Annotated in this window: 201 protein-coding genes, 7 pseudogenes and 1 riboswitch (2 of these 209 running past the window's edge); of the genes and pseudogenes, 161 read left to right on the top strand and 47 right to left on the bottom strand. The window is 42.8% G+C overall.

Going from position 1 to position 230,686, the window contains the following annotated elements:
* The 4 genes from AC3ZVC_RS06300 to AC3ZVC_RS06315 form a co-directional block, all read left to right on the top strand.
* A protein-coding gene (locus AC3ZVC_RS06300) for a hypothetical protein (RefSeq protein WP_181395935.1) crosses the window boundary here: on the top strand, positions 1 to 60 show its 3' end. Its footprint begins 117 nt before the window's first position; the window shows 60 of its 177 coding nt (coding positions 118-177); its start codon lies off the left edge, out of view; it ends in the stop codon at positions 58 to 60.
* A gap of 1 nt (position 61) precedes the next feature.
* Entirely contained in the window at positions 62 to 1,654 is a 1,593-nt protein-coding gene (locus AC3ZVC_RS06305) for a sodium:solute symporter family protein (RefSeq protein WP_490067189.1), read from the top strand.
* A 27-nt stretch (positions 1,655 to 1,681) separates the two neighbouring features.
* Positions 1,682 to 2,986 (top strand): aminotransferase family protein, encoded by a 1,305-nt coding sequence (locus tag AC3ZVC_RS06310; protein ID WP_490067191.1) that lies wholly within the window; start codon positions 1,682 to 1,684, stop codon positions 2,984 to 2,986.
* A 62-nt stretch (positions 2,987 to 3,048) separates the two neighbouring features.
* Positions 3,049 to 4,488, top strand: coding sequence for an aldehyde dehydrogenase family protein (locus AC3ZVC_RS06315; protein ID WP_490067193.1), 1,440 nt, complete (start codon positions 3,049 to 3,051; stop codon positions 4,486 to 4,488).
* A 170-nt stretch (positions 4,489 to 4,658) separates the two neighbouring features.
* On the opposite strand, the gene AC3ZVC_RS06320 is transcribed toward AC3ZVC_RS06315, so the two are convergent.
* Entirely contained in the window at positions 4,659 to 4,814 is a 156-nt protein-coding gene (locus AC3ZVC_RS06320) for a hypothetical protein (RefSeq protein WP_490067195.1), read from the bottom strand.
* Between the two features lie 332 nt (positions 4,815 to 5,146).
* A complete protein-coding gene (locus tag AC3ZVC_RS06325; protein ID WP_490067197.1) occupies positions 5,147 to 5,377 on the bottom strand; it encodes a hypothetical protein in 231 nt (76 codons plus the stop codon).
* A gap of 666 nt (positions 5,378 to 6,043) precedes the next feature.
* Between AC3ZVC_RS06325 and AC3ZVC_RS06330 the strand changes: the two genes are divergently transcribed.
* Positions 6,044 to 6,415: a nuclear transport factor 2 family protein gene (locus AC3ZVC_RS06330; RefSeq protein WP_490067199.1), complete on the top strand. Its 372-nt coding sequence runs from the start codon at positions 6,044 to 6,046 to the stop codon at positions 6,413 to 6,415.
* Positions 6,416 to 6,573: 158 nt separating this feature from the next.
* Here the strand turns inward: AC3ZVC_RS06330 and AC3ZVC_RS06335 are convergent, their stop codons facing one another.
* Positions 6,574 to 9,303: an IPT/TIG domain-containing protein gene (locus tag AC3ZVC_RS06335; RefSeq protein WP_490067201.1), complete on the bottom strand. Its 2,730-nt coding sequence runs from the start codon at positions 9,301 to 9,303 to the stop codon at positions 6,574 to 6,576.
* 257 nt (positions 9,304 to 9,560) lie between these two features.
* Between AC3ZVC_RS06335 and AC3ZVC_RS06340 the strand changes: the two genes are divergently transcribed.
* From AC3ZVC_RS06340 to AC3ZVC_RS06350, 3 genes are all read left to right on the top strand, one after another.
* On the top strand, positions 9,561 to 9,818 hold the full coding sequence (locus AC3ZVC_RS06340) for a hypothetical protein (protein ID WP_490067203.1): 258 nt from the start codon (positions 9,561 to 9,563) through the stop codon (positions 9,816 to 9,818).
* 346 nt (positions 9,819 to 10,164) lie between these two features.
* A complete protein-coding gene (locus tag AC3ZVC_RS06345; protein WP_490067205.1) occupies positions 10,165 to 10,362 on the top strand; it encodes an acyltransferase in 198 nt (65 codons plus the stop codon).
* A gap of 128 nt (positions 10,363 to 10,490) precedes the next feature.
* Positions 10,491 to 10,982, top strand: coding sequence for a hypothetical protein (locus AC3ZVC_RS06350; protein ID WP_490067208.1), 492 nt, complete (start codon positions 10,491 to 10,493; stop codon positions 10,980 to 10,982).
* A 247-nt stretch (positions 10,983 to 11,229) separates the two neighbouring features.
* On the opposite strand, the gene AC3ZVC_RS06355 is transcribed toward AC3ZVC_RS06350, so the two are convergent.
* The 5 genes from AC3ZVC_RS06355 to AC3ZVC_RS06375 all read right to left on the bottom strand — a co-directional run bounded on the left by AC3ZVC_RS06355 (position 11,230) and on the right by AC3ZVC_RS06375 (position 13,510).
* Entirely contained in the window at positions 11,230 to 11,367 is a 138-nt protein-coding gene (locus AC3ZVC_RS06355) for a YvrJ family protein (RefSeq protein ID WP_048010265.1), read from the bottom strand.
* A 72-nt stretch (positions 11,368 to 11,439) separates the two neighbouring features.
* Positions 11,440 to 11,658, bottom strand: coding sequence for a DUF2922 domain-containing protein (locus AC3ZVC_RS06360; RefSeq protein ID WP_490067213.1), 219 nt, complete (start codon positions 11,656 to 11,658; stop codon positions 11,440 to 11,442).
* Positions 11,659 to 11,698: 40 nt separating this feature from the next.
* Positions 11,699 to 11,917 (bottom strand): DUF1659 domain-containing protein, encoded by a 219-nt coding sequence (locus tag AC3ZVC_RS06365; RefSeq protein WP_490067215.1) that lies wholly within the window; start codon positions 11,915 to 11,917, stop codon positions 11,699 to 11,701.
* Positions 11,918 to 11,986: 69 nt separating this feature from the next.
* Positions 11,987 to 12,379: a sigma-70 family RNA polymerase sigma factor gene (locus AC3ZVC_RS06370; RefSeq protein ID WP_490067218.1), complete on the bottom strand. Its 393-nt coding sequence runs from the start codon at positions 12,377 to 12,379 to the stop codon at positions 11,987 to 11,989.
* 318 nt (positions 12,380 to 12,697) lie between these two features.
* Positions 12,698 to 13,510, bottom strand: a complete 813-nt coding sequence (locus tag AC3ZVC_RS06375; RefSeq protein ID WP_490067219.1) for a hypothetical protein — start codon at positions 13,508 to 13,510, stop codon at positions 12,698 to 12,700.
* A 386-nt stretch (positions 13,511 to 13,896) separates the two neighbouring features.
* On the opposite strand from AC3ZVC_RS06375, the gene AC3ZVC_RS06380 reads away from it, so the two are divergent.
* Complete coding sequence (locus AC3ZVC_RS06380) at positions 13,897 to 14,802, top strand: endonuclease/exonuclease/phosphatase family protein (RefSeq protein WP_490067220.1); 906 nt, start codon at positions 13,897 to 13,899, stop codon at positions 14,800 to 14,802.
* 151 nt (positions 14,803 to 14,953) lie between these two features.
* On the opposite strand, the gene AC3ZVC_RS06385 is transcribed toward AC3ZVC_RS06380, so the two are convergent.
* Positions 14,954 to 16,015 (bottom strand): C40 family peptidase, encoded by a 1,062-nt coding sequence (locus AC3ZVC_RS06385; protein ID WP_490067222.1) that lies wholly within the window; start codon positions 16,013 to 16,015, stop codon positions 14,954 to 14,956.
* Positions 16,016 to 16,430: 415 nt separating this feature from the next.
* Here AC3ZVC_RS06385 and AC3ZVC_RS06390 point away from each other — a divergent pair, with 415 nt between their 5' ends.
* The 13 genes from AC3ZVC_RS06390 to AC3ZVC_RS06450 all read left to right on the top strand — a co-directional run bounded on the left by AC3ZVC_RS06390 (position 16,431) and on the right by AC3ZVC_RS06450 (position 31,961).
* Positions 16,431 to 17,321 (top strand): acyl-ACP desaturase, encoded by an 891-nt coding sequence (locus tag AC3ZVC_RS06390; protein WP_490067224.1) that lies wholly within the window; start codon positions 16,431 to 16,433, stop codon positions 17,319 to 17,321.
* A gap of 108 nt (positions 17,322 to 17,429) precedes the next feature.
* Positions 17,430 to 17,786, top strand: coding sequence for a SpoIIAA family protein (locus tag AC3ZVC_RS06395; RefSeq protein WP_490067227.1), 357 nt, complete (start codon positions 17,430 to 17,432; stop codon positions 17,784 to 17,786).
* Between the two features lie 341 nt (positions 17,787 to 18,127).
* A complete protein-coding gene (locus AC3ZVC_RS06400; protein ID WP_490067229.1) occupies positions 18,128 to 19,495 on the top strand; it encodes an LVIVD repeat-containing protein in 1,368 nt (455 codons plus the stop codon).
* Positions 19,496 to 19,892: 397 nt separating this feature from the next.
* The gene (locus AC3ZVC_RS06405) at positions 19,893 to 20,777 is read left to right on the top strand and encodes an alpha/beta hydrolase (RefSeq protein WP_490067232.1); all 885 of its coding nucleotides are present in this window, start codon (positions 19,893 to 19,895) and stop codon (positions 20,775 to 20,777) included.
* 325 nt (positions 20,778 to 21,102) lie between these two features.
* Positions 21,103 to 22,371, top strand: coding sequence for a cytosine permease (codB, locus tag AC3ZVC_RS06410; protein WP_490067235.1), 1,269 nt, complete (start codon positions 21,103 to 21,105; stop codon positions 22,369 to 22,371).
* Positions 22,361 to 23,629, top strand: a complete 1,269-nt coding sequence (locus AC3ZVC_RS06415) for a cytosine deaminase (protein ID WP_490067237.1) — start codon at positions 22,361 to 22,363, stop codon at positions 23,627 to 23,629. The genes codB and AC3ZVC_RS06415 overlap by 11 nt, the downstream gene beginning before the upstream one ends.
* Before the next feature lie 172 nt (positions 23,630 to 23,801).
* Positions 23,802 to 24,272 carry an inner membrane protein YiaA gene (gene yiaA / locus AC3ZVC_RS06420; protein ID WP_490067239.1) on the top strand — a complete coding sequence of 157 codons (471 nt, stop codon included), beginning with the start codon at positions 23,802 to 23,804 and terminating at the stop codon, positions 24,270 to 24,272.
* Between the two features lie 615 nt (positions 24,273 to 24,887).
* Entirely contained in the window at positions 24,888 to 25,541 is a 654-nt protein-coding gene (locus AC3ZVC_RS06425) for an ABC transporter permease (protein WP_490067241.1), read from the top strand.
* A gap of 85 nt (positions 25,542 to 25,626) precedes the next feature.
* On the top strand, positions 25,627 to 26,592 hold the full coding sequence (locus AC3ZVC_RS06430) for an ABC transporter ATP-binding protein (RefSeq protein ID WP_490067242.1): 966 nt from the start codon (positions 25,627 to 25,629) through the stop codon (positions 26,590 to 26,592).
* A 12-nt stretch (positions 26,593 to 26,604) separates the two neighbouring features.
* Positions 26,605 to 27,348: an ABC transporter permease gene (locus AC3ZVC_RS06435; protein WP_490067243.1), complete on the top strand. Its 744-nt coding sequence runs from the start codon at positions 26,605 to 26,607 to the stop codon at positions 27,346 to 27,348.
* 24 nt (positions 27,349 to 27,372) lie between these two features.
* Positions 27,373 to 28,293: a glycine betaine ABC transporter substrate-binding protein gene (locus AC3ZVC_RS06440; RefSeq protein ID WP_490067244.1), complete on the top strand. Its 921-nt coding sequence runs from the start codon at positions 27,373 to 27,375 to the stop codon at positions 28,291 to 28,293.
* Positions 28,294 to 28,437: 144 nt separating this feature from the next.
* Positions 28,438 to 30,573 (top strand): sensor histidine kinase, encoded by a 2,136-nt coding sequence (locus tag AC3ZVC_RS06445; RefSeq protein WP_490067245.1) that lies wholly within the window; start codon positions 28,438 to 28,440, stop codon positions 30,571 to 30,573.
* Complete coding sequence (locus tag AC3ZVC_RS06450; RefSeq protein ID WP_490067246.1) at positions 30,570 to 31,961, top strand: sigma-54-dependent transcriptional regulator; 1,392 nt, start codon at positions 30,570 to 30,572, stop codon at positions 31,959 to 31,961. Before AC3ZVC_RS06445 ends, AC3ZVC_RS06450 begins: the two co-directional genes overlap by 4 nt.
* Positions 31,962 to 32,029: 68 nt before the next feature.
* Here AC3ZVC_RS06450 and AC3ZVC_RS06455 read toward each other — a convergent pair whose 3' ends face one another.
* Both AC3ZVC_RS06455 and AC3ZVC_RS06460 read right to left on the bottom strand, forming a co-directional pair.
* Positions 32,030 to 33,559: a Na+/H+ antiporter NhaC family protein gene (locus AC3ZVC_RS06455; RefSeq protein ID WP_490067247.1), complete on the bottom strand. Its 1,530-nt coding sequence runs from the start codon at positions 33,557 to 33,559 to the stop codon at positions 32,030 to 32,032.
* 464 nt (positions 33,560 to 34,023) lie between these two features.
* Entirely contained in the window at positions 34,024 to 35,469 is a 1,446-nt protein-coding gene (locus tag AC3ZVC_RS06460; RefSeq protein WP_490067249.1) for a PTS transporter subunit EIIC, read from the bottom strand.
* 127 nt (positions 35,470 to 35,596) lie between these two features.
* Here AC3ZVC_RS06460 and AC3ZVC_RS06465 point away from each other — a divergent pair, with 127 nt between their 5' ends.
* Positions 35,597 to 37,330 (top strand): amylo-alpha-1,6-glucosidase, encoded by a 1,734-nt coding sequence (locus AC3ZVC_RS06465; protein ID WP_490067250.1) that lies wholly within the window; start codon positions 35,597 to 35,599, stop codon positions 37,328 to 37,330.
* 37 nt (positions 37,331 to 37,367) lie between these two features.
* On the opposite strand, the gene treR is transcribed toward AC3ZVC_RS06465, so the two are convergent.
* Positions 37,368 to 38,090 carry a trehalose operon repressor gene (gene treR, locus AC3ZVC_RS06470; protein WP_490067251.1) on the bottom strand — a complete coding sequence of 241 codons (723 nt, stop codon included), beginning with the start codon at positions 38,088 to 38,090 and terminating at the stop codon, positions 37,368 to 37,370.
* Positions 38,091 to 38,453: 363 nt separating this feature from the next.
* Here treR and AC3ZVC_RS06475 point away from each other — a divergent pair, with 363 nt between their 5' ends.
* The 36 genes from AC3ZVC_RS06475 to AC3ZVC_RS06650 all read left to right on the top strand — a co-directional run bounded on the left by AC3ZVC_RS06475 (position 38,454) and on the right by AC3ZVC_RS06650 (position 82,196).
* Positions 38,454 to 39,443, top strand: a complete 990-nt coding sequence (locus tag AC3ZVC_RS06475) for an ABC transporter ATP-binding protein (RefSeq protein ID WP_490067252.1) — start codon at positions 38,454 to 38,456, stop codon at positions 39,441 to 39,443.
* The gene (locus tag AC3ZVC_RS06480) at positions 39,440 to 40,459 is read left to right on the top strand and encodes an ABC transporter ATP-binding protein (protein WP_490067254.1); all 1,020 of its coding nucleotides are present in this window, start codon (positions 39,440 to 39,442) and stop codon (positions 40,457 to 40,459) included. Before AC3ZVC_RS06475 ends, AC3ZVC_RS06480 begins: the two co-directional genes overlap by 4 nt.
* On the top strand, positions 40,456 to 41,262 hold the full coding sequence (locus AC3ZVC_RS06485) for an IclR family transcriptional regulator (protein ID WP_490067255.1): 807 nt from the start codon (positions 40,456 to 40,458) through the stop codon (positions 41,260 to 41,262). The genes AC3ZVC_RS06480 and AC3ZVC_RS06485 overlap by 4 nt, the downstream gene beginning before the upstream one ends.
* Positions 41,263 to 41,283: 21 nt before the next feature.
* Positions 41,284 to 42,861, top strand: coding sequence for an ABC transporter substrate-binding protein (locus tag AC3ZVC_RS06490; RefSeq protein WP_490067256.1), 1,578 nt, complete (start codon positions 41,284 to 41,286; stop codon positions 42,859 to 42,861).
* A 374-nt stretch (positions 42,862 to 43,235) separates the two neighbouring features.
* Positions 43,236 to 44,171, top strand: a complete 936-nt coding sequence (nikB, locus tag AC3ZVC_RS06495; protein ID WP_490067257.1) for a nickel ABC transporter permease — start codon at positions 43,236 to 43,238, stop codon at positions 44,169 to 44,171.
* Entirely contained in the window at positions 44,168 to 45,082 is a 915-nt protein-coding gene (locus AC3ZVC_RS06500) for an ABC transporter permease (RefSeq protein WP_490067259.1), read from the top strand. The genes nikB (AC3ZVC_RS06495) and AC3ZVC_RS06500 overlap by 4 nt, the downstream gene beginning before the upstream one ends.
* A 10-nt stretch (positions 45,083 to 45,092) precedes the next feature.
* Positions 45,093 to 48,047: a M14 family metallopeptidase gene (locus AC3ZVC_RS06505; RefSeq protein WP_490067260.1), complete on the top strand. Its 2,955-nt coding sequence runs from the start codon at positions 45,093 to 45,095 to the stop codon at positions 48,045 to 48,047.
* Positions 48,048 to 48,064: 17 nt separating this feature from the next.
* Positions 48,065 to 48,676, top strand: coding sequence for a pyroglutamyl-peptidase I (gene pcp, locus AC3ZVC_RS06510; RefSeq protein WP_490067261.1), 612 nt, complete (start codon positions 48,065 to 48,067; stop codon positions 48,674 to 48,676).
* Between the two features lie 221 nt (positions 48,677 to 48,897).
* A complete protein-coding gene (locus tag AC3ZVC_RS06515) occupies positions 48,898 to 50,493 on the top strand; it encodes a helix-turn-helix domain-containing protein (RefSeq protein WP_490067264.1) in 1,596 nt (531 codons plus the stop codon).
* Positions 50,494 to 50,601: 108 nt separating this feature from the next.
* Positions 50,602 to 52,098 (top strand): aldehyde dehydrogenase family protein, encoded by a 1,497-nt coding sequence (locus AC3ZVC_RS06520; protein ID WP_490067267.1) that lies wholly within the window; start codon positions 50,602 to 50,604, stop codon positions 52,096 to 52,098.
* Between the two features lie 18 nt (positions 52,099 to 52,116).
* Complete coding sequence (locus AC3ZVC_RS06525) at positions 52,117 to 52,977, top strand: NAD(P)-dependent oxidoreductase (protein WP_490067269.1); 861 nt, start codon at positions 52,117 to 52,119, stop codon at positions 52,975 to 52,977.
* Positions 52,978 to 53,003: 26 nt separating this feature from the next.
* On the top strand, positions 53,004 to 53,831 hold the full coding sequence (locus tag AC3ZVC_RS06530; protein WP_490067271.1) for a DUF3100 domain-containing protein: 828 nt from the start codon (positions 53,004 to 53,006) through the stop codon (positions 53,829 to 53,831).
* Positions 53,824 to 54,276, top strand: coding sequence for a hypothetical protein (locus AC3ZVC_RS06535; RefSeq protein WP_490067272.1), 453 nt, complete (start codon positions 53,824 to 53,826; stop codon positions 54,274 to 54,276). The genes AC3ZVC_RS06530 and AC3ZVC_RS06535 overlap by 8 nt, the downstream gene beginning before the upstream one ends.
* A gap of 408 nt (positions 54,277 to 54,684) precedes the next feature.
* A complete protein-coding gene (locus AC3ZVC_RS06540) occupies positions 54,685 to 55,974 on the top strand; it encodes a M20 family metallo-hydrolase (protein ID WP_490067275.1) in 1,290 nt (429 codons plus the stop codon).
* A gap of 174 nt (positions 55,975 to 56,148) precedes the next feature.
* Positions 56,149 to 57,438 carry a hypothetical protein gene (locus tag AC3ZVC_RS06545; protein WP_490067277.1) on the top strand — a complete coding sequence of 430 codons (1,290 nt, stop codon included), beginning with the start codon at positions 56,149 to 56,151 and terminating at the stop codon, positions 57,436 to 57,438.
* 100 nt (positions 57,439 to 57,538) lie between these two features.
* Positions 57,539 to 58,654, top strand: a complete 1,116-nt coding sequence (locus tag AC3ZVC_RS06550) for a mandelate racemase/muconate lactonizing enzyme family protein (RefSeq protein WP_490067279.1) — start codon at positions 57,539 to 57,541, stop codon at positions 58,652 to 58,654.
* Between the two features lie 12 nt (positions 58,655 to 58,666).
* On the top strand, positions 58,667 to 60,088 hold the full coding sequence (locus AC3ZVC_RS06555; RefSeq protein ID WP_490067280.1) for a YfcC family protein: 1,422 nt from the start codon (positions 58,667 to 58,669) through the stop codon (positions 60,086 to 60,088).
* A gap of 256 nt (positions 60,089 to 60,344) precedes the next feature.
* Complete coding sequence (locus tag AC3ZVC_RS06560; protein WP_490067282.1) at positions 60,345 to 60,458, top strand: TlpA family protein disulfide reductase; 114 nt, start codon at positions 60,345 to 60,347, stop codon at positions 60,456 to 60,458.
* 15 nt (positions 60,459 to 60,473) lie between these two features.
* Positions 60,474 to 61,109, top strand: a complete 636-nt coding sequence (locus AC3ZVC_RS06565) for a peroxiredoxin family protein (protein WP_490068852.1) — start codon at positions 60,474 to 60,476, stop codon at positions 61,107 to 61,109.
* A 190-nt stretch (positions 61,110 to 61,299) separates the two neighbouring features.
* Positions 61,300 to 61,713 (top strand): acyl-CoA thioesterase, encoded by a 414-nt coding sequence (locus AC3ZVC_RS06570; protein ID WP_490067283.1) that lies wholly within the window; start codon positions 61,300 to 61,302, stop codon positions 61,711 to 61,713.
* 213 nt (positions 61,714 to 61,926) lie between these two features.
* A complete protein-coding gene (locus AC3ZVC_RS06575; protein ID WP_490067285.1) occupies positions 61,927 to 62,868 on the top strand; it encodes a 3-hydroxyacyl-CoA dehydrogenase family protein in 942 nt (313 codons plus the stop codon).
* Positions 62,869 to 62,880: 12 nt separating this feature from the next.
* Complete coding sequence (locus AC3ZVC_RS06580) at positions 62,881 to 63,642, top strand: SDR family NAD(P)-dependent oxidoreductase (protein ID WP_490067287.1); 762 nt, start codon at positions 62,881 to 62,883, stop codon at positions 63,640 to 63,642.
* A 55-nt stretch (positions 63,643 to 63,697) separates the two neighbouring features.
* The gene (hisD, locus tag AC3ZVC_RS06585) at positions 63,698 to 64,981 is read left to right on the top strand and encodes a histidinol dehydrogenase (protein ID WP_490067289.1); all 1,284 of its coding nucleotides are present in this window, start codon (positions 63,698 to 63,700) and stop codon (positions 64,979 to 64,981) included.
* Positions 64,982 to 65,032: 51 nt separating this feature from the next.
* A complete protein-coding gene (locus AC3ZVC_RS06590; RefSeq protein ID WP_490067291.1) occupies positions 65,033 to 66,037 on the top strand; it encodes a LacI family DNA-binding transcriptional regulator in 1,005 nt (334 codons plus the stop codon).
* 254 nt (positions 66,038 to 66,291) lie between these two features.
* Positions 66,292 to 67,602 carry a GntP family permease gene (locus AC3ZVC_RS06595; protein WP_490067292.1) on the top strand — a complete coding sequence of 437 codons (1,311 nt, stop codon included), beginning with the start codon at positions 66,292 to 66,294 and terminating at the stop codon, positions 67,600 to 67,602.
* Between the two features lie 332 nt (positions 67,603 to 67,934).
* Positions 67,935 to 69,743: a sigma 54-interacting transcriptional regulator gene (locus AC3ZVC_RS06600; protein WP_490067294.1), complete on the top strand. Its 1,809-nt coding sequence runs from the start codon at positions 67,935 to 67,937 to the stop codon at positions 69,741 to 69,743.
* 152 nt (positions 69,744 to 69,895) lie between these two features.
* Complete coding sequence (locus tag AC3ZVC_RS06605; RefSeq protein ID WP_490067297.1) at positions 69,896 to 71,092, top strand: iron-containing alcohol dehydrogenase; 1,197 nt, start codon at positions 69,896 to 69,898, stop codon at positions 71,090 to 71,092.
* A 22-nt stretch (positions 71,093 to 71,114) separates the two neighbouring features.
* Positions 71,115 to 72,467 carry a GntP family permease gene (locus tag AC3ZVC_RS06610; protein ID WP_490067300.1) on the top strand — a complete coding sequence of 451 codons (1,353 nt, stop codon included), beginning with the start codon at positions 71,115 to 71,117 and terminating at the stop codon, positions 72,465 to 72,467.
* Positions 72,468 to 72,521: 54 nt separating this feature from the next.
* Positions 72,522 to 73,979, top strand: coding sequence for a CoA-acylating methylmalonate-semialdehyde dehydrogenase (locus tag AC3ZVC_RS06615; protein ID WP_490067301.1), 1,458 nt, complete (start codon positions 72,522 to 72,524; stop codon positions 73,977 to 73,979).
* Between the two features lie 357 nt (positions 73,980 to 74,336).
* On the top strand, positions 74,337 to 75,443 hold the full coding sequence (locus AC3ZVC_RS06620) for a zinc-binding dehydrogenase (RefSeq protein ID WP_490067302.1): 1,107 nt from the start codon (positions 74,337 to 74,339) through the stop codon (positions 75,441 to 75,443).
* A gap of 55 nt (positions 75,444 to 75,498) precedes the next feature.
* The gene (locus tag AC3ZVC_RS06625) at positions 75,499 to 76,938 is read left to right on the top strand and encodes an aldehyde dehydrogenase family protein (protein ID WP_490067303.1); all 1,440 of its coding nucleotides are present in this window, start codon (positions 75,499 to 75,501) and stop codon (positions 76,936 to 76,938) included.
* Between the two features lie 426 nt (positions 76,939 to 77,364).
* Positions 77,365 to 77,949 (top strand): hypothetical protein, encoded by a 585-nt coding sequence (locus AC3ZVC_RS06630; protein ID WP_490067305.1) that lies wholly within the window; start codon positions 77,365 to 77,367, stop codon positions 77,947 to 77,949.
* A 168-nt stretch (positions 77,950 to 78,117) separates the two neighbouring features.
* A complete protein-coding gene (locus AC3ZVC_RS06635; protein ID WP_490067307.1) occupies positions 78,118 to 79,647 on the top strand; it encodes a sodium:solute symporter family protein in 1,530 nt (509 codons plus the stop codon).
* 35 nt (positions 79,648 to 79,682) lie between these two features.
* Positions 79,683 to 80,303 (top strand): hypothetical protein, encoded by a 621-nt coding sequence (locus AC3ZVC_RS06640; protein WP_490067308.1) that lies wholly within the window; start codon positions 79,683 to 79,685, stop codon positions 80,301 to 80,303.
* A gap of 19 nt (positions 80,304 to 80,322) precedes the next feature.
* Positions 80,323 to 81,210, top strand: coding sequence for an N-acyl homoserine lactonase family protein (locus AC3ZVC_RS06645; protein WP_490067311.1), 888 nt, complete (start codon positions 80,323 to 80,325; stop codon positions 81,208 to 81,210).
* Positions 81,211 to 81,278: 68 nt separating this feature from the next.
* Positions 81,279 to 82,196, top strand: coding sequence for a DMT family transporter (locus AC3ZVC_RS06650; RefSeq protein ID WP_490067314.1), 918 nt, complete (start codon positions 81,279 to 81,281; stop codon positions 82,194 to 82,196).
* 439 nt (positions 82,197 to 82,635) lie between these two features.
* On the opposite strand, the gene AC3ZVC_RS06655 is transcribed toward AC3ZVC_RS06650, so the two are convergent.
* On the bottom strand, positions 82,636 to 82,974 hold the full coding sequence (locus tag AC3ZVC_RS06655; RefSeq protein WP_490067318.1) for a hypothetical protein: 339 nt from the start codon (positions 82,972 to 82,974) through the stop codon (positions 82,636 to 82,638).
* A gap of 360 nt (positions 82,975 to 83,334) precedes the next feature.
* A riboswitch (cyclic di-GMP riboswitch) is annotated at positions 83,335 to 83,420 on the top strand.
* Between the two features lie 22 nt (positions 83,421 to 83,442).
* On the opposite strand from AC3ZVC_RS06655, the gene AC3ZVC_RS06660 reads away from it, so the two are divergent.
* The gene (locus AC3ZVC_RS06660) at positions 83,443 to 83,580 is read left to right on the top strand and encodes a hypothetical protein (RefSeq protein WP_490067322.1); all 138 of its coding nucleotides are present in this window, start codon (positions 83,443 to 83,445) and stop codon (positions 83,578 to 83,580) included.
* 503 nt (positions 83,581 to 84,083) lie between these two features.
* On the top strand, positions 84,084 to 84,515 hold the full coding sequence (locus tag AC3ZVC_RS06665) for a VanZ family protein (RefSeq protein ID WP_490067324.1): 432 nt from the start codon (positions 84,084 to 84,086) through the stop codon (positions 84,513 to 84,515).
* 29 nt (positions 84,516 to 84,544) lie between these two features.
* On the opposite strand, the gene AC3ZVC_RS06670 is transcribed toward AC3ZVC_RS06665, so the two are convergent.
* Together AC3ZVC_RS06670 and AC3ZVC_RS06675 are read right to left on the bottom strand one after the other, a co-directional pair.
* Complete coding sequence (locus AC3ZVC_RS06670; RefSeq protein ID WP_490067326.1) at positions 84,545 to 84,823, bottom strand: hypothetical protein; 279 nt, start codon at positions 84,821 to 84,823, stop codon at positions 84,545 to 84,547.
* The gene (locus AC3ZVC_RS06675; protein ID WP_490067328.1) at positions 84,808 to 85,068 is read right to left on the bottom strand and encodes a CGCGG family putative rSAM-modified RiPP protein; all 261 of its coding nucleotides are present in this window, start codon (positions 85,066 to 85,068) and stop codon (positions 84,808 to 84,810) included. Before AC3ZVC_RS06675 ends, AC3ZVC_RS06670 begins: the two co-directional genes overlap by 16 nt.
* A 235-nt stretch (positions 85,069 to 85,303) precedes the next feature.
* On the opposite strand from AC3ZVC_RS06675, the gene AC3ZVC_RS06680 reads away from it, so the two are divergent.
* The 9 genes and pseudogenes from AC3ZVC_RS06680 to AC3ZVC_RS06720 all read left to right on the top strand — a co-directional run bounded on the left by AC3ZVC_RS06680 (position 85,304) and on the right by AC3ZVC_RS06720 (position 95,642).
* Entirely contained in the window at positions 85,304 to 87,316 is a 2,013-nt protein-coding gene (locus AC3ZVC_RS06680) for a penicillin-binding transpeptidase domain-containing protein (protein ID WP_490067331.1), read from the top strand.
* 228 nt (positions 87,317 to 87,544) lie between these two features.
* A pseudogene (locus AC3ZVC_RS06685) lies at positions 87,545 to 88,548 on the top strand (TRAP transporter substrate-binding protein).
* Positions 88,549 to 88,624: 76 nt separating this feature from the next.
* On the top strand, positions 88,625 to 89,104 hold the full coding sequence (locus AC3ZVC_RS06690; RefSeq protein WP_490067334.1) for a TRAP transporter small permease: 480 nt from the start codon (positions 88,625 to 88,627) through the stop codon (positions 89,102 to 89,104).
* On the top strand, positions 89,104 to 90,372 hold the full coding sequence (locus tag AC3ZVC_RS06695; protein ID WP_490067336.1) for a TRAP transporter large permease: 1,269 nt from the start codon (positions 89,104 to 89,106) through the stop codon (positions 90,370 to 90,372). The genes AC3ZVC_RS06690 and AC3ZVC_RS06695 overlap by 1 nt, the downstream gene beginning before the upstream one ends.
* Before the next feature lie 12 nt (positions 90,373 to 90,384).
* Entirely contained in the window at positions 90,385 to 91,761 is a 1,377-nt protein-coding gene (locus AC3ZVC_RS06700) for an FAD-binding oxidoreductase (RefSeq protein WP_490067337.1), read from the top strand.
* Entirely contained in the window at positions 91,761 to 92,843 is a 1,083-nt protein-coding gene (locus AC3ZVC_RS06705) for a tartrate dehydrogenase (RefSeq protein ID WP_490067340.1), read from the top strand. The genes AC3ZVC_RS06700 and AC3ZVC_RS06705 overlap by 1 nt, the downstream gene beginning before the upstream one ends.
* Before the next feature lies 1 nt (position 92,844).
* Complete coding sequence (locus tag AC3ZVC_RS06710; protein ID WP_490067342.1) at positions 92,845 to 93,585, top strand: SDR family NAD(P)-dependent oxidoreductase; 741 nt, start codon at positions 92,845 to 92,847, stop codon at positions 93,583 to 93,585.
* A 3-nt stretch (positions 93,586 to 93,588) separates the two neighbouring features.
* Positions 93,589 to 95,046, top strand: coding sequence for an aldehyde dehydrogenase family protein (locus AC3ZVC_RS06715; protein WP_490067344.1), 1,458 nt, complete (start codon positions 93,589 to 93,591; stop codon positions 95,044 to 95,046).
* Positions 95,047 to 95,405: 359 nt separating this feature from the next.
* Positions 95,406 to 95,642 carry a hypothetical protein gene (locus AC3ZVC_RS06720; protein ID WP_490067346.1) on the top strand — a complete coding sequence of 79 codons (237 nt, stop codon included), beginning with the start codon at positions 95,406 to 95,408 and terminating at the stop codon, positions 95,640 to 95,642.
* A gap of 180 nt (positions 95,643 to 95,822) precedes the next feature.
* On the opposite strand, the gene AC3ZVC_RS06725 is transcribed toward AC3ZVC_RS06720, so the two are convergent.
* Positions 95,823 to 96,647 carry a hypothetical protein gene (locus AC3ZVC_RS06725; protein WP_490067348.1) on the bottom strand — a complete coding sequence of 275 codons (825 nt, stop codon included), beginning with the start codon at positions 96,645 to 96,647 and terminating at the stop codon, positions 95,823 to 95,825.
* A gap of 238 nt (positions 96,648 to 96,885) precedes the next feature.
* Between AC3ZVC_RS06725 and AC3ZVC_RS06730 the strand changes: the two genes are divergently transcribed.
* The gene (locus tag AC3ZVC_RS06730) at positions 96,886 to 98,931 is read left to right on the top strand and encodes an S-layer homology domain-containing protein (protein WP_490067350.1); all 2,046 of its coding nucleotides are present in this window, start codon (positions 96,886 to 96,888) and stop codon (positions 98,929 to 98,931) included.
* A gap of 47 nt (positions 98,932 to 98,978) precedes the next feature.
* Here the strand turns inward: AC3ZVC_RS06730 and AC3ZVC_RS06735 are convergent, their stop codons facing one another.
* Positions 98,979 to 99,449: a hypothetical protein gene (locus tag AC3ZVC_RS06735; RefSeq protein WP_490067352.1), complete on the bottom strand. Its 471-nt coding sequence runs from the start codon at positions 99,447 to 99,449 to the stop codon at positions 98,979 to 98,981.
* Positions 99,450 to 100,198: 749 nt separating this feature from the next.
* Between AC3ZVC_RS06735 and AC3ZVC_RS06740 the strand changes: the two genes are divergently transcribed.
* Positions 100,199 to 100,354, top strand: a complete 156-nt coding sequence (locus AC3ZVC_RS06740; RefSeq protein WP_490067354.1) for a hypothetical protein — start codon at positions 100,199 to 100,201, stop codon at positions 100,352 to 100,354.
* Positions 100,355 to 100,643: 289 nt separating this feature from the next.
* Positions 100,644 to 101,264, top strand: coding sequence for a cell wall hydrolase (locus AC3ZVC_RS06745; RefSeq protein ID WP_490067356.1), 621 nt, complete (start codon positions 100,644 to 100,646; stop codon positions 101,262 to 101,264).
* A gap of 500 nt (positions 101,265 to 101,764) precedes the next feature.
* Here AC3ZVC_RS06745 and tagU read toward each other — a convergent pair whose 3' ends face one another.
* Positions 101,765 to 102,709, bottom strand: coding sequence for a polyisoprenyl-teichoic acid--peptidoglycan teichoic acid transferase TagU (gene tagU, locus AC3ZVC_RS06750; protein WP_490067358.1), 945 nt, complete (start codon positions 102,707 to 102,709; stop codon positions 101,765 to 101,767).
* A 314-nt stretch (positions 102,710 to 103,023) separates the two neighbouring features.
* On the opposite strand from tagU, the gene AC3ZVC_RS06755 reads away from it, so the two are divergent.
* Together AC3ZVC_RS06755 and AC3ZVC_RS06760 are read left to right on the top strand one after the other, a co-directional pair.
* Positions 103,024 to 106,581, top strand: coding sequence for a S8 family serine peptidase (locus AC3ZVC_RS06755; protein WP_490067360.1), 3,558 nt, complete (start codon positions 103,024 to 103,026; stop codon positions 106,579 to 106,581).
* 335 nt (positions 106,582 to 106,916) lie between these two features.
* Positions 106,917 to 108,191, top strand: coding sequence for an S-layer homology domain-containing protein (locus AC3ZVC_RS06760; protein WP_490067362.1), 1,275 nt, complete (start codon positions 106,917 to 106,919; stop codon positions 108,189 to 108,191).
* Positions 108,192 to 108,724: 533 nt separating this feature from the next.
* Here the strand turns inward: AC3ZVC_RS06760 and AC3ZVC_RS06765 are convergent.
* The 3 genes from AC3ZVC_RS06765 to AC3ZVC_RS06775 all read right to left on the bottom strand — a co-directional run bounded on the left by AC3ZVC_RS06765 (position 108,725) and on the right by AC3ZVC_RS06775 (position 113,016).
* Entirely contained in the window at positions 108,725 to 110,851 is a 2,127-nt protein-coding gene (locus tag AC3ZVC_RS06765) for a 5'-nucleotidase C-terminal domain-containing protein (protein WP_490067364.1), read from the bottom strand.
* Positions 110,852 to 111,102: 251 nt separating this feature from the next.
* Positions 111,103 to 112,338 carry an efflux RND transporter periplasmic adaptor subunit gene (locus AC3ZVC_RS06770; protein ID WP_490067366.1) on the bottom strand — a complete coding sequence of 412 codons (1,236 nt, stop codon included), beginning with the start codon at positions 112,336 to 112,338 and terminating at the stop codon, positions 111,103 to 111,105.
* Positions 112,339 to 112,353: 15 nt separating this feature from the next.
* The gene (locus AC3ZVC_RS06775; protein WP_490067369.1) at positions 112,354 to 113,016 is read right to left on the bottom strand and encodes a hypothetical protein; all 663 of its coding nucleotides are present in this window, start codon (positions 113,014 to 113,016) and stop codon (positions 112,354 to 112,356) included.
* A gap of 369 nt (positions 113,017 to 113,385) precedes the next feature.
* Between AC3ZVC_RS06775 and AC3ZVC_RS06780 the strand changes: the two genes are divergently transcribed.
* Entirely contained in the window at positions 113,386 to 115,683 is a 2,298-nt protein-coding gene (locus tag AC3ZVC_RS06780) for an S-layer homology domain-containing protein (protein WP_490067372.1), read from the top strand.
* A 41-nt stretch (positions 115,684 to 115,724) separates the two neighbouring features.
* Here the strand turns inward: AC3ZVC_RS06780 and AC3ZVC_RS06785 are convergent, their stop codons facing one another.
* The gene (locus AC3ZVC_RS06785) at positions 115,725 to 116,591 is read right to left on the bottom strand and encodes a helix-turn-helix domain-containing protein (RefSeq protein ID WP_490067375.1); all 867 of its coding nucleotides are present in this window, start codon (positions 116,589 to 116,591) and stop codon (positions 115,725 to 115,727) included.
* Between the two features lie 192 nt (positions 116,592 to 116,783).
* Here AC3ZVC_RS06785 and AC3ZVC_RS06790 point away from each other — a divergent pair, with 192 nt between their 5' ends.
* From AC3ZVC_RS06790 to AC3ZVC_RS06800, 3 genes are all read left to right on the top strand, one after another.
* Positions 116,784 to 116,912 (top strand): hypothetical protein, encoded by a 129-nt coding sequence (locus tag AC3ZVC_RS06790; protein ID WP_490067379.1) that lies wholly within the window; start codon positions 116,784 to 116,786, stop codon positions 116,910 to 116,912.
* A 297-nt stretch (positions 116,913 to 117,209) separates the two neighbouring features.
* On the top strand, positions 117,210 to 117,572 hold the full coding sequence (locus tag AC3ZVC_RS06795) for a hypothetical protein (RefSeq protein WP_490067380.1): 363 nt from the start codon (positions 117,210 to 117,212) through the stop codon (positions 117,570 to 117,572).
* 92 nt (positions 117,573 to 117,664) lie between these two features.
* Positions 117,665 to 119,305 (top strand): M14 family metallopeptidase, encoded by a 1,641-nt coding sequence (locus AC3ZVC_RS06800; RefSeq protein WP_490067383.1) that lies wholly within the window; start codon positions 117,665 to 117,667, stop codon positions 119,303 to 119,305.
* Between the two features lie 95 nt (positions 119,306 to 119,400).
* Here AC3ZVC_RS06800 and AC3ZVC_RS06805 read toward each other — a convergent pair whose 3' ends face one another.
* Together AC3ZVC_RS06805 and AC3ZVC_RS06810 are read right to left on the bottom strand one after the other, a co-directional pair.
* Positions 119,401 to 120,456 (bottom strand): SGNH/GDSL hydrolase family protein, encoded by a 1,056-nt coding sequence (locus AC3ZVC_RS06805; RefSeq protein WP_490067385.1) that lies wholly within the window; start codon positions 120,454 to 120,456, stop codon positions 119,401 to 119,403.
* 12 nt (positions 120,457 to 120,468) lie between these two features.
* The gene (locus tag AC3ZVC_RS06810) at positions 120,469 to 121,914 is read right to left on the bottom strand and encodes an MBOAT family O-acyltransferase (protein ID WP_490067389.1); all 1,446 of its coding nucleotides are present in this window, start codon (positions 121,912 to 121,914) and stop codon (positions 120,469 to 120,471) included.
* Between the two features lie 619 nt (positions 121,915 to 122,533).
* On the opposite strand from AC3ZVC_RS06810, the gene AC3ZVC_RS06815 reads away from it, so the two are divergent.
* Both AC3ZVC_RS06815 and AC3ZVC_RS06820 read left to right on the top strand, forming a co-directional pair.
* Positions 122,534 to 124,372: a phosphodiester glycosidase family protein gene (locus AC3ZVC_RS06815; RefSeq protein ID WP_490067393.1), complete on the top strand. Its 1,839-nt coding sequence runs from the start codon at positions 122,534 to 122,536 to the stop codon at positions 124,370 to 124,372.
* Positions 124,324 to 125,046, top strand: coding sequence for an Ig-like domain-containing protein (locus AC3ZVC_RS06820; protein ID WP_490067395.1), 723 nt, complete (start codon positions 124,324 to 124,326; stop codon positions 125,044 to 125,046). Before AC3ZVC_RS06815 ends, AC3ZVC_RS06820 begins: the two co-directional genes overlap by 49 nt.
* 68 nt (positions 125,047 to 125,114) lie before the next feature.
* Here the strand turns inward: AC3ZVC_RS06820 and AC3ZVC_RS06825 are convergent, their stop codons facing one another.
* Together AC3ZVC_RS06825 and secA2 are read right to left on the bottom strand one after the other, a co-directional pair.
* Complete coding sequence (locus AC3ZVC_RS06825; RefSeq protein ID WP_490067397.1) at positions 125,115 to 126,002, bottom strand: accessory Sec system S-layer assembly protein; 888 nt, start codon at positions 126,000 to 126,002, stop codon at positions 125,115 to 125,117.
* Positions 126,003 to 126,017: 15 nt separating this feature from the next.
* A complete protein-coding gene (secA2, locus tag AC3ZVC_RS06830; RefSeq protein ID WP_490067399.1) occupies positions 126,018 to 128,393 on the bottom strand; it encodes an accessory Sec system translocase SecA2 in 2,376 nt (791 codons plus the stop codon).
* Between the two features lie 466 nt (positions 128,394 to 128,859).
* Between secA2 and AC3ZVC_RS06835 the strand changes: the two genes are divergently transcribed.
* Positions 128,860 to 129,906 carry a glycosyltransferase family 4 protein gene (locus AC3ZVC_RS06835; protein WP_490067402.1) on the top strand — a complete coding sequence of 349 codons (1,047 nt, stop codon included), beginning with the start codon at positions 128,860 to 128,862 and terminating at the stop codon, positions 129,904 to 129,906.
* A gap of 292 nt (positions 129,907 to 130,198) precedes the next feature.
* On the opposite strand, the gene AC3ZVC_RS06840 is transcribed toward AC3ZVC_RS06835, so the two are convergent.
* On the bottom strand, positions 130,199 to 131,230 hold the full coding sequence (locus AC3ZVC_RS06840) for an LCP family protein (protein WP_490067405.1): 1,032 nt from the start codon (positions 131,228 to 131,230) through the stop codon (positions 130,199 to 130,201).
* 86 nt (positions 131,231 to 131,316) lie between these two features.
* A complete protein-coding gene (locus AC3ZVC_RS06845; RefSeq protein WP_490067408.1) occupies positions 131,317 to 131,955 on the bottom strand; it encodes a YigZ family protein in 639 nt (212 codons plus the stop codon).
* Between the two features lie 429 nt (positions 131,956 to 132,384).
* Between AC3ZVC_RS06845 and AC3ZVC_RS06850 the strand changes: the two are divergent.
* The 5 genes and pseudogenes from AC3ZVC_RS06850 (at position 132,385) to AC3ZVC_RS06870 (ending at position 140,214) form a co-directional block, all read left to right on the top strand.
* Positions 132,385 to 133,528, top strand: a pseudogene (locus AC3ZVC_RS06850) (sensor histidine kinase).
* A 51-nt stretch (positions 133,529 to 133,579) separates the two neighbouring features.
* A complete protein-coding gene (locus tag AC3ZVC_RS06855) occupies positions 133,580 to 134,266 on the top strand; it encodes a response regulator (RefSeq protein ID WP_490067411.1) in 687 nt (228 codons plus the stop codon).
* 196 nt (positions 134,267 to 134,462) lie between these two features.
* The gene (locus tag AC3ZVC_RS06860; protein ID WP_490067414.1) at positions 134,463 to 137,009 is read left to right on the top strand and encodes a bifunctional 2',3'-cyclic-nucleotide 2'-phosphodiesterase/3'-nucleotidase; all 2,547 of its coding nucleotides are present in this window, start codon (positions 134,463 to 134,465) and stop codon (positions 137,007 to 137,009) included.
* Between the two features lie 423 nt (positions 137,010 to 137,432).
* Positions 137,433 to 138,272: a DegV family protein gene (locus AC3ZVC_RS06865; RefSeq protein ID WP_490067417.1), complete on the top strand. Its 840-nt coding sequence runs from the start codon at positions 137,433 to 137,435 to the stop codon at positions 138,270 to 138,272.
* Between the two features lie 445 nt (positions 138,273 to 138,717).
* Positions 138,718 to 140,214 (top strand): ATP-dependent helicase ComFA, encoded by a 1,497-nt coding sequence (locus AC3ZVC_RS06870; RefSeq protein ID WP_490067420.1) that lies wholly within the window; start codon positions 138,718 to 138,720, stop codon positions 140,212 to 140,214.
* 106 nt (positions 140,215 to 140,320) lie between these two features.
* Here AC3ZVC_RS06870 and AC3ZVC_RS06875 read toward each other — a convergent pair whose 3' ends face one another.
* Positions 140,321 to 140,455, bottom strand: a complete 135-nt coding sequence (locus AC3ZVC_RS06875; RefSeq protein ID WP_490067425.1) for a hypothetical protein — start codon at positions 140,453 to 140,455, stop codon at positions 140,321 to 140,323.
* 93 nt (positions 140,456 to 140,548) lie between these two features.
* Between AC3ZVC_RS06875 and AC3ZVC_RS06880 the strand changes: the two genes are divergently transcribed.
* From AC3ZVC_RS06880 to hpf, 18 genes and pseudogenes are all read left to right on the top strand, one after another.
* Positions 140,549 to 140,905, top strand: coding sequence for a ComF family protein (locus tag AC3ZVC_RS06880; protein ID WP_490068853.1), 357 nt, complete (start codon positions 140,549 to 140,551; stop codon positions 140,903 to 140,905).
* A 32-nt stretch (positions 140,906 to 140,937) separates the two neighbouring features.
* The gene (locus tag AC3ZVC_RS06885; protein WP_490067428.1) at positions 140,938 to 141,369 is read left to right on the top strand and encodes a TIGR03826 family flagellar region protein; all 432 of its coding nucleotides are present in this window, start codon (positions 140,938 to 140,940) and stop codon (positions 141,367 to 141,369) included.
* Between the two features lie 144 nt (positions 141,370 to 141,513).
* Positions 141,514 to 141,780 carry a flagellar biosynthesis anti-sigma factor FlgM gene (gene flgM / locus AC3ZVC_RS06890; RefSeq protein WP_490067431.1) on the top strand — a complete coding sequence of 89 codons (267 nt, stop codon included), beginning with the start codon at positions 141,514 to 141,516 and terminating at the stop codon, positions 141,778 to 141,780.
* 15 nt (positions 141,781 to 141,795) lie between these two features.
* Positions 141,796 to 142,278 carry a flagellar protein FlgN gene (locus AC3ZVC_RS06895; RefSeq protein ID WP_490067434.1) on the top strand — a complete coding sequence of 161 codons (483 nt, stop codon included), beginning with the start codon at positions 141,796 to 141,798 and terminating at the stop codon, positions 142,276 to 142,278.
* 18 nt (positions 142,279 to 142,296) lie between these two features.
* Positions 142,297 to 143,856 (top strand): flagellar hook-associated protein FlgK, encoded by a 1,560-nt coding sequence (gene flgK / locus AC3ZVC_RS06900; protein WP_490067436.1) that lies wholly within the window; start codon positions 142,297 to 142,299, stop codon positions 143,854 to 143,856.
* Between the two features lie 13 nt (positions 143,857 to 143,869).
* On the top strand, positions 143,870 to 144,733 hold the full coding sequence (flgL, locus tag AC3ZVC_RS06905) for a flagellar hook-associated protein FlgL (protein ID WP_490067437.1): 864 nt from the start codon (positions 143,870 to 143,872) through the stop codon (positions 144,731 to 144,733).
* A 204-nt stretch (positions 144,734 to 144,937) separates the two neighbouring features.
* On the top strand, positions 144,938 to 145,066 hold the full coding sequence (locus AC3ZVC_RS06910; protein WP_490067438.1) for a hypothetical protein: 129 nt from the start codon (positions 144,938 to 144,940) through the stop codon (positions 145,064 to 145,066).
* Positions 145,067 to 145,080: 14 nt separating this feature from the next.
* Positions 145,081 to 145,644, top strand: a complete 564-nt coding sequence (locus AC3ZVC_RS06915; protein ID WP_490067440.1) for a DUF6470 family protein — start codon at positions 145,081 to 145,083, stop codon at positions 145,642 to 145,644.
* Between the two features lie 15 nt (positions 145,645 to 145,659).
* Entirely contained in the window at positions 145,660 to 146,100 is a 441-nt protein-coding gene (gene fliW / locus AC3ZVC_RS06920; RefSeq protein ID WP_490067442.1) for a flagellar assembly protein FliW, read from the top strand.
* Positions 146,100 to 146,330 (top strand): carbon storage regulator CsrA, encoded by a 231-nt coding sequence (gene csrA / locus AC3ZVC_RS06925; protein ID WP_490067445.1) that lies wholly within the window; start codon positions 146,100 to 146,102, stop codon positions 146,328 to 146,330. Before fliW ends, csrA begins: the two co-directional genes overlap by 1 nt.
* Positions 146,331 to 146,477: 147 nt before the next feature.
* Positions 146,478 to 148,196 carry a flagellin N-terminal helical domain-containing protein gene (locus AC3ZVC_RS06930; RefSeq protein ID WP_490067447.1) on the top strand — a complete coding sequence of 573 codons (1,719 nt, stop codon included), beginning with the start codon at positions 146,478 to 146,480 and terminating at the stop codon, positions 148,194 to 148,196.
* A 340-nt stretch (positions 148,197 to 148,536) separates the two neighbouring features.
* Positions 148,537 to 148,650 (top strand): annotated as a pseudogene (locus AC3ZVC_RS06935) (flagellin); the annotation flags it as partial.
* A 212-nt stretch (positions 148,651 to 148,862) separates the two neighbouring features.
* Positions 148,863 to 149,042: pseudogene (locus tag AC3ZVC_RS06940) on the top strand (flagellar protein FlaG); the annotation flags it as partial.
* A 23-nt stretch (positions 149,043 to 149,065) separates the two neighbouring features.
* Positions 149,066 to 150,583: a flagellar hook-associated protein 2 gene (locus tag AC3ZVC_RS06945; RefSeq protein WP_490067449.1), complete on the top strand. Its 1,518-nt coding sequence runs from the start codon at positions 149,066 to 149,068 to the stop codon at positions 150,581 to 150,583.
* 18 nt (positions 150,584 to 150,601) lie between these two features.
* A complete protein-coding gene (fliS, locus tag AC3ZVC_RS06950) occupies positions 150,602 to 151,003 on the top strand; it encodes a flagellar export chaperone FliS (RefSeq protein WP_490067453.1) in 402 nt (133 codons plus the stop codon).
* Positions 151,003 to 151,347, top strand: a complete 345-nt coding sequence (fliT, locus tag AC3ZVC_RS06955; RefSeq protein ID WP_490067454.1) for a flagellar protein FliT — start codon at positions 151,003 to 151,005, stop codon at positions 151,345 to 151,347. The genes fliS and fliT overlap by 1 nt, the downstream gene beginning before the upstream one ends.
* Positions 151,348 to 151,389: 42 nt before the next feature.
* Positions 151,390 to 151,743 carry a DUF8042 domain-containing protein gene (locus AC3ZVC_RS06960; RefSeq protein ID WP_490067457.1) on the top strand — a complete coding sequence of 118 codons (354 nt, stop codon included), beginning with the start codon at positions 151,390 to 151,392 and terminating at the stop codon, positions 151,741 to 151,743.
* A gap of 259 nt (positions 151,744 to 152,002) precedes the next feature.
* Positions 152,003 to 152,560 carry a ribosome hibernation-promoting factor, HPF/YfiA family gene (gene hpf, locus AC3ZVC_RS06965; RefSeq protein WP_490067458.1) on the top strand — a complete coding sequence of 186 codons (558 nt, stop codon included), beginning with the start codon at positions 152,003 to 152,005 and terminating at the stop codon, positions 152,558 to 152,560.
* A gap of 40 nt (positions 152,561 to 152,600) precedes the next feature.
* On the opposite strand, the gene AC3ZVC_RS06970 is transcribed toward hpf, so the two are convergent.
* The 6 genes from AC3ZVC_RS06970 to AC3ZVC_RS06995 all read right to left on the bottom strand — a co-directional run bounded on the left by AC3ZVC_RS06970 (position 152,601) and on the right by AC3ZVC_RS06995 (position 156,736).
* Positions 152,601 to 152,879, bottom strand: a complete 279-nt coding sequence (locus tag AC3ZVC_RS06970; RefSeq protein ID WP_490067459.1) for a YkvA family protein — start codon at positions 152,877 to 152,879, stop codon at positions 152,601 to 152,603.
* 251 nt (positions 152,880 to 153,130) lie between these two features.
* A complete protein-coding gene (locus AC3ZVC_RS06975; protein ID WP_490067461.1) occupies positions 153,131 to 153,520 on the bottom strand; it encodes a sporulation protein in 390 nt (129 codons plus the stop codon).
* 110 nt (positions 153,521 to 153,630) lie between these two features.
* A complete protein-coding gene (locus tag AC3ZVC_RS06980) occupies positions 153,631 to 153,765 on the bottom strand; it encodes an FbpB family small basic protein (RefSeq protein WP_490067465.1) in 135 nt (44 codons plus the stop codon).
* 258 nt (positions 153,766 to 154,023) lie between these two features.
* On the bottom strand, positions 154,024 to 155,280 hold the full coding sequence (locus tag AC3ZVC_RS06985) for an SLC5/6 family protein (RefSeq protein ID WP_490067469.1): 1,257 nt from the start codon (positions 155,278 to 155,280) through the stop codon (positions 154,024 to 154,026).
* Positions 155,280 to 155,972, bottom strand: coding sequence for a response regulator transcription factor (locus AC3ZVC_RS06990; protein WP_490067474.1), 693 nt, complete (start codon positions 155,970 to 155,972; stop codon positions 155,280 to 155,282). The genes AC3ZVC_RS06985 and AC3ZVC_RS06990 overlap by 1 nt, the downstream gene beginning before the upstream one ends.
* Positions 155,969 to 156,736 (bottom strand): sensor histidine kinase, encoded by a 768-nt coding sequence (locus tag AC3ZVC_RS06995; RefSeq protein ID WP_490067476.1) that lies wholly within the window; start codon positions 156,734 to 156,736, stop codon positions 155,969 to 155,971. The genes AC3ZVC_RS06990 and AC3ZVC_RS06995 overlap by 4 nt, the downstream gene beginning before the upstream one ends.
* A gap of 294 nt (positions 156,737 to 157,030) precedes the next feature.
* Here AC3ZVC_RS06995 and AC3ZVC_RS07000 point away from each other — a divergent pair, with 294 nt between their 5' ends.
* A complete protein-coding gene (locus AC3ZVC_RS07000; RefSeq protein ID WP_490067480.1) occupies positions 157,031 to 157,270 on the top strand; it encodes a hypothetical protein in 240 nt (79 codons plus the stop codon).
* On the opposite strand, the gene AC3ZVC_RS07005 is transcribed toward AC3ZVC_RS07000, so the two are convergent.
* The 4 genes from AC3ZVC_RS07005 to nikC all read right to left on the bottom strand — a co-directional run bounded on the left by AC3ZVC_RS07005 (position 157,267) and on the right by nikC (position 161,373).
* Positions 157,267 to 158,262 carry an ABC transporter ATP-binding protein gene (locus tag AC3ZVC_RS07005; protein WP_490067484.1) on the bottom strand — a complete coding sequence of 332 codons (996 nt, stop codon included), beginning with the start codon at positions 158,260 to 158,262 and terminating at the stop codon, positions 157,267 to 157,269. The two genes, AC3ZVC_RS07000 and AC3ZVC_RS07005, sit on opposite strands and share 4 nt — an antisense overlap.
* Positions 158,243 to 159,277: an ABC transporter ATP-binding protein gene (locus tag AC3ZVC_RS07010; protein ID WP_490068854.1), complete on the bottom strand. Its 1,035-nt coding sequence runs from the start codon at positions 159,275 to 159,277 to the stop codon at positions 158,243 to 158,245. The genes AC3ZVC_RS07005 and AC3ZVC_RS07010 overlap by 20 nt, the downstream gene beginning before the upstream one ends.
* Before the next feature lie 263 nt (positions 159,278 to 159,540).
* Positions 159,541 to 160,461 (bottom strand): nickel ABC transporter permease, encoded by a 921-nt coding sequence (gene nikB, locus AC3ZVC_RS07015; RefSeq protein ID WP_490067485.1) that lies wholly within the window; start codon positions 160,459 to 160,461, stop codon positions 159,541 to 159,543.
* Between the two features lie 12 nt (positions 160,462 to 160,473).
* On the bottom strand, positions 160,474 to 161,373 hold the full coding sequence (gene nikC / locus AC3ZVC_RS07020; RefSeq protein WP_490067487.1) for a nickel transporter permease: 900 nt from the start codon (positions 161,371 to 161,373) through the stop codon (positions 160,474 to 160,476).
* A 341-nt stretch (positions 161,374 to 161,714) separates the two neighbouring features.
* On the opposite strand from nikC, the gene AC3ZVC_RS07025 reads away from it, so the two are divergent.
* From AC3ZVC_RS07025 to larE, 32 genes and pseudogenes are all read left to right on the top strand, one after another.
* On the top strand, positions 161,715 to 161,849 hold the full coding sequence (locus AC3ZVC_RS07025) for a hypothetical protein (RefSeq protein ID WP_490067489.1): 135 nt from the start codon (positions 161,715 to 161,717) through the stop codon (positions 161,847 to 161,849).
* Positions 161,850 to 161,863: 14 nt separating this feature from the next.
* Positions 161,864 to 162,934: a M24 family metallopeptidase gene (locus AC3ZVC_RS07030; protein ID WP_490067490.1), complete on the top strand. Its 1,071-nt coding sequence runs from the start codon at positions 161,864 to 161,866 to the stop codon at positions 162,932 to 162,934.
* A 19-nt stretch (positions 162,935 to 162,953) separates the two neighbouring features.
* Positions 162,954 to 164,504 carry a glutathione ABC transporter substrate-binding protein gene (locus AC3ZVC_RS07035; RefSeq protein WP_214723155.1) on the top strand — a complete coding sequence of 517 codons (1,551 nt, stop codon included), beginning with the start codon at positions 162,954 to 162,956 and terminating at the stop codon, positions 164,502 to 164,504.
* Between the two features lie 234 nt (positions 164,505 to 164,738).
* Positions 164,739 to 166,298 carry a gamma-glutamyltransferase family protein gene (locus AC3ZVC_RS07040; protein WP_490068855.1) on the top strand — a complete coding sequence of 520 codons (1,560 nt, stop codon included), beginning with the start codon at positions 164,739 to 164,741 and terminating at the stop codon, positions 166,296 to 166,298.
* A gap of 141 nt (positions 166,299 to 166,439) precedes the next feature.
* Positions 166,440 to 167,015, top strand: a complete 576-nt coding sequence (locus AC3ZVC_RS07045; RefSeq protein ID WP_490067493.1) for a chromate transporter — start codon at positions 166,440 to 166,442, stop codon at positions 167,013 to 167,015.
* Positions 167,012 to 167,542, top strand: coding sequence for a chromate transporter (locus AC3ZVC_RS07050; RefSeq protein WP_214723149.1), 531 nt, complete (start codon positions 167,012 to 167,014; stop codon positions 167,540 to 167,542). The genes AC3ZVC_RS07045 and AC3ZVC_RS07050 overlap by 4 nt, the downstream gene beginning before the upstream one ends.
* A gap of 14 nt (positions 167,543 to 167,556) precedes the next feature.
* The gene (locus tag AC3ZVC_RS07055; protein ID WP_490067495.1) at positions 167,557 to 168,393 is read left to right on the top strand and encodes a DUF1028 domain-containing protein; all 837 of its coding nucleotides are present in this window, start codon (positions 167,557 to 167,559) and stop codon (positions 168,391 to 168,393) included.
* A 285-nt stretch (positions 168,394 to 168,678) separates the two neighbouring features.
* The gene (locus AC3ZVC_RS07060; protein WP_490067496.1) at positions 168,679 to 168,963 is read left to right on the top strand and encodes a YecA family protein; all 285 of its coding nucleotides are present in this window, start codon (positions 168,679 to 168,681) and stop codon (positions 168,961 to 168,963) included.
* A gap of 17 nt (positions 168,964 to 168,980) precedes the next feature.
* Positions 168,981 to 169,736, top strand: a complete 756-nt coding sequence (locus tag AC3ZVC_RS07065) for a YecA family protein (RefSeq protein ID WP_490067497.1) — start codon at positions 168,981 to 168,983, stop codon at positions 169,734 to 169,736.
* Positions 169,737 to 170,091: 355 nt separating this feature from the next.
* Positions 170,092 to 172,604, top strand: a pseudogene (gene secA / locus AC3ZVC_RS07070) (preprotein translocase subunit SecA).
* Between the two features lie 326 nt (positions 172,605 to 172,930).
* Positions 172,931 to 174,044 (top strand): peptide chain release factor 2 gene (gene prfB, locus AC3ZVC_RS07075; protein ID WP_490067499.1). Its coding sequence is split into 2 segments (ribosomal slippage): positions 172,931 to 173,002 and positions 173,004 to 174,044, totalling 1,113 coding nucleotides; the frame shifts between segments, so codons are not numbered across the junction.
* An 863-nt stretch (positions 174,045 to 174,907) separates the two neighbouring features.
* Positions 174,908 to 175,960, top strand: a complete 1,053-nt coding sequence (locus AC3ZVC_RS07080) for a TRAP transporter substrate-binding protein (protein ID WP_490067500.1) — start codon at positions 174,908 to 174,910, stop codon at positions 175,958 to 175,960.
* 69 nt (positions 175,961 to 176,029) lie between these two features.
* Positions 176,030 to 176,563: a TRAP transporter small permease gene (locus AC3ZVC_RS07085; RefSeq protein ID WP_490067502.1), complete on the top strand. Its 534-nt coding sequence runs from the start codon at positions 176,030 to 176,032 to the stop codon at positions 176,561 to 176,563.
* Positions 176,564 to 176,591: 28 nt separating this feature from the next.
* Positions 176,592 to 177,857 carry a TRAP transporter large permease gene (locus tag AC3ZVC_RS07090; RefSeq protein WP_490067504.1) on the top strand — a complete coding sequence of 422 codons (1,266 nt, stop codon included), beginning with the start codon at positions 176,592 to 176,594 and terminating at the stop codon, positions 177,855 to 177,857.
* A 173-nt stretch (positions 177,858 to 178,030) separates the two neighbouring features.
* Entirely contained in the window at positions 178,031 to 179,059 is a 1,029-nt protein-coding gene (locus AC3ZVC_RS07095) for a TRAP transporter substrate-binding protein (RefSeq protein ID WP_490067506.1), read from the top strand.
* A gap of 73 nt (positions 179,060 to 179,132) precedes the next feature.
* Positions 179,133 to 179,684 (top strand): TRAP transporter small permease, encoded by a 552-nt coding sequence (locus AC3ZVC_RS07100; RefSeq protein ID WP_490067508.1) that lies wholly within the window; start codon positions 179,133 to 179,135, stop codon positions 179,682 to 179,684.
* A gap of 30 nt (positions 179,685 to 179,714) precedes the next feature.
* Positions 179,715 to 180,989, top strand: coding sequence for a TRAP transporter large permease (locus tag AC3ZVC_RS07105; protein ID WP_490067509.1), 1,275 nt, complete (start codon positions 179,715 to 179,717; stop codon positions 180,987 to 180,989).
* A 40-nt stretch (positions 180,990 to 181,029) separates the two neighbouring features.
* A complete protein-coding gene (locus AC3ZVC_RS07110; protein WP_490067511.1) occupies positions 181,030 to 182,280 on the top strand; it encodes a nickel pincer cofactor-dependent isomerase, group 22 in 1,251 nt (416 codons plus the stop codon).
* A 62-nt stretch (positions 182,281 to 182,342) separates the two neighbouring features.
* Positions 182,343 to 184,547, top strand: coding sequence for a dihydroxy-acid dehydratase domain-containing protein (locus AC3ZVC_RS07115; protein ID WP_490067513.1), 2,205 nt, complete (start codon positions 182,343 to 182,345; stop codon positions 184,545 to 184,547).
* A gap of 60 nt (positions 184,548 to 184,607) precedes the next feature.
* Positions 184,608 to 185,375 (top strand): IclR family transcriptional regulator, encoded by a 768-nt coding sequence (locus AC3ZVC_RS07120; protein ID WP_490067516.1) that lies wholly within the window; start codon positions 184,608 to 184,610, stop codon positions 185,373 to 185,375.
* 34 nt (positions 185,376 to 185,409) lie between these two features.
* Positions 185,410 to 186,306, top strand: a complete 897-nt coding sequence (locus AC3ZVC_RS07125; protein WP_490067518.1) for a fumarylacetoacetate hydrolase family protein — start codon at positions 185,410 to 185,412, stop codon at positions 186,304 to 186,306.
* A 4-nt stretch (positions 186,307 to 186,310) separates the two neighbouring features.
* Positions 186,311 to 186,610 carry a UxaA family hydrolase gene (locus AC3ZVC_RS07130; RefSeq protein WP_214726320.1) on the top strand — a complete coding sequence of 100 codons (300 nt, stop codon included), beginning with the start codon at positions 186,311 to 186,313 and terminating at the stop codon, positions 186,608 to 186,610.
* Positions 186,558 to 187,772 (top strand): UxaA family hydrolase, encoded by a 1,215-nt coding sequence (locus tag AC3ZVC_RS07135; protein ID WP_214988049.1) that lies wholly within the window; start codon positions 186,558 to 186,560, stop codon positions 187,770 to 187,772. The genes AC3ZVC_RS07130 and AC3ZVC_RS07135 overlap by 53 nt, the downstream gene beginning before the upstream one ends.
* Positions 187,773 to 187,840: 68 nt before the next feature.
* Positions 187,841 to 189,307 (top strand): alpha-ketoglutaric semialdehyde dehydrogenase GucD, encoded by a 1,467-nt coding sequence (gene gucD / locus AC3ZVC_RS07140; RefSeq protein WP_490067522.1) that lies wholly within the window; start codon positions 187,841 to 187,843, stop codon positions 189,305 to 189,307.
* Between the two features lie 296 nt (positions 189,308 to 189,603).
* On the top strand, positions 189,604 to 190,752 hold the full coding sequence (dgoD, locus tag AC3ZVC_RS07145) for a galactonate dehydratase (RefSeq protein WP_490067524.1): 1,149 nt from the start codon (positions 189,604 to 189,606) through the stop codon (positions 190,750 to 190,752).
* Between the two features lie 19 nt (positions 190,753 to 190,771).
* Positions 190,772 to 191,683, top strand: coding sequence for a dihydrodipicolinate synthase family protein (locus AC3ZVC_RS07150; protein ID WP_490067527.1), 912 nt, complete (start codon positions 190,772 to 190,774; stop codon positions 191,681 to 191,683).
* Complete coding sequence (locus AC3ZVC_RS07155) at positions 191,680 to 192,627, top strand: hypothetical protein (protein WP_490067529.1); 948 nt, start codon at positions 191,680 to 191,682, stop codon at positions 192,625 to 192,627. The genes AC3ZVC_RS07150 and AC3ZVC_RS07155 overlap by 4 nt, the downstream gene beginning before the upstream one ends.
* Positions 192,628 to 192,697: 70 nt before the next feature.
* Complete coding sequence (locus tag AC3ZVC_RS07160) at positions 192,698 to 193,657, top strand: C-terminal binding protein (RefSeq protein WP_490067531.1); 960 nt, start codon at positions 192,698 to 192,700, stop codon at positions 193,655 to 193,657.
* 19 nt (positions 193,658 to 193,676) lie between these two features.
* Complete coding sequence (locus AC3ZVC_RS07165; protein ID WP_490067533.1) at positions 193,677 to 194,561, top strand: fumarylacetoacetate hydrolase family protein; 885 nt, start codon at positions 193,677 to 193,679, stop codon at positions 194,559 to 194,561.
* Between the two features lie 5 nt (positions 194,562 to 194,566).
* On the top strand, positions 194,567 to 195,523 hold the full coding sequence (locus AC3ZVC_RS07170; protein ID WP_490067536.1) for a sugar kinase: 957 nt from the start codon (positions 194,567 to 194,569) through the stop codon (positions 195,521 to 195,523).
* A gap of 16 nt (positions 195,524 to 195,539) precedes the next feature.
* Positions 195,540 to 196,184, top strand: coding sequence for a bifunctional 4-hydroxy-2-oxoglutarate aldolase/2-dehydro-3-deoxy-phosphogluconate aldolase (locus AC3ZVC_RS07175; protein ID WP_490067539.1), 645 nt, complete (start codon positions 195,540 to 195,542; stop codon positions 196,182 to 196,184).
* 36 nt (positions 196,185 to 196,220) lie between these two features.
* The gene (larE, locus tag AC3ZVC_RS07180; RefSeq protein WP_490067543.1) at positions 196,221 to 197,048 is read left to right on the top strand and encodes an ATP-dependent sacrificial sulfur transferase LarE; all 828 of its coding nucleotides are present in this window, start codon (positions 196,221 to 196,223) and stop codon (positions 197,046 to 197,048) included.
* Between the two features lie 323 nt (positions 197,049 to 197,371).
* Here the strand turns inward: larE and AC3ZVC_RS07185 are convergent, their stop codons facing one another.
* Together AC3ZVC_RS07185 and AC3ZVC_RS07190 are read right to left on the bottom strand one after the other, a co-directional pair.
* A complete protein-coding gene (locus AC3ZVC_RS07185; protein ID WP_490067544.1) occupies positions 197,372 to 198,037 on the bottom strand; it encodes a hypothetical protein in 666 nt (221 codons plus the stop codon).
* Positions 198,038 to 198,152: 115 nt separating this feature from the next.
* Positions 198,153 to 198,905 carry a sulfurtransferase TusA family protein gene (locus tag AC3ZVC_RS07190; RefSeq protein WP_490067547.1) on the bottom strand — a complete coding sequence of 251 codons (753 nt, stop codon included), beginning with the start codon at positions 198,903 to 198,905 and terminating at the stop codon, positions 198,153 to 198,155.
* A 345-nt stretch (positions 198,906 to 199,250) separates the two neighbouring features.
* On the opposite strand from AC3ZVC_RS07190, the gene AC3ZVC_RS07195 reads away from it, so the two are divergent.
* The 5 genes from AC3ZVC_RS07195 to AC3ZVC_RS07215 all read left to right on the top strand — a co-directional run bounded on the left by AC3ZVC_RS07195 (position 199,251) and on the right by AC3ZVC_RS07215 (position 204,018).
* A complete protein-coding gene (locus AC3ZVC_RS07195; protein WP_490067549.1) occupies positions 199,251 to 200,117 on the top strand; it encodes a YitT family protein in 867 nt (288 codons plus the stop codon).
* Positions 200,118 to 200,169: 52 nt separating this feature from the next.
* A complete protein-coding gene (gene cccB / locus AC3ZVC_RS07200) occupies positions 200,170 to 200,520 on the top strand; it encodes a cytochrome c551 (RefSeq protein ID WP_490067551.1) in 351 nt (116 codons plus the stop codon).
* 442 nt (positions 200,521 to 200,962) lie between these two features.
* On the top strand, positions 200,963 to 201,649 hold the full coding sequence (ftsE, locus tag AC3ZVC_RS07205; RefSeq protein WP_490067554.1) for a cell division ATP-binding protein FtsE: 687 nt from the start codon (positions 200,963 to 200,965) through the stop codon (positions 201,647 to 201,649).
* Entirely contained in the window at positions 201,639 to 202,532 is an 894-nt protein-coding gene (ftsX, locus tag AC3ZVC_RS07210; RefSeq protein WP_490067556.1) for a permease-like cell division protein FtsX, read from the top strand. Before ftsE ends, ftsX begins: the two co-directional genes overlap by 11 nt.
* Positions 202,533 to 202,686: 154 nt before the next feature.
* Complete coding sequence (locus tag AC3ZVC_RS07215) at positions 202,687 to 204,018, top strand: murein hydrolase activator EnvC family protein (RefSeq protein ID WP_490067558.1); 1,332 nt, start codon at positions 202,687 to 202,689, stop codon at positions 204,016 to 204,018.
* Between the two features lie 88 nt (positions 204,019 to 204,106).
* Here AC3ZVC_RS07215 and AC3ZVC_RS07220 read toward each other — a convergent pair.
* Positions 204,107 to 204,322: pseudogene (locus AC3ZVC_RS07220) on the bottom strand (manganese catalase family protein); the annotation flags it as partial.
* A gap of 470 nt (positions 204,323 to 204,792) precedes the next feature.
* On the opposite strand from AC3ZVC_RS07220, the gene AC3ZVC_RS07225 reads away from it, so the two are divergent.
* The 5 genes from AC3ZVC_RS07225 (at position 204,793) to AC3ZVC_RS07245 (ending at position 209,881) form a co-directional block, all read left to right on the top strand.
* The gene (locus tag AC3ZVC_RS07225) at positions 204,793 to 206,244 is read left to right on the top strand and encodes a S41 family peptidase (protein WP_490067561.1); all 1,452 of its coding nucleotides are present in this window, start codon (positions 204,793 to 204,795) and stop codon (positions 206,242 to 206,244) included.
* A 234-nt stretch (positions 206,245 to 206,478) separates the two neighbouring features.
* Positions 206,479 to 207,672: a PDZ domain-containing protein gene (locus tag AC3ZVC_RS07230; RefSeq protein WP_490067563.1), complete on the top strand. Its 1,194-nt coding sequence runs from the start codon at positions 206,479 to 206,481 to the stop codon at positions 207,670 to 207,672.
* Between the two features lie 164 nt (positions 207,673 to 207,836).
* The gene (locus AC3ZVC_RS07235) at positions 207,837 to 208,001 is read left to right on the top strand and encodes a hypothetical protein (RefSeq protein ID WP_490068856.1); all 165 of its coding nucleotides are present in this window, start codon (positions 207,837 to 207,839) and stop codon (positions 207,999 to 208,001) included.
* A 13-nt stretch (positions 208,002 to 208,014) separates the two neighbouring features.
* A complete protein-coding gene (locus AC3ZVC_RS07240; RefSeq protein WP_490067567.1) occupies positions 208,015 to 208,701 on the top strand; it encodes a glycosyltransferase in 687 nt (228 codons plus the stop codon).
* A gap of 25 nt (positions 208,702 to 208,726) precedes the next feature.
* Positions 208,727 to 209,881 carry a glycosyltransferase gene (locus tag AC3ZVC_RS07245; RefSeq protein WP_490067571.1) on the top strand — a complete coding sequence of 385 codons (1,155 nt, stop codon included), beginning with the start codon at positions 208,727 to 208,729 and terminating at the stop codon, positions 209,879 to 209,881.
* On the opposite strand, the gene AC3ZVC_RS07250 is transcribed toward AC3ZVC_RS07245, so the two are convergent.
* Both AC3ZVC_RS07250 and AC3ZVC_RS07255 read right to left on the bottom strand, forming a co-directional pair.
* Positions 209,871 to 211,046 carry a glycosyltransferase family 4 protein gene (locus tag AC3ZVC_RS07250; RefSeq protein ID WP_490067573.1) on the bottom strand — a complete coding sequence of 392 codons (1,176 nt, stop codon included), beginning with the start codon at positions 211,044 to 211,046 and terminating at the stop codon, positions 209,871 to 209,873. The genes AC3ZVC_RS07245 and AC3ZVC_RS07250 overlap by 11 nt on opposite strands.
* Positions 211,043 to 212,161: a glycosyltransferase family 4 protein gene (locus AC3ZVC_RS07255; protein WP_490067575.1), complete on the bottom strand. Its 1,119-nt coding sequence runs from the start codon at positions 212,159 to 212,161 to the stop codon at positions 211,043 to 211,045. The genes AC3ZVC_RS07250 and AC3ZVC_RS07255 overlap by 4 nt, the downstream gene beginning before the upstream one ends.
* 407 nt (positions 212,162 to 212,568) lie before the next feature.
* Between AC3ZVC_RS07255 and AC3ZVC_RS07260 the strand changes: the two genes are divergently transcribed.
* From AC3ZVC_RS07260 to AC3ZVC_RS07275, 4 genes are all read left to right on the top strand, one after another.
* Entirely contained in the window at positions 212,569 to 213,114 is a 546-nt protein-coding gene (locus AC3ZVC_RS07260; protein WP_490067579.1) for a hypothetical protein, read from the top strand.
* Between the two features lie 263 nt (positions 213,115 to 213,377).
* Positions 213,378 to 213,923, top strand: coding sequence for a general stress protein (locus AC3ZVC_RS07265; RefSeq protein WP_490067582.1), 546 nt, complete (start codon positions 213,378 to 213,380; stop codon positions 213,921 to 213,923).
* A gap of 170 nt (positions 213,924 to 214,093) precedes the next feature.
* Complete coding sequence (locus tag AC3ZVC_RS07270; RefSeq protein ID WP_490067585.1) at positions 214,094 to 215,194, top strand: AI-2E family transporter; 1,101 nt, start codon at positions 214,094 to 214,096, stop codon at positions 215,192 to 215,194.
* A 162-nt stretch (positions 215,195 to 215,356) separates the two neighbouring features.
* Positions 215,357 to 216,112, top strand: coding sequence for an NRDE family protein (locus AC3ZVC_RS07275; protein WP_490067591.1), 756 nt, complete (start codon positions 215,357 to 215,359; stop codon positions 216,110 to 216,112).
* Positions 216,113 to 216,149: 37 nt separating this feature from the next.
* Here AC3ZVC_RS07275 and AC3ZVC_RS07280 read toward each other — a convergent pair whose 3' ends face one another.
* Entirely contained in the window at positions 216,150 to 217,565 is a 1,416-nt protein-coding gene (locus tag AC3ZVC_RS07280; protein ID WP_490067596.1) for a PAS domain S-box protein, read from the bottom strand.
* A 132-nt stretch (positions 217,566 to 217,697) separates the two neighbouring features.
* A complete protein-coding gene (pdxR, locus tag AC3ZVC_RS07285; RefSeq protein ID WP_490067600.1) occupies positions 217,698 to 219,122 on the bottom strand; it encodes a MocR-like pyridoxine biosynthesis transcription factor PdxR in 1,425 nt (474 codons plus the stop codon).
* 131 nt (positions 219,123 to 219,253) lie between these two features.
* Here pdxR and AC3ZVC_RS07290 point away from each other — a divergent pair, with 131 nt between their 5' ends.
* A complete protein-coding gene (locus AC3ZVC_RS07290; protein WP_490067602.1) occupies positions 219,254 to 220,150 on the top strand; it encodes a DMT family transporter in 897 nt (298 codons plus the stop codon).
* Positions 220,151 to 220,479: 329 nt separating this feature from the next.
* On the opposite strand, the gene AC3ZVC_RS07295 is transcribed toward AC3ZVC_RS07290, so the two are convergent.
* A complete protein-coding gene (locus AC3ZVC_RS07295) occupies positions 220,480 to 220,755 on the bottom strand; it encodes an alpha/beta-type small acid-soluble spore protein (RefSeq protein WP_490067604.1) in 276 nt (91 codons plus the stop codon).
* 184 nt (positions 220,756 to 220,939) lie between these two features.
* Between AC3ZVC_RS07295 and AC3ZVC_RS07300 the strand changes: the two genes are divergently transcribed.
* The 8 genes and pseudogenes from AC3ZVC_RS07300 to AC3ZVC_RS07335 all read left to right on the top strand — a co-directional run.
* Entirely contained in the window at positions 220,940 to 221,173 is a 234-nt protein-coding gene (locus AC3ZVC_RS07300) for a DUF2198 family protein (RefSeq protein ID WP_490067607.1), read from the top strand.
* A 228-nt stretch (positions 221,174 to 221,401) separates the two neighbouring features.
* Positions 221,402 to 221,851, top strand: coding sequence for an Lrp/AsnC family transcriptional regulator (locus AC3ZVC_RS07305; protein ID WP_490068857.1), 450 nt, complete (start codon positions 221,402 to 221,404; stop codon positions 221,849 to 221,851).
* A gap of 575 nt (positions 221,852 to 222,426) precedes the next feature.
* Positions 222,427 to 223,680, top strand: coding sequence for a SulP family inorganic anion transporter (locus AC3ZVC_RS07310; protein ID WP_490067610.1), 1,254 nt, complete (start codon positions 222,427 to 222,429; stop codon positions 223,678 to 223,680).
* Positions 223,681 to 224,107: 427 nt separating this feature from the next.
* Positions 224,108 to 225,133, top strand: coding sequence for a Bug family tripartite tricarboxylate transporter substrate binding protein (locus tag AC3ZVC_RS07315; RefSeq protein ID WP_490067614.1), 1,026 nt, complete (start codon positions 224,108 to 224,110; stop codon positions 225,131 to 225,133).
* A gap of 133 nt (positions 225,134 to 225,266) precedes the next feature.
* Complete coding sequence (locus AC3ZVC_RS07320) at positions 225,267 to 225,725, top strand: tripartite tricarboxylate transporter TctB family protein (protein WP_490067617.1); 459 nt, start codon at positions 225,267 to 225,269, stop codon at positions 225,723 to 225,725.
* Between the two features lie 18 nt (positions 225,726 to 225,743).
* The gene (locus AC3ZVC_RS07325; protein WP_490067621.1) at positions 225,744 to 227,279 is read left to right on the top strand and encodes a tripartite tricarboxylate transporter permease; all 1,536 of its coding nucleotides are present in this window, start codon (positions 225,744 to 225,746) and stop codon (positions 227,277 to 227,279) included.
* A 179-nt stretch (positions 227,280 to 227,458) separates the two neighbouring features.
* Positions 227,459 to 229,068, top strand: a pseudogene (locus AC3ZVC_RS07330) (gamma-glutamyltransferase family protein).
* Positions 229,069 to 229,555: 487 nt separating this feature from the next.
* Positions 229,556 to 230,686, top strand: partial view of an aspartate aminotransferase family protein gene (locus AC3ZVC_RS07335; protein ID WP_490067625.1) — the 5' portion only. Its footprint extends 234 nt past the window's final position; the window shows 1,131 of its 1,365 coding nt (coding positions 1-1,131); the start codon lies at positions 229,556 to 229,558; the stop codon falls past the right edge of the window.

A 230,686-nucleotide genomic window follows, 5' to 3' on the forward strand; every position in this document is an offset into this window, starting at 1 on the left:
GAAGAAGAGAAAGATACTCCGGCAAATCCCATTCATGATGGCATAACGAAGGAGGTTTAGGATGGAGAAAATCATATTTTTTGTTGTCGTTGCTGTTTATGTTATTGCCGGAATTATCGTAACGAGATTTGTAAAAAGCAAAGATGATTTCTATGTCATGGGGGAAAAAGGTTCGACCGTCTTGATTGTCGGTACACTGGCAGCTACCTATTTAAGTGCGGTGACACTGCTTGGCCTTGCAGGCATGATCTACAACGAAGGACCTGTTGCCCATGCCGGATTCGGTTCTTATGGAGCCTGGTTAGGAACATTATTTGCTGTTATTTATGTAGGAAGAAAGTTAAAGGCCTTGGAATGCCAGACACTTCCGGACTTTTTTGAAAAGCGATTCCAAAACAAATGGGTAACCGTAATCGCTACATCCATAATGATTATCGGTTTATTGGGATATGGAGTTGTTCAATTAATCGGGGCGGGTGTGATTCTATCCGAGATTTTAAATATTCCGTTCCCTGTTCTAATTTTATTATTTACTTTAGCTCTTTTGATTTTCAGTGCGATGGGCGGCATGTATGGGGTTGTTATTACAGATACACTGATGTTCTTTACAATGCTGACGATTGCGATTGTGATTTCGCCGCTTATTATTGGACAGGCAGGCCTGGACCAGATCAAGAACTTAGGGGAAGTCATACCGGGTTATTATGGTGTCAATGGCGGTGCTGACCGTCCGTTTGGATGGGTATTCTCGCAATTTTTAATGTGGATTCTTTTCTTTGGATGTACGCCATCCCTTGTATCCCGTGTTTTCCCTGCAAAGAATGATTTTGTCATCTTAAAGACTGCGGTTATTGGCGTGTTCTTCGCCCCATTTATGCAATTGCTTGTTTTCATTGCTGCTGCAGCCATGATGGTCCTTCAGCCTGGCATTGATCCGGCTGACCGCGTATTTATCGTTGGGATGATGGACTATACGCCGCCTGCTTTAGCTGGAATTGGTTTGGCAGGATTAATGGCGTCCATCATGTCGACTGCTTCCACGCTTTTTGTCTTAACAGGATTTGCGCTTGCGAAGGACTTATTTGAAAACGTCCTGCATAAAGATTTTGATGAGAAGAAAAGCATGTTAATTGGACGTGGTGCCCAGGTCATTGTGGCAGTCGTTGTTTGTATTATCGCTATCCTTCAGCCATCATCCATCTTCTGGATTTCCATTTATGCCGGTTCCATCTTTGCGGTTTCCTGGATGCCGACGATCATTGGCAGCCTTGAATGGAAGCGGATGAGCAGTAAAGCGGCAACAGCGAGCATGCTTGCAGGGATTATCACATTTATTGTTTTCGGTGAATTGAAGAGGTATGAAATGATCACCTTCCCGGTTGGATTTGATAATTTCTATCTGGCGATTATTGTTTCTGTTCTTACCTTAATCATCGTAGGGTTTATGGTAAAACCTACCGATTATGAGGTGGGTTATTACCAGAAGATAAAAGAAACACGACTTTCTACTGTAACGATCCAAAAGATTTTGGCCAAACACAACGGAGCTGCCGAGTTAAAAAGAGAATACAAGCAAACGTTAACGGTTGCTGTTTCCTTTATTGTCATCTCTGTTGTTCTATGGGGTTATTTTATCGTCAAGTTAGGCATGTAAAAATACGAAGTGAAGGAGAGTATCATAATGAGCAAGACTGCAGCTTTATATCAGGAACTGGCAGATTTGGATAAAAAGCATTTTCTGCATCCGACTTCCCCAATCCAACAGCAGCAGGAACAGGGTCCGGCCTTTATTTTTACAAAAGGGGAGGGTGTATACCTTGAAGATGTGAGGGGCAATCGTGTGATTGACGGGATGTCCTCCTTATGGAATGTGAATGTTGGGCACGGCAGAACTGAGCTCGGCCAGGCAGCAATGGAGCAGATGAACCAGCTGGCGTTCAGCTCCTGCTTTGCAACCTTCAGCAATGAACCGGCGATAAGGCTAGCGTCGAAAATCGCTGAGATTGCACCTGGGGATTTAAGTGCCACCTTTTTTACCTCTGGCGGGTCGGAAGCGAATGATACGGCTTATAAGCTCGCACGTCATTATTGGATTTTAAAGGGCCAGCCGTCCAAAAAGAAGATCATATCCAGGAAGAAGTCCTATCACGGAGTAGCGATGGGAGCGACGAGTGCGACAGGACTTAAGCCATTCCGGGATTTCACGAATTCCCTCGCACCTGATTTTTACTATACGGAGAATCTATCTGCTAAAGCATTAAGGGAAACGATTGAAGCGGAAGGCCCTGAAACGATTGCGGCATTTGTGGCTGAGCCGATCCAAGGGGCAGGCGGTGTCCATATCGCTCCTGACGGTTATTTTCAGGAAGTAAGGAAGATTTGCAGTGAGTTTGATATTTTGTTTATTACGGATGAAGTCATTACCGGCTTTGGCCGAACAGGAAAATATTTCGGAATCGAGCATTATGGCGTAACGCCGGATATGATGTGCTTTGCCAAGGGAGTTACAAGCGGCTATGCCCAGCTTGGTGGAGTAGTGTTCTCGAAAAAGATGCATGAGGATTTCAAGGAGCTTTCAGCCGGCACCCTTTTGCATGGCTATACGTACAGCGGGCATCCAATGGCCTGTGCAGTTGGATTAAAGAATATTGAGATTATCGAGAATGAGAATCTAATAGAGAATTCCAGGAAAATGGGCGAGGAATTGCTGAAGGGCTTTAAGTGGATCCAGGATGAGAGAGAGCTTGTTTCAGAAGTGAGAGGGCTTGGATTAATTGGCGCTGTTGAGCTTAAGAGTGACAAAGGCCAGTTTGCACCGGCTGTTGTGAATGAAGCCGCTAAACGAGGGCTCATTATCCGATCAGTAATTTTTGATGGAATGGACATTCTTGTCTTTGCCCCGCCGCTGACCATTAACAAGAAGGAAATTGAAAGTCTGGTAGAGATTCTTCATGATTCCATCTATGCTGTAGAACAAGGTATATAAGAGATTAAGAGAGAAGAGTGCGTAAGGCACTCTTCTTATTATTGAAACTGGGAGGACAGGACATGACGGTTAAAAATAAAGCGAAAAAGCAGTTGTATATTAATGGCGAGTGGGTAGAGGCGAAACATTATACCTCCTTGTATTCTCCATATAACAGAGAGCTGATTGCAGAGATTCCGCAGGCAACCGAAGAGGAGGTTGACCTTGCTATAGAAGCAGCCTACCAGGCAAGAAGCAAGATGGCAGAGGTGCCAAGCCATCAGCGTGCGAGTATTCTTGAAAAGCTTGCCGGCCTTTTGGATCAGCGGTCAGATGAGGCAGCTAAAATTATTGCCTTGGAAGCAGCCAAGCCGATTACCACAGCGAAAGGCGAGATTGCGAGAACGGTTCAGACATTCAAGTTTGCCGCTGAGGAAGCGAAAAGAATCAATGGAGAAACGATCCCGATGGATGCCGCTCCTGGTGGGGAAGGAAGGGTAGCCTACACGGTGAGAGAGCCGCTTGGTGTGATTGGGGCTATTACTCCGTTTAACTTTCCGCTGAACCTGGTGGCGCATAAAGTGGGTCCGGCAATTGCAGCAGGAAATACAGTTGTGCTGAAGCCAGCGGGCCAGACGCCGCTATCCGCGTATTTCCTCGCCGAGCTGTTGGAGGAAGCCGGACTGCCGGCAGGTGCGTTTAATGTCGTAACAGGCAGCGGCTCTGTGGTAGGGGAAAAGCTAGTAAAGGATGGTCGCGTGAAGAAGATTTCTTTTACGGGAAGCCCTGAAGTGGGGATTGGCATCCGCAATAAAGCAGGGTTAAAGCATGTGACCCTTGAACTGGGATCAAATGCAGCTTTGATTGTTGATAAGGGTGTGGATGTGGGAAAGATCATCCCGCGCTGTGTTACCGGGGCATTTGCCTTCCAGGGACAGGTGTGTATTTCTCTTCAAAGAGTTTATGTTCATAGTGAGATCTATGATAGTTTTGTAGAAAAGTTCGTTGAAGCTGCTTCGAAGCTCAAGGTGGGAGACCCTTTAGATCCGGAAACGGATGTTTCTGCTTTAATCGCTCCTAAGGAAGTGGAGCGGACGCTTGGATGGATAGCGGAAGCCAAGCAGAACGGGGCAAAGGTAGCTCTGGGCGGAACGAATGAAGGGAATGTGCTTAAGCCAACGGTGCTGCTTGATGTTGAGCCGGCTGCGAAAGTTTCCTGCCAGGAAGTGTTTGCTCCAATTGTTTTGATTAACAAAGTGGATTCTGTGTCGGACGCGATTGAACTGGTCAACGACTCCCGCTACGGCCTCCAGGCAGGCATCTTCACAGAAAATATCCGCACCGCCATGGACGCCACCAAAAAGCTGCATGTCGGCGGAGTCCTGGTCAACGACATCCCAACCTTCCGCGTCGACCACATGCCATACGGCGGGGTCAAAGAAAGCGGCGTCGGCAGGGAAGGCATTAAATACGCCATCGAGGAAATGACGGAGATGAAGTTAATTATAATAAATAATAACTAAAGTGGTGTGGTGGTGTAGATGGAGTACCAGGTACCACCCGAATTTTCTTGTTTCAGAGGTATGTTTCACAATAGGAACTGCCGATGCATTTGCATTGGCGGTCTTTTTTTGTGTTGAGATAAACCGGACAATAGATTCTTATCTTTTTCCAGCATAAATCCACTTAGAGTTTAGTCTCGCATTGCCCCTGCCTCTCGGGAGGTCATAGCACCTTGTCCTTCGCTAACATCTTTTTGAATTTCTTGTTTTACCTTTTTTGCATCAGTTCTGGAAGATGGCGGTTTTACAATAGAACCGAGATTCTCTTTTGCTTGCTGGTATTCCATACAAATCCTCCTCAATTTCTTGTTATCGCTTTTATTATCTTAAAAAAACACTAGGTGTATCCGGAGGGTTTGAGGGAATTTCACAAAATAAAGGAGTCTGTCGTGTATCAAGATCAAAAATGAAGAGAAATCAAATGCTCCTTCCATCTAGCGGAGAAAGTGGTCTTGTAGGGCCGGCTGGTCTATAGCTGCCATCTCCAGTTGACCCGTTAATCACATTCAATTTTAAAATTCTGTTGATTGGGGCGAAGGGTGAGAGATCCTCGAAAATGCTCACCCGTTTCCTTCGGGCGGTGTTTTTCACAATAGCTAAAACGCAAGGTTTTGTTCAGTTACCTTCCTATTTTTTGTTTAGTGAAGATTTTTCCATTATTTAACTCACACCAATCTATTTCGCCATATGTTTCCTTGTCTCCATATTTATTCAAAAAAGCTTCCTTATTTTCAAATACTTCCATTAAACCATTTTCAAGTAACGTTAACATTCGATAGGTATTTAAATGGAAGGCATTGGAAACGGCTATTAATTCACCTATGTGAACAATGTCAGAGAAATTTCTCATTATTTCCACTCCTCTCCTTTACAGCCTCAACGGCACATGCTCGTCCATTAATTGCTACAGCACTTTACTCCATTCGAAGCCTCCATCGACAAATCCCAATTCTCCAAGATTCTAATAATCCATGATGGCTTCAGTCGCATCTAATTAAAACTTCTTAAAGTATGCACCAAAAATGCCGATATTATTGAGATTAAAATCACAATTAATCAAGGAGAAACATACCTTCAACTAACACTCCCTTTATATAAAATTTTGAAATCTGGCGCACTGATAGGGAGCTTTCCTTAAAGACTTGGCTGCTAAAAAAGCATCCGTAGTGACATGCTTCTTTTAATGGGTTGGTTACTTTTGGGATCCAGTGCTGTCATTGCGGCAGCTTTTTCTTCTTATGCAAAAGGGGCAGTTTAGCTTAAAATTAAAAAGGTATCGTTATTTTGAAATGGACGGCTTGAATAAGGATGTGTGACTATGATAAATTACGAAAAATTAGTTTAGCGCCGTGGTTATAAAAAAAGAGAGATTGACTCGAATAATCCGATATTATTTACATCAGTTTATTTAACTGGCGGATGCCAGAGTTAAAATAAACAGGCTGCAAATATGCAGTTTTTCTTTATGAATTAAAGGTGCAGGTTTTAAAAAGAAACTATTTTAGGAGAGGATTTATTGGATACGAATATTAAAGACACAATAAAAAAGTTGGAAGAAAGCCACTTAAACCCTAAGGTTCGCAGTTCAATCGATGATTTAGATAAAATACTTGCTGACGATTTTTTAGAAATAGGAAGCTCAGGTTATAAAATATATAAAAAAGATTGCATTAACAGCGGGTTGGCATTGGATGATTTATCATTATATGATTTTGAAGTTCGTTCTTTAGCTCCAGACGTAGTGTTAACAACTTATTTTATAAATAATAAAACCAAAAATCGTAATACACTTAGAAGCTCTATATGGAAGTTTATTGATGGAAGATGGCAGCTTTATTTTCATCAAGGAACTGTGACCAATTTACAGGTTTCTGATCTATATGATTGATTGTTTTTGGATTTTTTTCTTACTAACAGGTTGGTTTTGTTAAAGAAGAAGACCATCAAATGATGGTCTATTTTTATGCGAAATATCAACATGATCCTATAACTGAGCCTATTATGAAAGAGCGCTAATCAGATGGCCCAATATCAAGGTTAATCAAATCATAACAGAGGTATGATGGAGTCTGCGTAGGCTTTGGCGCCTTTCGGATTAGGGTGTCCTACTGAAGCGATCCGGCAAAGCTCTAAATCGAGTCCGGTTTGGTTGGAATTTACACAATCTACGGCACGGGAAGGTGCGACATTTATATCCTCTGGCGATAAATTCGGATGTATTCCGTATAGGAAAGGATCATTTGTCAGCCCTGCGTGGGACGGACCAAAGTTTGGATCTGCGAAAAAGATGCGATTCCCGCCATCCAAGGTATTATTGACAGCATCAACTGCATTTTTAAGATGCATCCTGGACAGTTCCATAATTTGTTTGCTCCGAGCAATAATCAGTTGAATTTCGACTGCGCTAAGTACGGTGGCAGCAGCTACAGGCATACCTCCTATTACAACTCCCAAGGCAGTAAGCATTGCTTTTATGAACGCCGTGTTGCTTTGTTCGGAAAGAGGCTGATAATAGCCGGTCACAACGATTTTTGCATTTTTGAATGTGCCTGACACTTTCAGCAGCAGCTTCTTCATATCTTCGAAGAAAATCTTTTGTGCAGGCAGTACTAAATCAGGTCCATGAGGATTCAGCACATTCGTGATTTCGATATCGTTAAACCCGCCGTCCAACAGGATAAGATCCACAAAATCCGCTGAGCCTGTAAACATATCGACCTGCTGCAGGATAGTAGGGAAACTTGAAGGCACCTCGCCAGGCAGACGCGGATGAACCTCTGTATTTTCCGCTCCGATGATGGCGCCTGAGTGTGCGAGAACTTCTTTATAAAATCCTATACCGCCTGCGCGAGCTTGAACCGCAGCCGCTACGAGCGAGTGAAACTTCTCGTGCTCCATCAATCCTTGACCCCATTGAATCGAATCCCCAAGCACAAGCATTTGGAATGTCTCGAGTACCAATTCAATCTCATTGGAGGGGGTGCCATTTCCAAGCATTACTTTTACCCGTACTTTCTCTCCAGTGGGGTTATTCTGAATGTTAACCGGTCGAATGAGCGTAAATTCAATGCTGGTCGGACTAATATATTTTACGTCAGGCATGTTCTGATCATTGACTTTGACCATTACCCCCTCAGCGAACCCAGTACCAGCGAGCTGTACTTTCGAACCCGGCTGCACCCGGGTCTTCATGGCCGATAGCAGTCTGGGTTTCACAAAAATGGTCCCTCGGTTCGATAAGGTATTATCGCTTTGTTTCACTTGAACCGTCCTGATTCCTCCTTTAATGGTAGGAACCGTAAACTGCAGCTTTGTATCACTGTAGACAAGGGTTTGAGCCGGAATGCCTTCCACAAGTACGACATCAGTTTTCGTAAAGCGTTTTCCATCGATCGATACTGTATCCCCAACGAAAGCCTCATTGGGCATTGTGTGAAAAATAGCTGGTTCTAGCAATTTCCTTCTGTATTCATCAGAATCTATTACTTTCATGCTCAATGCTTCTGTATACCGCTCACCATCTTTCCCGGGATAACCTGCGCTTCCAGGGTAACCTTGCGCTCCTGGCTGGCCGGCACTTCGACCTTCTCTTGGTCCGCATGTTTCAAAGATCGCCTTCACCGAGTCACCAACCGGTCCGCCCTTGCCGCCAGCACCGGGAACACCTGGAATGCCGCCAGGCCCGCCTTTACCACCATCCACCGTTACGTAAAATCCCTTTTGCAAGTAGTTGTTTATAACGCTTTGTGGAGCATATAAAGACAATTTACCGCCATGTCCGCCATCGCCGCCGTCACCCCCATTTCCCGCAGCACCACCGCGTCCTCCGTTGCCGCCTGCTCCCGCACCACTTGTACACCAGGCACCTGCAAAATCTTTAATGCCAGCCCTTCCTTTCCAGCCGTTTCCGCCATCCTGTCCATTCTGGCCATCGCCGCCTTGGGTTCCGTCCTGTCCGCGAAGATCGAATGCCGGGCTGCCGTTTAACTCCAACATCCAGATTTCCAGTTCTGGCGCATCCGCACCATCGAGTCCAGGTTCTCCTTTAATGCCGGCAATTCCTTCCTTTCCGGTAACGCCGCTCAATGTTGTAGAAGTCTGAAACCCTTGCACCTGGCTTTTCTTAGCAGGTTTTGCCGGCTTCTGTATATTTGGGCGTTCCCACGTAAACGTCACGTTTTTACCGACAGTAATTTTTTCTGCAAGTATAATCAAGTGCTTTTGCGGATATTTCAGAATAACCAAAGTGTTGTCTTCCAAGTCAATTTCTTCGGCTGCCCAATAGGCTGTATCGATTGGTACAGTGCTCGTGCTTCGGACTAGATTGGCTGGTACTGGTGGTGGCGATACAGTTCGGCGGCTTATTGGACCAGGAAATGGTTTAACAGGCCCTTTAATTGGGCCAGGGAATTTAGGTTGTATTGGCGGTACTGGAACTTGCTGGGGGAATGGAATCGCCTTAAGCTGGACAGCCCGTCCTCCAGCAGGCTCGAAACGCAACCCATTTTGTCCTGCTCCGGTGCTGCGGAAAACGGATTGAAATAAGGTTTCCGCACCCATTACGCTGGTCTCCGGCTTCGTTAATCCTGATTGTGGGATGACATTGCCGCGGATTGTCAATTTACCGAGACCTGACAAACTGGTAATTCCGAATGATTCCAAAATGGCTTTATGGTGCTGCATTCTGTTATTGGTGAGATTAACTGTGGCAGGATTTACATTCAGATTAAATGGTAAGGGTTTAATCAGCATTTCCTTAAGCATGACATTTGGCATGAAGTTTTCTCCTTTTATTTGAAATGAAAGCAAATTTTTCTTGCTATGCTTATGCTGGTTTTTCTTGGTTTATTCAGAATAAAAAGAGGGAAGAAGGTGCTGGGTAATAGGTGCCTGGCTAAGGATCAGCTTGGTATGACTGAACTAGTCTCTTTATATTGACGAAAAATGGGGATAAATTAGTGCGAAAGATGCGTTTTAGAAGCTGAGGGAATCTGGGAGGTATCCGAGGGTTTTATAGAGAAGCAGCCGCGGAAATGAAACAAATGTTTGATTCATTTGATCGCAACATTGATGGAAAGCTGTTTAGAGAAGAAACAATGAAATTAAATGATTCCAATTCTTGTCCTGAAGAAAGGATTGTTGCTAACGAAGTAAACAAGGTATCCCGACTGAGCATACCGGAAGGGGAGGGGAAGGGCATCCATCGTGCCCATACTCAAGAAATTGGGAAGAAAAAGGGGACGAAAGGGCATCAATCATGCCCGTACTCAGCAAAAATGGGCCAGCTTTGAATTTTTAAGTGAGCTCTATTAATAAAATATAGAAACGATCATATGAACCCCTATTAAGGAGGATCCTATTAAATAACTCAGACCCCATTTAACGACATTAAAAGCCTATTATTTCCCGAAAAATAATAGAAAATATCGAAGCATGTAAAACTCTTAAATGAATAATAGTTTAATTCATCTTTTAGATTAGCTTTTACGAGTCGAAATACCTTATCTTTACCCAGGTCTAAAATGGTACAGGTATATGCTTTGTCGGAAAGATGCGCCATTAGACTATACAAAGTTCGGGAATCTTCGCACTTCCTATTTGATATAAAAAACTAAAAGGGAAATGGGAGTGGTAGATTTGCATTTCGAGTTACTATTGGAAGCTGTATTTGGCCAACGGGAAATTATCCACGAACTAGAATGCACGATATGCGGATTTAATGAAACGTACTATCGGGATCCTGTTACCAAACAATCGATCGGGCGGGCTTGTAAGACCTGCAATTTTGTGCAGAAGTTTGAGGAAATGAATCTTGCGGAGGAAAGAGCGAGTTAATGACAAAAAAAGCTTCAAAAGAATCTTAGCTGGTTAATGGAACCCCCAATTCACACCTCTTTTTGATATGATGTATTTATTACTATCGTTTGGATACGTTTGAAATCATATTGCATGGGGGAAGAAGTATGGTTGGTATAAAGTCGGTTATGATCGATGGGGAAACGATCTATTTGTTTAACAGTGCCATCTATATCTTTGAATCCTCTTCTGATACTACTTTGGAAGTGGATATGATTGTAAGTGAAGTGACACTTAGAAAATATAAAGACAGGGAAAATCTGATAGCAGAAATCGAATTGGAAGATGGCAGGCTCATTAGTTCATTTATGTTCCTAAAATCGCTGCCGGGAACGCTGCCCAGGCTTAATTTATTTTGCGGACTGGATCAGGAGGAAAATTACGAAGGTGTTCTTAGAATCAGTGAAAATGATTCAGCATTCCCGGATATTGAAGAAGGCATAACATTAGAGGATATCAGGAAAGTGGAAATGCCAAATGAAAAAGTTACGCTTAAATTAAATTTGCCCATTGATCAAGTGGAGTGGCTGAAGGAGCAGAAAACTAAGGAACTCAATCAGCTTTTTAAGGTGCTGTTATATGAGCATTTGCATAAATAGGATCCTGAGCTAAACTCGGTAAAATGTTAAAGAATTACTTGATCATTTTTGAGCGTTAATGAAATACGGTTTCTTTAATCAAACGATTGATTGAAAACTTAAAAGTATTGGGCTTCTGAATGATTTATCCATTGGTTTAGCAATGAAGTTTAAAACCCCGCAGGAACTGTGAAGACAGAGACTGTGGGGTTTTAATGATCTTATATGATCTTTTTACTACTATTTAAAGTTGGTTTTTGTCCTTCACTTACTCCCTCAACCGATCCGGCAGACCCTGGATCGACGACACCACCACATCCAGCTTAGCTTCAATCCTGTTCAGCAAAAATAGCGTGACAACAATCGGGAAGCCAAGCTCGCTGATTAATGTGACCATCTGTTCCATAGTATTTGCTCCTTTCTGGGTGCCAGGCACCCTAAAAAAGGCCGGGTTCAGAAAGAAACCGGCCTTTTCACATTACACTAATTCATATTCGGTTACGTTGCGCTCTAGCAATCTAGCTCCTTGCGCCTGAACAAAGTCACCGCCATTGCCGTCAAAGGCATTGGCAAGGATGATTTGGTCCATCGCTGCTTTAACAGCTATTGGATCAATCGGTTCCTTTGGATTATCAACCGTTAGTTTAGATGGCTTTCCCATATCAGATAGAAAAGTCATTTCCAATGTTTTTGCCATGTTTTTCACCTCCTTGCGAGTTTAGTGTTTTAATAGAAGATTAGCCTACGATGTCGAAGCTGTCGTTACGGTTAAGCGCAACTAACGGATCGTTTGATAACGTTGCAACGGCTTGTCCAACAGTGAAAAGCTGGTCTGCTGTTGCGGATTGCTTCACGCTGCTGTAGGTTTTTGACTTGTGAATCGGTTTGCCCTTTTCATCCAAACCCGTTTCAAAAACCAGGCGAAGCTTTGTATCGATGATATTTGCTTGTGCCATGCTGCTCACCTCCTTTCACTTTCTATATACGTTTTTTTGGCAAAAATGGACATGGTGATTTAAAAAGTTTTATATAAGAAAGTCTTCCAATCTGCCATCTTTAAAGTTGTATGCCTTCAATTTCTCTCTGGCACCATGCCGCCATGCTTTTACGGCCGATAAGGATACCCTTTCTTTTTCGGCAATCTCTTGGACTGAAATCTCAAATTGGAAGGTATAGATTACCCACTTTTTTTGGTTGTCTGTTAGGGTGCTGCAAATGGAAAACAGATTATTAATAGGAATAGGCTCGCTGACATGCGGTGCCTCTATTAATCCCCAAAATTCCTCCTCGGGATAGACGCATTGTTGATCGTAGGATGTTTGTTTGGTTAGTTCTTTCAGCATTTTGCCTTTTACATAACTGAATGCATAGGTCACAAATTTTCCTTTGTCTGAATCAAATTCTTCCACGCTTCCCATAGACTAATAAGCCCCAGCTGAAAGAATTCATCTTTGTTTTTATAAATGTTCAGGTTGTTCATGATTTTATGGATCATAGGTTCATATTGTGCTGCGACTTGCTCAAAGCTTTCCATGTGAAATCCCTTCAGGAAAGCGCGCTCTCTAAGTATTCCCGGGTAGCTCTAACATAGAGGGAAAATGATTTTTGTGCGAATCGGAAAAAAGTCGAGTTTCGGGGAGTTTACCCCCTAAACTTGCGAGTTTGCATACTAAACTTCCCTGAAGAAGGGTCTAACTTGCTGATTTTCCGGAAAAATTCACTTTTTTTAAAAACGTTTAAGATTTATAGAAAAAGCCCATGTACGATTGCTCGTTATCCGCTGAAAAGCCCATTTCATACAGGTCTTTAAAGTAAAGTTCTTCAAGTTTTTTATTTAGAATGCCGTAGAAGTAGGCGATCGGTTTGGATACTGGGCTTGATTTCATTTTTCGGATTAGCTGCTTAAAGGAATGGATGGCTGTGTCCAGCACCTGGGTCTTATCTTGTTCACGGTTATTTTTGTAAGTAGCAATAGCTGTCATTCTCCAGAACTCTTCAATGCTCTTAGCTTCGGGGAAGAAGTACTTCACAACGTCTACGAATGCATTTGGAACACAATCACTTGTAAATGTGTGGTCAAGCTCAGTTTCGTTACGTTTAATATTCTTTTGAATTTTAGTAGTTTTAGAAAGATTGATTGTTTTATTAGGGTGGTCCAGTTTTTCTTCCTTAGGTGGTTCACTCTTTGGAAAACGATTGAACACATATAGATTGCTGGACTGGGAGCCGTTCTTTCTTTCTGTTTCATGGACTGTAAAGATGCCTATTTCAGATGTTTTGATGATCATTCTTTTAAAAGTGGAACGGGAAATGCCATTTCCGTTGTACTCCTCATGAATGGCTTTTAAAACGGTACCGATTTTTGCATTAGATACGCCAGGGATTTTTGCTGCAAAGCGTGCAAGCCTTTTTAAGCCAACAAGCTCACCCTTAGAGAACTTGTCTTTATTTACAGCAAGCCACATTTCCAAATGGGAGTTAAACTCCTGAAGGTTTTTGAACTGGGAAAACGTTTCGAACTGGTCAACACTGCCTGATTTAAGATTCATATTGCTGCACCACCCTTTCACTTCCTATATACAAACTTAGGGTGGAAATGGTCAGGGTGATTTTGGGGGAGATGTGACGGAGTTGTGAAAAGTAAAAAACGTGCAGCATGTAAATAACCGTTTACGGATATGTAAATAGACATTAAACTATTGTAATTTAATGTCTAATAACGTAAGTATTAGACTATTCTCATGGAGTCTATTAATGTCCTCCCAGCAACGTCGAAAAGCCTATTTCATTTTCAACTTCCCTATCCTTTGTTTCCTTCGTAGAGGCTAAATTAATATAACCTTCATAATTACTAGTATATTTTTACAATTTGGCAATTGTTAATTCATATTTAACTGCTACGATTTTTTTGAATTCAAAATTAGGAGGGATTGGAATGAAAAAAGCATTCAAACCTGTTTTACTGTTGTCATTTGTTTTACTGCTCATTGGAAATCTGCTGCCTGGCTCTTCTGAGACTTTTGCTTCCAGCCAAGAGGGGCAAGCTTCTGTGACGGATTTGAGGGTCATGACTTATAATTTAAGGTATAAAAATAACTCTGATCCATCCCCGCATACCTGGGAAGAACGGCGTCCAACCATCCGCCAAGTAATCAACAATGAAAAGCCTGATATTTTTGGAACTCAAGAGGCCATATATGAACAAATTAAGGGTCTGGATGAGGATTTACCGCAATATGAATGGATCGGTGAGGGCCGAGAGGGAGGAAGCAAAGGAGAATTCATGGCTGTCTTCTATGACAAAAACAGGTTTTCTCCAATTGAATACGACCATTTCTGGTTGTCTGATACTCCGGATGTAATCGGATCTACGTCATGGGGCAACACGATTCCGCGTATGGTAACATGGGTGAAATTCCATGACAAAAAATCTGGTCAGCAATTTTATTTCGTAAACACTCACTTTGACCACCGATCCCAAGAAGCGAGAGAAAAGAGTGCCGCATTAATTGTAGAAAAAATAAAAGAATTTAATCCAGAGCTGCCTATTTTGGTAACAGGCGATTTTAATGCAAATCCTGGCACCAAGCCTCACCAGCTTCTTACAGCGGAAGGAGCATTTGCGGATTTATGGAATACTGCAGAAACAAGAATTAATGAAGACCTTGGTACTTTTAATGGTTTCCATAATCCAAATGGCGGAGGGCCGAATAACCGTATTGATTGGATTCTTTCAAAAGGAAATGTTACAGCAGAGACCATTGAAATTGTAGATTTCCAAAAGAATGGGCAATTCCCTAGCGATCATTATCCTGTAATCGCTGACGTGACACTTCATTAGTCATAACGCAATATCAACAGAAACTCCCCTGGGAACACCCGAGGGGAGTTTTTGTTGATCTTCTATACTGGATATTGGAACGGATGGTAAATATAGTTTTCAGTGAATACTTTATTTTAACAGCATGAAAAAGACACCCTCATCCGGGTGTCTAATAAAATCTCTTAAACCCATCAAAATGAGCTTTATAGTAAGGATTGTCCAGGCTGGAAATGACCACGCCGCTGGAGCTGGCATGGATGAACTGGTTATTTCCTACGTAAAAGCCCATATGGGAAATGCCAGGTTTATATGTATTCTCTAAAAATACCAGATCACCGGGCTGCGGGTTATCGATATAATACGAGCGGCTGTAGTATCCTTCCGTTGAATATCTTCCCAGCTGTGAACCGGATTTATTTAGAACATAATAGATAAAACCGCTGCAATCGAAGCCATCGGGAGTGGTGCCTGCCCATTTATAAGGAACTCCGAGGTACTTTTGGGCTTCTGCCAGAAGGGAAGCAGCAGAGCTGTTATCTTCTTTGACTTCCTGTGCTGGTTTTTCATTAATAGAAGGGTTCGGTGAATTTTGACTTTCACCCAGCACCAGCTTTTGGCCAATGAAGATCATATCCGATGTGAGCTTATTCCATTCTTTAATTTGCTGTACAGTGGTGTTGTTTCTTACCGCAATTGCGCTTAATGTATCGCCCTTTTTAACAGTATAAGATATTGAATTCCCGGCAGGGGCTGCAGGTGGCGTGGAAGGTGTAGAAGGCGCTTTGGTATTTTCACCCACAGTGCTTCCGGCGGATTTGTTCACTTTTAATGCCTGTCCTGGAAAAATCAAAGTCGTGCTCAGGTTATTCAAACTCATTAAGTCTTTTAAACTCATATTATGATTAAGGGCAATTTTGGACAAAGTATCGCCAGGCTTGATGGTATATGTATGATTTGTGCTTTGGCTTGGAGGTGTCGTAACTTTCGGTGCAGGCTGATTGGCAGTAGCTTCTTTTACGATCGCCGGCACCTGGAGTGTTTGATTAATAGAAAGGAAATCTGAACTCAAATGGTTTAAAGTCTTTAGTTCCAGCACGGTGGTTTTATATTTTGTAGCCAATTGATATAAAGTATCACCTTGCTTTACTACATATGTATCAGCTGATGCCTGCGCAGCAAAAGCAGAAGAAAGCATCGCAGCAGCGGCTATGGAGACCATCTGTTTTTTCACTTTTTTCAATCACTCCTATGGAATAGAATTCAGATAATTTTTAATAATTTTACCACATATATCCGCAAAAAGAATTATATTTTAACAGTTTTATACAAGGATTTTTCTTTTATTTTACATTTATCTATAGCTGTCGACCTATGTCGAATCGGATGCTGTCTATGGAGGGAGAGTTTCGTCGAAACTTTGAATATATTTCTCAAAATAAGGAAAAAAGTAGAAAAACAAAATGTTAAAAGTCCCAAAAACCTGAAAATTTAAGTTTCTTGTTAGTTAACTAAAGGATAGATGTGATATAGTATATTTAGTAACAGGTCATAATAGTTAGTTACAAAATTTTACCTCTTTAACTAATAGATTACTCCTATATGGATTTTAATTTTAGAAAAATTTTTAGGGCAATGGAGGGTTTACTGTGTTAACAAATCATCTGGATTTTCGACTGGAGCCAAAGGTAAGGGAGTTGTATGAGGAGCATAAAAAGCGGGCAGAGAAAATAGATTGGGGTTATCACGAATTCCTGCCATGGGATAAGGCGCAGGATTTTCGGCGCGTTCCGTGGGATGAAAGCCAGGTGACTCTGCCAGGCTCAGTTATTACAGCCGTTGAAACAGCTCTTTTAACTGAAGTGAATCTGCCATGGTTCACCTCGTACCTGGATCAGACTTTTAAAGGTTCATTGAGTGTTATTAAGGAGTTCGTACATACGTGGACAGCGGAAGAGGATCAGCATTCGAATTTGCTTGAAACGTATCTGTTAATCACACGGAATGTAAACCCGGCGAGGCTTCACCAGCTGCATAAACAAACAGTGGAAAATGGCTGGAATCCCGACTTCCATACACCGTTTGAAACGATGGTGTATACGTCAATGCAGGAGCTTGCCACCATGGTCTTTTATTACAATGTGGCGAAAGTAGCAGGACCGCATGATAAGGATTTGGCCAGTATGCTAAGGCGCCTGGCGAAGGATGAGACTTTGCACTATGCCTTTTATCGGGATGTGATTAAATATCACCTGCAGCTGGAGCCCAACTATTGCTACTATCTGGGAAATGTGATCATGAACTTCAAGATGCCTGGTGCAGTGATGCCGGACTTTGAAGATCGGATGTCTATCATTGCTAAAGAAGCGAACTATGGGCCGCTGGAGTATTTTGATCAGGTTCTGGATGTGATTATTGAATATTGGGAGATTGAAAAATTGAGGCCGATTGCACCGGAAGCGGAGAAGGCAAGGCTGGATATTTTGAAATATCACGCCCGGCTGAAGAAGGTGCGGGATCGGTTTTATAGCAAGAAATAAATAGAAGAGCCAGCGGGGGACATTCCTTTGCTGGTTCTTTTTACTTGTTTCATAAAATCAAATCAAGGGAATCTATTTTATTAAAAGTGACCATTTGGAGGTAATGATATGCTTCAATTCATAGAATCCCAAGACCCGTCCACCATCGCACTCGCCTTTAATGGCAATGCCACAAAAGAAGACGCTGAAAAACTGGATCAATACGTAAGAGAGCACTTCAAAGAAGATGAGAAATTTAATATTCTAGCCATCATGACCGATGTAGACGGAACCACCTTCCAAGGTGCTACAGAAGGGGTTAAATTTGATATAAAAAGATGGAAGCAGTTTGATAAATTTGCTGTGGTCAGTGACAAAGACTGGATTGGCATTGTATCAAAGCTTTCTAATTACCTGCCTGGAATTACAGTCGAATACTTCGAAGGTCACCAGCTGGAGGAAGCGTGGATGTGGATAAAAAAGTAGTACCAGGTACCACCCGAATTTTCTTGTTTCACAAAAATGTTCCACAGGTATTTTATTGAGTAGTAGCCAATTAGAGAGAGTTGCCGCTTTGAGCGTGCAGCTTTTTTTGTTTGGTAAAAAGGCTGTTTATCTCTCTTTTTTAGTAAATAATCCTTTCTTTTGGTACCTGTAAAAAACGGTCATGTAATCTCCTACTATTTACATATATTACGGGAATCGAACTGATCCTTCTTACTTATTTTTCCTTTTTGTAAAGGTAGTCTAGTGAAAAAGGTAGAATAAACAACTTCGTATCAAATATTCAATTTATTTTAAATTATCAGATTAATAGGAGGGGACGTATGAAGAAAAAATCTTTGCTTGCAGCAAGTCTTGCATTTTTTTTAGCAGGGGTACCACTTGTGTCTGCACACGATGAGCTATCTGATGAAGGGGATGGCAAGTGGCAGGATGTTGAAGGGTATGAGCAAGTGAACCCAGTTACAGTCATTGAAGGCGGAAAGAATGTTGGGAATCTGAAAGAAGTAGCAGCCGTTCCATGGACCGGGCTCGACGGGGTGAATAACAGGACAGCGGATGTATATGCTCATAAAGGATTTGCCTATGTGGCGACAAAAGCACAAAACTCAACAGGGGTTAGGGTTTTTGATATGAAGGATCCGTCCAGCCCGGTTGAAGTCTCTGCATTTGCGGATGATCTTCCGGGAACCTGGCAGGAAAAGGTCGTAGTCAAATCAGTAAGTACTCCTTATTTTAAAGGGGATCTTGCAGCGGTGTCCGTTCAGCAATGGAGCCGGAATACCGTTAGGGGAGGAACCGTTTTATATGATGTTTCCGACCCGTTATCTCCAAAGAAGCTGGGTTTCTGGGAGCTGCCGGAATCCGTAACAGGAACTCATGAGCTTTATTTGACTACTCAAGGAAACAGAACCCTGCTGCTGACAGCTAACTCCAATGCCAATTACTATTCCCAGGGTGAAGCACAGGATTTTGTTATTCTCGATGTGACAGATCCGACAAATCCAACTCCGGTGTATGAGTGGGATCCCTCTGAACTTGAATCCACTTATAGCGGAGCATATTTTAAAGACCGTGATGGTGTGAATAGAAGAGCATTTGCCCACAGTGTGATGACAGATGCTACCGGGAACTATGCCTATGTTTCATTTTGGGATATGGGAACATTGATTTTTGATATTTCCTCGCCTGAAAATGCCGAGCTTATCGGCAGGACAAGCTTTGAGCGGAATGTTCAGGGAGCAGCCCACTCTGTTGCTCTCGCCAAGGGCGGCACAGTGTTAATAGAGAATAGAGAGGTGTTCAATCCAGATCCTAGTGACCCAGGGTTTGAAAGAGGATGGGGCTATGTCCGCCTGTATGATATTAAGGACAAGAGCAATCCTGTGCTGATTGGGGATTACCGCTCCTTTAACTCAGCGACGCAAATTAAAGCTGGTGAAAGGGCAGCCGGGCGCTATACTGTCCATGACCCGAAAGTGGTAGGCAATACCCTTTATCTATCCCATTATTCTGACGGTGTCCGAATGGTGGATATAACAGACCCTGCAAAACCGGTAGAAATCGGATCCTATGTTCCTAAAAACGCAGATATTTGGGGAGTGTTTGTGGACCGCAACTATATTCTCGCTTCTGATATGCAGTCAGGTTTAAAGGTTGTCCAGAAAAATAATGGCGGGTCTGCGGAATAAAGGAAGTCTTTTAAATGGACTTTGATTCGCTTTATTACTAATAAAGGCTTTATTGGTAAAATCGCAGTTCGAATGGTATATTCACCGTGCAAATGCTGAAAAATTGATGCGACGCGAAGTGACCGATATATTGGAAAACTGACCGATAAAATCAAAATCTGACCGATATATTGAAAAAGTGACCGAAAAAATTAAAATCTGACCGATAAAGCTGAGATTGTGGCCGATATATCCCAACTAATCAAAAAGAAACACCTGTTCAAGCTGGAATTCCTATTGGATAGAGAATTTTGATTCTAAATGGAATAAGAGCAGGAAAGATTTTTAAAAAATTTGTCAGTATTGCAGTTAAATTGAGGAAACAACAAAGCGAAAAATCGTTTTAGGAGGCCTATACATGTTCAAAAGAAAAACAATATTTATCTTTGTTTTATTGTTAGCCATGTTAATTCCAAGTCTTTCTTTTGCGGATAATCTTACACCGCCGAAATCGAGCAACAGTCAGATCATCCATCAAAGCTTCAGTTCAGAAACCTTGGGGCGGGATTATAATTACAACATCTATTTGCCAAGTGAATATAAAAATTCCGGGGAAGACTATCCAGTCCTGTATCTCCTTCATGGATCCGGCGGAAATGAGAATAACTGGGTTGAAAGCGGGAATGTGAAGGAAACAGCTGATAAGTTGATCAATAAAGGGGTTATTCCTCCATCGATTATTGTCATGCCAGGCAGCAAAAGCTGGTGGGTTGATGGCCATAATGAAGCGGCTGAAACTGCATTCATGAATGACTTAATCCCTCATATTGATGAAACCTGGAGAACGGTTGAGGAAAAAGAAGGCCGGTTAATTGCTGGTCTATCAGCAGGCGGATACGGAACCGTTAACTTTGTTTTAAAATATCCTGAAATGTTTGCTGCCGGTGCGGCTTTAAGCCCTGCGGTTTATGTACCGGAGCCGCCAAGCCACTCATCAGGAAGAACGCATCCTACCTTCCAAAAGGATGGCCAATTCGACCCTGCGAAATGGGAAGAATTGAACTACACACAATACATTGATGATTACAAAGCAGGCGGTCACAAGGTTCCGCTTTACATTAACTCCGGTGATCATGACACATTTGATATTGCTTACCACGCTGCGGTGCTTTACCAGAGCTTAAGAGAACACCAGAAAGAATTAGTGGAGTTCAGAGTGGTAGATGGCGATCATGAATGGAAAGTCTGGAGAGAATCCTTGCCTGAAGCGATGGAGTACATGTATCAATTTGTAGAGCAGTAAAATAGAAGGGTGCTGGCCAAGGCTAGTACCCTTTTCCTTTGATCACAGCCCAGTAACTTCCAATTGAGTGGTATTGACACAATCCTTTTTTTCTGAAATAATAGTAAACAATTAAATACTGGTACCTTTAATTCAGTCCCGTGAGGCTGACAAGGACAGCGGAATTATGATAATCATTGGGTGAGGTGTATCCTGCCCAGGGGTTCTTCATGAGGAAAAAGGCTTCTTGTCGGAAAACGGCGAGAAGCCTTTTTCTTTTCCACCGTCTATTAATATCGAAGAAATCCTTCGGTACCAGTTTCAAAAAACGAATGGAGGAATTGGTATGAAGAAAGTAGATTTGGATTTTTCGTTAGAGGCGGTACCTCAGGGGCATCGCAGCGGTTTTTGGAAAATGCTTGTGGTGATGCTGGGACTGACCTTCTTCTCGGCAAGCATGTGGTCAGGCGGAACACTTGGAACAGGGTTAACCTTCATGCAATTTATCGGAATCGTCTTGGCAGGTAACTTAATCTTAGGTGCTTATACAGGAGCACTTGCTTATATTGCGGCAAAAACAGGTTTATCAACGCATTTGCTTACCCGTTATGCTTTTGGTGAAAAAGGCTCTTATCTTTCTTCCTTCCTGCTGGCTGCTACACAGGTTGGCTGGTTTGGCGTAGGGGTTGCTATGTTTGCTCTTCCGGTTCAAAAGGTAACAGGGCTTGATGCCAATATGCTGATTTTAGTGGCAGGACTTTTAATGACAGCAACGGCCTTCTTCGGAATGAAGGCACTGGCAATTCTCAGCTTTATCGCAGTACCGTTAATCACCATTCTGGGAAGCTTCTCAGTCTTTAAGGCAACTGAAACAGCAGGCGGTTTGGAAGGCCTTATGCAATATCAGCCGACTGAAGCGATTGGGCTTGCAGCAGCATTAACGATCTGTGTCGGATCTTTTATCAGCGCAGGGACATTGACTCCGGATTTTGCACGCTTTTCAAATACAAAACGTACAGCGGTGGTTTCAACCGTGATTGCCTTCTTTATTGGAAACTCTGTCATGTTCATCTTTGGAGCAATCGGGGCAATCGCAACAGGACAGTCTGATATTTCAGAGGTTATGTTCATCCAAAAATTGATCCTCCCAGCGATTCTGGTTCTTGGATTAAACATCTGGACGACAAACGATAATGCACTATATGCATCAGGACTAGGGTTTGCCAGCATTTTAAAAATCTCAAAAAGTAAGGTTGTCATCTTCAACGGAATCGTAGGAACGATTGCAGCCATGTGGTTATATAACAACTTTGTTGGCTTCCTGACCATTCTCGGCTCAACACTGCCATCTATCGGAGCGATCATTTTGGCAGATTACTTCATTGTAAATCGCGGAGAATATAAGAATTTTGCAGACATGAAATTTAAAGCTGTCAATTGGGTGGCTATCGTTGCCTGGGCCGCTGGAGTAGCCATTGCGAATCTAGTACCGGGAATTCCGCCGGTTAACGCGCTGTTAGGTTCAGCCATCACGTTTGTACTGGTTTCAAAAGCGGCTGCCGGGTTACAGGTTAAGAATACAGTCAGAGAAGGTGAGCTAAGAAGTGATTATTAAAAACGCAAAGCTTAGAGGCAAAGAAGGCTTATGGAATATAGCGATACAGGATGGAAAAATTCAAGACATTTCAAAAGATGAAGTGGAGGGAGCAGGACAGGAAATCCTCGATGCAGAGGGTTCCCTTGTCTCTGCACCTTTTATCGAGCCGCATATCCATCTGGACACAACCCTGACGGCGGGTGAGCCGGAGTGGAATCAGAGCGGAACTTTGTTTGAAGGCATCCAAAGATGGGCGCAGAGAAAAGAAACACTGACGCATGAAGATGTAAAAACGAGAGCGAAAACGGCCTTGAAGTGGCAAATGGCACAGGGAATCCAGCATGTCCGCACACATGTGGATGTAACGGATCCGAGCTTAACGGCATTAAAAGCACTTTTGGAAGTAAAGGAAGAAATGTCTTCCTATGTAGACTTGCAGCTGGTCGCTTTTCCGCAGGAGGGAATCAATTCCTACCCGAGCGGAGCTGAGCTGCTGGAGGAATCGCTGAAAATGGGAGCTGATGTTGTTGGCGGCATCCCGCATTTTGAGTTCACAAGAGAATACGGCGTTTCCTCCATGAAAACAGCTTTTGACCTGGCTGAAAAATATGACCGCCTTGTTGACATCCATTGTGATGAAATCGATGATGAGCAATCCCGGTTTGTGGAGGTTGTCGCTGCGGAAGCCTATGAACGCGGATTAGGCAATCGGGTAACCGCCAGCCATACAACGGCAATGGGTTCATATAATGATGCATACACGTATAAATTGTTCAGGCTGTTAAAGCTATCAAATATTAACTTTGTGGCCAACCCGCTCGTGAACATCCACCTGCAGGGTCGCTTTGATACGTATCCAAAACGCAGAGGGATTACGAGGGTGAAAGAATTGCTGGAAGCCGGGCTAAACGTAAGCTTTGGTCATGATGATATCTTTGATCCTTGGTATCCGCTGGGGACGGGCAATATGCTGCAGGTCTTGCACATGGGCATCCACGTTACGCAATTAATGGGCTACGAGCAAATCGTAAACTCATTTGATTTGATTACTGATAATAGTGCTAAGACATTGAATATTGAAGACAACTACGGAATTGAAGTCGGAAAGCCAGCTAACCTGATCGTGCTGGATGCTGAGAATGAATATGAAGCGATTCGCAAGCAGGCGGCTGTACGGTATTCCATTCGAAATGGCAAAGTGATTGCGGAAACAAAACCGAGTGCCACTGCCATTCATCTGGGGGAAACAGCGGAAACAGTTGATTTTAGAAAATAGAGGATTGAAGGACTAGCTCTTCTGAGGAGCTAGTTTTTTTATTAGGGAAAAGTTTGATTGAATCACTTTGTTGAATATTTAAAGATTAGGATAAATTATATATTATTTGTAAGAAATTTCTATATAATAGATTAAGGAAAGAGCATACAAAGGGATGGAGGAGAGACATTCAATGTCCAATGATCATGATGTTTTATTAGATAACGGAAAACAAAATGATTCAAAAATAAAAATCGAACGGAAAGAGGGAGAACCGACTCCAGCGTTCAAAGGGGCATCCTGGGGAGCATTGCTGGTAGGTGTTACAGCTTATCTCATCGGCTTGTTTAACGCATCCATGCAATTGAACGAAAAAGGCTATTATTTTGCCGTTTTAGTGTTCGGACTCTATGCAGCCGTGTCTTTACAAAAAGCAGTAAGAGATAAAGAGGAAGGAATCCCCGTAACAGGCATTTATTATGGAATTAGCTGGTTTGCCCTTATCGTATCCATTTCATTGATGGCCATCGGCTTATACAATGCAGGAAGTATTGTTTTAAGCGAAAAAGGGTTTTATGCGATGTCATTTATTCTTAGTTTATTTGCTGCTGTAACGGTTCAGAAGAATATTCGGGATACGCAGAGGGCGAAGGAAAGAGGCTGAGTTATCTTCTGTTAATTTAACGCGGATAATCTTGAAGAAGTAATTTGTCTATGGAAAGACAGGTTCTTTCCTCTATTTTGACATTGCTAATAAAGAAAAAGGGTGTCCCATAAGTATAGCTTTGGGGCACCTTTTTCGATCGGTAATACCTCTATAATATTTGGCCTGTTGATTTCCGCTACAGGGACTCAGCGACATAAGCGGTCCGAAGCTCCGCGGTGCATTCACAGCCATATAGTCAAGACAGACGCCATCAACCATTAGGGATTCAATCAAACGTTTGATTGAATAGATCAATCTGGATTAGGAGAGCTAAATCTAGAAAAATATGACCATTCTTAAAAAAGCTGTTTTTTCTATCGAAAACAGGGTAACTAACAAATAAGTGTTACAAATCTTTCACCAAAATCTCATTTCTGTAAAAATATTTTAACAAATTTGTAAAAATTCTTTGCGTAAAGCGAAATTTCATACTTTCAGCCATTTTTATTGAAAGCGTCTAGACCCTTTGCAATTTCAGGGTTTGGGCGCTATTTTATTGCTTTTTAAAAAGTTGGCACGAGTCTTGCATCTATAATAAATGTACAATCGTGAAGCTTGAGGGGGTGTAGAGTAATGAATGATCTAATGAACTATTTTATAGAGAATCAGGCTTCGATATGGGCTTATAGTGCAGAGCATCTTCAGCTTGTTGGGCTTTCTGTTTTTATCGCAATTGCCATTGGCCTGCCGCTTGGCATTTATCTGACGACGAATGAGGAGCTGGCCGAGACGGTCTTGCAGGTAGCAAATGTTATTATGACCGTTCCGAGTATTGCCCTTTTTGGGATTATGATTCCGATTTTATCCATTATTAATCAGGGGATAGGGTTTGTGCCGGCAGTAATCGCCCTTATTTTGTATTCGCAATTGCCGATTATCCGTAATACATATGTAGCCATCAATAACGTCGATCCCAATATTCGTGATGCCGCCATTGGACTGGGAATGAGCACGATGCAGCGCCTTCTGCGGGTTGAGATTCCCAATGCCCTTCCTATTATTATGGCAGGTGTTAGGCAGGCTGTGGTCATGAATATCGGAATCGGCGCCATTGCAGCGTTTATTGGAGCTGGCGGCCTTGGTGTGCTGATCAATCAGGGTATTTCCAGATCCAATACAACAATGGTATTGGCCGGCGCCATCGCGATTTCCATCCTGGCTATTGTGACGGATGGCTTGCTGGGGGTTCTTCAGAAACGGATGACGCCAAAAGGGTTTCAACAATAATAAATGATGTTCAAAAGGCCGGAATAGCTTTCGAGATTTTCTCCTCCTTTTTGAACACAAATTACAAGTAAGATGAGGTGAGAGCATGATTAAATTTGATGGAGTCACTAAAGTGTATGGCGATAAGGTGAAAGCCGTTGATAATGTAAGCTTTGATGTTCCTGAAGGGAATATTGTCGTCTTTCTGGGGCCTTCAGGCTGCGGAAAAACGACGACATTACGAATGGTAAATAGGCTGGAGTCGATTACAGAGGGGAAGATTTTTGTAAATGGAACAGATGTCAATTCCCTGAATCAAATTGAGCTCAGACGGAATGTTGGCTATGTCATCCAGCATAATGGCCTGTTCCCCAATATGACGATTGAAGACAATGTGATGGCAGTCCCTAATTTAATTGGCTGGGACCGTAAGAAAAAAGCAGATCGGTATAACTATTTAATGGACCTTGTAGGGTTAAATCCTGATGAGTACCGCAAGAGATACCCGCACGAGCTCTCAGGAGGGCAGCAGCAAAGGGTGGGGATTGCCCGTGCCATGGCCGCAGACCCGCCTGTTATGTTAATGGACGAACCATTTGGAGCATTGGATCCGGTGATTCGCTCCCGCATTCAAAATGAATTTTTGCAAATTCAGCAGGAAGTGAAAAAGACGATTCTGTTTGTCAGCCATGATATTGATGAAGCGATTAAAATGGGCGATGGCATTGCGATTTTCAAGGATGGACAGCTGATGCAGTATGATTCTCCAAGCGAGCTGCTAGCGCGTCCGAAGAATGAATTTGTCCGTGAATTTGTCGGACAGGATCGGGCGCTTAAAAGCTTAAGTCTTCATACCGTAAAGGATTTGGTTTCAGAGCGGATGCTGAGAAAAGTGGACGGACTGCAGAAGCATAATAAAAAGACGATTACGGTCGAAACGAATTTACGGGATGCCTTATCCATTCTCCTGAACCAGGAGGCCGATCAATTGGTTGTGCAGGCAAACAACAAGCTGATCGGTGCCATGCAGATTGATGATGTAGAGGCATACTTGCATCACCATATTAAATAGGGGAGAGATAGCATGAACAATAAACGCTTAGTTTCTTTTATCATCAAGCTCGCTCTCTTTACGATGGTTATGAGCTTTATTGCCTGGTCCTTTAAATCAGGTTATTACCAGCTAATCTTTGATGATTCAGAGGGATTTATTTTTCTATTAAAACAGCATATCAATATGGTGGCTTTGTCTTCATTCCTGGCCATTGTGCTGGCGATTCCGATGGGCATATTGGTCACAAGACCGAAATTTCAAAAGCTTCAATGGCTATTTATGAATACAGCAAACCTCGGACAGACCATTCCCAGCCTGGCTATTCTGGCACTGGCGATGACCTGGATGGGAATCGGCTTTAAGCCTGCGGTTTTTGCCCTGTTTCTATATTCTTTATTGCCAATCTTAAGAAATACGGTGGCTGGGATTAAGTCGATTGATCCAGATCTGCTGGATGCTGCGAAAGGAATTGGCTATACACCAGCACAAATACTTTTAAAAATTGAATTGCCAAACGCTGCTTATCCCATTATGGCAGGGATCCGAACAGCAGTTGTCATTAATATCGGAACGGCTGCTTTAGCTTATTTAGTAGGAGGCGGCGGACTGGGTGACTGGATTTTCACTGGAATCATGATGAGGGACAACTCTTATCTGTTATCCGGTGCCATCCCGGTTACACTGCTTGCTCTTTTTGCCGATCAGCTGATAAGAGTGGCTGAGAAACTGATTGTTTCAAAAGGATTGAGGCAATCGGTAACAGTCTCAGATTAAGACTATATTAGGGGGATAACCAAAATGAAAAAGATTTTATCATTTGCCGTAATAGTAACGTTATTGCTGTCGCTGCTAGCCGCATGCAGCAGCGAATCAGATTCATCTGCTTCTGCTACTGACAAAAAACTTGTCGTTGGAGCAAAAAACTTCACGGAACAATTTGTTCTTTCTAAAATCCTTGCAATTTACTTAAAGGAAAATGGTTACGAAATCGAAGAGAAAAGCAATATGGCAAGCCAGGTTGTCCGCCAGGCTTTGGAAAATAAACAGGTAGACCTTTATTGGGAATATACTGGAACGAGTCTTGTAACTTATAACAAGCTTGATCCGATTTCAGATTCAGTGAAAGCCTATGAAAAGGTAAAAGAAGTTGACAAGGAAAACGGGATTGTGTGGCTTGATCCATCTTCAGTCAATAACACATACACGCTAATGATGAAGGAAGGCAAAGCGAGTGAGCTTGGAATTCAGTCTATTAGTGATTTGGCCGATTATTTAAATGCTGGCAAGAATTTATCTTTAGGAACAGATGCTGAATTCGCGACTAGACCGGATGGAGTTAAAGGCGTGGAAAAGGCATATGGATTTAAATTTGGTTCTTCCAATCTGAAGAAGATGGACGTTGGTCTTTTCTATCAGGCACTAAGGGATGGGCAGGTTGATGTGGCAACAGGCTTTGCTACTGATAGCCGCATCAAAGCGTTTAAGCTCGTAAACCTTGAGGATGACAAGCAATTTTTCCCTGCCTATAATGCTGCTATCACGATTCATGAGGAAACTATTGAAAAATATCCTGAATTGGAAGAGCTGCTGAAGCCATTAGCGGAAAAACTGGACACTGAAACAATGACAGACTTAAACTATCAAGTTGATATTGAGGAAAAAAGCGAAACAGAAGTTGCGAGAGCGTGGCTTACTGAGAATGGTTTAATTGAAGAATAAGACAGCAGGGAGGAAACTGAAAAGGTTTCCTCCTTTTTAATAGATTCTACTAAGTTCTTCCTTTATATTGGATGCCCCCCCATGAGCCAAAGTGTATGGTATAAAGGTAATAGAAAATTCCTTCCTTTTAGAAAGGGGAAATCGATGAAACGGCTTTTTCCATCACGACTAACCAAAAGATTCCTATATTTAACGACAGTCATTATTTTTATTCCTATCCTGATCATCTTTATTTTTGCTGTCACTTCGTCAAGAGACATTATTAAAGAACAGACAGAGAATCAAGCTATACAGGTCACGAAAGTCATGTCAGAAAAGACAAGTGATTTATTTAATTTTAAAATTCAGCTGCTGGAGAATATCGCTGATAATAGACGGCAATATGGCGAAAAAGGGACATTGGAAGAGTTTTTGACCAAATTGGCGGTGAACGATCCCTTTTTTAAAAGAATCCACATGATCAATGAGAATGGAAGAATTGAATATAATGCTCCTTTTCAGGAAGCGGATGCCAAGCTTAGCGCTGCCGAGGAAGAGTTATATGAGGAGCTTACATGGCGGCGCAGCTCATTTGTAGCCGATTCAATGGAAGAAATGAACGGCGAGCCAACCTTATTAATTCTTGTTCCTTTTCAAGCAGATGAAGCTGGGGAAGTGAAAGGAGGATTGATTGCATACGTCAGCCTTGTTTATCTGCAAAAGTATTTTACGCAAAATGTAATCGGTGATTCCGGCCATAGTTTTCTTTTTAGCCAGGATGGGAAGGTCTTGTTTGATACAAATGATTTCAGCAAATCGGGCAGTCCTCTTGAGGACTATTCGTTTTCGCGGGAAGCCGTTTTGGACCGGACCGGGGTGTACAGGGGAGAACTTTGGGGTGAAGAATCTTTAGTGGCCTATAATCCCATAGACCGCCTGCCTTTTTACACAGCTACTTCCATTCCGCTGGAAGAGGCAGATGCCGTTATTTCTTCCTTGAAAAATATATTATTGCAGGGATTCATCCTGATTTTCTTAGCCGCGCTGACACTGCTTGTTTTCGGTATACGCTGGATCATAAAGCCGATTAAAACTCTTACAAATGAGGCGGCCAGCTATGCCCGGGGCGGAGAGTGGTTTGCTCCTGTTTTGGAGAAAGAAGATGAAATTAAGACATTGTCCAGTACGATGAAATATATGGCGGAAAGTCTGAAATCCCACGAGCGTCATTTGCAGCTTATACTAGAGTCGTTTCCTTTTGGAGTTATTGCCATTAATCCTGAAGGGTTCATTACCTCCATGAATACAACGGCAAAAGACCTGCTTAACGCCACCAATAAAGATTTAACCGGAAAATCAATCTCGGTCCTGCCGCAGTTTTTCAGAGATCATTTTGAACATTGCAAGCATGTTTCCAGGAAATTTGATGGCCTTGAAGATGATTTTACGTTTGAAAATGAATTTGGCAAAAAGATTATCAAGCAGTCAAGCTCGCCTTTACTGGATGAAAAACATGAAGTGATTGGTGTGCTCACAACCTTTTGGGATGTGACAAAAATCAGGCAGCTTGAAAAGCATATTCAACGCTCTGAGCAGCTCGTTGCTATCGGCCAAATGACGGCCGGGCTTGCTCACGAAGTGAAAAATCCGCTCGGAACAGTCCAGCTGGCCAGTGATTTAATCGCGAGCGAAATAAAAGATCTTGCTGTTTCAGCAGAGGATGGGGATGCTTCGGTTGAGATTATCTCTGAAGCAGCGAAGGATATCCAGGACGAAATTCAGCGTCTGGACCTCCTCGTTAGGAGATTTCTGCAGTTTAGCCGGGAGAATAAGAAGGATGAATCCGTATTTAACATCAAAACATTAGCCGCTGAAACGTTACAGCTTTTATCCCACCAGTTCAGGAAAAAGCAAATCAATGCCACCATGGAGGCTGAAGGGGAAGAGTATTTCGTTAAAGGCGACAGAAATCAGATGATTCAAGCTTTCATCAATATTTTTATTAATAGTATAGAAGCGGTCTCCCAGCATGGGCAGGTCTCCGTTGCGATGAGAGAAGCGAATCATGGTACGATTGAAATAGAAATGAAGGATGATGGGATCGGAATTCCCCAGCAAAAGATCAAGCGGATCTTTAATCCGTTCTTTTCGACCAAACAAGAAGGCACGGGGCTGGGATTATGGATTACCCATGATATCATCTCTTCCCATAATGGTCATATCGAAGTTGAAAGTGAGATGGGTGAAGGGACAACCTTCCTGATTTCTTTGAAAAAGCATGAGAAAGGCGATTCACAATGAAAAAGACGATTTTGTTAGTTGAAGACAATGAGAAATTCCGCCGTCTGACAAAGCTGACCCTAAAAAAGGAAGGCTACGATGTCATCGAAGCGGAGACAGGGAAATTGGCTGAAGAGCTGATAAAGGGAAAAAGTGTCGATCTTGTTTTGCTGGATTTTCTCCTGCCCGATACGACAGGATTAAAACTCCTCGAAAAATGGGCGCCAAACTATCCTGATACCGCGTTTGTCGCCTGCACAGCCTACGGGGATATCGAGGATGCAGTTAAAGCCATGAAGATGGGAGCTTATGACTACTTAACAAAACCCATTAAGGCGGACGAATTAAAGGTCGTTATTGAAAGAGCCTTTGAAATGAAAAATTTAAAAAAAGAAAATAAAGAGCTGAAACAGGCTGTTCAGCAAAAATATAATCTCCATGGAATGATTGGGAAAAGTCCTAAAATGCAAGAGGTATATTCTCTGATTGAACGCGTCGCTTCTCAGGACATCACTATTTTACTGGAGGGTGAGAGTGGGACTGGGAAATCGAGATGTGCCCATGCTGTACATCTGGATAGCACACGCAGGGAAGGACCGTTCATTAAGGTGAATTGTGCAGCCATTCCCTCGAACCTTCTCGAAAGCGAATTATTTGGCTATGAAAAAGGAGCTTTTACCGGTGCGATCCGATCGCAGGAAGGGAAATGTGCAGCTGCTGATAAAGGAACTTTATTTCTGGATGAGATTGGCGAGATATCGCTTGATGTACAGGCGAAGCTTCTGCAGTTCGCACAGGATAAAACCTTTACGCCACTTGGCACTTCCAAGGAAGAATTTTCGGATGTCCGCATCATTGCGGCAACGAACCGAAATTTATGGGAAATGGTCCAAAACGGGGATTTCCGTGAGGATCTGTATTACCGGTTAAATATAATCGGGATCACACTGCCGCCGCTGCGCGAACGCACAGAGGACATCCCGCTGCTGATTGAGCAGTTTTTGGCAGAGTTTGAAGAAGAACATAACCAGAATTATTCACTATCAAAAGACCTGTTAACAAAATTAACCCAATATCCATGGCCCGGCAACATCCGGGAGCTTCAAAATGCCTTGTCAAGGGCAGCTGTCCTCTCACCAGCCGGTCAATTGCGGCTGGAGGATTTTCCGCTGGAGGTTGTAAACTACTTCTCCGGAGAGGAAGCAGATGGAACACCAGCTGCGCCGCTGGAGCTTGATGAGGACTTCTCCTTAACAGAGCATCTGGAACAGGTTGAAAAGGAAGTTATCGAAACAGCCCTCGATAGCGAAAACGGCAACCAGTCACGTGCCGCAGAAGTACTTGGCATTACCAGGCAAGGGTTATTGTATAAGATTAGAAAATATAAGATTGGTAGGGGCAGGAAGTAGAGTTTTGTACCTAGAATCTTTCCAAAATAAAAGCCCTGTTCCTAAAGAGGAATAGGGCTTGCTGATTATTACATATTCATGGGTGTCCGAGTATTGTTCTTATTTTGCCATTTTGCTAAAACATAAACGGCTAAAACCATGATTACAATCGCAACTGCAAGTGAGATGGTATTTGCAACTAGCCCAGCGACAAGATAAGCAGCAAGTGCAGCAGATCCATTCAAAATCGCGTAAGGAAGCTGTGTTTTTACGTGGTCCATGTGATCGCTTCCTGCTCCGGTAGAGGATAAAATCGTTGTATCCGAGATAGGTGAGCAGTGATCACCGAATAGTCCTCCAGATAAAACTGCCCCGATACATACATAGATGGATGCATCCAGATGGAACGCCATAGGGATGGCCAAAGGCATCATGATCGCGAATGTGCCCCATGAGCTTCCGGTCGCAAAAGACATGCATGCGCCTGCAAGGAATAAGATCGCAGGGACGATGAAGGCAGGGACATTTCCATCCATGATTTCTACCATGTAATTGGCGGTTCCCAGATTCTTCATGACTGTGCCAAGAGACCAGGCCAGCACGAGTGTAGCAGCCACATACATCATCTTTTGCATGCCTGATACATAAATATCAAAAGCTTCTCCAAACTTTTTAACCTTGTAAAATACCATCATGACAATTAACAGAATGCCAGCAAATAAATAAGCGGTTGTAAGAGCCACCCGGAAGGCGCTTCCTTCAATCTTTTGGAATGGGAACCCAAGCGGAATCAGCATACCGAATAAGGTTACAAGCAGGACGAGCAACGGCAGCCAGATGAGGATAGGCTTGCTTTTTGTTTCTTTTAACTCGTTAAAACTGTCCGGTTTTCTCATCGGCTTGGAATCAGGCCAATACAGTGCACCCGTTTCTTTTACCCGCTTTTCGGCTTTCGCCATTGCACCAAACTCCAGTTTTGTAAATGCCACAAGCGGCACCATCAGAACAGTTAGGATTGGATAAAATTGATAAGGGATTGCCTGGATAAATGCATCCCAATCTGATTCAGCAATGCTCAGTCCTTCAAACTCTTTTTGAATGAGTCCCATGATGTATACGCCCCATCCGATGAATGGAATGAGGACGGCAACTGGGGAAGCCGTTGAATCGATGATCCAGGCTAATTTTTCCCTTGATATCTTTGCTTTATCAAATACCTTTTCAAAAATAGGTCCAACCAAAAGCGGGGTGCCGAGATCCGAGAAAAAAATAACAATCCCGCCAAACCAGGCAGCCAATTGCGTTTTGGCTTTAGTGTTTAGATACTTAATTACTTTTTCCGCAAACGCGGCAGCTCCGCCAGACTTCTCCATCAGCGCGACAAATCCGCCGATAAAAACTAGCAATACCAGCACACCGGCGTTATAACTGTCTGTCAGCTGAACAAACAAATAGTCACCGATCATGGTCTTAGTTGCTGTGAGCGGCAGACCCTTTGCTAAAATTAAGACACCTGAAAATGAACCTAAAAATAATGAAATAATAACGTTTTTGGTTACGATCGCCGCTATAATTGCCAGCAATGGCGGAATGACAGATAACCAGCCTAAGTGTTCCATGAGCATGTCCTCCTAGTAGAATATGGAAATTAAACTATGAGTAATTATGCAATAAATATATTATTTATGCAATACAATTTTTGTGTTTTTTTAGAAAAGGAGAAAAGGACTGGAAGTATGACATGATTGCAAGCAGGGGATTCAATCAAACGTTTGATTGAATATGCCAATCAGGATGAGGACATTGCCAAATTGTGAACTTTAAGAATAAAACTGTGAAACTCACAAATAAACAGCGGAAATTTGCGAACAAACTAGTAAAACTTGCGAACAAATCACTTAAACTTACGAATAAACATTTGAATTTGGCGAATACATGTAATCAGGAACGGCTAGTCCGGAATTTGCGGGCAAGTTGATAGTTTTATACCAAGCATTTCATTAAAAATAAAGTGCTAGTGAATCAAATACCACCGCCAACCCCACAAAAAAAGCCCGGTCATCTACCGGGCTCTCTCAAACTCTTAAGCAGCTCTCTTCACTTCTGCTTCAACTTCCTTTGATTTAAACATCTTCCCTTTACTAAACAGCAAGGTTAATCCTACTGTAATGACTGCGGTAATGGCCATTCCAGTAAAGTAGGAGCCCCAGTGTTCCGGGAATACAGATAGGAATGACAACATTCCGCCGACACCTACTGAAGTGGCTTTTACGTCCATAAAGGCAAGGTATGCGCTTCCGATGGCGCTTCCGATCATGACCGCAATAAATGGGTATCTGAATCTCAGGTTAACCCCGTAGATCGCCGGCTCGGTGATGCCCAGCCACGCGGAAACGGTTGCAGAAAGGGATACGCTTTTTAGTTTTTTATTGTTTTTAATTAAGAAGAACATGGTTAAGGCTGCGATACCTTGTGCTAAAGTAACGGTTTCGCCGATCGGCCATAGCGTTACATAGCCTAGTGAGCCTGCCATTTGCAGATTTACACCCAGGAATAAGTGATGCATTCCGGTAATAACAAGCGGCGGTGAAATTAATCCGTAGACAGCGCCTGCCAATACTGGTGAAACATCGAATAAGTATAAAATTCCATCTGTAATCCAGTTCGCTCCTGTCATGGTAACAGGTCCAATAACTGTAAATGTTGCAATCCCCGTAATAATCAGGGCAATCGGCGCAACAGCCAATAGCTGCAGGCTTTCCGGAATGACTCGTCTTAAACTCTTCTCAAGTGTTGCCAGAAGATACGCTGCAAACAGAACCGGGATAACTTGTCCCTGGTAACCTACTTTTGCAATTTCAAATCCAAACAGATTCCATTTTTCTACTGAGCCTGGGTCAGATGCAAAGGCATAGGCATTCATCAGTTCAGGATGAACCATGATCAGGCCAAGCACGATTCCCAGTACAGGGTTTCCGCCGAATTTCTTTGCTGCAGAGAAGGCAATGAGTGCAGGAAGGAAAGTGAAGGCGGTATTGGAGATCAGATTAATAATTCCTGCAAAACCGGACCATTCTGTATGGACATCGAGTACCGATTTTCCTTCATAAAAGATGCCAGGATTGGCCAGGACATTGTTTAATCCCATTAGTAAACCGGCTGCAACGATGGCTGGCAGGATCGGGATGAAAATGTCCGCCAGAACTCGAACGCCTCTTTGAATGACGTTTTTCTTTTTAGATGTAATTTCTCTTAATTCCTCTGAAGATACTTCTTCTGTGCCTGTTTGTTTTACAAATTCTGCATATACTTTCTCAACCAATCCTGGTCCGATGATGACCTGAAACTGGCCGCTTGCAGAGAAGGTTCCCTTTACAAGGTCATTTTCTTCCAATTTCTTCACATCGACCAGTTCTTCGTTATCCAGCACTAATCGCAGTCGGGTGACACAGTGTGTTGCGGTTACAACGTTTTCTGCTCCTCCGATGTTTTCGATAATGGAGGAAACGTTTTCATTTAATTTTGACATATGGTAAACACCTCGCTATGTAATGGCTTTCATTTACGGCCAACTTGTTTAAACAAGTTCAGTATAATATACTTTACTTGTATATACAAATGAATTTTGAAAAAATTTTAAGGAGTGTCCGGCTATCATGGATATAACCAAAACACCGTTAAGCTTTTATGGCTCTTATATGGCTCTTGCCTTTCAGGAGCATGAGGAGGCATTGAAAACAGGCCTTTATTTAAACTCATTAAGAGGCAAGTCAAGAAGCCATATGAATGTGTTAAAGCTGATTCCAACAGTCAGCGGAGCACCCGTTGATTACGAATACATAGCAGACTATAATCAGATTTCACTGCGTTTCCCAGGCGGAGAAATCTCTATCTGTTTCGATAGTGATTCGAAAATGATTATTAAAGGGACAGGAGAAAAGACTGGACTGCGTCTGGACACACAGCCTGTCTACAACTTTGAATATAATTATTTATTAGGGAAAAAAGGCAGCGAGTACTGCATCGTCAACAGCTATAAAAACCTGACAAAATTTATGATTTTCTGCCCTAATGGACAAGTTGTTTTAAATCAGGACGTTTACATGGACAGCAGAGGGAGCACAAATGAGGCAGAAAATCAGTCAGCCATTGATATCTCATCTGTGGATGGAAGCGGGTTTTTATGTGTGATCGAGGACCTTCCAACACATGGCGGGAAGCCTGCCGAGCGGGAATACAGCTTTGAGCAATCCCTTGAAAACAGCAGGAAGGCGTTTGCTGACTATTGCAGCAAATTGCCAGAGGCAGCAGAAAAATATAAGGATACCCAAATCAATGCGGCGTACATTAATTGGTCTTCTTTCGTTAAACCGGAAGGGTACCTGAAGCGGGATACGATGTTTGTTTCCAATAACTATTTTCTTGGCACATGGAGCTGGGACCACTGCTTCAATGCGATTGCTTTAGCCGAAGTAGATCCTAAATTGGCGTGGGATCAAATGGCTGTCCTGTTTGATTATCAGGACGAGCTTGGGCAAATCCCTGGTTCTCTCAGTGACTCCACCATGCGCTGGAACTTTGCCAAACCGCCTGTTCACGGCTGGGCTTATACAAAAATGATGGAAAAAATGGATTTTTCAACGGAGCAGCTTGAGACCATTTACCGTCAAATTGAGAAACAGGTGCAGTTTTATCTGACCTATAAGGATTCTAATGAAGATGGCATTCCGGAATATCATCATGGCAATGATTCAGGCCAGGATAATAGTACGGTGTTCAGAAATGCCAATATTATTGATTCTCCAGACCTGACTGCTTTTTTAATCAAGGATATGGATATGCTGGCAATGGCCGCGGAAAAGCTGGGGAAATCAGAAGAAAAGAGCTATTGGGAACAGGAATCAAAACGGCTGACAGACCTGTTTTGTTCTTACTTCCTTGTGGATGATCTTCCTGCTGCGCGTATCATGTCTACAGGCGAAGTGATCGAAAGCGAGAGTTTCCTGCCGCTTATGTCTCTTTTGATCGCAGATAAACTTCCGGCTTCTGCCAGAAAGAAAATGGTTGAGATCATAAAGAGCGACAAATATACAACAGAATGGGGCATTGCTTCAGAAGCGGTTGACAGCAGCCTTTATCAGGATGATGCCTATTGGCGCGGTGCCATCTGGGCACCAACTACGCTTATTCTCATCGATGCACTGGAAAGATGCGGCGAAACAGAGGCGGCGCTGTCCGTTAGTGAAAAATATTGCGAGCTTGTTCATCAGAATGGCTTTGCAGAAAACTTCAATGCCCTTACAGGTGAGGGGTTAAGAGATCCATCCTTTACTTGGACGGCAAGCACGTTCATTTATCTGGCTGCTAAAATACAGCAAGCCTCTGCATAAAAAAGTCCCCGGCACCCATCATGTGCCGGGGATCTTTTTATTTTATCCTCTGTGCCTGCTCGAAAAACACGAAGGAGTCAGGCGTATGCCTGGATTGGGTGAATTCAAACATCACGCCATCCGCGTTAAAGGTAAAATTGGTGACAACCGCTACACAATTGTAATCCTGCAGGTTTAAATAGGTTTGATCCAGCTCATTTATTTTTTCAACCGTCATCATTCTTTTCGTTGTAATGATGCTTTCCTTTAACTCATTCTCCATGTATTCGTAGATGGAATCCTCGGCAATTTCCTTTGTTAAATCTTTTACAATTTCTTTTCGAAAATAGTTGTTGTCAATAATCAAAGGCTTTTCATCCAGGTACCGGACCCTTTGCAGATAATAGATTTCGGTGCCAATCGGGAAGGAGGTGAGCTGTGCAATTTCTTCGTCCGCTGTTAATTCATTAAAAAGGACAACCTCTGTCCGGTATTTATTTTTATTTCTGATCGAAGACTCCTTAAACGTTTCAATGCCGCCAAACAAGTATTCTTTCTGCTTGAGTTCCTGATAAATCACACGCACGCCCTGCCCATGAATGGTTTGGACATACCCATCGGAAACCAGATTGGCAATTGCCCGCCGAACGGTATTTCTGGAGCAGTCATACTGTTTGATCAGGGTATTCTCAGAAGGAAGCAGCTGCTGGAACGTGTATACCTTGCTGTTAATTTTGGTTTTTAAATCAGTGTATATCTCAAGATATTTAATTTTAGCCATGATAACTCCCGGTAATTGTAGTACATATCCTTTACGAACATAAAAGCAAATCCTATTGTTCTTAGGAATAATTATATAATAACAAATTTTTTTAATCCTAACATTTTAGTACCAAAACCTCAGAGGCAAGTACCAGGTACCTATACCAGTTAGGACAACTGGTATAGGTACCTGGTACCATTCCCACTTATTAGAAATAACAAGAAGTTATTTCCTTTTTAGTTCTTATTTCTTAATGTTTTTACGAAATTATCTAACTTTTTTGCCAAATACTATTGAAAATATTCGGATTATTAAATATGATTTAAATTATACAAAAAATGAAATTGCATTTCATAAAATGAAACCGTTAGGAGTGTCATAATGGTTCAAAGAGTTTTAGAGGTTGATAAGTTAAAAGTTGGGATCCAGGATGATGGCGAGAAAATAGCCATTGTTAACGGAATTAGTTTTCATCTTCATAAAGGGGAGACTCTCGGAATCGTAGGAGAATCGGGCTGCGGGAAAAGTATGACTTCGCTTTCTTTGATGGGCCTTTTGCCTCCCGGAGTTGAGAGGCATGATGGTGATGTCCGCTTAGGGGATCTTCACTTTAAGAATTTTATGAAAAAGGATTGGAGAAAGATCCGTGGTAAAAAAATCTCAATGATTTTCCAGGAGCCGATGAGTTCTTTAAATCCTGTTTATACCATTGGGGAACAGATTATGGAGATGGTTTTAAGCCATGAGAAGGTTTCCAAGAAAGCTGCCAGGGCACGGGCATTGGAAATGCTGAAGTTAGTCGGGATTCCAAGGCCGGAACAAGTGCTGGATGAGTACCCGTACCAGCTTTCAGGCGGTATGCGCCAAAGGGTTATGATTGCGATTGCTCTTTCGTGCAATCCAGAGGTACTGATTGCGGACGAGCCAACGACTGCGTTAGATGTCACGATTCAAGCACAGATCCTGGAGCTGATGAAGGATATACAGAATAAACTGCATATGTCGATCGTCCTGATTACACATGACTTGGGTGTTGTAGCAGAAATGTGTGACCGCGTAATCGTGATGTATGCAGGGGAAATTGTTGAAGAATCTTTGGTTATAGAGCTGTTTGACAATCCAAAGCATCCTTATACAAGAGGGTTAATTGCTTCTTTGCCAGATGTGGATGAACAAAAGGAATATTTATCTTCCATACCGGGAGTCGTACCGGCACCAGGTAATATGCCAGCCGGCTGCCGATTTGCACCGCGTTGTACTTTAGCCCACGAACGCTGTAACGAAACCCCGCCGCTTTTTGAAACAGAGTCAGGTTCACAGGTTAAATGCTGGCTTTTTGAAGAGAAAGAGTCGGAGGTGACCGCAACATGACAGAAGAACAAAACGTTCTATTAAAAGTAGAAAACTTGAAAAAGCACTTTCCGGTTAAAGGCGGCATTTTTGGAAACAAAACGCTTCAGCATGTAAAAGCAGTTGACGGAGTTTCCTTTGACGTTATGGAAGGTGAAACATTTGGGATTGTTGGAGAGTCAGGCTGCGGAAAGAGTACAACAGGCAGAACAATCTTACGTCTGCTTGAACCGACTGAAGGAAACATCTATTTTCAAGGCCGAAACCTTGCCGAGCTTAATAACAGTGAAATGAGAACATTGCGGAAGGATATTCAAATTGTTTTCCAGGATCCTTTCGCTTCACTGAATCCAAGAATGAGGGTTCGGGACATTATTGAAGAGCCTCTTATTAATTTCGGGGTGACCGATCGCAAGGAAAGAGAAAGAAGATTATTGGAAGTTGCGGACCAGGTTGGCCTGACACCTGCACAGCTTACACGCTTCCCGCATGAGTTTTCCGGCGGTCAGCGCCAGCGGATCGGAATCGCCAGAGCCCTTATTTCTAAACCGAAATTAATTATTGCGGATGAGCCAGTATCAGCGCTGGATGTATCGATTCAGTCACAAGTCCTTAATTTAATGAGGGATTTACAGAAAGAGCTGGGTCTTACATATATCTTTATTTCCCACGACTTAAGTGTTGTTAAACATTTCTGCGATCGAATTGGTGTTATGTATCTTGGCAAAATGGTCGAAATTGCAGAAAAGAATCGTTTATACGATAAGCCAATGCATCCATATGCTGAAGCGCTGCTTTCTGCACTGCCAAGCCCTCATCCGCTTAAGAAAAAGAAGAGGATTATATTAAAAGGAGATGTACCAAGCCCTTCGAATCCTCCAAGCGGATGTACATTCCATCCTCGCTGTGCTTCCTGCATGGATGTCTGTACAACGGATCAGCCAACCCTTCAGACGGTGGAAGACCAGCATGCAGTGTCCTGCCATTTATATACTGAAGTTGGGAAAAAAACTGTAGTAGCAGGAGAACCAGTATGAGCAAAACAATTGAAAAAGGACTCCACCTCTTAGAAGTTTTCACAGATGAAAAACCTTACTGGAGGCTGGATGAAATCTCAAGGACCTTAGGAATTCCTAAGGCAACCGCCTTTCGCCTTTTACGAACCTTTGCCGAATTCGGCTATTTGCAGCGTGTTACCTTTCATCAGGATGGAATGGTTATGGATGGCGAGAGATATGGGTTAGGCATCAAATTCCTGGAGATGGGGGAACGGGTTGCGGCACGATTTGAGATTCGCCGAATCGCGCTTCCTTATATGAAAAATTTGCAGGGGATGTTTAATGAAGCAGTCCAGTTGGTCATTCGGGAACAAAATGCAGGTATATATTTGGAGAAAGTTGAAAGCACTCGCCCTGTCCGGCTTTATACAAGAGTCGGCAGGCAAGCGCCTCTGTACGCTGGGGCCTGCACACGCACCCTTCTTTCCTTTTTGCCGGATGAGCAAATTGCAGAGGTGCTGAAAAATCCCATCATTCCCTATGCAAGCCAAACAGCGAAAACAAAAGAAGAAGTTCTTGAGTTGGTAAAAGAAACAAGAGAGACCGGTTTTGCTTACAGTGATTCCGAACTGGAGGAAGGCACTGTCTCCATAGCCGTTCCGATTTTTGACCGGTACGGAACCGTTTCTTACTCGCTAAGCATTGCCGGATTTTCAACATCATTTCCAAGAGATAAGGTTGATCGTTTCTTAGGGCCTCTTTGGGAAGCGGCAGCCGGCATTTCAAAAGAGATTGGTTATAACCTTCCATATCCTTATGGAGGAAAAATAAAAATAAACTAAATAATTACAGGGGGAAAGAGAATGAAGAAGAGATTACTATCTTTGTTTGCCGTATTTATGACCTTTACACTCATTTTGTCCGCATGTTCAGGCGGAGGAGAGAAATCAAGTTCAAGCGAAAGTAAGGGCAGTGAAAAAAATCCGGTTGAAGGCCGTGATAATGAACTTGTGATTGGTGTTTCAGGGGATCCGCAAAACTGGGATCCAATTGATACCTTCCTATTGGATTGGAGCACAATCGGTACTTCTGTATTTGAAGGGCTTGTAGACCGTAACCTTGATTTGGAAATTCAGCCTGGTTTAGCTGAAAGCTGGGAATATCTTGACGATAAAACATTGCAATTCAAGCTTCGCCAAGGCGTTACTTTCCATAATGGAGAGCCATTCAACGCAGAAGCTGTTAAATTCACTTTTGATCGTTTACTGGGTGAAGAAGGACAAAAAGGACCTCAATACTCCAACTATACATCCATTGACAGTGTAGAGGTTGTTGATGAGTTTACTGTTAACATGAAGTTAAAATCACAGGATCCGGTTCTTTTAACAAAGCTTGCCGGATATGGAGCTGTGATTGTACCTCCTAAGTATATTGCTGAAAAAGGGGACGAGCATTTCAACAATAACCCTGTTGGTACTGGCCCTTTCAAAATGACAGGCTATAAGCGTGACCAGGAAGTCGTATTGGAAAAGAACCCTGAATACTGGAAAGAAGGGCTTCCAAAACTGGATAAGGTTGTTTTCAAAGTGATCCCTGAAGCATCAACAAGACTTGCTGAGCTTCAAACAGGAAAAATTGATGTTATGAAACGCGTTGAGGTTGCCCAGGCAGATACAGTGAAGGAATCAGGCTTCCTTGAACTACAGGAAGTTGGTACACCAACAGCATTCTCCTTGCGTTTTGATACGGCGAAAAAGCCGCTAGATCAGAAAGAAGTAAGACAAGCTATTAACTATGCAGTCGACAAAGAAGCGATCATTAACGAAATCCTTGGCGGCTATGGCAAGCCAATCAGCACATTCCAAAGTGAGCTTTCTTTCGGAAACAACCCTGACTTAGAGCCATACCCATATGATCCTGAAAAGGCGAAGGAATTATTGAAAGAAGCTGGTGTGAGTGAAGGAACAGAGCTTGACTTATTCATTCCAGGTAACGACGGAAACTTCAAAGAGATTGCACAGATTGTTTCTTTCTATCTTGAAGAAGTAGGCTTAAAAGTAAACATCAACAGTGTGGATAACACGACTCTTATCTCTGACCTGATCCCGAACGGCAATGCAGGGCATATGTATCGCCAGGGCTGGGGCGGATGGACGCTTGACTTTGATAACACAGCTTACTTAATGTATCACGAAGGCGAGCAATGGAATCCATCCTTTAAAGATGAGAAGGTAGAAGAGCTTCTTGCTGCACAGCGTGCGACTGTTGATCAAGAGGAACGCGAAAAAATCTTTAAGGAGCTAACAGAAGTTCTTTATGATCTTGCCCCGGAATTGAACCTATATTCTGCAGTTGATTTATACGCAGTGAACAAGCGAGTTCAAAACTTCCAGCCGCCTCATGAGGACCGTATGCGTTTGGAAGAAGTAACAGTTAAGTAAATGACCTTTAAAAAGAGATAGTATGGTCTTCATGCTATCTCTTTCTTTTAAGAATTTATGAGCCGGAGCGTATCTGGCTGATGCATGGCCCGCGGAATGCAAATCATCCACTTCCGGGACCAGGGCTTTTGCGTTTTATACAAAATAAGAAAGTTTAAGTTTTTGAACGTTGAAAACTGTCTAGCGCAAGCAGCCTACCCCCTCGAGGTCACAAGCCAATCCTCCCAAAAAGGGAAAGAATGCCTTTTCGTGAGGCTCGTCTTGTGCTTGTCGGGGGTGAGCACCAAGGAAATCTTCCTTGGATGAAACATCGCAGGAACAAGCGGTTTTTGCTTGTTCCGAAGGCGCTTGCGCTTTTCTTAGGGGGAACAAAAATGGCAGCTTATATTATTCGCAGATTGCTCCATACCATCTTAGTTGTATTTGCTATTTCTTTGATTATCTTCTTTTCCATTCGCCTGACTGGCGATCCGGTATCAGTCATGTTTTCGGCAGGTGAGCCGACGAAAGAAGCGATTGAAGAAGTGAGGCGCAATCTTGGGTTGGATCAACCACTTTATGTTCAATATGGAATTTTCCTGAAAGGCCTTGTTACGTTTGATCTTGGCGAGTCATTCAGAAGCGGCATGCCGGTCATGGATATGATTCTGGAACGGCTTGGCGCCACATTGGCACTTGCGTTTGGCGGTATCACTGTAGCTATGCTGATCGCTTTTCCGGTGGGCATTTTATCGGCTGTTAAAAGAGGGACAGGCATCGATTTCTTCGGACGTATTTTTTCATTAATCGGTATTTCATTTCCTAACTTTTGGCTGGGCATTATGCTGATTTTGATTTTTGCCGTTAATTTAAAATGGCTTCCTTCATCAGGCTTTGAAAGTTTCAAGCACCTTATTTTGCCATCGATTACACTGGGGATGATTTTATCGGGTATTTTGGCAAGGCTTGTCCGGTCCTCCATGCTTGAAGTGATGAACCAGCAGTATGTATCTACTGCAAAATCAAAAGGCATTAGTGACTGGGCAGTGATTATAAAGCATGCTTTCCGCAATGCTTTATTGCCGACGGTTACCTTCCTTGGCCTTCAGTTTGGATCGCTGCTTGGCGGAACCGTTATTGTGGAACAAATCTTTTCGTGGCCGGGAATCGGACGTTTGATTATTGACGCCATTAATCAGCGGGATTATCCAGTGATTCAGGGCGGAGTTATCTTCCTTGCCATCATTATGGTGGTAGTGAATTTAATTATCGATTTAAGCTACACCCTTATTGATCCTAGAATTAAAATCGGGGGGAGCGGAAAAGCATGACAACTTTAGAATTGGAAAAAACACCGCAGCAGCAGCCCGTTGCGGCCAAAAAGCCTTTTATGAAGAAGCTCTGGAATTTCATCAAAAAGAATCCAGCCGGTGTGGTCGGGATCATTCTCGTCGTTTTAAGTGTATCAGCAGCACTATTTGCACAATGGATTGCCCCGTTTGATCCTTCCAAAGCCAATCTGACTTCACGCCTTGCGCCACCTTCGTGGGCGGATGAAACGGGAGAATCTGTATTCTTTCTTGGTGCGGACCAGGTAGGAAGGGATTTATTAAGCAGAATTATCCATGGAGCCAAGATCTCGCTAATGGTAGGGTTTTTCGGTGTTATCATCTCCATGGTCATAGGAACAGTGCTGGGCCTTATTTCAGGCTACTTTGGAAAATGGCTGGATGATTTTATCATGCGTATAGCCGATATTCAATTAGCCTTTCCTTTTATGCTGTTTGCAATTGTCATTATGAGTGTACTTGGAACGGGAATTTGGAAAATCATTATTATTCTGGGTCTGACCTATTGGGTTGGCTTTGCCCGTCTCATTAGAGGTGAGGTTATCTCGCTAAAAGAACAGGAATATGTTCAAGCTGCAAAAGCAATTGGCGGCACTAATTTTACGATTATTAGAAAGCATATTTTACCGAATGTTATGTCCTCCATTCTAGTACTTGGAACGATGTATATTGCCGAATTCATTCTATTAGAAGCGTCTCTGACCTTCCTTGGATTGGGCGTCGATCCGACGATTCCATCATGGGGAGGAATGCTGGCAGACAGCCGCAACTATGTAACTTCGGCATGGTGGACAGCCACTTTCCCTGGTGTTGCAATTATGCTGACCGTTTTAGGATTTAACCTGCTGGGCGATTGGCTTCGTGACCGTTTTGACCCTAATATGAAATTGTAGGTGAATAAGGGTGGATAATATTCTCGCAATATGGACGAAGGAAGGCTTGCTTCGTGATAACAATGACGATGGAGTCATTGATGGAACAGCTGTATTTATAGACCTTCCGGATCATCTCGCTCCGGAAGGATTAATTGATTTTTGTGCCCGGCTGGGATATGAGACTACTTCTCTATCCCTTCGTTTTTTTGAACAAGATAACAGTGCTGTGAAAATGAGTTTTATCTATTCGGATGTAAAAACGGAGATAAGACTTGAAAATCGGGAGCTTATTGTTCGGTATAAGAGTGAAGCGGAATTATCCGATTTGCTGAAACTTTTAGCTGCGATGGCCCCTGAAGAGTCCAGTGGAAAAAGTGTCGCGCTTGAACTTAAGGATGGCAGACTGGCTGCTGGACAAACTGTTATCAAAACGATTGAGGGCAGGGGTGCAGAGGTAAATTCTGAAATTAATAGTTTAAGTGATTTGTGGAGCTTTTCCGGAGTTGGTAAAAATAATGAAGCGTCTCCATCTAAACTGTTGAATCTAAATGTGAGCGTGGAAGAATCTATTAAAACAGCAGAGGTTTTAAAAGGATTATGCTGCTTTGCTGCTAGAAGTGCGATGTACTCTACTGACATTGTTTTTCCTGTAACTGGTGGTGGGCATGCGTCAGGAGGGCTGCGCCTGGCTGTTCTAGAGGATTCCTCTGCTAGCTTAGAGCTGGCAGAACCGAATGTATTGCAGCTAAAGGGACCAAAGGAGTTATTAGGCTTGGCTGTCCAACATCTTGCAAGGGAGAAGCATTGGAGCGAGGGCGGCGCCTTTGGCTACTGGGAACAGGGATATAGTTTAAAGCAAAAGACGGAGGCTCCGCAGCTGTTTGAAGTGGAGTGGGAGGATGTACAGGAAACAGAACTGGCTTATGAAATTTTAAAAGATTCAGAGGATCTTGCAGGTGCTGATATTGAGGTTTTTTTATCGGAGCCGGGTGAAGTCCGCCGGAAGCTTGAGAAACAGTGGATGGATCTGTTTCCTGAAGTAAAGATGTTAAAAGTTCGGTCTGCTTTTAAAGCAGGTCTGCATTGGCTTGTTGAGGAGGTTTTGCCTGAATTGGGGGATTCTGGCGAAGCTGTTCATGGGCTGGAGATAAAAGTGAAGAAGGAAGCAGGGGAAAATGGGCTTGAGCTTCCGATTCGCTGGATCCAGGAAATGTACCCTGCAGACAGGCTTTTAGAGGAAGAGTTCGGTCTGAAGGCAAAACTAGTAAATTATCAGTTAGAGCATAAATTGGAACATACATATGAAGTTTTTCGTGTGGATGAACAGGGTGTGAGACATTTTGTAAGCTCATTGGATGTTCCTGTTTCTGAGCTGCCATATGTAGATGGAAAGCATTATGTTTATCCTGTTTCGAGTGCTATTCGAATTCGTAAGGGCGAGAGTGTTGTCCGGGAACAGCTCATCCAAACGGACAGGGAACGCTTTTACCGCTTTTATACAGAGGAAGTGCTGCCAAGGCTTCGCAGAGAAGTTGCCGATTATATGGATGGGCAAGGCCGCACACGGCCGCTGTTTGATCGGATTGAAATCGATGTGTGGATGAGTGAAGAAGAGCGGAAGCTGTCGGTTGATGAAGAGCGTGTATCTTCACTTGAAGCCTTGCATGAGGACCTTTATTTCAATACACTGGATTATTTTGCCTATATGGGTGAAGAGCTTGAAGGCAAGCTATTTAATGCGCCAGGCGGTGTCCATCCTTTTATGCATGTTAGAGAAGGGGAGAAGCCCGAAGCGTGTATTCGGGTGTACAGCTGGGAGGACAAGCCGCTTGAAGATTGGGTGACAACCTCCATTCTATTTGATGAGGAAGGGGCTTTGGCTGAAGCTGTCATGACCAATGACAAGGAAGAGGTCACCCTGGTGATAGAAGCTTTTGAAAAACCTGCAGGGCATATCCATCAGGATGTGCAGCGCTGGCTGGGCGAGCAAGGTTCCTATCGTATTTTATACCCGGACCATTCCTACCAGGGGCATGCCATTCCTATTATTGAATGTTTCATGGATGCAGGGGAGGAGTTTTATTCTCCTTTGAAAATGTCATTGTTCAAGAAAACGATTTTCATAGAAGCAGGCCATCACTCCAATGAAGTATCGAGTACGCCTGCTGTACTTCAGCTGCTGGAACGTGCCGATAACAAGTTTGGGGATTGGCTAAAGGATATAAACCTCGTCATCCTGCCTCTGGCAAATCCGGATGGATATGAGCTTGTTACAAAGCTTACAGAAGAGCATCCGGAATGGAAGCATCACGCTGCCAGGTATAATGCCGTTGGGCTGGAGTACTCTCTTGTCCGTTTCCAAAAAACAGTATTTGGCGAGGCGAATATCTATCCCGAAATTCTGCGCCGCTGGGCACCGGACGTGATTGTTGATGACCACGGCATCCCGGCACATGAGTGGGTCCAGCCTTTTGCAGGCTATAATAGTCCGCCGCGCTTTCCGGTTTCTTACTTTCTTCCAAGTGCCAAAATCTACGGGATTGGGCGACTATCGAGCGGAAACTATCGTGATTTGCATGTGGAAAATCTGGAGGCTGTTGTTGAAAGGATTAGCCAGTATATTGGCGGGACGAGCATAGAAAAAGAAAATAAATATTGGCAGGAACGGTTCAGAAAATATGGGAACCAGTGGCTGCCGGAAGTTTTTCCGATTGAAGAAGCACCTGGCATTCATTTTTACCGTCAGGCGGATGTAGCGCCATCTTATTCCACAATAGGAATCTCGAGATATCCTGACTGGATTGCAGCGGAAGTGATCTCGGAAGCTGCAGATGAAGTGGTATATGATGAGGTGCTTGAAAGCTGCATTGAAGCACATATTGTCTTTGATTTAGCCATTTTGGAGGTTCTTCAAAAGGCCCTTATAGAAGTAAAACGAAATGGGCTATCGTATCAACGAATGCGGCCTATTAAACTTTCATGAAAGGAAGGGTTTAAATAATGAAAACTCTATTATTAACAGGTTTTGAACCATTTCTTGATTTTACGATCAACCCGACAAAGCGAATTGTGGACGAACTAAATGGACAAGAAGTCGGAGAATACAAAATTCATAGCGAAATTTTACCGGTCGATTTCAGAAAGTCGGGGAAGCTGCTATTAGAACATATTGAAAAAATTCAGCCTGACGCGGTCATTTCTTTGGGCCTTGCTGGCGGACGCTATAAAATAACACCTGAACGAATCGCGATTAACACAAATGATGGGGATTCTGATAACAGCGGCAATGTTCCGGTTGATGAAATGATCCAGGAAGACGGAGCGGACGGCTACATGTCCACGCTGCCTGTACGAGCCATGGTCAATCGCTTAAAGGAAGCAGGTTTGCCTGCAGAAGTATCGAACACTGCAGGAACCTACCTATGTAACCATGTCATGTACCAGGGCCTGCACTATGCCAAAACACATAATAAAAACACGCCGTCTGGATTTATCCATATCCCAGCTTCCCACGAACTCGCCATCCAGCACGGCAAAATCCCAAGCTGGTCCCACGAAGACCTCAAAAAAGGGATTTTGACTTGTATTGAGGTGCTGGCGGAGAAACATTAAGGTACCAGGTACCACCCGAATTTTGTCGAAAAAGCTTGCTGAATTTCATATTTGGCAGGCTTTGATTATTTTATTTATGGATAGTAAGGCTGCAATTAATTGGGATTGTGGGTTGAAAGGTGTTATTCGTCCATACAAAGGCTAAAAGATACTTTTAGTTCTCTGATTCCTATAAAAATAATAATTGCATTTTTCCAGCAAACTGCGAAAGGAGCATAGCCATGAGCATCACACAAGATAATATCTCCAGACTTCTTGAAATCAATAAAAGTCTGACGCAGTCTCTTGACCTGCAGGACATATTAAGGAAACTGGTTGAGGCAGCATTTGATTTAGTAGAGAACGCTGATACGACAATTCTTTATAAGTTAAAGGATGATGGTTTGCTCCATTTTTCTCATGGGGTCGGGGTAGATGCGGGCTTTATGAGCCAGGTGAAATTCGAGCCTGGAGAATCCTTGACAGGGCTGGTTTTTCTCACAAAGAAAGGTGTTATTGTCTCGGGGGATGAGTTCAGGGAGCATATGAGCCGCATGTCTGAGAAAAATTATGCTCACTTTTTTAACGGAGTTTTCCGGCGGGAGGTTAAGAGCGGAATTGTTGTCCCCTTGGTATATAAAGAAGAGTGTATTGGCGTGCTTGTGGTGGATAATTTTGATAAGGATATTCAGTTTACGGAATCAGATTTTCACATTTTGGAGGTTGTAGCAGACCAGGCAGCGATTGCGATTATGAACTCAAAGCTTTACGAAGAAGTGAAGCGTAAAAATGATGAACTGAGCCATTCCCTGGATATTCACCGCAGGTTCACCAAAATTTTGCTGGAGGGAAGAGGGGTTTCTTATATTCTTGAAACGATCAGCAATATCCTTGGGACGCCTGTCACCTATGCGGAAATCGGTGATGAGAAATCTCGTTCATTTCCGATTATTAGCTCCAACGAACTTTTCGGGTATTTTCTTTTGAAAATGCCAATTGAAAGCTTAACAAGCATCCAAAGGGCCGCTCTTGAGCATGCTGCTACTGCTTTATCTCTGGAATTTGTCAAACAAAATACGCTATTTGAAAAAGAAATGCACTTAAGAGAAGAGGCGTTTCATGATATTATCAACGATACCCGCCTGAATCAGAGAGTTTTGGAAAAATACAAATTGAATGAAAAAAGCAGAGTTTCCTGCATGATCATTGATTGCAAAGCCGGTTTTCTGTGGGATGCAAGAGCCATTCTCCAAAAAGAAAAGCTTATTAGATCGTTAGAGCAAGTGCTCATGAAATATTCTGAAACCAGCATTGTATTCACTAAATCAGACCAAATTGTTGCCCTGCTGGTGAACGGGTGGAAAAATTACGATCATCAACTGGCTGAAGAAATACAGAAATTTATGACGACAAACAAACAAGCTGTAATAGGCTTAGGCAGAGAAGTTGCTTTAACAGAAATAGCTGATTCCTACCAGGAAGCAACCGAAGCGGTTTCCTACTGTAAAAACCATAAATACAAAAGCTTTGTTACCTATTCAGAGCTTGGGGCAGAAAGGCTTTGGCTCAATATGGACCGAAGCTTGCTGAAAAAATTCGTGTCCGATAAGATGGGCTCTCTTTTACAAATGGAGCCAGAATATCTGCAAACGATGCAAGCCTTCCTTGCCAATAACAAAAGCCATAAAAAAACGGCAGAAGAAATGCATATTCATCCCAATACCCTTACCTACCGCCTAAAAAAAATAGAGAATCAATTAGATATGGATTTTAATAAAAAAGACGATTGGATAGCAATAGTGCTTGCTTTTCAAATTTTCGATTATTTATCCCCTTAATTGGTGCTTGTCACAATGAAAAACAGGATTATTTGGTTATTGACACATGTACATTAAATTTTCTAAATATTATAATTAATTTTAAATTAATGGGTAAGGAGAGGTTTGATGAGTACAGAGGTAAATAGCCAAAGCACTGCTGTTGGCAATGATGAGATTAAAACCTATAACAATTATATTGCTGGAGAATGGGTTCCATCTGTGACTGGGGAAACGTATCCGAGTGTGAATCCTGCCAATACGGATGAGGTATTGGGTTATTTTCAAAAGTCGAATTCAGTTGATGTGCAAAAAGCGATCGAAAGCGCAAAGAGGGCTTTCCCTGAATGGAAGCAAACATCTCCAATCAGCCGCGGAGACATCCTCTTTAACCTGATTTTTTTAATTCAGCAGGAAAAAGAAGCATTGGCAGAAATCATTACGAAGGAAGTCGGCAAAACAATTGAGGCTGCCCGCAAAGAAGTGGATGCAACGGTTCAGGCTTTGAAGCATTTTAGCGGTGAAGCCAATCGTTTATCTGGTGAAACAGTTCCGGCTATTGATCCGAATTCCTTTGCTTGCACAATTCAGGAGCCGCTTGGAGTTGTTGCAGTTGTAACTCCATTTAACTTCCCGCTGGGGATTGCCATTTATAAAATTGCCCCATCCATGCTGGCGGGAAATACGATTATTTATAAAGCCGCAAGTGATACGTCTCTTATTGCAGTAAAAGTCGCAGAGCTTTTTGAAAAAGCAGGAATGCCAAAGGGTGTGCTAAATATGATTACGGGACCTGGATCTGTCGTGGGAGAAGAGCTTGGAACGAATCCGGAGATCAAAGCCGTTTCCTTTACAGGTTCCTCTGATGTGGGCATTCATCTTGGCAAGCTCGTTACAGCACATGGCGGCAAAATGCAGGCTGAAATGGGCGGAAAAAATGCAACGATTATTTTGGAGGATGCGAATCTGGAGGAAGCCGTACAGAGCGTAGTCATCAGCGGTTTTTACAATAACGGACAAAGCTGTACAGGAACCAGCCGTGTAATTGTTCCTCGATCTATTTCGCAAAGTGTAATCGAATTATTAGTTGAAAAAGCGAAACAAATTAAGGTCGGAAATGGTATTCGCGAAGGATATGATAATGGTGCTGTGGCCAATAAGCATCAATTAAATACTTATCTTCATTATGTGAATAGCGCCATCTCTGAAGGAGCGGTACTCGAATACGGCGGCAAACAGCTGACTGATGGGGATCAAGCAAATGGCTATTTTGTCGCCCCAACTGTTTTTAGCAATGTAACAAAGGATTTTACCATTGCAAAAGAAGAAATTTTTGGACCAGTGGTTGCGGTGATGGAAGTGGATTCTTATGAAGAGGCAATCGAGCTGGCAAATGATACGGACTTTGGGTTATCATCTGCTATTTTTACCAATGACCTTCAAAAGGCCTTCGATTTTGTCCGGAAAATTGAAACAGGTGTCACCCATGTCAATATCCCTTCCAATCATTATGAAAACCAGCTTCCGTTTGGCGGCAAAAAGACATCAAGTATTGGGCCGCGTGAACAGGGAAGCACGGCATTGGATTTCTGGCTGGATACGAAAACGGTCTATATTAAACCTTAAAACAAGAGGAGGGAGAGGATGAAACATATAGGTGTGATTGGCTGCGGAGCCATGGGCAAGGGGATTGTTAAAAATTTAATTAAGAATGGATATAGGGTGGTTGCCTATGATCCGAGTGCGGAGGCACTGGCGAAATGCGAGGAGCTGGGGGCGATTCCCCAGCCTTCGCCATTTGATGTGGGGAGGCAAGCGGACTTAGTAATTTCTTCATTGCCTGGACCCGCTATTGTCAGGGATGTTATGATGGGTGAAAGCGGAGTCTTTGCTGCTTTAAAGCCTCGCAGTTTTGTCTTGGATATGAGCACCATTGATCCTGTAACAGCCCAGGAATTATACAGTGCTGCTAAGGAAAGGGAAGTCCATTTTTATGACTGTCCGTTAAGCGGAGGACCTAAGGGTGCTGATGCCGGTACGTTGACCATAATGGTTGGGGGAGACGATAGATATATTGCAGAGATTCGCCCGGTTCTGGAGAGCGTTGGAAAGGATATTTTTCTGCTTGGCTCTTCAGGATCAGGACAAGTGGCGAAGCTGTGCCATAATATGCTAGTTGCTTTGATTACTGCAGGCCTGGGGGAGGCTTTTGCAGTGGGGGAAAAAGCAGGTGTCAGCCGGACTCAGCTGGCGGAAGTCATTCAAAGCGGCTCGGCCCATAATCGGGTGATGTCGGTGTTCGGTGAGAATATCCTTAATGGTACATACGAGAATGTGCTTTTCAGCCTTGAGCACATGAATAAGGATATCCATCTATATAAAGAGACAGCCGAACATTACAGCGAGGATTCTCCATTGGGACAAATGGTCTGCAGCATTTATAAAAGGGCGATGGAGCAAGGGAAAGCCAAGCTCGATTCATCGGCAATCTGCGAGGGGTTCTAGTAATCTTTTAATCTAGGGGGGAAATTATGAAAAATGAGAAGACAGAAATTTTAAAAGATTGGCGCTTGCATGCGGTTGTGCTTGTATTGGTTGCGGCCACAGAAGCAATCGGGCAGATCAGCTTTAAATTAGGCGCCGGCGTTATCCTTTTGCTGCCTATGCTTTATGCCTTTTTCCTTGGCCTTGGGCTTTACTTTACTCCGCTTATTAAGGAAAAACAGGCTAAAAATGCCGAGCCCCTTATCGTATTAGGGGTAACTCTTTTAATTGCAAAAATCGGTGTTACGATTGGCCCGCAAATAGAGGCGATCATTGCTGCGGGACCATCATTACTCCTCCAGGAGCTTGGTAATCTGGGAACGATTTTATTTGCTTTGCCAATTGCCATTTTTCTTGGTTTTAAAAGAGAAGCCATTGGTATGACTCACTCGATTGGCCGGGAACCAAATGTCGGGCTGATCATGAATAAATACGGATTTGATTCACCAGAGGGCAGAGGTGTAATGGCTATTTATATTTTTGGTACTGTGTTTGGTGCTGCCTTCCTTGGATTGATTTCCGGATTCCTGGCTACGATTACACCGCTTCACCCGCTGTCGTTTGCCATGGCATCAGGTGTGGGAAGCGGAAGCATGATGGCTGCCGCCAGCGGATCGCTTGTGGCTGCGTTCCCTGAGATGGAAGCACAGATTATCGCCTTTGCAGGTGCCAGTAACTTGCTATCTCTTTCAACAGGTCTGTATGCCAGTATTTTCATTGGATTGCCTCTTACTGAGAAGCTGTACAGCATCATGATTAAGCGCAAAGAGAAAAAGTCTTCAGATGCGGACAAAGGGGGAGACATTCATGCTTAAAAATATAACAGAATGGTTTCTGATTCTAGCTATATTCGGTTTTTCAGCGCTGATCGGAAACTGGGTTGGCTATGATATCCTGCCGTCTGCAGCAATTCCGGGCATTCTTGTTTTAATTGTAATTAGCGTGATAGGTCTTATTCTTGAAAAAGTGCTGCCTGGCAATATCCCGAGCGTTGGATATATCGGGATTATCGGAATTATTGTTTCGATTCCAGGGGTCCCTGGTTCTGAATATGTTGTAGAATGGACGACCCAAGTGAATATCCTGGCTCTTGCCACTCCGATTCTTGCTTATGCAGGGATTTCAATCGGAAAGAACTGGGCTGACTTTTCCAAGCTGGGCTGGAGAAGCATCATTGTCGCAATCTTTGTGTTCTTCGGAACCTTCATTGGATCTGCCGTAATAGCGGAAATCATTTTACGTATGCAGGGGATTATTTAATGGGGGGCCTAGCAGATGTTCATCTGCTGGGCTTTTGCCGTTTAAAAAAGCGGAGGAATTTTGCGGTAAATCGTTTGACTGAAAGTAAAACCAATCTGTGGGTTTCAAATTAAGCTTAGGAAAAGCCAATTTCTTGTGGAAATCTCCTGCTTGAATGAATTTTTCCTTCGCATGTTAAAATTTGTTTCGTGTATATCAGTGAGATTGTTTTTTTTTCAGTCGATATGGATTTTATCGGTTACTTTTTTAATATATCGGTCACTTTTCCGATATATCGGTCAGATTTCATTTTTATCGGTCAGTTTTTCGATATATCAGTCACTTCGCGGTGTATCAACATTCTAAGGATTTCACAGTGTTAATAGAAGCCCAAGCAATCTAAATTAAAGAAAAGAGTGTGAAGCAGCAATGGATAGAAACCTTTATGAACAGCTTGTAAAAGATTATAATGATGAACTCACTCATTCAGGTGTTAACGGCGAAAGATTAGCTACAAGGCTTGATGAGCTTTCAAAAATAGGCCTTATGGAAAGCGGCGGAGTGACACGTACAGGCTACTCAGCGGAAGAGAAACGGGCAAAAGAATTAGTCATTGGCTGGATGAGAGATGCGGGACTAAGTGTAACAACAGATGGTGCCGGAAACGTATTCGGAAGATTAGAAGGAAAAACGGAAGGGCCAGCGATTGTGTCAGGTTCCCATGTTGATAGCGTTCCAAACGGAGGGCATTTTGATGGGCCCCTCGGCGTTCTGTCTGCTTTGGAGGTAGTGGAAGCGTGGAAGGAAACAGGATACCTGCCGGAAAAGCCTTATGAGGTTGTTATTTTTTCAGATGAAGAGGGTTCGAGATTCAAAAGCAGCTTAACGGGCAGCCGGGCTTTTATGGGGCAAATGAAGCCGGAGGAAATGGATAGCCTGCGGGATGAAAATGGCAAGTCATTTAGAGAGGTACTAGCCGAATATGGCAGCAGTGCTGAGGAATGCTTAAAGGCCGGAAACAGCAGGCATGAAATTGAAACCTTTGTGGAAGTTCATATTGAACAGGGAAAGGTCCTGGAAAGAGAAGGTCAGCCTGTTGGAGTGGTCAAAGGCATTGCAGGCCCAGCCTCGCTGGAGGTTACTTTTACAGGGGAAGCCGGACATGCGGGAAATACGCCAATGGCTGGACGCAAAGATCCGTTGGTGGCTTCCGCATTGTTTGTAGCTGCGATCGAGAAGTTTCCAAAGCAGGTCAGTGATACAGCCGTTGCCACTGTCGGAAAGCTGAACGTACATCCAAATGGCTTTAATGTCATAGCCCAGGAAGTAAAACTCATTGTGGATATCCGGGATATTTTTGAAGATACCCGTGACCGGCTGCTTGACATAATCACTAACGAAGCACGTAAAATAGCTGAGGAACGAAATATGGAAATACAGATGAACCTGAATGCAAAAATAAAGCCGCTGCCAATTGAAGAAAAACTGCAGGCAAACATTGCAGACTCCCTCTCCAAGTTTGATATAAAACCAGTTTACATCCCAAGCGGCGCCGGCCATGACACGATGATCGTCGGAACTGAAATCCCGGCCGCCATGCTGTTTGTCCGCAGCAAGGATGGCATCAGCCATAATCCGCGGGAATGGACATCATTAAATGACTGTGTTTACGGGGTACATGTGCTGAAGGATTTTGTTGAGGGCTTGATGGAAGATTAATAGTATTCCAAAATTCGGGTGGTACCAGGTACCACCCGAATTTTGTCGAATAAAGATTTTCAATCAAACGTTTGATTGAAAAGGGCTCATTATAAAACTCTGTTTGCCTTTGCCGTTATTATGATAGTATCTATATAAACGAAATTAGAGTTTTGTAAAAGAAGGTGAGTCCATTTGTTAGCCATTGGTGTTGTCGGTTCGCAGCAGTTTATAGATGAGATCAGCAAGTTTTATGATCATTATCCTGCATATAAATTGATTTCCTATACATACGCTTCCCCGAAAGAGTTAAACGCACTGATTGAGCGGGCGGTAAAGGAATGCCATTTTTTGCTGTTTTCGGGTATCATTCCTTATCACAATGCCAAGAAGCTGTTAGATCGTTATCCGATCGGGTCCAGTTATCTTTCTTTTAACGAAAATATGGTAGCGTTATCACTGCTGTCTATTCATTACCACCATTCTTTTAAGCTGGGAGAGGTATCGATTGATTTGCCGGGGAGAAGATTTCTTGAAGGAGTCTTGAATGAAACAGGGATTACAGAGCGTGTTAGCCATGTAAAGGAGTATCCGTGGATATACGATTTTCAGGAGGAAAGGGAAATATCAATCGATGAATTCGTGGAATTTCATTCTGACTTATACGAGCAAGGGAAAACAGCTTTTGCCCTAACGAGTATTCATGCTGTATTTGATCAGCTTCAGGAGATAGGGATTCCTTCCATGTTTATGATTCAGTCGGTTCCTACGTTAAAGGAAGGCCTGGAGAAGGCCACGACCCTTGCTGAGTTGAATCAATCCAAAAATTCGCAGGTTGCAGCCGTTTGTTTTAAAAGCAATAGAATTAATCAAATTGAACTGTTTGCAAAGGCTTTGCAAGCGAAGATGACTTCAAGTGATTCAGGCTTACAGCTGGTTCTTTCGAATCGGGGAGTGCTGCAGACGCTGATCCTGAATCAAAAGCTCGATGGTTTGTTAACCGGCATTCGAAGCGATTGTGAAAAAACAGCAGTTGGAATTGGGTATGGATACACTGTGAAAGAGGCGGAATCTCACTCTATCACTGCATTGGACTTTGCGGAAAAGAAGCCCGGTGAACAACCTGCAGTCTATATAGTGGATGAGGAGAAAAAGCTGACAGGTCCTTTATTCCATAATGAGGAGCAATATTCTCTGAAAAATGAAGACCCAGTAGTGAAGAAGTTAAGTGCCGAGTTGAAAATGAGCAGCAGAAACATTTCCAGGTTTATTAATTTTCTGGAGGTAAGTGATTTCAGGCCTTTTTCAGCACAGGAGCTTGCCGATTATTTCAGCATCAGCAGAAGGTCAGCAGAAAGAATGGTTAAAAAGCTTCTGGAACAGCAATTACTGCAGGTATCTGGAGAGGAACAGCCTTATGATCAGGGGCGTCCGCGTTCGCTTTATCAAGCAGGCTCTATGTTAAAAGGGCTGAGTGAGGCTTAAAATGCCTCTTGACCATTGCTGAATTTTCAGTATATTATAAAACATAACCAATTAACGACACCTTAACGACAATTAAAAATTCTATGTAAGGACTGATTTTATGAAAATAGTAAAAGCTGAAATCTTTGGGATTCATCTGCCTCTAAAAGAGCCGTTTATTATCTCTTATGCCAGTTTCGATTATATGCCATCGGTTATCGTTCGGCTTGAAGCAGATAACGGGTTAACGGGATATGGAGAAGCTGTTCCTGATGAACATGTGACAGGGGAATCCTTTCACAGCACCATATCTGTACTAAAGCACAACCTTTTACCTGCCATTATTGGAGCTTCTCCTATTAACATGGAAAAACTTCATCAGCAGATGAACGGGCTGATAAGCTCCAATCCCTCTGCAAAAGCAGCTGTGGACATTGCGTGCTATGACCTTTTGGGAAAATATAAGCAAGAGCCGGTCTACAACTTGCTCGGCGGGCAATACCATGACACTCTTACCTATCCAAAGGTGCTGAGCATTGAAGAGCCAGCCTTGATGGCCAAAAAGGCTAAAGCGGCTATTGAGCAGGGCTATCAGTCTTTGAAACTGAAAGTCGGCACAAATTCTCTGGAAGACTGCAAACGGATAGCGCATGTCCGTGAGCAGGTTGGCATGGAAGTTCCCATCAGGGTGGATGTAAACCAGGGCTGGAGAAATGTCTCTACTGCATTGCAGGCTATGAAGCTGCTGGAGCCTCTCAATATCTCATGGCTTGAACAGCCGATTAAGATGGGGGATATTCACGGCCTCGGCGAAATCAGGCAAAAAACGAGCACGCCTTTGATGGCAGATGAAAGCATTCATTCCGGGGAGGATTTAGTGGAGATTATCCGGAATGGGGCCGCAGATAAAATTAACATTAAGCTCATGAAATCCGGCGGTATTTATCCGGCTGTCCATATAGCAAAAGCAGCTGAATACGCAGGAATCGAATGCCAGATTGGTTCGATGGTAGAGTCTTCAATCGGTTCTGCAGCAGGCTATCATGTGGCCATCTCGAGAAAAAATATTATCAGCACGGAGCTTACAGGACCGCTGCTATTCAGCAAAGATATTGGGGACTTGAGATATGAGATTCCATTTGTTCATTTAAGTGATAAGCCGGGACTTGGTGTTGAGGTTAACGAGGATATTTTAAAAGAGCTGACCATTCAATACGATTCGATTGAAAAAGGATAAGGAGGAATAGGGATGAAAGTGGAATCGCCCCAGCAGGAGGTTGTGGCTGAAAAGAAAAGAAAAATTCCTCATACGTATGCCATCATTTTCGCCATTATTGTTTTAGCTGCCATTGCTACCTATATTTTACCTGCAGGCCAATTTGAAAGAATTGAGCAGGATGGAAGAACCATTGTGGTTCAAGACAGCTACCAGGTCGTTGAATCGAACCCGATTAGTTTTTTTGAATTGTTTAAGGCAATTCCAGAGGGGATGGCCAAAGGGTCTACCATTATTTTTTATATTTTCTTGGTAGGTGGAGCCTTTGGGATTATTCGTGAAACCGGAACAATTGAAGCCGGGATTCATAAGGCCGTAAGGAAATTGGAGAAGCGGGAAAAGCTGCTCATTCCGATCACGATGATTATTTTTTCAATTGCCGGAGCTACAACCGGAATGGCAGAAGAGAGTATTATCTTTGTGCCGATTGGAATTGCGATTGCAAGGGCGATGGGATATGATGCCATCACCGGGACGGCCATGATCAGCATCGGGGCAGCCAGCGGTTTTATCGGCGGAATGATGAATCCGTTTACGGTTGGGGTTGCTCAGTCCATCGCAGAAGTACCGCTCTTCAGCGGAATTGGCTTCCGGTTCGCTATTTATATTTTTGTTCTTTCACTAGCCATATTTTACGTGATGAGATATGCGTCCAAAGTAAAGAAAAATCCGGAAAAAAGCGTGATGTACGATATTGAATTAAAGGAAAAAGAAAAGCGCAGGGATTTGCCTGAAGGCCAATTTCAAGAATTCTCCCTTCGCCACGCCCTTGTTCTCCTGATTATTGCAGGCGGACTTGCTTTTAATATGTATGGTGTTTTTGAATGGGGCTGGTATTTAACCGAGCTGACCGCCTCTTTCATTATTATCGGTTTTGCTTCTGGCCTTGTTGGCGGCATTGGAATCAACCGTTTGTTTGACTCCTTTGTTGATGGGATGAAGCTGGTTGCATTTGGTGCACTTATCGTTGGTTTCGCCCGCGCCATTTTAGTTGTCATGGAAAACGGCGTGATTATTGATACGATGATCAATGGCCTTGCTTCAGTCATTAGTGCCCTGCCAAATACGTTAAATGTTATTGGGATGTTCTTTGTTCAGGTTGTCATCAACTTTTTCATTCCATCCGGAAGCGGGCAAGCCGCTACAACCATGCCGATCATGACCCCGCTTGCCGACCTGCTTGGGATCGAACGTCAGGTCGCGGTGCTGGCCTTCCAATATGGAGATGGAATTACCAACTCCATTATTCCAACATCTGCAGCTCTAATGGGGTATTTGGCAGTTGCCGGAATTCCATATGAGCGCTGGGTGAAGTTCATTTGGAAACTCATTATGGGATGGCTGATTATAGGTTCCATAGCATTAGTTGTGGCTGTATTGGCTGGAGTACAATAGCAGATATTTTGAATGGGAAAGGGAGATGCCAAAGGGCGTCTCCTTATTTTAATCAAACGTTTGATTAAATCAGCGGGAACATTTGTGAATTCGGCAACTAGATCATGAACTTTTGGAAATAGACTGGTAAAACCCGCGAATTAAGAAAATAGCAGTAGGTCTGGCTTGCATTTATCTAAATATTTTAAATTAAAATACAAAATATTTGTTACACTAATAATTAATTAGTAAACTGAGTGGTAAAGGAGGGATTATATTGTTATTAGAAAAAATGCCTAATGTGGAGCTTGTTAGCCTGGATGGAAAGCAAGTTTCCATTCAAGATTACCTCGGTAAAAACACGCTTATTTTCATGTGGTCTTCCTGGTGACGATGCAGGGAACAGCTGTCAGGCTGGCAGCAATTTTTTGAAGAAAATAAAGATGAGGATTTCGAACTCTTGTCTGTTTCAGTTGATATCCAGGGACCGGAAGTTGTAAAACCTTATGCAAAGGACAAGCCTTTTACAACCTTGATTGATACGGAAAATAAATTGGCCAATTTATTTGGTTTTAAAATCGTACCCAATGGCATCTTTGTTGATAAGGATGGAACCATTCGCCTACTGAAGCAGGGCTTTCAGGTGACCAAAGAAGAACATGTTGAGGCTGTTAAAAAATTGATACACAGAGAAGCTGAAAAAGTTGAGCTGGAAGACCAGTATTTCAATCCTTCCGCAGCACCGAGTGATCTTGAGCAGCAGCTTGCACAAACCAAATACAAGCTTGGAATGGAATATGCGAAGAATGGCAACAAAGACGCTGCCTTAAAGGAACTTGATGAAGCTTTGCTTTTGGATACAGACAACTTCCTGATCCGCAAGCAGCGCTGGTATATCCGCCATCCGGAGAAATTCTCGCCAACAATCGATATAGAATGGCAGCAACAGCAATTAACACAAGAAAAAGCCAGAGAGGCCGAATTAAAAGGCGGACTGGCATGCGGTCCTGAGGGCTGCGAAATACCTGGAACATCCAAATAGGTACCAGGTACCTCCCGAATTTTGTCGAAAAGGAGTCTGCTGAAGTTTATCTTCAGCAGACTTTTTTGTTTAAAAATAACTTTGTCCCAATACGGTCAAGTTGCAGCATGTGATGCCAGTAATAGCAGGAATTGGGAAAGAAGCCTAGAATTTAAAAAGAATCAGAGATGAAATGAAAGGGGCGGCAGAATTGTATAAGACGATTATTGAACCCAGGATTTCCGAGACGGATGGGGTCGGTCATATTAATAATACGACGGTGCCTGTTTGGTTTGAGGCGGGGCGGAATAAGGTGTTTAAGCTGTTTACGCCTGAGCACACCTTCGAGAACTGGAAATTAATTTTGCTGAAAATGAATGTTGAGTATTTAGCACAAATTTATTTTGGTATGGATGTTGAAGTAAGAAACTGGGTAAAAAGAGTTGGAAATACAAGTTTTGAGCTGTATGAGGAGATTCATCAGGATGGTCATTTATGTGCAAAAGGAACTGTTATATATGTGAATTATAACTTTAAGGCCCAAAGCTCTGAACCGATTCCCGATAGTATAAGAAGTGAGCTGGAGAAGCATTTATATGATGGGGATGAAAGTTTAGGAGATTAGAGCAGGCTTCTAAAATACCAAAAAGGGGTTGTAAGAACTATTCCGCCCTCTCCCGCACCAACCCCTCTTTTAATATGGGTTTCTACTGTATTTCTCTATGTTATTTTCCCAAACCTTTTTAATAGTCTAATTTTTCCGGTTGAATTTATAGCGCTTACATTGTATATTGAATACGTATTCAAAAAGTAGAAATTTCAGAAAGTTGGTGGGTGATTGGAGAGAATAGCTGTGCTTGGGTGCGGCACGATGGGGCATTCGATTGCGCTTAATGCGGCTTGGGCCGGGTTGAGTGTGAAGATGCAGGGCATTAGTGACGCCGACCTTGAACAGGGCTGGACCAATATGCTGAAGAAGCTGGAGGTTATGCTCGATAACGGTATTTTATCCGATGCGGAAGCTGGCCAAATTCAAGAAAACATCAAATTGACCACTTCGGTAGAAGAAGCGGTTCAAGACGCAACTTTCGTGATTGAAGCTGTGCCAGAGAATATTAAATTAAAAATAGAACTATTTAAGCGTCTTGACGCTCTTTGCGCTCCGGATGTCATTCTCGCAAGCAATACGTCAGGCCTCAGTCCAACGGAGATTGCTTCTGAAACGGCACACCCGGAACGGACCGTGGTTACACACTTCTGGAATCCGGCTCATCTAATTCCTCTGGTCGAAGTCGTGCGGGGTGAGAATACGGGCGATGAAGCAGTAGAAAGGTCCTTTCAGCTTTTAAAGCAAATGAAGAAAAAGCCGATTGAAGTGAAAAAAGAGGTTCCCGGTTTCGTTGGCAATCGCCTTCAATATGCCCTATTCCGCGAAGCACAGTATCTTCTGGAGGAAGGCATTGCGAGCAAGGAGGATATTGATGATGCCGTCACTTACGGAATTGGCCGCAGGCTGCCTGTTTCTGGGCCCCTGATGACTGCTGATATGGGCGGACTGGATGTATTCTCAGCCATATCTGATTATCTGTTCCAGCATTTATCCAGTGCAGAGGAATCCTTGCCAATCTTAAAGAAGCTTGTGGCAGAACAGAAGCTTGGCGATAAAACAGGTGAAGGCTATTACAAGTGGGATGAGGCTTTTTCCAAAGAGTACAACCAGAAAAGGGAAGCTGAGCTGATCCGCTTTTTAAAAAAGGATTTAGGAATCCAATCAAACTGATGGAGGAATGTTATGAGGAACTTTCCCGATCTTGAGAATAAATCAGTGATTGTAACGGGAGGAAGCAAGGGAATCGGAAGGGATATCGCCCTTTCCTTTGCCAAAAACGGAGCAAAGGTGGTCATTGTTGGGAGAAACGAAGAGGCTCTCCAGCAGACAACCGATGAGCTGAAAAAAATAAACAGCAACAGCTTTTACGTTTCCGCTGATTTGAACAATGTTGCTGAAATTAAAAGAATGACGGAAGCGGCAGTGGATTATATGGGCTCTCTCGATGTGCTCATCAATAACGCGGGCATTAACCGGGCCAAGCCTGCCATGGAAGTGACAGAAGAGGATTGGGACCTGACGCTCGATACCAACCTTAAAGCAGCCTTTTTCTGCAGCCAGAAAGCAGCCGAATATATGATTCCCAATCAATCCGGCAAGATTGTCAATATTGCTTCCCAGATGGCCTTTGTCGGCTACTATAAACGGGCAGCATATTGTGCAAGCAAGGGTGGAATGGTTCAGCTGACAAAAGCGCTTGCGGTTGAGTGGGCCTCCCATGGCATTAATGTCAATGCAGTGGCTCCAACCTTCATCGAGACGGAACTGACTGCCAGGATGTTCGAGGATAAGGAATTCGAAAAAGAAGTCTACGGCAGGATACCATTGGGAAAGCTGGCTGAGGCTCAGGATGTCTCTGCAGCAACCCTATTCCTTTCTTCCAATCTATCAAAGTTTATAACAGGCGATACGATTAAAGTAGACGGCGGCTGGACAGCCATTTAATTTTTACCGATTTTTGCATACGTATTCAAAAATAAAAAACAGGAGTGATATCAAAATGGCAACTTTCTTAAAACAAGGCAAAAACGATCAAGAGGTACAGGAAGCAGATGTAAAAGTAAGAGAATCGGTAAGTGCGATTCTTAAAAATATCGAAGAAAACGGGGATGCAGAGGTTCGCAAGCTTTCCGAGCAGTTTGACAAGTGGTCACCGGAACAATTCAGATTATCTGAAGAGCAAATCAAGGAAATTGTTGCATCTGTACCTGAACAGACGATCAACGATATCAAGTTTGCGCAGGAACAAATCCGCAATTTCGCTGAACATCAAAAAGCAGCATTGCAGGACATTGAAGTGGAAACATTGCCTGGTGTGTTCCTTGGCCATAAAAATGTTCCGGTAAACAGTGTTGGATGCTATATCCCTGGCGGACGCTATCCAATGGTTGCATCCTCCCATATGAGTGTTTTGACAGCTAAAGTTGCGGGCGTTAAGCGCGTGATTGCCTGCACGCCTCCGATTAAAGGAGAAATCCCTTCTGCGACGGTTGCAGCTATGCATCTTGCCGGCGCTGACGAGATATACCTTCTGGGCGGAATCCAGGCGATGGGCGCAATGGCAATTGGAACAGAAACGATCGAGCCGGTTGATATGCTGGTAGGACCAGGAAATGCGTTTGTTGCGGAAGCGAAGCGCCAGTTATACGGAAGAGTTGGAATCGACCTGTTCGCAGGCCCAACAGAGGTTCTTGTCATTGCGGATGAAACAGCCGATGCTGAAATGATTGCAACAGATCTTTTAGGACAGGCAGAGCATGGACCGAACTCTCCGGCATGTCTGATTACAACTTCAGAGAAATTAGCGAATGAAACAGTAACAGAAATTGAGCGCCAGCTGGAAACATTGCCAACAGCTGATGTTGCAGGCGCGGCATGGAAGGATTACGGTTCCATCATTCTTGTAGACAGCCTGGAAGAAGCAGTGGTGGAAGCGGATAAATTGGCTTACGAGCATGTGGAGGTTTTAACAGAAGATCCGAACTACTTCCTTGAAAACATGACAAACTACGGTGCGCTTTTCCTTGGGCCTGAAACGAATGTAGCATATGGCGATAAAGTAATCGGCACAAACCACACGCTTCCAACGAAGAAGGCAGCTCGCTACACTGGCGGACTATGGGTTGGAAAGTTCCTGAAAACGTGCACATACCAGAGAACGACTCCTGAAGCGAGTGCAAAAATCGGCGAATATGCATCCCGTCTATGTGACCTTGAAGGCTTTAAGGGTCACCAGGCACAGGCCGATCTACGCGTGAAGCGCTACAGCAGCCTCGTGAAGTAAGCGAAATCTGTTATAATTTCTCTGTCTAGATTCAGGCAGGAGGAAAATGCTTTGAAAAATAAAAAAGTTACAGCAGTGGATGTCGCTCGATTGGCTGGCGTTTCGCAATCGAGCGTATCCAGGGCTTTTAGTGAAAATTCAAGTATCTCATTGAAAAAGAAAAAGCTTATTCTGGAGGCTGCCGAACAGCTGGGCTATCAGCCGAATGCGATTGCACGCGGCCTGATCACGAACCAGTCCCGCATCATAGGCGTTGTGATGCGGAATATCCAGAACCCTTTTTATCCGGAAGTCCTTGATATGTTTTACAGCAGGCTGGCAGAAAAAGGGTATAAGGTTATGTTTATCAACTCACAAAATAATGAAATCCAAGAGGACGAAGTAAGCCATTTAATTGAATACAGCGTAGAGGGAGCCATTATCACGGATGCGCTTTTGACCTCTTCGACTGTACAGAAATTCACCCGCAATGGCATCTCGGTCGTCCTGTTTAACCGCTATGTGAACGATTCCTTAAGCAGTGCTGTTGTGTGCGATAACTTTGCTGCCGGGAAAAGGATTGGGCACTACCTACTAGAAAAAGGACATGAAAATCTCGCCTTTATCTCCGGACCGATGAATACATCAACAACAGTTGATCGAAAAAACGGGTTCCAGGAGGCTTTGGCTGAACAGGGCATCTCTTCCTTTTTAACAGAAAACGGTCATTATTCCTATGAAGGAGGATTTGCAGCAGCTCAAAGATTGCTGGAACGTGATAAAAAGATAGATGCCATCTTCTGTGCAAATGATATATCTGCTTTTGGTGCGATGGATTATCTGAAGAAACAGGGAATCCATATTCCCGAGGATATTTCAGTCATAGGCTTTGACAATGTGGCGATGGCAGATTGGTCATCCTATGAATTAACCACCTGGCACCAGCCGATTGATGAAATGGTCGATGATTCAATTAACCTTCTGCTTGAGCATATTACAGGGGATACTGACACCCCTGATATCCAAAGAGTAGAAGGGCATTTGGTAGAAAGAGGATCCGTAATGGATAGAAGGTGATGGAGAGAAGGCAGGGTTTTCGTAAAGTCCTATTTTACATCTTTGAAATTCGATAAATGTCTAGCTCCAGGCGCCATCGGCTCGAGGTCATAAGCCAATCCGTCCAAAAGGTTAAAGAACAACCTTTCAGCCGGCTTGTCTTATGCTTGAGGCCCGCAGGATGCGGGTCATGCAGACGTTGCCACAGGACGTGGCGGTTTTAGTCTGCGTTCCTTTTAAGCGGGCGCCTTACGCTTTTCGGATAGGAGGATTTTATGCTAAGTATGATTGGATTGTTTGGGGGTATTGCACTGCTCATCATTCTGACAATGAGAGGGATGAACCTGCTGCTTGCTGCCCCTCTTGCAGCATTTATTGTTGCAATATTCAGTGGATTACCGATTTTTCCTCAGCTTGCAGGCGAAGGTGAGGTCAATTTTCTAACCAACTATATGAATGGATTTGCCGGATTTATTACGTCCTGGTACCTGATGTTCTTATTTGGTGCGATTTTCGGAAAATTAATGGAGGACAGCGGAGCAGCGGACAGCGTTTCCAAATGGATTATTGACAAAATTGGCATGAAGCGTGCAGCATTAGCTGTTGTTATTGCCTGTGCGGTCTTAACTTATGGCGGCGTGAGTTTGTTTGTCGTGGCGTTCTCCGTCTATCCAATGGCATTGAGCCTATTTAAGGAAGCCAACCTGCCAAGACGGTTTATACCGGCAGCTCTTGCCTTCGGTTCCACTACTTTTACGATGACATCAGCTGGTTCTCCGGAAATCCAGAACTGGATTCCGATTGAGTTCCTGGGAACTTCCCCGTACGCAGCATGGGAAGTCAGCTTGATTGTCGCTGTTTTCATGATGGCATTTGGTTATTGGTGGCTAAAGAAAATGATCAATAAGGCTATCCGCAATGGTGAAAAATTTGAGGCAAGGGAAACCGATTCTACCGTGGTCCGCGAAAACTTGCCAAGCCCGATGTTAAGCATGATTCCATTGCTGGTGGTTCTTATCATCTCATTTATTTTCCATGATTCATTGGCACAGTCAGCCCTGATCATTGCGTTGTTAAGCGGCTGCTTTGCTACCTATTTTCTTAACCGGAAATACTTTGCAAATGTATGGGGAGCTGTATCGGAAGGAACGATTGGAGCCTTAATCGCAATTGCCAATACATCGGCGGTTGTCGGCTTTGGCGGTGTAGCTAAAGCGACTCCTGCCTTTGCAAGTGCAGTTGATGTAATGACAGGCATTCCGGGAAGTCCATTAATCGGCGGAGCTCTTGCGGTCGCTGTCATTGCAGGACTGACTGGATCTGCTTCCGGCGGACAATCGATTGCCCTGCCGCTCCTTGCACCCCATTATCTTGATATGGGTGTTAATGCAAACGAGCTTCACCGAGTGGTGGCGATCTCTTCAGGATCGATTGATTCCCTGCCGCATGGCGGATACGTTGTTACCACGATTCGTGCAATTGCCGGTGAGTCCCATAAGGATGCATACCCTGCATTTGGTGCACTGACGGTTATTGTGCCGATCCTTGGTGTTATTTTAGCCGTTGTGTTGTTCTCGATTTTCTAAAAAAGCTTTGCAGAAAGACAGAGGGGAAGTGCTCTCTGTCTTTCTTTTTAGTTGTGTATGAGGCTCTTGTAAAAAAATACTCTTTATAATGTGGCCTGTTGATTTCCGCTCCAGGCACTCGCTTTCCGCGGGCGGTCCGGGAGCCTCCTCGGCGCATTCGCGCCTGCGGGGTCTCCCTTTGACTCGCACTCCCGCAGGAGTCTCGTGCCTTCCGCTCCAATCAACAGGGTGCAAAAATATGTCTAAACATAATCCTGTCAATACCCGCCAGTTTTTGCCGCTCCTAAATAGTGTTATAATTTAGAAAATTAAGACTCACGGAGGGATCCGACATGCCTCAAGCTGTATCTGAAAAGATTCATGAACTACATAGTGATGAACTCTTCCATGTGAAAAATTGGATGACGCCCAGTCCTTATTGTATTCAGCCGGGTCAAACTTTGCAGGAAGCTTCAAAAATGATGGTGCAGCTCCGCCTGGATAGCTTGCCTGTTGTAGATGAAACCAATCGTTTGGTTGGGATGATTACGTCGCGAAAGCTGCTCAACTATTTTGCGCAGGGCAATCGGGGAGACGATCTTATTGGCAGCATTCCGAAATCGAATCTGCCTGCTGTCCGGCCGGATGATTCCCTTCTGGATGTATTTTCGCTTCCGTATGATCAGCTGCCGGTCATGGGGGAGGATGGGAAACTGCTTGGCATCCTGACCACTAGGGATATCCTTGATGGGCTTTCCAAGTATATTTACAAGCTCAAGCAGCAGCATAATTCTGCCGGTGCTCTTGGTGCCATTTTGGAAAGTGCCTATGAGGGAATAGCGGTTGTCGATGAAAATGGTATCCTCCAGGAGTTCAATGAGGCGTATAGCCGTTTTACCGGAATCAAACGGGAGGATGCGATTGGCAGGCATGTGACTGAAGTTATTGATAACACTCATCTGCATGAGACTGTGAAAACCGGGGCTGCGGAACGCGGGGTGCTTCAAAACATTCAAGGCCATGACATGGTGGTGCACCGGATTCCGATCTGGAAGGAAGGCCGAATTGTGGGCGCCATCGGGATGCTGATTTTTGAAGGGGTAACCGAGGTTTATAAGATCTATGAGAAGCTTCAGGAAAATCAAACGCCAAAACCGGATTTGTTAACAAAGAAAAAGGAAAGTGACAGCCGAATTACTCTTGATCAAATCATTGGGACAAGCGAGGGGATCACGGAGGTTAAGCGGCTGGCACGAAAAGCGGCAAGAACCGCAGCTACGGTCCTGATCACCGGGGAAAGCGGAACAGGAAAAGAGATGTTCGCCAAAAGCATTCATCATTTAAGCCCATTTTCGACCGGGCCGTTTATTAGTGTCAACTGTGGGGCCATTCCTGAGCATTTATTCGAGTCCGAGCTGTTTGGGTATGAAGAAGGGGCGTTTACCGGTGCGAAAAAAGGCGGTAAGCCGGGGAAATTTGAATTGGCTGATAACGGCACGATTTTTCTGGATGAAATTGGGGAAATGCCGCTCGTCATGCAAACGAAACTTCTGCGGGTCCTTCAGGAAAAGGAAGCAGAACGGGTTGGCAGTGTAAAAAAATATCAAATCAATGTCAGAGTCATTGCGGCGACAAACCGAGACCTCAAACAAATGATCGAAAACGGAGAATTCCGGGAGGACTTATACTACCGGCTTAACATCATTCAGCTCCACATCCCGCCGCTGCGCGAACGAAAAAAGGATATCCCGGTCCTGCTGGTCCATTATTTGAGAGAAATCTGTGAACGGTACCAGGTACCTGGAAAACTATTTACATCTGAGGCAGTGAACGCTTTTGTGCAGCATCCGTGGAGAGGGAATATTCGGGAGATGGTGAATACAGTTGAGCAGCTGGTGACGCTGGTGGATGGGAAGGTCATTGATTATCATCATTTGCCGGGGATGCTGAAAAGGGCGGAGCCTGCTATTAAAAAAGTGAAAGAGACCCCATCAGCTGTCGGATCCATAGAAGAAGCCAGGTTTCTCGGGAACCAAAGAGAATCAGAATTAATTCTTGATGCCTTAAGAAAAGCGGGCGGGAATAAATCGCAGGCAGCCGATTTGCTGGGGATCCACCGGACTACTCTTTACCAAAAGCTGAAAAAGCATGGGATTTCTTGAATATAGTGTAGGGGATCCGCTACACAAAATCTACAACTGTAGTGTAGTGACTACACTAGCAAAATACAAAAACCCTGATTTTAATAGGTTTTCAAAGTTGGCACGCTCCTTGCAAGTATAGTAGTAACAGAACAAAAGGGGTGGAATGCTCAATGGAGAAACCAGCAGTTTTCCGGGTGCCGGAAGCGATTTTTTATGGTAGAGGCTCTTTTGAAAAGGTTGGAGTTGAAGCGGCACTTAGAGGGAAAAAGGCATTAATTATCAGTGATAAAATTATGGATCAGCTTGGATATGTAAGTGAATGCAGAACTTATCTTCAAGAAGAAGGTGTTCAAAGCGAGGTTTATCTTGGGGTAGCTTCTGAACCGACAGATGAGTATGTAGCAGAAGCATTGGCGCTTTTCCAAAAAGAAAAGTGCGACCTAGTCATTTCAGTTGGCGGCGGAAGCTGTATCGACACGGCAAAGGCGATAGCGGTTCTGGTAACCAATGGCGGTTTTATTGGAGATTATATGGGAGGGAAGAAGCTGGCCCAGCATGCGTCTGTTCCTCACATTGCTATACCAACAACAGCGGGTACAGGCTCAGAGGCAACCGATGTAACGGTCATCACCAACTCATCCAATGATGTGAAAATGATGATCAAGCAGCCTGCTTTTATGCCAAGTGTAGCGATTGTCGATCCGCTGCTGACGGTATCTTCACCGAAGAATGTTACTTCAGCAACAGGGGTGGACGCACTAAGCCATGCGGTCGAAGCTTATCTTTCCAAAAAAGCTCATCCGATGACAGACACAATGGCGATATCGGCTATGAAGCTGATCGTGGAAAATATTTTAACCGCTTACAATGAAGGAGACAATGTCGATGCCCGTGAGGCGATGAGCCTTGGATCTCTTCAGGCTGGAATGGCGTTTTCAAATGCTTCTGTATGCCTTGTGCATGGCATGAGCCGTCCAATTGGCGCCTTATTCCACGTACCGCATGGAATCTCAAATGCGATGCTTTTGCCGGCCGTTTTGGAATTCAGCCAGGAAGCATGTGTGGATCGGCTAGCTGATATCGGCAGAATTTTTCAGCCTGACAATGAAAGCCTTTCCAACGAGGAAGCGGCTGAGATCGCCGTTCAGTCTGTTAAAGATTTGTGTCTGAAACTAAATATTCCTAACTTAAGAGGATGGGGAATTGATCAAGAAGCGTTTAAGACGGCTGTTGAAAAAATGGCAACAGACGCAATTGACAGCGGCAGCCCCGGCAACAACCCAAGAGTGCCAACCCAAAGCGAACTGGAAGAGCTCTATCATGTTTGCTATGATTATCAATTTTCCTCTGAAACAGAGAAAGTCTAACAGGGGACGGGGGAAATAACAGATGATCGGAATGCTTGGGTTAATCGCTTCACTGCTTCTATTAATGTATCTGACTATGAAAGGCATAAATATTATTATTGCTGCCATCATTAGTGCGGTTGTGGTGGCTCTGACAGGGGGATTAAACCTTGAGACTGCCCTGACAGAGCACTATATGACAGGCTTTACAAAGTACTTTTATTCCTGGTTCCTAATCTTTTTACTGGGAGCGATTTTCGGAAAAATTATGCAGGTGACCAAAGCGGCTGATAGTATTGCGAATTGGGTGAAGGATACGCTTGGCCCATCAAGAGCAGTATTTGCCGTTGTGGCTGCAGCAGCGATTATGACATATGGCGGCGTCAGCTTGTTTGTGGTAGGCTTTGCCGTTTATCCAATTGCTGTTTCCTTATTTAGGGTGGCGAATCTGCCGCACCGATTTATCCCTGCAGCATTAGTGTTTGGATCAATATCCTTTACCATGACAGCTCCGGGCTCACCGGAAATTCAAAACCTGATTCCGACTGAATTTTTCGGAACAAAGCCGACTGCCGGCGGAATAATCGGGGTGTTAATGGCACTCTTGATCATGGTTGTGGGCGGGCTGCTTCTCAGCAGGATGGTGAAAAAGGCTGTGCAAAATGGAGAGGTATTCTCCCTGCCAAATCAGCCGTCAAGTGCAGCCAATGAATCGGCTGCAGCTCTTGAGGCAGAACTGGCCATGCAAAGACCAGACGCTGCTCCTGTTGGGAAAGACTATCCGCATGTGATTATGGCGATATTGCCGTTAGCGGCGGTTATTGCGATTTTAAACACAGCCGCCAATTTTACTTCTTCAACTGCAGCGGCGCTGATTTCCTTGTCGAGCGGAATCATTCTGGCATGTGTATTGATGATTAAATATTTGGTTGGATTCTGGGAAGCACTTGCAAAGGGTGCGCAGGATGCTTTAGTAGCCGCCGCCAATACCTGTGCGGTTGTAGGGTTTGGCAGTGTTGCTGCACAAGTAGCAGCATTTGGAACCTTTGTAGATGCTTTGGTCAATATCCCGGGACCTCCGCTTATGGGACTGGCCATTGCCGTCACCCTGATTTGCGGTATCACCGGATCGGCTTCAGGCGGATTGGGAATTGCGCTTCCTATTTTGGCGCCAATGTATATGGCTCAAGGCTTGGATCCTGGTGCGATGCACCGAATCTCAGCTCTGGCTTCAGGCGGGTTGGATTCACTTCCGCATAACGGATACGTCGTTACCACGATTCGGGCAATTTGTGGAGAAACCCATAAACGATCATACTGGCCAATTTTTATACTAAGTGTAGTAATGCCAACGGCTGTATTAATCCTGGCCGTGATCTTATATTCCATTTTTTAAAAATCCAGTTTTAGGTGATTTATAGATTTCTAATTTTGAAAGGGGATTTTACTTATGACAACGACAACAACAAAGGTATTAAAAAACTTCATTAACGGTGAATGGGTAGATGCAAAAACAGATAAATTCGAAGCAGTGCCAAACCCGGCAACTGGTGAAGAATTGGCACGTACACCGATTTCAACACGTGAAGATGTGGATGCAGCCGTTCAGGCAGCAAAAGAAGCTTTTAAAACCTGGAGCAAAACGCCGGTTCCAAAGAGAGCAAGAATTCTATTTAAATATCAGCAGTTATTAGTAGATAACTGGGACGAGCTGGCGAAATTAATTACTCAGGAAAACGGCAAAAATTATAAAGAAGCGTATGGCGAGGTTCAGCGCGGAATTGAATGTGTGGAATTTGCAGCAGGAGCTCCATCCCTTATGATGGGCAAGCAGCTTCCGGACATTGCGACCAATATTGAATCAGGCATGTACCGTTACCCTGTTGGCGTCATTGGCGGGATCACGCCTTTCAACTTCCCGATGATGGTTCCTTGCTGGATGTTCCCGCTTGCGATTGCGTGCGGAAACACATTTGTATTAAAGCCATCTGAAAGAACACCAATCCTGGCTAACCGCCTGGCAGAGCTTTTCACAGAAGCAGGACTTCCAGCTGGCGTGTTCAATATCGTTCACGGTGCACATGATGTTGTAAACAGCCTGATTGATCATAAGGATGTACCGGCGATTTCATTCGTTGGATCCCAGCCGGTTGCCGAGTATATCTACAAATCAGCAACAGCAAAGGGCAAACGTGTTCAGGCGCTTGCTGGTGCAAAGAACCACTCCATTGTTTTACCGGATGCTGATATGGATATCGCTGTTAAGGAAATTATCGCGGCTGCTTACGGTTCAGCAGGAGAAAGATGTATGGCTTGCTCCGTCGTTGTAGCAGTAGATTCGATTGCTGATGAGCTTGTTGCGAAATTGAATGAGCAGGCAAACCAGCTGACAATCGGAAATGGATTGGACGAAGATGTATTCCTGGGGCCAGTCATCCGACAGGAAAATAAAGAACGCACAAGCAGCTATATTGAAATTGGTGAAAAAGAAGGAGCTTCACTTGTCAGAGATGGCCGCAAAGACGAAGCTTACCATGAAAATGGATACTTCATTGGACCAACTATCTTTGACAATGTTGACCCATCCATGAAAATCTGGAAAGAAGAAATCTTCGCACCGGTCCTTTCTGTTGTGCGCGTGAAAAACCTTGAAGAAGCAATCGAGCTTACAAACAAATCAGACTTCGGAAATGGTGCATGCCTATTCACTGACAGCGGAAGCAGCGTCCGCTACTTCAGAGAAAACATCGAAGTCGGCATGCTCGGCGTCAACATCGGCGTGCCAGCGCCAATGGCCTTCTTCCCATTCTCCGGCTGGAAAAACTCCTTCTACGGAGACCTCCATGCCAACGGAACAGACGGCGTAGAGTTTTATACAAGAAGAAAGATGCTGACTGCTCGCTGGTAATACTGTGAGTACCAGGTACCACCCGAATTTTGTCGAAAGAGAAGTGTTGACGCACTTCTCTTTTTTTCGTTTAAGTTAGGATTATTGGCCCGATTTTTACCATGTGCATGTGGTATATCTCATCCTTTTGTCTGATGGTTGTACTTTTGCAATGTGTGTTGCATAAATGCAATTCCCTTAAGAACGCCTGTACACTAGCATTTTAACCTATAAATAAATCTGAATATTTTAAATATATTGTATTTTTGCAACACTGATGTATCCAAAATCCAATTATTACAAGTTTTTATTATTGGCATGGTACTTGCATTCATTAAGGATAGCCTAAAATTTTATATGGAGAAAGGGGATTTTTTTATGAAAGGCAAAGTTTCAGTAATGGTTGAACCGATGAAGATGGAGTTTCGCGAGTTTGATTTGCCTGAGCCGGAAAAGGGAGCGGTTCTGCTGCGTGTAACTCGTACGAATGTATGCGGATCTGAATTACATATTTGGCGCGGGGAACATCCAACCAAGAAAAAAGGCGTTTTGGGCCATGAAATGGTTGGGGTTGTCGATAAGCTTGGTGAGGGTGTCACAACAGACTATGCGGGCCGCCCGATTAAAGAGGGGGACCGTATTGCAACGGTATACTACAGAACTTGCCGCAAGTGCAGTATGTGCTTAAAAGGTCATTTGCACCTTTGTGAGAACGCTTACAGCTTCTGGAATAAAGATCCGGAGGAAGCACCGCATTTTCATGGAACATTTTCTTCTCATTATTATATTCACCCTGATATGTACTTTTATAAAGTTCCTGACAATGTTCCTGATATTGCGGCAGCCAGTGCAAACTGTGCGTTATCACAGGTATATTTTGGCCTTGATAAAGCAGGCATTACGTATGGTGACACGATTGTCATTCAAGGAGCAGGCGGCTTAGGGCTAAATGCGACTGCAGTAGCGAAGGAAAAAGGAGCTACGGTCATTATCATTGATGCAGTCGAATCCAGACTTGAAATGGCCAAGAAATTCGGTGCTGACCATACCATTAGCATTTCAGAGTACGATACAACCGAAAAGCGGGCAGCAGCCGTTCGAGAGCTTACAGATGGGCTGGGCGCTGACATCGGGATCGAGTTGAGCGGTGTTCCATCTGCTTTCCTTGAAGGAATCCATCTGGTGCGAAGCGGCGGGAAGTATGTGTCGATTGGGAATGTATCCCCTGGTAAGTTCGCAGACTTTGATCCTGGCTTGCTGACACGTAAATCGATTGAAATAAAACCAATTGTCCGTTACGACCCTTGGTATTTGGATAAGGCCCTTCAGTTCCTTTCAAAAAATATCGATAAATATCCATTTGCCAATATGATTGACGGTGATTTTGAATTTGACAATATCCAGGAAGCACTTGATAAATCTGCTTCAAGAGAAGTAACACGTGCTTCGATCGTGCTGCCGGTTGGGGTAGCTGCGGAAAAGTAAGAGAGTAATAAAATTCTAAAGTTACGAAAAAGAGCTTATTAAAGGAGGAATTCGTATGCCAACCGATCAAACAACTGCAGAAAGAAAAGGACTTATCATAGGAGATCAGGAAATTTTCACAGATTCAGAGTTTGCCGTACTAGATAAATATACAGGTGAAGTGATTGCCAATGTTGCAAAGGCGAGCAAAGAGCATGTCAATCAGGCTGTATCGATCGCCCAAAAGACTTTTGATCAAGATCAGCTTACACCCTATCAGCGTTATGAAATATTAAAGCGTGCGGCAGAAATTTTAAAAGAGCGAAAAGAAGAAGTGGCCTTGACTTTATCAAGAGAAGTCGGGAAGACCATTACCGATGCCCGGGGAGAAGTGGACCGCGCCATCCAAACGCTCACTTTATCTTCAGAAGAAGCAAAACGGATTGACGGCGAAGTGATCCCTATTTCAGCAAGCCCGGGAGCAGAAAATCGGATGGGCTATGCAGTTCGGGCCCCGCTTGGTGTAATAGGAGCGATTACTCCATTTAATTTTCCGTTCAACCTTGCCTGCCATAAAGTTGGCCCGGCGATTGCTTCCGGAAATACGGTTGTATGGAAGCCGGCTTCTGATACAGCCACTTCGGCTTATCATTTAATGAGTATTTTAAAAGAAGCAGGGCTCCCTTCCGGATACGTAAATCTCGTATGCGGTTCCGGATCAAAAGTAGGCGGGTGGCTGCTTGAGGATGAGAGAATTGCCAAATATACGTTTACCGGAAGTGCAGAGGTAGGCCGCTACATTAAGGAAAACAGCGGACTGCGCCCTGTGTCGCTTGAGCTTGGGAACAATTCTCCTAATATTGTTCATCATGATGCAGACCTGGATCTGGCTGCAAAAATGTGCGTGTTAAAGGGCTTCAATACTGCCGGCCAGGCGTGTATTTCAGTTCAAAGGATACTGGTTCATTCACAAGTATATGACCAATTCCTTGAAAAGCTAAAAGCGGAAACAGAGCAATTAAAGGTAGGAAACCCGCTTGATGCAGAAACGAATATAGGGCCGCTAATCAGTAAAAAGGAAGCGGATCGAGTCATGGCATGGATCAATGAGGCTGTTTCGCAAGGCGCCAAAGTGATCACCGGCGGAAAACAGGACGGGGCCATTGTGACGCCTACGGTTTTAAGCGATGTAAACCACGAGATGAAAGTGGTCTGCCAGGAAATTTTCGGACCGGTTATAACGGTGATGCCTTTTGATGATATTGATGATGCCATCGAGCAGGCAAATAACTCTAACTATGGCCTCCAGTCCGGTATCTTTACCACCAATATCAACACAGCCATGAAGGCAGTCAAAAAGTTTAGAACGGGCGGAGTTATTATCAATGATGCTTCCACCTTCCGGGCGGATGCCATGCCATACGGCGGCATTAAAGACAGCGGCATTGGAAAAGAAGGGCCGCGTTATGCGATAGAGGAAATGACCTTCCTTAAGACAGTGATTATTAATTTGTAGGGTCTTTTAAATAGTAGGATTGATATTTAAACCCTGTTGATTGGAGCGGAATGGCATCGTGGTGGGCTTTCAGTCCCTTGCTCCTATTGTCCGGTGGGTTCGGGTACGATTGGAGCGTATTCGTTCCCTTTCTTCCGCTGTCCAGCCGAGATCGGGTATGATTGGAGCGTTTTCAGTCCCTTTTTTCCATTATTCAGCTAAGTTGGGGGGCGACTCCTTTCTACCTGTTTTCCCGCTAATTTTGAATACGAGGTATTAACTCGAGGATGCTCTTCCAATGTCCTGGGGGAGAAGCGTGTCAACTCCGCCGGCGAGGATATTCACGAACCGCCTGCGGTTCAGAGTGCCTGCAGCGGAAAGCAACAGCCAACTTTATCAGCGCAAAATAATATGATCAATAAATTGTTCGCGAAGGAGGCCAGGAAAATGACTCAGGCTATTATCAATGTATCTTCCATTGCCATTCAGGCCGCAAAGAGCGGGCTTACCCTTGATGAGATCATAAACAAACCAAGAAAAAAATCATTATTTGGTTCCTCTGCCAGTCAGCGGGCTGATCCGGTTTTTACCTTTTATTATCCTTATATGTTCTATGAATGGAAGGTGACCGTCCCCAGATTTGTTTTTAGGGACGGCAAAGCCCTTATTCGCATCGGTGTGAATGGGTTAACAAATGTCGCTGCCCAAACAGATATCTGGCCTGATTGCGAAACGGTTCAGGCTGAGCCGCAGAACTGTCTGACTTTTAGAGTAACGGACGAATCAGCCGATGATGAATGCAGGCTTGCACTGGAAAATTACGTTTTTAAGTTTATGAGGCCATTAAAGCCTCCCATTTATCAGTTAAGCAGGAAGGAACGGATCTATCTTCCTTATCATGTTTTCAAAGAAGAATCTTCAGGCAAAAAAAAGCTGATGGTCACAGAAGCTTTAACCGGCGTAACGGCTGAAGCCAGAAAAATGAAGGAACTTAATTCATGGCTGGAGAGCATGGCAAAACGCCATGGATGATTCTGGAAGCGTTGTCATTTTTGAATCCTTTCTGAGGAGGTGAGAAAGATGACTGTATTGCATTATGGCGCCATTTATATTTTGGGCTCCTGGGTAGTCCTCGGTTTTTTAATTTTTAAAACAGATATGTTTAAAATCGACTAATTTTTGAAAGAGGGGGGTCTGTATATGTCAGTAATCGCTTGGTCCTGGACCTTAATGGTGTTCTTTATTGGGCTGATGCTTTACCTGGGTTATGCAGGAATGAAGAAAACAAAAAATGCAGATGACTTTGCTACAGCACGTTCAAGCTATGGCCCTATTGCACTTGGGCTTGCCGTATGTGCCACAACAGCATCCGGATCCACTTTCATGGGTATTCCGGGTACCGCCTATACCTCAGGTTTTCCAAGCCTATGGTATCCGATGATCTATCCGATCGGCATCTACGGCGGGATGCTTTTGACAGCGAAAATGGTCAAGCAAATGGGTGACAAATTCAGCAACCGTACCATTCCGGAAATTGTTGGAGAACGTTTTAACAGTGAATTCTTGCGTGTTGGGCTGGCACTGCTCTCTTTACTTCTTATTTTCTATATTGTTTCCCAACTGGTCGCTGCCGCATTGATGTTCCAAACGATGATGGGTTTAAGCTATCAAGCGGGGCTTTGGCTGACAGCTATTGTTCTTGGCATTTATCTGGTTCTCGGCGGATCGCATTCTGATATTTTAACGGATGCTGTTCAAGGTTTCCTCATGTTAATTATTGCCGTTATGATCACGGTTATGTTCTTTACTGGATTTGGCGTAGATGGCGGAGTTTCTGCCATCAATGATGCGATTACAGCCAAAAATCCGCAGGGCGGATGGGACACACTGTTTATTGAAGGGGATCCTACTTATGGCAGTGCTTGGCTCGTGTTCCTCATTTTAATTGCTCATATCCCTTTCGGTGTGCTGCCGCATATCGGCAACAAGTTTTTCGCTCTTAAAAATGGAAAGCAAATGAAGGTCTTCTTAAGCTTTTGTATCGTTGGCGGTGCTCTCTTACCGATGATGGCACTTGGCGGATTGTTGGGTGCAGCGGTAATTCCGGGTACGCTGGAAAGTGCAGACGCAGTCATACCGGCATTGTTTGTTGAAGTATTCCCGCCATTTGCTGCCGCTCTCATGGCCGTTGTTGTCTTATCGGCTATTCTTTCTACAGGTGACGGATTAGTTGTTTCTTTCTCACAAATCTTTGCAAATGACCTTTACCGTAAAACGTTTGCGAAAAACAATCCGGATAAAGAAAAGGTAGAAAGAAACTCCTTAATCATTGGCAGGGTAGCTGTTGTTGCCTGTCTTTTACTAGGAATCCTCCTGGCGTATAATCCTCCTCAATCTTTGGCCATGTTCTTATGGATTGGTGTAGGGGGAATGGTATCAGGCCTTGCAGGTCCGCTTGCGATCGGAGCTCTTTGGAAGCGCGCCAACAAACAGGGTGCTATCACTTCATTTTGTGTGGGTGTAATCAGCTATGCAGTGCTGTATATGGGATGGATTCCAGGCCTGGAAGCCATCACAAATCCTTTTGCGGCTTCCGGCTACTCCATTTTAGTCGCGACACCTGTCATGATTTTGGTGACTTTGTTGACGAAACCGATGCCTAAAGAGTTTATTGACAATATTTACGGTACAGAAGTAGCTGTACCTGACAGTAAGACGATTTCACAATAAAGAAACAGTGGCTTTTTTCAAGGAGTGGCGTTCATTTGAAATATATTTTAACTATAACCATAATGCTAATGACGCTATCGGGCTGTACTTCAGTATCTCCATCTGTGTCTGACTCTTCTGAAAACAAGGGAGAGTCTGCACAGCTGCAGAATCAAGGTATGCATGATCATACAGCTGATGAGAGTACCAAAAAGGATTACAGCAATTTCGAAACAGTAAAAGAAGAGGCGCTTGACGACGCTGAATTTGTTGACAGTCTGACAGAGGAAGAGCTTGAATTTGCTAAAAAAATTCGGCCTCTTCATTTTGATTTAAAAACAATGATTTTGAGGATGACAGGAACCGGCGTCCTGTTTTTAAGCGGCGGAACAGATGAAGAAAACCTTGTAAAGGTAAGGGAAGAAGCTGGTGAAAAGATTGTTTTTATTGAGTCGGAATTAAAGAAGCTGAATGCTCCGCAATCGATGGAGCATATTCTTTCCGCCTATTTGGAGTCTGTTCAAACTTATGAGGAATCCATCACTTATTTCGAGCAGTATTTTGAAACCGAGGATAAAAAGTTTTTGGATGAATTTCTCAACCGCTCTAACCAGGCGAATGCCGGTATTAAAAATGTCCTCTTTGAAATGTGGACGGATGAATTGAATGCAAATTAAAGGAGGAGTAAGGGCAGGCATGAAAAAGCTCATTATACTTTTTACTCTGATTTTCTCTTTTATCTTTTCAGGCAGTGCTTTTGCAGCGAAAAAAGGCGATTATAGCGTAAAGCTGCTTGAGTATGGGGGAATCCAGGATTATCCTAAGTCAGGATTGGTTTACGGGGCGCATAATCAAGGAACTACGTATCTGCCGTTCTTTTATAATTTGATTCAGAATAAAGACCACAATATCTTATTTGACATCGGCTATCGGAATGATGCAGAAGATGGCCAAAAGGATTGGACAAACTTATTCGGAGGTTCAAACATTGAAGCTCCGGCCGAGGTTTTGAAAAAGGTAAACCTAACGCCAAATGATATTGATACGGTTATTTTAAGCCATCTTCACTTTGACCATGCGGGAAATATTGATCAGTTTCCTGAAGCGCAATTTTATGTCCAAAAAGAGGAGCTGGATGGATGGGTTTCCTCTTTATCCCTTCCGGACAAAGTGCGTGAATGGGCTTGGCTGGCGACAGATATTGACCATATTAATGATCTGATGGAAGTGGCTGCCGAAAACAGGCTGACACTCATCGAAGAGGATAATACCGAAGTTGTTAAAGGGATAAAGGTCCATGCTGCCAAGGGCCATACATTTGGGACCCAGGCTGTGACTGTTGATACAAAACAAGGCACCTATGCACTTGCCCAGGATGTCGTGTACACATATGAGAATGCTACGGACTATAAACCTCTGGGACTTGGACTGGATAACCTTGAACAGGTCATGTCCATTCATAAAGTCAATGAATTGGTCGGAGGAAACGTAGATCGCGTCATTCCGGGACATGATATTGCTGTTTTTGAAAAATATCAAACGGAGCAAATCGGCAAAAACCGCATCGTCACGATTGTTAAGTAACAAATAGACCAGAATGGCCGGATACAATTCGTATTCGGCATTTTTCTGGCTAAAAGGGAGAGAAACCTATGTCACGATTTGGCACCTATCTTATACTCGTCTTCGTCATGATGATGTGGGGATTAAATGTAGTGGCTATCAAAATATTAATTGAATACTTTCCGCCGATCCTGATGCAAAGCACCAGAATATTTCTTGGAGGACTACTGCTTGTATTATTCTTTTGGTGGCGGAAAAACCTGCAAAAGATGACAAAGAAAGAGTGGCTAATTACGATATCTGCCGGAGTTTTGGGCGTCACCGGGCACCATTTGTTTCTGGCCATTGGCTTATTAGAAACAACCGCTTCCAATGCAGGCATCATTCTTGCGCTCAGTCCATTAACCACCTCAATACTCGGAATCCTCTTTCTGCATGACCAGCTGACCAAAATGAGGCTGCTGGGAATCTGCCTGGGTTTTGGCGGTGTCCTTTTTGTGGTGCTGAACGGCGGTGGACAGCTGGGCGGCATATCCCTGGGAGACTTCCTGATTTTTATGGCGATGCTCACACAGGCCTTTAGCTTTATCTTAATCAAACGAAACTCTCAATCTGTCAATCCAAAATTTATGACAGCTATCATGCTTACAGCGGGTTCAATCGTCATGTTCCTATTTAGTTTTTTTATAGACACCGAGGGGATCTCAAGCATGGCTGTAACCGACATAAGAGTATGGATCCTCTTCCTGTTATCAGGTGTGGTGGCAACAGGAATTGGCCAGCTCCTTTACAATATCGCCATTCAAAATATCGGCCCTGGCCAGACAACAATTTTCAACAACCTTATGCCGTTTTTTACCCTGCTGGGATCGGTTTTATTTTTAAAAGAAACGATACTGCTCGAGCAAATTATCGGGTTTTTGTTTATTGTGTCTGGGGTTGTGCTGGGGACGGGATATGTGGATGAGTATATTGTTAGTAGGAAGAGGGAAAAGATTAGCGCTTAGGTACCAGGTACCACCCGGATTTTGTCGAATACGGCTATTGGTAGAAGTAATCCGCCCAGCTTAAGAATAATAGGGTTGGTTACTTCTATTTGTTTTTTGTTAGCTTGGGATCTGTAAATCACTAACATGTACTTATAATTTGAAAGGCTATAATGGTATAAAGTGACCCAATATTCCTATTACCTTTATTTTTTGTACACCTATAACCGTAAAATATGTTTCAAACACTGAAAATATTACATAATCAGTATGCGTTGTTGAGGAATTTAATAAGGGTATTGTAACTAAATCAACCAAACCTTGAATGAAATGTTTTTCTGTTGAATTGGTAGCCTGTTTACTCATCCAGGAATTGTAATCCTCTCTAGTGGGATTAGCATCAACGAGCTTAAAAATAAATATTAATAAAAACAAATAAATCACGTATCTGACAAACCTATTATGCAAAGCTGAATCTCTCCTTATAAATGTTAAGAATCGCAGAAATTATCCTTTCCCCCATTAACTTTTTCCATTCTTTCTTTCTTAAATTTTTTTCGAGGTCCTGTATGTTTTCCCAAAGTCCTTGCAGCAAATTAAAGGTGTGTCTTTGTTTTTCTAAGTACTCATCTTGTAGGCTCTTTACATAGTTAAGTTTCTCATTTTCTATTACTTCAGTTAAATTCATGAATCCTTCTAAAACATCATATTGCTCTTTATAATGTATTAAATCCCTTTTTAATGAATCCTTTATTATCTTCATTTCACTAATCAGTTTGTCTTCGGCCATTTTAATCACATTTTTCTTCTGAAGATTCATATTCATTTATAACTATAAAATATATTTACAACCTAGAAAAATATTCGATAATTTAGCTTTTCGGAAAGAACTTTAGAAAGTCGCCATGAAGTCCTTTTCGTCAACTTCTATTCTGCTCGGGTTTTTTAAATACATCCTGATAAGAGATCTCTAACAAATTCCAAGGTTAAATAGAACTTCCATCCTGAGACTTTATTCGTCTTTTTAACTTTTTTCGATATAGATGTTTATTCACTTTTTGCATGGGTATAAAAGATTTGTAATTGCAATTGAGCTGACTTTTTTGAAAATTTACACTTCACCTTAGAGCCTCCAAAACTTTCTTTGGAAGGCCGATAATAAATCTAAGGGCAAAATTACTGAAAAGTAATGACGCAAAGCTAGAGGGGCCTCTATCAAAAAGATAAAGCCAGCCAGCTGCCATCAAAATGAAAAGGAGAAAATTTGATGTCAAACCATACTTGGATCACTCCAGAAGAGATTGCGCAAAGGAAAAAGCTTAAGAAAAGAGCAATGTATATTTCATTCCCCATTCTTACAGGTGCAATCAGTGCATTAATAACGGTGTTAGCAAGTCAGTTATGATCCCATCTACCAAGTCAAATACATATGTGTAAAACAAAGGCTGTTTTCGCAAACTTTATTGCATATTAAACAAGTATTGTAGGGAGGTTGATTTCCGCTCCAGGATGCTCAGCGAACGAGGGGTTGGCGGTGAGCCTCCTCAGCGCGCTGCGCCTGTGGGGTCTCACCTGTCCCACTCCTCCCGCAGGACTTTGAATAAGCATCCTCGAATCATCACCGCACGAAGGAAATGCGAATGCATTTTCGAGGATCTCGCACCTTACGCTCCAATCAACCAACCTTATTTATTGTTCTATTCACAAATCTAATCAAAAACAACAATCTTTTAGAAAACAGCCAAAACAAAAAAGCTTCCTGATGAAGGGAGGCTTTTTTGCTGGGATTTGAAATCAATCAAACGTTTGATTGATTCCCTATTCTGATGAATTTTTTTATTAAATGCATATGCACCTTGCCGGCTGGCAAAAATGGTTTGCTAAAAGGGTAACAAGGTGTGATGTGTATTGCTAAGGTTCTTATTTTTAATTAGCTGGGCTGGGGTGATTTTTATCTGTACCTGTGTGGCCAGTATTGAAACGGCCGCAGAAACGCTGAGCATTCAATTTGCTTGGACCTGGGAGCCGCCAATGAAAGAAATGCTAAAGCCATTGCCTGCTGATCTATCCACGGCTTTCCTTCTGAGGAAAGCTGGGCATGCTCTGGTGTTTTTCATTTTTACTCTTGCTTTGTATATGGTATATCCTTCTCTATCTCTAAATGTGCTCTATTCCTTGGTTTATGCTGTGATGACCGAACTTTTGCAGCTGTTTTTTATGAGGGATGGAAGGCTGTTTGATGTGGGATTTGATAGTTTGGGGATCTTTACTGCGGTATTGCTTATTGCCATAGGCAGGGGATTTTTGAAGATAAATAAAGAGATGAAGATAAATACCTAGAAGTGGCGGACTCGTTCACTCTAGGTATTTTAATTTGTGAAGTAGATTTCAACACGGTCTTTATTATTGCGAAAGATAAAATAATGCTGAAAATCACTGCAGCTATTTCTTAATGGGAATTCCTTTAATGAAAGGGTAAAGCACTTTTCGTTATTTTTATAAAAGGAAAGGCAGTCACCGCTTATATCAAGATAGCTAAAATGAAAACCATACCTGTTGCTTAGAAGATCATCTTCATAATAATTCAAGATCACTTGGAAGTTTTGATAGTTATTGAAAATGGCAAGATCACTTATTTGTTTTTCCATACTCTAAGCACATACCCTCCACAGCCGCATTGGTCGATATATTTGATTTCGGTTTTATTTCCGAATAATAGCAATAAGGCTTCACTTAAATAATCCTCAGGATTTCCGAAGTTCGCTGGTGTCACGACGTTTACATAAAATCCTTTCGCCGTCTGCTGCACTGCATCAAGGGCTTCCCTTACCACCAATTCCAAATTGCACTCGTATTCTCCATGTTCCAATGAAATGGACCAATTCGTTTCCATGAAATCCCCCCCTAAAAAGGCTGCTAGAGTTTCCTAATTTCATTATATCGGCTGCAAAGCCCCGAACCTGTGAGCTGTTTCACTTTCAACAAAAAAATAGGTTCTTTAACAAAAAAAGAATAAATCAAACGTTTGATTGAAATGAAGAGGGGCTTATTCGACAAAATTCGGGTGGTACCTGGTACTAGGTAAATTCTTCAATTAAATGGTAAACTGTTGGAAGGGAGGGTGATGTATGAGAAGGAGTTTGTTTGTTGTTTTTGCTGCCCTGGTTTTGGCCGCTTTGAGCGGGTGCAATAAGGAGGTTAAGCCGCAGGATCGCTTTGCGCAGTATGTGGAGCATTGGAATCAGCAGGAGTTCGCAGAGATGTACGAGTTCCTTTCAAAGGATGCGAAGCAGTCGATCAGCAAAGAGGATTTTGCAGGCCGATATGAAAAGGTTTATAAGGATTTGGAGATAGACAATTTGAAGGTTACATATGCGCCTGATATGGAAAAGGAATATAAGAAGGAAGAGAGCGCCAATTTTCCTTTTTCAGCTAGCATGGACAGTGCTGCCGGGAAGATTGATTTTACCCATGATGCCAAGCTTGTGAAGGAAGAAGCTGAGGACGAGGAAAATTGGTTTATAACCTGGGATACGACCTATATTTTTCCCGAGCTAGGGGCGGAGGATAAGATTAGTTATTCTACCATTCCGGCACAGCGCGGTGATATTGTGGACCGTACCGGAGATCCGCTAGCTCTAAATGGAACACTTTATGAAATCGGTGTGGTTCCAGAGCAGATGGGGGACCAGAAGGAACAGACCATCAAAGGATTGTCCGAAGCGCTTGGGATTTCTGAGGAACAGATTAATAAAAACTTGAATGCAAGCTGGGTGCAGCCGGGTTATTTTGTGCCGATTAAGAAGGTTTCCCCTGAAGGTCGCGAAACGCTTGATAAGGTTTTTGCTTTAAAAGGAGTGTTAAAGCAGGATGCAAAGGGCAGGATTTATCCTTTCGGCGAATCGGCCGCCCACCTGATTGGCTATGTGGGGCAAATTACAGCAGAAGAGCTTAAAGAGCGCGAGGGAAAAGGCTATTCAAGCACTGATAGTATCGGAAAACGAGGGCTGGAGCAGGTCCTGGAAGAACGGCTAAAAGGATCAAACGGAATCAGAATCGGCATTAAAAAGAAGGACGGTTCCGAGGCGGTCCTGGCTGAAAAGCCGGTTGAGAACGGCGAAAATATTCAGCTGACGATTGATGTAAACCTGCAGCAGTCTCTATTCAGAGAGCTTGGAGGAAAGCCGGGAACTGCAGCGGCAATTGATCCTGTAACGGGAGACACCCTGGCGTTAGTGAGCAGTCCAAGCTTTGATCCGAACCAGGCTTCACTCGGTTTTACTGCTGAAGAGTGGAAGGCGATTGAAGAGAATAAGGACCTGCCGCTTATGACCCGTTTTAAGCAAACCTATGCGCCAGGTTCGGTGATGAAGCCGCTAACGGGAGCAATTGGGCTAACAGAGGGTACGTTAACACTGGATGAAACCACTAATGTAAAAGGCCTCCAATGGCAAAAGAGCAGCTCGTGGGGAGGCTATAAAGTCACCCGTGTAAAAGGTCCGGGGGGACCGGTTAATTTTGAAAAAGCGATGATGTACTCAGATAATATTTATTTTGCCCAGCAGGCTCTTGAGCTTGGGAAGGATCGGTTTGCTGCGGGACTTAAGAAATTTGCATTTGAAGAAGAGCTTCCGTATGCATTCCCGCTTGAGCAGTCACAAATCGGCAGCCTGGACAGTGAAATAAAGCTGGCGGACTCCGGTTACGGCCAGGGAGAAGTGGAGATGAGCATTGTTCACCTGGCAGCGTCTTATACACCTTTTATCAATAAAGGATCGATGATTATGCCTGTATTGATTGAAGGTGAGGATAAGAGCCAGGTGCTGAAAGAAGGCGTGATGAGCGAGGAAACAGCTAGCACTGTAGCTTCAGCAATGGCAAAAGTGGTGCAGGAGCCAGGCGGAACCGGCCGTGCTGCCCTTATGAAAGACTATCCGCTAGCAGGTAAAACCGGTACGTCAGAGCTGAAGAAAAGCGCTGACGAAAAAGGCCAGGAAAACGGTTTGTTCGTTGCCTATAACCCTCAGTCACCAAAACTCCTTATTGCAATGATGATGGAGGGCGTAGAAAACAGCGGCGGATCAAAAGTGGTTGTAGAAAAAGTAAAGAAAGTCTTTGAAGAGCATAAAGGCCGCTTCTAAGAAGCTGTAAATATGAACGAAGAAAGTGTCTGCATTCCTGAAAAGAATGCAGGCACTTTTTTTTCGACAAAATTCGGGTGGTACCTGGTACCTATTTATTTAAAAAATTCACAAAAAATTTACCGCATAAAAGCGCAAAAGGTGTTATAATTGCCTGTATATTCTAACAAGTTAAACATTAAAGGGGGATTTAGAGAGATGAAAAAGAGATTTTTGTGGTTAGTGCCGATGCTGGTGCTGAGTCTGATTTTGTCGGCTTGCGGCGGAGGCGGTTCCAGTTCGACCGGCAGCGAAGCTGATTCAGGGGAAAAGGATAGCGATAAAACATTTAGCTTGAAGGCAGGTCATTCTTTAACAGAGGACCATCCTTATCATATTGGTTTATTGGAGCTTGCTAAAAATGTGGAAGAGCGTACGGACGGAAAGGTAAAGATTGAAGTATTTCCGTTAAGCCAGCTTGGAGCGGAAAGAGAGCTGACTGAGGCCCTTACGCTTGGAACGGCTGATATGTCGGTTTCTTCTACAGCTCCAATTGCTAACTTCTATCCGGAAATCGGGATTGTGGACATGCCATTCTTATTTGAGTCCAGAGAACACGCTTACAAAGTACTGGACGGGGAAGTTGGCCAGGAGCTTTTAAAAGGCATGGAGAATGTAGGCATTGTTGGTCTAGCATGGGGTGAAAATGGTTTCCGCCATATTACGAACGCCAAGCAGCCAATCAATAAGCCTGAAGATTTGAAAGGATTGAAATCCGTACTCAGGAAAATCCAATCCATCTTGATGCCTTTAACGCATTAGGAGCAAAGCCAACGCCAATGGCTTGGACTGAAGCGTTAACAGCTCTTCAGCAGGGTGTAGTTGATGCGCAGGAAAACCCAATCGTTGTAGCAGATACGTACAAGCTTTATGAAGCGAACCAAAAACATATGACATTAACTGGCCATCTTTATTCACCAGCTGTCATCATGTTCAGTAAATCTGTATGGGATACGCTTCCTGCGGAGTATCAGGATATCTTAAAGGAAGAATCGAAAAAGGCGGGCGACCAAATCCGCGACTTGATCACAAAGTCTGATGAAGAATCCTTAAAGGTACTGAAAGAACAGGGTATGGAAATCGTCGAGGAAGTGGATGTAACTCCTTTCCGCGAAGCGATCCAGCCTGTATATGAAAAATATGAATCTCAATTCGGCAAGGAAAAACTTGACGCCATTTTAAACACGAAATAATAAATCAGGGAAACTTGGCGAGTGCCGGACTTTGACGCCGGCACAGACCAAGTTTTTTACACATAAGGGGAAGTCTATGGTGGTTAAAAAATTAGTAGATTCATTGAATGCTTTCATTAAGTGGATACTGATCCTTCTATTTTTCATTATGGTTATTGTGGTCTTTTTACAGGTGCTATTCCGGTTTGTGCTGGATCAGCCACTTGCCTGGACGGAGGAGTTATCACGCTACCTCCTTGTTTGGATGACCTTTTTGGGGGCGGGCTATGCCGTGAGTGTGAAGGCACATCCGAGCATCGAATTGCTTTTTGAAAAAGCAAATAAAGCAGTGAGAAAAGTCATGCTGGTTATCTCTACTCTTTTAGTTGTTTTTTTCTTCTATCAAATTATCGTTAATAGCTTGGTCTTTATCGAGCGTAGCATGGTACAAACCTCGCCGGCCCTGCAGCTGCCGATGGGCATTGTGTATACAGTCATTCCGATCTCAAGTATTCTATTTGTCATCAATCTGCTCTACATAACCGTTTCGGAATGGGGAAAGGAGGCGAGTAACTGATGGCATGGCTATTATTCGGATTGCTGCTGATGCTTTTCCTTATTAATGTTCCGGTTGCAGTCGCACTTGGGCTCGCTTCCATGATTGTTTTAATGGTTCAGGATAATGTTCCATTGATGGTTATTGTCCAAAAAATGTTTACGTCTACAGATTCGTTCACGCTCATGGCTGTGCCATTTTTCATATTGGCGGGGAAGCTGATGGAATCTGGAGGAATATCCAAACGCTTAATTAATTTTTCCAGTACGCTGGTTGGAAGCCTTCATGGCGGTCTTGCAATGGTTTCGATTGTGACCTGTATGTTTTTCGCAGCCATTTCAGGATCAGCAGCAGCTACAACCGCTGCAGTTGGAAGCATCCTGATACCGGCAATGGTAAAGCGCGGCTATGATAAGAGCTTTTCAACCGCCATTCAGGCTGCCGGCGGTACGATTGGGGTTATGATCCCGCCGAGTGTTCCGCTGATCTTATTCGGAGTTATAGCAGGAGCCTCCATCGGCGATCTATTTATCGCGGGTATCATCCCAGGGGTTTTTGTTGGAATGTCTCTTATTCTTGTTGCCTATTTCATCTCCCGTAAAAGGGGCTACGGCAAGGAAGAAAAGAGTTCGATAAAGGAAGTGGTGTCTGCGTTTAAGAGTGCTATTCTAGCCATTCTTATGCCTGTAATCATCCTTGGTGGAATTTACGGCGGCATTTTCACTCCGACAGAAGGATCTGTTGTTGCGGTTGTGTATGGTCTGATCGTAGGACTATTAATCTATAAGGAAATCAAGTGGAAGGACCTGCCGGAAATCTTTATTTCTTCGGCGATCACTTCTTCGGTGATTTTATTCATTATTTCCTGTGCGTCAATCTTCGGCTTCCTCTTAACAAGAGAGCAAATCCCGGCGCAAATTTCGGAAGGCATGCTGGGCATTACTTCAAATGCCATTATGATCCTAATCATTATTAATGTCATTTTGCTGATTGTTGGAACCTTTCTGGAGACATCAGCAGCGATCGTCATCATGGCGCCAATTCTCGTGCCAATCGCATCAGCAGCCGGCATGGATCTCGTCCATTTTGGGGTCATCATGGTTGTAAACCTTGCAATCGGAATGATTACACCGCCAGTCGGCATAAATTTGTTTGTAGCATCAAATATCGCCAACATCAGGCTGGAGCATATCGTACGCGCGATCATGCCATTCATTATTGTCCTGATCATTGATGTACTCATTTTAAGCTTCATGCCATCAATCAGCTTGTTTTTACTAGATAAATAGAGGTGAAGGAAAATGTATCAAGATTTGCTGGAGATTTTAAAAGACGCTGAACGTGTCAGTGTCAATGAAACGGTGCTTGAGCATCACTCAGGCGGAATGGATTACCACGAAAGGAAAAAGCCTGATGTGGTTGTTTTCCCGAAAACGGAGGATGAAGTTGTTGCCATCGTTAAATATGCAGCCGCAAACAAGGTGGCTATTGTTCCATTTGGAGCGGGCAGCAGCCTTGAAGGCCATTTGCTTCCTCTCAATGGCGGAATTAGCATGGATTTCACCTTAATGAATGAAGTCGCTGCGGTCTACCCTGAGGATTTTCTTGTAAAAGTCCAGCCTGGTGTGACGAGAATGCAGCTGAATAAGCATTTGAAAAAGTATGGGCTGTTCTTCCCGATTGATCCAGGTGCTGACGCGACGATTGGCGGAATGGCTGCGACGAATGCGAGCGGAACAAACGCCGTTAAATACGGAACGATGAAGCATAATGTGCTCGGCCTTCAGGCAGTTATGGCGGATGGAAGCGTTGTTGCGGCAGGCGGGCAAACCGTTAAATCATCTGCTGGCTATAATCTGACCGAGCTGCTGATCGGTTCTGAAGGAACACTTGGCATTTTTACGGAATTAACGCTTAAGCTTGCCGGAATTCCGGAAGCAACCGTTGTCGCAAAAGCGGCCTTTGAAAGTGTGGAGGAAGCTGGAAAGGCGGCTGAGCTTGTGCTTCAGTCCGGTGTTGATATAGGAAAAATGGAGCTAGTGGATGCTGCAACGATTCAAGCAGTAAACCAATTTAAAGGAACTGACTTTGATGAAGCGCCAACTCTATTTTTGGAATACAACGGAACGTCTGAAGCAACTGAACAGGGAATTGCCGTCATCAAAGAACTAATGGAAGATGCCGGAACGGTAAAATTCGAGTTTGAGCATGATTCCCTGAAACGGGCTCAGCTATGGGAAGCCCGTCATCAGGCTGCCCTGGCCATACTCGGAAGAAAGCCTAACTGCAAGCTGGTTGCGACCGATGTATGCCTGCCGATTTCCCAATTGGCTGTAACCATTGCCCATACCCGCCAGCTCCTCGATGAATACAAGCTTGATGGTGCGATTCTTGGACATGTCGGTGATGGAAATTTCCATGTGGCATTCGGATTAAATACAGACGATCGGGATGAGATGGAACGCTTCCATGCTTTTAACGAAAAAATGGTGAAGTTTGCGATTGATCACCGTGGAACCTGTACTGGCGAGCATGGTGTCGGCATCGGAAAAATGAAATTTTTAAAGGAAGAACGGAGCACTGCTTTGCCGGTCATGAGAATGATCAAGAAAGCATTGGATCCGCAAAATATATTAAATCCTGGAAAAATAGTTGAAATGGAAGAGGTGCATAGTTAATGGAAAGCCATCGAATTGCTGTATTGCCTGGTGATGGAATCGGGCCTGAGGTTGTAAAGGAAGCCGTTAATGTATTGGAGCTTTTGAAAAAATTGGATCCGACGCTGGATCTGGAGTTTGAAACGTTTGACTGGAGCAGTGAATACTACCTCCAGCATGGAAAAATGATGCCGGATGACGCGCTGGAAACATTGAAGAAATATGATGCGATTTTATTCGGCGCGATTGGCGATAAAAGGGTGCCGGACGATGTAACCGTTTGGGAACTGATCATGCCAATCCGGAAGCAATTCCGTCAGTACATTAATTTAAGACCGGTCAAAATGCTGAAGGGCGTATCTTCCCGCTTTGAGGGAGAAGACATTGACTTCGTGATTGTCCGTGAAAATGCCGAAGGAGAATACTCCAACAGCGGCGGCCGTTTATATCCCGGACTTGAAGAGGAAGTGGCAGTTCAAAACACCATCATTACTCGGATCGGTACTGCAAAAGCAGCGAAATTCGCGTTTGAATACGCAAAGAAGCATGGCAAACAGTCCGTTACAAGCGCAACTAAATCCAACGCTATTATCCATTCGATGAAGCTCTGGGATGATGTGGTCCGTACTGTAGCTGAGCAGTACCCGTCTATTAAAATGGATTCCTATTATATTGATGCGCTGGCTGCGTATTTTGTAGAAAGGCCGGCTGATTTTGATGTGGTAGTCGCGTCCAATCTATTCGGTGATATTTTAAGCGATCTGGGATCGGCCGTAGTAGGCGGCCTTGGCCTTTCACCTTCAGCCAACCTGAATCCGGAAGGCGATTTCCCATCGATGTTCGAGCCTGTCCATGGTTCAGCACCTGACATTGCCGGAAAGGGAATTGCCAACCCGATTGCACAGATCTGGTCTGCAGCACTTATGCTGGAGCATTTGGGAAGAGCGGATCTTGCTGCGGTAATTATAGAAGCTATTGAACAGGTACTGGTCGAAGGGGAAGTACGTACCCCTGATCTGGGCGGAACCTCTACAACAAGTGAAATGGGATCCGCCATCAGTGAGGCTTTGCAGCAAAAACTTCTAGTGAAAGAAGGTTTATAAAATGAGATTGCAGGATGAAGTATTTGTTGTTACCGGTGCGCAGGGCGGCATGGGAAAAGAAACGGTAAAACGGTTTTTGGAGGAAGGAGCCTATGTCGCAGCGGTTGATTTGAACGTGGATGGTGCAGAAAAGTCAGACCGTCTTCTGCCGATTGCCGGTGATTTAACAAAGGAAGAAGATGTAGCGAGGATTTTTTCTGAAGCAAGCGAAACATTTGGGAAAATCAGTGGACTGGTTAATATTGCGGGAATCGCCCAATCAGCAACACCTATCGAAGAAGTAAGTTTGGCAGATTGGGAGAAGATAATGGCTGTCAACGCGACATCCCTTTTTCTCACATGCCGTGAAGCGGTTCCTTATATGAAAAAACAGGGAGAGGGCGTAATCGTTAATATCGCTTCCATTTCCATGGTGCGTCCGCGCCCTGGCTTGAATGCTTATATTGCTTCAAAGGGAGCAGCAGTTTCTTTTTCACAGGCCCTGGCCATTGAACTGGCTGAACACGGAATTCGTGTTAATGTCGTTAATCCGGGACCAGCCGATACAGGAATGCTTGGCCAGTTCACTTCAAAGGATGCAGATATTGAAGCAACGAAGGATACTATTTTCAAAAAGAGTGTGCCGTTGGGAAGGCTGATTCAGCCAATTGATATTGCCAATTCACTTGTCTATCTATGTTCCAAAGAGTCCGCGATTGTGACCGGCTCTGTCCTGAACGTGGATGGCGGAAGGGGGATATAAATAATGAAAGCAACAGACGTACAGATTCAAGGCTGCTATATTGATGGAGAATGGGTGGTTCCGGACGAAGGCAAATTAATTGAAGTAAAAAATCCAGCAGACGGTTCTGTTTTGGCTTTGGTGCCGCGCGGGGACCAGGAAGAAGTCGACATAGCCGTCAAAGCGGCAAAGAAGGCATTCCGTTCGGAAGAGTGGAAGTCCCTTCAGGCATCTAATCGGGGAAGGCTGCTTTTTAAAACAGCAGATATCATTCGCGAAAACAAAGAAGAACTGGCTAAATTGGAAACGTTAAATGTCGGCAAGCCATTGGCTCAAGCTGAGACAGATGTGGAAATCGCTGCCCGCTATTTCGAATTTTACGCAGGTGTGGCTGATAAAATCATGGGAGAGACAATCCCCGTGGAACGAGGGATTATTGATTACACTGTCCGTGAACCGCTGGGGGTTGTCGGGCACATCATTCCCTGGAATTACCCGCTGCAAATCGCAGCGCGCAGCATTGCCGTATCAATTGCAACCGGCAATGCAGCAGTACTGAAGCCTGCTGAGGATACGCCGCTCTCCACGCTGAAGCTTGTTGAATTAATGGAAATCCTTGGTCTGCCAAAGGGAATCCTCAATGTGGTAACAGGCTATGGCTACGAAGCAGGAGCGGCATTATCTGCTCACCCTGGAGTCAATCATGTTACCTTTACTGGTTCGGTAGAGACTGGAAAAAGAGTCATGGAGACAGCAGCGAAGAACATAGTTCCGGTAACACTGGAGCTTGGCGGAAAATCTCCGAATGTGGTTTTTTCTGACTGCAATGAGGAGTTAGCATTAGAGTGGGTGTTAAAGTCCATCATACAAAATGCCGGACAGACATGTTCTGCTGGCTCACGACTGGTGATTGAAAAATCAATCAAGGATGAGTTTGTGCAGAAACTCGCTGCATCCTTTGAAAAGCTGACGATAGGGCCTGGAATCGAAAATCCTGATCTTGGACCAGTTTTAAACCAAAAGCAATTTGAACGTATCCAGGGCTTCCTGCAGCTTGCAGAGGATGATGGAATCCGGGTAGCAACTGGCGGAAAACGCCAGCCAGTAGAGAACTGCGATTCAGGCTATTATCTCCAGCCGACCATTTTTGATAACGTCCCGGCGAACCATCATCTCGCCCAGGAGGAAATCTTCGGACCGGTTTTAACCGTAACTACTTTTGAAACAGAAGAAGAAGCAATCGAAATCGCAAACGGCACAGCATACGGCCTTGTTGCAGGCGTATGGACCGAAAATGCCGGCCGGGCCCACCGCGTTGCCAATGCGCTTGAATGCGGTCAGGTCTTCATTAATCACTATGGAGCAGGCGGCGGCATCACCCAGCCATTCGGCGGCTATAAGCATAGCGGCTTTGGACGGGAAAAGGGATTGGAAGCATTGAAGAATTATACGCAGGTAAAGAATGTGGCGTTGAAATATTAAAGTTAGACCAGGATGGTCCCTTTCTTGAGGGGCTGTCTTTTTTTAGGCTGTTTTGGAAACTTTATTGCATACTAAACAAGCAGTGAAATGAAGTTGATTTCCGCTCCAATCAACCAATCTTATTATCGATGTTTTTATTCCCCAATCTATTTAAAAACAACAATCTTTTAGAAAACAGCCTTTATTATGACTTAATTTTTATATGAGATTTATCACTTGAAATGTGAGTTGAATAAAGAATCTATCTGCTAAAATGTTTTCATGGCGGGTTTTAAGGGAAGTGAATGATATAAGACAAATAAATTATTATAAACAAGCTAGTTAATAACCAAACTTTAAAAGGAAAGGCAGATGGTAGGATGGATGTTATTTTTGGCACAGTCGAATATTTCGAGAAGGAGATTGGCAATTATTTAGCAGAGGTTGATTTGAGCGAAAGTACTGATGAGTGCTTATCATTTATAACCGCACAGCTTAAGACCGAGATTCTATATGACTTTGTTTGTGATGAAAGGCTGCGGACCCAATGTCTCGATAACCTTTTTGATGCAAGCAGCAAAGTGAGAAGCTCGGAAATAGCAGAACTTAAACATTGAGCTGCATTTTAATGATTGATCTTGTAACTTCTAGCTTGATTTGCAGAAAAATAACCTTAATAAGTGGAAAGCGGTTTTATTAATCCACTAAAATAGGTATCAGCCGCCAGCTAAGGACAAGTGTCGTTGGCTGGCGGCTGATACTTTTTTCGACAAAATTCGGGTGGTACCTGGTACCTCTTATAAAGCCTCCTTAACTTTATTGAGGAGGGCGGTTTCGCGTGATTTTTTTGCAGATTCGTATTCTGATTTGAAGCTATCTGCATGGGATGGGCTGAAACCGTTTTTCTTTAAGTCATTCTGTAATGCTGAATAAATGATGTTAAATGCGGAATCTGTATTGCTTTCCAGCTCTGAGCTGGCAGCGCTGTATTTTTGATAGAAATAGGAGATGGAAATGGTCTCTCCGTTGGTTTTTTTATCCGTGTATTCTCCGTAGGCCTGGGAAACAAGAGAGTTGATTTTTTCGTTTGCCTGCATCTGCAGGTATTCAAAAGAAGGGTAGTATTTTTGTTTAATGCTGGCTACAGTAATTTCTTCCGTTTTGCTTGTACGGCTTTTTTCTTGTTTGCTTTCCTGTGGTTCATTGGCATTGGCACTTACTTTAGTTTCCGGTGTTCTTTGTCCATTTGCTTTTTCTGAAGAATCCGTTTTACTGGCAACAGCAGCTGCACTGCTTATTTGCTCCGTTTGCGTGCTGCTTGCTTGTCCAGGTGAAGAGCTGCTCACAGTGCTGCCGTCTTTTATGTTGCTTGGTTCGCCTTCACTATTTTTACTGGCAGCGTCAGTCTCTAAAGAATTTTGTGCTTCTTCCATTTTTTCTTCTATTTCAACACTTCCATTTTCATCCGGCAGAATAATTTCAAACTCAGTTTCCGTAATTTCTTCTACTGCTTTATCCGCGACTTCATAGGTTTTAACTTCCAAAAAATAATAGGCCGTACCCGCTCCTCCAACCAGCAGGATTAGGACTAAAGAAATAAATATCTTCCAAACTTTTCTCATTCTCTTGATGTTTCCCCTTTCAGCTCCTAAGTTAGCACTATGATTTTACCATAAAAAAGAAGTAATACCAGTATTATATTTGTAATAATTTTAATACAAATGAAAAATAAGTAAAAAGTATGATTAAATGTATCTATTTAACTATTACAATTAAGATTAGCAATATTACTTAATGTTGTTAAACTTTTCTTGTATATCCATAATTACATCATTAGAAAATTACGAGGTGGTAAAGAAAGTGAAAAAGTATCCTTTTAGCAAGAAAGCAATGAAAGCTTTTTTAGCAGCGTCCATTGCCTTTTCGCCAATTTTAACAGTGGATGGTTTGTTTGAGGCAAAGCAGGCGGAAGCGGCAGCAACGGTAACTTCCAGTGATGCGATTGATCGTATGATCTTGATTTATAGTAAATTTGATACGAATGAAAGAGTCATCTTTCATAAAGCTGCACAAGGTTTGAATGCTCAGTTCACCGTTGACGATTGGAATCAGGTGTTAGGGGCTGATGCTGTCGCTAAAATTAATACTGAGCTTGCAGCTTCAAGCTATGCGAGCTTAACAGCGGCAGACATTGCATCCAAAGTTGCTGAACTTGTTTATGAAGCTAATTTTGAAAATCTGGACGAAAACTTTATATCGTTTAAGAATTCTGACGAAGGAAAAGCCTTTGAAGAAATTGTTGGAGCCGGCTCCTCCGATTTAATTCTGCAATTTTTAGCCGATGCTGAAAGAAAGCTTTGGGAGAAGGGGTATGATGCCATCCTGTCCGAATTGCTTGCGGGAGGCTCAGTCGGCACCATTACAGCGAAGGTAAGAGATGAGCTGATTCAAGAGAATCCGGCTACATATGGAGCGCTAAATATAACTCTTAATCAAAAGACAGGAATTGATTTAGAAGGCTTATTTAGTATTAAAGATCATATTAATAGCAAGCTTGTCTTAAAAAAGGTTATTACTGCCGAGGAATTGACTACTCTTCGAAATGCTTTTCTGGATGCTGCGTTTGAAGCAGGGGCACCTAAGCCTCCGGTTCAGCCTAAGCCTCATGAAATCGTACTTCCAGAAGCAGCTGCAACTGTCGTACGTGAGAAAAATCCTAACACCGATAAATTTGAGATTATAACAAAGGTTTCAAAGGATAAGGTTAATGATATCGTTTCCCTGATTACTGCCGAAAAAAATACAATCCCATTAAAGCTAAAAACTCCTCCAGAGGGAGAAAAAGTTAAAGCTAGTGTTCCTGCTTCGTTATTTACTGAGGCAGCAGGGAAAAATCCACATGCAGTTATAGATATTCAAACAGAAGTAGCAAGCTATAAGCTGCCTGTAAAAGAAATAAAGGCGGGGGACCTTGCAAAGAAGCTTGGTGCTAATCAAAATGATGTGGAGATCTCAGTATATGTTAATAATGTAAATCCTGATGAAGTCAGGGATTCAGTTAATAAGAATGCATTAAAACTTGCATCCCAGGTTGTAGATTTTCATGTAACGGCTGTCTCTGGAAATAAAGAGGAGTCTGTTGCCTCTTTCAACGGTTTTGTTGAGCGCAAGATCATAAGAGAAGATGATTTTGATGCTAAGAAATCTGTAGCTGTAAAGCTAAATGAAGATGGTTCCTTCTCTGCGATTCCAACCACTTTTAATGGCAATACAGCAACTGTAAAATCATTGACTAATTCGAAATATACGATCGTTGAAAATGAAGTAACTTTTCCGGATGTTAACAATGTCAACTGGGCCGAGGATTATATCGAAACGCTCGCTTCGAAGTATATTATTAGGGGAAAGCTGGATGGCCGATATGCTCCGGATGATCAAATGACACGGGCCGAGTTTATTGCCCTGCTGGTTCGCGGCCTTGGCCTGCCGGGGGAGAAATATAATGGTGAGTTCCGGGATGTAAAAGGCACAGAATGGTTTAATTCCAGCGGAGAAGTTATGGCAGCTGTTAAATATGGCATCACTCAAGGCAAACGGGATGGCCGTTTTGCTCCAGGTGAAAAAATCACTCGTGTTCAGGCCGCTGCTATGATTGCACGTGCCATGGAGCTGGGCTTCCTGGATTATGATAAATCTGTTCTTGACCCTTCTAAAAAAGTGACCAGCTACAAAGACTATAACAGCATCGCTCCTTGGGCAAGAAAGGATATAGAAGCTGTGTATCAGGCCGGAATTATGAGCGGAACATCAGCTGGAAAATTTAATCCTAATGGTTTTACAAAGCGTGACCAGATGGCAAGGATTTTGGGTGAATTCCTCGCTTCTGCAAAGTTAATGAATGAATAAAACAAATATAAGCTGCTTCCAAAGTGGAGGCAGCTTTTTTTTTAAGCCTATTTATTATAATCCCACATCACTTTCCATTCCCCTTTTTCTTTTATTGCATATACATTCTGCACAATATCAAAATTTCCGTATTTTCCTTTAAACGTTTGGGTCACTGTAAATTGATAACCTGTTTTATAAGAAGGGCCTTCCTTGGACATTTTCCAGTCCTTTATTTTCTTCGTTCTATTCAATTTAAAACTAAAGGTATCAACCCCAAAATGATTCATGAAAACATGGGCCCGATCCTGTATATAATGGCCCTTTCCAAACTTATCTTTCATGGCAGAGTGAAAAAGTGACCAGGAAGAAGAAAATTCTCCTTTCTGTTCATAAGAGTAAAAACTATATACAACGTTCTCTGCCTGCCGCTCTGGTGAGGAAAAAAGTGATTTAACAGCAAGAAGTAATACAGCAATGATAATAACGATAATTGCTAAAGATAAAAAAGTCGCTCGGTTGTTCCTTCTGAAAGTCATGATTATACGACTCCTCTGAATTAAGGTTTATACAAGTTATTCATACATTAATTGAAAAATTAGTAGTATATCATTTTTCCTGATTTTAAAAATTTACTAAAAGAGCGCCAGATTTATCAGGGATCATTCGAATTATCTTAAAAGGATCATTTTTAAGGTTATAAAAGTATAAAACCATTAGTTGAGATTAAATGCTTTACTTTATGCTTTATAGTTATTTGAGCCTATATCATTGAAGTTTATATTTACGTTTTTGTCGAATTATGGTATATATTAACTAATAAAAAAGAAAAACATTCCATTAGTAAAATAATTTGGTAATTAATATCTTGGTAAACACTTCTTAAGTCATGGTTAGCCGGCATGAAGGTTCAGAGGCAATTCTTTAAATGGACATGTTAGGAGAGAGATCATTGTGATAAAGCCTATCTATAAAGCAAAATACTATTGGCATTTATTTCACAAAAGGCATAATCAGCTTTTAGTTGATGACTGTCTTTGTGAAACTCTCAAGCTGAAATTAATAGAGAAAGCATCATACCATGAAAGCCAAGCAGACAAAGTCGCCATATACAAATTATTGACCTTATAAATAACTTTATAAACTCCTTTGGATAGCACCTACTACCTATCTTTATTTCCTTTAACTGGTAAGTGAAAGAAACTATATTTTTTACAAGAAATTTGTAATATAATAGGAAATTATGAAAGATTTAAATTCTTAAAAAAACTAGTAAAAGGTGTAAAGTATGTCCAAAACTAAGATTGCAGGCACTGTCAAATCAATTGATTTTGCCCAAATTTTGCAAGAAGCATTTGAACAAGGGCAATCTGTAGATGCCACACTGGGCGACCTAATGGGAGAAATCACCCGTAAACTGGAATTACTGGTGCAAGAAGAATAAAAAAGGTACCAGGTACCACCCGAATTTTGTCGAATGAATTTACAATTAAATCTTAAACAGGACAGTTCCCGTGAAGAAGGTTCGCGCCTTCCGGTAGGACTGTCTTTTTTTATGGCTGTTTTTCGTTCTTTTGAATGAGTTTTCCAGTACCTTAATGGGGTAAAGAAACTAGGTATGTGCGTGAATCTGGTGTAAATAAGAGACGAGGTTTAATAGATTAAGTCTATTAGGTTACATAATGTACTTTTGCCAGGGCACATAAAAACTGCATTGGAAGAGGAGAGATGGAATGAAATTCGCAAAATTGATCACAGCAGCTGCAGCACTTGTTTTTGTTCTGGGGTTCACACAAGTGAAGGCAGAAGCTTCTCAGGTATTAAAGGCTGGTGCATCAGGGCAGGAGGTTACATACGTACAGTCCGTATTAAAAAAACTTGGATATTTTGAAACAGAAACAACGGGTTATTATGGGCGGCTGACTGAAAACGCAGTAGAGAGTTTCCAGAGGGATTTTGGATTAAGGATGGATGGAGTAATTGGTGCCAACACTGCCAATATGATCAGTAATGTAGATATGATGGCGCATATTGTTTATGGTGAATCAAGAGGAGAAAGCTATGAAGGCCAGGTTGCGGTTGCTGCAGTTATTTTAAACAGGGTCGAATCAGATGAATTTCCTGACACCATTTACAATGTCATTTTTCAGAGGAATGCTTTTACGGCAGTTTATGATGGTCAATATGGTCTTCAACCAAATCATATAGCATATCGGGCAGTGAAAGATGCCTTCTTGGGATGGGATCCTTCCCATGGCTCTTTATATTATTATAATCCAGTCCTGGCAACAAGCCAGTGGATATTTACCCGGACGGTAACAAAACAAATTGGCAATCATTTATTTGCGGAATGATTTTGGGTAATAAACATGGAAGCATCCTTGCTCTCCATGTTTTTTTATTGCCCTTTTAATAGCTGAAAGAGGCTTCCATCCAGAGAGAAGCCTCTCTCTGTCCAGTATATACTTAATGGGGAATTTACTGTTATGACCAACTGTCATGCTCCGTTCTTTGTTCTGGAACGAAAGCTGACTGCGTTGAGGATAAATAATTTTTCCTGCCGGGTAAGCATTCTCCAGCTTCCTGCTTTAATTCTCATTTTAAACCACTCCTCTGATAAATTGTAAAATAGAGATTTACAATCAATTTTCTCATAGGACAAGGATGCAGTTGTAAATTTCTTACTAAACTATACCGCGTTTTACAGTAGTTGAAACAATAAACTTTTATGCAAATTCCGACTATTTTCGGGGAAATAATTCTATCAGGTCTTAATAAAAAGAGATAAAGCCTCAGGATATGAAAATATTTGTCACAAAAAAACACGGGCCCTATTTAGGTCCGTGTTTTTCCATTAAAGATTCTCCTGATATTCCAGATGTTCTTTGAGTTCGTCCTGAACTCTTTGTTTTTCTTCATCCGACACAATAAGGTACCAAATATTCCCGATGTATTCGCCTGTTCCTTCAATGGATAGCTGGGTGATATTTTTTCTGGCACCTTTATAATTTTTTTGAATATCCGTCATTTCGCTGAATGAGATATCTGTTTTTACGTTTTGGCCAAGCGCTTTAAAGACATCATCATAGCGGGTAATTGACCCTATGCTTGCACCTTTGTCAATTACACCTTGAATGACTTGGCGCTGCCTTTTTTGTCTTCCGAAGTCGCCATTTGGGTCATTCTTTCTCATTCTGACGTATGCTAAGGCCTCTTTGCCATTCAGATGGATATTTCCTTCATTAAAGTTCTGGCCGCTTTGGTTGAAGGCCATATCATTTTGCACATCAATGCCATTAACAGCGTCCACAATATCCGCAAAGCCTTCCATGTTCATTTTTACATAGTAATCGATGGGGATATCCAGGAAATCTTCTACAGTGGCAATGGACATTTCCGCTCCTCCAAAAGCGTAGGCATGGTTAATTTTGTCTTCTGTACCGTGTCCAATTATATCTGTTCGTGTATCTCTAGGAATACTCAGCATTTTTATGGAATTTAAATCAGGATTCACGGTTAAAACAATCATAGTGTCAGAGCGGCCTTTATCGCCTTCCCGTTCATCAACACCAAGCATCAAAACAGAAAAGGGCTCTTTTTTTTCTAGTGTAATCTTTTCAGTCCGTTTCTCAGATTTCTCTCTTTCAGTTGGCTCCTGCATTGTGTCGACAGCAGATGTTAAAGAATTGTATAAATAAAATCCATATCCGATTGTGCTTAAAAACAATAGCAGGAGCACAATGCCAATCATACGGATCCACTTTCTTTTTCTTTTATTTTTCCCCTTCGCTTCCCGCAAACGCTTCACCTCATACAAAGTATTCTATATCTATTGATTATCCTCATTATATTTAATTCTCAATCAAAAGAGCAAGCCTGTAAGATAGAAGCTGCATAAAAATGCCAACATAAAAATGTTTCGACAAAATTCGGGTGGTACCTGGTACCTGAATATTTTGAAACTTTTACCATTCTGATTCGTCTATATAGTGTGCCATTTTTGCTGATTCGAAATGACTAATTTTTTGTAACTTCATGGAATTTTTGGTAGGTATTTTAATTGTTTTGGAGAATAGTATGAATGGTGGAAAATTTTCCAAGGGAGGTCAGTGTATGAAGAAAAAGAAATTGAAGGGGAAGGGTTTGGCTGCCGCAGGCCTAGCTGCATCGCTAGCAGTCAGTTCGTTCTTACCGGGAGTTTCCCTTGCATCTGAAAAGGATGTTAATCAGCGGGTCTACCAGCAGCTGGAGCGTTTTAACCTGCAGAAAAATGAGGTGAAGATGAGCCAGCTAACAAAAAATGAGGAAAAGAAATTTACGGAAAATCAGCTAATCGTGAAATACAAATCGCCTCTTTCTTCAAGCGAGCATCGCAAAGCAGGCGGAAAGCTTGTTAAGAGGTTTTCCAGCTTAGGCTATGATGTTATTGAAGTGCAGGGAAATCAAAAGCTAGAGGAAGTAGCACAGGCATACTCAAGTATGGAGAATGTTACGTCGATCACCAGAAGCGCTTACGGTAAGAGATTGGGTGCAGCAGACCCTAAGGCAGCTGAAATGTTTCATATTAAAAATCTTAATCTCGCAAAAGCTCATTCGTTGGCAGGGAAGAATAAGGTGAAAGTTGGTGTCATAGACACAGGTGTAGATGCCGGTCATCCTGAACTCAAAAACCAGCTGATCGCTAATAAAAACGCAATGAATCCTTTAAAAAAAGGGAATCCGGATAGCCATGGAACTCATGTTGCGGGTATTATAGCGGCCGAAAAAGGAAATGGTGTGGGCGGATACGGAATTGCGCCTGATTCTGATATCGTTTCCATTGACGTCTTTAACCGTTCATGGTTCGTCACTGACTATACCATTGCAGAAGGAATCCTTGAGGCAATCCGCCAAAAGGTAAAGGTTATCAATATGAGTCTGGGAACCTACTATCCTTCACCAATCCTAAAGGATGCAGTCCAGAAGGCTATTGACGCCGGCATTATCGTCGTTGCAGCTGCAGGTAACGATGGAGCGAACGTCCTGAATTATCCTGCATCCTTTGATGGGGTAATCAGTGTTGGTGCGACAGATGAAAAGAATCAGCTTGCCTTCTTTTCTACATACGGACCTTCTGTGGATGTTGTAGCGCCTGGCCATAAAGTATATTCTTCTGTCTATGATGTAGATAAAGGATCATCTTTTGTGGAAATGAGCGGTACATCCATGTCGTCTCCAGTGGTTGCTGGAGCAGTATCACTATTGCTTTCTAAATACCCTAATCTTACTCCTTATCAGGTAAACTACCTTTTAACTAAAACGGCTAAGGATTTAGGGGACAAGGGCTATGATTTAAAATATGGATATGGAATGATTGACCTGGAGAAAATTCTCTCCTTTGATCCGAAAAAAATCCCTGCTGATCCGGCTGTAAAAGAAGCTGATGCTCTTGCCAAAGCAAAGGATTTAGGTGAATTTGAAGCGATTCCCGTAGCCGGAAAATTACAGAAGCTAAATCAGACGGATCTCTATAAAACAAAGCTTAAAAAGGGAGAATATGTGCAGGTATCATTAGATAGCACAGACAAATACGATCTGAAATTTGAACTATTGTTCTTCCGGGATGGGGAGAAGAAACCTTCCCAAAAGATTGAAGTTAATGATGCCCGAGAAGGCAGCTCAGAAGGAATCCTCTTCAAAGCACCTGAAAGCGGTACGCTCGTTGTTGCAGTGAAGGACAGCTTTGGCAAATATAATGAGTCTGGGCAATCCACATATAAACTCGTTCTTCATAAGAGCCAGGAATTGCTGGACGATGGAAACACAATGGAAACTCCGACAATGGCAGAATCCCTTCCTTTTAAAACGGGATTGGATCATTACTATACCGATGAGCTTTCAATCTTAGATGAAGAAGCTCCTGGAGGAGAGGGAACTGAGGAAGCGGCCTCTTCCGAAGAAGAAGGCATAGAGGAAACGGCCGCTGAAGAGCCAGTGCAAATTCCTGGAGATTCTGATTATTTCCGTTTTAAGATTCCAGGCAATGAAGAAGATGGAATGAAAATGGTTAAGATTAAGCTTTCCGATGTTCCGGGAATCAACCCTTCCCTTAAGCTTTATATGATTGAAAAAATGGAAGAGGAAGAATTCGTATATGAAATTGATCAGGCCGCTAATAATGGATATGGAAAAGGCGAAGATTTGATGATCAGTGGAATGCCTGGCCAGGAATTCATTGTGGAAGTAACTAATAAACCGTATATTGATGAATTTATGATCATGTTCGGTGAATATGAAATTGATTATAACCGCAGCTACTCATCCTTTAAGCCATATCAATTATCCATTGATACGAAAATGGTGCCAGCAGATGAAGATGGCATTCCTTTTGAGCTCGGCATGGAAAATCCGGAAGAAGACCTAGCTGAAGGGGATATTGAAGAGTATCTTGCCAAGAAAAAAGAGCTCGAACAAAAAATGTTTGACCCTTATGCCCAATCTTATGAAGAATATATCAATATGCTGAAGGATGCTGCAATTCCATTTGGCGAAAGTGAAGCATCTGAGGGTTACCTTCAATCTTATGGAGATGAAGATTGGTTTGTATTCACTCCGGAGAAAAGCTCTATTTTTGAAGTGAAAATGGATAAAACCTCACTCTACCAGCCTGCAGGGATGGAAATACTTAAATATGATCAGGGTTTAAAAGACTTCGTTTATGTTTATTCCAATGCTATGTGGTCCTGGTCAGATAACACGGTATCGGTGGAGGATAAGTTCACACTCGGATTGCAGGCTGGAGAAACCTATTATTTCCGTGTCGCAGATCCGATGTACCGCCCTTCCTTTGATCCTTACCGCTTTACGGTAAAGACCAAGGTGACGCATATCACTGATAAATTTGAGACAAATGATTCCTTTGAAAACGCAGTAAAAATATCAACTAAAGGTATTACAGGGAATTACTCTACCTCCGGGGATATTGATACATTCTACTTTAAACCTGGCAAAGATGGAGTATACGGCATTCGACTAACTCCTGGCAAGCTTCCGTCCAAATTCAGCAATGCACCTGAAAAACAAAAGTCAGAGATTGATCCAGTACTTGTTATGATCGAAGACACAAACGGAAATGGAAAGCTGGATCCTGCCGAAGAAGGCAACATGACCATGGTTGATTACGGTTTATGGAATGACGAAGAAAGAACAGGTTTCAGGACGAAAAAGAAATCGGGCTACTTCATCCTGACACTTGATTATTTCGGAACCAACTCCTCACTTCAGCCGTATGTGTTAAAAATTGATGAAAGCAATCGTGCAGATGAAGATAAAGGCTCAATTGTTAAAAACAATATCCCGACAAAGCCAATTCTTTTGAATCGCCCTGCAAAAGACCGTTTCTATGCATACGGTTATTTAAACCTTACTTCGAATAAAGGGGATACGGATCATTATAAGCTTAAGCTTGATAAAGACAGCAAGCTGACCCTAACTCTTGAAGCTCCGTCCGATATAGACGGAAAAGTAACGGTTTATAATTCAAAAGGCAAGCAGGTTGCCGTTTCTGATTTTTATGGCAAGGGAGACAATGAAATTCTTCCTTTAAACCTGAAGAAAGACACTTACTATATTAAAGTAGAAGATGCCTTCGGGAATGCCAGCACAAACCCTTATAAAATTGTAATCAAGTAAGTTTTAGAGCAATGTCCCTGTGGCATTGCTTTTTTGTTATATGAATTTTATTAGAAGGAAGTCCATAGAATAATAGACACAGATTAGAAATATAGTTTACAAAAAGAGGGTTTTATTTAGTTCTGAAGACCTTAAAAATGTGGATAATTCGGTAGAAAAGGTAAATTTTACTTGTATTTCAAAAACGTTAATTTTGTTAATATTAGATTACATAAAAGGATAAATATTCTTTTATTAATAAATTTTAGTAGATTTGACTGGGTAATTTGTTCTTTTTCTACCATGAGGATTATCCTTATGGCATATTTTTTATATTCCTAGGAGGACTTTAGAACATGGCAAAAGGATTTAATAAGTTTGTAGCATCTGGAGCTGCTGCTGTATTGGCGGTTTCCGCTGTCGCTCCGGCAGTTAGTGCTGCCGGTGATCACCCATTTACAGATGTAGGGCCGAGATATGATGAAGCAGTCAGTTATCTTTATAACTATGAAATTGTTAATGGCAAAACTCCCACTTCATTCGGAACCCATCAGAACTTAACTCGCGGTGATGCTGCAGTTATTCTGGCAAATGCTTTAGGGCTTGATACAGAGAATGCGGAGGATGCAGGTTTTACGGATTTATTTCCGCGTGTAGAGGGAGCAATAAATGCGTTGGCTGAAGCAGGTATTGCAGCTGGCATCACTTCTACAAAATTTGGTCCAGGCGAGCCTCTTTCCCGGGGCGCTATGGCGAGGTTTCTAGTTACTGCGTATGGTTTGGAGGATTTTGCTGTTGAAACTCCATTTACGGATGTCGGCGGTGTATTTGAATCTTCTATTGAAGCTCTTTATGGAGCTGGCATCACTGCTGGAAAAACAGAAACCCAGTATGGTACACATCAAAATATCACTCGCGGTGATTTTGCAAACCTTCTATATAATACTATTTTATTTACTGATGAATATTATTATTTTGTAACAGTAGATTCAGTGAAGCTGAATCGCTCTACCTCCTTTGAGGCTTTATTGGCAGAGGCTGTTCCAGAAGAGTTAACAGCCCTGGAAGTAGCAGATATCCTCTATATGGAGGCCGAATTAACAGATGGATCCTATGTAGAGTTAACTCCATTACACGCCAGCCTTTCTGCGGACCGTAAGACGCTAACCGTGGAACATGAGGACCTTGCCGGAAAAGAAGGAGTTCTTTATGTGGAAGATCAGGAGATTCCTTTTGATTATGCAGCACCTGTTGCCGGTGCCGGGTCTGTAACACTGGAAGGAGTCGCTGCTCCGGTTACCTTTAATTTTGCAGGCGGAACCACTGCAAGTGTTGATATTGACCTTACAGATGGGGCTTTTGTAAATCTTAATGGAATGCAAATGGAGGTAAAAGATATTTTCGCTGCAAATTCTACAGTGGATGTCATCTTAAAAGATACAGACGTACCACAGGTTGCTCCTGGAATTGGACTGACTTGGGGAACTCTAACTTATGTTGATGGAGAATGGAAGTTAACAGATTCACCAAACTATGACTCTATTCCTGCGGGGAGTTATACATTGAAAGCAGATTTTACTGATGCTGCAGATAATACAACAACCCTTACACTGGATATAAAAGTACAATAACCTTTTAACTATATCCCACAGTTGCAGGATAAATAGAAAAGAGGGCGTCCCAAAAGTATAAATTTTTGGGGCACCCTCTTTTTTACAAACAATAGATCTATAAAATTGGCCTGTCGATTTCCGCTCCAGGGACTCGCTTTCCGCGGGCGGTCCGGGAGCCTCCTCGGTGCATTCGCACCTGCGGGGTCTCCCGTTGACTCGCTTCTCCCGCAGGAGTCTCGCCCCTTCCGCTTCAATCAACAGGGTGCAAGAATCAATATCAGCAAATACATTAAAGTGAAAAATAAGAAAATCGTCATCATAATAAAAAATTTAATCAAAAGGATTGTCACTTAACGCCCTTTTGATTCATCCTCTTTTTTTCTATAGTTATGCAAAAAAAAGACCCTTCCACGCAAGAAAGGGAGACTACAATGGCTTACCAACCAAGTCTACTTATAGTATACAGGGATGAGGCCGTTTTTAAGAGGGTATTTCAAGTGGTAATTAAAACCATATAAAAAAGCGGGGAAGTTTCCCCGCTTTAAAAGCTTTTAGTTAGCTGCTGCGTCAGTAATTCTGCCTTCAACAGTACCTTCAATGGTTTCGAATGTTTGTAAATAATCAATAAACATTTCATAGTCCACATATCCAGGCTCGCTTACTCGGCCTTCTTCATAGGCGTTCTTGAACACATCATAGCCGTCTCCGCCTTTGGCAGTAAAGGTGTTTGTCGCAACATAATAATTTTGTTCATCATTTAATGGGGCATAATTGCCGTCTTTATCCTTAACTTCCACTGAAACAACACGGTCTCCAGAAGCCAATGAGCTGTCATAAGTGAACTTCATGCCAGAGATTTGCAGGAAGCCGCCAGATGCATTTGGTGCATCTTTAACACTGTGCTCTAATGCTTCTTTAATCTCGGAACCTTTTAAATTCATAATTCCAAGTGTATTTCCAAATGGCATAGTTGTCAGTACTTGTCCTAATGTAATGTCTCCTTCTGGGATTGAAGCACGGATTCCGCCGCTGTTTGTTACAGCGATTAACGTTTCAGGGTTGATCGTTTGGGCTTTTGCAAGCATACCGTCTGTAATCAGGTTTCCAAGGTTTGTTTCTTTTGTTCGGACATTTTCGCGCACGCCATCTAATGTTACTGCAGCTTCAACACCTATAGGCTGTTTTTGCAGCTCATCAATTTGCTCTTTATAAGGCATAAGCATTTCAAGAGCCTTAGCATCATCTGCCTTGCTGCTTACATCAACAAGCTCGCCTTCGTAGGCTGTTACTTTGCCACTTTCGTCAAAGTCCACGCTAAGTGTTCCAAGATACTTGCTGTACTCATTTGCCTGGACGATAACAGTTGGCTCATCCTTGCCTTCCGTGTAGAAGGTAGGTCCTGTTAATTGTGTATGTGTATGTCCGCCGACAATAATATCAATTCCCTCTACTTGTTTAGCCAATTCAAGGTCATTGTCAAAGTCAAGACTGTCATCATAGCCAATGTGAGTAAGGGCTACAATTTTATTGACTCCTTGTTCTTCAAGCAGCTGTACCGAATTCTGTGCTTCTTCAATATAGTTCTTGAATTCAACGGAACCAGGGCTTGAGATTTCTGCTGTTTCTTCAGTCGTCAATCCAAAGATACCGATTTTTTCTCCATTTACTTCTTTGATAATCGCATTATAAATTTTTCCGTCTTCAGGCGCCTCAGCTATAGTAGCAACCTCTTGAAGTCCATCAAACAGGGGATCTTGTGAGAAATCAACATTGGCGCTTACAAATGGGAACTTGGCATTTTGAACAAATTCGGATAAAGCCTTATGGCCATCTTCACTTGAACCCAAATCAAATTCATGGTTTCCAAATGTCATAGCATCATAGTTTAGGTAGTTCATGAACTTCAGGTCTGGTTCTCCAGTAAATTCATTGAAATATAAAGTCCCAGAGAAAACATCCCCTGCATCAAGCAATAAAGCATCCGGCTTTTCCGCACGGAACTCTTTTATAGCCGTTGCACGTTTAGGCATGCGCTCTACATTTGCATGGCTATCATTTGTGTGGGCAATGGATAATTCAAAGAAGCCTTTAGCTGCATCTGATTTATATAGGAAAATAGCAAAGTCTCCACGCTTTGCATTTTGTTCGATTCCATACTTGGTGCTTGAAACACCTTGTGTAATTTCGTTGGCTATTAACGCTTTGATTGCTTTTTCATACCGTTCATTCACGTCTGTGAATACAAGCTCAGATGTTCCTTTCAATTTAAAGCCTTTTTTGATCCAGACAGCAAGCTCTCCCCTTGTAATGGGGCTCTGGGAACCAAAAGAAGTAGCTGTTTTACCCGATGTGATTCCAGCTTCTTTTAAGGCATTGACAGCACCGGCAGCACGGCTTGGCACATCCGTGAATCCTGAATCGGGAGCGCTTTCAGTATCCAGTCCGAGGACATTAGCCACTAAAACGGCAGCATCTACACGTTTAATGCTCTCGTTTGTTCCAAAAGAAGTTGGTGTAACACCGTTAGCACCTTTGGATACTAGAAAATCAACTGCATCCTGATAGCGCTCCGGAACATCTGTGAAATTGGATTCTGCAGAACCAGCCGGTGCGAACGCTGAAGCAACAAGGGCAGCGGCGGCAGCAGTAGCAACAAACTTACGGTAAGGTTTAGCCATTATTTTTCCTCCTCAAATTTGAGTTCTTCTTACTAGAGGGCCATTATGGTTAAGTATGTATGAATTTTTCATAATGATAGAGAAATAGAGAAATAGACCCAAATATTATTATAGCAAAATTAACAGAGGAAATTGGCAGAATCAGCAATAATTTTTACAAAATTCATCATTTTTTTACAATCGATTGGGAATGGAAATTTTAAACAAAAAAGCGATGCAAAAAAGAGCAGTCGGGAAGCTGCTCTTTTTTATTATCTTCGTACAAAACCAGTAAAAGTATATTTCAGCCATTCTTTGCGAGTAAGGCTTTTGATTGATTTTTTGCTAAGCTCGCTGGTTTTAATAGGGGTTATAAAGTCTGCCTTTTTAACTTGTTTTGGAAATGAAGGAGTGATTGCCAGGAACTCATTTCCTTCCAGTCCCTCTTTAATCTCCTGTTTTTTATGAACCTTAATCCCCAGTCCAACCTTTTGCTTTTGTAACTTTCCGTCCTGGGTAATGACAAAAACATTGGTTTGTTTGTATTTCTTTTTCAAAGCATCCTCAGGGACAATAACTGTATCTTTTACTTCATTTGTAATAATCGTTAAGGCAGTATGTGTACCCGAATATAACTCATTATTTTCTCCTTCTAGTTCTATAAAGAAAGGAAAGAGACTTTCCTCATTTATAGAAGGTTCCTCTTCTGGAAATGTCTGTACACGTGATACAAAGCCTTTCATTTTTTTGTTGGTGCTGGAAGGATAAATAACTGCTGGCATTCCCGTTTCTACTGTGTTCACTTCTTTTTCATCCAATTGACCTTTCACAGCAGGTATATTGGATTGAATAACGACAATAGGATTGCCCAGTTCTGTGTTTACCTTTGTAATCGTTCCTTCAAAATCGCTTGCAACCTTCAATCTGCTTGATTGTTCGTCTATGCTGTCGATTTGTTTCTCTAATAGTTCAGCTTCCTTTTCCAGAAGGTCTTTCTCCAGCTCTTTGTTGTAAATTTCTTTCTCGACATCCACTACAGAGCTGTAAATGTTTTCAAAAGAACTGTCATCATCGTCTTTTATGACAGGCATATTTTTGGCTTCAATCACAGATATAAAGCTGCCTAATTCATCGATATGGTCTTCAATGCTGTCAATTTGATCTTCTACTTTATCCAATTCATCCTCCAATGCCTGTTTATCGCGATCGACATTAAAGGATTCATACTCAAACAAAGGATCGCCTTGCTTGACCAGATCTCCTTCTTTTACAAGAAATTGATTGAATGATCCAATCTCTTCATTGAAATAAATGTAATGCTCGTCGGAGGAAGTTGCTACTCCTTCGGTTTTGAGAGTTTCTTTCATATCGCCTCTGCCTATTTTTTCCCATTCATCGACATAAGCAGTTCTCTCAATCTTGCTGTTGTCTTTTAAAATAAGAAAAAAGTTAACGGCAATAAGCAGGATTGCTATAGACCCGACAAGGCCCAGCTGCCATTTTTTCATATTATTCAACACCTTCTATAGAAGCTTTTCAAATTTCATAAATGAAAGGAAGGATGAAATCATCCAAAATACGAAATTTAATGCCATAACCATTGTAAAAACGATTCCTGAACTTCTGTCAGACAGATATCGCAGCCCTTTGTACTGAAGGTACAAAGCAAATAGACTGAAGATGGATATTTGGCCAAAGAAAGCGACGATTAATGAGGAATCCGTTAAGTACTGAGCAATCACACCAAGTGAAATGGGGGAAGACTCTTTATCCAATCCGAATTGCCAAAACAGAGGCAATAATAATACCTTTTCTGCCAAAAGCACCCATACTGCAAACATTTGAATGACAAATATTTTTTTAAAAGGAATGTCGTTTAATGACCAAAAAAAGGTTACAGGTATTAGTAACATGATGGCCGGAAAAATCAGCCCCCATAAGATTTGGCCCAATAAAAATAATAGTTTCCTTGTTTCAAAGTCACTGGCTGATAGGGTGGTTAACTCTCTGGATAGGGTTTCTGTGCCGACACCGAGCAGGGCACTAATCGAAAAAAGAAGTACACTAGTAAGGAATAGTCCTAAGACCCGTACGTTAAATCCCCGTATTTCTTCCGCTTTTTCAAGCTGATAGAGAAAGTCCTTTTGGTGGAGAAGCCCCTTCGAAAAACGGACCTGATAAATCATGAAAAATCCTCCAATATTTAGATAGAATTGAACAAATTTGCAACAACAATCTTTATTTTAACTTAAAAACTGACAAAAAGGCACAAAATATCCTGTGAATCATATGTAAAAATATAGAAAATAGTGCTAAAATCCTAAAAATATTATTATAGTATATTTATTTGGGTATTTAGAAGTTATTTTTGCCTATTTGTTCATATATTTTTTCTTAATGACTTTTGAGTCAGCTAAAAGACCTGGGTCTCTCACCCCTAATTCCAGATGTTTCCTAAAAAATACTTATGTCTATTGTTGTATAATATCATATGGATAAAAATTGAAATTTTGGATTTCGATTTTAATTGAATTCTATTTTAATAGGGGGCTGAAATGAAAAAGATATTTATTGCTGGGCTAATATTTTTGTTTGTTTTTGCGCAAGGGATTAGCCAGACTAAAGCAGAAGGATTTTCGGATATTCAAAATCATTGGGCGAAAGATGAAATAACAGTCCTGGTAAATAAACAGATTATTGCCGGATTTGAAGATGGTACGTTTCGGCCATATTCAACTGTAACAAGAGGCCAATTTGCGGCTTTTTTGGTAAGGGCACTTGAACTGCCTCCGGGAGATTCAGGATTTAAAGATGTTCCGGAAAGCAGCAAGCTGTACAGCGATCTATCTGCTGCCAAAAAAGCTGGAATAATTGTTGGCACTAAGGATGGATATGCGCTTGCAAACGAACCTGTTACAAGAGCAAACGTGGCTGTCATGATTGACAGGGCTTTGCAATCCAGAGGAGACTATCAGGATAAGGCGGCCCTGACTTTTGATGATCAGGGATCGATACCGGCTTATGCGCTGGAAGCATTCCAGAGGATGGTTCATTATGGCATTGTCCTTGGAACGAAGGAGAATAAAATAGAGCATTCTTCACCGGCTTCAAGAGCTGAGTCAGCCGTTTTCGTATATAGAATGCTGGTTCTGCTGGGGGAAATTGATGAAGAAAAGCCTGCTCCTCCACCGCCGCCTGGGGAACCGGGTAAATCAGTAAATGTGTCATCGTCTGAAATTAAAATTCCATTAGGGGATGGGAATGATGTGAAGGTCAGGATGAATACTTCCGGGGTTCCGCTTTCCTATAAACGTTCCGATGTATTTACCCATATCCGCTCAAAGGATTATAATTACTATTATTATATGGGATATCCAAGCAGCCCTTTAGGGACCTTGAAGGTGACGTTAAGAAGAATCGATAACGGCGATACTTTTGTGTTTGCTAAATTTGAACATAACGGGAACAATCATTATTCTGCGTCGGTTATTCTTCCATTTACTAACGCCTCATCCTATAATATTCAGCGTTATGACTCATATGGGGAAGTAGTGCATGAACATAGCAATACGTATGGAATTGATCCATCAACACATCCGATTGGCTTGCTTAATGTAGCAAACGGCAGCGAGACGGTCGCGAATGTGATGATGAGTAAAAATTATACATCCCTTAAACGTGAAAAAGCCTATCCAAATGGGCAAAAATCGGTTTTAAGAGAGTTTTTGGATGAGTATGAAAGTGTAAAGATCTATCAAAATACATCATCCAGGGCAATTTCCATGCAATTGAATATGAAGGTTACAAGCAAAGCGGTTTCGGAAAGCTGGGTCATGCTGTCAAATGAGAAGCTTTTCAAGGATCAATACTATATAGATTACTGGTTTAAGAGAAGTATAGACGAGTATCATACGATCAATAAATGGCTGACAGCAGAAGGTGTTTATACGAAGCTTCCATGGTCTGTAGAGCCTGGCTATAAAATGGCATTTGGCCGTAACCTTGGATACATTCAGGGGGGCATCTATTTGCGTGCCTTTGAAGGATCGAATGAGCGGTACTTTTATAATTTAGTTATGAACTCCATTGCTGATTTGGATGTTTTTACAAATGGAGCGATCAGGAATGGCGATGTGCCTGTTTTTAAAACAGAATACACGAGTACATGGCTGAAAAATGCATATGGAACAACCGCTCCGTATATTGATACCCGGCATAACGAAAACACAGCACTGTTCTTGAAGAATGCAGGCGAGATCTTTGATATTTCGCAGCTTAAAGAAGCAAACCGGAAATATGCTGATTTCCTTGTCAATCAGAAGGAAATCGGTAATATTATTAAAATTACAAGTTCCAGCCATTTAATTGCGGATTACTATGCACCGGGTAGCCAGACTACACATGTTTCCTTAAATCATGCGCTGGGTGAAATGCGATTCTTAATTGAAACCTATAAACAAACCAAAGATGATAAGTATTATAAAACGGCCAGAGAGCTGCAGACAGCGATTGAATATTTATATCCCCGCTGGGTAAGGGAAGATGGCGATCTTTGGTACCAGGTAAACGGCAAGCTTATATTTAACGGAAGAGACTATGCCTGGCTAACATTGGTTGACTTATTAAAAAGTCAAACCTTATTTGAAGAGATTGGCCAGCCGCGAAGTGCGATCTTTGATAAAATGATTGTTTCTAAAACTTCTTACTTAGTCAATACAGGCCAGCCAATAAAAGGAAATATTATTGATATGCTTCGCGAACAGGGCTTTGGCGATCTTGTTAAAGGCTATGGAAATGTAAGTGCTGCAGGCGAACTGGGAAAGGATACACTAGAACTACTGGCTGATGAATAAAGAAACCCAAAGGAAAGCCGCCCTTTTTTAAGGGCGGCTTTTTACCATTCACTGATTTTCTTTTTAATAAAGTGAATATATTTTTCATCCATTTGAAGTTCAAAAATGATTAAGGCCTTTTCCATATAGGATTTTGCGGTCTTAATTTGTTTTTTTAGTTCATAATTGTAGCCCACATGATAATGTAATTCGCCCAGCAGATAGAGGTTGTCTCTTTCAATGCAATAATCAATGGCCTGTTTGCAGTAGCTTGTTGATAAATTGAACTCGCCCAGCCTTGTTAATGTTCTTGCCAGGTTGTAATAGAGCCGGGACTTTATTGTGTCATCCTGCAGATACGGCAGCAGCTTTAAATGCTCCTTTGAAGGTTCATAGACTGAAAGGGCTTCAGGAAGATGGCCTTCTTCAAATAATATGATGCCCTTGCTCAGTGAAATTTCGATCTCCCTCTCCGACCAAACTTTGTCGTGAGTCAACTGAATGGCCTCGTCTAATAGTTTTAGAGCTTTTGATACATTTTTATCCAGATGATAATAACAGATTCCTTTATGCCATAGCAGAAGCTGCAGATTTCTCCGATTTTGCAGGAAAAGTGCATTTTTTTCCTCTGTTTTGACAATTTGATAGATTTCCTCATATTGCAGATTTCTTCGAGCCAGCTTTAATTGTCTGCTGACCTCCTTTACATAATCAATTCTGGGAGTGGTGCCTATATCGAAAAAGTAGTTGACATCAACACCCAATCGCTGTGATATTAGATAGAGAGTAGATGCATAAGGATAAACATCTCCCTTCTCAATCTTGCTGATTTGTGCCTGGGTGCATATCCCCTGGGCAAGTTCTTTTTGGGAGAGCCCCATCAATTTTCTAAGTTCTTTTATCTTATCCCCAATTGCTGAAAAGTTCATCTGAACACTCCCCTGAAAATATTCCTATAATTATATTTTGCTTAGTTATCATGTATATTTTGTAGATTTATAAAGGTAAACCTGCCTAAATCGCCTTTTAAAGCAAATGGCCTGTTCCGAAAAATATGGTTAAATAGAACTGTTAGTTCATACTAATATTTAACTAAAAACTTTCTAAAGGGGGCCTGTCTAATGAAAAAACGTATTTTTGCTGTCTTGGCAGTTATGACGTTGATTTTAAGTTTTGCAGGTGTATCAGCGAGCGCTGCAGGTCAGGGTGATGGCGCAATTCGCACATCTGAACTTCCATCTGTGCATTAAAACCATGTTTTAAATCATTATTGGGAGCATGCTCCTGTTAAGTTTATCAGTTTTACGAACACTACTTATTAATCTCCATTTTATCACTCCGATTCGGGGTGATTTTTTTTGTAAGAATAATCTTCTTTTAAGCCAGTTTTTTTAAAATTACAAAAATATGCTTATAGTTATATTTTCTTATAATTAATTGTTCTACACCGGTATATTCGATTCCTTTTTGCTGTTAATCCATTATAATCGCTTTTCCACCGTTTATATATATTTGGTATCCTAAAAACATCCTGATAAAGAGGTGATATGATGAACGAAATAGAAATGAAAGTTTTACCGACATTCGTGGATGATGAATGTTCCATTATTTTCTCCTTTCACTTTAAAAATGGCCGGCAAAAAATTGGGGAAGCAGTCATTTGTACCTGTTCAGAAGCCTTTTTAACATCCAGGAACGGAATGAAAGAATTTAATCTGGGAACAAGATCACACATGCCCCAAGGAATCGAGAATACAATAGCCTATTTTAAAGAATTTCAGATCATGGAAGAATACAAGAGAGCATCTTTAAAAAATATATTGGAATTTTTAAGGGTAATTGGAGTCAAGAAGTTTTTATATCTTCAAAATATGTCTTTGTTTCATTCAGAACAAGAAGCGCTGGCTTAGCCGGAGTTTCTTTTTTTTTGTAAACTATTTCAAAAAGTACTAGATTTACAAATTTCCAGAACATAAGATAGATAGGGGAAGGGGGAGAGAACTTGCTTAAAAATACAAAAAATTGGAAGGAAGCCTTATTACTGTTTATATTTGTTTTAATGATCAATGCTCCCGAAGGTTCGGCAAGTGAGTTGACAACGGAGTATGTAAAAGTAATAGCTCTGACTGATTTGGTGCTGGTGGATAGCCAGGGGAATGAAGTTGGAAGAGAGTCTGCTGCTGTAAACACTGTTTTTCAGGTGGTTGAAGTGCTGGAAAATGGCTATTATATCAGTTTTAATAATCAGAAGGCGCTGATCTTAAAGGAGTATGTGCAGCCAGCCGGCAGCTGGGATTATTATAAAGATATAAAAGTCTTTAAAGCAAAAATAGATGCTGCGGTTTTGCGCAAGGAAGATGGAAAGCTGGTAAAGAGAGCCAGGCTGATGTCAGGCCAGATTTTTAAAAGGATTGGTGAAGAAGGGGAGTATCATATTATTCAATTCAGTTCCTTTAAAGGGTATGTATTGAAGTCTGAAACTGAGCCAGTTCTCAATGGTTCTTTGCCAAATGGGGTTGTGAAGGGCAGTACATTCACAAACAGGCTTATTTCTTTAAATGTTACTAATTTCTATTATTCTAACAATGGCAGGCTTCAGTCGATGGCCAGGATTGAAAAGAAAATAGAGGTGCAGGCCCTTGAAACATACCGGGACTACTACATAGTTGAAATTGCGGGGCGCCGTGCCTACGTAAAAAAGAGCGATGTAAATAGGTATACAGGCAATTTCGTTGAACCAAGGCGGACTTATACATATGAACAAATGATCCGTGATTTAAAAGATATTCGCCTGTGGTATGCGAATATTACTGAAATTCAAATTATCGGGAAGTCTGTTGACGGACGGAACCTGTATGCATTAAAGCTGGGAACAGGGAAAAATGAAATCTTTATAAATGGATCTCACCATGCCAGGGAACATATGACAACCAACGTATTAATGGAAATGATTGATGCATATGCATATCATTATTTGCGCAATAAAACGCTCGATGGCTATAATGTGAGGCAGATTCTAAGCGAAACAAGCATCTGGTTTGTGCCAATGGTCAACCCGGACGGAGTCACTCTCGTCCAGAGAGGTTATAAGAGTGCCAAAAACCCTAGTTATGTACTGAAACTAAATGGTAACAAAACCGATTTTTCAGCATGGAAGGCCAATATAAGAGGTGTTGACCTTAACCGCCAATATCCGGCTGATTGGGCGAATATTTGCTGCGATCCAGGGAAGCCGGGCCCGCAGAATTACAAAGGAACAAGGCCTTTAAGTGAGCCTGAAGCAAAGGCAGTGGCAGACTTTACGCTTGCCCACGATTTTAAAACAGCACTTGCCTACCATTCTTCGGGACAAATCCTTTATTGGCATTTTAACCAGGGATATTCCGCACTTCAAAGGGATAAGGCTCTTGCCCAGAAAATCTCAGCCAAGACGGGGTATTCTCTAGTTCCGGCAATGAGGAATCCCAGCGGCGGAGGTTTTACAGACTGGTTTATCCAGAACGAAAGAAGACCCGGTTTTACACCGGAAATCTCCCCATATGTTGGTGCCAAGCCTGTACCGGTATCATACTTTGACAGCATCTGGAAGAAGAATTATTCTATTGGCATTATGATGGCTAAAGAAGCCCAGACAATTAATTAAACCGTAAAAATAAAAACCGCCTGCCGGATCGTATATTCCGGGCAGGCGGTTTTTGCGTGAACTGGTATAGAAGTGGTATAGGTACCTGGTACCTGTCATCTGTTAACAAGGAGCGGCTCGTTTTCTTTGCGGATGCTTGCTAAGTGGGCAGCCAGGTGTTTTTGGTCGACGTAGCCGCCAAAGTCATCCGGGAGTTCCTTGCCGCTTGAATTGCTGATTCTTTGGGCGATCAGTTTTCCAACATTGGGATAAAAATGGTGTCCATCAAAGTAATTGTTAAGATCCTCTGTAACTGAGCTGGGATACATGAAATTATGCACTCCGCCAAAGACTTCAGCCACATCATTGAGCCAGCGTTCATAGTCCGGCAGTCTTCCTTCATCCACCAGCGCTTCAAATAATGGCGTGGAAATTGGTGTTGTGAACACGATAAACTCTGTATTTGGATTATTCTTTTTCAACTCTTCTAAGATCCTTTTATAGTCCGGGTTGTATTCATACGAATCACCGTAAAATACATCCCTGAACTTTTGGATTTTAGCTTCTGTTTGCTTTTCCATCACTTCAGGATCAACAGCCTTGGCGTTGGCCACATTGTTCCTGTTATAATTTCGCTCTTCCAATACTTTATTATCTCTGGACATTTTATAATTCTGCCACGAATATTCCAGGAGATCCATTGAGAGCAGGTTCTTATATCGGTAAAATGGTTCGTTTGCTGCTTCGATATATTGGTTTAACGATTTTTTTGCACTGCTTTCCTTTAGGCTGGATTTGAAAAAATCGATGCCAATTATGATTCTTTCGAATTCTTTTCCGCGTTTCTTCTTGGCGAGTTCAATAAGGCTGTTATATTCCTGCACAGAAGCATTGCTTACCGCAAAGTTATATACATTCATACCCTCAAAGTCATGCTGATTTATATAAGTGGTTCTGCTGCTTCCCAGCAGAAGTGTATCATAGGGGAAGGGCTGAAAAAGGATTCGATTTGTTTTTTGCTGCCGTTCGTTAATGACTGTTTGAACATCATTGTATTTATGCTGATGGCCAAATGTCCACATAGGATCCATATAATAAATGAGGGATCCTACAGAAGCAACGCACAGCAGTACAATGGACATTATTTTTATAACAAATGATTTATAATTCATGGATATTCCACCTTAGAAGTTGAAGTATAGAAACTCAGTGACCTTTTGCAGCTGGAATACAGAATAAACAATTAGTGCTGATACATAAAAGGCGTAAGCCCAATTAGGTTTAAGGCTGTTCTTTAATTCAATTGAGTTTTTGGCAAATATTGCAATGGCAAAGCCGATTAGCGTGATTAAGGCTGGCTTTAAAAATCCTTCCGCGAGCGGATACTGGTAAAAATCGCTGGTGACCTTTTGTATAAAGGCATATCTGTTCAGTTCTTCCGGCAGTGCAAAGCCGTTGAAGCCTGCCATTCCTTTTAATACATTCACCGCTACATCAAAGGATGGTGCCCTGAAAAATACCCATGTGGCATTAACAAAGTTAAAGGTGATGAACCATGCAAGCAGTTTATTCATTGTAAACCCTGCTTTTGTCCAAAAACGGTTAATTACGCTGGCAAAACCGTGCATCAAGCCCCAGACAATAAAAGTCCAGCCTGCTCCATGCCAGATTCCGCTGACAAAGAAAATGATCAATATATTTATATAGGTTCGTATTGCTCCCTTCCGATTTCCACCAAGGGGTATATAAATATACTTCGTTAAAAATCCTGATAGTGTGATATGCCATCTTCTCCAGAAGTCCTGGATGTTTAATGCCTTGTACGGCGAATTAAAATTTAGCGGAAGGGCGATATTGAAAAGCAGCCCAGCTCCAATGGCCATATCCGAGTATCCGCTAAAATCAAAGTATAGCTGGAACGTATAAGCCAGTGAAGTCATCCAGGAATCCACGAATGTAAGACTTTCAGCGATGCTGTATCCTTTATTTGCCCAAACGGCAAAAGTATCGGCGATCCCCACCTTCTTAAATAATCCCACTGAAAAAACGAAGAGTCCGAGACCGATATTTTTAAAATTGATTTTGCGGTTACTTTTATCATCGAACTGGGACATTACCTGGCTGTGATGGACAATCGGCCCAGCAATCAACTGCGGGAAAAAACTGACAAACAATGAATAATTTAAGAAATTATATTCTTTCGTTTCATGGCGATAAGAGTCTACCAGATAAGCAATCTGCTGAAAAGTATAAAAGCTGATTGCCAAAGGCAATATTAAATGAAGCACATTAAAATTGGTGTCAAAGGCTATGTTCAAGTTCGTTACAAAGAAATCGTAATATTTAAAATATCCAAGAAGGCAGACATTAAAGATAATACCAATGGTTAAAAGCAATTTTCTTTGCCAAACTGGCTTATCCTTTCCTAAAAATGAACCAATGGAAAAGTTAATAATTAAGGATGCCAATATTAAAGGCAGGTACTTTGGGTTCCACCAGCTGTAAAAGAATAGCGAGCTAGCGAGCAGCCATACTTTTGAGAGCGTAAAGTTTATTTTATTTAAAAGAAAATAGATGATAAACACTATTGGGAGAAACACAAAAATAAATTCAAAAGAATTAAAGATCAAAGAGAATCTCCTCCATTAAATTATGACTAAGTATACTGTCTGATGATTTCCGCTCCAATCAAGCAAAGTGCCCAAAATCAATATAAAGCTTAATCACAGCCAAATTTATAATGGCTATCATGCAGTCTGATTGCCAAATAAATCATACTATACAAGATTGAGAGTGACAACACAATGAAAAACGAATTGATATGATCCTAAAATTCAAAACTGTATATTAAGTTTTAATAGCATAAAAGAAAACTAAGGTATATGATTAATCTGATACAAATTACCTATTTTATGGTAATTAAAGGGTTTTAAACCATATTTTATCCATATATGATAATTTAACCAATAGAAGAAAAATTTTCATATTTCCTTCTTGTATAAAACCTCTTATGTGTTAAAATGAAAATGTAATATCTTCCGTTTTGTTTGGCGATAAATTGTGTGGGCGATGGTTGGTCGCAGGCCGGAAGAAGATATCTGCTTTATTAAGCGGATATCTTTTTTTTGTGTTATTTTATAGATAATGGTAATATTTCATTATTTTACCAATAAATTTGCTATACTTAGAAAGTAATAGATTTTTACATATATAGACATTTACTAGAAAGAAAGTCAGGGGTTGTAGAAAGTGAAGAAAATCATTTTTTTAGGTATTATTTTTCTGGTTGGTCTGGCAGGGCTTCAACCAGTATATGCAGCTGAAAGTCCCATCCGGTTGACACCTGGTATAACTCTGGAAAAAAAGAATACACTCATATCCAATAAAAAGCAGGCAATAAATCTGCTAAACATTAACCTTTTAGATCCTTATACCACCATGAATTATGGAGTATCTGATCCAATAAATAAGCTGGAACCTGTTACAGCTATGGCAAAAATGAATACCTTTGAAAAACATCATATTGTTGGAGCTATTAATGCTTCTTTTTTTCATATGGAAAACGGAAATCCTACCTATCTATTATCCTCAAATAATAACATACAATTTCTAGGGGCTGTATCTAATCTTGAAAATGGCTATATGTACACGCCGGCAGCTTTTGGTGTTGATAAAAACGGAAAGGCATTAATTGATAAATTTAAGCTTAAAATAACTTTTGGCCACCATAATAAAACCTTTCAGGTGGATTCATTTAACCGCCAGCGAAACACAAATGAAAGTATCTTATATACAAGCAGTTTCCGCTATGGAAATACCAGAACAAATGAAACGGGACTTGAAATTATCGTAAGGAATTTGAACAAGACACTGGACCCCGGGGCTGATTTCGGCGAAACGGTAACAGGGAAAGTTACAGGAATCAGGCCTTATGGACAAGTATCAAGTTCTATCATCCCTGAAGACGGATTTGTTATTTCTGCACATGGAACAAAGGCCGATCAAATAAGAGATTTGAAAATAGGAGATTCTGTGACGGTCAAAGCTGATATAGATGATAAATGGAGGGATGCTTCCTTTATGCTTGCAAGCGGACCGCTGCTTGTGCAGAAGGGAAAAGTGAATATGACTATTGATCCCTCCAGCCCGCGCGCCGTTTCGAGAGAGCCTAGAACTGCAGTCGCTGTGGATTCCACACGTAATAAAGTGTTCTTTGTAACAGTGGACGGGCGAATGCCGGGCTATAGTGAAGGGATGACACTTAAAGAGTTTGCAGCTTATTTAGTGAGTCTGGGAGCAGATCAGGCATTGAACCTGGATGGGGGAGGCTCAACTACTATGGCTGCAAGATTGCCGGGGAATCGGTATGCTTCCTTAGTTAACAAGCCTTCAGGAGGAAAACAGCGGAATGTTTCTGCTGTTTTGCAGGCCATCAGCACAGCACCTTACGGAGAAGCGGTTTCTTTTAAAGCTGCACAGTCAGTGGAAGGGAAGCTTGCCGTCGGAGCTTCCGTTTCATTTACATTATCAGCAGCTTTGGATAGGTATAATAATTTAATTCCAGTCCACCAGGACCAAGTGAAGTATAAAGCTGAAGGGGCCGCCGGGAAAATGGAAGGTGATAGATTTATTGCGCTTAAGGAAGGCACAGCAAATGTCACTATTCAATACGGCGAAGCGGAAGTGAAAGTACCGGTAACTGTTTCAGGTACTCCGCATAAGATTGAAGTTAATCCAAAAGAACTCTATCTTGGAAAAGGAGATAAGCAAAAGCTTACAGTTAAAGCTTATGACTCAAGCGGAAAACCGCTAATTATTAATTCATCCAATATTGAATGGTCTTCTTCCGGGGAGATCGGAGAGGTAGGTGCTGATGGGGTCTTCCAGGCTGCCGCAAAAGAAGCCAAGGGTACATTGACGGGAAGGATAGGAGGCGCAAAAGCAGTAATACTAGTGACCGTCAGCAATAAGCCGAGATCATCAGCAGTTTTGATTCTGCAGTGGAGTGGAAGGCGGAAGGTATTAGAGCCAGAACTTCATTGTCGTCCCATACGAACTTCGGCCATAAAGAAGGCAAGGGGACTTTAAAGCTGACTTATGACTTTGAGGGGAATAAAAACGGAACAGCAGCTTCCTATGCTGTTGCTTCCCAACGGTTACTAATACCGGGAAAACCTTCTGCGATTGGAATATGGGTTTATGGTGATGGACAAGCCCATTGGCTCCGCGGGAAATTGTATGATGCTTCAGGAAAAGAAGTGACGATTAATTTTACGGAAGATGGGGCGTTGAACTGGAAAGGGTGGAGGTACATAGAGGCTGATATCCCTTCCAGCGCAAGCTATCCTATTTCACTGGATCGAATCTATATTGCTGAACCTAGAGTTGCGAATCAAAATAAAGGAAGTATTTATCTTGATAAGCTGCAGGCTGTATATGATGAAGATCATATTGAACCGTACTTCCAAACCAATTCGAGTACGATTAAAGCTTCAGCAAACAAACAATGGAAGATTGCTTTTAATATAGAAATGAGCCCCTCCACCGTGAATAGCGGCAACATCTATGTTCAGGATGAAGCAGGTGAAAGGCTGCCTGTCAGTGTTAAATTAAACAAGGATCTTAAGACTGTTATGATCGGAGCTCCCTCCAAGGGATATGCTTCCGGCAAATCCTATCAGCTTGTTGTAACCACATTCGTACGCTCGGCTAAGGGAATACCTTTAAGGAAAGACTATTCTATGCCTTTTGGTATTTATTGATTTTGACTAGTGACTTGAAAATAAAAAGATCAACCGATGCAGGTTGATCTTTTTTACTGTTCAAAGGTTTATTGGCCGGGAGAAACCTTCCATTTGGTAAGGTCCGGGTTTTCCTTGTTTACAAGGCTGGAAGGATAGATAAATGTCCAGGGCTTGGAAGTGTTTGCTTTAACCTCGAAGTCTTCCAATTTAAATCCGCCTCTAGCGATTATATCGCCAGCGGCATCTTCAACCTGCAGCGGAAGCTGTTGAATATTAATATTTTTATCATGTCCATTCCGGATAAGAACTGTCACATGAAGATCCCCGGATTCCGCAAGTTTCGCAGACAGACCCATAAAGTTAACCTCTCCTGGCTTGGGAGGCTGAACGCTTTGAACAAGAGTTTGGAGCTTTTCCTTATCTTCTTCGGCAATTGTCTGTTCCCAGGTTTCATGCAGATCTAATGCATGCTGTTTCTTAAGCTCAAAGGCGATTGTCCAATCCTCTTTGCTGCATTCTGTTTTTTGCATTGAAGAAACCGGGAATACAAAAGTCCATGGCCGGCTGCTCTTCCCGGGTAAATCGCCAAGTTCACTTAAATCGAATTGGCGTCGGGCAATTACTTCTTTATTGGAGTCCAGAAGGAGCAGATCCGTTTTTTCAAACTTAATGCCTTTATTTAAGCTGTTCCGGACAAAGGCTGTTACTTCCAATCCTGACTCGGCAGGTTTTAAATCAATCCCGGAAAGGGAAATTTGATTCGGCTTTAAAGGAGCCAGTTCGTTATTTAAAAATCTTAAAACATACATTTGTTCAGTTGGGATATTCCAGCTTGGATGGATTGATAACTCTGTATCTACCTCTTCCTCTTCTGCTGACTCACTTTCATTGAGAAGCTCGGCAGCAGAGACGCTGCTATCCAGTCCCGATTTTTTCACTTGTTCCTTGCTTTTACGGCGGAAGATAGAAAGCATGGCTTTTTTCTCCTTTTAGTGTTTTTGCTGTTTTTGTTTATCTTCTTTTATACGCTGATGCATGCTGGCTGTTTCAAGGGAAACGGCCTTTTCAATTTTATGGTAGGTTATCGTAAACAATTCAAGGCCTTCTCGTTGATAAATTCTCATAGGGTCCTCTTGCTGGTAATGTCTGAGGCCGATTCCTTCTTTCAGCCTTGTCATTCCCTCAAGGTGCTGAATCCAATGCCTATCAATGATTGCTGTCATTACATATTTAAGGGCAGCCTGGAAATCTTCCTGGTCTCTTAATGCTTCAATTTCTTCTATATAATTGGTTAAAGCAGGATTAATGGAATCTTCAACCTCTGATTTATCGGTGACTGTTTCCGGCATTGAAATGGACTGTCCGGAAAGAATTGAATTCATTGATGCCAAAAGGCTATTTACCGGCCAATCTTCCGGCAGAATTTCATCTGCACAGGTGTCTTCCATTTCGTTCTTAATAGTTTCCTCTATCATAGGAATTAATAATTTGATGCGATCATCCTGTTCCAGGACCCTGTTTCTTAATGTATAAATAATTCCTCTTTGCTCATTAATGACATCGTCCAGCTTCAAATTGTACTCGCGCATCGAGAAGTTCGCGCCTTCAACGATTCTTTGTACTCGATCGACGAACTCATGGATTTTCTTGTTTTCCACTAATCCGATATTATTAACGGTAAGTGTTTTTTGGATCTTTTCCAAATCGTCCTTTGCAAACCTTCTGAACATATCATCTTCTAGCGATATGAAAAATTGGGTCGAGCCCGGATCTCCCTGGCGCCCTGAGCGGCCTTTCAGCTGATTGTCTACACGTCTGCTCTCATGGCGTTCTGTTCCCAGGACATGAAGGCCGCCAAGCTCTGCTACTCCTTCACCCAGAAGAATATCCGTTCCTCGTCCGGCCATGTTCGTAGCAATCGTAATTTGTCCTTTCTGTCCTGCAAGCGAGATTAGACGTACCTCCTGCTCCACGCTCTTGGCATTAAGCAGCTCATAGTTTAAACCAGCCTCATCCAGGTACTTTGCTATTTTTTCCGATTGAAGAATGGAGGTGGTACCCACTAGAACAGGCTGTCCTTTGCTGTGCCTTTCCTTGACCTCGTTAGTTACTGCTGTGTATTTATCATGAGTTGTTTTAAACACTCTATCTTGCAGATCTTCCCTCAATTTAGGTTTATTAGTAGGAATCTGAATGACGGACATTCCATAAACCTGCTCAAATTCCTTTTCTTCCGTTTTCGCAGTGCCGGTCATTCCGGAGAGGAAAGGGTACATTCTGAAGTAATTTTGGATTGTAATGGAAGCTTGTGTTTTATTTTCCTCTGTAATTTCAAGGCCTTCCTTCGCTTCTATTGCCTGATGCAGCCCATCACTTAATGTGCGGCCTTCCATTATCCGGCCTGTAAACATGTCAACAAGCATGACTTTTCCTTCGTGAACAATATAATCCACGTCCCGTTCAAACATCACATGTGCTCTTACAGCCTGTATTACATAATGGTATAAAGTCTGGTGCTCAAGTTCGTATAAATTTTCTACGCCAAAGGCTCTTTCAACCTTTTCAATTCCTTCGTCCGTGAGGCTGGTTGCCTTCGTTTCCTCATCAAAGGTATAGTCAATATCTTGTTTAAAACGCTTTGCAAGGCGTGCAGCAATATAATGAAGGTCTGCGCTTGCCGTCATTTTACCAGCAATAATAAGCGGCGTTTTGGCTTCATCAATTAATACACTGTCCACTTCATCTATAATCGCATAGTGATATGGCCTTTGGGTGCGTTCCTGTGTATTCCTGACCATGTTGTCCCTTAAATAGTCAAAACCAAATTCGGTTCCAACACCGTATGTAATATCTGCTTCATATGCCTTTTGCTTTTCTTCAGGCATCATCATTGGCACATTCAGTCCAACTGAAAGGCCGAGAAACTCATGGATTTGTCCAATGATTTCCCTGTCACGGCGGGCAAGATAATCATTGACGGTAATAACGTGAACGCCTTTTCCTTCCAGGGCCCTTAGGTAGCTGGGAAGGGATGCTACCAGAGTTTTTCCTTCTCCTGTAGCCATCTCGGCAATATTTCCTTCTGTTAAAACAAGCCCTCCAATCAATTGAACGTCAAAGTGGCGCAAGCCCAGTACCCGCTTTGATGCTTCGCGAACAACCGCAAAGGCATCAGCTTTTATATCGTGTATGGATTTGCCCGATTGTAAAGCTAATTTGAATTCATCTGTTTTATTTTTTAACTGGCTGTCGGATAAAGCTTCATACTTTTTTTCAAGTGAATTAATATGATTGACAAATTTGTAATACTTCTTTAATCGTTTATCATTTGTATCTCCGATAGTTCTTTTGAGAAACGTTAGCATGTTTGACGCCCCTTAATATCTAGTTAAACTAATAATTTCTAACATTTATTAATCTTACCAAAAGAATGCAATTTTTACTATATTTCCAGAATAAATGGGAAATAATTCAATATTTTTAATGGATCATTCGTCTTTTTTACCCAGAAAACATTATCAAATTATGTAACTATTTTCCCTTGTCTATCGTCTAAGAATAGGGATATAGAGCGGATGTTTGATTTTGGGGGAAATCGGGGAAATGGATGTAAGAAAACCGTAATCAAATTTTAGTGGATAAATTAAAAAGAAGTAGATATAATAATGAAGTTGATAAGGGTATAGTTTATTGACTTTACAAGATTACTAGTATTATAAAAGAGTCTGAGAAAAGCCTGCGATTAAAAACCCAAATTTTTGGAGTTTATGAACGAACTTGTTAATTTAAAAAAATTCACTTTGGATATGCTAATGATTGAGGAGGTCCTTCATGGTTTACCTTACCTTGTTAATATGTTTTATCGCTTCAATAATTATTACACCAATGGTAAAAAAGCTTGCCATAAAAATTGGTGCAGTTGATAAGCCAAATCAGCGTAAAGTTCATCAAAAAATCATGCCGCGTTTAGGCGGTCTTGCTATATATTTAAGCTTCATTATCGGTCTGCTGGTTCTAAGACCGGAAGATCAATTTGCAATGCCGATTATTATCGGAAGCTTAATCATCATCGTTACCGGGATTTTGGATGATTTAATTGAGCTTTCCGCTAAAATCAAACTGATTGGCCAGCTGGCAGCAGCTTTGGTTGTGGTACTGGGCGGTGTTCAGGTTGATTACATTAACATCCCTTTTATGGGGACATTGGACTTTGGTATGCTAAGTATTCCACTAACTATTTTGTGGATTGTGGGCATTACAAACGCCATTAACCTGATCGATGGCCTTGATGGTCTTGCAGCCGGTGTTTCCTCCATCGCTTTAATCACCATTTCCGGTATGGCTATTTTAAAGGGTGATGCATTTGTAGTAAGCGTTGGATTCATCGTGCTGGGAAGTACACTTGGCTTCCTGCTGTATAACTTCCATCCAGCCAAGATATTTATGGGAGATACTGGAGCCTTATTTTTGGGCTATATGATTGGTGTGCTTTCACTGCTCGGCTTTAAAAATGTCACCATGATTTCCTTTATTATCCCTGTTATTATTCTCGGTGTTCCGATTTCTGATACGTTTTTTGCCATCATCAGAAGAATTGTCAATAAACAGCCGTTATCGGCTCCGGATAAGTCCCATTTGCACCATTGCCTGTTAAGGCTTGGTTTTTCCCACAGGCAAACAGTTCTGCTTATTTATGCATTGGCGGCAATGTTTGGACTATCCGCGGTTATTTTGACACAGGCTACCGTTTGGGGAGCGCTCCTTTTAATCGGAACATTGATTTTGGCCATTGAGCTTATTGTTGAGAAAATTGGACTTGTTAACAAGGATTACAAACCGATACTGAAGATGGTAAATGCCAAAAAAGTAATGAAATAATTGGACCTGCTTATAAAAAGCGACTCTTAGGAGTTGCTTTTTTTTATGACTGTTTTTTTTATCTTTGTTTCATGTACTAAGCGGACCAGAGACGACCCTTGAGCCTCCAACACTAAGTCAGCATGGTCTCCCTTTGAATCCGACTCCTGCAAGCCATTGAATTGATACCCCGATAATTACCGCAAGAAGAAATTGTGGATGCATTTTGACCGCCTTCCGCTCCAATCAAACTTTAAGAACAGCCTTTGTATATTAAAAAAAGGCTTGTTCCTTTCGAACAAGCCTTTTAATCCTAGTATTCACTTCCGGTATTATGATTATCCTCATAAATGTTATCTTGATCAGCTGTATTAATGGTTTCTTCAATTTCCAGGTGCCTTTTTAGGGTTTCCTGCACATTTTCGACTTCCATTTCATCTAACTGATAATAATATACTGAATCAATATAGGCATCGCTGCCAGCAAGTGTCATGGTTTCAATGTTGAGTCCTGATCCGGCAGTCGCATAATCAATAAAAGATTTCATTTCGCTGAAAGATAAATCAGTTGTCATGTTATCTCCTACAGCTTCGATAACATCTGAATATTTAGTTAACCCCTTGGCGGATACCGCCTTTTTCATAATTCCCTTAATAATTTGCTGCTGTCGTTTCCCTCGCTCAATATCGTTATCCAGCTTTCGGGTTCTTGCTAATGCCAGGGCTTCCTCACCGTTCAGTTCTTGTAGTCCCGGCTGAAGGTTAATGGCATTTTTTCGATCCTTTGAATCCATTTCGCTGATTTCGTAAGGAACTTCTGCTTCAATTCCGCCTAATGCATCTATTACATCTATGAATGCATTAAAGTTCATTTTGACATAATAATCGATAGGGATATCCAAAAGCCCTTCTACCGTTTCAATCGTTGATCCGGCGCCACCATTGGCATGGGCGTGTGTAATCTTATCCTCATAGCCTAATTCTGGTATGTAGACGTAAGAGTCACGCGGAATACTTAAAAGCTTTACGGATTTATTTTTCTCATTAAAAGTAGCAACCATTAATGCATCCGAACGAGAGCCGCCTTCAAAATTGCGAACATTGCTATCATCAACGCCTATGAATAGGATAGAGGTGTTTTCATCCATCGGGTCTGCTTGCACCCGCTTTGTTTCACGCTCTATGGGCTGATACGACTCATCCATAACAGATTGAGCTTTGTTGTAAAGAATTGCACCATATGCGGTTGCGCTTAATGTAATAAATAATAATGGAAGTAATATCCAAGTAATGATTCGTTTTTTTCGCTTTTTCTTGGTTTTATAGGAACGTCTGTCCAGGGACATATTGTATTTTCTCCTTTAATAAAAAGTATGAATTCAATCTCATATAAATTATTTTACCGTTTTTTATAATAACCGTAAATTACGGATTACAGAGGAACGTTTTCCTCAAGGTATAACATGTCTCCTTCAGAAATTTCGGCTTGCCCATTTGTCAGGCTGGTCATCCACTCCGTAAAGGAATCTGTCTGGCTTTCTTCAACATATGTTTCAACTTCTACCGTGTCCAAATAATGAATCTCCTTTAAACTGTAAACGGAAGAACGCAGTTCATTTTCAAGCTTTCCAAGCCATGTGTAATCCACTTTGGTATGCATAACCCTCATTAGTTTACGTTCAACCATTCCGGTCTCTTTAATGCCTTCGGAAGTTGCTTTGCCATAAGCGCGGATTAAGCCGCCTGCTCCTAATTTTATTCCCCCGAAGTAACGGGTTATGACAACAACAGTATCCTTCAAATTCTTTTTTTTCAGAACCTCCAGAATAGGAACTCCAGCGGTCCCGCTTGGTTCTCCATCATCATTCGCTTTTTGTATTTGATCGTTCTCGCCTATCATATAAGCCGAACAATTATGGGTTGCATCCCAATTCTTCTTTTTTATCGTTTGGATAAAATCTTGCGCTTCAGCTTCAGTTTCAGCTCTGGAAACATATGCTATGAATCTGGATTTTTGGATTATGATCTCGTATTCACCGTAATCTCTTACTGTATAGTATCGGGGCAGCATACAAGCCAGCTCCTTTCCTATTGCTCCCGTGTTATGTATAAAATTCTGCTTCTTTCATTATAATTCGACAAAAAGCTTCCCACTTAAATTTCAACTGATTGTAATGAAACTTTAATATTGCCGTTCTTTTCACATGTTATAATAAAAAATATTCTGATAGTACATATGTCTTTTATTTTAGAATAATTTTTAGGTATAATTCCTTTTGAGAAAACATTCTTTGCCCTATAGTACTTGTTGTGTTGTAAGTTTACATATCTTTATATAGGATATAAGACTCAGGGAAGAAACTCAAGACTGTGCCTTTTTACCGAATTTTGGCTATTGTGGGATAGTTTTCATTCCAATTAGATAGTATAACCCTCCAATTCAAGCTAAAATAGTGGTAGACAGCATTCAGGAGTTCTATGCTCCTTGGAGGATTAGAATATGAATATTAAGAGATTTGACACAAAGACACTCGATCTTATTTTACAAAAGAGTGATCGACACAGTCGGTACGAGCAAGGATGAGATTTTTCGCATAGGGGAACAATGCCGCAAAGACCACGAAACCCTGACAGACGAGCTAAGAGATGTCAAACAGATGGTGATCAAAACCATTGATGAAGGGGACAAGCTTGAAGTCCAGACGAGGTTTGCCAGGAAGAGGCTTGCAGAGGTCAGCATGCATTTTAAAGATTACACAGAGGCAGAGGTAAGGGACGCTTACGAAAAAGCCCATCAGCTGCAAATGGACCTTTCCATGAATAGACAGCTGGAAAAACAGTTGCGTGACCGAAGGGATGACATTGAAAGAAGGCTCCTGAGTGTAAATGAAACCATCGACCGCGCTGAGGCTCTTGTTTCCCAAATCTCTGTCGTCATGAACTACCTTACAAGCGACCTAAAGCAAATGGGTGAAATTTTAGAGGATGCGAAGCTTAAACAAGAATTCGGACTGAAAATAATCGAAGCTCAGGAAGATGAGCGGAAGAGGTTATCCCGGGAAATTCATGATGGTCCTGCCCAAATGATGGCCAACGTCATGATGCGTTCAGATTTAATTGAACGAGTTTATAATGAACGGGGTGCCGGTGAGGCGTTTACTGAAATCAAAAGCCTTAAAAAAATGGTCCGAAATGCTTTATATGAGGTTCGCCGCATTATCTATGACCTGCGCCCTATGGCTTTGGATGACCTGGGTTTAGTTCCCACCCTCAGAAAGTACCTGCAAACGATCGAAGATTATCATGGGTCAACAAAGATTTATTTTAGTAATATAGGCAATGAAGTAAGGCTTCCATCCCAATATGAAGTTGCGCTTTTTCGCCTGGTACAAGAATCCGTCACAAATGCGCTTAAGCATGCGGACCCTAGAGAGATAAATGTAAAACTGGAGATTAATAAGACAAGTGTAATGGTTGTGATTAAGGATAACGGAAAAGGCTTTGATATCAGTGAGAAAAAAGCGGAGTCTTTTGGAATTATCGGAATGAGAGAGAGAGTGGAACTTCTGGAAGGTGAACTTTCAATTGATTCCAAGCCTGGCAAAGGCACGGTTGTCCTGATTCAAGTACCTTTAAACTTGTAATATAGAGAAAAATTCGAGAGAAAAAACCGGAAATTTTGGGAGGCGAAGCAATTGGCTACTAAGATCGTCATAATAGATGACCATCAATTGTTCAGAGAAGGGGTAAAACGCATCTTAGACTTTGAAAAATCATTCGAAGTTGTAGCAGAGGGCGATGATGGCACAGAAGCTATCTCCCTTGTTGAAGAAAATAATCCTGATGTAATCATCATGGATATTAATATGCCTCATGTGAACGGTGTGGAAGCTACACGCCAATTAGTTGAAAAATATCCTGATTCAAAAGTTATCATCTTGTCCATTCATGATGATGAAAACTATGTTACCCATGCACTAAAGACAGGAGCAAGCGGCTATTTGCTTAAGGAAATGGATGCAGATGCATTGGTGGATGCTGTCAAGGTTGTCGCTGAAGGCGGCTCCTATTTACATCCAAAAGTTACGCATAACCTTGTAAATGAATACCGCCGTTTGGCTACCGTAAGTGCAGGCGGTGGCGGATCAAGCTACTCACAGCCTGAAATCCGACGTCCGCTTCATTTACTGACGCGCCGCGAATGTGAAGTCCTTCAGCTCCTTGCAGACGGAAAAAGCAACCGCGGAATCGGCGAAGCGCTTTATATTAGCGAAAAAACAGTTAAAAACCACGTAAGCAACATCCTTCAAAAAATGAACGTAAACGACCGTACCCAGGCGGTAGTCGTAGCAATCAAAAATGGCTGGGTAGAAGTACGATAAGCAAAAAAACGGAATGGCAAATGCCATTCCGTTTTTTTATGTTTATGGGTACCAGGTACCACCCGAATTTTGTCGAAAACTATATTCTTTGAGGGGAATATTGGGAATTGGAATGTTATTAATAATTTTACAAATTTTTAATATTTCTATGATAAAATAACTAAGTAATCTACTAATTCATTAGGAGGAAGTTCCTTTGAAAAAGAAAACCAATAAAAAAGGTTTGAAAGCCCTTACAGGTGCAGCTTTAGCGTTTGGATTAATCATTCCGCAGGCAGCTCCTGTTATTACCTATGCGGAAGTAATGAATAGTGATGTAGTTAACCTGCAAATTTTGGAGACAACCGATATACATACGAACATTGTAAACTATGATTATTTCAAGGATGCACCAACACAGAGCTTTGGCCTTTCTAAAACAGCTACTCTTATCAAACAAGCTCGAACAGAAAATGCTAATACACTCCTTTTCGATAATGGAGATATTATTCAGGGTAGCCCTCTTGGTGATTATGTCGCAACAGTGGACAGGCTTCAAGAAGGTGAAGTCCACCCGGCGGTAAAAGCTTTAAATCTATTAAACTATGATGCTGCCACATTAGGAAATCATGAATTTAACTATGGTTTGGATTTCTTGAATGAAGCTATGGATGATGCTGAGTATCCAGTATTATCAGGAAATATTTATAAAGATGACGGCGACGATGACCCGGCGAACGACGAAACTTACTTTGATGCCTATGAAATTTTAGAAAGAGAAGTTACAGATCAAGAAGGCGATAAGCACACAATCAAGGTAGGGGTTCTTGGATTCGTAGCCCCACAAATCATGAATTGGGATCGTGCGCACCTTCAAGGAAAAGTAATCACCAAAGATATTATTAAAGAAGCAGAAAGCTATATACCGAAAATGAAGGAAGAGGGAGCAGACATTATTGTTGTACTTTCCCATTCCGGAATTGCCGACCTGGACAGCAAAGGCAATGTTCCTGCATATCGGGAATTTATGGAAAATGCATCATACTACCTTACTCAAGTAGAGGGAGTTGATGCTGTATTAACAGGACATCAGCATAAGAAATTCCCGGCTGTTGACAAAACAAAAGCGGATTTCCCGGACGGGCAAGGATTTGATAATGAAAAAGGAACCATTAATGGTGTTCCCGTTGCCATGCCTAGCTCCTGGGGCGACTATTTGGGCGTTATTGACATGACTCTTGAAAAAGTGGGAGAAGAGTGGACCGTTAAGGATGCAAGCTCTGCTTTACGCTCTGCAATCGGTGACTCTGTTGCAAGTGATGCTGAAATTGAAGATGCTATCAGTGGAGAGCATGAAGGAACGGTTGAGTATGTACGTTCACCAGTTGGAGAAACGACTAGCCCAATCAATAGCTACTTCGCTCTTGTGCAGGATGATCCATCCGTTCAGATCGTGACAAATGCCCAAAAGTGGTATGTGGAGAATAAGTTAAAGGGAACCCAGCATGAAGGTCTTCCAGTGCTTTCTGCCGGAGCTCCATTTAAAGCAGGCGGACGAAATGGAGCAGAATATTACACAGATATACCAGCAGGCACTATTGCTATTAAGAACGTGGCAGACCTATATCTGTATCCAAATACTGTGTATGCATTAAAAATCAATGGAACTGAATTGAAAAATTGGCTTGAATGGTCTGCTGCCCAATTTAAACAAGTTGATCCGGCAAGCAGCGAAGTTCAGCCTTTAATTGATACAGAGTTCCCGACTTATAACTTTGACATCATTGATGGAGTAACATATGAAATTGATGTAACAAAACCAGCTAAGTATGCAAAGGACCAATCAGTTATCAACCCTGATTCAAGCCGTATCGTGAATTTAAAGTATGAAGGCAAGCCTGTCACAGAGGATATGGAATTCGTTGTAGCGACAAACAACTATCGTGCTTCTACAAATATGATTGTAAATCCTGAAGGCAAGAATACGATTCTTGCTGCACCGGATGAAAATCGCCAGGCGATTATCGACTACATTAAAGAGACAAAGACAATCAATCCTTCTGCGGATGGAAACTGGACATTTGCTCCGGTACCAGGTGATGTGAAGGTATCTTTTGAGTCTTCACCAAATGCTGAAAAATATCTTGAAGCCAATCCGCATATCACATTTGCCAAACAGCTATCCAGCGGCTTTGCTGAATATACAACCACCTTGCCTAAGAAAGAGGGGGCAGAATTTGCAGATGTCCCTGCTGACCATTGGGCCTATAAGTATATTAGTGAATTAGCTGCAGACAATGTGGTAAAAGGCACAGACGATGGCCTGTTTAACCCTGAAGGGAAAATAACGCGTGCACAATTCGCTTCATTGGTTGTGAGAACTTTAGGCTTAACAGCTGAAAATCCGGTTCCATTTAAAGATGTATCCGGACGTCTTTCTTCTGATATTGCAGCAGCTTACGAAGCTGGCATCGTTTCTGGAACGTCTAAAACGACCTTCAGCCCGAACAGCTTAATTACTCGTGAGCAAATGGCTGCTATGATTGTCCGTGCTTATGAAGTGAAAACCGGCGAAGAGTATGATGCTTCTGAAAAGACATCCTATAAAGATGCCAGCATGATTAGCCCGCGTTTGGCGGAATATGTACATGAAGCTGCTGAATTGGGAATCATGAACGGCTCAACAACCGGCCAGTTCTTGCCTAAGCATAATGCAAATCGTGCACAGGCTGCAAAAGTCATTTATGAATTGTATATAAAGTAAAATAAAGAGGGCTGCCGTGTCAGGCAGCCCTTTATTTAACAGTCATTTTCCTAATTATGTTCTTGAACTTTATTTCGATTTTAAAGGGACCGTTCAAATACCTCTTCATTGTTATATGAGAAAATTCCTCAATGACCATAAATAACACAAAAGCCGAAACAATTATGGCTATCCACATCCACATAAGATCACTCCTCAAAGTATTTAATTTATGTAAAATTAGCAATCTTCCGCAAACTACTAATTTAATCATACATGAAAAAATGGTAGTTTTGTTGTAAAAACAGGAATTTTACCTTTTTTAATCATAAAATCTCGCTGTTGGCTGCAGCATACTAAACTTAATGCAATTTTCCCCACTATCATATAAAATGGTACAAGAACATACAGTAGAGAAAAAAGATAAGGATGGTAACTCTATTTATGAAAACGGCTGTTGTAACAGATAGTACAGCATACATCCCTAAGGATTTAAGAGAGAAGTTACATATACATATGATTCCGCTTAGCGTGATTTTCGGAAATGAAACCTATCAGGAAGAAGTGGAAATCACTGCAGCAGATTTTTATGAAGAAGTGAAGCATAAGGAGCTGCCGACGACTTCGCAGCCTTCTGTTGGCCAGTTTGTCGAGCTTTTTGAGAAGCTTTCGAAGGACTATGACGCAGTTGTTTCAATTCATCTATCGAGCGGCATCAGCGGCACTTTCCAGGGAGCCGTGACTGCTGGCAGCATGGTGGAAGGAATTCAGGTGTTCCCGTTTGATTCTGAGATTAGCTGTATGGTGCAGGGCTTCTATGTTCTAGAAGCTGCTGAACTGGCTGCAGCCGGGAAAGGCCCTCAGGAGATTGTTGAGCGTCTTGAAGAAATGAAGAAATCAATCCGCGCCTATTTTATGGTCGATGATCTATCTCATCTTCAGCGCGGAGGGCGCCTATCAAGTGCACAGGCATTGATTGGAAGCCTGCTGCAGGTGAAGCCGCTGCTTCATTTCGACGATAAGAAAATCGTGCCTTTTGAAAAAATCCGCACCCGAAAAAAAGCCATGAAGCGCATGGTTGATTTGTTCTGGGAAGACGTGAAAAGCGGAGAGCCCTATCGAGCGGTTATTATCCATGCGAACCGTGAGGAAGAAGCCCGCGAATGGAAAGCTGAGCTTGCGGCCCAGTATCCGAATGTGGAATTTATGATTAGCTATTTTGGGCCGGTTATCGGGACACATCTCGGTGAAGGTGCAATGGGGTTTGGCTGGGTGAAAAAATAAAAGAAGGCGCCATCTTTTAAAGAGGATGGTGCTTTCTTTTTGTCTATATTGTGAAATACGTGAATGGACTTGAACAACTGGGTAGTAGAATGGCAAAATTGAAGAGTAGAAGATAGTTATTCTTTTTATCAAAAGTCTCTTTCTTCAAAGATTATTGTTTTCACTTATAAATTCTGCCCGTTGATTTCCGCTGCAGTCACTTGCTTTCCGAGAGGAGGAAGGGGAGCCTCCTCGGCTTCGCCTGTGGGGGCTCCCACCCCCTCACTTCCCGCAGGACATTGAATAAACTTCCTTGAATAGACACCTCGTCGTAAGAAAATGCGAATGCATTTTCGAGGATCAAGTGCCCTCCGCTACAATCAACTCAGAGGTGAAACTAAGTTAGCTTACCCGAAAGCAACAAACTTTACGAAACAGCCTATCTAAAAAATAATGAGGTGATTTTTTGAGATTTACTTTAAGAAGCAATATGTTATCTCCACATGTTAACGAACACCCTCCAGACAGCCTCCCAATTACCTCGATTAAGACCACTCCAGAGCCGCCGCTTAATCAAACTTTCCCTTTTAACAAAGAACTCCAGCAATTACTCCACGGAAAACAGCTTCTAATTGATGATCTGCCTTTCCCCTTGGAAGAAATCCAGCAACACTATGAAAACGGCTATATTCTATACCGAAAAGGGATTAGTAAAGAGAATAATAAGATTGCCTGTGCCAGGTGCGGCAATCAGGATCCCTCGCTTTTTGCCAGCTTTCCCTGTGCGCGCTGCGGTGAGAAGGATTGTACCTATTGCCGGAAGTGCATCATGATGGGGAGGGTGAGTGCTTGCACGCCTTTGATTAGCTGGCGGGGGACAAAGCAGGACGAGGTGATAGCTCAGGATCCTTTAGTTTGGAACGGCAAGCTTTCCGATGGACAGCGGGTTGCCTCTGACCGAGTAAAGCAGGCTATCCAAATTAATAAAGAGCTTCTCGTATGGGCCGTATGCGGAGCAGGGAAAACAGAGGTGCTCTTCTTTGGAATCAGCACGGCACTCGCATCTGGAAAAAGAGTTTGCATTGCCACTCCGCGGACTGATGTAGTCCTCGAGCTTGGTCCCCGTCTAAAAGCAGTCTTCCCCGGGATACAAGTTGCCGTCCTCTACGGTGGCAGTGAAGATCGCCACCTCCAGGCTCCGCTAACAATCGCCACCACTCACCAGCTTCTCCGTTTCTACAAAGCCTTTGATGCCGTCATAGTGGATGAAGTAGATGCCTTCCCGTACACTGCAGACGAAAGCCTTCAATATGCTGTCCGCCAAGCCCGCAAAGACCTCTCCTCGATGATCTGCCTCACAGCAACTCCAAACCAGAAATGGCAAAACGAATGCCGGAGCGGGAAGAGAGACTATGTCACCATTCCCGCAAGATATCACCGTCACCCTTTACCAGTTCCAGCTTTCAAATGGTGCGGCAACTGGGAGAAAGCACTCAAAAAGGAAAAGCTTCCGCCGCCAGTTATCCAATGGATTAAAAAGCGGCTCGACAGCCAGAAGCAATGTCTTCTTTTTCTCCCCAAAATCGATAAGATGGAAAAAGTCCTAATTATCCTCAGAAAGCTCCATCCGAAAATTGAAGCGGTCCACGCGGAAGATCCAGACCGAAAAAGCAAGGTCCAAGCCATGCGCGACAAAGAGGTACCGATGCTTTTAACCACAACCATTCTGGAAAGAGGCGTAACCTTCCCCAATGTTGATGTAGCCGTTCTAGGAGCGGAAGACCGCATTTTTACAGAAAGCGCCCTCGTCCAGATCGCCGGCAGGGTCGGCAGAAGCGCGCAATTTCCCACTGGTGATATAACCTTTTTTCATTACGGAAAAACAGAAAGCATGGTCAAAGCTCGTAAACAAATTCTTAAAATGAATGAAGATGCTAGAAAGAAAGGACTGATTAATTATTAAATGTTTAATATGCCATGAAGAAATCCTGCCGCAAATTGGATGGAACTACTTAATTTCAAAGCAAGAACCTCAATACCTATGTGAATTCTGTGAAAACAGCTTCACTTTAATAGATGGAGAGACTTGCAGCAAATGCAGCCGCCCTCTTGGAGACACCGAGTATAAACAGAAAAACCTCTGTTTTGACTGCATTCGATGGGAGACGGATCCTCAATGGGAAGGCTGCCTTGAACGAAACCATTCCTTGGTCACCTACACAGATTTATGCAAGGAAACAATTGCACGTTATAAGTTTCGAGGCGATTACATTCTTTCCTATGTATTTGCCAGTTTGATGAAAGCCAAGCTGAACACTCTTCAATATGATCTCCTCACCTCTATTCCTTTGAGTTATGAACGCCTGTATGAACGGGGATTTAATCAATCGGAGGCAATCATTATTGCCATGGGAGCCAATCCCGAATCACTCCTCGCCAGAACCCACACGGAAAAACAATCAAAAAAATCCCGCTCCGAAAGGATACACCTTCCGCAGGTTTTTCAAATCACTGCGCCCGATAAAATCACACATAAAAAAATCCTCATCATTGACGATATATATACTACCGGCTCAACGCTTCATCATGCGGCAAAACTCCTCATGGAAGCAGGCGCTGAGTCTGTTAGCTCTATTACTATTGCAAGGGGCTAAATATGTAATCAATTGAAAGAGGGGGAGCAGAAGTGGCTGAACTTTCAAACTGCCCAAAATGCGACGGCCTTTTTGTGAAAAATCAATTCCGCGAAATCTGCCAGGACTGCTGGAAAGAGGAAGAAAAGGCATACGAAACAGTTTATCAATTTATCCGCAAGCGGGAGAATCGGACAGCAAAGCTGCTGGAGGTTGTGGAAGCGACCAGGGTTGAAGAAGAGCTTATTTTGAAATTTATTAAAAGCGGACGCCTGAAGCTTGCTCACTTTCCAAACCTCGGCTATCCGTGCGAAAAATGCGGGGCGAGCATTCGGGAAGGAAAGATTTGCGGGAGCTGTGCTGAGGAACTGAGGAAAGACCTTCAGCAGTATACAGCTGAGGAAGAGCGGAGAAATGAATTGTTAAAGAAAGAGAAAAACGCGACTTATTTTGTGGTAGATGAAAAACTAAAGAGGCGGTATTAGGCTATGTGTCAGGTGCACATAGTCTTTTCTATAGGCTTTTAGATGTATTTTTTACCAAACATAAATTAATATTTAAAGAAACTGCATCTATAGCCGATAATAGAATTAGATTGAAATCGACCGGAATGAAAGTGAGGGATACCTATGAAAATCAATAACTTTGGACCTTCAGGTGTGAATCCGTACAAACGCCAAATGAACAAGCTTGAAAGCACGAGTAAACCAGCGAAGACTGCTTCAGATAAAATCGAAATCAGCTCCACTGCCAAGGAAATGCAGCAGGTATCACAGCTAAGTGAAAACCGCAAAGCAAAGGTAGAAGAGCTTAAAATCCAGGTAGAGAACGGCACATATAAAATGAATCCAAAGGAAGTTGCAAAAAGCATAGCCAACTTCTATTCGAAAAAATAAAGGGGAGGAAGAAGCATGTCCGCCGAAGCGCTAATCACATCCATGGAAAAACTGCTAAAGCTTCATAAAAGCCTTTATAAGCTTGCAGTTCAAAAGACAGACATCATCAAGAACGGCGACATGGACGCCCTGAACCAGATGCTGAAGGATGAGCAGACCCATATAGCTGCGATTGACCGGATGGAAAAGGAGCGGCAAAAAGCGGCAAAGATGATAACTGCCGGGACGGAGAGCCCAACAGTTTCAGATTGTATGGCTTTCCTTTCACAGGATGAACAGATCAAGCTGGAGACGATAACAAAAGAGCTGACTGAGCTGGTATACGAACTAAAGGAACAGAATTATCTGAACCAGCAGCTCGTCCATCATTCCCTGCAGTTTGTCAATGTCTCTATGAATCTATTAAGGCCGCAGCCGGAAAACATGAACTACGGCCCGCCGGCAAAAAAGAAACCATCCGAAAAGAACGCCCCAGGCATCTTTAACTCGAAAGTGTAGCAGAACGGAGGAACAAACATGCGTTCAACCTTTATGGGACTTGAAACTGCCCGCCGCGGCATGTTTACCCAGCAAAGCGCTCTATATACAACAGGCCATAACATTTCAAACGCAAACACGCCCGGCTATTCCCGGCAGCGGATTAATTTTACACAGACCACTCCCTACCCATCTGTCGGCATGAACCGCCCGCAGCTGCCAGGCCAAATGGGAACTGGTGTTGAAGCTGGGAGTGTCCAGCGCATAAGGGAATCCTTCCTGGATGTTCAATTCAGAACAGAGAATACCAAAATGGGCTATTACGGTGCCATGAGCGAGTCCCTTACCAAGATGGAAGAGATTATGAATGAACCTTCCGAAAGCGGACTGCATAGCACGCTCGAGAAATTTTGGAACGCGCTTCAGGATCTATCCAGCCACACTGAAAACACGGGTGCCCGTGATGTTGTCGCTGCATCCGGCCAGATGGTCGCCGACACGCTTAATTATTACTATAACTCGTTAACAAGAGTGCAGGATGATATCGGCAGCCAGGCTGAAGTGAAAGTAGAAGAAATAAATGCGATTGTGGCGCAAATTGATCATCTTAACAAACAGATTGCTGCGGTAGAGCCGCATGGCTATCTTCCGAACGACTTGTATGATGAACGCGATATGCTTGTTGATAGTCTTTCAAGTCTGGTGAATGTAAAGGTGTCCAAAGTGATCCCTGATAATTATGGCAACGCCAAGAAGATTGCAGATGGATTATATAATATTGAAATCGTGCAGCAGGATGGGAAGTCGTTCGATCCCCCTATAAGCCTGGTATCTGTTACCAAGGAGTCAGGTATCGTGGGCACTAGCAAAGTGGGACTAGAAAAGAACCCTGACAGCGGATTGGTATCGGGATTGAAAATTGGAGAGAATGAAATCTCTGATTTTAGCAATCTCTCAGGAGGACTGGCCGGTTTAATAAAAAGCTTTGGATACGAGGCTGAAGGCGGCTCGAAGGGAATCTATCCTGAAATGCTGGACAAGCTGAATAAAATGGCTGAGGCATTTGCCAGGGAGTTTAATGAGATTCATAAAAATGGATTCGCACTTGGAGCAAGTGAGCCATCGGGATTGGACTTTTTCCAATTCGCGTCTGGAAATGCGGCTCAATCCATTAAGGTTAATCAGGCGATATTGGATGACTCGACTAAAATCGCTGCAGGCAAAGCAAGCGGCGCTTCAGGAGATAACGCAAATGCACAGGAATTGGCGGATCTGCGAAAGAAGAGTTTTAGTGAATATACATCTCTCTCTTCAGATGAAAAGGCCCAATTAAGCGGCAGCCTTGATTCCTATTATTCAGGAATCATAGGCCGGATGGGCGTAGATTCCCAAAGCGCCAAAAAGGATTTGAAAAACTCTTCGATTCTCGCAGACTCGGTTGAGCAGAACAGGCAATCCGTCAGCGCGGTTTCATTAGATGAAGAAATGACCAATATGATTAAATTCCAACATGCCTACAATGCTTCGGCCCGCAATATCACAGTAGTCGACGAAATGCTCGACAAAATCATCAACGGCATGGGCGTTGTAGGCAGATAGGCGGTGAAATAATATGCGCGTAACGCAATCAATGCTATCCAATAACATGCTGCGAAACCTCAGCAACAGCTACAACCGGCTGGACAAGCTGCAGGACCAGATTTCCACACAAAAGAAATTTACAAAGCCATCCGATGATCCGGTTGCAGCGATGATGGGCATGAACTATCGTACGGACTTGAATCGAATTCAGCAATATACCCGCAACATCGGGGAAGTGAGGAACTGGGTCGACAGCACGGATGATGCTCTGGATAAAGGCGTGCTGGCGCTGCAAAGGATTCGTGAGCTGACCGTTCAGGCCAGCAACGGTACGCTTGAAGGGGATCAGCGAAAGGCCATTGCTGAAGAGGTTAAGCAGCTGAAAGAGCATTTGCAAAACATTGGTGATACTCAGGTTGGCGGGAAGTATATTTTTAATGGAAACCAGACTAATGTAAGACCTTCCGAGACTGGTACATATGCAAGTGGAAGTATAGAGCTTGAAGTATTCTCGGGAATAAAAATTCAGGTGAATACAGAGGGATCTGAGTTATTTGGGGATATGCTGTCTGCTGAGGGGGATATTCAAAAATTAATCACGGCTCTGGAAACGAATGATCCGGCTATTGGGGATATGCTTGAAAACGTTGATAAGAATATCGATAACTTCTTGTCAGCGCGTGCTCTCATTGGTGCCAAGCAAAATCGTGTCGACCTAATGGAGGACCGGCTTTCCCAGCAGGAAGTATTCTCGACTAGAATCCTTTCTGATAATGAAGACATTGATATGGAAAAAGCGATCATCGAGCTCACGACTCAGGAAAGCGTCCATCGTGCCGCACTAAGTGTCGGTGCCAAGATTATACAGCCTACTTTGACGGACTTTTTAAGATAATAACGGAAAAGCTATCCATCTGTGATAGCTTTTTTTCATAAAGGCTGTTTTCGTAAAGTTTGTTGCTTTTTTACTGATAACTAAGTTTAACCTACTGAGTTGATTGTAGCGGAGGGCACTTGATCCTTGAAAATGCATTCGCATTTCCTTCGTGCGGTGTCTATTCAAGGAAGTTTATTCAATGTCCTGCGGGAGGAGAGGGAAGTGGGAGACCCCACAGGCGAAGCCGAGGAGGCTCCCATTCCTCCCCGCGGAAAGCAAGTGACCGAAGCGGAAATCAACGGGCAGCTTTCATATGCTAAAACAACAATTTATGAAATAGAGCCTTCATAAAAGAGGTGTCAAAGATGAATGTGCCGCAAATACGGCTCCAATCCAATTTTATTCGTATGGGTCTGAACATCGAAAAACCAGTACAGGAAATTCACCAGCCGCCTGCTGTCCAATCCATCCAGCAGCCAAAAGCGATCCTTGAGATTGAAACCATACCGGGCAAGCTCACGATTGACCAAACAAAGGCAAGAGAAGACGTAGATTTAAAAAGCATTGGCAGGAGAATTGAGGAATTTGCTCAAAATGGCTATCAGGACTGGCTGAAAGGGCTTGAAAGAAGAGCGATACAAGGGACGGAGCTCATGAAAATTGAAAATGGCGGCAATCCGATTGCTTATCAGGCGAAGGAAAACAGTGAGGGTTTGCCTAAACAGTTTAATATCGGTTGGCTTCCATCTCACAATAGTGTAAAGATCCAATATGAGCCCGCAAAAGTGAACATTGAAGCCCAGCCGCAAAAGCCGAAGATTGACGTTGAAATTAGAAAGCCGATTCATAACTATACGCCAGGGAAAGTTAGCGCCGAAATACATGAGAAAAACGGTCTAAGAATTGATTTTATAAATCTAACAATCTAACAAAGTGGTGAAAAAATGAAGATACATACGAAGTTTCATGGTGAGCAAGAGATAAACAGAGAAGATATTATTAAGTTTCCATCAGGGATACCGGGGTTTTTAGAGGAGAAAAAATTCTACATTCTTCCGTTAGAAGGGACTGACCTTTATGTGCTACAGTCAGTTAGGGGGACAGAGGTAGCTTTTATCATTACCGATCCTTTTGCGCTTTTTCCGCAATATGAATTTGATTTACCGCAAGAAGTCCTCGAAAAACTAGAGATAAAATCAGAAAAAGACGTCGCTACCTTTGCAATCTTAACAGTAAGAGAGCCATTTCAGGAAACAACGGCCAACCTGCAGGCGCCGTTAATCATCAACCAAACAAAAAAATTGGGAAAGCAAGTCATACTCAATAACCTAGCCTACCAAACAAAGCATAAAATCCCAACTCCTCAAGAACAGGGGGAGAAATAATGCTTGTACTTACAAGGAAACTAAAAGAATCTATCATGATCGGGAATGACATTGAAGTCTCCGTCCTCTCCATCGAAGGAGACCAAATAAAACTTGGTATCACCGCACCTAAAAATATCGACATACATAGAAAAGAAATCTACCTATCCATCCAGCAGGAAAACAGCAGTGCGACACAAACGGAAGCAAATGCAATAGACAGTTTAAGTAACTTTTTTAAAAAGAGATAAAAATATTTTAATTCTATTAAAAACTGGGTAAATTGGTCGATATAACCAATGTGAAGCTGGACAGCAAAAAGGCGGCCGACTTTTCTGCTGGTTCAGTAAAACAAACCACATGGACGTGGGACACTAAGCTCAAGGAGGAAACAAACAATGAGAATTAATCATAATATTGCGGCGCTTAATACTTATCGTCAGTTGAATAATGCTGCTGGTGCGCAATCTAAATCAATGGAGAAATTATCTTCAGGTTTACGTATTAATAAGGCTGGGGATGACGCTGCTGGTCTAGCAATTTCTGAAAAAATGCGTGGGCAAATCCGTGGATTAGATATGGCATCTAAAAATGCACAAGATGGAATATCTTTCATCCAAACAGCTGAAGGTGCACTAAATGAGACACATTCTATCCTACAACGTATGCGTGAATTAGCAGTACAATCTTCAAATGATACCAATACTGATGCTGACCGTGGAGAACTTCAAAAAGAAGTAGACCAATTAGCTGAAGAAATTACTCGCATTGCTAATAACACAGAATTCAACACAAAGTCTCTATTAAATGGAGCTGTGGATGATAATAACGTAAAAGCTGCAACATTTCATATTGGTGCAAACAACGGGCAAAACTTAGAGCTTACTATTAAAGCGATGGATGCTAAATCTTTAGGAGTTACTAGAGATAAGATAGAAGGAACTGTCCAAAATGGTGCTACTGATGTAACTGATATATCAATTACAGGTTCAGCTGCAGCTGTTACAGATGGCAATGCCGTTACAGTTTCAGCTCAAAATGTTTTTGGTGGTTCAGTAGCAACAGGAGCGACGGGTATTACAGGTGTTACTGCAACATCTGGTGGTTCGGTTGTAGATGGAGCAAGTATTGATATTAGTGTGGCTGTTGATAATGCTGCAAACTCAGCTTCCATTACAGGTGGAACCACCGCTGCAACAACTAGCTTAGCTGGAATATCTGCTGATGCAAAGTTAACTATTACTGTTGATGGCACTAATTATGAGCTCGACCAAGCTGATCTGCAAGGGGCAACTGGAGCAGGAAAGACTATTACTGATCTAATTGGGGCAATTAACTCTGCTGTAGGAAGCGATGTTGCAACAGAGGGAACTGGTGGCGATGCAGGTAAAATTGTATTGGCATCAGGAACTACAGGCGGTACTTCAAATGTTTCAGTTGCAATATCTGGGACTACTACAACAGATATAGATACTGCATTTGGTTTATCAAATGGATCAACTGATACAGGGGATGATGCAGACTATGCTGTCACTTTCAATGATGGATCAACTTCAGTGACCGTATCTGGAGTAGCAGCAGATGCATCTTCTGTTTCTGGTACAGGTGTTTATTCAACTCTATCATTTAACACAGGCGGTACGGTAAGTACAACTACTGCGGGTACTATAAATATTGGTGAAACTTTTACTGTTACATTATCTGATGGAAATAATGTTAACTCAGTAATTACTGGACTTGCTGGTAATGAAACAACTATTTCTGGTACAGGGGACTTTGCAGGATTTAAATTAACTACCGATGGTGCATTTGATGAAAATCTTTCAGCAACAATTGATGTTGCTTTAGAAGCTTCGTCTAAAGCTACTTTTGCTGCGGGTGCAAAAACTGATGATGCTAAAGTAGCTGGAGGTATTGATATTTCATCTCAATCAGCTGCAGATACAGCTATTACAGCAATTAACACAGCTATTGAATCAGTATCAGCCGAACGTTCTAAACTTGGTGCATACCAAAACCGTCTAGAACACACAATCAACAACTTAGGTACTTCCTCTGAAAACCTAACTGCTGCAGAATCTCGTATCCGTGACGTTGATTATGCTTTAGCTGCATAAGCAGTGACAAGCACAGTCGTCCTAGCTGGTAACGGCTAGAGATTATTATCGGGTGAATTGCTGGAAACCCCTTAGAGCTTTTCTTACCACAACGTAGTTGGAAACGACATGCGTGAAGGTGTGATAAAAGAGAAGATTGGGCAATCAGCAGCCAAGCTCCTGTCTCGAAAGAGTGGAGAAGGTTCAACGACTAGGATAAACCATCTAAGGCGAAAGCTATGATGATGAAATCCATAGGTGAAACAATGGTCATCAGCATTGTGAATCCGAAGTGCCCGACCCCTACTTGCTAGAGGGTGAAGATATAGTCTTGTCATTTGTGAAAGCAAATGTTCGCACGATGGCGAAAGAAATGATGAACCAAACTAAGAACTCTATCCTTTCTCAAGCTGCTCAAGCTATGTTAGCACAAGCAAATCAGCAGCCGCAGGGTGTTCTTCAGTTATTACGTTAATTATTTTAGGGGCTTTGGGAAACCAGAGTCCCTTTTTTAAATAAGGAAAAAAAGTTAAAGATATTATTGGCTATCCTCCTTCAAATCCTACTAAACTAAGTTTCTAACTTCTCTTAAAATTTCCATAATAATTCCGATATAAAGAGTGTTAACAATTAGATGTTTATTTAGGGGGATTAACCATGCTTGAAAAAGTATCATCCCAATGAATACTTACAGCTTCTTATACATCTCTAAAGTTCGTGCTTCATGATAAATTAAACGAATATTATGTAACCGTTATTGATAATACAACACAGGAAGTGGTGAAGGAGATTCCTTCTAAGAAGCTTCTGGATTTATATGCTGCTATGACAGAGTTTGTAGGTTTGGTAGTAGATAAAAAAATATAGTTTAGGAAAGGCAGTGACCCATTATGCGCATTGGTGGACTTGCCAGCGGAATGGATATAGACCAAATGGTCAAAGAGTTAATGACAGCTGAGCGAATTCCGCTTGATAAACTCAGTCAGAAGAAACAATACATGGAGTGGCAGCGGGACGATTACCGAGACATGAATAAAATGCTCTTTGAACTTGATAACTTAATTTTTGACGGTATTGGAAAACAGGGCTCCTATATAAAAAAGACTATTAATATATCTGATCCCAGTGCAGTCTCAATTAGAAACATTAATTCAACTACAGAATTTAATGGATCGCTTAAGGTAGATAAACTGGCTACTTCAGCTACTATGTTCAGCGGGGTAGAGATTACCCTAGACCCCTCCAAAAAGCTTAGCGAGCAAGGGATATCGGGAACACAGACTATTAAGATCCAAGCTATTAATAAAGATGGTGCCATGGACACTAAGGGTTATACCCTGGAGTTTGATCCAGCCCAAGAAACAATCAACAGTATTATTGAAAAAATCAATAAAAACTCAGGTGTCACAGCCTTCTTTGATACAACAACAAAGAAGATTTCACTGACTGCAAAAAACACAGGGGGTATTGATGATCCGAATACTGCTTTAAATGAATCAGAAATCATCTTAACGGGAGATTTTTTGAGCACACATCTAAAGCTGGCTTCTAATAATCGAGTTGCGGCTGACAATCTGGCTGGAACACACGGAACGAATGCTGAATTTATATATAACGGGTTAGCGACAACCCGTCCGTCTAATAATTTCCAAATAAATGGCGTTGAATTTACATTGAAAAATGAAACAACAACGCCAGTTACTTTTTCATCCTCACCAGATGTGGATGCCGTTGTGGAAACTATTGTTAAGTTTGTGGATAAATACAATGAAGTAATCGGCAAGATCAAAGGTGAACTGGATGAAAAAAGATATCGTGACTATCAGCCGCTAACGAAGGAACAGCGGGAAACAATGGAAGAGGAAGAAATCGAACTTTGGGAAGAAAGAGCAAAAAGCGGCACATTACGGGGAGACTCAATCCTATCGGGCAGCCTAAATAAAATGAGAATGGATTTATATGCACCAGTTAGCGGACTGCAGGGAATATCACAGCTTGCACAAATAGGCATCAAAACCTCCAGTAATTATCTTGAAGGCGGCAAGTTAATTATTGATCCTGATAAATTAAAGCAAGCTATATCAGAAAATCCTAATGGTGTATATGAACTATTTCAAAAGGAAGGCAATACAACCGAAGAAAAAGGGTTAGCACGAAGATTGCGTGACTCAATTAAAACAACAATGGCCGATATTGAGAAAAAAGCAGGGAAAGCATCTAGTGTAAATAATACTTTTTCCCTCGGCAGGCTATTGAACAACCTTGATAGTCAAATCACCAGGTTTGAAGATCGCCTTCTTAAAGTAGAAGACCGCTACTGGCGCCAATTCACCGCCATGGAAAAAGCGATCCAGCGTTCTAACGAGCAATCCATGTTCCTCATGAACCAATTCAGCGGCGGCATGTAATAAAAAGGAGTGTTTTAAATGGCAGTAAGCAATCCATACCAATCCTATCAGCAGAACTCAGTGAATACAGCTTCACCAGGCGAGCTGACACTTATGCTATATAACGGCTGCCTGAAGTTTATTCATCAGGCTAAAAAGGCCATGGCAGATCAGAATATCGAAACGAAAAATATCAATATCCAAAAAGCGCAGAATATCATCCAGGAGCTGATGGTGACGCTTAATATGGATTTAGACGTTTCGCGGAATATGATGTCCCTCTATGACTATATGAACCGGAGATTAATAGAAGCTAATATTAAAAATGATGCTGCGATTCTTGATGAGGTAGAAGGCCTGGTAACTGAATTCCGTGATACTTGGAAGGAAGTTATCCAGGTTAACCGCCAAAAGCAATTCTCACAAGGCGGCACAGTCTAGTGAGTTCGGTACAAAGCTTTTATGAAACAACACTAGAGCTGATCGCCACTTTAGAAAATACAGTAATAGACCGGGATGAAAAAATAAGTGAGGTAGATGTGCTCCTTGAGAAGCGCCAGGAGGCAATGGCAGGCATGTCTTCTCCGTATTCGGAGGCCGAAAAGGAAATTGGAGCTCAGCTAATCAAGCTCAACGAAAAGGCAACCCAACTGATGCAGCGGGAAAAGCTTTTCATCCAAAAAGACATCAAAGACTTAAGCGTTAAAAAGGAATCATCCAATAAATATATAAACCCTTATCAATCCATGGCGACGGACGGCATGTTTTATGATAAAAGAAAATAGGTGACCCATTTGTTAACTTTGACAGAAGAGCAGTACGTTTTTTTGAAAGGATACAGCGACCTTTTATATACGATTGATGAGGCGTTTGATTATATTGTCAAAAGCTATAGCGATTTGAGCAAAACAGAAGGAGACCGTCTCCTTGCTGATGTTTTTCATGCATTGCCGCAGATAGCAGCATCTAATGAGCAGCTCAGCCAGCTTTTTCATAACGGCCATTCAATGCAGAATGCGTTAAAAGATATCAGCACTGTGGCCGATCAGGCTGAGCTTCTTTTGCAATGCTTTGAAGACCTTCCAGTAAGGCAGGAAATCATCTCACAAAAGCTTTATCCAGCTTTTGCTCATTGGCATCAATCCATCCAGCAAGAGCTTCATCCCTATATCCAATCCTGACCGCTTCCCGACGAAGCGGTTTTTATTTTCCCCCTATAATTTAGTCACACTCTCGTCACCAATCCGCCACAACTTTTGCACATTTTTCACTGTTTCGGCAGGAGTTTTTAAGGGTAAAATAGAAATATAAATACATAGTCTTAATATACTTTTAAGACTAGGCATTCTTTTTCAGAAGCCCATTTTTTTAGCTGTTGATTTTACAGCTGGCGTTCTGGAAAATAGCCGCTATTGTATAATGAAAAGGAGGAGTTCACTTATGAATTACAACATTCGTGGTGAAAACATTGAGGTAACTCCAGCAATTAGAGAGTACGTAGAGAAGAAAATTGCTAAGTTAGAAAAGTATTTTACTGAAACTCCTGATGCAAATGTACATGTAAACTTGAAAACGTACAATAATAACCGTTCTAAAGTGGAAGTAACGATTCCGATGCCGAACCTGGTTCTTCGTGCAGAGGAAGATCATGAGGATATGTATGCAGCAATAGACTTGATTACTGATAAATTAGAGCGCCAGATCCGCAAGCACAAAACGAAAGTAAACCGCAAGTTCCGCGAAAAAGGCAATATGACAGCTGTGTTTGCAGCATTGGCGGATGAAACAGAAGTGCCTGAAGTGGAAGAAGATGATCAGGATCTAGAAGTTGTCCGTCAAAAGAGCTTCGATTTGAAGCCAATGGACAGCGAAGAGGCGATCCTGCAAATGAACATGCTGGGCCACAGCTTCTACGTGTTCACGAATGCAGAGTCTAACTTAACAAACGTGGTGTACAAGCGTAAAGACGGCCGTTATGGCTTGATTGAAGCCCAATAATACAAAAACTAAGCCCTGCCGGCATCCGGCAGGGCTTTTATCAATCTTCTAGAACCTTGTATTTCTCTTTCAATTCCTCCGGGGCCATCTTCACCATCTGCTGGAGGACGAACGATGTCACGACAATATCATCCGTAAAGCCAAAAATGGATAGGAAGTCGGGCACGAAATCCAGCGGCAGGAAGATATACAGCAATCCAGCTGCAATCGGAAACAGTTTTTTGCCGGCCGATACTTCTCTTGAGAGAAAGTAGTCTCTCAGGAAGGGCAGGAACTTCCAAAACTTAAATACAAATTTGATGCGTTTTATAAACTTCATCGCTTTCACCTTTTTCTAGTTCATTCGCTGGAAGGGGGCTGCCATGGCCGCCATTTGGATTCTGGGCGGATTTTTCACTTCAAGTGTGACAGCCGATAGATAACTGGTTTCAAGTATGCTTCAAAAGGTTAGTATAATAAGCCACTTTTGCAAAGCCGCTGTTTTCAAAGGGGTACGAATCTCCTCTGTGTGTTATTTTTTCTATGATAGAGGGGATTATTTACACCGCAGTTCTTCCTCCTTAGGTTTGTTTAATAGGTAATCGTTATTTTATCCAGGTCCGCGCTTTTGACGCCTTCGTTAAAGATCAGTCTCGTTTTGAATTGAAACGTGCGCTCCGGTGTGGAAGCAGGAATATCTTCAGGTAATTGAAAGTTAAATTCCATCCGATTGGTTTCTTCCGACTCAATCGTTTGAGATGTCAGGATTGTCGCTGAGTCGATTACTTCTTCCTGCTCATCAGTTAGTGTGGTCATGACCAGGTCGCATTCAATCCGTTTAATCTGCTGGTCGATGGTGCCGCCTTCGATTAGGAAGGTGCCGTTCACATTTTCGCCTGGAGTGTATATATGCTTTGGCAGCTGCAGGTCAATTTTTGCAGAACCGATTCCCAGCATTGACATATATTTTCGCAAAATCAATCAAGATCTCTCCTCTTTTGGTGTCGGCGATTGTTCGCCTGATTTTATTAGGTATAGTTACGTGAATAGGATGAGAAAGTTTCATATTTCCCCAATCTATTAGCTGTAAACTACATTGGCTTCACCTTCATATATTTCTCATCAAGCTTTCGTTCAATTTTCTCCAGCTGTATTTTGTCCTTCAGCAGTTCTTCTTTATTTCGTTTGATCAGTTCATCCATTGTGTATCGTATTTTCTTCTTCATATCCTATTCCTCCATTTTATAAAGTAAAACAATTAGTTGTGTGGGCCTGTATACAAAAAAGGCCTTTACCACAGTTGGTAAAGGCCATAAATAAAGACCTCTACCGTATTGGTAAAGGTCTTGCTAACAATTGTTTAGATTGCCAACAAAGCCGAGAGCGTGTGCTCCGTAATGACGACTCTGCTGTAAAAGCTACTCCCCTTTAGGAGAATGACTATTCAATTTATAGCTAAATCATATTAAATTTTTTGAAAAATGTCAATTGGTTTTGTGCTGCATTTTTACGATGGGCCATTCGGCAAGCAAAATCAGAATGGAGACCATGAAGCTGACGATGATCCCCCTATATTCAGCTCCGGTATAGAGTGCCGTCCAGCCCGATAGTGCACTAATCAGTACAGTTGCCGGCATCATCCTTCCCTGCTTCTGCTTGCTCCATAACACTCTCAAAACAACAGGCAAGGCACCAGCAAAAAAGACTCCGGAAATGAAATATAAATTCAGCAGTGAAATCGAGTAGAAGTGCACCCATAATGGGATGACCAGCACAAATAAACTCAATATTCCCCACATATGCTTGTTCAGTTTCCGATCATTCCGGTCATAAAGGACATAGAGGGAGTGAACCTGCGATAAAAAGGTTTCAAAGAAAATAATCATTAAGATAAAAACAAGCAAAACGGTAATGGTAAAATGCTCATATCTCAAAAAGATTTTTTCAAACACAGCATAAAGGCTTTCAAATCCTCCTTTGTAAATAGCCGATAAGGCAATCATGGAGAAGGAGAAGGGGATGGTGCCCCAAATGAGTCCGGTTGTGATAAGGCCGGGGCGCAGCTTCTCTTTTTTGCTTTTTAAAAGCATATTCCACATTTTCAAGTCCAGCAGCAGGTGGCCGAGCATGGCGAGTGTAAAGGCGGTTACTAAGCTTGGCAGTACATCCCATTCTACATAAAGCAAATACGGGTGGTACAGCCGTATGCCATCATAAACGACTTCAATTCCTTCCAGCATATACGCATGGACAAGAATCATAATCATAATTAAAAAAAGAATGCCGACCTTCAGCATACTAAAGCGGGTGAACCACTTTAAGCGGAAAAAAATCGCTGCGAGAAATCCGAACAGAAAGAATAAGCTCATCCCCATTGGAACCGGGGTACCCAGAGGGTAAACGAGAATGCCCGCTGCATATCCCATTACCGTCATCCCGAAAAAGATCGCCATAAGGAGGATTCGTTTCATCCACTTGAGGGATGGGTCAGATAGACGGCTAGCCATGATTCCGAGAAAGGATGCCGATCCTGCTGATTCCCGAACACGCGTGATAATCGGGATCAGCATAAGGAAGGCAAGGATGCCAGCTGCTGAAAAACTGACTGCTCCGATAAACCCGTAACGCAAAAAAGCTTCCGGAGCTGTAAAAACGGCATTGCCTGATGTCCATCTCGAGATCAAAGCAATGCTTAACAGCCCGAAGCCGTATTGGACTGATTTTGATAAGTTCGTATTCATTAATGCTGCTCCCTGTATTGCTTTGGTGTAATGTCTTCTTTTTTCTTAAATTGGCTTGAGAAGTAATGAAGGCTGTTAAATCCGGTTTTCTCAGCAATTTCTGAAATGCTGTTATTTGTCGTGGCCAAAAGGTGCTTGGCTTTTTCGAGCCGATAAACAGTCAAATAATCAATTAAGGAAGTGCCAACTTCCTCGCTGAACTTGCGGCTCAAATAGGCAGGGCTGGCATGTACCTTTGCTGCAATGTCCTGGAGGCTGGTCCGCTGCTCATAATTTTCGTGAATTTGAAGCAATGCTTCATTCACAATTTTGGAATACTCTTTTTTGAAAATGGGCGTTGAGAATTTCTTCAGCGTTTCCTTTAATTCATCTTCAATAATAGGCTTGGTTAAATATTCTGAAACGCCCAGCTGAATGGACTTTTTAGCAAATTCAAAGTCCTGGTGGGCTGATAAAATAATAATTTGCAGATGGGGCTGGAGTTCCTTCAAGTCTTTGACCAGCTCAAGCCCGGATTTGCCCGGCATTTCGATGTCGACAAAAGCGAGATGAAAGTAGTTTTCCTTGCTTATGGCAAGAGCCTGGCTGCTGTCATAGGCAAAGTGAAAATTCCATAACGGAAATGCCGGCTTCAGAATATATTCAAGCTGTTCAATTACGATCGGTTCATCGTCTATGCATAATACATTCATGCCTGCTCCTCCTTCTTTATCTCCACTTTTGGAATGGTTATTTTCACGGTTGCCCCGTTTTGTTCATTTTCGTAAATATCCAGATTTGCACTGTTAAAAAGCAGCTCGAGTCGTTTTTTCACATTGGAAAGGCCTTGCCCCTTCGTCATCATGTCATCGAAAGAGTGATCTCCAATGCCAAGTCCGTTGTCCTCGACATATAAGGTGATGCTGTCTGTGGCATCGACCGCTTTAATGGAGAGGGAGAGCGGACCAGGCTTTTTTTCCAGCCCGTGCTTAAAAGAGTTCTCCACAATCGTCTGCAGAAGATAGGGTGGTACGACATGCTCCAATGCTTCTTCCTCTATATCTTCCGTAATCGTTAACCGATTATGAAACCGCAGCTCCTGAATCTTTAAATAGTACTTTGTGTATTTCCATTCTTCTTTTAACGGAATTAACTGCTCTTTAATCTGGTACTTGAATTTTAAAAATAAAGACAGGGTTTCCATTGCCTTGATGAGTGTATCAATCCGGTTGAGGCGGGCGAGCCCGAGCATCAGATTGATGGTATTGAATAAAAAGTGGGGGTGGATCTGCTGGTTCAGCTGCATATATTTGCTTTCCTGCAGCGTATTTTCAAGGACAACCTGCTGCTTCTCGAAGGATAGGCTGTCGATTTGCTTTTCAAACGCCAGTACCATCATCAAAATAATTGCACCGGCCATCGGCACGAATATGGAAAAAATCGCGAACAATGAGAACGTTTCATAGGTAATTAGCATGATCTTCACTGCCTTAAAAGAATTTCTAATAGTATAACATGTCTGATAAATAGTAGTAAGTTTATTGCGTAACAGTAATAAAGTGGCATATGCAAATATATCTAGGGATTTGCAAATATAAATGATTATTTGCAAATAAAATGAAAAATTTGCAAATAAAATGGGGAATCTGCAAATAAATCGGCTGGCCAGGGAATATGTGAAGGGTGTGAGCGGCGGTGAAGTTGACAATATATCTCCAAAGTTACTGATATAAGGATTAGTTGCCGATATATTAGCGAAGTTGATGAAAAAATGGGCAAAGTTGATGATAAAACTAGAAAACCAGGAAGAGAAGCAGCCACTGAATCTATTTTAGGCAGGAATTTTAGAAAAATAGGTAAGAAAGTAGCAAAAACGAAAGAAAAAAGGGCCAAATCTATAAAAAACTCCCCCAAAAATACAAAAAAAGAGCGAAGCCACCAAGCTCCGCCCAAAAGGGGGTTACTACAACTATATGAGATCAGCCATTTTGGCTGGTACTCGCCAAATTAAGAGATTGCCTCTGCATAGTGGCAGGCAGCCTGATGTCCTTCTCCCAAACTCTTAAGCTCGGGATCGGACAGTCTGCAAAGATCAGTTGCCAGCGGGCATCTTGTGTGGAACCGGCACCCGGTAGGCGGATCGATAGGGGATGGCACATCGCCCTTCAGAATGATTCGTTCCTTTTTCTTTTTCCGGTTCGGTTCCGGAATCGCTGATAGCAACGCCTGCGTGTACGGATGGCGCGGGTTTTCAAACAAACTCTTTTTCTCGGCGATTTCGACGACTTTTCCAAGATACATAACGATGATTCGGTCAGAGATATGGCGCACAACCCCTAGGTCGTGAGAGATAAATAGATAGGTTAAGCCATATTCCTTCTGCAATTTTTTTAATAGATTCAGCACCTGTGCCTGAACAGACACGTCCAACGCGGATACCGCTTCATCACAGATAATCAGCTTCGGCTCCACCGCCAATGCGCGGGCAATCCCAATCCGCTGGCGCTGCCCGCCGCTGAATTCGTGCGGAAAGCGGTCAATATGCTCTTCTTTTAAGCCAACTTGCTCAAGCAGCTCAATCGCTCTGCGACGGCGGTCGGCTTTCGGAACCACATTCAAGATTCCCATTGCTTCCTCAAGCGTCTGCCCAATTGATCTTCTTGGATTCAAAGAAGCAAACGGATCCTGGAAAATGACCTGCAAGTCTTTGCGGATCGAACGCATTTCACTCTTCGATTTAGCTAATAAATCTGTTCCCTGAAAAATAACCTCTCCGCCAGTCGGCTCATCCAGGCGCAAAATTGCACGTCCTGTAGTGGACTTGCCGCAGCCGGATTCGCCAACGATGCTGACAGTTTCGCCTTCATAAATCGTAAAGTTCACGCCATCGACAGCTTTAACATGATTGACAGTCCTGCCGAAGACTCCGCCTTTAATCGGGAAGTACTGCTGCAGGTTTTTGACTTGAAGGATTTCTTTTTCTTTAGTTAGCGGTGCTGACATCTGCTGCAACCTCCTCTACTGCCGGGCCGTTCCATCTTTCCGAATACATCCAGCAGCGAACTTTATCATCATGATCCATTAACAATGGCGGTTCTTCCGTTCTGCACAAATCAGTGGCAAACGGGCATCTTGGTGCAAAGCTGCATCCTGGCGGAAGATTGTCCGGGCTTGGAACTGTTCCTGGGATGGTCTCCAATTCTTCCACGTCTTTGTCTACTGTCGGAATGCTTCTCAGCAAGCCCTGTGTATATGGATGCTTAGGGTTTTCAAAAAGGGCATCGACATCGGTATGCTCCACAATTTTTCCGCAATACATAACCGCAACCCGGTCACAGGTTTCAGAAACAACACCCATATCATGTGTAATCATGATAACGGCAGTGCCCAGCTGTTCCTGCAGATTTTTTAATAGATCCAGGATTTGCGCCTGAATTGTTACATCAAGAGCAGTTGTCGGTTCATCGGCGATCAGCAGCTCCGGCTTGCACGCCAATGCCATCGCGATCATGACACGCTGGCGCATACCGCCGCTCAGCTCATGCGGCTCCTGCTTGGCTCTTTTTTCAGGAGAAGGAATGCCGACTAAACGCAGCATTTCAACGGCTTTCTGCCAGGCTTCTTTTTTCGGCAGCTTTTGATGGATACGAAAGGCTTCTGCAATCTGTTCCCCGACGGAATAGACAGGATTAAGTGAAGTCATCGGCTCCTGGAAAATCATCGAAATTTTGTTGCCGCGCATTTGGCGCATGCCTTCTTCTGTTTCGGCAAGCAGGTTCTTCCCTTTAAAATTAATCTCACCGTCCACAATTTTTCCGGGAGGCTCTGCAATCAGCCGCATGATGGAGAGGGAGGTGATGCTCTTTCCGCTTCCAGACTCTCCGACAATTCCAAGCGTTTCTCCTCTTTTTACATCAAAGTCTACGCCGTCGACGGCTTTGATGACCTTTTTTCCGGAGAAGAAATGAGTTTTTAAGTTTTTCACTTCCAGTATTGTTTCTTTATGTTCAGTTCCCATCATTCTTGCTCCTCTCAATTGGGAATGGTTTTAATTCAAGGCGGTTTTCGCAAACTTTGTTGCTTTTTAAACAAGTAGTGAGGATTTGTTGATTTCCGCTGCAGGATGCTAGCTTTCCGCGGGGCGGGCGGTGAGCCTCCTCGGCGCGCGGCGCCTGTGGGGTCTCACCTGTCCCACACCTCCCGCTGGAGTCTCGCACCTTCCGCTCCAATCAACCAACCTTATTTATCAATGTATTTTCATAGATTTATTAAAAAAACACCTTAATTCAATTCAACACGTTTATTCAGGAATCTGTATGACAGGTCGACAAGCAGGTTGACGATGACAAACAGCACGGATACGAATAAAATCGATCCTTGTACAAGCGGAAGGTCACGCATCCGGATGGCATCAATGATTAAGCGGCCGACTCCATTGATGGCAAAGACGGATTCTGTTAAAACGGTTCCTCCCAATAGGGCGCCAAACTGCAGGCCGACTACGGTAATAACCGGGATTAGTGCATTTTTTAAAGCGTGCTTATAAATAATCAGGCGCTGGCGGACACCTTTTGCTTTGGCTGTACGGATATAATCCTGGCGAATAACCTCCAGCATACTGGCACGAGTCATTCTGGCAACAATTGCTGCACCGCCTGTCCCCAATGTGAGGGCTGGAAGAATGACGTGGCTGAAGGTACCCCAGCCGGCAACCGGAAACCATTGAAGCTCAACGGAGAAATAAATGATAAGCATAAGGCCAAGCCAGAAGTTCGGCAAGGAAACGCCAAGCAGGGCAACCATCATTAACCCTACATCTGTAAAGCTGTTTTGCTTCGTTGCTGCGATTATTCCAATAAGAACACCTAAAACGACTGTAATGACAATACTCCAAAACGCCAATTCAAGGGTAATCGGCAAACGGACGAGGATTTCATCCAGAACCGGACGGCTTGTCCGAATGGATTCACCGAGGTCTCCTTTTACAACATTGCCGACATAATCAAGATATTGAACAAAGATAGGCTGATCCAGGCCAAGGTCATGGCGGATGGCTTCTACTTGTTCGTCACTGGCTCCTTCACCTGCGACAAGAACGGCAGGGTCACCGGGAACCATTTGCATGATGAAGAAAACCATAAGGGTAACGCCCAGCAGAACCGGGACGATTTGAACAAGCCTTCGCATCAGAAAGATAAACATATGATAACCTCCTTAATTTTTCATTCGCGGATCCAGCGCATCGCGCAGTCCGTCTCCAAACAGGTTAAAGCCCAGAACAATCAACGCAATGGCGATACCAGGGAATAAGGCAATATGCGGTGCTGTGAATAAGAAGTCACGACCATCACTCAGCATGGCTCCCCATTCAGGTGTTGGCGGCTGTGCACCCATTCCAAGGAAGGAAAGGCCGGCTACCGATAAAATAGAAGTCGCGAGCCTTAATGTTCCCTGTACAATAATTGGACTCATAATGTTAGGCAGTATATGAACAAAAATAATTTTCGCATCACTTGCCCCTAATACGCGAATGGCATCGATATATTCCATTTTCTTTACACTTAAAGTCGAGCCGCGAACAATACGGGCAAAAGTCGGAACCGAGAAAACACCAACAGCGATCATGACATTGATCAGGCTTGGCCCCAGCGCACTCACAATGGCGAGAGCTAGCAGCAATCCAGGGAATGCAAGCAATACATCAATGAAACGCATGATAATCGTATCCACCCAGCCACCGTAGTAGCCGGAAACGATTCCTAAAATAATTCCAAACAACGCTCCGATAAAGACGGATACAAAACCTACTGCCAGGGATAGCTGTGATCCATATAAAATCCGGCTGAAAATATCCCGGCCTTTATCGTCTGTCCCCATAATATGGTCAGCCGATGGGGCCTGCAGTTTATTCACCAAATCAATCTCGTATGGATCATAAGGCGAGATAAGCGGTGCAAGTGCGGCCAGAATAATATAGATTAAAACAATGCTGCCCCCAACGAGCGACATTTTATTTTTAATAAGAGCTTTGACCAGCCCAGCTCCTTTAGCCTTTCTTTTGGAAATAGGCACAGGAGCTTTTGCGGTTTCTTGCGGATTTGCAATAGTGCTCATGATTAAGTTCCTCCCAGTGACTTATTTGGTTGAAACCTAATTTATCAAAAATATTATCTATTTTGTCTGAATTTTATGATTAAGTATAAAATTCACAAAAACACGACAAAAAAATGAAAACATCGACAAAATATTTTTCCTATAATGGACACAACCTTTACAAATGGGCGGCAGAATCAGCTCTGCTCGTCTCAACTGTACTTCATGAAAAACAGTAATGATTATCATATTTTTACTTTTTGGCTGTTTTCGTAAAGTTGTTGCTTCTTGACTGCAAACTTAGTTTGTTTATCTGAGTTGATTGGAGCGGAGGGCATTTGACTCCTGCGGGAGGAGAGGGGGTGAGAGACCCCACAGGCGAAGCCGAGGAGGCTCTCATTCCTCCCCGCGGAAAGCAAATGCCCGCAGCGGAAATCAACGGGCAGAATTCAAAAGTAAAAACAACAACCTATATGAAAAGAGTCTTTACTTATTAACAGGGGGTGTAACTTTGAAGCAGCGTCTAGATAAGCTTAGAAAGAAAATGTCGGAAAAAGGATGGAAGGGTGTTTTCATCTTTTCACCGGAAAACAGATACTATTTTTCCGGATACAAAGGATCAGCGGGAGCACTCTTAATAGAAGAAGATTCGCAAAAACTATTCACAGACTTCCGTTATGTGGACCAGGCCAAAGACCAGGCACCGGATTTCGAGGTGATCCAGCACCAGCAAAACCTAATTGAAATGGTTTGCGAATCACTTTCTTCCCATCATAAAGGAACACTCGCCCTTGAGCTTGGTGATGTACCGGCATCTGTTTATCTTGAAATTCAGTCAAGGCTGCCGGAAGCCGACTTGGTTGATGTAACAGCGGCAACCAATGAAATCCGCATGATTAAGGATGAAGAAGAAATCGAGAACATGCGAAAAGGGATTGAGATTTGCGATCAGGCTTTTTCACACATTTTAAATTTCATCCGTCCAGGCATTACCGAGAAGGATATCGGCCTGGAGCTTGAGATTTTTATGAAAAAGCAAGGTGCTGAACGCATCAAGCCGAATCATGTGATTGCTTCCGGACCGCGTTCCTGCCTTCCGCATGGACAAGCTACAGACCGGGTTGTCAAAGTTGGCGATTTTGTCAAAATGGATTACGGTGCAATCGTAAACGGATATTTTTCCGATTTTACAAGAACAGTCGTCCTTGGAGAGCCTTCCGACAAGCAGGTGGAGATATATAATATTGTCCGCCATGCACAGGACGAATCGTTGAAAGCGATTGGTCCGGGAAAAACGTGCAGTGAGCTTGATGGGGTCGGCCGGGGAATCATCCGGGAAGCAGGATATGGCGATAACTTCGGCCATAGTCTGGGCCATTCGCTTGGACTCGCCATTCATGAACAGCCCGCCATGAGGGGGACGGATGATACCGTTCTACAGGAAGGAATGGTCATCACCGTTGAGCCGGGGATTTATATTCCTGAATTTGGCGGAGTCAGGATAGAAGATTTGGTCGTCATTACAAAGGATGGCCATGTGAATTTCACTAAATCTACGAAGGATTTGCAAGTAATATCATAAAAAACAGGGGGTAGTGAGGATGAGAAAGAGAAGTTTTTGGTTAGGGTTAGTAGCAGCGATTCTTTTGCTTGCCGGATGCTCAGGCGGCAGTGATCCGGGCAGCCTGGAATCTTCCGGGGGAGAAGCGGCATCAAATAAGGATTTAATCATTGCGGTACTGTCGGATGCGACAAAGCTAGATCCGCATCTTGGCACTGACATTCCTTCCGCGAACGTTTATCACGGTAAAATTTACGAAGGCCTTGTACAGCAGGATGAAAACATGGAAATCCAGCCTGCGCTTGCAACAGAATGGAAGCAGCTTGACGACCTGACTTGGGAATTCAAGCTTCGCGAAGGCGTGAAATTCCATGACGGCACTGATTTTACAGCCGAAGCAGTACAAAAAACGATCGAAAGAGTTTTAGCAGAAGAAACAGCTTCACCGCGTTCAAACCTTTTTGAAATGATTACTGAAGTTAAGGTAGTAGATGACCACACAGTTCAGTTGATTACTGAATATCCATATGCGCCTTTATTGGCTAACCTTGCTCATTATGCAGCAGGCATCCTAAGCCCAACGGCGATTGAATCAGGCGAAAATCTTGGACAAAATCCGGTTGGTACAGGCCCTTATAAGCTTGGCGAATGGAAGCCTGGCCAGGAAATTAAATTGGCTGCCTTTGAAGATTACTGGGGCGATAAGCCAACCATGGAAACTGTCACTTATAAAGTAGTTCCTGAAGATTCAACACGTATTGCCATGGTTGAAACAGGAGAAGCACATATCGCGGAGCCTGTTCCGGTTACGGAAGTAGAACGCATTGAAAACAGCGACAGCATGGAGCTTGTTCGCAGTGACGCTTTAGGTGTTGACTACATTGGTTTTAATGTTGAAAAAGAACCTTTTAACAATGTAAAAGTGCGTCAGGCAATCAGCTATGCCATCGATACAGAAGCAATTGTAAATGGTGTCTATAATAATGTTGGTACTGTGGCAACTGCACCTATGGGACCTGCGATTTGGGGACACAATGCAGAGCTGGAAGGATATAAATATGACCTTGAAAAAGCGAAAAAGCTTTTAGCAGAAGCCGGCTATCCGGATGGATTTAAAACAACGATCTGGACAAACGACAACAAAGCACGTATGGACGTAGCGGAAGTTGTTCAGTCTCAATTAAAAGGCATTGGCATTGATGTTGAAACAAAAGTTGTTGAGTGGGGAGCTTATCTTGAAGGCACAGCAAAAGGCGATCACGATATGTTCATCCTTGGCTGGTCCAATATGACTGGTGATGCGGATTATAACCAATACTTCCTGTTCCACAGTGATGCACGAGGAAACCCTGGTAACCGTTCTTTCTACAGCAATCCTAAAGTCGATGAGTTAATTGACAAAGGCCGCCAGGAAACAGACGAGCAAAAACGCCTTGAAATCTATGCAGAAGCACAAGAAATTGAAATGGAAGAAGCACCAATTGTCTTCCTGCGCAATGACGAAGATCTTGCCGTTATCGGAAGCAATGTAAAAGGCTTCTGGATGCATCCATCAGGATTGTACATGCTTGAAAAGGTAACAGTTGAATAAGTAAACTTTTATAAAACTAGGACAAATAGGAACATAAAGGAGCTGTAGCCATTCGGATACGGCTCCTTTCATCGAAAAAATTATTTCTTGACCCGAAATTTTTATGGAATTAAAACGTTAATAGTTTAATAATTTGCTATAATCAGAACTAAAGGTACGTAAATATAACCAGAGGTGATCAGCTTGAACTTTGATTTTCAGAACCATCCATATGCATCACAGCGAACGACAGTTATGGCAAATAACGGCATGGTTGCGACTTCCCAGCCGCTTGCTGCACAGGCAGGACTTGATATGCTGAAAAAAGGCGGAAATGCGATCGATGCAGCGATTGCAACAGCTGCTGCTCTGACAGTAGTTGAACCGACTTCAAACGGAATCGGCGGTGACGCATTTGCACTTGTTTGGACAAAGGGAGAACTACACGGATTGAATGCCAGCGGCCCGGCGCCAAAGTCCATTTCCATTGAAGCACTAAAGGAAAGAGGCCATGAAAAAATGCCGGTGCACGGCTGGATGCCCGTTACAGTACCAGGCGCGCCATCCGCATGGGCAGAGTTATCCAAGCGTTTCGGTAAGCTTCCATTAAAAGAAGTGCTGCAGCCGGCCATTGATTATGCGGAAAAAGGCTATCCATTAACGCCAATTCTCGGCAAGTACTGGAAGTTTGCTTATAACAAATTCAAGCAAATTTTTACAGATGACGAATTCCAGCACTGGTTTGAAACGTTTGCTCCAGACGGAAAGTGCCCTGAGGTTGGCGAGGTGTGGCGCTCAGAAGGCCATGCGGCTACGTTAAGATCCATTGGCGAAACAGACGGCGAAAGCTTTTACCGCGGTGAAATTGCTGATAAAATTGACGCCTTCTCAAAAAAATACAATGCATTCCTTTCCAAAGAAGATTTGGCTGATTTTAAAGCGGAATGGGTTGATCCAATCAAGGTTAGCTACCGCGGCTATGATGTGTGGGAAATCCCGCCGAACGGCCAAGGGCTTGTTGCTCTATTAGGGTTGAATATTGCCAAAGGCTTTGAGTTCGGCGATAAAGATACGGTGGATACATACCACAAGCAAATCGAAGCCATGAAGTTAGCTTTCACCGACGGAAAGGCATTTATTACGGATCCAGCCGATATGAGAGTAACGGTTGAAGAATTACTTTCTGAGCAATATGGCGAATCCCGCCGCAGCGAAATTGGTGATGAAGCTCTTACACCTGAGCCGTACCAGCCGCCAAGCGGAGGTACTGTTTACCTTGCAGCAGCTGACAGTGAAGGCAACATGGTTTCATTTATCCAAAGCAACTACATGGGCTTTGGTTCAGGGCTTGTTGTTCCGGGAACAGGTATTGCGCTGCAAAACCGCGGACACGACTTCTCGCTTGATCCTGAGCACCATAACGCATTGAAGCCAGGCAAGAAAACGTATCACACGATTATCCCTGGTTTCCTGACAAAAGACGGGGAAGCAGTCGGGCCGTTCGGCGTTATGGGAGGCTATATGCAGCCGCAGGGCCATATGCAGGTGGTCATGAACACTGTTGACTTCCACCTGAACCCGCAGGCAGCATTGGATGCGCCAAGATGGCAATGGATTGAAGGCAAAAAGGTGCAAGTGGAACCGAACTTCCCGAACCATATTGCCCAGGCCTTAGCGCGTAAAGGACATCAAATCGAAGTAACCGTTGATACCGGCGGATTCGGCCGTGGCCAAATTATCTGGCGCGATCCGAAAACCGGCGTGCTTATGGGCGGAACCGAGCCGCGTACAGATGGCAGCATTGCTGCTTGGTAATAAAAAACGAGGAAGAAGCTCGCATATCAGCGTAAAATAACCATATAAAAGGTACTGAGGAGCGGAAAAGGAAGCCGCTCCTTCGCCTGCTTTTTCCGGATGGGGGAACAGGCACGATTGAATGAAAAGAGGTGTGGCATCTTGAAGCAGGTTGACATCTTTATGGCTTTTTTCAGAGTGGGCATTCTGGGTTATGGCGGCGGGCCGTCGTCGATTCCGCTTGTTCATAAAGAGGTTGTTGATAAATACAAATGGATGGATACGGATGAGTTTGGCGATGTGCTGGCGCTTGGTAATGCCCTGCCTGGCCCGATTGCCACGAAAATGGCCGGCTATATCGGCTACCGCGTCGGCGGTATGCTTGGCATGGTAACAGCGCTTGTGGCAACAATGGTTCCGACGATTGTCCTTATGATTATTCTTCTTACTGCATTAAATACATTCAAAGACCAGCCATGGGTCGCAGGCATGACCAAAGCAGTTGTTCCGGTGGTAGCAGTCATGCTGGCCACTCTGACATGGGACTTTGTAAAAAAGTCGACGAAATCATCACTTGGCTGGGGCTGGACACTCCTTTTTGTAGCGGCAAGCCTGATTCTTCTTGAATTTGTAAACATTCATCCTGCCATCATCATTTTTGCTTTACTCTTAACAGCTCTTCTGAAAAAGGATGCAGCCGAAAAAAATGAAGCGAAAAAGGAGAAGAATCCAGCATGATATACGTACAGATTTTCCTTGCATTTTTCATCCCGGGGATTCTTGGATACGGTGGGGGACCGGCATCCATTCCTTTGGTGGAAAATGAAGTGGTAGATAATTACGAATGGCTTACCGTCAATGAATTTAGTGAAGTGCTGGCGATGGGCAACGCACTGCCTGGCCCGATTGCGACAAAAATGGCCGGCTATATTGGCTTCCAGCAGGCGGGAGTGCTCGGAGCAATTGTTGGGGTGTTTGCAACCGTTGCGCCTTCCCTGATTCTGATGATTACCTTGCTTGGACTGCTGATGAAATATAAGGAATCACCGCGCGTAAAGCGGATGACTACTTTTATCCGTCCGGTGATCGCCGTGCTGCTTGGCATCATGACATATGATTTCTTTTTCTCAGCTTATGAAGGCGTCGGCATCTGGCAGACATTATTCATTGGCATACTAAGCTTTTTCCTGATGGAAAAGCTCAAAGTGCATCCGGCTTATGTCATTGCCGGAGCGCTCGTTTACGGGGGACTTGTTTTAGCATAGGGGAGGACTAATATATGACGTTTTCTATTGTAGGATACGATCCCAAGGAAAAAGAATGGGGAATTGCGGTTCAATCAAAATTTTTAGGCGTTGGCGCCGTTGTGCCGTTTGCCAAAGCGGGAGTCGGAGCTGTTGCGACCCAGTCATATGCGAATACCTCTTATGGGCCGCGTGCTCTTCAGCTGATGGAAGAGGGGAAAACAGCTGAAGAAGCACTTGAAATCATCACTAAGGATGATCCGGAAAAAGAGCTTCGCCAGGTCGGTTTGCTGGATGCAATGGGGAATCCGGCAACCTTCACGGGAGAAGGCTGCTATAACTGGGCAGGCGGAATGATCGGCCCTCACTTTGCTGCACAGGGGAATATTTTAGTGGACGAAAAAACGGTTTTAGCTATGGGACAGACGTTCGTTGACACGGAAGGCTCTCTTGCGGAACGTTTGTTGGCGGCATTGAATGCGGGCCAAGCTGCCGGCGGTGACAGCCGCGGCCAGCAATCAGCTGCTCTGCTGGTGGTCAAAGAGGCTGGCGGATACGGCGGATTCAACGACCGCTACATTGATTTGCGTGTCGATGACCATCCGGAGCCGATTACCGAGCTAATCCGCATCTTTGGTCTGCAGCAGCTTTATTTCGCTCCTTCAAAGGCAGAACGTATAGCTTCCATTGAAGGCGAAGTAAAAGAAGAGCTGATTCGTGAACTGACTCGCCATGGCTATTTAGAAGCAGGCCGCGAGGACGAACTTTCAAAAGCACTAACAGCCTACATCCATACCGAAAACTTCGAAGCCCGCGAGCAGGAAGCGGGTAAGATAGATTTGGATGTTTTGGATTACATGAAAAAGCAATAAGGTTTGCAGAAAAACGGGGAGTGGGGGCTCTCCGTTTTTTCTATTTTTACTATGTAATCAAGGGAAAGTTGATAGGACGCGAAGTGACGGATATATTGAAAAACTGACCGATAAACATGGGGGAGTGACTGATACAGTATCTTGCAGTAAAAAAATGAACCAGCAGTATCTTAAAGGGCGCTACCTTAACCTACCAATCGTTTTCATCTACTTGCATAATGCCTAAATGGCTGATAAATGTTAGGATAGTAGAGTTAAACGAATTTTGTAGGAGAGATTTTAGGAATGTCAACAGTTAAAGTAAGCAGGAACGAACCGTGCCCATGCGGCAGCGGAAAAAAGTATAAAAAATGCTGCGGCAAGAAGGATGCCGTTTCGATTAAAGATGTATTGAACCATGAAGTAATTGAGCTTCAAAAGGAAGCGAGGGTATTTGCACTTACCCATTATCAGGATGACATAAAAGAGGATTTTACGGATCTCTTGATATACTCGAAGGCATTGAGGGGGAAGAAAAAGAGTTCTATGAGTTTGTTCACTCTTTCTGGTATATTCTATTCGGTACCTTAGAGGAAGAGGAATCCATCATGGGTGAGTTTATTCGTGAGAAAATAACTTACATTTCGCGTCCGCGCCTAAAAAGCATTGTGCAATCCTGGACTGAAGGCAAAGCTGTGGCTGGCGTGTTTACTCAAGTGACTGATGAACAGGCTGTCATCAAGGATGCTTTAACAGGAAAAGTCTATCATGTTGCGCTTTTCGGGGACTTGCATGGCTTTGAGAAAGGAAATTTTGCCTTTGCCATTCTTCTTCCATATGGAGAAGAGTATCTGGCGTTTCCGGCTATTTTTGATTTACCGAAAGAAAATGCATCACAATTTGAGGATTATATCCAATATTCTTTTGAAGAAGAAGGTTATGATAACCCGGAAGAATATTTGGCGGAATATCTCATCGATCTCATGCACGACACACCTAAATCAGTGTCTGCTCCAACCATGGATAATTTTGACTGGCCGAGCAAGGGTGCTGAGCTAGTGGCTGAAATTTTCAGAGACGACATGATTGCAGCAGGCGAGGAACCTTGGATTATCGGCATGGGTATTTCACTCTGGATGGATTACTGCGAGAAAACAGGCAAACAAGTGAAAAAGCCAGACAATTATGTGGCGGGTCTTCGTTACCTTGTTACCACAATCGCTGAGACAAACGAAACTTTAACTCAAAAGGAAGTCGGCGAAAAGTACGGCATCAATGGCAGCCGTGTATCGACCTATTACGGTGAAATCTATAATGAAGTTGAGGATACTATCCGCGATTTAATTGAATCGTCGAATTCCTAATCTAAACGGAGGGCGTGGGCCCTCCGTTTTTCTTATCTTCACCTTATGAATGCAGGAATGTTGATAGGACGCTACTCCGCTTTCGCCGTAATTTTAGAAGTGAAAAACTACGGAGGAACCTTATATTTCGACCCCGACTTCAATCAATTAATTCAAACGAACAGCAAGGATTAAGCTGGCATGTGGCATAAGTTGTCACCCCCCTCCCAAAGTGGTAATATTAATAAGAAATAATGTGAATTTTCATGGGAGGATTCCGCCGGTAAAAAGCGAATCTTTTTTAATTACTACCTTTTTTCCAGAAAAGGGCGGATCAGCAAATGACTCTCATATCCACTATAAAGGAGCGTTTTTAATGCTTGGGATTTTAAATAAAGTATTTGATCAAAATAAACGCGAAATAAAACGCCTCACCAAAATGGCAGAACAAATTGATGCACTTGCATCTGATACCGAAAAATTATCGGACGAGCAGCTGCGCGCAAAAACGGAAGAATTCAAGGCACGCTACAAAAAGGGTGAATCCGTTGATGATATGCTGATCGAAGCATTTGCGGTTGTCCGCGAAGCAGCGAAGCGCGTTCTTGGCTTATATCCTTATCCCGTACAGTTAATGGGGGCATTTCCCTTCACGAAGGCAATATCTCCGAGATGAAAACCGGTGAAGGTAAAACCTTGACTGCGACCATGCCGGTTTATTTGAACGCACTAACTGGCAAAGGCGTTCATGTTGTAACGGTCAACGAATACCTTGCCAGCCGTGACGCCACTGAAATGGGCCAGCTATACGAATTCCTTGGCCTGACTGTCGGACTTAACCTGAATGGACTTTCCAAAGAAGAAAAACAGGCTGCCTATGCTGCCGACATCACATACGGGACCAATAATGAGCTTGGCTTTGACTACCTTCGCGACAATATGGTTCTTTACAAAGAGCAGAAGGTTCAGCGCCCGCTTCATTATGCCGTAATCGATGAAGTTGACTCCATCCTGATTGACGAAGCGCGTACACCGCTGATTATTTCAGGCTCTGCCCAAAAATCAACTCAGCTTTATATCCAGGCAAATGCCTTTGTCAGCCGCCTGAAAAAAGACGAGGATTACACGTATGATGAGAAAACAAAGGGTGTTCAGCTGACGGAAGAGGGAATGACAAAAGCGGAGAAGGCTTTTGGAATCGAGAACCTTTTCGACATCTCTCATGTTGCCCTTAACCACCATATTACCCAGGCGTTAAAAGCACACTCAAGCATGCATCTTGACGTTGACTATGTCGTCCAGGAAGACGAAATCGTCATTGTTGACCAATTTACAGGCCGTCTGATGAAAGGGCGCCGCTACAGCGATGGACTTCACCAGGCAATCGAAGCAAAAGAAGGCCTTGAAATCCAAAACGAAAGCATGACACTTGCGACGATCACATTCCAGAACTACTTCCGTATGTACGAAAAGCTTGCTGGTATGACTGGTACGGCGAAAACGGAAGAAGAGGAATTCCGTAATATTTACAATATGAATGTTGTGGTCATCCCGACAAACCGTCCGATTGCCCGTGACGACCGTCCGGATTTAATTTATGCAACAATGGACGGCAAGTTCCGCGCCGTTGTGGAAGATATTGCAGAACGCTACAAAAATGGACAGCCTGTACTTGTCGGTACGGTAGCTATCGAAACATCTGAAATTATCTCTAAATACCTTTCAAAAAAAGGTGTTCCGCATAATGTCCTGAACGCGAAAAACCACGGCCGTGAAGCTGAAATTATCGCGGATGCAGGTAAACAAGGTGCCGTTACGATCGCGACAAACATGGCGGGCCGCGGTACTGACATCAAGCTTGGCGAAGGTGTAAAGGAACGTGGCGGACTTGCCGTTATCGGTACAGAGCGTCACGAAAGCAGACGTATCGATAACCAGCTCCGCGGACGTTCCGGCCGTCAGGGAGACCCGGGTGTAACACAGTTCTACCTTTCTATGGAGGATGAACTGATGCGCCGCTTCGGCTCTGACAATATGAAATCGATGATGGAGCGCCTCGGCATGGATGACACCCAGCCGATCCAGAGCAAAATGGTTTCAAGAGCGGTTGAATCTGCTCAAAAACGCGTTGAGGGCAATAACTTTGATGCGCGTAAGCAGCTTCTTTCCTACGACGATGTTCTTCGCCAGCAGCGTGAAATCCTATACGCTCAGCGTAACGAAGTTCTTGAGTCCGAGAACCTGAGAGACATCGTTGAAAAAATGATCATGACCAGCATCCAGCGCAATGTCGAAGCCTATGCGCCAGGCCATGAAGACGAAGAAAACTGGAACCTTCAAGGCATCATTGACTATGTAAACGGCAACCTTCTCCATGAAGGCGACCTGACAGTCAACGATATCCGCGGCAAAGATACAGAAGAAATCGCTGAAACGATTTTTGCCAAGGTGAAAGAACGCTACGACGAAAAAGAGCAAATGCTCCAGCCTGAGCAAATGCGCGAATTTGAGAAAGTTATCGTACTGCGTGCCGTTGACTCCAAGTGGATGGACCACATCGACGCCATGGACCAGCTTCGCCAGGGTATCCACCTGCGCGCATACGGCCAGACAGATCCGCTGCGGGAGTACCAGGCAGAAGGCTTTGCCATGTTCGAAAATATGGTTGCTTCCATCGAAGAAGACGTGGCCAAGTACATCATGAAAGCCGAAATCCGCAACAACCTCGAGCGTCAGGAAGTTGCCAAAGGCCAGGCCGTCAACCCGAAAGAAGACGGAGAAAAAGTCAAGAAAAAGCCAGTCGTCAAGCAAATGGACGTTGGGCGCAACGACCCATGCATCTGCGGCAGCGGCAAAAAATATAAAAACTGCTGTGGTGCAGAAAAATAAACAACCGAGCCGGCAACAGCTTTGCCGGCTTATCCTTTTGACAAGTTAAGGACTTTGCCATATATTTTGTTGCTTTGGGCGGATAACTAAGTTTTAACCGCTAAGTTGATTGAAGCGGAAGGCGCGAGACTCCAGTGGGAGCAGCGGGACAGGTGAGACCCCGCAGGCGCAGCGCGCCGAGGAGGCTCACCGCCCGCCCCACGGAAAGCGAGTGCCTGCAGCGTAAATCAACGGGCAAAATTCAAAAAACAACAATCTATGTAAAAAAGAGCCTTTCAGAGATAAACATGCTTTTTTAGGTAAAAATAATTTTAGAGGTGACAGGAATGGAATTAGCAGATATTCGCAATGAACTTGAAAAAACAGCTAAGATTTTAGCGGACTTTAGGGGGTCTCTTTGACTTAGAAAACAAAGAGGCGCGTATTGCCGAGCTTGATGATGTTATGCTGCAGCCGGGATTCTGGGACGACCAGCAGGCTGCACAGGGTGTCATCAATGAGTCAAATGCCCTGAAGGACCAGGTAAATGAATTTCACGATTTATTCGAAACGTTCGAGAACCTGGAATTAACGTATGAGCTAGTCAAAGAGGAAAGCGATGAGGAATTGCAGGCAGAGCTTGTTGATGAGCTTAAGGATTTAGTACAGCGCCTGAAAGACTTTGAATTGCAGCTTCTTTTAAGCGAGGAATACGATAAAAACAATGCCATTCTTGAACTGCATCCAGGTGCAGGCGGAACCGAGTCACAGGACTGGGGCTCTATGCTTCTGCGTATGTATACAAGATGGGCAGAGAAAAAAGGCTTTAAAGTCGAAACGCTTGATTACCTTCCAGGGGATGAAGCGGGCATCAAGAGTGTTACGCTTAGCATCAAAGGCCATAATGCGTACGGCTATTTAAAAGCAGAAAAAGGCGTACACCGCCTTGTTCGAATTTCACCTTTCGATTCATCAGGGCGCCGCCATACTTCATTCGTATCCTGTGAAGTGATGCCGGAATTCAACGATGAAATTGAAATCGACATCCGCACAGAAGACCTGAAAGTTGACACATACCGTGCAAGCGGCGCGGGCGGCCAGCACATCAACACGACTGACTCTGCCGTTCGTATCACGCATTTGCCAACAAATGTCGTGGTAACGTGTCAAACAGAACGTTCCCAGATTAAAAACCGCGAGCGCGCGATGAAAATGCTCCAGGCTAAGCTTTACCAAAAGAAAATTGAAGAGCAGGAGCAGGAACTGCTTGAAATCCGCGGCGAACAAAAAGAAATCGGCTGGGGAAGCCAAATCCGCTCCTACGTTTTCCACCCATACTCCATGGTAAAAGACCACCGTACGAATACGGAAGTCGGAAACGTCCAGGGAGTCATGGACGGTGATCTTGATCTCTTTATTAATGCCTACCTGCGTTCAAGATTAAGCTTGTCTCAGGACTAATACACCCAAAACCTATGCCGGAAAATTAGCGGCATAGGTTTTTTTCGTGTGGTCTATGTTATGGTTGATTTTGCCAACCTGTTGATTGAGCGGAAAACGCGCAAGTTCTTCGAAAAGGCATTCGCATTTCCTTCGTGCGATGTGTTGACGATATATCAAAGTAGTTGATGATAAAATTTGCAAAGTTGCTGATATATTTAAAACTGGTTTTTAAAAAATGTATTTGGTACCAAAAATCAAGCAAAAACAAATTCAAAATCAAAATAGCCTATTAAAATATGCATTTTGGACCTAAAATTCAATCAAAAATTTCAATATCAGAAATTAGGCTTTTTGACCTATAAAACTCATCTTAAAACCAAACTCCTGAAACATAACAACCACAAAAGAATAAAAACAGCACATTTTGTCCCCAGATCGCAAATGCTCAAAGAATTGCCGCAGCATAATAGAGCCAAATCCTCCGCCTTGATAACCGGCGAAGAATTATTTTCGTTAAAAAGAAAATTTTTTTCATCAAAATTATTTTACTAGCATATTATTAAAACTGCTTTTTCTTCAGTAATTCCCCAATAATATGACTAAGTAATTTTTCTGAAATAGCGTTTAGCACAAAACAGATTTTGAATATAAAAAATAGTTTGACAATAAAACTAGCTAAAGTTACAATACAAATAAGTTCATGAATACAGAACAGAGTTTTATAATGTAAAACCATCAACGGAAGGGTGATCTACATATCAAATTTTTTTAGTCGTTAATGAAAGCGTTTTATTTCTCGAAAAGCCTTTTAGAACTTCCAATGATAGCGCAAAAAAAAAGAGTACACTATCATTTTTCAAAATATTTGAGGGGGAGAATATATGAAAAAATTATCCATTTTATTTCTGAGCATCATTATGATCAGTACGTTGGTATTAGCAGCCTGCGGAGGGAACTCAAGCTCGACGGGCGCTTCCGAAAAAGGCTCATCAGATAGTGCAAGCGGAGAAGGCGGAAAGCGTACGATTAAAGTTAGTATTGGAGTAAATGACAAGCATCCGGAATATGAAGCTTCATTGAAATTTAAAGAGCTTGTTGAAGCAGAATCAGATGATTTAACCGTTGAAGTTTATCATTCCGGCCAAATTGCCGATGACCGCTCAGCGATTGAAATGCTTCAGTTCGGTACACTTGATGTTACGATTCCTTCAACATCACCACTTGTAAACTTTATTCCTGAGTTTGGAGTATTTGATCTTCCATTCACTGTTCCGAATGAAGAAGTGGCAGACAAGGTATTAGATGGCCCATTTGGAGACAAGATGCTTGAGATGGTTGACGGGCAGGGACTTGTTGGTCTTGCTTGGTGGGAAAATGGTTTCCGTAACTTAACGAACGATGTGAAGCCGGTTGCCACTATGGAAGATGTAAAAGGCCTTAAAATTCGTACAATGGAAAACGAAATTCATTTAGATGCTTGGAAAGCACTTGGTGCGAATCCGACGCCTATGGCATTTACTGAATTGTTCACAGCGCTGCAGCAAGGCACAATTGATGGACAGGAAAATCCATATCCGACCATTCTCTTAAGTAAATACCCTGAAGTTCAGAAGCATGTTTCGAATACAAATCATGTATACACACCATTTATCTTCTTATTCAGTAAGAAAATTTGGGAGGAGCTTTCAGCTGAACAGCAGGAAGTCGTATCTAAAGCAGCAGTAGAAGCAGGTAAATTTAACCGCGAGCGTACTCGTGAGGTAGCGGACGAATCACTTGAAACGTTAAAGAAGGAAATGACTTTTACTGAAATAAAGGATGGGGAATTTGAAAAGTTCCAGGAAGCGGTTAAGCCAGTTGTTGATAAGTATAAAGATAAAATCGGCGCTGAAATTGTAGATGAATTCCTCTCTGAGGTTGAAAAGGCAAAATAAATTTTTGAAAAGAGCAGCCGGTTGTCGCCTGATGGCCGGTCGCTTTTTTAAGAAAAGAGGCGATCCAGTTTGCTTAAATCATTAAAATGGCTAGATGAAAACCTCGAAAAGTACATATTATTCGTTTTATCGGCTGTCATGGTTTCCGTTATTTTTGTACAGGTATTCATGCGTTACGTCATGTCGAATTCATTGTCCTGGTCAGAGGAGCTTGCACGGTACTGCTTTATCTGGCTCATCTATATCGGAATAAGCTATGCAGTCAAGCACCACCGCCATATTAAAGTGGATGCTGCACTAATCCTTTTTAAGGATAAAACGAAAATCTATTTCTCACTCATCTCTAATATCCTCTTTCTCGTTTTCTGTGTGTATGTTGTGATCTATGGTTATGGCATTGCATCCCAATTACTTTTATTTGGGCAGACAACACCGGCACTTCAAATTCCAACAGGAATCGTTTATCTGGCTCCTCCCGTTGGCATGGGGCTTGCGGGCATTAGGTTGATTCAGAACATAATCGGCAATATTATAGCGATTAAAAACTTTGATAAAACTAATGAACTTCCAAAAGATGCGGAACAAACTATTAATGTGATCTAGAAGAATTTTTAAAGGAGGTAGGCTCTGAATGGCAGGTGTATTATTCGGTTCCTTCGCAGCATTCCTATTTCTTACAGTTCCTATAGGAATCGCAATCGGGTTAGCGGTATTATTCACTATTTTATATACCGGCAGTATGCCAGTTGAATTTTTAATGAAAGAATTAACAAACTCTGTTGACTCATTTCCTCTATTAGCTGTTCCTTACTTTATTATCGCGGGCGAAATTATGGGGAAGGGCGGAATTTCCAAGCGCCTCTTTAATGTAGCAGATTCAATGGTCGGAAATAAAACAGGCGGCATTGCCATGGCAACGATCATTACCTGTATGTTTTTCGCGGCAATTTCCGGTTCAGGGCCAGCAACTGTGGCGGCGATCGGTGGGATCATGATTCCGGCCATGGTTCAAAAAGGGTATGATAAGCGCTTTGCAACAGCAGTCGTTGCAGCAGCAGGTTCAATTGGGGTTATTATTCCTCCTAGTATTCCAATGGTTATTTATGGAGTATCTGGCAGTGTTTCAATTGGGGACATGTTTATTGCCGGGATTATACCAGGAATTATGGTGGGTATTGGCTTGATGATTTATGCCTACATCCATTCGAAGAAAATGGGCTATACAGGAACGGATCAGGCTACAACCATTAAAGGTGTGTTAACTGCACTTTGGGAGGCCAAATGGGCACTTCTCATTCCTGTTGTTATATTAGGCGGGATTTATGGGGGAATTTTCACCCCGACAGAAGCAGCAGTTGTCGCTGTAGTATTCGGATTAATCGTCAGCGTCTTTGTTTATAAAGAATTGAAAATCAAGGATCTTCCGCAGATTTTTGTCGACTCTGCTTTAACGACAGCCACAGTCCTTGTAATTGTTGGAGCTGCTACAGCGTTTGGGCGGTTATTAACACTCGAACAAATACCGAATCAAATTGCTGAAGCCATGATATCTATTTCAAGTGAACCGCTCATTATTATGCTGCTCATTACATTATTGCTGCTCATAGTAGGCTGTTTTATGGATACAATTGCTGCGATTATTATCTTAACGCCAATCCTGCTTCCAGTTGCACTTCAAATTGGCTACGACCCGATTCACTTTGGAATCATTATGATTGTAAACCTTTCGATTGGGTTCATAACACCGCCGCTTGGTGTAAACCTGTTTGTAGGAGCGGGGATATCCGGTTTATCACTAGAGGATTTATCAAAAGCGATTGTGCCGTTTTTCTTTGCGATGTTAATAACATTGCTGATTATTATCGTGGCACCTCAGCTTTCACTGCTATTCTTATAAAGTGTCTGAATAGGCAAAATCTATGCTATTAATCTATCACTGCTAAACAGCATTTTATATGTCATCCAAAAAATGCTGTTCTCTTTTTGCAGATATTACAAAACACAGTTTTATATTGTAGAACAAAAGTCAACTTAAGATACTGCAGCACATTATATGAAGGGGAGATGAAGATGAAAAAGAAAAAGTTATTTGGCTTGGCTGCAACTGTATTAGCAAGCTTTTTATTTCTTGCCGGCTGCGGCGGGGAAGAAGCAGGAGGCGAAAATGGAGGAGGAAAGAAGAAGGTTATCAAAGTAGCACACTACTTTGCTGAGGACCACCCCCAGAATGTTGCCTTAAAAGAAAAGTTTAAAACGATGGTTGAAGAAGAAAGCAATGGGGAGCTTGAAGTACAAATTTTCCCGAACAGTACGCTTGGTGCTGAGAAGGAATTCTATGATGGTGTGCGAAACGGAACAATTGAAATGGGGATTCCGGGCTTGATCATGCAGGCGGATATTCCGAAAATGGCAGCACCTGAATGGCCGTTTTTATTTAAAGATTTTGAACATGCCAAGACCGTATTGAATGGGCCGATTGGAGAAGAACTGACAGAAGATCTTGAATCCGAGCATGGCGTAAAGCCGCTTGCCTGGAGTGCGAATGGCTTCCGGATGTTTTCTTCCAATCAAACGATTGAAAGTTTAGAGGATTTTAACGGACTTCGCCTGAGAATGCCGAATATACCGAACTATATCGAACTTGGAAAATTGCTTGGTGCCAATGTAACGCCGCTTCCGATTTCCGAAGTTTTCACAGCGATGGAGCAAAACGTTGTGGATGGGCAGGATAACCCGATTGCCACTGTTCGGGCATCAGGCTGGTATGAAGTGCAAAGCGATATTCTAGAATCAAAGCATATGTTTAGCCCGAACTTGTATATTATCAACAGCAATTTTTGGAATGGTTTAACAGAAGAACAGCAAAAAATTATTGAAAAGGCTTCAAAGGAAGCCGCAAATTATGAATTTGAGCTCCTTGAAAAGAGTTATGAAGAAGACAAGAAGTTTCTTGAGGATAATGGCCTGAAATTCACAACACCGTCAGAGGAATTCTCAGCTGAAATGGAAGAAGCAGCACAGCCTCTATATGAAAAGATTTACAGCGAATTTGATTGGGCAGAGGATCTGGCGGACCGCATCCGCGCAGAAGCAAAGTAATACTGCAATAAACGGCTTGGAGGGATAAACCAATTTATTTCTCCGAGCTTTCATTAGCAGGGAGGAGAAAGCCGTGTTTAGTAAAATCAGCTCTTTTTCAAATAAAGTTTTAAACATTGCGATTGCCTTTTCACTGGCAGCCATGTCCCTCTCCGTCTTTGGAAACGTTGTACTGAGATATGTATTCAATTCCGGCCTAACCTGGTCAGAAGAAATGTCCCGTTACTTTTTCGTCTGGATGGTTTTCCTTGGGGCGATTGCCGCATTAAAAGATAAAATGCACCTGGGCGTGGACATAGTCGTTAATGCATTGCCAAAGGGACTTCAAAAAGTGGCCTTCATTATCAGCAATGCCATTGTCCTTTACCTGCTTTGGCTTGTTTTGGAAGGAAGCTGGAAAATGACCATTCTCAATATGAACAGTACAGGCCCGGCTACGGGAATGCCGCTTTCCTATTTATATGGCATTGGCATTGTATCAAGCATTTGGATGATGATCCTTATTATTGCCAGTCTATTTAAAGCAATCAAAGGAACGTCAGAGCGGTTTACGATCATTCAATCGTCAGATGACGTTTTATCAGAGGTAAACCCTAATCAGGAAGATAAGATGATAGCAAAATAGCGGCTGCAAGAAAGGAGGGCATTACTCGCCATGATAGGAGTATTCTTAGGATCACTATTTGGATCACTGGCATTAGGAGTGCCGATTGCATTTGCGCTGCTGGCCAGCGGTGTCATGCTGATGTTTGTCATGGGTACTTTTGATAGCCAAATCGTTGCTCAAAACTTGATTAATGGCGCCAATAACTTTTCATTGATGGCCATCCCGTTCTTTGTATTAGCTGGTGAATTAATGAATGCGGGCGGAATTTCCAAGCGTATCGTCGATTTTTCCATGGCGCTTGTGGGCCATATTAGAGGAGGCCTTGGGTTTGTAGCCATTATTGCCAGTATTTTATTTGCGGGATTATCAGGATCCGCTGTTGCGGATACAGCAGCACTTGGAGCGATCTTAATTCCAATGATGATTGCCAAAGGTTATAACGTCAACACCTCTACAGGCATCATCTGTGCATCGGGTATCATTGCTCCCGTTATTCCGCCAAGCATTCCGATGATTCTATTCGGAGTAACCGCAGGTGTATCGATTACAGATTTATTCATGGGCGGCATCATTCCAGGGGTAATGATGGGAGTCGGACTGATGATCGGCTGGTTCTTTATGTCACGTAAGGATACAAGTGAACTGCCTCCGCGGAAATCTGCCAAAGAAATTTGGAAGGCAATCCAGCAGGCCAGTTTTGCTTTAATGCTTCCGGTCATCATTATTGGCGGTCTTCGAGGCGGCGTTTTTACACCAACTGAAGCTGCCGTTGTTGCTGCATTTTATGCTTTGTTTGTTGGTCTATTTATTTACCGGGAGCTGAAGCTTGATGAGCTGTATCAAGTTTTAATTGCTTCGGCAAAAACGACGAGTGTTGTTATGTTTGTGGCAGCTGCCGCGATGGTATCGGCATGGCTCATTACCGTAGCCAATGTTCCTGCGGAAATTGCAGGTTATATGGGTTCACTTGTTAATAGCCCGCTGCTTTTAATGGTTGTTATTATGATTTTCCTATTATTGATTGGCCTGGTGATGGACCTGACACCAGCTATCCTGATTTTTACGCCAGTATTGCTGCCTCTTGTTAAAATGGCGGGAATCGATCCTGTCTATTTCGGAATTGTAATGGTTATCAATCTGTGTATTGGATTGATTACTCCACCGGTTGGCACGGTTCTATATGTTGGCTGCGGAATAAGTAAAATCAGCCTGGCGGATTTGACGAAAGGCATCTGGCCATTCCTGGTCGTTCACGCAATCGTGCTGGCGCTCTTAATATTATTCCCGGAAATCATTACGGTGCCGCTTGAATGGCTTAATTAATTGAAGCTGCCAGAGTGATCATGATGAAGGAGATAAGGATATGGACATCATTAAAGAAATCTTGAAGGATATTCCCATTCCCAAAATGGTTAAAGTGAAGCAGAAATTTCATGCACCCCAGCTTGAAGATGTAGGAGCTGAGGTCCGGAAAACACTAAATGAAACCAATGTGCTTACGAAAATAAAAGAAGGCGATTCTGTTGCGGTTGCGGTTGGAAGCAGAGGCCTGGCTGACTTGCCTGTGCTTGTGCGCGAGACAGTAAGCGAAATCAAACGTGTTGGCGGCCAGCCATTTATCGTTCCGGCAATGGGAAGCCATGGCGGTGCGACAGACGAAGGACAGATTGATGTGCTTCAACAATTGGGTGTGACGGAGGACGCTGTCGGGGCACCGATTAAATCTTCAATGGAAGTGGTCAAAATTGGCGAACTCCCAAATGGACTCCCGGTCTTCATTGATCAAAACGCCTATGAAGCAGATAAAATTGTCGTCATTAACCGGATTAAGCCTCATACAGCTTTCCGGGGCCCCATTGAAAGCGGGCTAATGAAGATGATTACGATCGGGCTTGGGAAGCAAAAAGGGGCAGAAGCCGCGCATGCCTATAGCTTTAAATATATGGCAGAGCATGTGCCTGAAATGGCCAAAATCTCATTATCGAAAGCGCCGATCATTTTCGGCCTTGCTTCTCTTGAAAATGCATATGACAAGGTGGCAAAAGTCATCGCGGTCCCGGCAGAAGATCTGGAAAAAGCCGAGCCCGAATTATTAGAACAAGCGAAGTCCTTAATGCCCAAAATTCATTTTGATGAGTTTGATGTTCTGATAGTAGATGAGCTTGGCAAGGATATTTCAGGCGATGGGATGGATCCGAACATCACTGGGAATTTTGCTACACCTTACGCCACTGGCGGACCCGATATTAAAAGAACAGTTGTGCTCGGCCTAACAGAAAAAACGCATGGAAATGCAAATGGCATCGGCATGGCGGACATGACAACGAAAGCGGTTGTGGATGAGATTATCTGGGAAAAAGGCTATGCGAACGCATTGACAAGCACCGTAATTGAAGTCATTAAACTGCCGATGGTGCTTGAAACAAAAGAGCTTGCGGTCAAGGCTGCTATTAAAACCTGCAATGCCTTTGATTTAAACAAGGTAAAAGCCGTTAGAATCAAGAATACATTAGACATCGGTGAGATTTGGATCTCGGAAAGCCTGATTGAAGAAGCCAAACAAAATAGCAATCTGGAAATTATTTCAGAGCTGGAAGAATTGGTGCTCGATTAATTCGAAAAATAGCTGCAAAGTGATTTGCTATTTTTGCAGATTGATAGATGAGGAGTGTTAACATGACACATTTATATCCACTTATTGATAATCCTGTAAACCCTTACCGTGATAACGTGCAGGGGAAAGCCAATGAACCAATTACTGTAGCGGGTCTGCTTGACCGTGCAAAATTGACACTTGGTTCCTCATATGAAGGCGGAAAGCCGGATTGGACACTTGAAGAAATCTATAACCGCCTGGAGGTTAATGCCCCACGTATTGCTATTATTGGAGGTTCATCGGATCACCCGGCTCACATAATGGATTATCAAACTTCCGCTCGGGCGGCAATCCGCATTTGGCAAAACGGAGGAGTTCCATTTTACTTTTCTACTCCGGTAATGTGCGACGGTACAGCTCAAAGTAATCAGGGAATGAGCTATTCACTCCAAAGCCGGAACGCTGTTGCCCAAATGGTTGTCAATCAGCTTGAAGCACATAGTTACCACGGAGCATTTGTTATTCAAGGCTGCGATAAACAGCCACTTGGTGTTGTTAGCGCATTGGCACATGTAGACCGCGTAAGGCGCGACCGCGGTGAGGCTCCGTTCTTCGCAACTTTTGCTCCAGCGCATGTTTTGGAAGGCGGTTCGATTCCGGATGATGTCATCGCCGAACTGGAAGAATTGGCGAAAAAAGCAGAGGCAGAAGGTGCCTCAGATGTGGCGATTGATTTGCGTGACACAATGGCCTATATCTTGCAGTGCTCATCCAATACAGCTTTCCAGGGTGTTTTCGAGCGTGCCTATGAACGGGGCATTATAACCAAAGAACAGCATAAGTATTTTGAAATGCGGCTGGCAGTTGCAACATGTGATGGCCAGGGCGGTGTGTGTGCTTTTAACGGAACAGGCAATAGTTCCCGCCATCTAGTAGCCGGTATGGGCCTTGTTCATCCAGCGGTTGAACTGCTGACAGATCCGCCAACACAAAGGCAGATCAATGCCGTTCTTGACAGTTTTGCTACCATGATCAATGAAGAAAAATATGGCGTTTCCAATATTGTCGCAGCAAACATTAAAAATGCCATTCGCATCCACAGCGCCTCTGGCGGATCCACTAACCTGATGATGCATATTGTTGCAGGCATGCTCTATGCAGGTTACAAATTCAGCTTATGGGATTTGGATCGCATACATCATGAGCACCCAATACCGGATCTGTTTGACTACAGCCTGACTGAAGGGCGCGATATTTACTCGCTCGCCATGCAGTGCTGCAGCGGTACGAGCAGAGGGATGGAAACACTCTTTTATGAACTGATTGAAAACGGGGTACCAATGGATCAGGATGCTCCGACTGTTGCAGCCAGAACATGGAGAGAGAGATTGGCCATAACACAAAGCTTGAAAGCTGTGAGTGTTAAAGAAAACCCGGTTATCCTATCAACGCCGCGCAGGACATTCAGCGGGGTAGATGTGCTGCAAGGAAACTTCTTTGAAAGCGCTGTTGTAAAAATAAGCGGCATGCCGACGCCTCAGCTTGACCAGTTTGATGACAAGCTTGCATTCGTCCTTTATTTCGAGAATGAAGATGATGCGAATAAAAGCCTGCTGGACTCAAATCTCTTGAACAGTATAAAAGAGAAAAAATTATTTGATCATAACCTGCTCCTTGAAACACTTAAATACAACAATAAGGAAGAATGGGAACTGCTAAAAGAAGAAACATACGAAAAATTATTTGACGAGATGGCTGAAAAAGGCATTTTAAAAATTTCAGTTGTGATTGCCGGCCAGGGTCCTGTGGCATTCGGAATGCCTGAGATGTTCACGCCAATGCAGCATATTAATGCCAACCGCGTGATGAAAAAACTGGCAACCATCATTAGTGATGGGCGCTATTCTGGCGTCACATATGGTGCAGCAATCGGGCATATGACGCCTGAAGCCTATGAAGATGGTGGCATTGGTTTCCTTGAGACTGGTGACGTTGTTCATCTTCAGCTTCGAGGACGCCGCATTGATTTTGTAGACAGAGCCCAGCTTTTCGCAGGAAACGTTGTTCACTTATTTTCAGACAGCGTAAAAGAAGATAGACGATCACTTGCTGAAGAGAGAAAAATGAGAATAAAAGTACGCCAGAAGATGGTCGCGGCAAGCAATCGCATGTATGGCCATACAGATGCTGCAAATGGTGTTGTTCCATTGGCTGTCGTGGAAGATGCAGTGCTGGATTATGAGAAAGATATTATAATGCATGAAAAAAGCACGATTGCAAAATAAGGCATGCTCGTCAAATATCCTGTAAAATTAGGCTAAATAGAACTAGGAGAGTGAGCGGAAATGCCTATTATCCAATCAGTGGAACGCGCATTAAAAATAATGGATTTATTTGACGAGCGGGAGAGAGAATTATCCATTACTGAAATCAGCAAGCGAATGAACCTGCATAAAAGTACCGTTCATTCGCTCTTAAAAACCTTACAGGAACAGCGGTATATTTCACAAAATGAGGAGAATGGAAAGTATCGGCTTGGCCTGAAGCTTTTTGAACGGGGCAATATGGTTCTTAGCAATCTCGATTTGCGCAAAGTGGCGAGAAAGCATCTTGAAAGGCTATCAGCGACAACGAACTTGACGGTCCATCTGGTCATTTTGGACGGTCAGGAGGGCGTTTACATCGATAAGGTTGAAGGAAGCGGAGTTACCGTCCTTTATTCCCGCATTGGCCGCCGTGTTCCCGTTCATACAAGCGCGGTGGGCAAATCGCTTATTTCGACGAAAACAGATGCCGAACTGGACCAGTTTCTTAAAAACTATCAATACACAAAACAAACACCGAAATCAATCAGCTCAAAAGAAGAATTATTAGATGAAATCGACCATGTCAGGATGGCCGGATACTCAGTGGATAATGAAGAAAATGAACCAGGCATTGTCTGCTTCGCTGTTCCGATCAAGGATTATTCCGGCAAGGTTATAGCAGGCATAAGCATGTCCATGCCGGCTACAAAAGTTACAGATGAAACCCGCGAGTATTATGTGGGCATTTTAAAAGATTGCAGTAGCAGCATTTCACAGGATCTCGGTTATGAGTATCAAAAAATATAAAAAATGACAATCGGTCATTCAGGAGGAATAAACAATGAGAATTATTCGCTACCTAAAAGAAAATGAAAAACAACTTGCAGCTGTGACAAATGAAAATGAAGTAGCAGACCTTCCATTCAGCGACTTTATGTCGTTGATTGCCAAGGCACGCGAAGATAATAGAACGGCATTTGATATTGTAAAACAAATCGCGGCTGAAGCAGAAAAGCAGCCATTGGAAGGCCTTCAGTTAACTACTCCTATCGATGCACCGGAAGTTTGGGCATCAGGCGTGACGTACAAAAAAAGCAGAGAAGCGCGTAACTATGAAGCAACACAAGGCAAGCTTGACCGTGAGACGTTTTATGACAAAGTCTATGATGCCGTACGACCGGAAATATTCTTTAAATCAACGGCTGCAAGAACGGTAGGACCGAATGATCCTGTTTATCTCCGTTCAGATTCCAACTGGCAAATTCCGGAGCCTGAGCTGGGCCTGGTTATTGATAAAGAGGGCAATGTCCTTGGCTACACGGCTGGTAACGACATGAGCTGCCGTGACATTGAAGGAGAAAACCCGCTTTACCTGCCGCAGGCAAAGGTTTGGAAAAACTCTTGCTCCATCGGGCCGGCTATTGTATTGGCAGAAGCTGTTTCAGACCCTTATGAATTCCAAATTATTTGCCGCATTTACCGCGATGAAGAGCTTGTCTTTTACGGGGATGCGCAGGTCAATCAGCTGAAGCGCACGCTGGATGAGCTTGTCCATTATTTAGTGCTTGATAATGATATCTTTGATGGAACGGTACTCCTAACCGGAACGTGTGTTGTACCGCCAAATGAATTTACATTAGCCGAAAATGACCGGATTGAAATTGAAATCCCTGGAATCGGCGTTCTGAATAACCCAGTTGTCCAAAGCGAAAAAGTGAGGCAAGCCGCTAAGGGGTGAGGAAATGAGTGAGTATAAAACACTTTATTTAAACGAGAAGGATAGTGTAGCTGTCGCTCTTTCAGATATTCCTGCAGAAGCTGAAGTGATTGTTAAAGCAGAGGGCATTGAAAAAACCGTTAGGATTCTTGAGCCCATCCGCTTTGGCCATAAATTCGCTGTCAGAGCCATTCCCCAGGGGGATGACATTATTAAATACGGTGAGGTGATCGGGGCGGCAGTCGTCCCGATCGATGCCGGGGAACATGTGCATGTTCATAATCTGGAAGGCAAAAGAGGAAGAGGTGACAAAGTTGTTCAATGAGAAACTTCAGTTTTGGGGTTACCGCCGACCTGATGGCCGCGTTGGGGTAAGAAATCATGTGCTGATACTCCCAACGATTACATGTGCAACGCAAACTGCCCAGCGGGTGACAGAGCTTGTCAGCGGAACTGTTACATTCATACACCAGCATGGCTGTGCACAGGTTGGAACGGATTATGACCAGACGGCCAGAACATATGCCGGAATGGGGATGAACCCAAATGTTTACGGTGTGATCGTTCTCGGCCTTGGCTGTGAAACCCATCAGGCACACCGCATTGGGGATGAAATCGCCAAATGCGGCAAACCTGTGGAAACAGTATCGATCCAGGAACATGGAGGGACGCTTCAAACGATTGCCGAGGTGGCAAAAATAGCAGTAAAAATGGTTCAGGATGCCTCGATGGTACAGAGGGAGCTATGCGATTTCAGCGAATTGATCGTCGGTACAGAGTGCGGAGGATCTGATGCATGCTCCGGCCTTTCGGCAAATCCAGCCGTTGGGCGCACAAGCGACATGATCGTTGAACAGGGCGGCACCGCGATTTTAGCTGAAACAACCGAATTAATCGGTGCAGAGCATTTGCTTGCCAACCGTGCAGCGAATGACTCAGTCGCCAAAAAAGCATATGCCGTCATTAAAATGATGGAAAACCGCTCGATTCAAATGGGCGTTGACATTCGTACCGGCAATCCGAGCCCTGGCAACATTGAAGGCGGCTTAAGCTCACTCGAAGAAAAGTCGCTTGGGGCTGCAACCAAGTCGGGTACAAGTCGATTGGAAGAAGTCATTGACTATGCACAGATTCCAACCAAAAAAGGGCTGGTCTGGATGGATACACCGGGCCATGACATTGAACAGCTAACAGGTATGGTGGCTGGCGGCGCACAAATCGTCCTGTTTACGAGCGGGCGCGGCACACCGACCGGATCACCAATCGCTCCGGTTATTAAAATTTCAACAAACACACCGATGTTCGAACGCATGAACGAAAACATGGATCTTGATGCAGGACCTATCGTTGACGGCAAAGAAACAGTAGGAGAAGTCGGCGGACGCATCATGAAAGAAATCCAGGCTGTTGCAAATGGCAAATTGACAAAAGCTGAGATATTGAAACAGCATGACTTCGGAATTTGGCGTATTGGTCCGACGTTTTAATAAAAGGCTCTGAGTCAACAGGCAATATTAGCAGAATTTACAATTCTATTAAAAGGAGAGGTTAAAGCATGAAAACAACGATCGAAACAAAAACGTACAGCAATTTTATTAACAATGAATGGAAAGAATCAGCATCCGGCAAAGTCATTGAAAGCATTAACCCGGCTACGAAGGAAGCAGTCGGCTATGTGCAAAAGTCTACTGAGGAAGAGCTGAACCAGGCTGTAGAGGCGGCATTCAATGCGAAGAAAGCATGGCGCAAGCTTGGCCAGTCGGCAAGAGGTCAGCTTTTGTTCCAAACAGCAAACATCCTTGAATCAAGACTGGATGAAATTGCGGAAAGCATGACAAGGGAAATGGGAAAGACCCTTCCTGAAGCAAAAGGAGAAACAGCCCGAGGCATCGCCATCCTCCGTTATTATGCAGGAGAAGGAATGCGCAAAGAAGGGGACGTGATTCCATCAACCGATAAAGATGCCCTTATGTTCACAAAGCGTGCTCCGCTTGGTGTTGTAGGTGTTATCACTCCTTGGAACTTCCCGGTTGCGATTCCAATCTGGAAAATCGCGCCTGCACTTGTGTACGGAAATACAGTTGTATTCAAGCCTGCCAGTGAAGCGGCTGTCACTGCTGCTATGGTGGTCGAGTGCTTTGCAGAGGCCGGCTTCCCTGAAGGTGTATTAAACTTTGTAACGGGCTCAGGCTCTGAGATCGGCCAGGGATTGATCGATCATCCTAAATTGAATGCCATTACTTTTACAGGATCAGAAAGTGTCGGTCAAAGCGTAGCGAAAGCAGCTGCTGCACGCGGCATCAAATTCCAGCTTGAAATGGGTGGAAAGAACCCTGTTATTGTTGCGAAAAATGCCAATCTTGACCAGGCTGTTGAAGCGGTCATCAGCGGCGGATTCCGCTCATCTGGACAAAAATGTACGGCTTCAAGCCGCGTCATCGTAGAAGCCGATGTTTATAACGAATTCAAGCAAAAGCTTATCGAAGCTTCTGAAAAAATCACAGTCGGAAACGGCCTTGAAGAGGGCATCTGGATGGGGCCTTGTGCAAGTGAAAGCCAATTCAACACGTTCAATAAATACATTGAGATTGGGAAAAATGAAGGTGCAAGACTGGTCCATGGCGGCGAAGTACTGACAGGCGGAGAATATGATAACGGCTTCTTCGTTAAGCCAGCGATTTTTGATGAAGTGACACCAGATATGGCGATTGCACAGGAAGAGATTTTCGGGCCAGTGATCGCTCTTATTAGAGCCGTTGACCTGGAAGAGGCAATCGATCTGGCGAACAATACGAAATATGGTTTGAGCGCATCGATCTTCACTTCAGACATCAGCTCCATTTTGGAATTCATTGATGAAATCGAAGCGGGACTTGTCCGCATTAATGCAGAAAGTGCTGGAGTAGAGCTGCAGGCGCCATTCGGCGGCATGAAAGCCTCAAGCACAGGCTCACGCGAACAAGGTGAAGCTGCGAAAGAGTTTTATACAGCTATTAAAACGGTCTTCATCAAAGGTTCTTAATGGGTAGGTTTTGCTAAAGCTATAGTCGATTTTGGCACCCTGTTGATTGGAGCGGAAGGTGCGAGACTCCTGCGGGAGGAGCGTGTCAAAGGGAGACCCCGCAGGCGCGAATGCGCTGAGGAGGCTCCCGGACCGCCCGCGGAAAGCGAGCGCCTGGAGCGGAAATCAATAGGCCAATTTAGCAGAGCTAATGGAAAAGACTTTAACTCATTAAATTTGTAAGGCTATTTGGTCGCAAAAAGGAGATTTCCCGAAATAGAAATCTCCTTTTTATAAAAATGTTGCGAGGTGCCCATATGAAAATTACGAAACTTTCATTATATAAAGTTCCGCCGCGCTGGCTGTTTTTAAAGATTGAAACGGATGAAGGCATTTCCGGGTGGGGAGAGCCAGTTGTTGAAGGGCGCGCTGAAACCGTGAAGGCGGCAGTCAATGAACTATCAGATTATATCATTGGCCGCAACCCCAATGACATCGAAGACATCTGGCAAACACTGTACAGGGGCGGTTTTTACCGGGGCGGACCGATTCTTATGAGCGCGATCTCCGGCATTGAGCAGGCTCTCTGGGATATTAAAGGCAAGTATTACAATATACCTGTCTATGAAATGCTTGGCGGCAAAGCGCGCCAGAAAATTAAAGTGTATTCCTGGATCGGGGGCGACCGGCCAGCTGATGTGGCTGCGGCAGCTAAAGAAAAACAGGAACAAGGCTTTCAAGCTATTAAAATGAATGCCTCGGAAGAAATGAACTACATAGACAGTTTTTCAAAAGTGGATGCAGTCATTGAACGCGTTGCATCCATTCGCGAGGTGCTCGGAAAAGACTTTGGCATCGGGGTTGATTTCCACGGCCGCATCCATAAAACAATGGCCAAAACACTTGTGAAAGAGCTTGAACCGTACCGCCCTATGTTCATTGAAGAACCGGTGCTGCCGGAAAATAATGAAGCTCTTCGTGAAATAGCGCTTCATACGACCTGTCCGATTGCAACCGGAGAAAGAATGTATACGCGTTGGGGATTTAAGCAGCTTCTGCAGGACGGATATGTGGATATTATCCAGCCAGATCTTTCCCACACAGGCGGTATTCTGGAAGGAAAGAAAATTGCCGCGATGGCTGAAGCCTATGATGTGTCCATTGCACCGCATTGTCCATTGGGGCCAATGACGCTTGCTTCATCTGTTCATCTGGATGCCTCTACTCCGAATTTCATCATTCAGGAGCAAAGCCTTGGCATTCACTATAACCAGGGAATGGACATTTTGGATTATATCAATAATCCTGAAGTATTTGCCTATAAAGATGGCTATGTAAACATTCCGGATCTGCCTGGCCTTGGTATTGAGATAAACGAAGAAAAAGTTAAAGAGGCAGCGGAAGTTGGACATGATTGGAGAAATCCTATTTGGCGCCATGAAGATGGCAGTATTGCCGAATGGTAAGGAAAAGGGGGAGAACATAATGGGCTTTCATGGAATTATTCCACCGGTCGTCACCTTATTTGACGAAGCCGGAAATCTGGATCTGGAGCTAAACAGACGCTATCTTGATCAGTTAATTTCACAGAAAATTCATGGTATTTTGCTGATGGGCAGCTCCGGCGAGTTTTCTTCTCTTTCAATGGAAGAGCGGAAGCTTTATGTAAGGGAAATGATTAAACACATCCATGGACGTGTAAAAGTGATGGTTGGTGTAGGCCATACTGCGCTCAAAGAAGTTCTTGAATTAACTTCTTATGCAGAAGAATTGGGAGCAGATGGTGTACTGGCTGTCAGCCCATACTATTGGAAGCTTTCCGATGAGCAGCTTTACCGCTTTTATTCAACTGTTGCCAGCCATACTGAGCTGCCAGTGTTTATTTATAATATCCCGCAATTAACCGGCCAAAATTTGCCTGTTGAGCTAATTGTTAAATTGGCCAAAGATCATTCCAATATTGCAGGCATTAAAGAAACCGTCGGTGATTTTGGCCACATTCGCCAAGTGATTACAGAGGTGAAAAAAGTTCGCCCAGATTTCCTTGTATTCTCCGCTTTTGATGAGCATATGCTTCCGGCCCAAATGATCGGTGCAGATGGCAGCATTAATGGCAGCGCCGTTTTTGCTCCGGAAATATCAGTGGATTTATATGAGGCGTATCAAAGAGGAGATTTTGCTGAAGCGCAGAGGAATCATCAGCTGATTTCAAAGCTCATGGATGTTTACACCTATTGCCCGACGTTTTTTACCTCGATGAAAGAAGCTGTTCACCAGCGCTGGTTTGATACAGCAGCGGGGCACCGTGTTCCGTTTGATGTATACCCTGCCGATCTGCGTGAAAATGTTCGTAATCTATTAAAAACTATTGAAACGAAAGAAGGCGTCCAATCATGAAAGAATCCCGCGAATTGCTTGAACAATTAGGCTATCCATCCAGTGATTTCCAAGAGTTGCCGACTTCGACGAAAAGATTCCCGGACGGTGCACAATACCGGGTTGAAATTCCGAGCGTTGAAGGTCCTGAAGCGTTAAAAGCCACGCTTGAAGAAATCGATCGCCTCGGCTTGACGATTCACCGCGTCTCCCAGGGAAGCGGCATTATGCTTCAAACAGATGAAGAAATCAAAGAAATGTGTGATCTGACAGCAGAACGCGGAATGGAATTAAGCTTATTCGTAGGTCCGCGAGGCACATGGGATATCAGTGCAGCTCCGTTTACATCGGGCGGCAAATCTCAGGCGCTTCGCCACGAAGGAGCCGATCAGCTTGTCTATGCAATGGAAGATTTAAAGCGTGGTGCCGCACTTGGTTTAAGGGGCGCACTTGTGGCTGATGAAGGACTCCTTCTTTTAACAAAAGAAATGAAAAAGAAGGGACAGCTTCCGGAGGACTTTGTTGTGAAGGTTTCCGTTCAAATGGGCTCGGCTAATCCAGTATCTGTAAAATTAATGCAGGATATCGGGGCAGATACCTACAATGTACCTTCTGCATTGCCGCTGGCTAAACTTGCGGCGATCCGGCAGGCCATTGATATTCCGATCGATTTGTATGTAGAGGTTCCTGATAATTTCGGCGGATTCCTGCGCTACTACGAGATCCCGGAAATCATTCGGGTGCTTGCTCCCGTTTATATTAAATTCGGCCTTCGCAATCATCCGGATGTTTACCCTTCAGGAAAGCAATGGGAAAGCACGAATATTTCATTAGTAAAAGAACGTGTCCGCCGTGCATCCATTGGCATTCAAATGATTGAGCGCTATTATCCGGAAGCAAAAACCTCAGAGCTTGGTGCTGAGGGGCTTGGAATTCCGAAGGTTGAAAAAACGTTAGCTAAATAACAATAGATCCCTGAAGCAGCCCCATGCTGTTCCAGGGATTTCTTACTATATATATTAGGAGTGAAATAGGATGGCTTTTAAAGTACTGTTAACAGACTATGAATTTGAGAATTTGAAATATGAAGAAGATGTATTTGCGGAAAGCGGGCTTGAAATTGAATTCGTCAAAGCGCAATGCAAAACAGAAGCTGAGGTTATCGAGCAGGCAAAACATGCCGATGCGATTTTAAATCAATATGCCCCTATATCGCGCGGCGTTATCCAATCTCTAGAAAATACCAAGGTTATTTCCCGCTATGGAGTGGGTGTCAATACGATTGATCTGGATGCTGCGAATGAAAAAGGCATCACAGTTGCAAACGTTCCGGATTACGGGATGGAAGAGGTTTCGAACCATGCACTCGCCCTTTTATTATCATGGGCCCGCAAAGTGACTCTATTAAATAATGAAGTGAAAAAAGGAAACTGGGACTTCAAAGCATGTGTACCGATTCATCGCTTTAACGAGCAGACAGTAGGGGTTCTTGGCTTTGGCCGCATTCCACGCCGGTTTATTGAAAAGGTGAAGCCTCTTGGTTTTAAAACGGCTGCATACGACCCGTTCGTTTCAGCAGAAGATATGGCTGCCGTGGGGGTTCAAAAAATGGAGCTTGATGAAATCATCCGGGAAGCCGACTATTTATCGGTGCATGTACCGCTTATCAAGGATACCTTCCATCTGCTAAATGCAGAACGCTTCAGCCAAATGAAGAAAAATGCCGTCATCATTAATACTGCCCGTGGTCCGATTATTGATGAAAAGGCTCTTATAGAAGCGCTTGAAAAAGGAATAATTGCTGGTGCAGCTCTTGATGTTACCGAAGAAGAGCCGGTTAGCCTAGATAGTCCGCTTCTCAATATGGACAATGTCCTCATTACTCCGCATAGTGCCTGGTATTCCGAGGAAGCAATGGTTGAGCTTCGTCAAAAGGCTGCGAAAAATATCGTTCAGGTTTTAAAAGGTGAAAAAACACCTTATGCCCTAACGTAAGAAAGGATAGGTGCTGAATATGAAACTAGCTGCTTTCACCATTCATTCACAACAGCATATTGGTGTGGTTCAGGGAGAGAAAGCCATCAGCTTAACCTTGCTGGGAGGAGACCGATTTCCGAAGTGTCTGAAAACATTTATAGAAAAAAGCGAGGAGCTGCTGCCGCTTGCTGAAAACCTGATTGATCAGCGTGACAGTGATGCTGCTGTTTTTCCAGTCTCTGATGTGAAGATTCTTCCGCCGATTACAGCCCCGGAAAAAATCATTTGTGTCGGCCTGAATTATATTGATCATTGCAGGGAAACCGGGATGGAGCCGCCCGCCTCGCCGGTGATCTTTTCTAAATATGCTAATGCCATTGCCGGCCATAATGATGCTGTAGAGATTCCTATTAATTCAAATGAAGTCGATTTTGAAGCTGAGCTGGCCATTGTCATAGGGAAAGAAGCAAAGCGGGTATCGGAAGAAGAGGCAAACGATTACGTATTTGGCTATACAATCATGAATGACATTAGCGCCCGTGATTTGCAATTTAAAGACGGACAATGGTCCCGCGGGAAAACAGCTGACACCTTTGCACCAACAGGGCCTGTGATCGTGACAAAAGAGGATGCTGGAGATCCTCACAACCTGGCAATCTCACTCGAACTCAATGGGGAAATCATGCAGGACTCCAATACAAGTAACTTAATCTTTACCATTCCGCAAATCATTTCATTCCTATCACAGTCGATGACACTTAGACCAGGCGATTTAATTGCAACTGGAACACCGCCTGGAGTCGGAATGGGCCGGAATCCCAAGGTGTGGCTTAAAGACGGTGACAGAATGAGTATTACCATTGAAAATATCGGAACCTTATCCAATTACGTAAAAGGTGATTCACAGAAGAAAGAGGGCTGATAGACATGGATGTTGTAACAATCGGGGAAACGATGGCTCTATTTACACCGAATGAAGAGGGCATGCTTCGCCATGCCCATTCTTTTTCAATGAAATTCGGCGGGGCAGAGTCCAATGTTGCCATCGGATTGAGCCGTCTCGGCCATAGATCAAGATGGATCAGCCGTCTTGGGGAGGATGAGTTCGGTGATGCCATGCTGTCATTCATCCGCGGTGAAGGAGTGGATGTGTCTTATGTGACACGCGATCCAAGTGCACCGACCGGTGTGTTTTTTAAAGAATTCAGGCGCTTGAACGACACGCGTGTTTATTACTACAGAAAAAATTCCGCCGCCAGCAAAATGAGTTCTGAATGGCTGCAGGAGGACTCCATATCGGATGCTGAATATCTTCATATTACAGGCATTACGCCAGGGCTCAGTGTATCGTGCCGTGAGATGCTGGAAAAAGCTATCGGTACCGCGAAAGAAAATGGCACGAAAATTGTGTTTGATCCAAATCTCCGTTTGAAAATTTGGCGAGATGAAGAAGAAGCGCGCCAGTTTTTGAGAAAATATGCCTCTATAAGCGATATCGTCCTTCCAGGCATTTCGGAAGCGGAATTTTTATTCGGCACCGGCACACCGGAGGAGTATGTTGAAAAATTTCACGCTCTTGGCATTGAAACAGTCATTATGAAGCTGGGCAAGGAAGGGGCGCTGCTATCTTCCTCATCTCTTCCAATGACAAGAATTCCGGGGTTTACGGTAGAGCGGGTAGTAGATCCGGTTGGAGCAGGCGATGCATTTGCAGCGGGTGTGCTGTCAGGACTGCTGGACGGAATAGCGCTGGAAGAAGCAGTGCGGCGGGGCAATGCGATGGGAGCAATGGTAACCATGGTGAATGGCGATGCAGAAGGATTGCCCAATCGATCTGATCTTGCGTCCTTTATGAATGGCGGCCTGGAGGATGTTACGAGATAAAAAAGGAGGAAAATCAGTGAACAAGTTAGAAGAATTAAAGAAGCGCAAAATTGTTGCCGTTATTCGCGGTGCACGGCCAGATCAAATTTTGCCCATTGCCCATGCGCTGCAGGCTGGCGGTGTCAGCACATTTGAAATTACAGTCGAAACCCCCAAGGTTTGCACATTAATTGAAAAAGTAAAAGAAGAGTTTGGCAATGAGGTCATCGTCGGGGCAGGGACGGTGCTGGACCCGGAAACAGCGCGCGCAGTGATTATGTCCGGAGCGGAATTCATTTTTTCGCCAACCGTTAATGCCGAAACCATTAAAATGGCAAAACGCTATGGTGTCCTCAGTATTCCAGGTGCCCTAACGCCGACTGAAATTCTGACGGCTTATGAAAATGGCGGGGATCTGATCAAAGTATTCCCAGCTGATGTAATGGGTGTCTCCTATTTTAAAAGCTTGCAGGGACCGCTTCCTCATATTCCATTAATGCCTACAGGGGGCATAGGCGTTGAAAATATCCAGGACTATTTGAACGCAGGGGCGGTGGCTGCAGGAGTGGGCGGTTCGCTGGTAAATGCGAAGAATCTAAATTCGGATGATGACTATTTGGCCCTCACAGAAAAGGCAAAGCAATTTTCTGCATTGGCGGGAGGCTGGGTCACGAGTAAATAATGCCTCATAGCCATTTGATAAAGGAGGATACAACCTATGGATATACACCTCAGTTTAGAAAAAGAGCAGCACCTGAAAAAGGTTTTATCAGATATGGAAAGCATCATCATTGCTTTTTCCGGTGGTGTGGACAGTACCTATTTATTAAAAGTGGCATTGGATACGTTAGGAAAAGAAAATGTTTTGGCTATTACAGCCGATTCTGAATCGTTCCCACGCTCTGAGCTGGAGGAAACGATTCGAATAGCAAAGGCATTAAATGCCCCGCACCAAGTTATACAGATGTCGGAGCTTTCCATCCCTGGCTATGCCGAAAATGATTCGAACAGATGCTACTACTGTAAAAAAGGACTGTTCGATGAGCTTTATCCTATTATGACCGAGCAAGGCTACAAGAATTTGACATTTGGACTTATTAAAGATGATTTAGGTGAGCATCGTCCGGGTGTGAAAGCAGCTATGGAAAGAAATGTGAGAGGGCCGCTGGCGGAAGCGGATATAACAAAAGAGGATATTCGCATCCGATCCAAAGAGCTTGGCCTTGATACTTGGGACAAACCCTCGCTTGCCTGTTTATCCTCCAGAATAGCTTATGGAGAAAAAATTACGATTGAAAAGCTTAATAAGGTAGATCAGGCTGAGCAATTTATTAAAAGCCTTGGCATTAAGCAGGTAAGAGTACGGGTTCACAATGAAATTGCCAGAATTGAAGTAGATCCGCAGGATATGGCAAACCTCCTTACCTATCATGAACAAGTTTCTGAAGAGCTGAAACAGCTTGGCTTTAAATACGTGGCTATGGACTTAACGGGGTATAAGAGCGGCAGCATGAATCAAATGCTGCAATCCTCGGCAGCGAAATAAAGTTTATTTTTTTATATCCCTGGCATGAGCTTAATTGACGATATATACGAAAAGTTGACGATATATCAAGGAAGTTGATGATAGTAAGATCAAAGTTGATGACAATTAAGAAATTAGCTATGAAAATAGATGCAGTGGGCTCATGCCAGCCTTTTAAAATGACCCGGCAGATATATTTTTGAAGAAAATGAAGTTTTTTAAAAAGAAAAATGGAATTTATATTTTTTCGTTAAAAAAGCATTTACTGACGCTAGAGTCGGCAAATGCTTTTTCTTTTTTATGGAATTAAGTGGAATTAAGCTATCTGCCAGAGTGGAATGCTGCTAGGAGTGAATTCGCTTCTTGAGCTGATTAATTTCTGTTTCATGCAATCCGCTCTTTTTGCTGAGGTGTTCAATATCGATTTGCGTACCTATTAAAGTATCAGAAATTAGATGAAAGGTTTCTTCATGCTGTTCTAGCTTTGTTTCGATGTGCTTAAAATGGCTTCTAAATTCGGTTGCATTGTTGTCGATTTGTTCAGAAAGGGTCTGTAATCTATCATCAACACTTACTAGTCTGTCGTCAACATTGCCTAATCTTCCATCAACATTGATTAACTTGTCGTCAACATTGCCTAATCTTCCATCAACATTGATTAACTTGTCGTCAACACTGCCTAATCTGCCATCAACATTGATTAACTTGTCGTCAACACTGCCTAATCTTCCATCAACATTGATTAACTTGTCGTCAACACTGCCTAATCTGCCATCAACACTGACTAATTTGTCGTCAACACTGTCTAATCTGCCATCAACACTGGTTAATCGGTCCTCAACACTGTCTAATCTGCCATCAACACAGATTATTTTGTCCTCAACACTGCCAAGCCGTATTTTTACATCAGCTAAATCTCCGCCTATAGAATTAAACCTTTCATCGATTGAGTCAAATCTTTTAGAATGATCTTTTAAAGTACTTAAAATTTCATTAAGAATTTTCTCCATTTTTTTCACCTCCTTTTTCGACATTATACCATATTAACTGAGAGATCATGCTTACATCCGCGGCTGGAAAAACAAAAAGCTGGCCGCAATTCTTGCCAGCTTTCTGATCCATTATTTATACCCCAGCAGGCACTTTCTGTCCCTTCCTGATAAAGGCTTTAAATACCTTATCTTCAAAGTCAGTACGGATTAGTGTGTTACCTGTTTTTGCACACCATGAGGTCAGGTCTTTGGTGAAGCCTGGATCAGTAGCATGCACTTCAACAATCTCTCCGTCACTCATTTCTTTCAATTGTTTGTGTACCTTCATGATCGGTCCAGGACAGGATAGGCCGCATGCATTCAGGACAGTTACAGGGGCAGCTTCTTTTTCTGCAGCTGCAGGCTCGGCTGCTTCGGTTTTTTCAGATTGCGCGCTATTGGTGCAGCTTTTCACTCCTGGATCATATACACAGGAATAGGTCTTATAGCCGCCATCAAGGTTCTTTACTTTAAAGCCATTTTGCACTAAAATTCGCGTTGCCAGATATCCGCGCAGGCCAACCTGGCAGTAAATATAAATTTCCTCATCCTGCGGTATTTCGTCAAGGCGTTCACGCAGTTCGCCTAAAGGAATATTGGTGGATCCTTCAATAAAGCCCATATCGCGCTCGATCTCTTCACGTACATCGATCACCGTTTTGCCTTGTTCAATCAGGTCATTTATTTCATGCCACTGAATGGTTTCTACAAGTCCTTCCGCAATATTCTTGGCTGCGTAGCCTGCCATATTGACTGGGTCTTTGGCAGAAGAGAATGGCGGTGCATAAGCAAGTTCAAGGTCTGGGAGATCAAAGATTGTTAGTCCGCCTTTAATGGCTGTGGCCAAAACGTCAATTCGCTTATCTGCCCCATCATAAGAAACAGCTTGGGCCCCAAATCAAGAGTGCCTGCTGCGGAAAATCGACAGGCACATTTAACAGAACCTAATAAAAAGATAAATCCTTTCACATCCTAAAATAAGCAAGAAAGACAGCTTGCATTAATCCTTTAATACGGCAGTTCATTGGCATTTACAGAGCAAAAACTCCGTGCTATACTCACTGACGGTAAAAATGGAACCAATAACTTGAAAAGGTAGTCCATGGACGTGAAAACAGGACGAGCGATTAGATGAATCACCGCTTGCCCTCTCATAATTTCAGAAAGATTAAGACACCGGAGGGAGAAGAGGATGGGAAAGAAAAGAAGAGATTATACATATAGTACAAAGGCGGAAAGGGCGCTGGAGTATTTATACGTTTTAATAGGATCAGGAATCGTGGCGGTGGCCTTCAATGTTTTCTTGCTGCCAAACCGGATTGCGTCTGGGGGAGTAAGCGGGATTAGTACGATACTTGATGCGGTTGCTGGCTGGGAACCTGCTTACGTGCAGTGGGCTTTTAATATACCGCTCTTTATAGCGGGAGTTATTTTACTCGGCAAGCAATTTGGTGCCAAAACGCTTGCCGGAACCATTTTTCTGCCGTTTGTTGTCTTTTTAACAAAGGACTTTGAAGCCTGGACACTGGATCCATTATTAGCTTCCCTATTTGGAGGAATCGGTGTGGGCCTTGGTTTAGGAATTGTCTTCAGGGGTAAAGCATCAACAGGCGGGACAGACCTTGCCGCCCAGATTATCAATAAATATACTGGCTTAACACTCGGAACCTGTGTAGCGCTTATAGATGGACTGATTGTTCTGTCGGCAGCGATTATTTTTGACATTGAACAAGGGTTGTATGCTTTGATCGCCTTGTATGTCACCAGTAAAACCATTGATTTAGTACAGCTGGGATTCAGCCGAACGAAGATGGCATTGATTATTACGGAAAAACAAACTGAAGTTCGTGAAGGAATTTTGAATAAAATTGACCGAGGTGTGACAAAACTATCAGCATACGGCGGATATACCGACCATGAACGCCCTGTCCTGATGTGTGTTGTGGATCAGACAGAGTTCACAAAATTGAAACAACTGGTTCAAAGCATTGATCCTACTGCATTTATCATTGTAACGGATGCTTCCGAGGTGCTGGGCGAGGGTTTCAAAAGAGCATAGTGTTGGTATAATATAGCTGTATTTAGTATTTTTTCCTGAGGGGGAATTATTGGTGAAAAAGAAGCTACTAGCATTACTAATGGGTACTTCACTAGTCCTTGCTGCATGCGGCGGCGGTGGAGACGAAGCAACTGAAGAGAAGGATACTGCAACAAATGGCGGCGGAGAAACAACAACTGCTGACGCCGGAGATGCACAAAAGCTTTATGAACAAAAATGTTCAAGCTGCCATGGTGCCAATCTTGAAGGCGGTGTAGGGCCTGCGCTTGATAAAATTGGTGCGAACCTTTCCCAAGAGGACATTGAGAACACGATTGCCAACGGTAAAGGAGCTATGCCTGCAGGCTTGCTTCAAGGTGAAGAAGCATCACAAGTAGCTGCTTGGCTGGCAGGAAAGAAATAATTAGAATAAAGGACGGCAACAAGTCCGGCATGAAAACGTTCTGTAACAAGCAGGACGTTTTTTATTTGCCCGTATATTACAGGAATTTAAAATTTCAAGTGAAAAAAATCTGCAAAAAATGACTTTTTTATACTTTCAACTTATTCTTTATCAGAAGAAAGAAGGAAAAGATCGTCGAATGGGTGAATAAATGACTAGGATAAAAATGAAATACGGGTAAAAAGTAACGAAAAATCACAGGTTTGAAAAGAAACTGTAATAATTTTTTCCGTTATTTTGACAAACTATGATGTTATAATGGGTTGTGTGAGAATTTCAGATGGCTAAAAAGGGAGTATTTACAAATATTGTGTCATCCTTTATGTCGAAAGGATGTCGTTTTTTAGCGAAAAGAGCAAAATCTCTTTAATTCTTAATACACACTAGATATTAGGTGATATATATGATCGAAATGAAAGACGTATATAAGAGGTACCCGAATGGCGTCACCGCAGCAAGCGGAATTGACGTCCATATCAAACAGGGTGAGTTTGTGTACGTTGTAGGTCCAAGCGGAGCCGGTAAATCAACCTTTATTAAGATGATGTACCGGGAAGAGAAGCCCTCCAGCGGGACGATAACGATAGATGGAGTGAACCTTGCTACTTTGAGAAGTACAAAGGTTCCACTTTTAAGAAGAAAAATCGGCGTAGTCTTCCAGGACTTTAAACTATTGCCTACATTAACGGTATATGAAAATGTAGCTTTTGCCCTTGAAGTAATAGAAGAACATCCTAAAACGATAAAAAAGCAAGTTATGGAAACACTGGAGCTTGTAAATCTAAAGCATAAGGCACGGATGCTTCCGACAGAATTATCAGGCGGAGAGCAGCAGCGTGTTTCCATCGCCAGATCGATTGTCAATTCTCCGAAGGTCGTGATAGCGGACGAGCCTACAGGTAACCTTGACCCGGATACATCATGGGAAATCATGAACATCTTCGAGGAAATCAACACGAGAGGAACGACTGTGGTCATGGCAACTCATAATAAAGAAATTGTCAACACGATTAAAAACCGCGTTATTGCCATTGAAGGCGGCCGGATCGTACGTGACGAGCAAAGAGGTGATTACGGCTATGAAAGCTAGAACATTAAGCCGGCACTTCCGTGAAAGTTTTAAAAGCCTTGGCCGTAATGGATGGATGACGTTCGCTTCGGCAAGTGCGGTAACAGTAACCCTTATTTTGGTTGGCGTATTTTTCGTCATTATGATGAATCTCAACAAGGTGGCGACAACCATTGAAGAGGACGTGGAAATCCGCGTTCACATCGATGTTGCTGCAAATGAGCAGGATCAGCAAGTTTTACGGCAAAAAATCGAAGGAATACCCGAAGTCAAAACAGTCGAATACTCAACTAAGGAAAAAGAGCTTGATAATCTGATAGACAGCCTTGGTGAAGAAGGGGAAGCCTTCAAACTGTTCGAACAGGATAATCCGTTGAACGATGTATTTATCGTAAAGACGAAAAAACCGACAGATACAATGACAGCAGCAAAACAAATTCAAAAAATGGAATATGCATCAAATGTGAAGTACGGGCAGGGACAAGTTGAAAAGCTCTTCAACTTTATTAATGCCAGCCGGAACGTTGGGCTGGTGCTGATTGTCGGCCTTCTTTTCACAGCCATGTTCCTGATTTCAAACACAATAAAAATTACCATTATGTCGCGAAGAAGAGAAATCGAGATTATGAGATTAGTAGGAGCAACCAATGCCTTTATCAGATGGCCATTCTTCCTGGAAGGCTTATGGCTTGGACTGCTTGGAGCTATTATTCCAATCGGGCTTGTTGCAACAGCCTATTATTATGCATATGACTACCTGGCGCCAAAGCTTGAGGGTCATTTTATCAGGTTGCTGGAATTCAGCCCGTTCATTTACCAGGTTTCCGGCCTGCTTATCCTAATGGGTGCGCTCATTGGTGTATGGGGAAGCTTAATGTCAGTGAGAAAGTTCCTTAAAGTGTAACCGGCTTTGAAGGGCCTGCGGGGGGAAACCTTTTCAGGCGCCTTCAAGCCTCATATAATAGACGAATTATAGAGAGAAATGTTTCAAAAATAACGGTTAAAATTGAACGATTGACCTGTACATATGGTGTTCATTGAAAGGAGAAATCGGAAAATTGAAGAAATCCATTATTACCTTATCATTAGCTGCCATTTTGGGGTTAGGCAGCATAACAGTCGGACTGCCTGCTGACACGGTGGTTGCGGCCAATAAATTAAATGAGCTAAACAGCCAGAAAAATAAGATCAACCAAGAGCGCTCTGGAATAGAATCAGAGATTAATACGACAGATAAACAGATTAATAAGATCCAAGGTGAGCAAAAGTCAGTAGAAAGCGAAATTCAGCGCCTTGATAAGGCTATCAGCGATGCTTTGGCAAAAATTGAAGAAAAAAACAAACAAATCACCGCTACAAAACAGGAAATTAAAAAGCTTGAAGGTGAAATCAAAGTTTTGGTAGAACGCATTGAAAAGCGCAATGAGCTTTTGAAAGACCGTGCCCGCAATTATCAGGAAACGGGCGGAATGGTAAGCTATATTGATGTATTGATGGGAGCGCAGAGCTTCGGAGATTTCATTGAGCGTGTGGGTGCAGTTGCTACAATTGTGGAGGCTGACCAGGGGATTTTAAAAGAGCATCAGGCTGATAAAGATGCATTGGAACAAAAACAGGCTCAGGTTAAAGAAGAGCTTGCTTCCTTAGAAACAATGCGGGCCGAGCTTGAAAATATGAAAAAAAGCTTAAACGCACAAAAGGCTGAAAAAGATAAGTTATTGGCTTCCTTAAAGAAAGAGGAAGAGCATATGCATGCTGCGAAAATGGAACTTGCGGAAGAAAAAGAAATTCTTGCAGCCCAGGAAGCAGCGCTTCAAAAAGCTATTCAGCTTGAGCAAGCAAGACAGGCTGAAGCAGCTAAACAAGCAGAACTTGCAAGACAGCGTGCAGCCCAAGAAGCAGCTAAAAAGAAGAGTTCTTCTTCTGCAAAAAGCAGTTCAAGCAATAGCACTCCACAGGTTTCTTCTCCAGCCCCAGCGCCGGCAGTATCAGGCGGAGCCTGGACAAGACCAGCTTCCGGACGACTTTCTTCCGGGTTTGGCAGCCGTTCATTAGGTGATCACTATGGTGTGGATATTGCTTCTGGCGGAACGGTACCAATCGTAGCAGCTGCTGACGGTGTTGTAATCCGTTCTTACTACTCCAGCAGTTACGGGAATGCGATCTTTATTGCCCACTCTGTTGGCGGACAAACGTACACGACTGTTTATGCACATATGAGAAGCCGCTCTGTCGGTTCTGGTGCGACAGTATCTAAAGGTCAGCAAATCGGTATCATGGGTAACACTGGACAATCTTATGGCCAGCATTTACACTTTGAGCTTCACAAAGGTTCTTGGAATGCAGGCAAAACAAATGCTATTAATCCAGTTGGCATCGTGCCTCTATAAAAATACTGAGTGGAAGGAGCTTAGCTTCTTCCACTTTTCTTTTACCCGTATAGAAGGACTTTAATCCTATTTATGCCCCGTCATTATATTATTTTACATTTGGCGGCGTATCATGGATATATGGAGGGGCGGGTTTTAATTTAGGTGCGGATGCAAACGGAGGGACTTCATGCAGGTATTTGAAAGTTCCTTGGCCATCCATGCTGCGGCCGGAAGCCCAGCGGCCCTGGCTGCTTTCATCCCCTCTTGACAGATTCATAAACACATAGGAAAATTCCTCTTTCTCAAGCTCTTTCGGGAATGTGCACACATCCCTCTCTTTATTTTTCATCCAAACCATAATATTCGTTTCTGGAAATAAAGTGCTTTTACTAAACTGCTAAAAGAAATCATAACTCGTCCATTTCCAACATAGGATGGAATGAGCAAAGACATCCCGCTTTCCTTTGTGGGGTGTTTTTTCGTTGGAAGAGACCAGTGTTCTGCCTGCACGATTGCCTTGAGATTCAAGGAGTAATGCTTAAAATGAAAAAGTGGCGCATATGCGATGGAAAATGGAGCATAAAAACAAAAAGTGAAGCAGAAAGGTGCAAAAGTGGCGCATAAAATTAAATCTTTGAATGATAACCTTGAAAAGAAGCAGCTGTCATGAGATTGAAAGATGCAAACCTGCGTTCATTTATAAAAAATTTGCATGAAGACAGCCGATTACAGCTGAATTAATTCTCTGAGGCTCAAAATATATACTATATGCAGCCGGAAAGGAAGATGGAGATGAGCAGAAAATGGATAGTCCTGCTGATGACGGGGTCATTGCTGACAGGAGCGGGCGGTACATATGCGGGCATGCAGTGGCTGACAAAGGAAAACCCAAATGCAGGAGCCGAAAACCAGTTAATAGATTCAGCTGAAAATAATACTCCGATAGATGAAGAGAAAATAGAAAAGGTGGAGACGGCCTACCAGCTGATTTTAAAAAGCTATGTAGAAAAGGTGGAAGAAAAGCAGCTTGTAGAGGGTGCCATTCAGGGAATGCTCGCAACACTAAAGGATCCTTATTCGGTTTATATGGATGAAGAAACGGCGAAGCAGTTTAGCGATACGCTTGAATCCTCCTTTGAAGGCATTGGGGCGGAAGTGAGCATGGTGGAGGGCAAAATCATCATTGTTTCTCCTTTCAAAGACTCGCCTGCTGAAAAAGCCGGTTTAAAGCCCAAAGATCAAATTTTAAAAGTGGACGGAGAAAGTGTTGAGGGATTGGACTTATATAAAGCTACGATGAAAATCCGAGGGGAAAAAGGAACAAAAGTAAAGCTCGAAATTGCCCGGCAAGGGTTAAGGGAGCCATTAACTGTCGAGGTCAAAAGGGACGAGATACCGCAAATCACGGTATTCTCAGACGTTAAAAACCAGGGTGGCAAAAAGATTGGCTATACGGAAATTACCTCTTTTTCAGAAGACACCTCTAAGGAGTTTGCGAAGCAGTTGAAGGAAATGGAGAAGGATGGGATTGAGGGGCTTGTCATTGATGTGCGTGGAAATCCGGGCGGCCTGCTCTCATCTGTGCAGGAAATCCTAAAGGAACTCGTGACTTCCGAAAAACCCTACCTGCAGATTGAGAAGCGAAACGGAGAGAAGATGAGATATTTCTCTACGCTGGAAAAGGCCAAAGACTATCCTATTGCTGTATTAGTCGACAAAGGCAGTGCATCTGCATCGGAAATTCTTGCCGGTGCTTTGAAGGAAGCTCAAGGATATACATTAATCGGGGAAAATACCTTTGGAAAAGGAACCGTCCAGCAGCCTGTGGCAATGGGAGACGGAAGCAATATAAAGCTCACATTATTTAAATGGCTGACTCCGGATGGAAACTGGATCCATAAAGAAGGCATTAAACCAACCCTGGAGGTCAAACAGCCTGACATCTATCACACACACCCTCTGCAGGTGGAAAAGCCTTTAGTGGTAGATATGAACAACGAAATGGTGAAAAACGCGCAAGAAATCCTGGATGGGCTGGGATACGAACCAGGCCGAAAAGATGGCTATTTCAGTGAATCCACAGCCATTGCCGTCAAAGCCTTCCAACAGCAAAAAGAACTGGAGCCAACCGGCCAAATTGACAAAAAAACAGCATCTGCCCTCGAACAAACAGCCATTGAAGAAATGAAAATAGAACAAAACGACCTCCAGCTGCAAACAGCCCTGAGGTACATCGCGAAATAGGTAAGGTACCAGGTACCACCCGAATTTTGTCGAATCTCCATCATATTTTTTTATGAATTGCATAGGTACCTGGTACCCATTTTCAAGCAGGAGGATTTTTCCTTCTGCTATTTTTGTTTTTGGGTGAGTTTGTGATAGGTTTTGAGTGGGGGGTTTGGTAGAATATAGAGTAATAGATCTTTCTGGTAAATACATAATTTCTTGTGAAATTTATTATAGAGGCTGGTGGCAAGTTTGGTTGAGGAGTGGATTTTTGAGTTTTTGAAAGGGACGGGTAAGCTGTTATTGAATCCGGTATTTTATTTTCTCGTTTTTGTGGCCGCATACCTGGGTGTTTCCCGTGTAAAGCGTGAGCGTAAAAACTTTTCTGTCCGTGCGGAGAATGCCTATTTTGAACTGAGGCAGCTCATCCCGCTTGGGCTGCTGGCCGGTATGGCGGTATCCATCGTTGTGGTTGGAGCTGGACTCGTCATTCCAATGGAAACGGTTGTCTTTACTGCTGTCCTTACATTCCTGTGGAGCTTCACGACAAAAGTAAGATGGATGGCGCCAGTTTATACGCTGGGGTTCGCCTTTTTTGCGACGATGTTTGCGGTTGAGCAGCAATGGCCGCTGCCGTCTTTCGCAAAATCATTGACATCTTCAGAGGATTCAATCTTCCCAGCCATCGCAGTGCTGCTTGCCATGCTCGTAATAGTGGAGGGCTTCCTTATTTTTAAAAATGGACGGAAGGGCACATCTCCTAAACTTGTAAAAAGCAAGCGCGGGCAAATGATCGGCATCCATGAGGCAAAAAGGCTCTGGATGGTACCCGTTTTTCTGCTCATTCCAGGAAGTGCCCTCCAAGTTCCGTTCGAATGGTGGCCGGTTTTCGAGATTGGCGGTAAATCCTATTCGCTGATCTTGGTGCCGTTCGCGATTGGGTTTTATCAGCGGATCCAGGGAACACTTCCTAAGGAAGCAGTCAAGCTTCTTGGCCAAAGGATCATTGCATTTGGCTCGCTGCTTTTACTGCTGTCAGCGGCAGGCTACTGGTATCCGCTTGCAGCTGTAGGGGTGGTAGCGCTTGCGATTATCGGAAGGGAATTTATATCGCTCCGCCAGCGAATGTCAGAGGACCATGCCCCGTTTTATTTTTCCAAGCGTAATCAGGGTATTATGGTTCTTGGGGTCGTGCCGGGATCGCCAGCGGATAAAATGGCTCTTCAGGTTGGTGAAATCGTCACGAAAGTAAACAGCGTGAAGGTTCATGATGAAAAAGGATTTTATGAAGCTTTACAAAAGAACGGGGCGCACTGCAAGCTTGAAGTATTTGATGCAAACGGCCAGATTCGCTTCGTCCAGCGTGCTCTTTACGAAGGTGACCACCACGAGCTGGGCCTGCTGCTCGTGCAGGATGAGAAGAAGTGGGATAGTGAAGCTGTTTGATTATTATACGATTCTTAGGCACTCCTTTTAAACGGGGTGCTTTTTTATTTGTTTCGTGCTCCTGATATCTACCTCACTGGCCTAATGACCATATCGGAAACCCTAATATCTCATACAATATCGAAAAGGTGTTTTCTTAATATTATGGAAGAATTCTTCAGCGCATCAAAGCAGGTGATTTCCTGCATATTCCCCAGGGAGCCCGTCATTGTGTAAAGGCCATTTCATCTTTGGAAATTGTAGAGGTACAGCTGGGGACAAAGCTGAGTGAAGATGACATAATCCGGATTGCAGATTCCTGGGAAGAAGCGGTGAGGCTCTGTATATAAAAGGGGGATTTTCATGGTCTCTATCATTTGCTGTACGATGAGGCAGGAGTTTATGGAAAATGTTTTTTGCAACTATGAAAATCAGATTTGGCCTCAAAAGGAACTGATTGTGATACTAAACAATAATCAGGTTTATATTGAAAAATGGTGGTTAAGGGCTAAACAAACCCAGAATGTCTCCATTTTTCAAGTCCACTCAGATATGACACTGGGTGAATGCCTCAATCTCGGAATTGGAAAAGCGAGGTATAACACCATTGCGAAGTTTGATGATGATGATTACTATGCCCCGGCTTATCTGGTAAATTCAATCCATGCCCTTGAAAGATCTAAGGCTGATATCATCGGTAAAAGATCCGTTTTTATGTACTTTGAAAATGAAAAGGTGCTGGCTGTCCATAAACCCGGCAAAGAGAATATTTTTGTAAAACAAGGGATAAAGGGAGCTACTCTTGTCTTTAAAAAAGAGGTTTGGGAACATACCAGATTTCCAGCCTTAAACCTTGGCGAAGATACTTTTTTTCTAAGTGAGTGTGCAAAAAAACAGTGTAAGATATTTTCAGGAGATAAGTACCATTACGTTTGCTTGCGTTTTTCACAGCCGGGGCATCATACATGGAATATTGGGAATCACATTCTGCTAAGAAAGTCTTCAATGGTTTGTGAAACAGAGGATTTCAGACCTTTTGCAGAAGGTTAACTAATGTGGGCTGGAGTTGAATATCATGGGCGATTATCAGGTTGTCTGGAGGGGGCCGGTTCTGGATGCTACCGGTTATGGAACAGCAAGCAGAGAGTATGCACTGGCCTTGGACCGGCAAGGGGCAGATGTCAAAATAGAGCCTTACACCTGGAACTTTCCTTATAAGTTCAGTGACCAGAAGAAAAGGGAGCGGCTGGCACATTTGATTGAAAAACCTTATGCAGATCATAAATCGAAAATACTCATTTATCATTCTCCTCCAAGCAACATCACACTGGGAGAGGAGAAGAAAGATTTCGACCATATGATCCTGAATACGGTTTGGGAAACAAATAAAATACCAAGCCAATGGATCCCGATGATTCATTTATTTGATGCTGTCTGTGTTCCCAGTACGGCAAACATCAAGGCCATCCAGAACAGCGGTGTGCCTGTTCCCGCGCACCTCATTCCCCATGGAGCAGATACGGAAGCTTTTCATCCTAACATTCCAAAACTGTCGATTAAAGAAGCGGAAGACAGGTTTGTTTTCATATCAGTATTTGATTTTCAGCATCGGAAAAACCCTGAAGCCCTTTTAAAAGCCTATTGGGAAGAGTTCAGCCAGAAGGAGCGGGTCTTGCTGATCATTAAAACATATGGGGACTCCCGGAAAAAGATTTTAAGTGCTATTTCTGAATACAAAAGAAAAAACGATTTTAAAGAAAACACAGCCCCTGTTTATATCATGTCCGGGATTTTTTCTGAAGTGGAATTAAAGGGTTTGTATACACTTGGTGATGTTTTTGTTCTTCCTTCAAGAGGAGAGGGCGTGGGACTCCCCTATTTGGAGTCACTTTCCAGCGGGACTCCGGCAATTGCTGTAAGCTGGGGAGGGCATATGGATTTCCTGAACAAAGAAAATTCGTTTTTAGTTGATTATAAGCTTAGTCATCCTGGGAAAGGCAAGGAAAACGCCATTTCTAAATTGTATTCGGACTTATTTGAAGGAGAAGGGCAGTTATGGGCAGAAGCGGATATCGGGGATTTAAAAAAGAAAATGAGAATGGCATTTGAAAATCCGCATCTTTGCCAGAAAAAAGGAGCTAAGGGCAGAATCGACATGCTCTCGCGCTCCTGGGATCATGCTGGTGTCTTATTAAAAGCAGCGATTGAAAAGACCCTTGCTAAAAATTAAGTGTTTCCGCAATATCCTTCTGCATGTTTTTGGCTATCGAATGCCACGAATAATTTTTATTAATGTATTGCTGACCCGATAAGGCAATTTGGCTTAAACGTTTTTCATTGTGAACAGATTGGTTTATCTTTTCGGCAAAATCATTTTTTTCGGCAGGGATATAATGCTTTTCGGCAACAACGTTTAACCCGCGCACCCCGTAAGCGGTCGAGAAGAGAGGCAGGCCGGCTGATAGAAACTCAAGCGTTTTTATGTTAATGCCAGCCCCTGTAAACATAGGGTTAAGCGCAAAATTCGATGAAGCTATGAGTCTTAATTTGCTTTGGTGGGGGATTCTGCCCAACAATTGGACATTTGCCTTACTAATCTTTGAATAGGGATTGCTGCATCCCCCAGCAATAACAAAATCAAGATTCGGACACTTATTGGCAAGTTCATTTACAATAAATCCGGCAGCATCAATATTAGGCGGATACTCCGATCCGATGAAAAGCCCGACTGGTTTTTCATTGGCATTTTTTTTAGGGGGAAGCCATTCACCTGGATGGATTCCATTAGGAGCAAGCTTTACTTTACATGGCGCAGCTTTATAGATTTCAATAAAGCTATTTCGTTCCGTTTCGGACGTAGTAAAAATCAAATCGGCTCCTGCTCCCAGCTTCTGTTCCAGCTTAAAAACATCAGGCAGATAGACCTTTGAATTTTCATCTTTCCAAAGCTGACTTGCTAAATGGTATTCATGATTATGGCTATTGTAGATTCTGGGTTTGCCATCAATGCCCAGGAACCGATCGTACCCCAGTAAAAAAGGAGATTCGTGGATAATGAGATCGCTGCTGGTTTCATAGAAGCGTTCGAATTGTTTTTTAAACGTGGTGTCATGCTTTGACAGCTCCATATTCACAATCAATCCGAGTTCATAAAGTGGGATGCTGCTTGGGAGTTTCCTTCTGACCTCATCAAATAATGAGTCTTTCCTGACCTTATATTCCCTGAACGAGGGCGTGTAATGAAAGAGACCTTCCTTCCTGCCATGGGTTTGGGAAAGAAGTGTAATGTCATAGTAACGGCTAAGTTCTTTATAAAGGTGAAAGTATCTCAAGGTACCTCCGCTGATGGGTGGATTTACGACAGGAAAATGGTTTACTACCAGAATTCTTTTCATGAGGACCTCCCCTGTGACAAAACGCTTCGGAAGACGTCTAAGGTATCTTGGGCACTCTTTTTCCATGAAAAGGTTTTGGCCCTTTCTGCCCCTTTTTTAATCAGTTCCAGCCTTTTATCAATGACCAGCCTCATTTGCAAAGCCATTTCCTCAGGATCTTCTGGATTAAACATGAGTGCAGCGCCTCCGGTAATCTCCGGGATGCTGCCTCGATCCGAGCAAACAATAGGAGTACCGGTTTTCATCGCCTCCACAAGCGGTATGCCAAATCCCTCATAAAGAGAAGGAAAAACAATAAAGCTTGAATTGTAATAAAGGTATGGCATCTCTTTGGCAGGAATATAACCAAGAAGTTTAACAAAGGCTTCTAGCTTATTTTTCTTAATGAATTGCAGTACTTCCTCATAAACATTATTTCCTTTATAAAAATATCCTGTGAGAACAAGAGAGAGCGGCATATTGTATTTTTTCTTTAGAAGAAGGAAGGCATTTAATAGGTTGTGGTGGTTTTTATGAGGGTTATAGCTAGCCGGATAAAATGCATAAGCATCGGGTAATCTGTATTTTTCACGGACTGCATCCTTCATCTTTAGATCAGGCGGTGAACTAAAAACGGATGGGGCATCTTCATAGATCACATGTATCTTTTCTTCCGGAATTCCCAGGTTCCGGACAATGGCCTCCTTTGAAAAAAATGAAACAGTAATAATTGCATCAAAGTTTGGGGCGTATTTCTGATAATATTGATTATTCCATTCCAGATCGCCTGAGACAAAATCGGGATAGGATGTATGGAGGACATCATGGATGACAGCAACAACTGGAATCCTGATATTAGAAAGATAGGATCTATGCAAAGGACAAAACCAAACATCCAATTGATTTTCATGGATCGCTTTATGGATGTCGGATACATCTCTTAATCTTTTAAATAACACCTTTTTTATCTTGGCGCTGGAATCAGGAAATAGGTCTCTAAAGGGATTTCTTAGAAATAAAAATAGCCTTATTTCTTCCTCGCTTACCGCCAGAAATCTTACTAAATTAGATATATATTGCTCGACTCCCCCAAACCGCTCCTCAGAAAGGTTCAAAAGATTGATTCCGATTCTCATAAATGCTCCTTTCACCTAACTTTTTTCTGAAAAATAATGAAATAGACTATTATTTCGCCTGCTCAATTAGCGCTTATGATGCATTAAATATAACAAGGACATGTTTATCCGATAGAAATTCTCCATTGTTAATTTAAGGCTGTTTTTGCAAAGTTTGTTGCTTACAAACTAGTTTTAATTACTGAGTTGATTGGAGTGGAAGGCACTTGACTCCTGCGGGAAGAGAGGGAGCGGGAGACCCCACAGGCGTGAAACGCCGAGGACGCTCCCGTTCCTCCCCGCGGAAAGCAAGTGACTGGAGCGGAAATCAACGGGCAAGCTTTATAGCCCAAAAACAACAATCTATACGAAAAGAGCCTAATTTAATGTATGTCTCTTACGGCAAAAAGTTAAAGGAGCGATTTAAAATGCTGAGCAATAAAAAACATAATGATTTTCAGATGCCGGAAATCACAACGGGTCCCTTTCTTATTCCCTTGGAAACAGATTGTGAGTATCAGGTTGGAAGGGATAATGACAGGATCATCATTATTTTAAAAAACCCAACGTCTAAAAGATTACGAGCGTCAGTGAAACTGGGAGTCTGTCTCCAGCCGCAGGCACCAATGATCCAACAGGATGGTCTAAGGGTATTTAAGAACATACCTGAAAAGGATTACAACCTTGGCACATTTGAGCTAAAGCCACATACATGCACAAGAATTGAAAGAGATATTCCGGAAGCCTGCCTTTTGGGAAAAGATGAGAGAAATGCTGTTTATCGCATATCTGCAAAAGGTGACTTTAAGATCAGTGATCGCTCAGGTGAACCGGTTTGCGGACTCCTCGAAATCTCAGTTGTGGGGGGAAGCATCTTTAACCCAAGTGAACCAGGCTTGGAACAGGCAGACTCGGCTACTTTGTTCCGGTACAAAGATTTCGCAGTATGTGAGGGCGAGGATTGCTGGTGTTAGAAAGGAATGCATGGAAGCAAAGGTATCACGTTTTATTAACATTCAACTAGGTAATATTTTTAAGAGCTGCAGAGTTATCTCTTAGTTTTATTTAAATTTAATCTGAAATTTAAAACTCTAATTAGCATTAATTAAAAATCTCCATAGTTAGGAGATTTTTTTTTTGTAAAAACATAGACATGTTTAGGGGGATTTACGCCGGGTATGGATTATATGTAGCAAAAATCGTACTCCTATTGATCTTAGCAAAGGAGGAATTAACAATGGAAAAAACAATTGTAGGTGGAGTATTTAGAGATTCTGAAGAAGCCGTACGTGCGATTGAGAGATTAAAAGAGAGCGGATTTAACCCTCATGATATTTCTGTATTAGCTAAAAATGACGACGAATTGGAAGAAATCGAGGAGCGCACAGATGTGGATGTGATGGACGAAGGATCCCATCGCGGAGCCAATGCCGGAAAAGGTGCAGGAATCGGAGCAGGTACGGGCGGCGTTTTAGGCGGAATTGCCGGCCTGATTGCTGAGATTGGTTTGCTTAGCATTCCCGGAATTGGTATTCTGGCGGCAGCAGGACCGATTGCGACAACATTAAGCGGAGCTGCTATCGGCGCTACGGGCGGCGGCATCATCGGTGCACTGACAGGAGCGGGCATACCGGAAAATGACGCGAAAGAGTATGAAAAGTTTGTGAAAGAAGGCCATATCCTCTTACTGGTCGAGGTTGACGAAGAACAGCGCGAAAGAGTGCAGACAACCTTTACGGATAACCGTTCCTTAAATACTCATATGTATACAGCTCGATCATAAGCAAGGAAGGAGCATTCCTTTTAAATAGGAATGCCCCTTTTTTAGTCTATTTCTGAAACCTTTTAGAAAAGCTGTTCGTATAGGACATATAGAAACCAACTTCATAATAGTAGAATTTAACCTTAATATGGTATTCTTTACTTATCCAAACAAGGAAAAAAGGTGACATTGTGGCAAAGAAAAAACTGCAGTACTGGACTTTGCAATTGCTGATTATTTTAACAATCATCTATGTATCAACAAAAATTTCCTTCCTGTTTGAACCGGTCGGCATTTTTGTATCAACATTATTTTTTCCGATCATTATTTCAGGATTTCTGTATTTCTTATTAAATCCGCTTGTGAAATTGCTTCAGCGGTACAAGGTTCCAAGGACGGCTGCCATTTTGATCATATATGCAGCGGTGATTGGGCTTGTAGTCCTCGTGATTGGAAATCTGGCTCCGCTTATTAGCAGGCAGGTGACCGAGTTATTCAATGATCTGCCAGGATATGCCCGTACAACCCGTGAATTCATTAATTCGATGGCGGACTCTGAACAGTTTAAGTGGTTTATGGCACAGGATTACATATCAATTGAAGAAATTGAAGCAAGGATCATGGAATATGCCAATACGCTGCCAAGCCGTGTAACGGAAGGGGTTGCCGGAATTGTCAGCTTGGTTACAAATATTGCAATCACCATTGTAACCGTGCCGTTCCTGCTGTTTTACATGTTTAAAGACGGTGATAAGTTCCCTGCGGCTGTTTCAAAATTTATCCCCACTTCTTATCGGGCAGAAGGTGTTAAGACTTTAAAGGAGACAGCAGAGACGCTATCTTCCTACATCCAGGGACAGATTACAGTCGCCTTGTTTGTCGGAACATTATCGTTCATCGGCTACTTAATCATTGACCTGCCGTATGCGCTCGTTATGGCGCTCATTGTGTCGATTACCAATATTATTCCGTATGTCGGGCCGTTTCTCGGTGGAGCTCCTGCAGTCATTGTTGCCCTTTTCGACTCCCCGACAAAAGCCTTGCTCGTTGTGGTGGTCATTGTTATTGCACAGCAGATTGAAGGGAATGTGCTTTCCCCGCTTATTCTGGGGAAAACCTTGAACACACATCCGGCTACCATTATTATTCTGCTGCTGGTCGCGGGCAATCTGGCCGGAATTCTCGGCATGATCTTAGCGATCCCTACCTATGCTGTTACCAAAACGATTGTTCTAAATACAGTCCGGTTTTTAAGAGCCAGGAAAACGGCTAAGGAAGAGGCTGTTACTTAAAGAAAATTTGGAAGCTCCTTTTTGATTTCTGAAAAGGGGCTTTTTCAATGAAGAGAAAAATTTATGCTTTGTACAGGTTCCTTAATCAACCGCGCCTTTTTACTCTTCCCTTCCCAAAAGGTACAATAAAAGCAATAAAACAATCGAAAGCAGTGATCGTTCATGTGTTTAATTCTATTTGCATACAAGGTGCATCCAAAGTATAAGCTTGTGGTTGCAGCTAATCGGGATGAGTTCTACGAGCGGCCAACTGCCCCGGCACATTTCTGGGAAGATCATCCGAATATCCTGGCCGGACGGGACTTGAGCAAAATGGGCACCTGGATGGGAGTGGCGAAGGATGGAAGGTTCGCTGCCTTGACTAATTACCGTGATCCAAAAGAAGTAACAGATGGGAAGCGGTCAAGAGGAGAGCTTGTGGCCGGATTTTTAAAAAGCAATGGCAAGCCTGAGGAATTTATGAAAAAAGCAGCAGGTAACCGCGAGCAGTACCCCGGCTATAATCTGCTTGCCGGCAGCGGGGATGAGCTTTACTATTACTCAAATGTTGAAAACCAAATGGAGAAGCTGGAGCCGGGGATATACGGAGTCAGCAATCATGTGCTAAATACCGAGTGGCCAAAGGTGAAAAGAGGGAAGGAGGGTCTTGCTGACCGAATGGAAACCTCCGATAACAGCTTAACTGAAGAACTATTTACCCTTCTGCAACATGCTGATCCTGCACCTGACGAATTTCTTCCCAAAACAGGCGTTTCCCTTGAGTGGGAACGCATCCTGTCGCCGATGTTTATTAAAAGCGAAGGGTATGGAACAAGAAGCTCAACGGTCATGCTGATGTCAGAGGACGAAATTTTTTACAAAGAACGGGTGCATGTTGGCGACAGTCAGGAAGAGCAGGAATTTACGATCCAATACTAAGAAGCCAGAGTAGCTCTGGCTTCTATTTTCATGGCTATCATACAAGCGGCAGCGTAATCCTCACCGTTGTGCCTTCATTTTCCTTGCTGTGAATATAAAGGTTTCCGCCATGGTTTTTTATAATCTTTTTACATATCATAATGCCGAGGCCTGTCCCTTTTTCCTTTGTACTGTAAAAAGGCTCACCCAATTTTGCAAGGCGCTCTTCGGGAATTCCGATGCCTTCATCTTCAACGCTGATGATGACAAAGTTGTTGTCCTGCCGGATATCAACGTTAATTTTTCCGCCCATAGGCATCGCTTCAATCGAGTTCTTGATCACATTAATGAGAACCTGTTTAATTTTATCCTTCTCGCATTTCACATTGAAGCTGCACTGTGTTTGCGTGAATTCTATCATAATGTTTCCCATAACCGCCTGGCTATTTAGAAGCGTAATGACACTTTTCACGACTGTAATCAGGTTCGTTTCTTCCATTTCGGTAATTTGCGGTTTGGCGAGAACAAGCAAATCATTTACGATATCTTCAATTCGTTCCAGTTCATTGAGGATGACATCTGCAAAATCGCCTTGTCTTTCTTCATTTAAAAGCTGTGTAAACCCTTTTATCGCTGTGAGCGGATTACGGATTTCATGAGCGATACCAGCAGCCAGCTGGCCTACAACCGAAAGCTTTTCTGCATTTTGCAGCTTTTCTTCTGTCTTCTTCTGGCCTGTCACGTCCTTAATAATAATCTGGTAAACCTTTCTATTTTTAAAAGTGGTCGGAATCAGCTGGACTTCGGCCTTTCTCGTTTGACTATCTGTCCGGATCAAGTTCAGCTCGAAATTCACACTTTGTTTTGTAAGTAAAAAGTCATCCAGGGTGGAATGTTCGGAAGGGGGAGTATAGTCGTGGAGGGAGGTGCCGATCATTTCTTTGATGCTGGTGAATCCAAAGAGCTTCTTCCCTTCATTATTGATATAAGTCCAAATGCCTTTTTGCGTTACCATTCCAATCGTATCTTTAGAATACTCAACAAGAAAACGGTACTTTTCCTGTGTTTCAAGAATCTCCTCTTCCATGATAATTCGCTGTGTCATATCTCTGATAATGCACATCATTTCCTTATCTTCATTAATAACGGAAAAATTCGCTTCCAGCCATAAATAATGGCCCTCATGATGCCTGAAGCGAAAGGTTACCCGTTTATGGGGGAGTAAATCGAGCTCAGCAAATGCCTCCCGCAAAAGATCCCGGTCACTTGGGTGGCAATATGTATAAAGGCTGCTTTTATAAAACTCCTGCTGGGTATAGCCAAGCATCGGCAAACAGGAGGGAGAGACATATAAAGCAATTCCCTCTTTTGTAACGCGCGAAATAATATCGCTTGAGTGCTGAATGGCCAGCTGCAAATTCCTCGCTTCTACCTTATCGGCGAACAGATCAGCGTGGTTTTGGGTCATGATCATTTTTTCATCCCTCCTTTTTGAAAATTGGCACTTTTCCATTATTATACATGACTTATTCTGTTTGACATATAGGATAAATTTCACCTTATTAGCTCGTAAAAATAAAAAAAGATACCGGATTAGGTACCTTTTTCATAGAAATTTTCTAATCTGCTCTCCTAATATACGAATGCCTTCTTTCAGTTCCTCCAAAGGAGCATACGCAAAGGAAATCCGTATGTAGCGGTTAGGTCCATCACTGTATATGCTTCCAGGATTAATCAATACTTTTTTTGAAAAAGTCTGTCCGTACAATGTTCGGATCGGAATATCCGACGGAACCTTGAGCCAGATGAAAAACCCGCCTTCAGGACAGTTCCATTCCGCCAGACCGGATAAGTGAGTGTCCATTGCTTCCAGGGCTGCCCCGCGCCGGTTTCTCAACTGCTTTCGAACTGCTTCCATATGCTTCTGATAAAGACCGCTCGACAGCCATTTGGCAGCAACCCTTTGCGAAAGGGAACTCGATCCGTAGTCGGTTTGCATTTTTAAATCGGCTAAACGGTCAATAACGGGTTCAGGAGCTGCTACCCAGCCGATCCGCAGTCCTGGGCTTAGAGTTTTCGATAAGCTACCCATATATAGCACCTGACCATTTTTGTCCATCGCTTTCAGAGGGAGAGGAGGCGGCTTATCAAGCCAAAGCTCGCGATAAATATCATCCTCAACGATTGGAAGCTGTTCACTCCCGCAGGCTTGAAGCAGCTCCTGCCGCCTTTTCTCAGACATTAGAATGCCGGTAGGATTGTGATAGCAGGGTATCGTATAAAGAATTGATTTCCCTTTTTCATATTTCTTAAGGGAAATACTCTCCGGCAAAACACCCTCGTTATCCATTGGCAGCCCTTTTAAGTCCATGCCGGCTGAACGGAAAAGCTGAAGAGAGTATAAGTAGGAAGGCTTTTCGAGAAAAACAGGCGATCCTTTTTGCAAAAGGCCTAACGAGACAAGCTGCAGGGCCTGCAAGCCTCCGGAAACAATGAGAATGGAAGAAGGGGAAATACTGATTCCCGCTGTTGCCAAATAATCACTGACCGCCTGCCGCAATGGCAGATACCCCTTTGGTTCCTCATAGCCCAGCACACCTAATTCTTCTGCAGTTTCTTTAAGTACCTTTTTCATGGTTTCAACCGGAAAGATCTCCGGTGACAATTCCCCTTTGCTCAGCTGGATAAAGTTTAGGTCAGATTCAGTGTCGTTAATTTCCTGGACGATTTGCTCACTTGGCTTATGAACACCTGTGTGAACATACTCATTCCAATTGGTCGGCTGTCTGGCGGCAAGCAGAGTCCAGGTATTATTGATGACTCTTGTGCCAACGCCAGTTTTCCCTTCTATTAACCCGTCTGCAGCAAGCTCTTCAAGCGCTGTAATAATGGTACTTCTATTTACACCAAACTCTTCTGCAAGCTTACGCTGGCTCGGAATTTTGCTTCCAATTGGCCACTCGCCGTTGGAGATCTTGTCTTTAATACTCTCGACAATTTGCTGGTATTTAGGCATATGCTCTGCATTCATCTCTATAACCGCCTTTATTAAAATTGGCTGGTAAAATTCATTCCATATTGGTTGAAGACATTGTAGCAGTTATTGACTATCATGAAAAGCAACACAATCAATGGCTGGTAATTTAGGAAGGGGGAATGGACGTGAATGCTAAAAAGCTACTAATTATCGGGGCACACTGCTCCATTATATTGCTTTGGGCTTCTGCGTTCCCGGGGATCCGGGCAGGGATGCAATCATACTCGCCGGAGCATCTTGCCCTGTTAAGGCTCCTGATTGGCTCGGCAGCTTTGGCAGTATTTGCTTTTGTGACAAGAATGCGCCTGCCTGATGTTAGAGATCTTCCTGCTATTTTCATACTCGGATTTCTTGGTTTTACTGTTTACCATACAGCTCTTAATATAGGGGAACAAACAGTCAGCGCCGGACCGGCCAGTTTAATCGTATCGTTGACCCCGGTCTTTTCTGCCGCCTTGGCGGCGCTATTTTTAGGCGAGCGTTTTGGATGGGTTAGGTGGCTGGGTTCCGCCATCAGCTTTGCTGGCGTAGCCCTTATTTCAATGGGCACAGGGGATGGTTTTGAAATCCAAATAGGAATTTTGTTTGTCCTGCTTGCTTCCGTTTCAGAAAGTGTCTATTTCGTATTGCAGACGAAATACTTTAAAAAATACGGATTCCTGGCCTTTACAGCTTATACCATTTGGGCAGGAACAATCCTTATGCTGATTTATCTTCCGGGACTGGGAGGGGAAATTCTCCAAGCTTCAACTGAATCTACATTAAGCGCCATCTATCTGGGGCTTTTTCCAACGGTCATTCCTTATATTGCTCTGGCATTTCTCACTTCAAAGGGAGGGGCTTCTGAAGCTACAAGCTCATTGTATCTCACACCTGCTCTGGCATTTGTCATTGCCTGGCTATGGCTTGGGGAAGTCCCGGCTGTACTTTCGATTGCTGGCGGTGTGGTCGCACTAATAGGAGTCCTGGTTATTCATGCAAAAGAAAGCCATGCTGAAAATGGGGCAGTCGCTGCGAAATAGAAGAGCTATCCTGGAGGGGGGGATAGCTCTTCTATTTAACGTATATAAATCCTGGTTTCGTTTTAATAAGGAATCTTTTCTAATGGCTCTTTTCGTATAGATTGTTGTTTTTGGACTATAAAGCTTGCCCGTTGATTTCCGCTCCAGTCACTTGCTTTCCGCGGGGAGGAACGGGAGCCTCCTCGGCGTTTCACGCCTGCGGGGTCTCCCGCTCCCTCTCTTCCCGCAGGAGTCAAGTGCCTTCCACTCCAATCAACTCAGTAATTAAAACTAGTTTGTAAGCCATAAACTTTGCGAAAACAGCGTTAATAAAAACATTCCACATGATCTTACTTTTCCTTCATCCGCTCCTGCGCCAAGAGTACAAGCTCCTTCACCATGTTACCGCCAATTTTCCCGCCAACAGTTCCAGCCTGTTTGGAAGTCAAACGGCCATTATACCCTTGCTTCAAAGGCACGCCAACTTCTTCAGCTACTTCATATTTCACACCATCAGGGTTTTCCCGGTCAACCTGGTATCCCTGGGTTGCCATTACTTGATTTTTCAGCTGGTCCAGTGCTGCCCTTGACTCCGGTACAAGGGGCCGGCGCTTTCTTCTTGCCATGCTGCATTCCTCCTTCAGAAATTCTTTTTCCTTATTATGTGCCGATCTGACGGATTTACCCCTTATAATGAAACGCATATTAAATAAGAAAAGACTTGTACATAACGGCTTGAAAAGCTATTCTATTGTTATGACAATGACCTTGAACGTTTTGTGAACAAATCTGAAAAGAAGGTGTAATCAATTGGCATTAAAATACCTGTTAGCCCTGTTGCTTCCCGGTCTGCTTGTATTGCTTTTTACAAGAGTGAGCTACAATCGTGTAGTTGGCCTTGTATTGACAGTAGGACTTATTGCAGCTTCCGTTTATAAAGGATATACAGATACACTCGGACTTATTGTGGCAGATGCGTTTTCACTTACAGCCGGTTTCTGGTACGCCCAAAAAATGAGGCCAAGTTCTAGAAAAAGTGTTTAGAAATAAGTGAATAGATTTTTTAAAGACATTCTCTTTAGCTCGTATTACCTGCGGGAAAAGAGACACTCAAATTATGAGGTAATAATTTTGGACATAATCTTCAATCAAACGATTGATTGATAAAATGATGGCTGGATGTCTGCTTCCTGAGGAGCAGCTATTAGCGTTGTGATGTATTACAAGAGTAATAAAATGAGTTTATATAATTTCGTTTTGAGTGGTGAAAAGATGAAAATTGATCAGGTTGATAAAACAATTCTTGAGCTGCTTTCCGATAATGGAAGAATGTCTTATGTAGACATTGGAAAAGAACTAGGAATTTCCCGTGTTGCTGTCAGGGAGCGCGTGAATCAAATGATTCAAAAAGGAATCATTGAAAAATTTAGTGTTGTCATAAATTCTGATTCAGTAGGTAAAAGTGTTTCTGCGTTTTTCGAGGTGGATTGTGAGCCCGCACATTTAGTTAAAGTCGCCGAGACATTAGCGAATAATCCACAAGTTGCCAGCTGTTATCAAATGACAGGACCGAGTACCCTGCATATGCATGTTCTGGTAAATGACTTTCCAAGCCTGGAATCCTTTATTAATAAGGAGTTATATGGGTTAGAAGGGATTACCAGAGTAGAGAGCCATATTTTATTAAGGCGCTTTAAGAGTAGAAGTGGTTTAAAATTATAAAAATTCAGAATCCGTAAGCCGGGGCTGCTGCTTCCTCATCGGTCAATCTTAGAAATTTTTAGTCCTCTTTAATTCATCAAGATTAAAAATATTAGGCTCTTTTCGTATAGATTGTTGTTTTTGGACTATAAAGCTTGTCCGTTGATTTCCGCTCCAGTCACTTGCTTTCCGCGGGAGGAACGGGAGCCTCCTCGGTGTTTCACACCTGCGGGGTCTCCCGCTCCCTCTCTTCCCGCAGGAGTCAAGTGCCTTCCACTCCAATCAACTCAGTAATTAAAACTAGTTTGTAAGCAACAAACTTTGCGAAAACAGTCAAACATTAACACCACCTTCCTTTATAGTAGACTAGCCTCCACCTGAATCGGGTCTTTCTATTTTCAGTTTCCTTTTTTAATAAAATTCTCGAATGCGCTTAAGGCTTTAAAGCTGAAATAACCTCAAAAAAATAACCCAAAAATATTAAGTATTGAAAAATAAACATTTTTATTCGGAAGAATTCATACAAATAAGACGATATGTTGCTTGTACACAATGTAATGAATGGAGGTTAGATATTTATTAGAGCAATCCCAGAATTGAAAAAGTGTGTTAATTACACGAAGTCTTATTTATCTGGCGATTTATCTGCAGGTATTATTGTAGCGGTTTTATTTATCCCTCAAAGTATGGCTTACGCAATTATTGCAGGTGTACCGGTTCAATTAGGATTGTATGCCGGGACTCTTCCGCTTATAGTATATACACTATTTGGAAGTTCTAAGTTTTTATCGGTTGGACCTGTTTCTATTGTTTCCCTTATAGCTTTTTCTGGTATTTCCGGCTTCACTGAGCCGGGCTCTGCTCATTTTGTAAAACTGATTATATTGCTTGGATTAATGGTTGGATCTATTCATTTAATAATGAGTTTGTTTAAAGTGGGGGACTTTTTTGATTTTATATCACCTAGCGTTATTAATGGATTTATATCTGCTGCAGCCATTATTATAATTGTAAATCAACTTAAGTCATTACTGGGAATTTCACTGCCTGAGTATCAAAATTTTTTCCAATATGTAATGGAAGTGATAGTTAAACTTCCGCAAGTAAACCCTTACACCCTGACAATAGGTTTAGTAAGTTTTTTTATATTGGTCCTTTTAAAGAAGTGCACTCCCCGATCACCCGGCCCACTACTTGTTGTTCTTGTTTCTATTTTTTTAGTCGGTGTTTTTGATTTGCACAAAATGGGTGTGGACATCGTTGGAGAAATACCAAAGGGGTTGCCGAAACTAAAGATTAATTTACCGTCACTTTATACTATTCAGCTATTGTTTCCTACTGCTCTTATCATCGCACTCATCTCCTTTCTCGAATCCTATGCAGTTGTTAAATCATTTAATAATAGAGAAAAAGAACCGATTAACACAAACAAAGAGTTACTTGGATTGGGACTCGCAAACATTGCTAGTTCATTTATTGGATCAATACCAGTAGCGGGAGCGCTTTCAAGAACAGCGGTCAATTATCAGTCAGGCGCCAAAAGCAGGCTTGCACTCCTTCTGACTGCTTCTTTTATTGTAATTTCACTTCTCTATTTGACACCACTTTTTTATTTTTTACCGAAGGCATCGCTGGCTGCTATTATTATGGTTGCTGTTTCAAGCCTTGTGAAATTCAAGCAATGTTCCCTTAATCATCCACCTGGTGAGCTGTTTATTTTTCTCGCAACGTTTATATCAACATTAATGTTGGATATTTTTTGGGGGTTATTAGTAGGGATTGTATTCTCTATCCTTCTTTCTCAGATAAGAAAAGCTCTTTATTATACTGCTTATAAGAGTAGTAAATAATGTCTTTTAATGCCTCTCCAAACTGGATTGAGGTATTTTTTTTGCAGGTAATCTTCAGTTTAAATGAATGTAAGGTTTTAATTGTAAATTTTCAATATATATGGAGTTATCTTAATGGATGTTAAACATCAATAAGTATTACTCTATCTAAAATAAAATAGAATGGAATATTTAAAATTTTCGGAACTATAATTGATAAGAGAGCCAAGCTTGTTACTCTTGTTAAGTGAAAGGTGTAATCTTTAATATTTAGTAAATATAAAAAAGGTTTTTTGGTTAACAAGTGTAAGGGAATTACAGCCATTTTTATCAGAAATACAGGGGGTGATTTACTCGTTTGAAAAAAGAAATCTCTGTTTTGGTGACATGTTCTTTTTAGTTGATTAGCAATTTTATTAAATATTTATAAAAAAGGGGGCAATTAAAAGTGAAAAAATTTTTAGTGTTAATAGTCGCAATATTCTTTGTTTTTAGTTTGGCAGCTTGTGGATCATCGAATAGCACTTCAACTAAAGCGGATTCGAATACAGGTGAAAAACCAACTGAATCGGCCAAGTCTGATTTTCCTAAAAAGCCAATTAAACTTATTATTCCATATGGACCGGGAGGGGCAACAGATGTCATTTTCCGTTTAGTTGCTAAAGAAGCTGAAAAGCATCTTGGGCAGCCTGTTGTTCCGGTTAATATGGAAGGGGCAGGGGCGACGCTCGGAGCTCGGCATGTGAAAGATGCTAAACCGGATGGATATACAATCTTAGGAAGTCACGACACTATTGCCACGTCCCACTTATCTGGCTCTTCTGATTTTTCCTTTGACGCTTTTGAGCCGATTTCATTATTGACAAAGACGATTAACATCCCTTCTACCAATTCAAAGTCGGGTATCAAAACCGCAGCAGAGTTTGTTGAATATGTGAAAGCAAACCCGGGAAAAGCGAAGATAAGTATGATACCGGGTTCAACCAGTCATTTTTTTATGGCGCAATTTTTGGCTGAAACCGGAATTTCTACTGATGAGATCCGCTTTGTTGGTTATCCGGGAACAGGAGATGAAGTTGCAGCTTTATATGCACACGAAGTAGATTTCTCTATGTTAAATATCCCATCCGGAAAAGGATTCTATGAGGATGGGTCTCTTATTCCTGCTGGTATAGCACATAATGAAAGACTTGACTTATTGCCTGATACTTCTACTCTCATCGAACAGGGAATTAACATTGAAAATGCTACAAACCGTGGAATTTTTGCGCCGAAAGGAACTCCAGAAGAGCATATTGTCATCATTGAGGAAGCTTTTAAAAAGGCTCTTGAAAGTGAAGAAGTCAAAAATAAAATTAATAATGAGTTAGGATCTATTACAAGTTTTATTCCACATACAGAATACAAGGATTTTCTTGATAAGCAAGAATCTAAACTAAAAGAAATTGCAGAAGGACTTGATTTTAAAAAGTAATAGATATATTTAATCATTTTGCGAGATGGGAGTAATGATGAGTTCAAATAAATATAATGAATTAAATCTTGAACTCATCTTAGTTCCATATCGTACACAGTAATCGTACGACATTGAATGAGGGGTGATAGAAATGACAAAGGATCGTTCTCTTGCTTTAGCAGTAGGAATTTTTATCGTCATAATGTATGTAGAATCAATGCAGATTGCGGAAAAGTCTAGCTGGCAAGTATACGGCTCTGCTTTTTATCCTAGAATTTTGCTTGCAATAATGGGCGCTCTAGCTGTGCTGCTATTTATTAATTCATTTAGAAATAAAAAACCAAGTACGTCGAGTAAAAGAGATCTTAAATCTTTCTGGAACGAATACAATAAAATTATTTTTTTGTTTATCGCATTTTTTGTTTACGTTTTTATTCTTCCTTTAGCAGGTTTTATTATTGCTACCGCTCTTTATCTTTTTATCTCACAGGCTATTCTAATGGGTGTTAAAAGGAAAAAGAAATTACTGTTAAATGTTTCGGTGACTGTAATAACAACATTGTCGGTATTTGCCATTTTTAACTATGGATTAAATGTATGGCTGCCATAAATGGGAAGGGGGTAAATTATGGGTGAGTTTTTTATTCAAGCGCTAGGTGAAGTATTGAATCTTTGGACCTTAGTGTTAATTACAATCGGTGTCATTTTTGGAATTATTGGAGGCTGTATCCCTGGATTTACTATCACGATGGCCATTTTGGTTGCTTTTCCATTTACGTTTGCGATGGATCCTATTAATGGTTTATCCCTTATGATCGGGATCTTTGTTGGGGGCTACTCTGGGGGCTTAATCTCAGGTGTTATGCTTGGTATTCCGGGAACGCCTTCATCAATTACAACGGTTTATGATGGTTATCCAATGGCTCAAAAAGGAGAACCTGGACGGGCTTTGGGAGTTGGTGTGCTTGCATCTTTTATTGGAACCATCATTAGTGTAGGTGTACTGGTAATATTCGGTCCTTTAATTGCAAAGTTTAGTCTTAACTTTCGTCCTTGGGAAATTACAGCAATGATAGTTTTTACCCTTACACTGGTTGCGAGCCTTTCAAACGGAGCTATGATCAAAGGGTTAATTGCGGCAGGATTCGGGTTATTTATTGCAACCATTGGACTTGACCGCAGCGGAAATTTACGTTTCGACTTTGGGATCAATGAGTTTTCTGCAGGTTTTGAAATGCTTCCTGTTATGATTGGGATTTTTGCTTTTGCACAGCTGATGGATAATGTTCAGAAACTAAATAAAGATAAAGAAAAGAATACAAAAGAACCAGATATGAATGTTCATATACCATACCGCCAAATCGGAAAGGATCTATGGTCGCAAAAAATGAACACTTTCCGTTCAGCTATGATCGGAAGTATTATTGGAGCTCTTCCAGGAACAGGCGGATCTGTTGCTAATTTTGTGAGCTATGATCAATCCAAAAAGTTTTCAAAACATCCTGAGAAGTATGGGAAGGGTATTCCAGATGGAATTATTGCGTCTGAAACTGCCAATAATGCCGTAGCGGGCGGTGCCTTTATTCCAACTCTTGCCTTGGGGATTCCTGGTGATCTGGTAATGGCTATTATGATGGGTGTGTTAATTTTACACGGAATTACACCTGGTCCGTTAATGTTCTCAGAGCATCCAGTGCTTATAGGAGCTATTTATGTAGGTCTCCTTGTAAGTGCGGTTATCATGCTTGCGGCGCAGTTCTTATTAATCCGGGTGTTTGCCAAAATATCATTGGTGCCACAAGCTATATTGGTTCCCATAGTGCTGATGCTGTGTGCAGTCGGTGCGTTTGCGTTAAATAATACTGTTTTTGATATTTGGGTCCTTTTTGGATTCGGGCTTATTGGCTATTTTCTATCGAAAGCTAAAGTGCCTTTAACCCCTTTAATTTTAGGGGTAGTACTTGGACATAACCTTGAGAATCAAATATTTCGGGCCCTGGAGCTTGACTCAAGCTGGTTAACATTCTTTACTAGACCGCTATCTTTGTTATTTTTTGTTTTTGCTTTACTCTCAATTATTGTTTCCATTAAGCAAAATAAAAGGGTTGCACAAACAGAGGGTGGGGGCATAGATGGAGATGAGACAGATCAAAAGATATCTTAAACGAGTATAGTTCGCAATGTCTCTACGTAAACCAAAGGGATAAAAAAATAATAGGAAGGAACCTAGAGATCCCCATTATTTTTATTATTTACAAATCGGTGTTAAGTATTCTTTCATTGTGTAATTAAGAGATTTCGAAACTATATCTATATAAATTAATAAATAAGGAGAATTATAAAATGCTAAACTTTGATTCTTTATATAACCCTTCCTCGTCTAAAAGAATGACTGTTTTTGGCAGCAGGGGAATGGTAGCAGCCTCACAGCCATTGGCTTCTCAAGCAGGCCTTGACATTCTTAAGCAAGGGGGAAATGCCATTGATGCTGCTATTGCAACAGCGGCGGCCTTAACCGTAGTAGAACCAACCTCGAATGGAATTGGAGGAGATGCTTTTGCTATTGTCTGGGTGAAAGGGGAACTTCATGGATTAAACGCCAGCGGACCATCACCAAAAGGTATTTCAATTGAGGAAGTTAAAAAACTAGGATATGAAGAGATGCCGCAGCACGGTATGATACCTGTTACAGTCCCGGGTGCACCGTCAGCCTGGGCAGCATTATCTGAACGTTTTGGCAAGCTTTCCTTAAAGCAAACCCTGCTGCCTGCCATTGAGTATGCGGAAAAAGGGTATCCAATATCACCTGTTATTAGTCAGTTATGGGAAGAGGCTTATGCAACCTATTCTAAGGAAGAAGGAGAAGAATTCAAACACTGGTTTGAGGCGTTTGCACCAGAAGGGAGATCCCCTAAACCGGGAGAAATATGGAATTCCCCGCATCATGCAAGTACATTAAGATCCATTGCAGAAACAAATGCAGAATCCTTTTATAGAGGTGAATTAGCCGAAAAAATTGATCAATTTTCCAGACAGAACGGAGGATTCATAAGGAAAGAAGATCTTTATTCCTATAGCCCTGAATGGGTTAATCCAATAAATGTAAAATACAGGGGGTATGATGTGTGGGAAATTCCCCCAAATGGTTCTGGAATGATTGCGCTAATGGCTTTAAATATATTAAATAGCTTTGATATTGGTGAAGCCAGTTCAATTGACACTTATCATAAACAAGTTGAAGCAATGAAACTGGCATATGTGGATGGTTTTAAATATATTACCGAAAAAGACAAAATGGGTGTTTCTGTTAAACAGTTATTATCCGAATCTTATGCTGAGGTACGTAGAAGTCTAATCACTGAAGAAGCCATGTTTCCGGAGCCGGGGATCCTCTAGCTGGCGGAACGGTTTATTTAGCTGCAGCTGATGAGGATGGTAATATGATTTCATATATTCAGAGTAATTTTAAAGGGTTTGGATCAGGGATGGTTGTTCCTGAAACGGGCATTAGCCTACAAAACCGTGGATTGTCTTTTAAGCTGGAAGAAGACCATTATAATTGTCTGGAGCCAGGGAAAAAGACATATCACACTATTATTCCTGGCTTTTTGACAAAAGATGGTCAGCCAGTTGGCCCTTTTGGTGTAATGGGAGGTTTTATGCAGCCCCAAGGTCATGTGCAGGTTATCATGAATATGATTGATTTTCATTTGAACCCGCAAGCAGCTTTAGATGCTCCGCGATGGAAATGGGTGAATGGCAAAACAGTAGAGGTTGAACCTCATTTCCCTGATCATATTGCTCAGGCGCTGGTTCGCAAAGGACATCAAATCGTAAAAAGAGTAGACAGTATTAGTTTTGGAAGAGGACAGATAATAGTCAGAAATCCTAAGACAGGAGTACTGTCAGGAGGTTCAGAATCTCGCACAGATGGTACAGTTCTTGGCTGGTAAAAAAGCCATTCACCTTCGTTTAAACACTAAAACACCAGAAACAACAGGAGGAGGTTAATTTTCCCTGTTCAAAGAAAATTCAAGGTGGTGGCTATTACCATTTTACTCCTGATACGGTAATAGGTTAACCAATAGAAGGAAATGAAATAAAGTCAGGCCAGGAACACTTTTTATTCAATGAAAAAGCGGTGAATACAGTGAGATGGGATCAACTTTATTACCTTTCCGCTTTAAAGCTATTAACCGCATCTGCTGCCCTTAATAGCTTGGCAAAAAGTAAAGATGTGGCCCGGGGAGGTGCGGTTGGTAATGGGGAAAGATTCTGAAGCCAGAAAAGAGTCACCGGAAATAGCTTCGGCTAAAGAATCAGACGGAAAAACAGCTTTACATAATCAATTTAAAAGCCATTGTAGGTGTCTTCGCAACAGTAGCTCCATCGCTCATTTTAATGATTGGAAATACAAGTATATTGTCGTGGAGGGAAACCATGGAAACAATAACAAATGCAAGTAGCAAGACCCTTTCAGAGAAAGATCGCAAATATTTGTGGCACCATATTTCACCATATAGCGCAAAAGCAGATCCGATGGTTGTTTCTAAGGCCGATGGCGCCTGGGTAACAGACAATAAAGGAAACAAATATCTGGATGCTATGTCGGGCTTATGGTGTGTTAATGCTGGCTATGGAAGAGAAGAGATGGCACAGGCTGCGTATGAGCAGATAAAAAAACTGTCCTTCTACCCGTTAACCCAAAGTCATGAACCAGCCATCCTCCTAGCTGAAAAATTAAATGACTGGCTTGGCGATGATTATGTCATCTTCTTCTCAAACAGCGGGTCTGATGCGAATGAAGTCGCCTTTAAAATAACCCGCCAGTACCATGCACAGAATGGAGAGCCGGACAGATATAAATTTATTTCCCGTTATCGGGCGTATCACGGCAGTTCGATGGGAGCCTTGTCCGCAACTGGCCAGTCCCAGCGAAAGTATAAATATGAACCCCTCGTCTCGGGCTTCCTGCATGTCCAGCCACCCGACAGCTACCGCCGTCCTAATGGCCAATCAATTGAAGAATTTAATCTGCAGTGTGCACAGGATATAGAACAAAAGATTATCTGGGAAGGAAAGGAAACCATTGCCGGAGTTATAATGGAACCTGTTATTACGGGTGGCGGAATTATCATCCCGCATCCACTCTATATGAAAAAAGTTGAAGAAATCTGCAATAAATACGGCGTTTTGCTTATTATCGATGAAGTTATTTGCGGATTCGGACGGACAGGGAAAAAGTTTGGCTTCCAAAACTTTGAAATCAAACCTGATATTGTTACAATGGCAAAAGGAATCACCAGTGGGTACATGCCTCTTTCTGCAACAGCGGTTAAGAAAAACATCTATGAAAAATTTAAAACCTCATCAGAATACGACCATTTCCGCCATGTTAATACATTTGGCGGAAACCCTGTATCCTGCGCAGTGGCGTTAGCTAACCTTGAATTAATGGAAAAAGAGAACTTGACCGAACGTTCAAGAACGCTAGGAGAAAGGCTTGCGGAGGAAATGGAAGAGCTTAATAGCCATCCAAACGTAGGAGATATTCGTTCAATTGGCTTCTTA

Source organism: Cytobacillus sp. C11.1 (genome assembly GCF_058145115.1).

What these genes read in the sequence shown, in the direction of transcription:
- AC3ZVC_RS06310 (WP_490067191.1), top strand. Translation starts at nt 1,682, where the DNA reads ATGAGCAAGACTGCAGCTTTATATCAGGAACTGGCAGATTTGGATAAA.
- AC3ZVC_RS07000 (WP_490067480.1), top strand. Translation starts at nt 157,031, where the DNA reads ATGGGCAAAGTTGATGATAAAACTAGAAAACCAGGAAGAGAAGCAGCC.
- AC3ZVC_RS06760 (WP_490067362.1), top strand. Translation starts at nt 106,917, where the DNA reads ATGGCAAAAGGATTTAATAAGTTTGTAGCATCTGGAGCTGCTGCTGTA.
- AC3ZVC_RS06350 (WP_490067208.1), top strand. Translation starts at nt 10,491, where the DNA reads ATGGTTGGTATAAAGTCGGTTATGATCGATGGGGAAACGATCTATTTG.
- AC3ZVC_RS07050 (WP_214723149.1), top strand. Translation starts at nt 167,012, where the DNA reads ATGATATACGTACAGATTTTCCTTGCATTTTTCATCCCGGGGATTCTT.
- AC3ZVC_RS07065 (WP_490067497.1), top strand. Translation starts at nt 168,981, where the DNA reads ATGGGTGAGTTTATTCGTGAGAAAATAACTTACATTTCGCGTCCGCGC.
- AC3ZVC_RS06480 (WP_490067254.1), top strand. Translation starts at nt 39,440, where the DNA reads ATGACAGAAGAACAAAACGTTCTATTAAAAGTAGAAAACTTGAAAAAG.
- AC3ZVC_RS06660 (WP_490067322.1), top strand. Translation starts at nt 83,443, where the DNA reads ATGTCAAACCATACTTGGATCACTCCAGAAGAGATTGCGCAAAGGAAA.
- AC3ZVC_RS06425 (WP_490067241.1), top strand. Translation starts at nt 24,888, where the DNA reads ATGAATGATCTAATGAACTATTTTATAGAGAATCAGGCTTCGATATGG.
- AC3ZVC_RS06755 (WP_490067360.1), top strand. Translation starts at nt 103,024, where the DNA reads ATGAAGAAAAAGAAATTGAAGGGGAAGGGTTTGGCTGCCGCAGGCCTA.
- AC3ZVC_RS06435 (WP_490067243.1), top strand. Translation starts at nt 26,605, where the DNA reads ATGAACAATAAACGCTTAGTTTCTTTTATCATCAAGCTCGCTCTCTTT.
- AC3ZVC_RS06535 (WP_490067272.1), top strand. Translation starts at nt 53,824, where the DNA reads ATGCTTAAAAATATAACAGAATGGTTTCTGATTCTAGCTATATTCGGT.
- AC3ZVC_RS06595 (WP_490067292.1), top strand. Translation starts at nt 66,292, where the DNA reads ATGCTAAGTATGATTGGATTGTTTGGGGGTATTGCACTGCTCATCATT.
- AC3ZVC_RS06880 (WP_490068853.1), top strand. Translation starts at nt 140,549, where the DNA reads ATGAAAGCCAAGCTGAACACTCTTCAATATGATCTCCTCACCTCTATT.
- AC3ZVC_RS06695 (WP_490067336.1), top strand. Translation starts at nt 89,104, where the DNA reads ATGGCATGGCTATTATTCGGATTGCTGCTGATGCTTTTCCTTATTAAT.
- AC3ZVC_RS07185 (WP_490067544.1), bottom strand. Translation starts at nt 198,037, where the DNA reads ATGGAGAAAATTCTTAATGAAATTTTAAGTACTTTAAAAGATCATTCT.
- AC3ZVC_RS06845 (WP_490067408.1), bottom strand. Translation starts at nt 131,955, where the DNA reads ATGCTGCCCCGATACTATACAGTAAGAGATTACGGTGAATACGAGATC.
- AC3ZVC_RS07325 (WP_490067621.1), top strand. Translation starts at nt 225,744, where the DNA reads ATGGGTGAGTTTTTTATTCAAGCGCTAGGTGAAGTATTGAATCTTTGG.
- AC3ZVC_RS07225 (WP_490067561.1), top strand. Translation starts at nt 204,793, where the DNA reads ATGAGCAGAAAATGGATAGTCCTGCTGATGACGGGGTCATTGCTGACA.
- AC3ZVC_RS07295 (WP_490067604.1), bottom strand. Translation starts at nt 220,755, where the DNA reads ATGGCAAGAAGAAAGCGCCGGCCCCTTGTACCGGAGTCAAGGGCAGCA.
- csrA (WP_490067445.1), top strand. Translation starts at nt 146,100, where the DNA reads ATGCTTGTACTTACAAGGAAACTAAAAGAATCTATCATGATCGGGAAT.
- flgM (WP_490067431.1), top strand. Translation starts at nt 141,514, where the DNA reads ATGAAAATCAATAACTTTGGACCTTCAGGTGTGAATCCGTACAAACGC.
- AC3ZVC_RS07155 (WP_490067529.1), top strand. Translation starts at nt 191,680, where the DNA reads ATGAAAGAATCCCGCGAATTGCTTGAACAATTAGGCTATCCATCCAGT.
- AC3ZVC_RS06835 (WP_490067402.1), top strand. Translation starts at nt 128,860, where the DNA reads ATGGTTTACCTTACCTTGTTAATATGTTTTATCGCTTCAATAATTATT.
- AC3ZVC_RS06400 (WP_490067229.1), top strand. Translation starts at nt 18,128, where the DNA reads ATGAAGAAAAAATCTTTGCTTGCAGCAAGTCTTGCATTTTTTTTAGCA.
- AC3ZVC_RS06745 (WP_490067356.1), top strand. Translation starts at nt 100,644, where the DNA reads ATGAAATTCGCAAAATTGATCACAGCAGCTGCAGCACTTGTTTTTGTT.
- AC3ZVC_RS07245 (WP_490067571.1), top strand. Translation starts at nt 208,727, where the DNA reads ATGGGCGATTATCAGGTTGTCTGGAGGGGGCCGGTTCTGGATGCTACC.
- AC3ZVC_RS07110 (WP_490067511.1), top strand. Translation starts at nt 181,030, where the DNA reads ATGGACATCATTAAAGAAATCTTGAAGGATATTCCCATTCCCAAAATG.
- AC3ZVC_RS07005 (WP_490067484.1), bottom strand. Translation starts at nt 158,262, where the DNA reads ATGTCAGCACCGCTAACTAAAGAAAAAGAAATCCTTCAAGTCAAAAAC.
- AC3ZVC_RS06530 (WP_490067271.1), top strand. Translation starts at nt 53,004, where the DNA reads ATGAAAAATGAGAAGACAGAAATTTTAAAAGATTGGCGCTTGCATGCG.
- AC3ZVC_RS06795 (WP_490067380.1), top strand. Translation starts at nt 117,210, where the DNA reads ATGATGAACGAAATAGAAATGAAAGTTTTACCGACATTCGTGGATGAT.
- AC3ZVC_RS06335 (WP_490067201.1), bottom strand. Translation starts at nt 9,303, where the DNA reads ATGCCAAATGTCATGCTTAAGGAAATGCTGATTAAACCCTTACCATTT.
- AC3ZVC_RS06325 (WP_490067197.1), bottom strand. Translation starts at nt 5,377, where the DNA reads ATGAGAAATTTCTCTGACATTGTTCACATAGGTGAATTAATAGCCGTT.
- AC3ZVC_RS07280 (WP_490067596.1), bottom strand. Translation starts at nt 217,565, where the DNA reads ATGATCATGACCCAAAACCACGCTGATCTGTTCGCCGATAAGGTAGAA.
- AC3ZVC_RS07035 (WP_214723155.1), top strand. Translation starts at nt 162,954, where the DNA reads ATGAGAAAGAGAAGTTTTTGGTTAGGGTTAGTAGCAGCGATTCTTTTG.
- AC3ZVC_RS06735 (WP_490067352.1), bottom strand. Translation starts at nt 99,449, where the DNA reads ATGACTTTCAGAAGGAACAACCGAGCGACTTTTTTATCTTTAGCAATT.
- AC3ZVC_RS06775 (WP_490067369.1), bottom strand. Translation starts at nt 113,016, where the DNA reads ATGATTTATCAGGTCCGTTTTTCGAAGGGGCTTCTCCACCAAAAGGAC.
- yiaA (WP_490067239.1), top strand. Translation starts at nt 23,802, where the DNA reads ATGTCCAATGATCATGATGTTTTATTAGATAACGGAAAACAAAATGAT.
- AC3ZVC_RS06915 (WP_490067440.1), top strand. Translation starts at nt 145,081, where the DNA reads ATGAATGTGCCGCAAATACGGCTCCAATCCAATTTTATTCGTATGGGT.
- ftsE (WP_490067554.1), top strand. Translation starts at nt 200,963, where the DNA reads ATGATCGAAATGAAAGACGTATATAAGAGGTACCCGAATGGCGTCACC.
- flgK (WP_490067436.1), top strand. Translation starts at nt 142,297, where the DNA reads ATGCGTTCAACCTTTATGGGACTTGAAACTGCCCGCCGCGGCATGTTT.
- AC3ZVC_RS06405 (WP_490067232.1), top strand. Translation starts at nt 19,893, where the DNA reads ATGTTCAAAAGAAAAACAATATTTATCTTTGTTTTATTGTTAGCCATG.
- AC3ZVC_RS06580 (WP_490067287.1), top strand. Translation starts at nt 62,881, where the DNA reads ATGAGGAACTTTCCCGATCTTGAGAATAAATCAGTGATTGTAACGGGA.
- AC3ZVC_RS06440 (WP_490067244.1), top strand. Translation starts at nt 27,373, where the DNA reads ATGAAAAAGATTTTATCATTTGCCGTAATAGTAACGTTATTGCTGTCG.
- AC3ZVC_RS07060 (WP_490067496.1), top strand. Translation starts at nt 168,679, where the DNA reads ATGTCAACAGTTAAAGTAAGCAGGAACGAACCGTGCCCATGCGGCAGC.
- AC3ZVC_RS06610 (WP_490067300.1), top strand. Translation starts at nt 71,115, where the DNA reads ATGATCGGAATGCTTGGGTTAATCGCTTCACTGCTTCTATTAATGTAT.
- AC3ZVC_RS06460 (WP_490067249.1), bottom strand. Translation starts at nt 35,469, where the DNA reads ATGTCAAAATTAAATGAAAACGTTTCCTCCATTATCGAAAACATCGGA.
- nikB (WP_490067257.1), top strand. Translation starts at nt 43,236, where the DNA reads ATGGCAGCTTATATTATTCGCAGATTGCTCCATACCATCTTAGTTGTA.
- AC3ZVC_RS06450 (WP_490067246.1), top strand. Translation starts at nt 30,570, where the DNA reads ATGAAAAAGACGATTTTGTTAGTTGAAGACAATGAGAAATTCCGCCGT.
- nikC (WP_490067487.1), bottom strand. Translation starts at nt 161,373, where the DNA reads ATGAGCACTATTGCAAATCCGCAAGAAACCGCAAAAGCTCCTGTGCCT.
- AC3ZVC_RS06355 (WP_048010265.1), bottom strand. Translation starts at nt 11,367, where the DNA reads ATGGAACAGATGGTCACATTAATCAGCGAGCTTGGCTTCCCGATTGTT.
- AC3ZVC_RS07240 (WP_490067567.1), top strand. Translation starts at nt 208,015, where the DNA reads ATGGTCTCTATCATTTGCTGTACGATGAGGCAGGAGTTTATGGAAAAT.
- AC3ZVC_RS06465 (WP_490067250.1), top strand. Translation starts at nt 35,597, where the DNA reads ATGGATATAACCAAAACACCGTTAAGCTTTTATGGCTCTTATATGGCT.
- AC3ZVC_RS06650 (WP_490067314.1), top strand. Translation starts at nt 81,279, where the DNA reads ATGTCACGATTTGGCACCTATCTTATACTCGTCTTCGTCATGATGATG.
- AC3ZVC_RS06985 (WP_490067469.1), bottom strand. Translation starts at nt 155,280, where the DNA reads ATGAATACGAACTTATCAAAATCAGTCCAATACGGCTTCGGGCTGTTA.
- AC3ZVC_RS06725 (WP_490067348.1), bottom strand. Translation starts at nt 96,647, where the DNA reads ATGAGAAAAGTTTGGAAGATATTTATTTCTTTAGTCCTAATCCTGCTG.
- AC3ZVC_RS06645 (WP_490067311.1), top strand. Translation starts at nt 80,323, where the DNA reads ATGAAAAAGCTCATTATACTTTTTACTCTGATTTTCTCTTTTATCTTT.
- AC3ZVC_RS06995 (WP_490067476.1), bottom strand. Translation starts at nt 156,736, where the DNA reads ATGCTAATTACCTATGAAACGTTCTCATTGTTCGCGATTTTTTCCATA.
- larE (WP_490067543.1), top strand. Translation starts at nt 196,221, where the DNA reads ATGGATATACACCTCAGTTTAGAAAAAGAGCAGCACCTGAAAAAGGTT.
- AC3ZVC_RS06360 (WP_490067213.1), bottom strand. Translation starts at nt 11,658, where the DNA reads ATGGCAAAAACATTGGAAATGACTTTTCTATCTGATATGGGAAAGCCA.
- AC3ZVC_RS06540 (WP_490067275.1), top strand. Translation starts at nt 54,685, where the DNA reads ATGGATAGAAACCTTTATGAACAGCTTGTAAAAGATTATAATGATGAA.
- AC3ZVC_RS06945 (WP_490067449.1), top strand. Translation starts at nt 149,066, where the DNA reads ATGCGCATTGGTGGACTTGCCAGCGGAATGGATATAGACCAAATGGTC.
- AC3ZVC_RS06525 (WP_490067269.1), top strand. Translation starts at nt 52,117, where the DNA reads ATGAAACATATAGGTGTGATTGGCTGCGGAGCCATGGGCAAGGGGATT.
- AC3ZVC_RS06600 (WP_490067294.1), top strand. Translation starts at nt 67,935, where the DNA reads ATGCCTCAAGCTGTATCTGAAAAGATTCATGAACTACATAGTGATGAA.
- AC3ZVC_RS06490 (WP_490067256.1), top strand. Translation starts at nt 41,284, where the DNA reads ATGAAGAAGAGATTACTATCTTTGTTTGCCGTATTTATGACCTTTACA.
- AC3ZVC_RS07275 (WP_490067591.1), top strand. Translation starts at nt 215,357, where the DNA reads ATGTGTTTAATTCTATTTGCATACAAGGTGCATCCAAAGTATAAGCTT.
- AC3ZVC_RS07160 (WP_490067531.1), top strand. Translation starts at nt 192,698, where the DNA reads ATGGCTTTTAAAGTACTGTTAACAGACTATGAATTTGAGAATTTGAAA.
- pdxR (WP_490067600.1), bottom strand. Translation starts at nt 219,122, where the DNA reads ATGAATGCAGAGCATATGCCTAAATACCAGCAAATTGTCGAGAGTATT.
- AC3ZVC_RS06990 (WP_490067474.1), bottom strand. Translation starts at nt 155,972, where the DNA reads ATGAATGTATTATGCATAGACGATGAACCGATCGTAATTGAACAGCTT.
- fliW (WP_490067442.1), top strand. Translation starts at nt 145,660, where the DNA reads ATGAAGATACATACGAAGTTTCATGGTGAGCAAGAGATAAACAGAGAA.
- AC3ZVC_RS06520 (WP_490067267.1), top strand. Translation starts at nt 50,602, where the DNA reads ATGAGTACAGAGGTAAATAGCCAAAGCACTGCTGTTGGCAATGATGAG.
- AC3ZVC_RS06515 (WP_490067264.1), top strand. Translation starts at nt 48,898, where the DNA reads ATGAGCATCACACAAGATAATATCTCCAGACTTCTTGAAATCAATAAA.
- AC3ZVC_RS06840 (WP_490067405.1), bottom strand. Translation starts at nt 131,230, where the DNA reads ATGTCCCTGGACAGACGTTCCTATAAAACCAAGAAAAAGCGAAAAAAA.
- flgL (WP_490067437.1), top strand. Translation starts at nt 143,870, where the DNA reads ATGCGCGTAACGCAATCAATGCTATCCAATAACATGCTGCGAAACCTC.
- AC3ZVC_RS06320 (WP_490067195.1), bottom strand. Translation starts at nt 4,814, where the DNA reads ATGGAATACCAGCAAGCAAAAGAGAATCTCGGTTCTATTGTAAAACCG.
- hpf (WP_490067458.1), top strand. Translation starts at nt 152,003, where the DNA reads ATGAATTACAACATTCGTGGTGAAAACATTGAGGTAACTCCAGCAATT.
- AC3ZVC_RS06825 (WP_490067397.1), bottom strand. Translation starts at nt 126,002, where the DNA reads ATGCTTTCTATCTTCCGCCGTAAAAGCAAGGAACAAGTGAAAAAATCG.
- treR (WP_490067251.1), bottom strand. Translation starts at nt 38,090, where the DNA reads ATGGCTAAAATTAAATATCTTGAGATATACACTGATTTAAAAACCAAA.
- AC3ZVC_RS07095 (WP_490067506.1), top strand. Translation starts at nt 178,031, where the DNA reads ATGAAAAAGAAAAAGTTATTTGGCTTGGCTGCAACTGTATTAGCAAGC.
- AC3ZVC_RS07135 (WP_214988049.1), top strand. Translation starts at nt 186,558, where the DNA reads ATGTTCATAATCTGGAAGGCAAAAGAGGAAGAGGTGACAAAGTTGTTC.
- nikB (WP_490067485.1), bottom strand. Translation starts at nt 160,461, where the DNA reads ATGTTTATCTTTCTGATGCGAAGGCTTGTTCAAATCGTCCCGGTTCTG.
- AC3ZVC_RS06875 (WP_490067425.1), bottom strand. Translation starts at nt 140,455, where the DNA reads ATGGTTTCGTTCAAGGCAGCCTTCCCATTGAGGATCCGTCTCCCATCG.
- AC3ZVC_RS06780 (WP_490067372.1), top strand. Translation starts at nt 113,386, where the DNA reads ATGAAAAAGATATTTATTGCTGGGCTAATATTTTTGTTTGTTTTTGCG.
- AC3ZVC_RS06690 (WP_490067334.1), top strand. Translation starts at nt 88,625, where the DNA reads ATGGTGGTTAAAAAATTAGTAGATTCATTGAATGCTTTCATTAAGTGG.
- AC3ZVC_RS07105 (WP_490067509.1), top strand. Translation starts at nt 179,715, where the DNA reads ATGATAGGAGTATTCTTAGGATCACTATTTGGATCACTGGCATTAGGA.
- AC3ZVC_RS07040 (WP_490068855.1), top strand. Translation starts at nt 164,739, where the DNA reads ATGGCAAATAACGGCATGGTTGCGACTTCCCAGCCGCTTGCTGCACAG.
- AC3ZVC_RS06430 (WP_490067242.1), top strand. Translation starts at nt 25,627, where the DNA reads ATGATTAAATTTGATGGAGTCACTAAAGTGTATGGCGATAAGGTGAAA.
- AC3ZVC_RS06770 (WP_490067366.1), bottom strand. Translation starts at nt 112,338, where the DNA reads ATGAAAAAATGGCAGCTGGGCCTTGTCGGGTCTATAGCAATCCTGCTT.
- gucD (WP_490067522.1), top strand. Translation starts at nt 187,841, where the DNA reads ATGAAAACAACGATCGAAACAAAAACGTACAGCAATTTTATTAACAAT.
- AC3ZVC_RS06710 (WP_490067342.1), top strand. Translation starts at nt 92,845, where the DNA reads ATGAGATTGCAGGATGAAGTATTTGTTGTTACCGGTGCGCAGGGCGGC.
- AC3ZVC_RS06970 (WP_490067459.1), bottom strand. Translation starts at nt 152,879, where the DNA reads ATGAAGTTTATAAAACGCATCAAATTTGTATTTAAGTTTTGGAAGTTC.
- AC3ZVC_RS06555 (WP_490067280.1), top strand. Translation starts at nt 58,667, where the DNA reads ATGAAAGTGGAATCGCCCCAGCAGGAGGTTGTGGCTGAAAAGAAAAGA.
- hisD (WP_490067289.1), top strand. Translation starts at nt 63,698, where the DNA reads ATGGCAACTTTCTTAAAACAAGGCAAAAACGATCAAGAGGTACAGGAA.
- AC3ZVC_RS06455 (WP_490067247.1), bottom strand. Translation starts at nt 33,559, where the DNA reads ATGGAACACTTAGGCTGGTTATCTGTCATTCCGCCATTGCTGGCAATT.
- AC3ZVC_RS07080 (WP_490067500.1), top strand. Translation starts at nt 174,908, where the DNA reads ATGAAAAAATTATCCATTTTATTTCTGAGCATCATTATGATCAGTACG.
- AC3ZVC_RS07055 (WP_490067495.1), top strand. Translation starts at nt 167,557, where the DNA reads ATGACGTTTTCTATTGTAGGATACGATCCCAAGGAAAAAGAATGGGGA.
- AC3ZVC_RS06625 (WP_490067303.1), top strand. Translation starts at nt 75,499, where the DNA reads ATGCCAACCGATCAAACAACTGCAGAAAGAAAAGGACTTATCATAGGA.
- AC3ZVC_RS06620 (WP_490067302.1), top strand. Translation starts at nt 74,337, where the DNA reads ATGAAAGGCAAAGTTTCAGTAATGGTTGAACCGATGAAGATGGAGTTT.
- codB (WP_490067235.1), top strand. Translation starts at nt 21,103, where the DNA reads ATGAAGAAAGTAGATTTGGATTTTTCGTTAGAGGCGGTACCTCAGGGG.
- AC3ZVC_RS06550 (WP_490067279.1), top strand. Translation starts at nt 57,539, where the DNA reads ATGAAAATAGTAAAAGCTGAAATCTTTGGGATTCATCTGCCTCTAAAA.
- fliS (WP_490067453.1), top strand. Translation starts at nt 150,602, where the DNA reads ATGGCAGTAAGCAATCCATACCAATCCTATCAGCAGAACTCAGTGAAT.
- AC3ZVC_RS06680 (WP_490067331.1), top strand. Translation starts at nt 85,304, where the DNA reads ATGAGAAGGAGTTTGTTTGTTGTTTTTGCTGCCCTGGTTTTGGCCGCT.
- AC3ZVC_RS07255 (WP_490067575.1), bottom strand. Translation starts at nt 212,161, where the DNA reads ATGAGAATCGGAATCAATCTTTTGAACCTTTCTGAGGAGCGGTTTGGG.
- secA2 (WP_490067399.1), bottom strand. Translation starts at nt 128,393, where the DNA reads ATGCTAACGTTTCTCAAAAGAACTATCGGAGATACAAATGATAAACGA.
- AC3ZVC_RS07165 (WP_490067533.1), top strand. Translation starts at nt 193,677, where the DNA reads ATGAAACTAGCTGCTTTCACCATTCATTCACAACAGCATATTGGTGTG.
- AC3ZVC_RS07195 (WP_490067549.1), top strand. Translation starts at nt 199,251, where the DNA reads ATGGGAAAGAAAAGAAGAGATTATACATATAGTACAAAGGCGGAAAGG.
- AC3ZVC_RS06865 (WP_490067417.1), top strand. Translation starts at nt 137,433, where the DNA reads ATGAAAACGGCTGTTGTAACAGATAGTACAGCATACATCCCTAAGGAT.
- AC3ZVC_RS06785 (WP_490067375.1), bottom strand. Translation starts at nt 116,591, where the DNA reads ATGAACTTTTCAGCAATTGGGGATAAGATAAAAGAACTTAGAAAATTG.
- AC3ZVC_RS07260 (WP_490067579.1), top strand. Translation starts at nt 212,569, where the DNA reads ATGCTGAGCAATAAAAAACATAATGATTTTCAGATGCCGGAAATCACA.
- AC3ZVC_RS06930 (WP_490067447.1), top strand. Translation starts at nt 146,478, where the DNA reads ATGAGAATTAATCATAATATTGCGGCGCTTAATACTTATCGTCAGTTG.
- AC3ZVC_RS07120 (WP_490067516.1), top strand. Translation starts at nt 184,608, where the DNA reads ATGCCTATTATCCAATCAGTGGAACGCGCATTAAAAATAATGGATTTA.
- AC3ZVC_RS06740 (WP_490067354.1), top strand. Translation starts at nt 100,199, where the DNA reads ATGTCCAAAACTAAGATTGCAGGCACTGTCAAATCAATTGATTTTGCC.
- AC3ZVC_RS06765 (WP_490067364.1), bottom strand. Translation starts at nt 110,851, where the DNA reads ATGGCTAAACCTTACCGTAAGTTTGTTGCTACTGCTGCCGCCGCTGCC.
- AC3ZVC_RS06365 (WP_490067215.1), bottom strand. Translation starts at nt 11,917, where the DNA reads ATGGCACAAGCAAATATCATCGATACAAAGCTTCGCCTGGTTTTTGAA.
- AC3ZVC_RS06380 (WP_490067220.1), top strand. Translation starts at nt 13,897, where the DNA reads ATGAAAAAAGCATTCAAACCTGTTTTACTGTTGTCATTTGTTTTACTG.
- AC3ZVC_RS06635 (WP_490067307.1), top strand. Translation starts at nt 78,118, where the DNA reads ATGTCAGTAATCGCTTGGTCCTGGACCTTAATGGTGTTCTTTATTGGG.
- AC3ZVC_RS06895 (WP_490067434.1), top strand. Translation starts at nt 141,796, where the DNA reads ATGTCCGCCGAAGCGCTAATCACATCCATGGAAAAACTGCTAAAGCTT.
- AC3ZVC_RS06500 (WP_490067259.1), top strand. Translation starts at nt 44,168, where the DNA reads ATGACAACTTTAGAATTGGAAAAAACACCGCAGCAGCAGCCCGTTGCG.
- AC3ZVC_RS07130 (WP_214726320.1), top strand. Translation starts at nt 186,311, where the DNA reads ATGAGTGAGTATAAAACACTTTATTTAAACGAGAAGGATAGTGTAGCT.
- AC3ZVC_RS07170 (WP_490067536.1), top strand. Translation starts at nt 194,567, where the DNA reads ATGGATGTTGTAACAATCGGGGAAACGATGGCTCTATTTACACCGAAT.
- AC3ZVC_RS06805 (WP_490067385.1), bottom strand. Translation starts at nt 120,456, where the DNA reads ATGAATTATAAATCATTTGTTATAAAAATAATGTCCATTGTACTGCTG.
- AC3ZVC_RS06715 (WP_490067344.1), top strand. Translation starts at nt 93,589, where the DNA reads ATGAAAGCAACAGACGTACAGATTCAAGGCTGCTATATTGATGGAGAA.
- AC3ZVC_RS06485 (WP_490067255.1), top strand. Translation starts at nt 40,456, where the DNA reads ATGAGCAAAACAATTGAAAAAGGACTCCACCTCTTAGAAGTTTTCACA.
- AC3ZVC_RS07090 (WP_490067504.1), top strand. Translation starts at nt 176,592, where the DNA reads ATGGCAGGTGTATTATTCGGTTCCTTCGCAGCATTCCTATTTCTTACA.
- pcp (WP_490067261.1), top strand. Translation starts at nt 48,065, where the DNA reads ATGAAAACTCTATTATTAACAGGTTTTGAACCATTTCTTGATTTTACG.
- AC3ZVC_RS07265 (WP_490067582.1), top strand. Translation starts at nt 213,378, where the DNA reads ATGGAAAAAACAATTGTAGGTGGAGTATTTAGAGATTCTGAAGAAGCC.
- AC3ZVC_RS06615 (WP_490067301.1), top strand. Translation starts at nt 72,522, where the DNA reads ATGACAACGACAACAACAAAGGTATTAAAAAACTTCATTAACGGTGAA.
- AC3ZVC_RS06720 (WP_490067346.1), top strand. Translation starts at nt 95,406, where the DNA reads ATGGATGTTATTTTTGGCACAGTCGAATATTTCGAGAAGGAGATTGGC.
- AC3ZVC_RS06445 (WP_490067245.1), top strand. Translation starts at nt 28,438, where the DNA reads ATGAAACGGCTTTTTCCATCACGACTAACCAAAAGATTCCTATATTTA.
- AC3ZVC_RS06340 (WP_490067203.1), top strand. Translation starts at nt 9,561, where the DNA reads ATGAAACAAATGTTTGATTCATTTGATCGCAACATTGATGGAAAGCTG.
- ftsX (WP_490067556.1), top strand. Translation starts at nt 201,639, where the DNA reads ATGAAAGCTAGAACATTAAGCCGGCACTTCCGTGAAAGTTTTAAAAGC.
- AC3ZVC_RS06370 (WP_490067218.1), bottom strand. Translation starts at nt 12,379, where the DNA reads ATGGGAAGCGTGGAAGAATTTGATTCAGACAAAGGAAAATTTGTGACC.
- AC3ZVC_RS07125 (WP_490067518.1), top strand. Translation starts at nt 185,410, where the DNA reads ATGAGAATTATTCGCTACCTAAAAGAAAATGAAAAACAACTTGCAGCT.
- AC3ZVC_RS06605 (WP_490067297.1), top strand. Translation starts at nt 69,896, where the DNA reads ATGGAGAAACCAGCAGTTTTCCGGGTGCCGGAAGCGATTTTTTATGGT.
- AC3ZVC_RS06790 (WP_490067379.1), top strand. Translation starts at nt 116,784, where the DNA reads ATGAAAAAACGTATTTTTGCTGTCTTGGCAGTTATGACGTTGATTTTA.
- AC3ZVC_RS07150 (WP_490067527.1), top strand. Translation starts at nt 190,772, where the DNA reads ATGGGCTTTCATGGAATTATTCCACCGGTCGTCACCTTATTTGACGAA.
- AC3ZVC_RS07115 (WP_490067513.1), top strand. Translation starts at nt 182,343, where the DNA reads ATGACACATTTATATCCACTTATTGATAATCCTGTAAACCCTTACCGT.
- AC3ZVC_RS06315 (WP_490067193.1), top strand. Translation starts at nt 3,049, where the DNA reads ATGACGGTTAAAAATAAAGCGAAAAAGCAGTTGTATATTAATGGCGAG.
- AC3ZVC_RS07010 (WP_490068854.1), bottom strand. Translation starts at nt 159,277, where the DNA reads ATGGGAACTGAACATAAAGAAACAATACTGGAAGTGAAAAACTTAAAA.
- AC3ZVC_RS06475 (WP_490067252.1), top strand. Translation starts at nt 38,454, where the DNA reads ATGGTTCAAAGAGTTTTAGAGGTTGATAAGTTAAAAGTTGGGATCCAG.
- AC3ZVC_RS07305 (WP_490068857.1), top strand. Translation starts at nt 221,402, where the DNA reads ATGAAAATTGATCAGGTTGATAAAACAATTCTTGAGCTGCTTTCCGAT.
- AC3ZVC_RS06675 (WP_490067328.1), bottom strand. Translation starts at nt 85,068, where the DNA reads ATGGAAACGAATTGGTCCATTTCATTGGAACATGGAGAATACGAGTGC.
- AC3ZVC_RS06630 (WP_490067305.1), top strand. Translation starts at nt 77,365, where the DNA reads ATGACTCAGGCTATTATCAATGTATCTTCCATTGCCATTCAGGCCGCA.
- AC3ZVC_RS06395 (WP_490067227.1), top strand. Translation starts at nt 17,430, where the DNA reads ATGCTTCAATTCATAGAATCCCAAGACCCGTCCACCATCGCACTCGCC.
- AC3ZVC_RS06305 (WP_490067189.1), top strand. Translation starts at nt 62, where the DNA reads ATGGAGAAAATCATATTTTTTGTTGTCGTTGCTGTTTATGTTATTGCC.
- AC3ZVC_RS07250 (WP_490067573.1), bottom strand. Translation starts at nt 211,046, where the DNA reads ATGAAAAGAATTCTGGTAGTAAACCATTTTCCTGTCGTAAATCCACCC.
- AC3ZVC_RS06705 (WP_490067340.1), top strand. Translation starts at nt 91,761, where the DNA reads ATGGAAAGCCATCGAATTGCTGTATTGCCTGGTGATGGAATCGGGCCT.
- AC3ZVC_RS06980 (WP_490067465.1), bottom strand. Translation starts at nt 153,765, where the DNA reads ATGAAGAAGAAAATACGATACACAATGGATGAACTGATCAAACGAAAT.
- AC3ZVC_RS06375 (WP_490067219.1), bottom strand. Translation starts at nt 13,510, where the DNA reads ATGAATCTTAAATCAGGCAGTGTTGACCAGTTCGAAACGTTTTCCCAG.
- AC3ZVC_RS07320 (WP_490067617.1), top strand. Translation starts at nt 225,267, where the DNA reads ATGACAAAGGATCGTTCTCTTGCTTTAGCAGTAGGAATTTTTATCGTC.
- AC3ZVC_RS06670 (WP_490067326.1), bottom strand. Translation starts at nt 84,823, where the DNA reads ATGGAAAAACAAATAAGTGATCTTGCCATTTTCAATAACTATCAAAAC.
- dgoD (WP_490067524.1), top strand. Translation starts at nt 189,604, where the DNA reads ATGAAAATTACGAAACTTTCATTATATAAAGTTCCGCCGCGCTGGCTG.
- AC3ZVC_RS06700 (WP_490067337.1), top strand. Translation starts at nt 90,385, where the DNA reads ATGTATCAAGATTTGCTGGAGATTTTAAAAGACGCTGAACGTGTCAGT.